Below are 230,114 nucleotides of genomic sequence, written 5' to 3'. Positions count from 1 at the left end.
GGATCTGGCGGTACACGAGGAGCCCGCCGATGGCGGCCAGTGCGACCAGGAGGAGCTTCTTCACCGCGCGACCTCGTCTTTCCTTGACGTAGGAGACCTTCTGGCGCCCGACTATACACACCGACCGATACCGATCGGTGACCTACGTCCCGCCCAATGGACTCCCGCCAACGGACTCCGGGCACAAAGCGATCGGCCCGGGCGGAGAGATTCTCCGTCCGGGCCGACCGTCACTGTGGGGCTAACAGGATTTGAACCTGTGGCCTCATCCTTATCAGGGATGCGCTCTAACCAACTGAGCTATAGCCCCTCCGCGCTGCGCGCTGACCTCTGAAGATTAGCGCACGGAGCGGCGTCTTCCCAAATCCGCTATTCGTCCTCGGCGAGCGTGAGCTCCACGCCGCCCACGAAGCCGGCGGACAGGTTGTAGATGAAGGCACCCAGCGTCGCCAGCGCGGTCGCCAGGACGACGTCGATGACGGCGATCACCGAGGTGAAGACCAGCACGCGCGGCAGCGACAGGAACGACTGGAGATCGAAGCCATTGTGCTCGTTGGAGCCGGTGGCCTCGCTGATCGTGCCGCCGACGGTCGAGAAGACGCCCATCGCGTCCATGACCATCCACAGCACCGCCGCCGCCACCACCGTGCAGATGCCCAGCGCGATGGAGAGCAGGAAGCTGACCTTCATCACCGACCACGGGTCGGCCTTGGCCACCCGCAGTCGTGCCTTGCGCGTACGGGGCGTCGTCTTGGCCCCCGTACGCGGCCGGCGCACCGTGCCCGTGGTGCTGCCGCTGCCGCCGCCCTGCGTGGCGTACGCCTGCGGCGGGTGGTAGGGCTGCGCCGCCTGCTGCCCGGCTGCGGGCCGCTCGGCGGGCAGTGGGCCGTCGTCGTACGTCGTCACCGTAACCCCCTGGGAGTCCGTGGCAGGGCCACGGGCACCGTTCGTTCCGGAAGCGGCCGATCCGGCGCCCGTGGCCTTACTCACGCTCTACTCCTCGTGCTCCCCGGCCGAGGGCTCCATGCCCTCGACTGCCTCGGCCGCGGCGCCGCTCTGTGCGGCAGCCTCGGTGTCCACGACCTCCGCGGTCCCGGCGGTCCCGTCGAAGTCGTCGGGCCCGTCGATCCCATCGGCCCCTTCGACCTCTTCGGCCTCGCGACCGGCCTCGGCGTTACGAGCGATACCGACGACGGCATCGCGCTTGCCCAGATTGATCAGTTGGACGCCCATGGTGTCACGGCCCGTCTCCCTGACTTCGTTGACTCGCGTACGAATCACACCACCGGACAGCGTGATGGCGAGGATCTCGTCCGTTTCCTCGACCACCAGCGCGCCGACGAGCGAGCCGCGGTCCTCCACGATCTTGGCAGCCTTGATGCCGAGGCCGCCACGACCCTGGACGCGGTACTCGTCGACGGCGGTGCGCTTCGCGTACCCGCCGTCCGTCGCGGTGAACACGAACGTACCCGGCCGGACCACATTCATCGAGAGCAGCTCGTCTCCCTCGCGGAAGCTCATGCCCTTGACCCCGGAGGTGGCACGGCCCATCGGGCGCAGCGCTTCGTCCGTCGCGGTGAACCTGATCGACTGCGCCTTCTTGCTGATGAGCAGCAGATCGTCCTCCGCCGACACCAGCTCCGCGCCGATCAGCTCGTCGTCGCTGCCGTCCTCCTTCTCGCGGAGGTTGATGGCGATGACACCGCCCGAGCGAGGCGAGTCGTAGTCCTTGAGGGACGTCTTCTTCACCAGGCCGGCCTTGGTGGCGAGCACCAGGTAGGGCGCCGCCTCGTAGTCGCGGATCGCCAGGATCTCGGCGATCTTCTCGTCCGGCTGGAAGGCCAGCAGGTTGGCGACGTGCTGGCCGCGCGCGTCCCGGCCGGCGTCGGGGAGCTCGTACGCCTTGGCCCGGTAGACCCGGCCCTTGTTGGTGAAGAACAGCAGCCAGTGGTGTGTCGTCGACACGAAGAAGTGGTCGACGATGTCGTCTTCCTTCAGCTTCGTCCCGCGCACGCCCTTGCCGCCGCGCTTCTGCGAGCGGTAGTCGACGGTCTTCGTACGCTTCACATAGCCGCCACGGGTGATCGTGACGACGATGTCCTCCTCGGCGATCAGGTCCTCCATGGACATGTCGCCGTCGAAGGGCACCAGCTTGGAGCGGCGGTCGTCGCCGAACTTGTCGACGAGCGCGGCCAGCTCCTCGCTGACGATCTGGCGCTGACGGGACTCGGAGGCCAGGATCCCGTTGTACTCGTTGATCTTGGCCTGGAGCTCGTCGTGCTCGGCGACGATCTTCTGGCGCTCCAGGGCGGCGAGGCGGCGCAGCTGCATCTCGAGGATGGCGTTGGCCTGGATCTCGTCGATCTGGAGCAGGCCCATCAGGCCCTCCCGCGCGACCTCGACGGTGTCACTGCGCCGGATCAGCGCGATGACCTCGTCGATGGCGTCCAGCGCCTTGAGCAGACCGCGCAGGATGTGCGCCCGCTCCTCCGCCTTGCGCAGGCGGAACTTCGTACGCCGGACGATGACCTCGATCTGGTGCGTCACCCAGTGGCGGATGAACGCGTCCAGCGAGAGCGTGCGCGGCACGCCGTCGACGAGCGCCAGCATGTTGGCGCCGAAGTTCGTCTGGAGGTCGGTGTGCTTGTAGAGGTTGTTGAGGACGACCTTGGCGACCGCGTCCCGCTTGAGGACGATGACCAGCCGCTGCCCGGTGCGCGACGACGTCTCGTCACGGACGTCGGCGATGCCGCCGATCTTGCCGTCCTTGACGAGGTCGGCGATCTTCTGGGCCAGGTTGTCCGGGTTGACCTGGTACGGGAGCTCCGTGACCACCAGGCACTGGCGGTTCTGGATCTCCTCGACCTCGACGACCGCGCGCATCGTGATGGAACCACGGCCCGTGCGGTACGCCTCCTCGATGCCCTTGCGGCCCACCACCAGCGCGCCGGACGGGAAGTCCGGGCCCTTGATCCGCTCGATCAGCGCGTCCAGCAGCTCCTCGTGCGTGGCCTCGGGGTGCTCCAGCGCCCACTGGGCACCGGCCGCGACCTCGCGCAGGTTGTGCGGCGGGATGTTGGTCGCCATACCGACCGCGATACCGGCGCTGCCGTTGACCAGCAGGTTCGGGAAGCGCGCCGGCAGGACCGTCGGCTCCTGGTTGCGGCCGTCGTAGTTGTCCGTGAAGTCGACGGTCTCCTCGTCGATGTCCCGGAGCATCTCCATCGACAGCGGCGCCATCTTGCACTCGGTGTACCGCATGGCGGCGGCCGGGTCGTTGCCCGGGGAACCGAAGTTGCCGTTGGAGTCCACCAGCGGCATGCGCATCGACCACGGCTGGGCCAGGCGGACCAGGGCGTCGTAGATCGAGGTGTCGCCGTGCGGGTGGTACGTACCCATGACGTCACCGACGACGCGGGCGCACTTGTAGAAGCCCTTCTCGGGCCGGTAGCCGCCGTCGTACATCGCGTACAGCACACGGCGGTGGACGGGCTTGAGGCCGTCCCGTACGTCGGGCAGCGCACGCGACACGATGACGGACATCGCGTAGTCCAGGTACGAGCGCTGCATCTCGGTCTCGAGCCCGACGGGCTCGACCCGGAGGCCCACACCGGGGACGGCGGGCTCCTCCTCCGGCGTGACGGCGACGGGGGAGACAGGGGTGTCGGGAGTGTCAGGGGTGTCAGGGGTGTTCTCGTCGGCCATTGCTGGTCTTCAGTCCTTTCGTACGGTCAGCTGAGACCGACTCAGATGTCGAGGAAGCGGACGTCCTTGGCGTTGCGCTGGATGAACGAGCGCCGCGCCTCCACGTCCTCACCCATCAGCACGGAGAACAGGTCGTCGGCCTGGGCCGCGTCGTCCAGCGTGACCTGGCCGAGCACCCGGTGGTCCTGGTCCATGGTGGTGATGCGCAGCTCCTCGGCGTTCATCTCGCCCAGACCCTTGAAGCGCTGGATGGAGTCCTCGCGGATGCGCTTGCCGTTCTGCTTGCCGAGCTCGACGAGCGCGTCGCGCTCGCGGTCCGAGTACGCGTACTCGAAGTCGTCCCGGCCCCACTTGATCTTGTACAGCGGCGGGCGGGACAGGTAGACGTGCCCGGCCTCGACCAGCGGCCGCATGAAGCGGAAGAGGAAGGTCAGCAGCAGGGTGTTGATGTGCTGGCCGTCGACGTCGGCGTCCGCCATCAGGATGATCTTGTGATAGCGGAGCTTCTCGATGTCGAAGTCCTCGTGCACACCGGTGCCGAAGGCGGAGATCAGCGCCTGGACCTCGGTGTTCTGGAGGATCTTGTCGATCCGCGCCTTCTCGACGTTCAGGATCTTGCCCCGGATGGGCAGGATGGCCTGGAACTCGGGGTTCCGGCCGGACTTGGCGGAGCCACCGGCGGAGTCACCCTCGACGATGAAGATCTCGCACTTGGACGGGTCGTTCGACTGGCAGTCGGACAGCTTGCCCGGCAGGGACGCCGACTCCAGCAGCCCCTTGCGGCGGGTCAGGTCCCGCGCCTTACGGGCGGCCACGCGGGCCGTGGCGGCCTGGATGGACTTGCGGACGATGTCCGCGGCCTCGTTGGGGTTGCGGTCGAACCAGTCGTTGAGGTGCTCGTGCACGACCTTCTGCACGAAGGTCTTGGCCTCCGTGTTGCCCAGCTTGGTCTTGGTCTGGCCCTCGAACTGGGGCTCGCCGAGCTTGATGGAGATGATCGCCGTCAGACCCTCGCGGATGTCCTCACCCGTGAGGTTGTCGTCCTTCTCGCGCAGCAGCTTCTTGTCGCGCGCGTACCGGTTGACGAGGCCCGTCAGCGCGGCGCGGAAGCCCTCTTCGTGCGTACCGCCCTCATGGGTGTGGATCGTGTTCGCGAAGGAGTACACGCCCTCCGTGTACTGCGAGTTCCACTGCATCGCGATCTCGACCGAGAGCATCCGCTCCTTGTCCTCGGCCTCGACCGAGATGACCGTGGGGTGGATGAGCTCGCCCTTGCGCGAGTTGAGGTACTTGACGAAGTCGACGATGCCGCCTTCGTAGTGGTACGAGACGGTCCGCGCCGGCGCCTCCTCGGCCGTCTCGGCGGCGTCGGGGTCGTCGGCGTTCATGGTCGCCTTGGCCGACTCGCGCTCGTCGGTCAGCGAGATGCGCAGGCCCTTGTTGAGGAAGGCCATCTCCTGGAAGCGGCGCGAGAGCGTCTCGAAGGAGTACTCGGTCGTTTCAAAGACGTCCGGGTCCGCCCAGAACGTCACCGTCGTACCGGACGTCTCGACGGCCTCGTTCTTGGCGAGCGGGGCGGTGGGCACGCCCTGCTTGTACTCCTGGGTCCAGCGGTACCCGTCGCGATTGATCTCGACCGACAGCTTGGTGGACAGCGCGTTGACGACGGACACACCGACGCCGTGCAGACCGCCGGAGACGGAGTAACCGCCGCCGCCGAACTTGCCGCCGGCGTGCAGGACGGTGAGCACGACCTCGACGGCCGGCTTCTTCTCGACGGGGTGGAGGTCCACGGGGATGCCTCGCCCGTTGTCCACGACCTTGACGCCACCGTCCGCGAGGATGGTCACGTCGATGGTGTCCGCGTGCCCGGCCATGGCCTCGTCGACGGAGTTGTCGACGACCTCTTGCACCAGGTGGTGGAGTCCACGCTCACCGGTCGAGCCGATGTACATGCCGGGCCGCTTGCGGACCGCGTCCAGACCCTCGAGGACGGTGATCGCGCTGGCGTCGTACGACGAGGTGACCTCGCCGTTCTCGCCGGCAGCAGTGGACGGAATGTTCTCGTTGGGGTTGCCGGAATCGGCCACGAAGCGCCCTTTCTGGCACAGCACAAGCCGTCTCTCCGGGCATGCGGGAGCGGCTGCGTCGTTCGACATGTTCCGCAGTGGGCGGGATTACCTACCAGTCTACCGGTAGCACTGACATTAATGGGGGCTTGCCGGTGCCTGAGTCCGCATGTGCCGCCCTGAACCGGCGCCTGCCGACTCCCCATATCCGGGACGGGGCTACAGGAGCCTCACGCCGCCACTCAGCGCTTTGGCCTGTCAACCTCCAGCAACGGTGACGACCACCTCACTCCCGCCCCCGGCTCCGCGTCCGCACAGGGGCCCCGCGGCCATCCGCCCGGGCATGCGGCCCCCGGGAAAGCTCCGCGGTACGAGCAACGCTCCGAGCGCGTCGCGGGCCCGCCGCGGCGACGGGGCCGACCGCGCCGGGCGGGGGCGGGGGGCCGGTTCGGCCACCGTCCGTACGCGCTCCGGCGCAACGGCTCACCCAGCCCGCGGGGCACGGGCGCAGCCCCGGTTCCAGCCCTCCCTCACCACGCGGGGTCCCGCAGGGGTACGGGGGCCGGCCCCGGTTCCAGCGCCTGCCGACGCGCGCGGGCCCCGGGGTCGCCGACTGCGCAGCGGGTGGGACACGAAGCCGGGGGCGAACCCCCGCATCACCGCGCCGGGGGCGGTGGAGGTCCCCGCCAACCGGGCCCGCGCCGACCGGACCGCCAACGACGAGGGCCGGGGCGGCGCAGGACCCGTTCCGCCTGTGCGCCGAGACGTCGGCGCATCACCGCGCGGCAGCGCCGGGGCCCCGGGGCACAGCCCGGTTTCGGGAACGGCCCACGCCGACCGGACCACCGACGCGCCTACGCGCCGCGCGGCCGACGCGCACCGTCCTGCCCACCGGCCCAGGGCCCAGGCGGCAGCGCCGCGCTGCGGACAAAGCCCCGGCGGCCCCGGTGCCGCGGCCGGCAACCGTCACCGTCAGCCGTACGTGTCGCCCGGCCCCGTGCTGCCCGGCGCCCGCAGGGGGCCGCCGTAGCCGCGCCGGGGGCCGCCCGGGCCCAGCACCTTGATGACCCGGACCGTGCCCTGGCCCAGGTCCTCGTTCAGCCGGGCCACCAGCCGCGGCGCCAGCAGCCGCAGCTGCGTGGCCCACGCGGTGGAGTCGCACTGCACCGTGAGCACCCGTTCCTCCGGGTCCTCGTCGTACCGCAGCGGTACGCAGTGCTTCGCCAGGTCCTCGCCCACGATCTGCGGCCACCGCCCCATCACGCCGCCGACCGCCGCCGGGGTCTCCCACCCGCGCTCGGTGATCAGCCGGTTGATCGCGGCGCCCAGCGGCAGCGGATCGCGCCCGTCCGCGCGGGCACCGGACCGCAGCCCGCCGCCCCGCCGGGCCTGCTTCTTCTGCTGCGCCGCCGCGCCCCGCGCCTTGGCCTGCTCCTTGGCGGCGCGCAGCGCGACCCGCGCCAGATCGACACCGGACGGTTCGGGAACCGAGGGAACCGAGGGAACCGAGGGAAGCGACGGCTCCGGCAGGGGATCAGTCGTCACAGCCGCTCCACCGACCCCTCCGACACCTCGTACCGGGCCCCCGCCAGCACCGCCGGCACGTCGTCGTCGACCGCCGCCGTCACCAGCACCTGCTCGCCCGGCGCCACCAGCTCCGCCAGCCGCTCGCGGCGCCGCGCGTCCAGCTCCGCGAAGACGTCGTCGAGCACGAGCACCGGCTCGTTGCCCTCGCCCCGCAGCAGGTCGTACGAGGCCAGCCGCAGCGCCAGCGCGTACGACCAGGACTCGCCATGGCTGGCGTACCCCTTCGCGGGCAGCTCGCCCAGCTTGAGCACCAGGTCGTCCCGGTGCGGGCCCACCAGCGTGACGCCCCGCTCGATCTCCTGCTTGCGCACTTCCGCCAGCGCGCCGAGCAGCCCCTCGTACAGGGCCTCCCGCCCGTGCGCCCCGGACACGGCGCCCTTGTACTCCAGCGCCACCGGCCCGCCGCCCGGCGCCAGCTGCTCGTACGCCTTGTCCGCCAGCGGCTGGAGCGTCGCGACCAGGTCGAGGCGCTGCGCCAGCAGCTCCGCGCCGGCCCGCGCGAGGTGCTGGTCCCACACGTCCAGCGTGGACAGGTCCATGGAACGGCCGCCGTGCCGCCGCGCCATGGCCGCCGACTTCAGCAGCGTGTTGCGCTGACGCAGCACCCGCTCGTAGTCGGACCGCACGCCCGCCATGCGCGGGGAGCGCGCCGTGATCAGCTCGTCGAGGAAGCGCCGCCGCTCCCCCGGGTCGCCCTTCACCAGCGCCATGTCCTCCGGTGCGAACAGCACCGTCCGGACGATGCCGAGCACATCACGCGGCTTGACCTGGGACGACCTGTTGATACGGGCCCGGTTCGCCCGGCCCGGGTTGAGTTCCAGCTCGACCAGCTGAGACCGCTCGCCCTGCCGTACCGCCGCCCGGATGATCGCCCGCTCGGCGCCCATCCGCACCAGGGGCGCGTCGGACGACACCCGGTGGCTGCCGAGCGTCGCCAGGTACCCGACCGCCTCGACCAGGTTGGTCTTGCCCTGCCCGTTGGCGCCCACGAAGACGCTGACGCCCGGATCAAGAGGGACCTCGACCCGGGCGTACGAGCGGAAGTCGGCCAGCGACAGATGCGTGACGTGCATGGTGTGCGCCGACCTTCCCCCGGCATGCCGTGCACCGCCGGGTGCACAGCCTGTGGATCTACTTCTTGGACTCGACCGCGTGGCCGCCGAACTGGTTGCGCAGCGCGGCGATCATCTTCATCTGCGGCGAGTCGTCCTGCCGGGACGCGAACCGCGCGAACAGCGACGCGGTGATCGCCGGGAGCGGGACCGCGTTGTCGATGGCGGCCTCCACGGTCCACCGGCCCTCGCCGGAGTCCTGTGCGTAACCGCGCAGCCCGTCCAGGTGCTCGTCCTCGTCCAGCGCGTTGACCGCCAGGTCGAGCAGCCAGGAACGGATGACCGTGCCCTCCTGCCAGGAGCGGAAGACCTCGCGTACGTCGGTGACGGAGTCGACCTTCTCCAGCAGCTCCCAGCCCTCGGCGTACGCCTGCATCATGGCGTACTCGATGCCGTTGTGGACCATCTTCGCGAAGTGGCCCGCGCCGACCTTGCCCGCGTGGACGGAGCCGAACTCGCCCTCGGGCTTCAGAGCGTCGAAGATCGGCTGGACCTTCGCCACGTTCTCGGCGTCGCCGCCGTACATCAGCGCGTAGCCGTTCTCCAGGCCCCACACGCCGCCCGAGACGCCGCAGTCGACGAAGCCGATGCCCTTCCCGGCCAGCTCGGCGGCGTGCTTCTCGTCGTCGGTCCAGCGCGAGTTCCCGCCGTCGACGACGACGTCACCGGGGGAGAGCAGCTCGGCCAGCTCGTCGATCGTGGACTGGGTCGCGGCACCGGCCGGGACCATGACCCACACCACGCGCGGGCCCTTGAGCTTGCCCACAAGCTCCTCGAGGCTGTGGACATCGGCGAGGTCCGGGTTGCGGTCGTATCCGATGACGGTGTGACCCGCGCGGCGGATGCGCTCGCGCATGTTGCCGCCCATCTTGCCGAGACCGACGAGACCGAGCTCCATCAGAGATTCCTCAATCGTTGTGTGCGGAGAGTTCGTACCCGCGTCCGAGCCTACGCCCGGACGCGGGCGCACACCTGTGGGGTCAGGCGCTCATCGGGCGCGTGGTCAGCCACTCAGGCGCACCGCCCCCGGCGGCGGGGTCAGCCGCTCAGCCGCACCGGCATGATCAGGTACTTGTACGCCTCGTCCGCCTCCGCGTCCACGGCCGGCTTGCCGCTCAGCAGCGCGGGCTTGGTGGAGGTGGTGAAGGACAGCTGGGCGACCGGGGAGTCGATCGCGCTCAGGCCGTCCAGCAGGAAGGTCGGGTTGAAGGCGATCGAGATGTCGTCGCCCTCCAGGTGCGCGTCGACGCGCTCCACAGCCTGTGCGTCGTCGCTGGAACCGGCCTCCAGGATGAGCACACCCTGCTCGAAGCTCAGCCGGACCGGCGTGTTGCGCTCGGCCACCAGGGCCACACGCTTCACGGCCTCGACGAACGGCGCCGTCTCGATCACCGCGACCGAGTTGAACTCGGTGGGGAAGAGCGTGCGGTACTTCGGGAGGTCGCCCTCGAGGAGGCGGGTGGTGGTGCGCCGGCCCGCGCCCTCGAAGCCGATCAGGCCCTCGCCCTTGCCGGAGCCCGACAGCGCCAGCGTGACCGTGTCGCCGCTCGTCAGCGCCTTGGCGGTGTCCAGCAGCGTCTTGGCGGGCACCAGGGCGACGGCGGAGGCGTCCGGGGACTCCGGCTTCCACAGGAACTCACGGACCGCGAAGCGGTAGCGGTCGGTCGACGCCAGCGTGACCGTGTCGCCCTCGATCTCGATGCGTACGCCGGTGAGGACGGGCAGCGTGTCGTCCCGGCCGGCCGCGATGGCGACCTGGGCGGCGGCGGAGGCGAAGACCTCACCGGGGACGGTGCCGGTCGCGGTCGGCATCTCCGGAAGCGCGGGGTACTCCTCCACCGGCATGGTGTGGAGGGTGAAGCGGGACGAGCCGCAGACCACGGTCGCCCGTACACCGTCTGTGGAAATCTCCACCGGGCGGTTGGGGAGGGCGCGGCAGATGTCGGCGAGGAGGCGGCCGGAGACGAGGACGGTGCCGTCCTCCTCCACCTCGGCCTCGACCGAGACCCGCGCGGAAACCTCGTAGTCGAAGCTGGAGAAGCTGAGCGCGCCGTCCTCGGCCTTCAGCAGAAGGCCCGCGAGTACGGGCGCCGGCGGACGGGCCGGGAGGCTGCGGGCCACCCAGGCCACCGCCTCCGCGAGTACATCGCGCTCCACCCGGATCTTCACCGGAACCGCCTCCTGCTGTTGCTGGCTCTTGTCTCGACTGCGGGAACCAGTCTGACGCACGCCGCCGACAGTCGGTGCGGGTCGGGGTCAAGTCGCGACAAGAGGCGCCGGGCGCTCCGGGGCCGAGTTGTGCACAGGCCCCGCTTCGAAGCGGATTCCCCGGTAACTCTGAGTGGGAGTAGTAGTAGGGCCTGTGGAAACGGTGGATAACGCCATCCACCCAGGTCACGGCACGTTTTTTGTCCACCGCGCCTGTGGGCGGGACCGGTGGACAACCAGCCCTTTCTGTGGACGCCGGAAAGTTCTGCACAGCCGATGCACAGCCCGGGCCGACTTCTCCCCAGCGCCGTCCCCAGTTTTACCCAGCTTCCCCACAGGCCAACCGACCACCTTGGTGTGACGGCTTTCACTCGGCGCGGTGAGCCCGGGCGTTTCGTTGCCGAACAGTGGACAGGGGTGTGGAGAAGCTGTGGACCATGAACCGGTGCCTGTGGGCCGCCGGTGGACAACTGCGATCACGGCCTGTGGACGGCGTTCGCGTCCACAGCCTGTGGAGCGCGTTCGGCCACAAATCCACAAGCGGATGACCTGCAAGGATGTCCTCTCCACACCCGGCCCTGTGGACAGGATCTGGACAACTCACCAGTCCCCAGGCTGTGGATTGAAGATCGCCCCCACGTCTGTGGAGAACCCGGTGACCGGCTCAACTATTCGAACATCACAGGGTGTGGACAACGACGAAGGGCGCTCCGGGACCCTGTCCCGGAGCGCCCTGCCCTCGGCGCCTCGGCGTCAGCCGTTCTTGATGCGGTTCGTGAGTTCAGTGACCTGGTTGTAGATCGAGCGCCGCTCCGCCATGAGCGCGCGGATCTTGCGGTCGGCGTGCATCACCGTCGTATGGTCGCGTCCGCCGAACTGGGCGCCGATCTTCGGCAGTGACAGGTCCGTCAGCTCCCGGCACAGGTACATCGCGATCTGCCGGGCCGTCACCAGCACCCGGCTGCGCGACGAGCCGCACAGGTCCTCCACCGTCAGCCCGAAGTAGTCGGCGGTGGCCGCCATGATGGCGCCGGCCGTGATCTCCGGTGCGGCGTCCTCACCACCCGGGATCAGGTCCTTCAGCACGCCCTCGGTCAGCACCAGGTCCACCGGCTGCCGGTTGAGGCTCGCGAACGCCGTCACCCGGATCAGCGCGCCCTCCAGCTCGCGGATGTTGCGCGAGATGCGGGAGGCGATGAACTCCAGGACCTCCGGCGGGGCGTTGAGCTGCTCCTGCACCGCCTTCTTACGGAGGATCGCGATCCGCGTCTCCAGCTCCGGCGGCTGTACGTCGGTGGTCAGGCCCCACTCGAAGCGGTTGCGCAGCCGGTCCTCCAGCGTCATCAGCTGCTTGGGCGGCCGGTCCGAGGACAGCACGATCTGCTTGTTGGCGTTGTGGAGCGTGTTGAAGGTGTGGAAGAACTCCTCCTGCGTCGACTCCTTGCTCGCCAGGAACTGGATGTCGTCGACGAGCAGGATGTCCACATCGCGGTAGCGCTTGCGGAAGGTGTCGCCCTTGCCGTCGCGGATGGAGTTGATGAACTCGTTGGTGAACTCCTCCGAACTCACGTACCGCACGCGCGTGCCGGGATAGAGGCTGCGCGCGTAGTGCCCGATCGCGTGCAGCAGGTGCGTCTTGCCGAGCCCCGACTCCCCGTAGATGAAGAGCGGGTTGTACGCCTTCGCCGGCGCCTCCGCGACCGCGACGGCGGCCGCGTGCGCGAACCGGTTGGACGACCCGATCACAAAGGTGTCGAACAGGTACTTGGGGTTCAGTCGCGCGTGCGGTTCACCGGGGCGGCCGCCCGTGGCTCCGGCCCCGCCCGCCGCGCCGCCGCCGCTGCCGGGGCGCTGCTGGCCCGGGCCGTCCGGCAGGTCACGCCGGTCGCCGCGCTGCTGGTCGTACGGAGAGGGGTCGGACGCCTGCGGGCCGCGGTAGTCGTGGTGCGGCTGCTGGGGGCGGGGCGACGCGTAGGGGTCGCGGTCCTGGAAGCCGCCGAGGCGCGGCTGCTGCCAGGACAGGTCCTCCTGGGTGCGGGGCCAGGCGCCCGGCTCGGGGCGCTGCTGCTGGTACTCGGGGTAGGCGGGGCGCACGGTCGGCAGCCCGTCGTCGGGCATGGGCCGGTGCCCGTAGCCGTCGTACTTGTCGTACGGCTTGTCGTACGACTCGCCCTGTCCCTGCTGGCGCTCGTCGTAGCGGGACTGCTGGGGCTGCTGCCTGCCGGGCGCCTGCTGGGCGGGCGGCGGGTCGCCGGCGGAGTCGTCGACGGTGATCGCGATCCGGATGGGACGGCCGCACTCCCGGCTGAGCGTGTCGCTGATGAGCGGGGCCAGACGGCCCTCCAGGACGCGCTTGCCCCACTCATTGGGGACGGCGAGCAGCGCCGTGTCCGCCACCAGGGCCAGCGGCTGGCAGCGCTCGATCCACTGCTTGTCCTTCGGCTCGATGCCCTGCTGGCCCTCGCCGAGGAGCTGCTCGAGCACTCGTGGCCACACTGCGGCAAGATCAGCAGGTACGTCAGCCACAAGGCACGCTCTCTCACAGGTCCCACGAATGTGTGGTTCTCGGGACGGGATGGAAGGACAGGCAGGAAAGGAATCCGAGTTCAGCCACGGTAGTCGCGGCGGCTCACGTGGTTCAAGTTGTTGTCCACAGGCTGTGCATAGTGGACCACGGCTCAGCGCCGGTTTGACCGGATGGCGTAGCCGCGCGTACCGTAACCAGGTCGAGTTGTCGATGGCTGCTGCCGCCTGCCTCCGATGGGCAAAGATCACGGTCAGTGATCGTGAAGCGGTGCACTCGGGCGTATTGCGAGCTACTCGTGGGCGCACGGTGACAGCCAGGCGATGTCCCGCCACCACCCGAATCATTTCTGGAGCCCCCGAGTGAGCAAGCGCACCTTCCAGCCGAACAACCGTCGTCGTGCGAAGACCCACGGTTTCCGTCTGCGCATGCGTACCCGCGCCGGCCGCGCCATCCTGGCGAACCGCCGCAGCAAGGGTCGCGCCAACCTGTCCGCCTGATCGCTTTTAAACAGGTCATGACGTGCTGCCTACCGAGAATCGGCTGAGGCGGCGCGAGGACTTCGCGACCGCGGTACGCCGAGGACGCCGGGCCGGCCGCCCGCTCCTCGTCGTCCACCTAAGAAGCGGTGCAACGGACCCGCACGTGCCGGGGGAGAGCGCTCCCCCGACCCGTGCGGGTTTCGTCGTCAGCAAGGCCGTGGGGGGCGCGGTCGTGCGTAACCAGGTGAAGCGCAGGCTTCGCCACCTCATGCGCGACCGGCTGCCTTCACTGCCCCCCGGTAGCCTGGTGGTAGTACGGGCGCTGCCCGGAGCGGGCGACGCCGACCATGCACAGCTGGCCCGAGACCTGGACGCCGCCCTTCAGCGGTTGCTGGGAGGGGGCGCGCGATGAAGTACCCGCTGCTGGCTCTGATCAAGCTGTACCAGTGGACGATCAGCCCGCTGCTCGGCCCCGTCTGCCGGTACTACCCGTCGTGTTCCCACTACGGATTCACGGCCATCGACCGGCACGGCGCGGTGAAGGGCACAGCCCTGACCGCCTGGCGCATCCTGCGGTGCAACCCGTGGTCGCCCGGCGGAGTGGACCATGTTCCCCCTCGTAAGCGCCCGCGCTGGCACGAAATGCTGCGCGACGCGCTGCGCGGCGGCAAGGGCGGGAACTCCGCTGAGACGAGCCCGGCCGCAGAGACCTCGCCCAATGCTCAAGGAGCCTGATTAGTGGACACGATTGCCAGTCTGTTCAGCTTCATCACCACACCTGTCTCGTGGATCATCGTCCAGTTCCACAAGCTGTACGGGGCGGTTTTCGGACCCGACACGGGCTGGGCCTGGGGTCTGTCGATCGTGTCCCTGGTGGTGCTCATCCGGATCTGCCTGATCCCGCTCTTCGTGAAGCAGATCAAGTCGACCCGGAACATGCAGGCGCTCCAGCCGAAGATGAAGGCGATCCAGGAGCGCTACAAGAACGACAAGCAGCGTCAGTCCGAAGAGATGATGAAGCTGTACAAGGAGACGGGCACCAACCCGCTCTCCTCGTGCCTTCCCATCCTGGCGCAGTCGCCGTTCTTCTTCGCCCTGTACCACGTGCTGTCGAAGATCGCCTCGGGTGACACGATCGGTGTCCTCAACCAGGAGCTCGTGAACAGCGCCCGTGAGGCCCACATCTTCGGCGCGCCGATCGCCGCGAAGTTCATGGACGACCCGGGCAAGGTCGAGGCGCTCAACGCCTCGCTGGTGGATGTCCGCATCGTCACCGCGGTCATGATCGTCCTGATGTCGCTGTCGCAGTTCTTCACCCAGCGCCAGCTGATGCAGAAGAACGTCGACCTGACGGTGAAGACCCCGTACATGCAGCAGCAGAAGATGCTGATGTACATCTTCCCGGTCATCTTCGCCGTGATGGGCATCAACTTCCCGGTCGGTGTCCTCGTCTACTGGCTGACCACCAACGTGTGGACCATGGGCCAGCAGATGTACGTGATCAACCAGAACCCGACCCCGGGCAGCAAGGCGCAGGACCACTACCTGCAGCGACTGGTGAAGAGCGTCACCTCCCACGGCGAGGTCCGTGGCCGCCGTCGCCGCGCTGTCGTCCAGGCCATCGTGGCCAAGGGTCCGGACCGCAACGACAACGAGCGCAAGTTCGTCACCACCCTCGCCAAGGCCGGCTTCACCCCGCAGGCCGACGGCTCTGTGAAGAAGGTCGACCCCGCCACCGCCGAGGCGGAGAGCGCGGCCGCGACCCGGCGCCAGCAGCCCAAGCGCCAGCCCAAGGCGAAGCGCCAGGCCGCGAGCCAGACCGGGGGTGCTCAGCAGTCCACGGCTGCGAAGACCTCCCTGGAGAAGGCCGACGAGCCCCAGGACGCCAAGCCGAAGCAGCCGGCCAAGCCCGCCGGTGGTTCCGCACGCCAAGCCAAGTCCGGACAGCGCAAGGGCCAGGGCCAGCAGCGGCCCAAGCACCCGTCGTCCAAGAAGTAAGAAGGAGTCCATCCGTGACGGAAGGCACCACCTCCGCCGCCCAGGGTGGCGACACCCTGACCCGCCTGGAGCAGGAGGGCGAGATCGCGGCCGACTACCTCGAGGGCCTGCTCGACATCGCCGATCTCGACGGCGACATCGACATGGACGTCGAGGCCGACCGCGCCGCGGTCTCGATCATCAGCGACTCGGGCAGCCGTGACCTGCAGAAGCTGGTGGGCCGCGACGGCGAGGTGCTGGAGGCGCTTCAGGAGCTGACGCGCCTCGCCGTGCACCGGGAGACCGGTGACCGCAGCCGGCTCATGCTCGACATCGCCGGCTTCCGGGCCAGGAAGCGGACCGAGCTCGCCGAGCTGGGCGCCCAGGCCGCCGACGAGGTGAAGAGCACCGGTGAGCCGGTGAAGCTGAAGCCGATGACCCCGTTCGAGCGCAAGGTCGTGCACGACGCGGTGGCCGCCGCCGGTCTGCGCAGCGAGTCCGAGGGCGAGGAGCCGGAGCGCTTCGTCGTCGTACTCCCTGCCTGACCATCCCTCGTAGGGTCGGCCCCGTCTGTTCGCAGGCGGGGCCGATCTTTGTCAGCCTGATAGTCACTGATCACTGGTAGTCAGCACCCAGTGCGGTAATGCGGTACGGAAGGACGGTTCCCGTGACGGAGGCAGAAGAGCTTCCCCATGCGCCTCAAGAAGCGCGGACGGTTTTCGGCGAGTTCTTCCCGGAGGCAGTCCGGTACGCGGAGCTCCTCGCGGACGCGGGCGTCAAGCGCGGTCTGATCGGTCCTCGTGAGGTGCCGCGGCTGTGGGAGCGGCACCTGCTGAACTGCGCCGTGCTCTCCGAGGTCGTGCCGGAGGGGGTCACCGTCTGCGATGTCGGCTCCGGCGCCGGTCTGCCCGGCATCCCGCTGGCACTGGTGCGTCCCGACCTGAAGATCACTCTTCTCGAGCCGCTGCTGCGCCGTACCAATTTCCTCCAGGAGGTTGTGGAGCTGCTGGGGCTGGACCATGTGACCGTGGTGCGCGGACGCGCCGAGGAAGTCCTCGGCAAGCTGCCGCCCGTCCATGTCGTTACCGCACGGGCCGTCGCCCCGCTGGACCGGCTGGCGGGCTGGGGGGTACCCCTGCTGCGCCCCTATGGAGAGATGCTGGCGCTCAAGGGCGACACGGCCGAGGAGGAGCTCCAGGGCGCCCGCGCCGCACTGAGCAAGCTGGGCGTTGTGGGAACCTCGGTGCTCCATGTCGGCGAAGGCATCGTCGACCCGCTGTCGACCGTCGTGCGGGTGGAGGTCGGTGAGAGTCCCGGGGGTGTGCGGTTCGCGGCCAAGCGAGCCAAGGCTGCCCGGACCTCCCGTCGCCGCCGTTGACACCTGGTTGATCCTCATACGTACGCATTTCGGAGTGTCGTGACGCTCTGGCTCTGCGGCGAGTGCATCAATGTTTCACGTGAAACGTCGCTCACTGCTGCAGGGAATCATCAGCCGCGGTCGCGCGGCCGCCTCGCCGCGCGACCGTAAGCCACCCACGAGGGCTACGGAGTTGTCCACAGAGGTGGAGTTCTCCACAGAACCACCGGCCTCGCTGGTTCACGACCCCGAAAGCATGGCAGGCTCTGTTCATCGCGAGCCTGAAGCCGAGGAGAGTGAATCCTTGCGGTCCAACGCCAACATCGCGGGACCGATGACCGATCCGGTCCCCGGTCCCCGTACCGAATCGGCGGAGGAGGATGTTTCACGTGAAACACCGCCTCCGATGGACGACACCCCCATTGGTCGAGCTGCCCAGCTGGCGGTGGAGGCTCTGGGCCGTGCCGGCGAGGGCCTTCCCCGGCCTGAACAGACCCGCATCATGGTGGTCGCCAACCAGAAGGGCGGGGTGGGAAAGACGACCACGACGGTCAACCTTGCTGCTTCGCTCGCGCTGCACGGTGCCCGCGTTCTGGTGGTCGACCTCGACCCGCAGGGCAACGCCTCCACGGCACTCGGCATTGACCACCACGCCGAGGTTCCTTCGATCTATGACGTTCTGATCGACAGCAAGCCGCTCTCCGATGTGGTCCAGCCCGTCCCGGACGTCGAGGGTCTTTTCTGCGCCCCTGCCACCATCGATCTCGCCGGTGCGGAGATCGAGCTGGTGTCGCTGGTGGCGCGGGAGAGCCGGCTGCAGCGGGCGATCCAGGCGTACGAGCAGCCGCTGGACTACATCCTCATCGACTGCCCGCCGTCGCTCGGTCTCCTCACGGTCAATGCCCTGGTGGCCGGCGCCGAGGTGCTCATTCCCATCCAGTGCGAGTACTACGCGTTGGAGGGGCTTGGCCAGCTGCTGAAGAACGTCGACCTGGTGCGGGGTCACCTGAACCCGGCGCTGCATGTGTCGACGATCCTGCTCACCATGTACGACGGCCGGACCAGGCTCGCATCGCAGGTGGCCGAGGAGGTGCGCAGTCACTTCGGAGACGAGGTGCTGCGCACCAGCATTCCGCGGTCCGTCCGTATCTCGGAGGCACCGAGCTACGGGCAGACGGTTCTCACGTACGACCCCGGTTCCAGCGGCGCGCTGTCGTACTTCGAAGCGGCCCGCGAGATCGCCTTGCGGGGAGTCGGTATTCACTATGACGCCCAGCATGCCCATCAGGGCAACCAGAACAATCAGCACAGCATGTCGGAGGGGATCCAGTGAGTGAGCGACGTAGGGGGCTGGGGCGCGGGCTCGCTGCGCTGATTCCCCCCGCATCCCAAGAGCGGCCGGCGATGTCCATCGGGGCGGGTTCCACTTCCCCCGAAGCGATTCCGTCGCTGACGGGGGAGCGAGGGGTGGCAGCTGCGAAGGTGGCAACGCTGCCGCACAGCTCGGAGCCCGTGGACACCGGTCTTCCGGTCGCGGAGCCGGAGGTGGTCGACAAGGCGGAGACGCCGGCCGTCGCCCACTTCGCGGAGCTGCCGCTGGATGCCATTACGCCCAACCCGCGCCAGCCGCGTGAGGTGTTCGACGAGGACGCCCTGGCCGAGCTGGTGACCTCCATCAAGGAGGTCGGTCTGCTCCAGCCCGTGGTCGTGCGGCAGCTCGGTCCCGAGCGCTACGAGCTCATCATGGGCGAGCGTCGCTGGCGGGCCTGCCGTGAAGCGGGTCTGGAGCGGATTCCGGCGATCGTCCGGGAGACCGACGACGAGAAGCTCCTGCTGGACGCCCTGCTCGAGAACCTCCACCGGGCGCAGTTGAACCCGGTGGAAGAGGCCATGGCCTATGACCAGTTGCTGAGGGACTTCAACTGCACTCACGAGCAGCTGGCCGATCGCATCGGACGCTCGCGTCCGCAGGTCTCCAACACACTGCGCCTGTTGCGCCTGTCACCGACTGTCCAGCGCCGGGTTGCCGCAGGGGTGCTGTCGGCGGGGCACGCCCGGGCCCTGCTTTCGGTCGAGGATCCCGAGGCGCAGGAGAGGCTGGCGTACCGGATCGTGGCCGAGGGGCTCTCGGTCCGGGCGGTGGAGGAGATCGTGACGCTGATGGGCTCCGAGCCCACCAGCACGCCGAAGGCGAAGGGACCGCGAGCCGGCTCCCGTGTCTCACCGGCCCTCTCCGAGCTCGCTTCCCGGCTGTCCGACCGCTTTGAGACGCGGGTGAAGGTCGACCTGGGGCAGCGGAAGGGCAAGATCGTCGTCGAGTTCGCCTCCATGGAGGATCTGGAGCGCATCCTGGGCACCCTTGCCCCGGACGCGGGTCGAGTCCTGGAAAAGGGGCTGGCTCAGGAGCGCTCTCAGGACAGCGACGAGGACTGAGGCAAGGGCTGAGGCAGGGACTGAGGCAGAGCCAAGCACTGAGGCGAGGCGGCAGCGTCCTTCCGTGCTCATCGGTGCAGGGTTCTGCGGGACGGCTTTGGGGCGGATCGGGTCCGGTGTTCACCGGAACACGGTCCGCCCTTTGGCCTCTTCCCGTATGCGTGTCATCACCCGATCGATACGATGCGTTCTGGTATGCGCATCCGCCTGATCCACCGTGGAGGGAGAGCCAGGCATGCGAGAGGTGAGCCGCAGCCAACTGGTGACAGCAGGACTGGGACTCGGTGCGGTCGGCGGGTTCATCGGCAGCCTGCTCCGGGAACGGAGCGCGCTGTCCGCCGCTCGTGGAGCGGCAGGCGAAGGAAGTGAGGAACAGCCTTCATGGGGCGTCGGCTCGTACCGCTCACGTTGGACAACCTTCCGGATCTCCCCAAACGGTGCCGCGCGTGCGTCTTCTGGGAGCTTGATCCGGTCAGCGGAGAAGCCGCGGTAAAGGCGGGCACTCCGGAGCTGGAGAAGGAAGCCTGGATCTCCGCCGTGCTCCTGGACTGGGGCTCCTGCGGCCGTGTGGTCTATGTGGACGAGGTACCGGTCGGGTTCGTTCTCTACGCCCCGCCCGCCTATGTGCCGCGCTCGACCGCCTTCCCTACCAGCCCGGTGTCCCCCGATGCCGTCCAGCTGATGACGGCCTGGATCACGCCCGGCTACCAGGGGCAAGGGCTGGGGCGGGTGATGGTGCAGACCGTGGCGAAGGATCTGCTGCGCCGTGGGTTCAAGGCCATCGAGGCGTTCGGTGACGCCCGCTGGAAGGAGCCGGCCTGTGTGCTGCCGGCCGACCATCTGCTGGCGGTCGGCTTCAAGACCGTGCGCCCGCATCCCTCGTATCCGAGGCTGCGGCTGGAACTGCGGACGACGCTTTCCTGGAAAGAGGACGTCGAGCTGGCGCTCGACCGCCTGCTCGGGGCGGTACAGAAGGAGCCGGTGCTGCGGCCCCTGTGATTGCCAGTCCTGGAAAATGCCGAACGGCCCACCCCGCGTCGGGGTGGGCCGTTTCCTGTTTCACGTGAAACAGCGGCGTCAGGACTTGCTGACCGGGTCACCCAGGAAGGGCTCCAGGTCGCGCTCGATGGCGGCCTTCGGCTTGGCACCCACGATGGTCTTCACGACCTCGCCGCCCTGGTAGACGTTGAGCGTCGGGATGGACATGACGCCGTACTTGGCGGCCGTGCCGGGGTTCTCGTCGATGTTGAGCTTGACGACCGTGATGTGGTCACCATGCTCCTCGGCGATGGCCTTCAGCGACGGCGCGATCTGGCGGCACGGGCCGCACCAGGCGGCCCAGAAGTCCACCAGTACGGGCTTGTCGCTGTTGAGGACGTCCTCCTCGAAGGAGTCGTCGGTCACGTTCTTCAGGTCGCCGGCCACGGCGGCCTCCTTCACTTCGCGGGGTGTGGGTGGGGATGCTGGTCAGACCGCGGCGGTCTTCTCCGGCTCGGCGGCCTTCTCGCCATCGGCAAGAGCCGCCAGGAAGCGCTCGGCGTCGAGCGCGGCGGAGCAGCCCGTACCGGCGGCCGTGATCGCCTGGCGGTAGGTGTGGTCCACGACGTCACCAGCGCCGAAGACACCGGTCAGGTTGGTGCGCGTCGACGGCGCGTCCACCTTGAGGTAGCCCTCGTCGTCGAGCTCCAGCTGGCCCTTGAACAGCTCCGTGCGGGGGTCGTGGCCCACGGCGATGAACAGGCCGGTCACCGGCAGCTCGGAGGTCTCGCCGGTCTTGGTGTTGCGCAGCGTCAGACCGGTGAGCTTCTGCTCGCCGTGGATCGTCGCGACCTCGCTGTCCCAAGCGAACTTGATCTTCGGGTCGGCGAAGGCACGCTCCTGCATGGCCTTGGAGGCACGCAGGGTGTCCCGGCGGTGGATGATGGTGACGGACTTGGCGAACCGGGAGAGGAAGGTCGCCTCCTCCATGGCGGTGTCGCCGCCGCCCACCACGGCGATGTCCTGGTCCTTGAAGAAGAACCCGTCGCAGGTGGCGCACCAGGAGACGCCGCGGCCCGACAGCGCGTCCTCGTTCGGCAGGCCCAGCTTGCGGTGCTGGGAGCCGGTCGTCACGATCACGGCCTTGGCGCGGTGCACGGTGCCGACCGTGTCGGTCACCGTCTTGATGTCGCCCGTCAGGTCGACCGAGACGACATCATCCGGCACGAGCTCGGCGCCGAAGCGCTCCGCCTGGGCCCGCATGTTGTCCATCAGGTCCGGGCCCATGATCCCGTCACGGAAGCCGGGGAAGTTCTCGACCTCGGTCGTGTTCATGAGCGCACCACCGGCGGTGACGGCACCTTCGAAGACCAGCGGCTTCAGCGAGGCTCGCGCCGTATACAGCGCGGCCGTGTAGCCGGCGGGCCCGGAACCGATGATGATCACGTTACGGACGTCGCTCACGGGTTTCTTCCTCGTCTCTGCAGACTGCCTACTGCCTACGGGGGCCGGGTCAAGGACTCTCACCCCACCCAACGGATCCTACGGGGCGTGCATTCCCGGGGGCGCAGAGCGGCACGGAGGCATACGTCAGGACCGAGGGTAGGCGCGTGTCAGCAGGACGTCCGCCTTGCTGCTCTTCTGCGTGGTGATGCAGGACGCATCGAGGACGTACGCCTGGACCCGAGACGAGTCCGTGGCGTGCGGCAGGACCACCAGATAGGCGGGCCTGCCGTCGTACGTGCCCGGCTCCGCTGCCAGGGCCTGGTCGCTGCGGCCGGTCCCCTTCTGAATACAGGACGGGACCGTTACCCCCTCGTCGGCGGACATCGTCGACGGGTTCCCGACGGACGGGGGCTGCTGCTTCTCGCTGCGGGGAGCCTTGGGGGGCTTTTCGGCGGCCAGGAGCGCTTCCACCCGGTCCTCGACGGCTGAGCCGGAGAACGTCGTGTTGTCGGGCGCACTGACGGCGGTGTCGACCGTCTTCGACCCGGACGGGTCGTCCCCGGAAGGCTGGACGGCCTGGAAGAGGAGGACGCTGACCCCCATCGCGGCGGCGCCGAAGACCGCACCGAGCACTGCGGTGCGGCGGCGACGCCGTGCGGGACGCCCACGGCCGGGGCCGGTGGCCGCGCGCGGACGGCCGACGGGGCGACCGGCAGGGCGGTCGGCAGAGACGGGCTCGGGGGTGGCAGTGGCGGGCGATGTTTCACGTGAAACATGGTCCGTCGCCTCTGCGGGGGCGGTGGCATCCAGCAGTGCTTCGGCCGCCAGGGCGGCGTCGATGCGCTCGGCGATGTCGGCCGGCATCCGGGCGGGGCCCGGGAGGGTACCCAGGAGGCCGCGGATCTCCTCCAGGGAGGACCGAACATCGGCGCACAGCTCGCAGCTGACCAGATGCGCCCGTACGTCCGCCGTACGGGAGGGCGGGAGGAGCCCTTCGGTGAGGTCGGAGATCTCCGAGACGTCCGGGTGCTGAGTCGTGTCGGTCGTGGATGTCACGCGCGCCCACCTCCGCCCTTCACAGCAGCAGGATCATTCGGTCCTGCATCCCTTGGTCCCGACGCCGGTGGGACGGATGTCCCTGGCGTCCGGTTCCTTCCCCGGTCGGGGCTGCCGTTATCCACGGTGTCACTGCGCAGATGAGTGAGCAGGGGAAGCAGCCGGGCCCTGCCTCGCGCGCAGCGGCTCTTGACGGTCCCCGTCGGCACGTCCAGGACGCGTGCGGCCTCGGCGACGGGATAGCCCTGCATGTCCACGAGCACCAGAGCGGCACGCTGGTCGGCGGGGAGCTTTTCCAGGGCGGCCAGCAGTTCGCGGTGCAGGTCCTGCCGCTCGGCGGGGGCCTCGGCGGACTCATGCGGCTCCAGGAGCTGTTCCAGCCGTTCCGTGTCGTCGACGGGGGACGTCTTGCGTGAAGCCGCCTTGCGGGCCCGGTCGAGACAGGCGTTCACGGTGATGCGGTGCAGCCAGGTCGTGACGGCTGACTGGCCACGGAAGGTATGGGCGGCCCGGAAGGCGGACACGAGAGCGTCCTGGACGGCGTCGGCGGCCTCCTCACGGTCCCCCAACGTGCGCAGGGCGACGGCCCAGAGCCGGTCACGATGGCGGCGTACGAGCTCACCGAAGGCGTCCGGATCTCCGGCGACATGGCGCGCCAGGAGATCCTGGTCGGTTGCGCCGCCCGGTTCGGCATCGTCCAACGGTGAGCCCCCTCCCCTGGTTCGTCAGGTGGTGATCTTGATGTCGGAGATCTTGCCGCGGAAGTTCCCTTCGGCACTCGCCGGCAGCTTCGTCAGCCAGACCAGTACGTACCGCGACGTCACCGGCTTGGCGGGCTTCAGCGTGACCTTGGAACCGGAACCGGAGGCGACCACGGTGTAACTGTCGACGTCACTCGGCTGGTCGGTCCTCTCAGCGGCGGCTGTCCTCAGCTCGACCGAGGTCTCACCCTTGAAGGTGAGCTCCACCGTACCGACGGGCTGGGCCTTGCCGAGGTCCAGCACCATGCCGACGCCCGGCTTCAGGCCACCCAGATCCGCCCTGTAGTAGCCGTCCGTCTGCCAGAACGATCCCGAGTCACCGTCGTATGCGTTCTCTATGTCCCGCGGCTTCTCCGAACCGTCACCCAGCGGGTCGAAGTCGTGGGCGTCGGTGATCGAGATCGGCTTGCCGGACTCGACGGGCTTCTTGTCCTCAGTGGGACCCTTCTGCGGTGCGACAGGGGTCTCCCGCTCGGCACCGTGGCCCAGCAGCTTGTCGGCGATCTGCCAGCTGCCCAGGCCCAGGGCGGCGATGAGGAGTGCCGAGACGGCCCACTTGAGGGCCTTGCCCGTGCGGCTCTGCAGTGGAGGCGGCGGGAGCGGTGAGGCCACGGTGGCCGCCGAACCGGGGCGTGCCTGGGGGCGGCCGTAGTTCCCCTGCTGGTACGTCGTGCGCTGGTACTCGGGCGGGGTCGGGAAGTCGGGCTCCGGCGGGCGGATGCGGGGCATGGCCGCGACGGCCTTGGCGAGCTCGTCGGGCGTGGTGCAGGGCGGCTCCTGGCGGGACGCGGTCGCGCCGTCGTTGACCAGGGCCCGCATCGCGATCTCGGACAGCCCGCGGTGTACACCCGCCCGCACCTGGTCCGGCGGGATCAGCCCGACGCCCTTGGGCAGCCCCGACAGGCCGTAGGCGTCGTTCTCGTACGGCCACCGCTTGGTCAGCGCCGCGTACAGCAGAGCGCCGATCGCCTCGGTGTCGGTGCGCTGAGGGCGGTCGGCGCTGATGCCGCGGAGCGCCGCGTTCACGGCGAGTCCGCGGATCCGGTACTGGCCGGTGGAACTGCGCAGGACGGCGCTCGGGGTGAGCCGCAGGTGGGCGAGGCCCTCGCGGTGGGCGGCGGCCATGGCCTGGGAGACCTGGCTGACGAGCTGGTAGGCGTCGTGCGCCTCGAGCGGGCCGGCCGCCAGCAGCGCGGTGAGCTCGGTGGCGTCCGGCAGCCACTCGTGGACGACGTAGACGAGGTCGTTCTCCTCGACGGCGTCCAGGACCTGGACGAACCGGGGGTCGCCGAGGAGCGCCGAGGAACGTGCCGCGGCCAGGACCGATCGGGCTCTCGGGTGGTCGGCGGGGAGGATATGGACGCCGACGGCGCGGCGCAGTTTCTCGTCGACGGCACGCCAACTGCTGAAACCGTCCAGACGGGTGACGCACTCCTCGAGCCGGTAGCGTCTGGCGAGCTTGTGGCCACTGTGGAGCTCGGGCGCCGTGATGACGGACTGCTCGCTGTCCCGCCGTTCGCCGTCGCCGTCCCGGGCGGACTGCTCCGCCGTGTCCTGCGCTTCCGCCACCCCGTCGCTCGCGGCCTTGTCCGCCTTGGCGGTCAGCGGGTCGTCTCCGCTGTTGTCGGCCACGTCGACGGCAGCCGTGCTACGTTCCGCCACCGTCGTTCCTGCCTCCCCATCCGTTGCGCCACATCCAACAGCCATGCCAATTGTGCCCACAGTCCGGCGCTATGCACGACACGCGGCCGCTGACGATGGTTGTGCTCGCCCGTGCCGTCAGCGTCCCAGACGGCCGCGGACCATGCCGACCATGGCGTTGAGCTCTTCGATCCGCATCTTCCGCGCCGCGACGTAGAACACGCCCATCAGCACGATCCCACCGCCCGTCAGTGCCACGAGCGATCCCAGCGCGCCGTCGCCGAGGGCTCGGAGGATGCCGAAGCCCGCGGCGCCGCCGATGACCGCCGCCGGGACGGACGCCATGCAGAGCCGGGCGTAGGTGCGGACGACGTGCGCGCCGTCCAGGTCGCCGCCCAGCCGGTTGCGCAGCCGCCGCCAGGCGACACCGACGCCGACGGCGTACGCGAGGCCGTAGGAGGCCGCCATACCGACGACGGCCCACCGAGCGGGCAGGAGGACGTAGCAGGCCGCCGAGGCCGCCGCGTTGACGCCGGCCACGATCACCGTGTTGTAGAAGGGCGTTCGGGTGTCCTCGTAGGCGTAGAAGCCGCGCAGGACGACGTACTGCACCGAGTAGGGGATCAGGCCGAGTCCGAACGCCATCAGGATGAAGCCCATGCTGCGGGCGGCCTCGGTTCCGCTGGACGCGTACAGCAGGGTGCACATCGGGACGCCGAGGGCCAGGAACATGAAGGACACGGGGACGATCGCGACGGCGGAGTTGCGCAGGCCCTGCGAGATGTCGTCGCGGACGGCACCCGGGTCGTTGTCGTGGGCGGCGCGCGAGATGCGCGGCAGCAGCGCGGCCATGACTGAGACGGTGATGATGGCCTGCGGCATGCCCCAGATGAGCTGGGCGTTGGAGTACGCGAGGAAACCCGCGCCGTCCTGGCCGGAGGCCTTGCCGGCCGCCGTGGCGAGCTGGGTGACGACCACGACACCGGCCTGGTTGGCGAGGACGAACAGGACGGTCCACTTGGCGAGTTTGACCGTCTTGCCGAGCCCGTGGCCCTTCCAGTCGAAGCGGGGGCGGAAGCGGAAGCCGGCCTCGCGCAGGTACGGCACCATCGCCAGGGCCTGGACGACCAGGCCCAGCAGCGTGCCGATGCCGAGCAGGCGGATGCCCTCGTCCGGAATGGTCGTGACGCCCATCTGGGACTCGGCGGACGAGCCGTAGACCCAGATGAACATGGAGAAGGTGAAGATCACGACGATGTTGTTGAGGACCGGGGTCCACATCATCGCGCCGAACCGGCCCCGGGCGTTGAGGATCTGACCCATCACCACGTGCACGCCCATGAAGAAGATCGTGGGCAGGCAGAAGCGTGCGAAGGTGACGGCCACGCTGTTCGCGGCCGCGTCGCTGGCGATCGTGTCCGACATCGCGCGGATCAGCAGCGGGGCGCCGAAGACGGCGATGGTGACGATCACGCCCAGCGCGACCATCACGAGCGTCAGCAACCGGTTGGCGTATGCCTCGCCGCCGTCCTCGTCGTCCTTCATGGAGCGGACGAGCTGTGGGACGAAGACCGAGTTGAGGCCGCCGCCGACGGTCAGGATGTAGATCATCGTGGGCAGGGTGGCCGCGACGGTGTACGTGTCACCGAGCAGGGCGGCGCCCAGGGCACCGGTGATCACCAGGCTGCGTACGAAGCCGGTGAGGCGGGAGACCAGCGTGCCGGCCGCCATCACGGCGCTCGACTTCAGCACGCCGGATGCGCGGCCGCCGGACTTCTTCGGCGCGGGCGCGGGCGCCGGCGCCGGTTCGGGCTCCTGCGGGACGGGCGGCTGCCCGTGGGCCTGCTGGTCGCGGTAGAGGTGCGCGAACGCGTCCGGCTCGGGCTGCTCCTCCCCGGCGCGCGTGACGAGGTCGTCCACGCCGGTGAACTGAACGGTCCTGGCGTCGTCGCCGTAGGGAAGGTGACGGGACGGGCCGTCGGGCTCGGGCGGCGGGGTCTGGGCCCAGATCCGCGGGTCCGGGGCGTACTGCGGCGCGGCGGGCTGCTGGTAGAGCGGCGGTGGCTCCTCGTAGGTGCCGGGCGGGGGCGGCGGGTGCGCGGCTCTGTCGTAGAGCGCCTCGCCGACCGGGTCCTGGGCGGAGAGGTCCTGGCTGCCGTACGGATCCTGCTCGTAGGCGTGCTGGACGTAGGGATCCGGGGCCGGCGGCGGGGCCGGGGGCGGGACATGGCCCGCCGCGGGGGGCATGTCGCCGGAAGGCGCGCTGCCGCCGCCCGCGCCTTGACCGCGGTCACCGTCATACGGCGCGTTCATGGTTTACCCCACCTCATCGTCCCCGGCCGACCGGCCACGACATCGCTCAACGGTCCACTTTCTCACCCTGGCCCGACGGGTCGGTGCTTTGCGCTCCGGTGTCCGGTGTCGGGTCACTCGGCTGCTCGGGATCCGCGCCCCGCGCGGCCCCACCGGAGGTCTCGGGCTCCGTCCGCGCCCCGGTCCCGGACTGCGCCTCCGCGTCGGCCTCGCGTGCCGCGGTGCGCTTGCGGTGCGTGTACATCCTGATACCGGCGAGAGCGAGCAGCAGGAACCCGCCGGCGATCACCAGCATCACCGTCGGCGTGATCTCGGAGACCTTGACCGTGAAGTTCATCGGCTTGCCGTACGGCTTGCCGTCCTCCGTGTACAGCTGGGCCGTCATCGGGACCGGGCCGTTGGCGTTTGCAGAGGCCGTGAACTTCACCGACTGGCTGTGGCCACCGGCGATCTTCACCGGAAGTTCGGCCACGGCGTTGCCGCCGTTCAGCTTCAGGCGGGTCGGCTTGGTCGATGTCAGGCGCAGCACCAGGTGCTCGACGTCCTGCAGGAGCTGGTTCTGCACGGTGACGGGAATGGTGGCGCTGCGGCCCGACAGGGTCAGGTCCGACTTCTCGATCAGCTGTACCTCGGTGGTGAGGTCGAGCAGATGCTGCTGGACGCTCGCCCGGTACGCCTTGGCGGGCGCGCCACGGCCGCGCCAGGACGTCGACATGTCCCGGTTGATCGCGTTGCCGAAGGGCGTCACCACCCGGGACGCCATCGTCAGGATGACCTTGAAGTTGTCCAGGGTGTCCTGGGTGGTCTTCATGTCCTGGAAGGCCTGGACGGTCAGCTCCTGCTTGCGCAGCTGGGCCGGGTACTTCCTGGCGGCCGGCACCTTCGTCGTGGCTCGGTCGTCCGGTTTGGCCGCGGCCGCCTCGATCAGGTCGCTGGGCTGCGTCCAGCGCTGCGCGGACAGGGCGCGCACCGCGGTCGCCATCGCGTGGGCCTGCGCGGTGGTCGGCATCCGCTGCGGTGCGATGACGATGCTGCGGAGCTTGCCCGGCTGCTGCTGGGTCACGGCCAGCGTGTGGGCCAGGAACTGCTGGACGGCCAGGGTGGAGTCGCCCGCCCCGGTCATGTCGCCCTGGAAGGCCGTGGACAGTGACGCGTCGGCGACGACGGCGGTGGTTCCGCCGCCGATGGGCCGGGCGGCGGTGGGCGTGTAGGGCAGCTCGTCGCGGACGCTGTCGCTGCGGGCGATCACCTTGTCGGCGCCGGCCGAGGTGGCGACGTCGACGATCGAGGGGTCGACCGCTCCGTCGACCGGCCAGGCGAAGTCCACGGACGGCTTCACATGGAGGATGGTCTCGACGGTGGACTCGGCGACCTCCGTGGCCGACTGCAGATGGCTCAACGAGCCGGACACGTCCTTGCCCCGGTGGGCGAGGGAGGCCAGGTCGGGGTCCGCGTACGGCAGCGCGATCACCTTGCTGCCCTGCACCGCCTTGTCGAGGGCGTTCAGCCACTGCTTGGCGACGGCCTGGTTCTTGCCAGGGACCCGTTCGTTCCCATCCTTCACCTGGTAGTTCCCGGTCATCGCGTCGACGGTGGCGAGCAGGTCCGGGTCGACGACCCAGGTGACGGGCAGCTCGGCACCGAGGGAGACGAGCCGCTCCAGCCGTCCGCCCGGGGCCAGCTCGGCGGCCAGGTCGTCGTCCTCGAACACCGGCGTCTGCTGATCGTCCGAGCCGGTCTCCGCGGAGAGGTGTGTCGAGGAGATCAACGGCCAGAGATAGGTGACAGGGGTCTTCTTCTCCGTGGCCTCCGGCTGCCAGGGCAGGAAGGTCCGCTCGATGCCCAGCACCTGGGCGTACGGGGCGCTCCCGGTCCGGCCCGAGAGGGAGACGCCGAGCTGGTAGACACCGTCCTCGTCGAGCCCCAGCTTCTCGACCGGCACGGCGATGCTGAAGTCCTTGCTGAGGCCGGCCGCCAGCTTCGGGATCTTGATGCTGTACGGGCCGCCCAGCGCCGCGCCGTCATTGGCCGGTGCGAAGCCGGCGCGCTTGGCCACCGCGTCGATCTCGCCCCGGCTGGACATGCGCGACCCCACACGCAGGTCCACCTGCGCCCCGTTGACCGTCTCCTTGCCCTCATTGGTCACCGTGCCGCTGATCGTGAGGGTGTCCCCCTCGACCGGCGTGGAGGGCGTGAACGTGTCCAGGGACACATCGACGGTGCGGGATTCAGCGGCCTTCTCCGCGGCGGAGGCGGGGGGCGCCGAGGGGACGTACAGCAGGCCCGCCAGTAGCGGCACACTGACGATGGCGGAGGCCGTACGCCGTAGCCACCGCCGGGCAGGAGAGCGACTCGTGCTCTGGAAGTCTGCCGCCTCGGCCACGCGCTCGCCCGTCCTCGTCGTCTGTTGCCGTTGGTGGTTCGTCGGTTCCTGCGTCCACGCATGGTAACGAGGTGCGCGGTGGCTAAGTGCCGCGGACTGCTCCACATGATCGGAGAAGCGTGGTGGGGAAGAACCTGAGAGCTGGGTGCCGGGCCGCCGAAAACCGGGACGCTGCCCCGGGCCCGGGCACGTACCCTTTTCTGTTGTGCCGAACGCCAACGAAGACAACCCGACTGCACTGAGCCAGGTGCAACGCCGCGCGGTCAGTGAACTACTGCGCGTGTCCCCCGTAGCCGACGATCTTGCCCGCCGCTTCCAGGAGGCCGGGTTCAGCCTTGCCCTGGTCGGTGGCTCGGTACGGGACGCACTGCTTGGTCGGCTCGGCAATGACCTGGACTTCACTACCGATGCCCGCCCCGAGGACGTTCTGAAGATCGTCCGGCCATGGGCCGACGCGGTGTGGGAGGTCGGGATCGCCTTCGGCACGGTGGGCGCGCACAAGGGCGGCTACCAGATCGAAATCACGACGTACCGCTCCGAGGCGTACGACAGGACCTCACGCAAGCCGGAGGTGTCCTACGGCGACTCCATCGAGGAGGACCTGGTCCGTCGTGACTTCACGGTCAACGCGATGGCCGTCGCGCTGCCGGAGAAGGAGTTCATCGATCCGCACGGCGGCCTGGAGGACCTGGCGCAGCGTGTCCTGCGGACGCCGGGGACGCCCGAGGACTCCTTCTCCGACGATCCGCTGCGCATGATGCGCGCCGCGCGGTTCGCCGCCCAGCTCGACTTCGAGGTCGCTCCCGACGTCGTGGACGCGATGAAGGGGATGGCCGAGCGGATCGAGATCGTCTCCGCTGAGCGCGTACGGGATGAATTCAACAAGCTGGTCCTCTCCGCGCACCCGCGCAAGGGTCTGGGCCTGCTGGTCGACACCGGTCTCGCCCAGCGTGTGCTGCCCGAGCTGCCCGCACTGCGGCTGGAGAGCGACGAGCACCACCGGCACAAGGACGTCTACGAGCACTCGCTCATCGTGCTCGAGCAGGCCATCGACCTCGAAGAGGACGGCCCGGACCTGGTCCTGCGGCTGGCGGCGCTGCTGCATGACATCGGCAAGCCGCGCACCCGGCGCTTCGAGCCGGACGGCCGGGTCTCCTTCCACCATCACGAGGTGGTCGGCGCGAAGATGACCAAGAAGCGCATGACCGCGCTGAAGTACTCCAACGACATGGTCAAGGACGTCTCGCGTCTGGTGGAGCTGCACCTGCGCTTCCATGGGTACGGCACCGGCGAGTGGACCGACTCCGCCGTACGCCGCTATGTGCGCGACGCCGGTCCGCTGCTGAGCCGCCTGCACAAGCTGACCCGCTCGGACTGCACCACCCGCAACAAGCGCAAGGCGGCCGCTCTCTCCCGCGCCTACGACGGGCTGGAGGACCGCATCGCGAAGCTCCAGGAACAGGAGGAGCTGGACGCCATCCGCCCCGACCTGGACGGCAACCAGATCCAGGAGATCCTGGGGATCCGCCCCGGGCCCGCCGTCGGCAAGGCGTACAAGTTCCTGTTGGAGCTGCGCTTGGAGAACGGACCGATGGAGTACGACGATGCCGTCGCCGCGCTCAAGGAGTGGTGGGCGACTCAGAGCTGAGCGGGAACCGGGTCATGTTTCACGTGAAACATGACGGCGGGGGCGCACACGACGAAGGGCGATGTTTCACGTGAAACATCGCCCTTCGTCATGCGTGCTACTTCTTGATCTCGTCTATGCAGAGCACGAACTGCTTGCCCGAGCTGCGTCGGCCGCTGGTCCGCTCCTGATAGCCGATGTCGGACTTGCCCTTGCAGAGCTCGGTGTCCACGGTGTCGGGGATCACCTCGACGACCTTGAACGCGGCGTCGGTCCCACCGCACTCCACCACCTGGAGGTCGGGTGACACCATCGTCCCGTTGTTCTTCATGCAATCGCCGGCTTCCGCCTGGTCGGCGTCGTCCCGGCTCATGAAGTAACCGACCGCGATGACGATGACGCCGATCACGATGACGATGCCCTTGAGGATCTTCATGATGCCTATGCCGCCATGCCGGGACGGAGGCGGAGGCGGCGGCGGAGGTGCGGCCGACCACTGCTGAGGCGGTGGCGGCTGCATCTGCTGCTGCGGTGCGCCATAAGGCGCCTGCTGCTGCGGATGGCCGTGGCCGGGCTGCTGCTGTTGCGGGTATCCGTAGCCGGGCTGAGGCGGCTGCTGGCCGTAGGGCCCTGGCTGGCCGTAGGGCCCGGAGCCCGGTTGTGGCGGATACGTCATAGGTGTCCCCCGTGGCGTGTGATCGTCAGATTGACGCGTGCACGCTATAGCAAAGATCCGGTGCGCCTCCAACGCAGCAGCATGGCGGCGACGCCCGCGTAGAGGGCGGCGACCAGAACGACCAGGGGGACGGACCGGCCGTCGGACGGCAGCATCAGCGCGGAAATGCCGGCCGCGCCGACGAAGCCCACGTTGTAGAGCACGTCGTAGAGCGAGAAGACCCGTCCCCGGTACGCGTCGTCGACGGCGAGCTGCACCACTGTGTCCGTCGCGATCTTGGTGCCCTGGGTGACGAGCCCGAGCACGAAGGCGGCGATCAGTATGGGTACGGGGGCGAAGGGCAGCCCGAGCGCTGGTGCCAGCACGGCGGCTGTCCCGGCGCACACCACCATCCAGCCGCCCTGCCCCAGCCGCTCGACCGCCCACGGTGAGAGCACCGCGGCGGCGAAGAACCCGGCCCCCGAGATGCCGACGGCCAGGCCCAGCAACGCGAGCCCCTCCGACTGGGTCGACGTCCACGCGTACCGGCAGAGCATCAGCACCATCACGGTCAGCGCGCCGTAGCAGAAGCGCATCACCGTCATCGCGGCGAGCGCCCGGGCCGCCACCCGCCGCTGGGCCAGATGGCGCAGCCCGTCGACCAGCCCATGGGCCGTCGAGGCCAGTGCCGCCCCCAGCCGGGGCTGCACCACGTCCGGGTCGGGGCCGAGCAGGCCGCGGCCCATGCGCAGCGAGGCGAGGGCCGAGCACAGGTAGAGGCCGGCGCCCAGCAGCACCACCGCCGCGTCGGAATCGGCGACCACCAGCCGTACGACGAAGGCGAGCCCGCCGCCCGCGGTGGCGGCGAGCGTGCCGGCGGTGGGCGACAGCGAGTTGGCCATCACGAGCCGGTCGGCGTCCACCACCCGGGGCAGTGATGCGGAGAGCCCGGCGAGGACGAACCGATTGACGGCCGTGACGGAGAGCGCCGAGACATAGAAGAGCCAGTCCGGCACGGAGGCGAGGATCAGGAACGCCGTGCCGCCGGCGAGCAGCGCGCGCAGCAGGTTCCCGTACAGGAAGACCTGGCGGCGCTGCCAGCGGTCCAGCAGGACGCCGGCGAACGGGCCGACGAACGAGTACGGCAGCAGCAGGACCGCCATGGCGGAGGCGATCGCGGCGGGCGAGGCCTGCTTCTCGGGGGAGAAGACGACGTACGTGGCGAGGGCGACCTGATAGACCCCGTCGGCGCACTGGGAGAGCAGTCGTACGGCCAGCAGGCGGCGGAAGTTCGTCAGGCGCAGGAGTACGCGCAGATCACGTACGACAGGCATGGCAGCAAGGGTCACATACGGCGAAGGCCCCCGGGCAGATGCCACGGGGACCTTCGTCGAGTGGGGTGGAGCCTTAGCGCTCGACCTCGCCCTTGATGAACTTCTCGACGTTCTCGTAGGCCTCGTCGTCGAAGTACTGGACCGGCGGGGACTTCATGAAGTACGAGGACGCGGAGAGGATCGGGCCGCCGATGCCCCGGTCCTTGGCGATCTTCGCGGCGCGCAGGGCGTCGATGATGACACCGGCCGAGTTGGGCGAGTCCCAGACCTCGAGCTTGTACTCCAGGTTCAGCGGGACGTCACCGAAGGCTCGGCCCTCGAGGCGGACGTAGGCCCACTTGCGGTCGTCCAGCCAGGCGACGTAGTCCGACGGACCGATGTGGACGTTCTTGTCACCCATGTCGCGGTCGGGGATCTGCGAGGTGACGGCCTGCGTCTTCGAGATCTTCTTGGACTCCAGGCGGTCACGCTCGAGCATGTTCTTGAAGTCCATGTTGCCGCCGACGTTCAGCTGCATGGTGCGCTCGAGACGGACACCGCGGTCTTCGAACAGCTTCGCCATCACGCGGTGCGTGATGGTGGCGCCGACCTGCGACTTGATGTCGTCACCGACGATCGGCACGCCGGCCTCGGTGAACTTGTCCGCCCACTCCTTGGTGCCGGCGATGAAGACCGGGAGAGCGTTGACGAAGGCGACCTTGGCGTCGATGGCGCACTGGGCGTAGAACTTCGCCGCGTCCTCGGAGCCGACCGGCAGGTAGCAGACGAGGACGTCGACCTGCTTGTCCTTGAGGACCTGGACGACGTCGACCGGGGCCTCGGAGGACTCCTCGATGGTCTGGCGGTAGTACTTGCCCAGACCGTCCAGGGTGTGGCCGCGCTGGACGGTCACACCCGTCGACGGCACGTCGCAGATCTTGATCGTGTTGTTCTCACTGGCACCGATCGCGTCCGCGAGGTCCAGCCCGACCTTCTTCGCGTCGACGTCGAAGGCCGCGACGAACTCCACGTCCCCGACGTGGTAGTCGCCGAACTGGACGTGCATCAGACCCGGCACCTTGGCCGCCGGGTCGGCGTCCTTGTAGTACTCGACGCCCTGCACCAGCGAGGCGGCGCAGTTGCCCACGCCGACGATGGCTACGCGAACCGAACCCATTCCGGTTGCTCCCTGTGTTGATCTTCGAAGCCCTGCAGGTCGCAGGGCCTCACTTGGCGGTGTCGTCGGACGGATCCGGCCGGGTACTGCCCCCGTGCCGGGGCAGGCCGCCCGTCTCTCCAGATGTGTCGTCCTGCTGAGCGCCGGCGGGGCCCTCGGGGGCCTGGCCGGCCTCCGGGGTCTCGGAGCCGGATCGTCGCTGATCCCGCCCCGCCCGCTCGCTCTCGATGAGCTCGTTCAGCCAGCGCACTTCGCGCTCCACGGACTCCATGCCGTGCCGCTGCAGCTCAAGCGTGTAGTCGTCCAGGCGCTCGCGCGTCCGCGCCAGGGAGGCTCGCATCTTCTCCAGACGCTCCTCCAGGCGGCTGCGCCGGCCTTCCAGCACCCGCATACGTACCTCGCGCTCCGTCTGCCCGAAGAAGGCGAAACGGGCGGCGAAGTGCTCGTCCTCCCAGGAATCCGGACCGGTGTGGGACAGGAGCTCCTCGAAGTGCTCCTTACCTTCGGCCGTCAGCCGGTAGACGATCTTGGCCCGGCGCCCGGCGAGCGAGGCGGCGAGAGCGTCCTCGGGAGCGCTGCCCGGTTCCTCGATCAACCAGCCGTTTGCGACCAGTGTCTTGAGGCAGGGGTAGAGGGTCCCGTAGCTGAAGGCCCGGAAGATCCCCAACGAGGTGTTGAGCCGTTTGCGCAGCTCGTAACCGTGCATCGGGGCTTCGCGGAGCAGGCCGAGGACGGCGAACTCGAGGATGCCTGAGCGCCTGCTCATCCGTCGCCTCCTCCGCCTCGCCGACTCTTATGCCGTGCTGATGTATCGACTCGATACATCCTGACGATAGAACGGCCTGGAAGCCTCGACAAGCGCGGCTAGGGTGAGCGGCGTCACATAGTCAATTAGCAGTAAACGACTTGCCTGATTTGGGATGAACTTCGGTCCTCAGGGGTTTTTGAGCGTGCGTAGTCTGTGCGGCATGCACACCAGTGGGAACCAAGCGACGCCAGTCGACGTCCTCGATCTGAGTGCATGGCGGATGAGCCCGAGCCAGGGCTGGTCCGTATCGATTTCGGGGGGACCGGAACTCAGCTGCCGCTTCCAGGCGTACTCGCCTGCCCGAGGAGTAGTCGTTCGATGAGCGAGCACCGTCGCAAACCGCCGCAGCCGCAGGGTGGCGGACGTGCCGCGGCCAGACGAGCCGCCCAGCAGCCCTCAGGCCGCAGGGCGGCTCAGGCGCGAGGAACCAGTGCAGGATCTCCTTCCGAGCCCTACGGCGCCGGTGGCGAGGAGCGGGTGTACGGAAGCCGTGCCGAGGCGCGCCGGGCGGCGCAGCGAGGCGGCCGCCGCCGCGGTGCCGAGGGCGCCGGCGGGGCCGGCGGACACGGTGGCGGCCGACGGGGTGGCGGCGGCCACAACGGTGGCCCGGGCGGCCGGGGTGGCAACCCGGGCAAGAAGCGGTTGATCGACTACCCGCGCCACAACAAGTACGGGTGGCGGCGCTGGGTGCCGTCCTGGAAGCTCGTCACCGGCCTGTCCCTGGGGTTCGCGGCCTCGGTCCTGGGCGCTTCGGCGGTCGTGTACTCCATGGTGGAGGTGCCGGACCCGGTCAAGATCGCGACGGCGCAGAACAACGTCTACTACTGGTCGGACGGCTCCCAGATGGCCGCCACCGGCGGTGAGATCAACCGTCAGATCCTCGCGTACGACAAGATCCCGCAGGACATGAAGGACGCGGTGATCTCGGCCGAGAACAAGTCGTTCGAGAAGGACCTGGGCGTCGACCCGATGGGCATCGCCCGTGCAATGGTCAACATGGCCATGGGCGAGCAGACCCAGGGTGGTTCCACCATCACCCAGCAGTACGTGAAGAACGCCATGCTCAACGACCAGAGCCAGACCGTGAGCCGCAAGCTCAAGGAACTGTTCATCTCCCTGAAGGCCGGTGTGGAGGAGGACAAGAAAGAGGTCATGGCCGGCTACCTGAACACCTCGTACTACGGGCGCGGTGCGTACGGTATCCAGGCTGCGGCGCGCACGTACTACGAGAAGGACGCCGGCGCCCTGAACGCCAGCGAGTGCGCTTTCCTCGCCACGCTCCTCAAGGGCGCCACCTACTACGACCCGGCGGGCTCCCCCGACATCGACCCCAAGGCCACGGCGGCTGCCAACACGGAGGCCGCCACCCTGCGGTGGAAGTGGATCCTCGACGAGATGGTCAAGGACGGGCGCCTCGGCCAAGCGGAGCGGGCGAAGTACACCGAGTTCCCGATGCCCGTGCAGCCGAAGAAGGAAGCACGCCTCGGCGGCCAGGTCGGCTACCTGGTGGACCTCGCCAAGGCGTACTTCATCAACAACAACGACCTGGGCATCACGTCGAAGGACCTCGCCCTGGGCGGCTACGAGATCCACACGACCTTCGACAAGAACAAGGTCAAGGCGCTTGCGGAGGCGGTCCAGAAGGTCGAGGCCGAACACATCGACCCCAAGAAGCGCCCGGACACGGACACCCACGTCCAGTTCGGCGGTGCCTCGGTCGACCCGAAGAGCGGCGCGATCGTCGCCATCTACGGCGGCTCCGACGCGACCAAGCACTTCACCAACAACGCCGACCAGACCGGTGCCCAGGTCGGCTCGACGTTCAAGCCCTTCGTGCTGGCCGCGGCGATGGAGTACGGCGTACGGGACCCCAGCGGCGAGGCCGTGCAGGGGCCCGATCAGCGCCGGACGGTCGACCCCGACAAGACGTACTACAACGGCAAGAACAAGCTCCAGATCAAGAACTACAACGGCACCGTCTGGCACAACGAGGACGGCGAAGAGTGGCTCCAGGTCAACGACGGTGACAAGAGCTACGGGGACATCAACCTCCGTGAGGCGATGATCCATTCGGCGAACTCGCCCTTCGTGCAGCTGGGCATGGACGTCGGCATCGAAGAGGTCAGGCAGACCGCGATCGCGGCGGGTCTGCGCAAGGAGAGCCTGGTCGGTGCGAACGTGCCGTCCTTCTCGATCGGCATCTCCGACCCCAGTGCCATCCGCATGGCCGGTGCCTACGCCACCTTCGCGGCCAATGGCAAGCAGCGCGACCCGTTCTCGGTGACGAAGGTCGAGAAAGAGGGCGACGTCGTCTACAAGCACGAGGTGAAGACCAAGCAGGCCTTCTCGACCGCCATCGCCAGCAACATCACCGACGTGCTGCGGGACGTCGTCGAGGACCCCGAGGGCACCGGTAACAACGCGGCCATCCCGGGTCGCCAGGTCGCCGGCAAGACCGGTACCACCGACGGCAACAAGTCCGCCTGGTTCGTCGGCTACACGCCGCAGCTGGCCACCGCCATCGACATGTACCGGATGGACGACAACGCGGCGAACAAGAACCGCAAGTTCCTGAAGATGTTCGGCACCGGTGGCCAGGAGAAGATCCACGGTTCGTCGTTCCCGTCGGAGATCTGGCAGAAGTACATGTCGACCGCGCTCAAGGGCGCGGAGGTCCTCCCGTTCCCCGAGCCGGAGGCGCTGGAGGCCGACACCGTGTACGGCGGTGGCGCCAAGAGCCCGGAGCCCACGCCTTCGGACACGCCTACGCCGACGCCGTCCCAGACGCCGTCCCAGAGCCCGTCGCCGAGCCCGTCGCAGTCGCAGAGCACGGAGCCGGCGGAGCCCTCGTGCGGTCCCTTCGACTGGGACTGCAACAACGAGAACGGCGGCCAGGACGGTGGCCAGAATGGTGGCCAGGTCGGCGGGACCGATACCGGCGGGGCGGATACGGGCGGTACGGACGACGGCGGCACCACCACCGGCGGCGTCAGTCCCAGTCCGTCGGCGCCCACCGGCGGCGGTACCAACGGCAACGGGAACGGCGGCGGCACAGGGGGCTGGTTCGGCGGGACGGAGGGCTAGCGCCCGGCGTTCCCACCGCCGCCGAGAGCCGCGGTCCGAGGGCCGCCGCATCCGGTACGTACATCGCGTGCGTACGCCGGATGCGGCGGCCCTCGGCGTTGTCCACAGGGCGTTGTCCACAGGCCGCAGCGGCCCATGGCCCCGTACGGCAGGATGTCCCCATGCCGAGCCCACACAAGACGACGCGCGCCCACCAGGACCCGCCCGTCGTGCCCCCGACCAGGCGGGACGAGGTCGCAGCCGCAGGCAGCGAGCTGATCGGTGGCCCCGCCGGCCGCTGGGCACGGCTGGGTGGCAGCGCGCTCACGCCCGTCCGGGTGATCGCCCTCGTCGCGATCGGGATGTTCGCGCTCGGCATGGTGCAGAAGCTGCCCTGCTACAACTGGGCGTGGTTCCGCGGCACCAGCTCGCAGTACACCCACGCCTGCTACTCCGACATCCCGCACCTGTTCATCGGACGGGGCTTCGCCGACGGGCTGATCCCGTACTTCGACCGCCTCGGCGGCGACATGGAGTACCTCGAATACCCGGTCCTGACCGGGCTCTTCATGCAGGTCGCGTCCTGGCTGACGCTCCCCTTCGACGGCGACCTGCAGTACCGCGAGCAGATGTACTGGATGGTCAACGCGGGCATGCTGATGGTCTGCGTGGCCGTCCTCGCCGTCTGCGTCGCCCGCACGCACCGCAGCCGCCCCTGGGACGCCCTGCCGGCCGCCCTGGCGCCCGCCTTCGCGCTCACGGCCACCATCAACTGGGACCTGCTCGCGGTCGCGCTGACCGCCGCCGCCATGCTGATGTGGTCCCGGGGCCGGGCGCTGGCCTTCGGAGTCCTGCTGGGCCTGGCCACTGCCGCCAAGTTCTACCCGGCCCTGCTGCTCGGGCCGCTGCTGTTGCTGTGCTGGCGGGCCTGGCGGTGGCGGGAGTTCGGGGTCGCCGTGCTGGGCACGGCCGCCTCATGGCTCGCGGTCAACGTGCCGGTGATGCTGCTGGCACCCGAGGGCTGGAAGAAGTTCTACTCCTTCAGTGAGGAACGGGGCATCGACTTCGGGTCCTTCTGGCTGATCATCACCCAGCGCACCGGCGTGACCATCACACCTGACGCCGTCAACACGTACGCGAGCGTGCTGATGGGGCTGGCGTGCCTGGGGATCGCCGCCCTGGCGCTCACCGCGCCGCGCCGTCCGCGCTTCGCGCAGCTGGCCTTCCTGGTGATCGCCGCGTTCATCCTCACCAACAAGGTCTACTCACCGCAGTACGTGCTGTGGCTGATCCCGCTCGCCGCCCTGGCCCGCCCGCGCTGGCGGGACTTCCTGATCTGGCAGGCCTGCGAGGTCATGTACTTCCTCGGGATCTGGATGTACCTGGCGTACACGACGAGCGGCAACAAGCAGGGGCTGCCGACGGAGGGCTACCAGTTCGCGATCGCCCTGCACCTGGCCGGGACGCTCTTCCTGTGCGCCATGGTCGTGCGGGACATCCTGCTGCCCGAGCGGGACGGCGTACGGCGCGACGGGGCGGACGACCCGTCCGGTGGCGTCCTGGACCGCGCCGAGGACGTCTTCGTCCTCGGACAGACCGCACACCCGCCGCAGCACGCCGCACACGCGGTCCAGGGACCGCGTGTGGAGTGGGGCGTCGTACGGGAGTGACCGCCGTTTCTAGCGCTCGACCAGGCGGTCGAACTGGGTCGTGGTGTGCCGGAGGTGGGCGACCAGCTCGTCGCCGACCTTCGGCTCCTGGGCGTCCGACGGGACGAACAGGATCGACACCTGCATGTGCGGCGGCTCGGCGAACCAGCGCTGCTTGCCCGCCCACACGAACGGCGAAAGGTTGCGGTTGACCGTCGCCAGGCCGGCGCGGGCCACGCCCTTGGCGCGCGGCATCACGCCGTGCATCGCCTTCGGGGCCTCCAGGCCCACCCCGTGCGAGGTACCGCCGGCCACGACGACGAGCCAGCCGTCGGACGCCGCCTTCTGCTGGCGGTAGCCGAAACGGTCCCCCTTGGCGACGCGCGTGACGTCCAGGACCGCGCCCCGGTACTCCGTCGCCTCATGGTCGCCCAGCCACAGCCGCGTACCGATGCGGGCCCGGAACCGGGTCTGCGGGAACTGCTGCTGGAGCCGCGCCTGCTCCTGGGCCTTCAGGTGGCTGACGAACATGGTGTGCAGCGGCAGCCGGGCCGCGCGCAGCCGGTCCATCCAGCCGATGACCTCCTCGACGGCGTCGGTGCCGTCCGTGCGGTCCAGCGGCAGGTGCAGCGCGAAGCCCTCCAGGCGGACGTCCTCGATGGCCGCGTGCAGCAGGCCCAGCTCGTGCTCGCCGATGCCGTGCCGCTTCATCGAGCTCATGCACTCGATGACGACCCGGGCGCCGACGAGGGCGTGGACGCCGTCCACGGACGACACCGAGCGGATCACCCGGTCCGGCAGCGGAACCGGCTCCTCGCCCCGCCGGAACGGCGTCAGGACCAGCAGGTCACCGCTGAACCAGTCCTTGATGCGGGCCGCCTCGTACGTCGTACCGACCGCCAGCATGTCGGCCCCGAAGCGGGACGCCTCGTCGGAGAGCCGCTCGTGACCGAAGCCGTATCCGTTGCCCTTGCACACCGGGACCAGGCCCGGGAACTGGTCGATCACGGACTTCTGGTGCGCCCGCCAGCGAGCGGTGTCGACGTAGAGGGAGAGCGCCATGGCCGGCCCGGAACCTTTCTGATGGCTGCGGTGTATCAAAGGTGTGTACGAGACTACGGAAGCGTCAGCGGCGCGACATGTAGATGTCCAGCGCCTTGTGCAGCAGCTTGTTGAGCGGGAAGTCCCACTCGCCGATGTACTCGACGGCCTCGCCGCCCGTGCCGACCTTGAACTGGATCAGGCCGAAGAGGTGGTCCGTCTCGTCCAGCGAGTCGGAGATGCCACGGAGGTCGTAGACGGTCGCGCCCATGGCGTAGGCGTCGCGCAGCATCCGCCACTGCATCGCGTTCGAGGGCCGGACCTCACGGCCGATGTTGTCCGAGGCGCCGTAGGAGTACCAGACGTGGCCGCCGACCACGAGCATGGTGGCCGCCGACAGGTTCACGCCGTTGTGGCGCGCGAAGTACAGCCGCATGCGGTTGGGGTCCTCGTTGTTGAGGACGGTCCACATGCGCTGGAAGTACGACAGGGGGCGGGGCCGGAACCGGTCGCGCACGGCCGTGATCTCGTACAGCCGCTGCCACTCGGCGAGGTCCTCGTAGCCGCCCTGGACGACCTCGACGCCTGCCTTCTCGGCCTTCTTGATGTTGCGCCGCCACAGCTGGTTGAAGCCCTTGAGGACATCGTCGAGCGAACGGTTCGCCAGCGGTACCTGGAAGACATAGCGGGGCTGTACGTCACCGAAGCCGGCGCCGCCGTCCTCGCCCTGCTGCCAGCCCATCTTGCGCAGCCGGTCGGACACCTCGAAGGCGCGCGGCTCGATGTGCGAGGCCTCGACGTCACGCAGGCGCTTGACGTCCGGGTCCTGGATGCCGGACTTGATCGCGGCCGCGTCCCAGCGGCGGATGACGACCGGCGGGCCCATCTTCACGGAGAAGGCACCCTGGTGCTTCAGGTGCGCCAGCATCGGCTCCAGCCAGTCGTCCAGGTTCGGCGCGTACCAGTTGATCACCGGGCCCTCGGGGAGATACGCGAGGTACCGCTTGATCTTCGGGAGCTGGCGGTAGAGCACCAGGCCGGCGCCGACCAACTGGCCGTCCTTGTCGAACCAGCCCAGGTTCTCCGAGCGCCACTCGGTCTTCACATCAGCCCATGCGGGGACCTGGCAGTGACTCGCCGCAGGCAGGCTCTGGATGTACGCCAGATGCTGCTCTCGGCTGATGGTCCTCAGGGTCAGGCTCATGCGGGGCGCTCCTCGGCAGGTGTGTCCCCATGGGTACAGGGGCTCCGGCTCTCGCGCCGAAGCCTACTGGCACCGGGGAGCGCCCCGATGGGCCGTACGCCAGGAGGGCCTAGCCGAGGACACCGCCGAAGAGGCCGCCGTGTGCCATACCGAGGCCGAAACCGATCGCCGAGGCACCCATACCGATGATCAGCAGGGTGCGCTCCCGTGTCGTCTCGGAGATGTACTGGCCGTAGGCGCCGGTGACGATGCCCACCAGGCCCGCCCACGAGCTGATCAGGTGGAGGTGGTGGAACTGGGCCGTGATGAAGGCGAGCGCTCCGAGTACCAGGGTCACCGCCATCAGCGTGTCCTGGAGCGGATGGGGCTTGCCGTCCGTGGCGAAGAGCGACGAGGTGGGGTGACGGTGGAATGCCTGGGCCATGAGGTACCTCCTGGCTGTGCCGGAAGGCGGCGCATCGTAGCGCCGCACGCACCCGATGTGTACAGATTGCGTCCCCTGGCCACGGGATTTCAACCGGAAGCCGGTGTGCGGGTAGTCTGGACGGTCTGCACCGGTGTCTGTCCATGTCCTGATCAGGGTCCCTCACTCGCTGAGGACGATTGTCAGTGGCGGCCGATACCGTTGCGTACGCATCACGACCCTCCTGCCACGGAACGACCGTGGCCGCTGAGTCCAAAGGAGGTGGGTTCCACATGCGTCACTACGAGGTGATGGTCATCCTCGACCCCGATCTCGAGGAGCGCGCTGTCTCCCCGCTGATCGAGAACTTCCTCTCCGTCGTCCGTGAGGGCAACGGAAAGGTCGAGAAGGTCGACACCTGGGGCCGTCGTCGTCTCGCTTACGAGATCAAGAAGAAGCCCGAGGGCATCTACTCGGTCATCGACCTGCAGGCCGAGCCTGCGGTCGTCAAGGAGCTCGACCGCCAGATGAACCTGAACGAGTCGGTCCTCCGGACCAAGGTCCTCCGTCCCGAGACCCACTGAGCAGCTAGCTCAGAGGTCATCGGGTTTCGAGTAGCAGCAGCAAGCAGCCAGAAGCAATCCCGCCGAGAGGTTCCCCATGGCAGGCGAGACCGTCATCACGGTCGTCGGCAATCTTGTCGACGACCCCGAGCTGCGCTTCACCCCGTCCGGTGCGGCGGTCGCGAAGTTCCGCGTCGCGTCCACTCCCCGCACCTTCGACCGTCAGACCAATGAGTGGAAGGACGGCGAGAGCCTGTTCCTCACCTGCTCGGTCTGGCGCCAGGCGGCGGAGAACGTCGCCGAGTCGCTCCAGCGAGGCATGCGCGTCGTCGTGCAGGGCCGGCTGAAGCAGCGGTCGTACGAGGACCGCGAGGGCGTCAAGCGCACGGTCTACGAGCTGGACGTCGAGGAAGTCGGCCCCAGCCTCAAGAACGCCACGGCCAAGGTCACCAAGACCACCGGCCGCGGTGGCCAGGGCGGCTACGGCGGCGGTCAGCAGGGCGGCGGCAACTGGGGCGGTGCCCCGGGTGGTGGCCAGCAGGGTGGCGGCGGTGCTCCCGCCGACGACCCGTGGGCGACCAGCGCGCCGGCCGGCGGCAGCCAGCCGCAGGGCGGCGGAGGCGGCTGGGGCGGAAGCTCCGGTGGTGCCGGCGGCGGCTACTCGGACGAGCCCCCCTTCTAGGCCCCTCAGGGCTTCGAGGGCTCAGGCTCGTACCCCACTTCTTGATCACACAGGAGATACACCATGGCGAAGCCGCCTGTGCGCAAGCCGAAGAAGAAGGTCTGCGCATTCTGCAAGGACAAGACCGCGTACGTGGACTACAAGGACACGAACATGCTGCGGAAGTTCATTTCCGACCGCGGCAAGATCCGTGCCCGCCGCGTCACCGGCAACTGCACGCAGCACCAGCGTGACGTCGCCACGGCCGTCAAGAACAGCCGTGAGATGGCGCTGCTGCCCTACACGTCCACCGCGCGATAAGGGAGGGTGACGAAACATGAAGATCATCCTCAAGCACGAGGTCTCCGGCCTCGGCACCGCCGGTGACGTCGTCGACGTCAAGGACGGTTACGCTCGCAACTACCTGGTCCCGCGTGGTTTCGCGATCCGCTGGACCAAGGGTGGCGAGAAGGACGTGGCGCAGATCCGCCGCGCCCGCAAGATCCACGAGATCGCGACCATCGAGCAGGCCAACGAGATCAAGGCCCAGCTCGAGGGCACGAAGGTGCGCCTGGCCGTTCGCTCCGGCGACGCCGGCCGTCTCTTCGGCTCCGTGACCCCGGCGGACATCGCTTCGGCGATCAAGTCCGCGGGTGGCCCCGAGGTCGACAAGCGCCGTGTCGAGCTCGGTTCGCCGATCAAGACCCTGGGCTCGCACCAGGTCTCCGTGCGTCTGCACGCCGAGGTCGTCGCGAAGCTCGGCGTCGAGATCGTCGCCGCCTGAGCACTGCGCTCAGCGATCGCCTAGCGATCGTCCCGCGTGACAGAAGGGCCGCACCTCCGGGTGCGGTCCTTCTGCTGCGCTTGTGGTGCCCTTTGGTGATGTTTCACGTGAAACATGCCCCTTGGGTCAGCGTGTGGCGCCCGTGACCACCCAGCGGCCGGACCGCATGCGCAGCCAGAGCGTCAGCATCCGGACCGTCATCATCAGCCCCATCGCCCACCACAGGGCCGTGAGTCCGCCGCCGAGTGCGGGCACCAGCAGGGCGACCGGTGCGAAGACGGCGAGCGTCACGACCATCGCGCCCGCCAGATAGGGGCCGTCTCCGGCGCCCATCAGCACACCGTCCAGGACGAAGACCACTCCGGCGATCGGCTGCGAGAGCGCCACGACGAGCAGCGCGGGCAGGAGCGTGTCCTTCACGGTGGGGTCGCTGGTGAACAGCGGGATGAAAAGTGGCCGGGCCAGGACGATCAGCGCGCCGAGCACCAGGCCGGAGGCGATGCCCCACTCGACCATACGTCGGCAGGCTCGCCGTGCCCCATCGGCGTCGCCCGCGCCCAGGTAGCGGCCGATGATGGCCTGCCCTGCTATGGCGATGGCGTCCAGGGCGAAGGCCATCAGGCTCCACAGGGACAGGATGATCTGGTGGGCGGCGACATCGACGTCCCCCAGCCGGGCGGCGACGGCGGTGGCGATCATCAAGATCGCGCGCAGTGAGAGCGTACGGATGAGGAGGGGGACGCCTGCTTGGGCGCTCGCCCGTATGCCGGCGGCGTCCGGCCGCAGCGATGCGCCGTGGCGCCGTGCTCCCCGTACGACCACGAAGAGGTAGGCAGCGGCCATGCCGCACTGGGCTATCACCGTGCCCCAGGCGGATCCGGCGATGCCGAGCCCGGCACCGTAGACGAGCGCCACGTTGAGCACCGCATTGGCGGTGAAGCCGGCGATGGCGACGTACAGGGGGGTCCTGGTGTCCTGCAGGCCGCGGAGGACGCCGGTGGCGGCGAGCACGATCAGCATCGCCGGTATGCCGAGGCTGGAGATGCGCAGGTAGGTGGTGGCGTAGGGGGAGGCTGTGCCTGAGGCGCCGAAGACCTCGACCAGCCAGGGTGCCGTGGGCAGGGTGAAGGCGATGACGGCCAGACCCAGGAGCAGTGCCAGCCAGATGCCGTCCATGCCCTGGCGGATGGCCGAGGGCAGGTCACCGGCGCCTACCCTGCGGGCGACGGCCGCGGTGGTGGCGTAGGCGAGGAAGACGAAGACGCTCACGGCGGTGGAGAGCAGGGCGGCTGCGATGCCGAGCCCGGCGAGCTGCGGGGTGCCGAGGTGGCCGACGATGGCGCTGTCGACCAACACGAAAAGCGGCTCGGCGACGAGCGCTCCGAAGGCCGGGACGGCGAGCGCGATGATCTCGCGGTCGTGTCGGCGTCGTTCGCTCTTCGGTCGCGCGGGGGCCTGGGTCATGGGAGCAATCTAATCTTCCACAGGTAAGAGATGCAAGGGCTAACTGGTCCTTACCGATCGCCCTGGTGGCGGCTGGGGTGTGCGCCGTTTGTTCTGATCTTGGCCCAGCCGGGAAAGTTTTTCTCCCCCACAGCCAGTGGATGGAAAAAGACCAGGTCAGTTGGGGTCTCTCGGTCGGGCTATGAGTTTGTCCACACGGCTGTCCCCCGCTCCGTGCACAGGTTCTGCGGGGTTCTCCACAGCATCTGGGTCTTCACCCACAGGCCCTGTGGATAACCAGATTGGCTGACGGTGCCCGCGGGCCTACCGTGGTCCGGCGCTCGACGCGCCAGAAGCGGGGTTGAGCCTCTCGCTTTGTCAGTGTCGTGCCGTAGAAAGAGTGGCACGGCGAGGGTCCGCGGAGCGGACGGGAGGAGGTGGGCCGGTGAGCATTCCCGAGCCCTTGGACGACCCCTGGGCCGACACCGGTCCCAGTGACCGTCTGCCCGTCACCCGTCCGCGCGGCGGTGACAATCGCGGGCGCGGTATGGGCCGCGACGAGCAGCACGAGCGGGGCAGCGAGAGCGGACCCTGGGACAGTGGCGCGGGCGGGTTCGAGCGGGTGCCGCCGCAGGACCTCGACGCCGAGCAGTCCGTGCTCGGCGGCATGCTGCTCTCCAAGGACGCCATCGCGGACGTCGTGGAGATCATCAAGGGCCACGACTTCTACAAGCCGGCCCACGAGACCATCTACACCGCCATCCTGGACCTCTACGCCAAGGGGGAGCCGGCCGACCCCATCACGGTGGGCGCCGAGCTGACCAAGCGCGGGGAGATCAACCGGGTCGGCGGCGCGTCGTACCTGCACACCCTGGTCCAGTCGGTACCGACCGCGGCGAACGCCTCGTACTACGCGGAGATCGTCCACGAGCGTGCGGTGCTGCGCCGTCTCGTCCAGGCCGGCACCAAGATCACGCAGATGGGATACGCCGCCGACGGCGATGTCGACGAGATCGTCAACTCGGCCCAGGCGGAGATCTACGCGGTCACCGAGCAGCGCACGAGCGAGGACTACCTGCCGCTCGGCGACATCATGGAGGGCGCTCTCGACGAGATCGAGGCGATCGGTTCGCGCAGCGGCGAGATGACCGGCGTACCGACGGGCTTCACGGATTTCGACTCGCTGACGAACGGCCTGCACCCCGGCCAGATGATCGTCATCGCGGCCCGTCCCGCCATGGGAAAGTCGACGCTGGCGCTGGACTTCGCCCGCGCGGCGTCGATCAAGAACAACCTGCCGAGCGTCATTTTCTCCCTTGAAATGGGCCGCAACGAGATCGCGATGCGCCTGCTGTCGGCGGAGGCTCGCGTGGCGCTGCACCATATGCGTTCCGGCACGATGACGGACGAGGACTGGACGAGGCTGGCGCGGCGGATGCCGGATGTGTCGCAGGCCCCGCTCTACATCGACGACTCCCCGAACCTGTCGATGATGGAGATCCGCGCCAAGTGCCGTCGGCTCAAGCAGCGGAACAACCTGAAGCTGGTCGTCATCGACTACCTCCAGCTGATGCAGTCCGGTGGCTCCAAGCGCGCCGAGAGCCGGCAGCAGGAGGTCTCCGACATGTCGCGAAACCTGAAGCTGCTGGCCAAGGAGCTGGAGCTTCCGGTGATCGCGCTCTCACAGCTGAACCGTGGCCCCGAGCAGCGTACGGACAAGAAGCCGATGGTCTCGGACCTCCGTGAGTCCGGCTCCATCGAGCAGGACGCGGACATGGTCATCCTGCTGCACCGCGAGGACGCGTACGAGAAGGAGTCGCCCCGCGCGGGCGAGGCGGACCTGATCGTGGCCAAGCACCGTAACGGCCCGACGGCGACGATCACCGTGGCCTTCCAGGGCCACTACTCGCGGTTCGTGGACATGGCACAGACCTGATCGCCCGGCCTGGCGGTTCTGGCTCCGTGTCATTCACTGCGTTACGGGCAGGCACTCGGCGAGCAGGTCGACGATGTCTCGCCAGGCCCGCTGCGCGTGCTGACGGTGGTGGCCGACGCCGGGGAGCACGGTCTGGTCGACCGGCGGGTGGTGGAAAGCGTGCAGGGCTCCGCCGAAGACCACGAGGCGCCAGTCGACGCCCGCGGCCTGCATCTCGGCGGTGAACGCGTCCCGTTGCTCAGCGGGCATGATCGGGCCCTCCGATCCGACCCCGGCCCACACGGGGCAACGGATGCGTGCCGCCTCGCCCGGTCGGCCCGTGGTCAGTGCGTTGACCGCCCGATCGCCCGCAGATTGACGCCCTCGCGCCCGAGTTCCAGCACGATCGCGCCCCCGGTGCCGTAGCCGATGGCGGCGATCCGGTCGGGGTCGGTCCGCGGTTCGGCACGCAGCACATCCAGTGCCGCATGGCCGATACCCCGCATCCTGTCGGGGTCGGCGAGCAGCGGGGTCACGCGCGCCAGCATCTCCTGTGGGTCGGTGAACCAGTGCCCGCCGTGGAGGTCGAAGGCCAGCGTGACGTACCCCAGTTCGGCGAGGGCGTCGGCCCGGCGGCGCTGGAAGTCGTCCAGGCCCGGGCCCTCGGGCCCGATCAGGAATGTGGGCGGCGGTCGGTACCGGCGGAGAGCGCGAGGTGCCCGCTCATCGTCAGGCCGTCGGCCGGCCAGGTCGGTCTTCGCCGCCAGCAGAGCGGGTGCCTGCAGGTCCGGGGCGTTTGACCTTCACGCTGCTTGAAGGCCGACAATCGCGGCCATGGACGAGGAGATCGACGGGATCGCCGGGACCGGAGCGCGGTTGAGCATCGGGGCCTTCGCCCGGCGGGTGGGGCTGGCGCCGAGTGCCCTGCGGTTCTACGACGACTGCGGTGTGCTGCGCCCCGCACACGTCGACGGCGTGACGGGCTACCGCTACTACGAGCCGGGCCAGGAGGCGCGTGCCGGTGTGGTGCGGCGGTTGCGGGAGGCGGGGCTGCCGCTGGTGGACGCCTTGGTGGTGCTCGACGGCGGTCGGGAGGCGGCCCGCGCGGTGCTGGAGGACCATGCGCGAAGGAGCCGCGACATGGCGGCGGCGGCCCAGGCGGCCGTCGAGGACATCCTGTGCGACCTGCCCGGTGCATCGGGAACGAGGCCGGGGACGGGAACGCGGGCCAGGGTCGGCGGAGCGGAGTTCGCCAGCGCCGTACGGCAGGTGGCGCCGGCGGCGGCCGGGGCGGGCGTAGGGGAGGAGTTGCGCGAGCTGGGCTGTGTGCTGCTGGAACTCGACGGCCAGGAGGTGCGGTTGGTGGCGACCGACCGCTTCCGTCTGGCGGTCCGGGTGCTGCGGGCAGAGGCCGGCGGGGGCGGGCCGCGTCAGGTGCTGGTGGACGCCGCTGAGATGAGGGACATCGCCGCCTGGGCGCTGTGGCTGCCGGAGGTCACCATGGAGATCGACGGGCCGGGCGCCTGGGTCCGCAGTGGGGACCGGGTGCGCGCTGTGCCGGTCGTCGACGGTGCCTTCCCGGACTACCGGATGGTTCTGGACGGCCTGCCACCGGCCCGGCACCGGATCATCGCCGGGCGGGGCGAGCTCCGCGAGGTGCTGACCGGCCGTTGCGGGAGCCCGGCGGTCGCCCTGCACACCGAGGAGCGCAGGCTGGTGGCCACCGCTCCCGGAACGGAACGCACCACGCTGCGCGCCATCTGCACCGGACCGGCGCTGCGTATCGCCTTCGACCCGGATGTGCTCCTGGCAGCGCTCGACGCGGGGGTGGGTCCGGACGTCCTGCTGGAGATCTCTTCGCCGACGCAGCCGGTGGTGGTCCGTTCCGCGGACCAGGGCAGCTTCACCACCCTGGTCATGCCGGTCCGGGAGACAACACGGTCGTACAGCGCCGTATAGCGCGTCGTACGGCCAAGCGGGGGCACAAAGCGGTCGACGGGATCGGGCACGGGCGGATACACCTGGGGCATGACGTCAACTTTCGGCACACTTCTCCCCAGCACCGAGCGCGCCCTCCTGCACCGGGTGGCCACCGCGCAGGCCGAGGGCCGTACGCCTTCTTTCGTCGGCGCGGTCGCCAGGGACGGCCGGCTGCTGTGGGAGGGCGGGCGCAGCTGCGTCGACGGGCACGTGCCGGATGCCGATACGCAGTACCGGATCGGTTCCATCACCAAGCCGTTCACGGCGGTTCTGGTGATGCGGCTGCGGGACGAGGGGCTGCTCGACCTGGGGGATCCCCTGGAGAAGCACCTGCCCGGGACGGGTGTGGGGGATGTGACGATCGCTCAGTTGCTCGGGCACAGCGCCGGGCTTGCGGCCGAGTCGCCGTCACCATGGTGGGAGCGGACGCCAGGGATGTTGCGCCCGGAACTCGCCGATGTGCTCGGGGAGCGGCCGCTGCTGCACCCGGCTGGGCGGCGACACCACTACTCCAACACCGGGTACACGCTGCTGGGTTCGCTGATCGAGGCAGTGCGCGGGGTGACGTGGGAGGAGGCGCTGACAGCCGAGATCCTGGAACCCCTGGGGCTGGGGCGTACCAGCACCCGGCCTGTCGCTCCGTATGCCGGTGGCTGGGCGGTGCATCCGTGGGCCGATGTGATGATGCCCGAACCGGCCGAGGACCTCGGGCTGATGGCGTCGGCGGGCCAGTTGTGGTCGACCGCCTCGGATCTGTGCCGGTTCGCCTCCTTCCTGGCGGAGGGCGACGAGCGGGTGCTGAGCGCCGAGACGCTGCGGGAGATGCGTACCCCTGCCGTACCGCCGGAGGCCGGGGACTGGAACGGTTGCTATGGGCTCGGGCTCCAATTGGTACGCGCGGGCGAGCGCACCCTGGTGGGGCACGGCGGTTCCCTGCCGGGGTTCCTCGCGGGCCTGTGGGTGAGCGTGGAGGACGGTGTCGCGGCGGTCGCCCTGGCCAACGCCACGTCCGGGCCGATGCCCGGAGTGGTCGCCGCCGAGCTCGTACGTATCGTGGCCGACGCCGAGCCGCGCATTCCGGAGCCCTGGCGGCCGCTGCCCGAGGTCGATCCGGCGCTGCTGGAGCTGACCGGGCCGTGGTACTGGGGTACGCACTCCTACGGCTTGCGCGTGGTCGCGGATGGCGGTGTGGAGCTGTGCCCCCTGCGGGGTCAGGGACGTGCCTCGCACTTCCGGGCAGAGGGGGACGGCACCTGGACAGGTCTGGACGGCTACTACGCGGGAGAGACGCTGCGGGCCGTGCGGCGCGAGGACGGTTCCGTCAGTCACTTGGACCTCGGCTCGTTCGTGTTCACACGCGAGCCGTACGAGCCGAGGGATGCGGTGCCGGGCGGTGTGGACCCGGAGGGCTGGCGCGGGCTGTGATGTTTCACGTGAAACGGTGCGCCCCGGGGCGGGAGGACGTCACAACGTCATTTTGAAGCCCACATGCGAGGCTTCGAAGCCGAGCCGCTCGTAGAAGCGGTGTGCGTCGGTGCGGCTGGCGTCGGACGTCAGTTGCACCAACTGGCACTGCTCGCGCCGGGACTCGGCGATGGCCCATTCGATGAGCTGAGTGCCCAGACCGCCGCCGCGCTCATCGGCGTGTATGCGAACGGCTTCGATGATCGACCGGTTGGCGCCACGCCGTGACAGTCCCGGAATGATCGTGAGGTGGAGCGTCCCGACGACCCGCTCATCGCGGACGGCGACGACCAGACGCTGATGTGGGTCGCCCGACAGCCGCTCGAAGGCGGCGGAGTACGGAGTGAGGTCGTCGGGCGACTCACGCTGCGCCCCCAGGGGGTCGTCGGCGAGCATGGCCACGATCGCGGGGATGTCGGCGGGGGCTGCAGGCCTGATCTCAAGATCGCTCATGGGGCGCAGGCTACTTCCGCGTGTTACCCGGCGGCTGGTCAGGCCACTGGTACGTGCAGCTCTTCGACCGCCCTGACCAGTGGGGCCAGCTCCGGGTTCTTCGCGGCCTCGTCGAGCGCTTCCCGCAGAGCGGCGTCATTGGTGGGCCGGGCCTCGGCGAGCAGCGCCAGGCCGGCCTCGGTGACGTCGGTGTAGATACCGCGTCGATCGGTGTCGCAGAGATAGCGCGTGAGCAGTCCGCGGTCCTCGAGGCGGGTGACCAGGCGGGTGGTGGCGCTCTGGCTGAGGACGACGGCGTCGGCGACCTGCTTCATCTGGAGGTGGCCGCCGGGGCCGTTGTGCTGTCGGCTGAGGACATCGAGCAGGGAGAACTCACGCACGCTCAGGCCGTGCTTGGCCTCCAGCTCACGCTCGATACGGGCCTCGATCCTGCCGTGGAGCAGAGAGAGGGCGCACCAGCCCTGCGCGAGGGCGGTGAGCGCCGGACCTGTGGCTGTCATGGGAGATCTCTCCTCTGTCCCGGAGCGGCTTGTCCCCAGGATAGACGACGTCCGCAATAGCCCGCGCTTGCAATTAACCAGCGTCTGCAATTATTGTCGACGCCCGTAAGGCGCAGATGCAACCTCTGGGGAAAGGGTTCACCCATGCCACTCGCGCTCCTCGCCCTCGCCATCGGGGCCTTCGGGATCGGAACCACCGAGTTCGTGATCATGGGGCTGCTTCCCCAGGTCGCGGCCGACTATCAGGTGTCGATCCCGACCGCCGGCTACCTCGTCACGGGCTATGCACTCGGCGTCGTCCTCGGCGCTCCACTGATGACAGTCCTGGGGACCCGGGTCTCCCGCAAGCGCATGCTGATGCTTCTCATGGGGCTGTTCATCGCGGGCAACGTTCTGTCCGCCGTCGCCCCTGCCTTCGGCCTCATGCTGGTCGGACGGGTCGTCGCCTCGCTCGCCCACGGCGCGTTCTTCGGCATCGGCTCCGTGGTCGCCGCCGATCTGGTCGCGCCGCAGAAGAAGGCCGGCGCGATCGCGATGATGTTCACCGGCCTGACCGTCGCCAATGTGGTCGGCGTGCCGGCCGGTACCTTCATCGGCCAGACGGCCGGCTGGCGCGCGACCTTCTTCATCGTCGCCGCCCTCGGTGTCCTCGGCCTGCTCGGAGTCGCGAAGCTGGTGCCGGAGCAGCCCAAGCCCGAAGGCGTACGACTGCGCCACGAGCTCGCCGCCTTCCGCAATGTCCAGGTCCTGCTGGCCATGGCGATGACCGTCCTGGGCTTCGGCGGCGTGTTCGCCGCCATCACCTACATCACCCCGATGATGACCGAGGCCGCCGGATTCGCCGAGTCCTCGGTGACCTGGCTGCTGGTCCTGTTCGGCCTCGGCATGGTCGGCGGCAATCTGATCGGCGGCAGGTTCGCCGACCGCAAGCTGATGCCACTGCTGTACGTATCGCTGGGCGCCCTCGCCGTCGTCCTGGCACTGTTCACTGTCACGGCGCACAACCGGATCACGGCCGCGATCACGGTCACGCTCATTGGCGCGCTGGGCTTCGCGACCGTACCGCCACTGCAGAAGCGGGTCCTGGACCAGGCTTCCGGTGCTCCCACCCTCGCCTCCGCGGTGAACATCGGCGCCTTCAACCTCGGCAACGCGCTGTCCGCCTGGCTCGGCGGTGTCGTCATCGCCGCGGGCCTCGGCATCACCGCCCCCAACTGGGTCGGAGCCGTCCTTGCCGCGTCCGCCCTGGCACTGGCCGTCCTCTCCAGCGCCCTCGAACGCCGCGATGCCCGGCGCGACAGCCGGATCGTCGCCGGGGCCGCCCCCGGGCCGGCCGCCGTCCCCGCGGCTCACCACTGAGACATCCGCGCCGCCCTCGACCGCCCGCTCCTCTTCCTCGCGGGTGGCGTACGGTCCGCCGTGACGGCCGCCTGATCGGCGCGATCGGCGTGGGCGGCGGCCCGAGCAGAACCACGGTTTGGCCATGGCGGCCGTAGGCCTGTTTCACGTGAAACAACGTCCCGCGGAGGACCCGTACTAACCTCGGCGTACATGGCGAGCCCACCCAGACTCCATCTGTTCGACCTCGACGGCACACTGATCCGCGGATCCGCGGCAGCCGTGGAGATCTCCCGCCAGCTCGGGCTGAGCGCCGAGATCGCCGAGCTGGAGCGCGCACTCCTGGCCCGGGCCCTGACTCCTGACGAGTTCGCGGTGCGGGCCAGGGAGCTGTGGTCCGAGCTGACCCTGGAGCACGTCGCCGCAGCGTTCGACGAAGCGCCGTGGCTGGCAGGCATCCGCGAGGTCTGGGCGGATATCCGGGCGGGCGGCGGTTACTGTGCGGTCGTTTCCCTGTCACCCGACTTCTTCGTCGAGCGGCTGCTCGACTGGGGGGCGCACGCCGCCCACGGTTCACGTTGGCCTGCCGTGCCATTCACCCAGCCGGTCAATCGCGACGGCATTCTCAATGCGTCGGCGAAAGTGAAGATCGCGAACCAACTCTGTGCAGAGTTGGGGGTGGAGCTGGACGAGTGTGTTGCATACGGTGATTCCATGTCCGACGCGGAGATCTTCGCGACGGTTCCGGTAGCGGTGGCGATCAACGCGGACCATCATCTGTCCGGGCTTGCCACACACACGTATACGGGAGGCGATCTCCGCGAAGCCTACGAACTGGTACGAGTCCGCCGTTAGTCGAAACACACGGTGGTAACGCAGCCTAACGAAAACTGGGGACGAAATCCGGGCTTTCCACTCTCGCTCTGACGAGCCGGCAACTCCTGCCATGCTGCGACCACAGCAACTGCGGTCAATGTCACAGCCAGTCGCACTCGTCCCGATTCGTGGTGCGGCTGAGGGTTACTGTGGGCGGCGGGCAGCGAATACGAGGCGAAAAGCGGCGAATTGAGGCAGCTTCCGGGCCGGCGGAAGTGCTATAGACCGACCGAAAGATGTTCGAGGCGAGGCACTCTATGGACGCTCCGACCACCACGTCGGCCGACAACGGCACGTCCGGCGACAACGGCGGGGGCAGTGGCTGGTTCACACCGCGCAAGCCGGTCACCGACCGGCCCGCCGGACCCGAGGCCGCCCATGCCGACGGGCACCCGGGGCGTGAGGCGGGTGCAGGCCAGGCTCCGGAGGGACATCAGGAACGAATAGCCGGTGCGCGTCGGCCGCTCACGTCCATACGCATGGTCGGCACCGGTGCGGCGCGTATGGCGGAGCCGGAGGCCGGCGCGGCCCCGGCCTCCCGGGCGCCGGAGGCGGAGACGCGCGTGCCGTCGACCGTGCCGTGGCCCGACGGCTCCCAGCGCCCGGTGCGCGAACGCCAGGCCGAAAGGCCCATGGCTCCGGAGCCCCCGCACGCCCCCGCCGGCCCGGTGCACGCGCCGGATCCCCAGGACGCCCCGTACGACGCGCCCGCCGGCCAGGTGGACGACGCACGGCACCCGGACAGCGCCGGACACCCCCCGCGCGCGGAGCACGCCGACGAGGCCCACCACGCCGACCACGCCGACCACGCCGACCACCTCGACAGCGCCCGGCACCACGACCGCGCGGCTCACCCGGACGGCCCGCACGCCCACCCGGACGGCCCCGACGCCCAGCCGGGCAGCCCCGAGGAGCATCCCACCCCCGAGACGGTGGCCGGCGCCGTGGCCGCGGAGTCCGGGTCGCCCGATGCGATACGTGTCCGGCGGACGCTCGCCGAGGTGGGGCCCGTCTCCGACAAGGTGACCTCGTACTTCTACGCCCTGCTCTTCACCCGCAACCCCGAGCTCCGCGGCCTCTTCCCGGCGGCCATGGAGGCCCAGCGGGACCGGCTCCTCAAGGCTCTGCTGACCGCCGCCGAGCACATGGACGACGCCGCGGTGCTCACCGAGTACCTCCAGCACCTGGGCCGCGGCCACCGCAAGTACGGTACCGATGCCTCGCACTACCCGGCCGTCGGTGAGGCGCTCATCGGGGCGCTGAGCCGGTACGCGACGACGACGTGGGACGAGGAGACCGAGGCCGCCTGGGTCCGGACGTACACCACGATCTCCCAGATCATGATCGACGCGGCCGCCGAGAACGAGCGGCACGCGCCGGCCTGGTGGCACGCCGAGGTGGTCTCGCACGACCTGAGAACGCCCGACATCGCGGTCATCACGGTCCGCCCCGACCAGCCGTACCCCTTCCTGGCGGGCCAGTACACGAGCCTTGAGACCCCTTGGTGGCCGCGGATCTGGCGGCACTACTCCTTCGCCTCCGCGCCCCGCTCGGACGGACTGCTGTCCTTCCACGTCAAGGCCGTCCCGGCCGGCTGGGTGTCCAACGCCCTGGTCCACCACGCCCGCCCCGGCGACGTGCTGCGCCTGGGTCCGCCCGCCGGTTCGATGACCGTCGACCACACCACCGACAACGGCCTGCTCTGCCTGGGCGGCGGCACCGGAATCGCGCCCATCAAGGCGCTGGTCGAGGACGTCGCCGAACACGGCGCCCGGCGCCCCGTCGAGGTCTTCTACGGCGCCCGTACCGATCACGATCTGTACGACATCGACACCATGCTGCGGCTCCAGCAGTCCCACCCGTGGCTGGAGGTGCGCGCGATCATCGACGGCAAGACGCAGCTGCCCGATGTGGTGCGCGAGTACGGACCGTGGAACGAGTACGACGCGTACCTCTCGGGGCCGGCCGGCATGATCCGCAGCGGCGTCGACGCGCTCCGGGGTGTCGGCATGCCCTACGAGCGGATCCGCCACGACTCGCTCGAAGAGCTCGTGGCGGCCGGCGACTGAGCGGTTCCTGACTGAGCGGTGCCGAGCTGAGGGGCACCGACTGAGCGGTGCGGGCAATCGGCGCGGGTCAGCCCAGGTCGGGGGCGTGCATCGCCCGTACGCCCTCGATGTTGCCGTCCAGGTAGTGCCGCAGCGACAGCGGTACGAGATTGACGGCGGCGATACCGACCCGGCTGAAGGGCACCCTGACGATCTCGTACTCGCCGAGCGGCTCGTCCACCTCCGGCCCGTGCCGCTGGGCGGGGTCCATGGACTCCAGCCGGCAGACGAAGAAGTGCTGCACCTTCACGCCCGAGACGCCGCCGTCCACGATGTGCTCGACCGTGTCGACGAAGCACGGCACCACATCGGTGATCTTGGCGCCCAGTTCCTCGTGGACCTCCCGGTGGAGCGCGTCGACGACCGTGGCGTCGCTCGGCTCGACGCCGCCGCCCGGGGTGAGCCAGTAGGGATCCATGCCGGGCTTGGTGCGCTTGATCAGGACGAGATCGTCACCGTCGAGCAGAATGGCGCGTGCGGTGCGCTTGACCACTGGACGTTCGGTCATGGCTTGAAAATGGCCCGTGGCGCCCCTCCTGAAACCCGCCCGGTACGCCACCCACCTGCCGTCACCAGTCCGTCGCAGCGCGCAGCAGCGACTCGTGCGCCCGCGCGATGTGCGGCAGGGACAGCGTGCCGGTGCGCACCACCACGAAGTACGTACGCAGTGGCGGCACCGGCGGGTCCAGCAGCGCCACCAGCCGGCCGGCGGCCAGGGCGTCCTCGCACAGGTAGCGGGGCAGGACGGCGAGACCGGCGCCCGAGGCGGCCGACTCCAGGACGGCGCGCAGGTCGGGTGCGACGACGGTGGCCGCGGCGGCCGGTTTCGACTCGAAGACCGCCGCCCAGTAGCGCGCCACGAACGGCAGCGACTCGTGCACCTCGACCACCGGTAACTGCTCCAGCACCACGGCGCCCTTGCGCAGCAGGACGCCGGGCGCCAGCCGGGCGGCCCAGCGCGGCGAGGCGACCAGGACGTGCTCCTCGTCGCAGAGCGGGGTCGCGGTGAGCAGTCCGCCGCGGGGGCGGGCGGTGGCGATGGCCAGGTCGTGGTGGCCGGCGGCCAGCCCGTCGAGGACCTCCTCGGCGGCGGAGACCAGCGACGTGCGTACCGCGAGTCCCTGGGAGACCAGCGAGGTGAGGGCGGGCAGGACGCGCACCGATGTGAACTCGGGCGGCCCGGCGAAGTGGAGCGTGCGTACGCCGGACTCGTCGTCGAGACCGGCCTCGGCGATCTCGACGAGCGCGTCGAGGTGCGGCGCCGCGCGGTGGGCGAGCTCGTCGCCGATCGTGGTGGGCGTGACGCCACGGGCCTGGCGCAGGAACAGCGGGCGGCCCAGCTGGCGCTCCAGCGAGCGGATCTGGCTGGTGACGGCCGGCTGCGAGAGGCCCAGAAGTGCGGCGGCGCGGGTGAAGGAGCCGGCCCGGTGCACGGTGACGAACGTACGCAGCAACGCCAGATCCATGCGCCTCCCCCTCCCGCCCTCCGGCGACCGCTGCGGCCACGCGCGGCTGACGTCGCCTCAGGGACGACTGTCCAACTATAAATAAGTCGATAGGTCTCTGTCGCTACAGTGATTGGACACTGACACAGAGTCAACTAGCCTTGTGCACGCGGTCAGCCGCAGGAAAACACGGACGGTCCGAGCCATGAGGGGGGAGGCTCGGACCGTCCGTTCGTCGTAGTGGGTCCGCTCAGCCCGCCTCGTCCAGCGCGCGCAGCACATCCGCCACCAGGTCCTCGGTGTCCTCGGCCCCGACCGAGAAGCGGACGAAGCCCTCGGGCACCGCGTCCCCGCCCCACCGCCCGCGCCGCTCCGCCGTGGACCGGACCCCGCCGAAGCTGGTCGCGTCGTCCACCAGCCGCAGCGCGCCCAGGAAGCGTTCCGCCCGCTCCCGGTCGGGCAGGACGAAGGAGACGACCGACCCGAAGCGCCGCATCTGCCCGGCCGCCACCTTGTGCGACGGGTCCCCCGGCAGTCCGGGATACCGCACTCCCGTCACCCCCTCGCGCGCCGACAGCGCCTCGGCGAGCGCCAGCGCGGTCGCGCACTGCCGGTCGACGCGCAGCTGGAGCGTCGCCAGCGACCGGTGCGCGAGCCAGGCCTCCATCGGGCCGGCGATCGCCCCGGCGATCTTGCGCCAGCGCCGTACGGAAGCGGCCAGGGCGGCGTCGCGGCACGCCACGTACCCGAGCAGGATGTCGCCGTGTCCGGTCAGGCCCTTGGTGCCGCTGGCCACGGAGACGTCCGCGCCCAGCTCCAGCGGGCGCTGGCCGAGCGGGGTGGCGAGCGTGTTGTCGATCGCGACGAGCACGCCCCCGGCGTGCGCGGCGGCCACCAGCCGCCGGATGTCGCACACGTCCAGCCCCGGGTTCGACGGCGTCTCGATCCAGAGCAGCCGCGCCCCCTCCAGCACCGACAGCTGCGCGTCGCCGCCGGTCGGCGCGGTGCGCACCTCGATCCCGTACGCCTGGAGCTGCTCGCGCACCAGCGCCAGCGCCTGGTAGCCGTCGGCCGGCAGGACGACCGCGTCCCCGGCCCTCAGCTGCGAGAACAGTACGGAGGAGATGGCGGCCATCCCGGAGGCGAAGACGACCGTCTCGACATCTGGAGCACCCGGCGCCTCCAGCTCACCGATCGCCCGTTCCAGATGCGTCCACGTCGGGTTCTCGTCCCGCCCGTACGTGTAGGGGCCGGTCGGCTCCCCGGGCAGGTGGTAGTGGGCGGCGAACACCGGTCCCGGGAGGGTCGGTTCGTACGCCCTCGGCTCGGGCAGCCCGGCCCGTACCGCCCTGGTTCCGTCGCCCCATGTCATGCGGCACGCTCCTTCAGACGTTCGGGTACGGCGTCGCAGACGAAACAGACGCGGTACGTGGTACTCACGGGACTCACCCTGCCTCAGTCCCTGCCGTCGGGGAGAACCACGTTCATGGCCCACGACACGACAGAGATGATCAGGCCGCCGAGGACGGCGGTCCAGAAGCCCTCGACGTGGAAGTTCAGGTCCAGCTTGTCGGCCAGCCACGAGGTCAGCAGCAGCATCAGCGCGTTGACGACCAGCGTGAACAGGCCCAGCGTGAGGATGAACAGCGGCAGCGTGAGCAGCTTCACGACCGGCTTGACGAGGAAGTTCACGATGCCGAAGACCAGGGCCACCAGGACCAGGGTCAGGGCCTTCTTGCCGGTGCTGTCACCGGTCAGCGTGATGTCGGCGAGCAGCCAGATCGCCACGGCCAGAGCGGCCGCGTTCGCGAGCGTCTTGACTAGGAAATTCATCATGTGTCTGATCGTGGCAGACACGATCGGATCAAGTGCAGGGGCGGACGGGCGATGAAGGCATTCCGACTGGATGAGCTGGAGGCGGAACGGGCCGCCAATGACGGCGCGTATCTGCAGTTCCTTCGGGAGCGGAACATGTCGGTGGGCCTGTACGCGCTCGACGCCGGGGAGCTCGACCCGCAGCGGCCGCACAAGGAGGACGAGGTGTACTTCGTCGTCAGCGGGCGCGCGTCGATCACGGTGGGGATGGAGACGACGCAGGTGGGGCGGGGCAGTGTGGTGTACGTGCCGGCCGGCGTGCCGCACAAGTTCCACCACATCACCGAGGACCTGCGGGTGATGGTGGTCTTCTCTCCTCCGGAGAGCTGATCTCCTCCGGAGAGCTGAGCGCCGGCGCCCGGCGGGACCGGGGTTCCCTAGGGGGAGGATCAGGGGAGAGCGAGGGCTGCGGAGCCCCCGTGACGAGCCGGCGGCACCTAGCATCGAAGGTGCCCAACGGTAGGACATGTCACCAGAGATGAGGTCGGGACAATGGCGGCGGTACGGGAAATACTCGCGGGAATGCCCTGGTGGGTGAAGTGGATCGCCATACCCGTCATTGCCCTGGTGGTCTTCGGGAGCCTGATCGGGACCGTGATCAGTGTGCTGATCGGGCTGCTGTTCAAGGTGCTCGTGTTCGCGCTGCTCGTCGGTGGACTCATTTACGTCGTACGGAAGTTCATGTCCTCCTCGTCATCCCGCGGCGACTGGTGACCTCCATGGAGCAACTGTCCGGGCATTCGCCCGCCTGTTAGCCCGGGCGGGGGAACGGCCCTGGCGAAACCTCACCCCGAACGGAGGCTGCCATTAGAGTGGCAAGCCTCCGCTGCCCTTGGAACCAAGGGGTTTACGAACGCCCTACCAGCGGTTTGTACGACTGAATGGGCGAAACGCCTGGGGGTGACCTTTGGCCACGGCACCGCATTCCCCTACCCGTACCCCTACCGCTACTCCTGCCCCTCCTCCGACTCTGATCGGCTCCGTGCAGCGGGCGCTGAGGCTGCTGGAGGCCGTGGGGTCCCACGCCGACGGGGCCCCCGCCAAGCAGTTGGCGCGTGAGACGGGCCTGCCGCTGCCCACCGCGTACCACCTGCTGCGCACGCTGACGCATGAGGGCTATCTGCGCCGGGAGAACGGTGTGTTCCTCTTCGGCGAGGCGGCAGGGCGGCTGGCGGGTGGCGGAGTTCTGCAGAATCGTCGCAGCAAGATCGAGAACTCGCTGGCGCACTGGCGGGACGCGATCGGCGTTCCCGTGTATTTCGCGGCCTACCGCGACGGAGAGATCGAACTGATCGCCGTCTCGGACACCCCCGCGGCGCCCGCCGTCGACGAATGGGCCGACTTCCGGGCGACGGGCCATGCCCATGCGATCGGGCAATGCCTGCTCAGCCAGCTCGACGAGCGGTCCCGCCGGGACCATCTGGACCGCCATCCCGTGCAGCCGATCACCCCCTACACCGTGCGTGACCGGCGGACGCTGCTGGAGCGGCTCAGGGCCACGGAACGGACGCAACCGGTCGTGGAGCGCCAGGAGTACGCGCTTGGTACGGTCTGCGCGGCCATCCCCATCACGGCGGGTTCCGCTGCCGCCACGATGGCCATTTCCGTACCGTCCCACCAGGAACACCGGTTGCTGCCCGCGGTCGACCGCCTGCGCGGGGAGGTGGGGAAACTCTTCAGCTCGTTGGCGTTCTCTATCAGTATCTGAAAACTCACTCCTTGTGATCCTGTAGCGCTTACAGGACGATTGCGTCAAGAGGGCCAGTACGGACCATTCCTGGCCGTTTTTCCAGCCGCTTTTCTTCACCGATCTTCATCAGCTGTTGTTCGCCACTGCTTCATTCACTGCGGGGTACATGATGCGCGAGTCGGTTCAGGCCGAAGTCCTGATGAGCTTCGTCGTCTCCGAGGAGCTCTCGTTCAGGATTCCGGTCGAGCTGGGGTACGAGACCAGGGACCCGTTCGCGGTCCGGATGACGTTCCACCTGCCCGGCGATGCGCCTGTCACCTGGGCATTCGGCAGAGAACTGCTCCTGGACGGGATCAACGGGCCCAGCGGTGACGGCGATGTGCACATCACGCCCACCGGACCCGAGGACCTGTCGGACGTGAGCATCCGGCTGCAGGTCGGTGCCGACCGTGCGCTGTTCCGGTCCAGCGCGCCGCCCCTGGTGGCCTTCCTCGACCGCACCGACAAGCTGGTGCCACTGGGGCAGGAGCGCACGCTCGGTGACTTCGAGGGCCACCTGGAGGAAGCCCTCGGCCGGATCCTCGCCGAGGAGAACGCCGGCTGAGGCCCTTCCGGCTGAGGCCCTACCGGCTGAAGACCGCGGGGCGGGCCGGGGGGAGAGGCGCGGCTACTTCTTGCGTCGCCGGCCCCGTCCCCCACCGCGTACCGCCACCGGTGCCTCGGCACCCGGCCGGTCGGCCGAGACGACCAGGGCGGCCAGCGCGGTGGTCACCGGCACCGAGGCCACCAGACCGATCGAGCCCACCAGGGTCCGCACGATTTCCTCCGCGACCAGTTCGCTGTTGGCGACCGTCCCCACGCTGCTCTGCGCGATCGAGAACAGCAGCAGCAGGGGAAGGGCCGCACCCGCGTAGGCGAGCACCAGCGTGTTCACCACCGAGGCGATGTGGTCGCGGCCGATCCGGATACCGGCCCGGTACAGGGCGCGTGGCCCCATCTTCGGGTCCGCCTGGTGCAGCTCCCACACCGCCGACGTCTGGGTCACCGTGACGTCGTCGAGCACACCGAGCGAACCGATGATGACACCGGCCAGCAGCAGACCGGACATGTCGATGTTCGGGTACAGGCCATGGATGAGGCCCGTATTGTCGTCGGTGTTGCCGGTCAGCGAGGCCCAGCCGATGAAGAGTGAGCCGAGCAGGCCGATCAGCAACAGGGAGATCAGCGTGCCCAGCACGGCCACCGAGGTGCGCGCGGTCAGGCCGTGGCAGCTGTAGAGCGCGATCAGCATGATGGCGCTCGACCCGACCACCGCCACGACCAGCGGATTCGAGCCCTGCAGAATGGCGGGCAGGATGAACAGGGTCAGCACCGCGAAGCTCACCGCCAGGGCGACCAGGGCCATCACTCCGCGCAGCCGGCCGACGGCCACCACCGCCAGGGCGAAGATCGCGGCGAGCAGCGCCATCGGCACCTTGCGGTTCACATCGGTGACCGAGTACTGAAGGTCACGCGGGGCGTCGGGGGCGTACGCCACCACGACTCCCTGGCCTTCCTCCAGTTGGCGGGGGGCGTCCGGCTGGACGATCTCGACGAACTTGCGGCCCTTGTCCTTGCCGGTCGTGACCTCGACCGTCGCCTTGGCGCACTGCCCCTGCTGGGCATTGACCGCCTCGCGGCCTTCGGGCGTGGTCGTGTCGCCGGTCGGCGGGACCTGCGCGGCGTTCACGTCCCGGCAGTCCACCTTCTCGACCTGGACCACGGTGCCCTGCTCGGTCTGCCGGTCGAAGCCGACACCCGTGCGCTCGTGCTCCGGGGCGCCGCCCGGCCACAGCACGGCGAGGCCGACGAGCACCGCCGTCGCGAAGGGGATCAGTACCGCGGCGATGACCTTGCGCAGGTGCTTGGAGACGGGCGCGGCGGGGCCATGGCTGTGGGCATGGCTGTGCGTATGACCATGTGCCTGTCCGGTCGGTTCGGGGGACTGCTGCGAGGAAGTCACCGACCGATCATCGCAAGAACGACGGGGGCCCTCTGTTCAGCGTGGCCGGGATAGCGCTAGCGTGGTGGCACCTTTGCACACGCGGGAGCTCGGAGCACCGGGCTGAGAGGGCGCTGACATCCGTACGACGGGTACGGAAACCGCTGCGTCGACCGCCGAACCTGTTACCGGGTAATGCCGGCGTAGGGAGTAGGTCACGATGACCGTTCAGGACGCACGCACGCCTGCCTCGAACCAGAACGACGAGGCCGGGAAGTCCATCGGATGGCACAAGGGGTACATCGAGGGCTCGCGCCCCGACCTCCGGGTGCCGGTCCGCAAGGTGCACCTCACCAACGGCAAGGACGTGACGCTGTACGACACGTCAGGGCCGTACACCGATCCGAATGTCGAGACCGATGTACGACGCGGCCTGCCGCCGCTGCGAGAGAACTGGATCATCGGCCGCGGCGACACCGAGGAGTACGCGGGCCGCCCGGTCCGCCCCGAGGACGACGGGATCAAGCACACCTCGCCGCGCGGCGGGCTGCGCAACCTCGACGCCGTCTTCCCCGGCCGCCCGCGCCAGCCCCGCCGGGGCCGCGACGGGCAGGCGGTGACGCAGCTCGCGTACGCGCGCCGGGGCGAGATCACGCCGGAGATGGAGTACGTCGCGATCCGCGAGAACGTCTCCCCCGAGGTCGTGCGCGAGGAGATCGCGGCCGGCCGCGCGGTCCTGCCGGCCAACGTCAACCACCCGGAGATCGAGCCGATGATCATCGGCAAGCGGTTCCTGGTGAAGGTCAACGCCAACATCGGCAACTCGGCGGTCACCTCCTCCATCGAGGAGGAGGTGGAGAAGATGACCTGGGCCACCCGCTGGGGCGCCGACACGGTCATGGACCTCTCCACCGGCCGCAACATCCACACCACCCGCGAATGGGTGCTGCGCAACTCGCCCGTGCCCATCGGCACCGTGCCGCTCTACCAGGCCCTGGAGAAGGTCGACGGCAAGGCCGAGGAGCTGACCTGGGAGATCTACAAGGACACCGTCATCGAGCAGGCCGAGCAGGGCGTCGACTACATGACGGTCCACGCGGGCGTGCTGCTGCGGTACGTGCCGCTGACGGCCCGCCGCAAGACCGGCATCGTCTCGCGCGGCGGCTCGATCATGGCCGCGTGGTGTCTGGCACACCACAAGGAGTCGTTCCTGTACGAGAACTTCGAGGAGCTCTGCGAGATCCTCGCCGCGTACGACGTGACGTACTCGCTCGGCGACGGCCTGCGGCCCGGCTCGATCGCGGACGCCAACGACGAGGCGCAGTTCGCGGAGCTGCGTACGCTCGGCGAGCTGAACCAGATCGCCAAGCGGCACAACGTACAGACGATGATCGAGGGCCCGGGCCATGTCCCGATGCACAAGATCAAGGAGAACATCGACCTCCAGCAGGAGATCTGCGAGGAGGCGCCGTTCTACACGCTCGGCCCGCTGACCACCGATGTGGCCCCGGCCTACGACCACATCACCTCCGGTATCGGCGCGGCGATGATCGCCTGGTGGGGCACCGCGATGCTCTGCTACGTCACGCCCAAGGAGCACCTGGGCCTGCCCAACCGGGACGATGTGAAGACCGGCGTCATCACCTACAAGATCGCCGCGCATGCCGCGGACCTCGCCAAGGGGCACCCGGGAGCCCAGGAGTGGGACGACGCCCTGTCGGACGCCCGGTTCGAGTTCCGGTGGGAGGACCAGTTCAACCTGGCCCTCGACCCGGACACGGCGCGCGAGTTCCACGACGAGACGCTGCCTGCCGAGCCGGCCAAGACCGCGCACTTCTGCTCCATGTGCGGGCCGAAGTTCTGCTCCATGAAGATCTCGCAGGACATCCGGCGTGAGCACGGCGGTGATCTGAAGGAGACGGAGATCGAGGCCGGAATGGCGGAGAAGTCCAAGGAGTTCGCCGCCGCCGGTAATCGGGTCTATCTGCCGCTGGCGGACTGACATCCGTCGTCTAGGAGAGCCTGTTTCACGTGAAACGTCTGTTCGTTTCACGTGAAACAGGGCACCCGGGCGGTCGGTCAGTCCGGTTGGTGCTCCGGCCCGCCGAAGTCGGGACTGGTGAAGTCCGGGCTGGTGAACGTCGGGCGGGAGCCCGCACCGCCATCGCTTGGGCTGGAGAAGTCCGGCCCGCTGTAGCCCACCTTAGGGATCCGGCCGACATGGCGCGGAGGCACCCCCGAGAGGGGGTCCGCGCTGGGGTCGGCCAGGGCATCCCGCAGGAACGGCAGGATCCCCCGCTCCAGCAGGGCGTGGCGCCATGCCTCCCTGGCGCGGGCGACCTCCTCGGGCAGGTCGCCTCCCGGTTCCTGGGCCGACACCTGCGTGGAGCTGTTGCGCAGTGCCGTGATCAGCAGACCGATCGCGGCGGCCAGGAGGCCGGCCGCCGTCGCGGCCCCGAAGAACCAGCCTGCCGCGAGCAGGGAATCGGCGAAGGCGGGAGCCGGGTCGAGCGCCTTCAGGACATAGCCCACCAGCAGGAAGATGACCGCCGCTGTGCCGGCCAGCACCGGTGCCAGCACGGTGACGATGACGCCGACCCCGGCGCCGGGGCCCGCGTCGGTCTCGTCACCGGCCGGGGCCAGGACGGACTGGATGGCGGACACTCCTTTGGGGGTGCGCGACTCCTCACGCACCTTGACGAAGTGGTCGTACTCCGCGGCGGCGGCCGCGGAGATCAGCGCCGTGGCGTTCAGGGCCATGGTGCGCAGCTGCTCGGTGTTGAGCCGCTGCCCGATCCCGGCGAGATCCGGACGGTCGTGCGCGGTGCGCAGCGCGTCGTCGAGGATGCGCTCGTACTCGGCGCGGTCCTCGGTCAGCAGGTGCGGAGCGCTGGTCATGTGCATCCCCCGATGCTCCGTAGGGCCTGTTTGCCCGCGTAGAACGGGCAGTCGGGCAGAAACGGAGGAGAGCCTGCTACGGAAATACCGATGGTAGAGCGGTTACGGCAAGGGGTGACAGAGGATTTCCGGAAATCGCCTGGCCCGACTGCGCTGCGTCATGGCTCAGTTGGGCAGGGGGAGCTGGACGACCAGCAGTTTTCCGGCCATGGTCACCCCGCCGTCCATGGCGATCGCGAGCCCGTCCGCGTACACATGCGGTCCTTCCACCACCGGGCCCGTACCGTCCTCGCCGTCCTCCGAGCCCACTTCGCCCAGGAGATACGGAATGGGGCTGTGGCCGTGGACGATGCGCCGGCCGCCGTAGGCCGCCAGCAGTTCCTGTACGGCGGTGGCGCCGCCCTCGTCCCGGAACGCGAAGCGCTTGGTGAGCTTGCGGAACAGGTCCCAGCACTCGTCGGCGTCGCTGCGGGTCAGGATCTCGTGGACGGTGTCGTTGACGTCCTCGATCGTGGAGCCGTACTCCAGGTAGGCGGTGGTGTCGGAGTGCACCAGCAGGTGCCCGTCCTCCTCCACCACGGCGTCGAGCCGGGACATCCACTGGAGGTGGACGTCCTGGAGGCGGTCCATGTCGCTCTTCTGGCCGCCGTTGAGCAGCCAGGCCGCCTGGAAGGTGGCGGTGCCCGCACCGGAGTTGACGGGCGTGTCCGCGAAGCGCTTGGCGCCGATCAGCAACAGCTCATGATTGCCCATCAGGGCCTTGCAGTAGCCGCCGGCGGCGGCGGCCTCGGCGGAGAGCCGCATGACGAGGTCGATGACGCCGATGCCGTCGGGACCGCGGTCGGTGAAGTCGCCGAGGAACCACAGCCGGGCGTTGCCCGCCGCCCAGTGTCCCTCGGCGTCGATGAGGCCCTGGTGGCGCAGGGCGGCGAGGAGCTCGTCGAGGTAGCCGTGGACGTCGCCCACCACGTACAGCGGACCGGGGCCGTTCTCGGCGGCGGGCGCCGGCACCGTGGCCGGGGCCGTTTCGGGGGCGACGGTCACCTGGACGGTGTCGCCACGGTTGATCACCGGGAGGTCGCGCTCGGTCGGCGTGTACCCCTCCGGTAGCTCACCCTCGGGGAACGCGTTGCCCGGGTGAGCGGCATGACCCTGCACGGGCACCTGGGCGTACGGCGGTACGCGGAAGTCGCGCAACGTCGCCGTCCGCACCACGGGTCCCTGACCGGCCCCCTGAGTCATCGACCCCTCCACCACCGTCGCGACGCCCTACACCTGGCGGACCGGCCTGGTCGGGGCGGTCCGCGGTGTCGTCCGCCCATCATAGGAATGAGCCTTGTGCTCTGTGACGCACCAGGGGTGGTGAATCCGGGTGCACCCCGGGTTCACCGGCCGATTCGCACCAATTGAGGAGGTCTGGACGCGGTCCGGACCGATGGGCGAGCCGGGTCACCCCGGGAGCATCCGCCGGTCATTCCTGCGAGGGGGACCGGGGAGGGCTGACGGTCGTCCGCGGCGAGCGTCGCTGGGACGACGTCCGGACGATCAGCTCGGTCGGTATCACCTGCTCGACGGGACGGTCGGTTTCGATGCCCTCGATGGCGTCGATGAGCAGATGGACGACCGCGGTGCCGATCCGGCGGGGCTTGAGCGAGAGCGTGGTGATGGGCGGTTCGGTGGCGGCGTAGACGGTGGACTCACTGCAGCAGACCAGCAGCAGATCGTCCGGTACGCGCAGCCCGTAGCGGCGCGCCGCTGCCAGCAGGTCCGTGCCGTTGGGGTCGAACAGCCCGTACACGGCGTCGGGCCGGTCGGGCCGGGCCAGCAGCCGGTCGGCGGCGACGGCGCCGGCGCAGGGGTCGTGGGCCGGGTAGGCCTCGTAGACCGGGTCCTGCCCGACGCGTTCGCACCAATTGAGGTACGCGGTGGTGGACAGACGGGTGTACGTGTCGGTGGTGGTGCCGGTGAGCAGGCCGATCCGGCGGGCGCCGGCGGCGGCGAGATGGTCGAGCAGATCGAGGACGGCGGCTTCGTGGTCGTTGTCGACCCAGGCGGTGACCGGGAGGGTGCCGGCCGGGCGGCCGTCGGAGACGACCGGCAGGCCCTGGCGGACGAGCTCGGTGACGACCGGGTCGTGGTCGGAGGGGTCGATGACGACGGTGCCGTCGAGGGCGACGTTCGACCAGACGTCATGGCGTGAGGTGGCGGGCAGAATGACCAGGGCGTAGCCGCGGGCGAGCGCGGCGGAGGTGGCGGCCCTGGCCATCTCGGCGAAGTAGGCGAATTCGGTGAAGGTGAAAGGTTCATCCCCGTAGGTCGTCACGGTCAGGCCGATGAGGCCGGACTTGCCGGTACGGAGCGTGCGGGCCGCGGCGGACGGGCGATAGCCCAGCCGGTCGGCGACCTCGCGGACGTGGCGGCGGGTGGCGTCCGGGAGCCGGCCCTTGCCGTTGAGCGCGTCGGAGACAGTCGTGATGGAGACCCCGGCTGCGGCGGCCACGTCCCGGATGCCCGCTCGCCCTTGCCGGCTTCCCCGGGTCTGTGCCCGGCTCACCTGGTGCTTCCCTGCTGCTGTCATGGCGAGCCGATAGTAGGGCGAGGTCGGGCGGTTGGGCCGTTCGCATATTCACTTGTTGACAGGCACGTTTCTGCACGGTCGCCACCCCCTAATGGCCTTGTAATTCAAGGCAGTTGGAGGGTTTTGGTTGGCGCCGCGAGTTGTCGGCGCACATGAGCCTGCCAAATGGACGATGTTTCGATGAGGTCTCAACTCACCTCTACGGGGGATGCGCGCCACGGCGCGAGCCACCGGCGCGCGGTGCAGGAGGGAGCGCTCCCCCCTGTGATCACGCCGGTGGCGTGGTCGGGCGTGGCGGGGCGCCGCGGTGGCGTGGTGGGTGCCGCGGGGCGTGGGGTGGGTTCCGCGATGGAAATTGGCCATTCGCAGCGCGGCGGAATCCTCATATGGTGAGCAGTATTGGTGGTACGTACGGTCGAGGAGGACCAGAGTGAGCGAGACGAGCCCGAAGCTGCGCGCCGTGCTGGACGGCATCCCCACCTACAAGCCGGGCAAGCCCGCCGCGGCCGAGGGGCCGGTCGCGTACAAGCTGTCCTCCAACGAGAACCCGTACCCGCCGCTGCCCGGCGTCATGGAGAGCGCGCTGGCCGCGGCGGCCGCGTTCAACCGCTACCCGGACATGGCCTGCACCGGCCTGATGAACGAGCTCGCCGAGCGCTTCGGCGTGCCCGTGACGCACCTGGCCACCGGTACGGGCTCGGTGGGCGTGGCCCAGCAGCTGGTCCAGTCCACCGCCGGCCCCGGCGACGAGGTCATCTACGCGTGGCGGTCCTTCGAGGCGTACCCGATCATCACGCAGGTCAGCGGTGCGACGCCGGTGCAGGTGCCGCTCACCCCCGGTGACGTCCACGACCTGGACGCGATGGCCGACGCGATCACCGACCGGACGCGGCTCATCTTCGTCTGCAACCCCAACAACCCGACCGGCACGGTGGTGCGCCGGGCGGAACTGGAGCGGTTCCTGGACCGGGTGCCGTCCGATGTGCTGGTCGTGCTCGACGAGGCGTACCGGGAGTTCATCCGGGACGTCGAGGTACCGGACGGCGTGAAGATCTACCGCGAACGCCCCAATGTGGCCGTGCTGCGCACGTTCTCCAAGGCGTACGGACTGGCCGGGCTGCGGGTCGGCTTCGCGGTCGCCCATGAACCGGTGGCCGCGGCCCTGCGCAAGACCGCGGTGCCGTTCGGTGTCAGCCAGCTCGCGCAGGACGCGGCGGTGGCCTCGCTGCGTGCCGAGGACGAGCTGCTGGGGCGGGTGGGGTCTCTGGTGTGCGAGCGGCAGCGGGTGTACGAGGGGCTCGTCGGTCAGGGGTGGACGGTGCCGGAGACGCAGGCCAACTTCGTCTGGCTTCGGCTGGGGGAGCTCACCGTGGACTTCGCGGCGGCGTGCGAGCAGGCGGGCGTGGTCGTGCGGGGGTTCCCGGGGGAGGGCGTGCGGGTCACGATCGGCGAGACGGAGGCGAACGACATCTTCCTGCGGGCGGCCGAGGCGTTCCGCAAGGAGCGGTACTAGCGGGTTGACGCTGGGGCGCCGGCCGCGGCGCCCGGTGGGCGGTGAGCGGTGGTGGGCGCGGGGTGGGTGCGTGGTGCCGCGCCTGGCCCCGCGCCCGACGGTGATGCCGGGAGCAAGGGCGCGGGGTTGCGCGCGGGGCGCGGGTGCCGGGGGTGCGGCCGGGGCGGTGGGGTGGGGGCGTGGCCCCTCCGGGCTCGTCTCTCCCCCAGAGGGGGCACCCCCACGAGGCCGGCGGCCTTGGGTCACTTGGTCATGGGAGCCCAACGGTCGCCGCCAACCTCTGCGGGGACGACCCTGCACGGCCCCGCCCCGGCCGTCTGCCGTCTGCGGGCCTTGGGTGGGGGTGGTTCGGCCCCCGGGCGGTTGTGGGCACGGCCCCGCCCCGGCCGTCTGGCGTCTGCGGGCCGTGGGTGGGGTTCGGTCAGGCGAGTTCGACGCGGATCGGGTCGCCCGAGCGCACCGTGGCGAGGGCGCGGGGGTCGCCGTCGATGCGGCCGAGGACGTTGCACGGGCTCGCCAGCCGGCATTCGTCGCCGCGCGAGATGGGCGTGGGTCCGTACGGCAGGGCCAAGGCGTCGCCCTCGGTCCAGAAGGCGACCGTGCCCGGCTCGACCACCTGCTGGGCGTTCGGCTCCAGGGCGGGGGAGGCGGGGGTGTCGAAGTAGACCTCTTCGCCCCAGGTGTGGGCGGTGGAGGTGATCGGGAGGGCCCCTACGAGCGCCTTGCTCGTGGGGGTTTCGTCGAGGGTGGCGGTCACGTGGCCGGCGGGCCAGGAGATACGTATCTGCATGCGCGAAATTCAACAAGATGTTGAAGTTTCGCGAAAGGGGACCCCCGGTCTGGGCTACGGATTTCGTTTGAGTCATAATAGCTTGTGATTGTGAACGCATTCACAAGCGCGCCTGGTTCCTCCCAAGATCCACCGGAATCGGCGAGGCGACGCAAGGACGTCCGGACCGTAGGACGTAGGCCGTAAGGAGAAGCTGACGTGGACCTGGCTCTGGCGCCAGAGACGCTGGCGAGGTGGCAGTTCGGTATCACCACCGTCTACCACTTCCTCTTCGTTCCTCTGACGATCTCCCTCGCCGCACTCACCGCCGGTCTCCAGACGGCATGGGTGCGGACCGAGAAGGAGAAGTACCTCAGGGCGACAAAGTTCTGGGGAAAGCTGTTCCTCATCAACATCGCGATGGGTGTGGTCACCGGCATCGTGCAGGAGTTCCAGTTCGGCATGAACTGGTCCGACTACTCGCGCTTCGTCGGTGACGTCTTCGGCGCGCCGCTCGCCTTCGAGGCGCTGATCGCGTTCTTCTTCGAGTCCACCTTCATCGGCCTGTGGATCTTCGGCTGGGACAAGCTGCCGAAGAAGATCCACCTGGCCTGCATATGGATGGTGTCGATCGGCACGATCCTGTCGGCGTACTTCATCCTGGCGGCCAACTCCTGGATGCAGCACCCGGTCGGATACAAGATCAATGAGAAGACGGGCCGCGCCGAGCTCACCGATTTCTGGCTCGTGCTCACCCAGAACACCACGCTGACGCAGGTCTTCCACACCATGTCCGCCGCCTTCCTGACGGGTGGCGCGTTCATGGTCGGTATCGCCGCCTTCCACCTGGCGCGCCGGAAGCACATCCCGGTGATGAAGACCTCGCTGCGGCTGGGCCTGGTCACCGTGGTGATCGGCGGGATGTTCACCGCGATCAGCGGTGACTTCCTCGGCAAGGTCATGTACGAGCAGCAGCCGATGAAGATGGCCGCGGCCGAGGCGCTGTGGGAGGGCGAGAAGCCGGCGCCGTTCTCGATCTTCGCCGTGGGTGACGTGGACAAGGGGCACAACAAGGTAGCGGTGGAGATTCCTGGGCTGCTGTCGTTTCTGGCGCACAGTGACTTCGAGTCGTACGTCCCTGGCATCAACGACACCAACAAGGCCCTGCAGGAGAAGTACGGCCCCGGTGACTACCGGCCCAACATCCCCGTCGCGTACTGGGGATTCCGGTGGATGATCGGCTTCGGCATGGCGTCCTTCTCGCTCGGGCTGGTCGGGCTGTGGCTGACCCGGAAGCGGTTCCTGCTTCCCGCGCGGCTGCGGGTGGGCGAGGACGAGGTTCCCAACCTGGTCCTGTTCAAGGGAGCCCTGAGCCCGAAGCTGACCAGGCTGTACTGGCTCGTCGCGCTGTGGACGCTGGCCTTCCCGCTGATCGCGAACTCCTGGGGCTGGATCTTCACCGAGATGGGCCGCCAGCCCTGGGTGGTGTACGGCGTGCTGCGCACCCGTGACGCGGTCTCGCCCGGCGTCTCCCCGGCCGAGGTGATCACCTCGATGGTCGTCTTCACGGCGCTCTACGCGGTCCTCGCCGTGATCGAGGTCAAGCTGCTCGTGAAGTACGTGAAGGCCGGGCCGCCCGAACTGACGGAGGCCGACCTCAACCCGCCCACCAAGATCGGTGGCCATGACCGGGATCCGGAGGATCCGAAGCGTGAAGTCGACCGGCCGATGGCCTTTTCGTACTGAGGACTGGAGCTGAGGCATGGAACTTCACGACATCTGGTTCGTCGTCATCGCCGTCCTGTGGACCGGCTACTTCTTCCTGGAGGGCTTCGACTTCGGCGTAGGCGTCCTGACCAAGCTGCTCGCCCGCAACCGGGTCGAGAAGCGGGTGCTGATCAACACCATCGGGCCCGTCTGGGACGGCAACGAGGTGTGGCTGCTCACGGCCGGCGGCGCCACGTTCGCGGCCTTCCCCGACTGGTACGCCACGCTCTTCTCCGGCTTCTACCTGCCGCTGCTGGTCATCCTGGTCTGCCTGATCGTGCGTGGTGTCGCATTCGAGTACCGGGCCAAGCGCCCGGAGGAGAAGTGGCAGCACAACTGGGAGCAGGCCATCTTCTGGACGTCGCTGATCCCCGCGTTCCTGTGGGGTGTGGCGTTCGGGAACATCGTGCGGGGCGTGAAGATCGACGCGACCAAGGAGTACGTGGGCACGCTGTTCGACCTGTTCAACCCCTTCGCGCTGCTGGGCGGGCTGGTGACGCTGACGCTGTTCACCTTCCACGGGACGGTGTTCACCGCGCTGAAGACGGTGGGGGACATCCGGGTACGGGCGCGGAAGCTGGCGCTGACGCTGGGGCTGGTCACCATGGTGCTGTCCGTCGGGTTCCTGGGGTGGACCCAGGTATCGCGGGGTGACGGCACGAGCCTGGTCGCGATGGCCGTTGCTGCCGTGGCGCTGGTCGGGGCGGTCGGTGCGATCAAGGCGGGGCGCGAGGGGTGGTCGTTCGCGCTGTCGGGTGTCACGATCGCGGCCGCGGTCGCGATGCTTTTCCTGACGCTCTTCCCGAACGTCATGCCGTCCTCGCTGAACCCGGAGTGGAGCCTGACCGTCACCAACTCGGCGTCCAGCGCGTACACCCTGAAGATCATGACGTGGTGTGCGGCCATCGCGGCGCCGCTGGTGATGCTGTACCAGGGCTGGACGTACTGGGTGTTCCGCAAGCGGATCGGTACGCAGCACATCGCCGACGCCGCGCACTAGTAGGGGATGTTTCACGTGAAACCGATCGACCCGCGTCTGCTCCGATACGCCCGGGCCACCCGTCTGTTCCTGGCGGCGGTGGTGGCACTGGGCGTCGTCGGGGCGGCGCTGGTCGTCGCCCAGGCGATGCTCATCGCCGAGGTCGTGGTGGGCGCCTTCCAGCGGGGGCTGGACGGCGGCGATCTCCGCGAGCCGTTGGTGCTGCTCGTCGTCGTCGCGGTGGGGCGGGGGGTCGTGTCGTGGCTGACCGAGCTGGCCGCCCACCGGGCGAGCGCCGCGGTCAAGTCGGAGCTGCGCGGCCGGTTGCTGGAACGGGCGGCCGCGCTCGGGCCTGGGTGGCTGAGCGGGCAGCGGGTCGGCTCACTGGTGGCGCTGGCCACCCGGGGCGTGGACGCGCTCGACGACTACTTCTCGCGCTATCTGCCGCAGCTCGGACTCGCCGTGGTGGTGCCCGTGGCGGTGCTGGCACGGATCGTCACCGAGGACTGGGTGTCGGCGGCGATCATCGTCGGGACCCTGCCGCTGATCCCCGTCTTCATGGTTCTCATCGGCTGGGCCACGCAGGCCCGGATGGACCGGCAGTGGAAGCTGCTGTCCCGGCTGTCGGGGCACTTCCTGGACGTGGTGGCGGGTCTGCCCACGCTGAAGGTGTTCGGCCGGGCCAAGGCACAGGCGGAGTCCATCCGTGCGATCACGTCGGAGTACCGGCAGGCGACGCTGCGGACGCTGCGGATCGCGTTCCTGTCGTCGTTCGCGCTGGAGCTGCTGTCCACCCTGTCGGTCGCCCTGGTCGCGGTCGGCGTCGGCATGCGGCTGGTGCACGGGGACCTGGATCTGTACACGGGCCTGGTGATCCTGATCCTGGCGCCCGAGGCGTATCTGCCGCTGCGCCAGGTCGGTACGCAGTACCACGCGGCGGCGGAAGGGCTGTCGGCCGCGGAGGAGATCTTCGCCGTCCTGGAGGCGCCGGTCCGCAAGGGCGGTGACAGGGCTGTTCCGGCGGATGTGCGGCTGGAGTTGGAGAACGTGACCGTACGGCACGCGGGGCGTGCCGAGCCGTCGCTGGACCGCGCGTCGCTGGTCGTGGAGCCGGGCGAGACGGTCGCCCTGGTCGGGCCGAGCGGGGTCGGCAAGTCGACGCTGCTGGATGTGGTGCTCGGGTTCGCGGAGCCTTCGGGCGACGGGGGTGCGGTACGCGTCGGGGGTGTGGACCTCGGGGCGCTGGACCTGGAGCGGTGGCGGGAGCGGATCGCGTGGGTGCCCCAGCGGCCGTACCTGTTCGCGGGGACCATCGCGGAGAACGTACGCCTCGCCCGGCCGGACGCGGACGACGCGGCGGTCGCGCGGGCGCTGCGGGACGCGGGCGCGGCCGAGTTCGTGGACGCCTTGCCGGAGGGTGCCGGGACGGTGCTGGGCGAGGACGGCGCCGGACTGTCGGCGGGGCAGCGCCAACGGCTGGCCCTGGCCCGGGCGTTCCTGGCCGACCGGCCGCTGCTCCTGCTGGACGAGCCGACGGCGGCGCTCGACGGCGCGACGGAGGCGGCCGTGGTGGATGCGGTTCGTCGTCTCGCCGAGGGACGCACGGTGCTCCTGGTCGTCCACCGCCCGGCGCTCCTGGCGGTGGCGGACCGGGTGGTCACGTTGCGGGAGGCTCCATCCGGCGGTACGGCCACCGTCGAGGCGGGCGCGCCGGGCGGTCTGGACGCGCTCGACGCGGCGTTCGGGCTGGTGGGCGGGGGCGGGGCGCAGACGCCCGTGACGGGGGAGGGCGTTGCCGAGGGGGCGGACGCCACTGCCGTACTCGCACGGGTGCGGGGCATGGCCGGGGAGTTGCGCGGGCGGCTCGCCCTGGCGCTGCTGCTGGGCAGCCTGGCCCTCGGGTCGGCCGTGGGGCTCATGGCCGTGTCCGGGTGGCTGATCTCGCGGGCCTCCGAGCAGCCGCCCGTGCTGTATCTGATGGTGGCCGTGACCGCGACCCGGGCGTTCGGCATCGGGCGGGCCGTGTTCCGCTACGCCGAGCGGCTGGTGTCGCACGACGCCGTGCTGCGGATGCTCGCCGAGGTACGGGTCGGCGTGTACCGCAGGCTGGAGCGGATCGCCCCGGCCGGGCTGCGTACGGTGCGCCGCGGCGACCTGCTGTCACGGCTCGTGTCCGACGTGGACGCCCTCCAGGACTACTGGCTGCGGTGGCTGCTGCCCGCCGGGACCGCCGCCGTGGTCGGCGCCGGGGCCGTCGGGTTCACCGCGTGGCTGCTGCCGGAGGCGGGAGCGGTTCTCGCGGCCGGGCTCCTGGTCGCGGGCGTCGCCGTGCCGCTGGTCAGCGGCGCCGTCGCCCGCCGCGCCGAGCAGCGGCTCGCCCCGGCGCGCGGCGCGCTGGCCATGCGGGCCGTCGACCTGCTGCGCGGCTGCGCCGAGCTGACGGTGGCGGGCGCCCTCGACCGGCGTATCGACCGGGCCCGCGAGGCGGACGGCGCGCTCACCCGGATCGCCACCCGCCAGGCCACCGCCACCGCCCTGGGCGGCGGGCTCGCCGCGCTCGTCACGGGACTGACCGTGGCGGCGGCCGCGCTGGTGGGCGTGCAGGCGGTACGCGACGGGCGGCTCGACGGCGTGACGCTGGCCGTCGTCGTCCTCACCCCACTGGCCGCGTTCGAGGCGGTCACCGGCCTCCCCCTGGCCGTGCAGTACCGCCAGCGCGTCAAGCGGAGCGCGGAGCGGGTGTACGAGGTGCTCGACGCCCCCGTCCCCGTACACGAGCCGCGCGAGCCGCGGCCCGCGCCGGACAGCCCCTTCCCGTTGGAGCTGCGCGGCCTCAGCGCCCGGTACGCGGGCCAGGACCGGGACGCCCTCGCGGCGTTCGACCTGCGCCTGGAGGCCGGCCGGCGGGTCGCCGTCGTCGGGGCGTCGGGCTCCGGCAAGACGACCCTCGCGCAGGTGCTGCTGCGGTTCCTGGACGCCCATGACGGCACGTACCGGATCGGCGGGGTGGACGCGGCCGGGCTCGACGGCGACGACGTACGTCGCCTGGTCGGGCTGTGCGCCCAGGACGCGCACACCTTCGACAGCTCCATCCGGGAGAACCTGCGGCTGGCCAGGCCCGGCGCGAGCGACGACGAGCTGCGCGCGGCACTGGACCGGGCCCGGCTGCTGGACTGGGTGGACGCCCTGCCCGACGGCCTCGACACGCTCGTCGGCGAGCACGGCGCCCAGCTCTCCGGCGGCCAGCGCCAGCGCCTGGCCCTCGCCCGCGCGCTCCTCGCCGACTTCCCCGTCCTCGTGCTCGACGAGCCCGCCGAGCACCTGGACCTCGCCACGGCGGACGCGCTCACCGACGACCTGCTGCGGGCCACCGAGGGCCGCACGACCGTACTGATCACGCACCGGCTGCACGGCCTGGACGCGGTCGACGACGTCGTCGTCCTGGACGGCGGGCGTACGGTGCAGCGCGGCTCGTACGCCGAACTGGCGGCCGCCGACGGACCGCTGCGCCGCATGCTGGAGCGCGAGCGGGCGGCCGATCTGCTCCTGGCGGCGGCGCCGGCAGGCTCCTGATGTCCTCGGCGAGTTCCTGGCGGCGCCGGCAGGCTCCTGGCGTCCCCCGGCAGGCTCCTGATGTCCCCAACGAGCTCCTGGCGTCCCCCGGCAGCGGAGCCGACTTTTCCCGCGAAACAGGACTAACTAGGCTCAGGGGCATGACCGCCCCGGAGCCCAAGGACCACCAGGACGGCGTGACGCGGGCGACCCGTGGCCTCCAGGGGCTGTCGACCGAGCTGACCGCCCGCGTCCCGCAACTGCTGGAGGCCATGCGGTCCGTCGGTACCGGGCTCGAACTGCACTCCACCCTCGACCGGATCTGCGAGACCGCCGCCGAGCTCGCCGACGCCCGCTACGCCGCCATCGGCGTCGTCGACGAGGAGGGCAAGGGACTGTCGGACTTCGTGACGTACGGGGTCTCCGACGCCGTCGCGCGTGAGATCGGCCGCCGGCCCGACGGCCACCCGGGCCTGCTCGGCGCGCTCATCCACCACCCCGAGGCCATGCGGCTCACCGATCTGACCGCGGACCCGCGCGCCGCGGGGTTCCCGGCCGGCCACCCCCCGATGCGGACCTTCCTCGGCGTACCCATCCGCGTCCAGGGCGAGATCTTCGGCAACCTCTACCTGACGGAGAAGCGGGGCGGGGCCGAGTTCAACGACGACGACCTGCACATGGTGCGGGTGCTGGCGACCGAGGCGGGGATCGCCATCGGCAACGCCCGCCTCTACGAGGCCGCACGCCAGCGCGAACGGTGGATCGACGGCTCGGTGGCCGTCACCACGGCCCTGCTGTCCGGCGGCGACGCCGACGAGGCCCTCTCGGTCGTCGCCGAACAGGCCCGCAGGCTCGCCGGCGCGTGCGCGGGGATCGTGCTGCTGCCGGCCGCCGACGGCTCCGGCGGTCTGGAGATCGTCGCCGTCTCCGCCGACGACCCGGCGACCGCGCTCGGCGTGGTCATCCCGCCGGAGAGCCCGGTCGTCGAGCGGCTCCTGGCCGGCGAGGCGGTGTTCATGGCGGACGCGGCGACCGACCCGCGCATGATCACCCGGCTGGCGCGGCACTACGGGCCCAGCATGATGCTTCCGCTCCAGAGCGGCGGCCGCGTCCTCGGCGCGCTCGCCACGCCCCGCGCCCCCGGAGCCCGCCAGTTCACCGCGATGGAACGCACCCTGGCCACCCAGTTCGCCTCCCAGGCCGCACTGGCGCTGATGATGGCGGAGGCGCAGCGCGACCGCGAGCGCCTCGCGGTGTACGAGGACCGGGACCGTATCGCCCGTGACCTGCACGACCTGGTCATCCAGCGGCTGTTCGCCACCGGGATGATGCTGGAGAGCGCCCAGCGCAGAGCGCTCGCGCCGGCCGTCCAGGAGGGGGTGGAGAAGGCCGTCGACGAACTGGACGTGACCATCCAGGAGATCCGTACCGCCATCTTCGCGCTCCAGCAGGGCCCGGCCGAGGCGCCGTCGGGCTTGCGCACACGCGTCCTGCGCGAGATCAACATGGCGGCCGTACCGCTGGGGTTCACCCCCTCCCACCGCTTCGCCGGCCCCGTCGACACGGCGGTCGGCGAACTCACCGGCAAGAACCTGGTGGCCGCGCTGCGCGAGGCGCTGTCCAACGCGTTCCGGCACGCGCGGGCCCATCGGATCGAGGTCGTCGTGGACGCCACCGCGACACTCCCCGACGGCAGGGCGGGGGTGCGGCTGACGGTCGCGGACGACGGGGTGGGCCTGCCGGAGGGCGGGCGGCGCAGCGGCCTCAGGAACCTCGCGCGGCGGGCGGAGTCGCTCGGCGGATCGAGCCGGTGCGGGCCGGGGATCGGCGAGGACGGCGGCGGTACGACGGTGGTGTGGGAGGCGCCGCTGTAGGCGGGGTCAGGTTTCCACGCCGGTGTACCCGGTCGGAGGAACAGGGATGGGCCGGTCGGCGGTACGACACCGCTGGGGTGCCGGACATCGGGCGCGCCCGGGGCCACCATCCCAGGATGGTGCTCGTGGTGCTGGCCGTACTGGTCGCCCTGCTCCCCCATCCCGCGGCCGCCGCCGCCGACGGGCCGGGCGGCGCGGCCGGGGAGGTGGCGCGGCTGTTCGACGAGGCCGCGCGGGCCACGGAGTCGTACGAGCAGGGCCGGCGCGCGGCCGCCACGCAGCGCGCCCTGGCCGGCCGGCTCCAGCGGGAGCTGGCCGTGAAGCGGCGCGAACTGGCCGTGCTGAACGACCGGATGGGCGAGGTCGCCCGGGCTCAGTACCGGGCCGGTGGGTCCCTGGGCCTGACCGCGCGGCTGCTGCTGGCCGACGACGCCGACGATGCCGACGAGGTGATCCGGGCGGCGCGGCTCGCCCGGCAGGCGGACCGGGTCGTCAACCGCCTGATGGAGCGCACCAGGGCGGCGGAGCGGCGCCTCGCGCGGGCGGAGAGGCAGGCCCGTACGGCGTGGCGCGACCTGGACGTGCGCCGCGAGCGGCTGGCCGCGATCCGGCGGGGCATCGAGGCGCGGCTGGAGCGGGCCCAGTGGCGGTTGCAGGCGGAGGCGGACCGACGGGTGGCGGCGGGGCGGTGCGGGGGTGCGGCGGGGATGGGTGGTGGTGCAGGCGGTGCCGGTGGCGCTAGCGGTACCAACGGTGCTCGCGGTGCTGGTGTGAGCGGTTTGAGTGGTGTGAGCGGTGTGAGCGGTCTGCGTGCCGGGGTCGCAGGTGGTGCCGGAGTCGCAGGTGGTGCAGGTGGTGCAGGTGCCCTTGCCCGTGCGGGTGGTGTCGGTCGCGTCGGCGGGGCGCGCGGGTGGGTCGCGCCGGTGGAGGGGTACGCCCTGTCCGCCGGGTTCCACCGGGCGGGCGCGCACTGGGCGCGCCGCCACACGGGGCAGGACTTCGCCGTGGCCGTCGGCACTCCGGTGCGGTCGATCGGGGCTGGCCGGGTGCGGTCGGTCACCTGCGGCGGGGCGTTCGGAATCGAGGTGGTGGTGCGCCACGCGGGCGGCTGGCACTCGCAGTACGCGCACCTGGCCGCGCCCGCCGTGTCCCCGGGGCAGCCGGTCGTGGCCGGGCAGGTGATCGGGCGGTCGGGCAACACCGGCAACTCGACGGGCCCGCACCTCCACTTCGAGGTGCGGCTCACGCCCCACATGGGCTCGGCCGTGGACCCGGTGCGCTGGCTGGGCGAGCACGGGGTCCGGCTGGGCCCCTCACCTCACTGACTGCCGAGGATGTCCTCGATGACGCGCGCGACACCGTCCTCGTTGTTCGCCACCGTCCGGCCGGAGGCGGCGGCGACCACGTCCGGGTGCGCGTTGCCCATCGCGTAGGAGCGGCCGGCCCAGGACAGCATCTCGATGTCGTTCGGCATGTCCCCGAACGCCACCACCTCGTCGGCCGAGATGCCGCGCTCGGCGCAGCACAGGGCGAGCGTGCTGGCCTTGGAGACGCCCAGGCCGCTGATCTCCAGCAGCGCGCTGGGGCTGGAGCGGGTGATGCTCGCCCGGTCACCGGCGGCCGTACGGGCCAGGGCGAGGAAGCCGTCGGGCGTCAGGTCGGCGTGGTGGGCGAGCAGCTTGAGCACGGGCGCGCCGGTGCCGGGCTCGTCCTCGTGCAGGAGCTTCTCGGCGGGGGCGATGGTGGCGGACGGGTCGAGCCAGAAGGGCGGGTAGTCGGGCTCGTAGTGGAAGCCGGTGGCGAGCTCGACCGCGAAGGCGGTGCCGGGTGCCTCACGGCGGAGCGTCTGTACGACGTGGAGGGCGGTCTCCCGCTCCAGCGGCCGGACCTCCAGCAGCTTGCCGCCGGAGTGGAGGTCGACGACGGCCGCGCCGTTGGCACAGATCGCCAGGCCGTGCCCGTGGACGTGGTCGCTGACGACGCCCATCCAGCGGGCGGGGCGGCCGGTGACGAAGAAGACCTCGATGCCGGCCTCCTCGGCGGCGGCGAGTGCCGAGATCGTCCGGTCGGAGACCGATTTGTCGTCGCGCAGGAGCGTTCCGTCCAGGTCCGTGGCGATCAGCCGGGGACGTCGGTGTGCCGTGGGCCGGGGCCGGGGAGAGGTCGCTGAGGTCACGCCGTCCATTGTCCCGTACGGGCTGCACGGGCGTGCGGATAGCTGCACATCTGAGCCAGGCCGGGGTTGTCAGTGGGGCACCGTAGGCTCGTTCCATGCGTCTGAGCACCGTGATCCTCCCCTCCCGCCGCTGGCACGACGGCGGCCGCGACGCGTGGCTGCGGGCCGAGCGGCTCGGCTTCCACACGGCGTACACCTACGACCACCTGTCGTGGCGGGTGCCGTTCCGGGACGGCCCGTGGTTCGGCGCGATTCCGACGCTGACGGCGGCGGCCGGGGCCACGGAGCGGATCCGGCTGGGCACGCTGGTGACCTCGCCGAACTTCCGGCATCCGGTCACGCTCGCCAAGGAGTTGATCTCGCTGGACGACATCTCCGGTGGCCGGGTCACGCTGGGCATAGGCGCGGGAGGCAGCGGGTTCGACGCGACGGCGCTGGGGCAGGAGGCGTGGACGCCGCGCCAGCGGGCGGACCGGTTCGCGGAGTTCGTGCCGCTGCTGGACCGGCTGCTGACCGAGGAGACGGTGACGCACGAGGGGGCGTTCTACTCGGCGGGTGAGGCGCAGAACATCCCCGGGTGCGTGCAGCGGCCGCGGCTGCCGTTCGCGGTGGCCGCCACGGGGCCGCGCGGGCTGAAGCTGGCGGCGCGGCACGGGCAGGCGTGGGTGACGACCGGCGACCCGAAGCTGTTCGGGACGGGTACGCCGGAGGAGTCGCGGCAGGCCCTGCTGGGGCAGCTGGACAAGCTCGGCAAGGCGTGCGCGGACGCCGGGCGGGACGCGGCGGAGCTGGACAGGATCCTGCTGAGCGGGTTCACCCCGGACCGGCCGCTGGAGTCCTTCGACGCCTTCGTCGACTTCGCGGGCCGTCACTTCGAGCTGGGCTTCACGGAGATCGTCGTCCATGCGCCGATCGCGGACACGATGTTCGCCGCCGACGAGGAGCTGTACGAGCGGATCGCGACGGAGGCCCTCGCCCAGCTGCGCTGACGCAGGCCGGGCAGGCGGTCAGCCGGAAAACCGGAGGTAGGCGGGCGGTACGGCGTCGGTGAGCCAGACCCCGTTGGCGCTGACGCGGAAGACATGGCCGTCCCGGTGCATGGCACCGGCGTCCACGGACAGCACGACGGGCCGGCCGCGGCGCGCGCCGACCCGGGCCGCCGTCTCGCGGTCGGGCGACAGATGGACATGGTGGCGGGCCATGGGGCGCAGCCCCTCGGCGCGGATCGCGGGCAGGTTGCGGGCGACGGTGCCGTGGTACAGGTACGCGGGCGGGACGGCCGGCGGCAGGTCCAGGTCGACGTCGACGGTGTGGCCCTGGTTGGCGCGGATCCGGTCGCCGTCGATCGTGAAGCGCCGCTTGTCGTTGACGGCGACGACGTGTTCCAGCTCGGCGCGGCTGATCCGTACGCCGTGCTCGGCGGCCGCCCGCAACAGGTCCTCGATCGCGACCCAGCCGTTCGGGTCGAGGACCAGTCCGATCCGCTCGGGCTGGTGGCGCAGGTGTTTCGCGAGGTACTTCGACACCTTTACGGTGCGTCTTTCATCCATGCGTCGAGCGTGTCAGGCATCACGCTCCCGTCGCCACGGAAATTCAGGCTCGTAGGTTTGATCCACAAGTAACCCGCGTTATCCACAGGCGAATTGGCGTTTCTGTGGACAACAGCCGTGTCCTTTCATATGTCTTGGTCGACTCCAGCTGTTTCACCACAAGTTGAGGCCAATGCGTCCAATGTCCTTGCCTGTACCTCTCGTTCAGTCGCCGCCGTGATGAACGCCGACGCGTTCTGAGGTCCAACAAGACTGTGTACGGCACGAATCGTCGAGGCGGGCAGGGCCACCTGTGTGGTCTCATCGCCCTTCACCGATGGCCCGTCGGGCGACAGGTGCTGCTGGAGGTGGCGGGTGGCGAACGTACGCATGGCGCGGGCCAGTTCGGCGTCCACCGTCTGCTGGGCGAGCGGCCGCAGCCGCCGCACCATGCTCGCCGCCTCCGCCGCGTCCGCGTCCGTGGGCGGCCGGTGGCCGAGGTAGCGCGCGAAGACGTGCTCCATGGTGAACTCCAGGAAGCGGTTGGCGATGTGCTCCACCTGGCCGCGAAGTTCCCTGAGGTGGCCGGAGATCGCCGACAGCGGCACCCCGGCGGCGTACAACTCGGCCGCCACCGCGAGTTCCTGGGGGCTCGGCACCAGGAACTCGTCGTCGCGCCCCGGAATGCGCTCCAGTACGCCGAGTTCTATGGCCTCCTCCACCGCCTTCTCGTCCGGCGTTCCGCCGAAGGTGGCGACCAGCTCCGCGCGCGTGATCCGGTCCGCCTCCTCGTCCGTCCACGGGCCGTGCACCTCGGCGACCAGCCCCAGGACGCCGCCCAGGCCCCGGCCCGCGTCCCAGGCCTCCAGCAGTTCCTTGATGGACGCCAGGGTGTAGCCGCGGTCGAGCAGGTCGGCGATCTGCCGCAGCCGGGCCAGATGGGCGTCGCCGTACACATTGGACCTGCCGCGCCGCTCGGGCCTGGGCAGCAGCCCCCGGTCCTGGTAGGCGCGGATGGTCCGGACCGTGGCGCCGCTGTGGTGCGCCAGGTCCTCGATACGGTATTCGGCCACCGGTATCCGTGCCGCCTGCTCGTCCACACCCGCTCCCTGCTACCCCGAACCGCCCTGCGAGGGATGGTACGGCCGCCACCGGGACCCGAACCCGGACCCGGACCCGAACCCGAACCCGGACCCGGACCCGGACCCGGACCGGAACCGGGACGCGGCCGTGGTCCGCCCCGTCACAGCCGTGCCTCCAGCCGGGCGATCGCCCGCAGCGCGCCCGGCGCCAGCCGGGACAGCAGCCGGGCGCCATGTGCCTCCGGTGTCACCGGCACCACCGCCTCGTTCCGCACGACGGCCCGCAGGATCGCGTCGGCCACCTTCTCCGGCGGGTAGTTGCGCAGCCCGTACAGCCGGGCTGTCTTCTTCTGCCGCCGCTTCTCCTCGTCGTCAGCCACTCCGGCGAAGCGCGCGGTGGCGGTGATGTTGGTGTTCACGATCCCCGGGCAGATCGCCGTGACCCCGATGCCCCGGCCGGCCAGCTCGGCGCGCAGGCACTCGCTGAGCATCAGCACCGCCGCCTTGGAGGTGCTGTACGCGGGCAGCATCCGGGACGGCTGGAAGGCGGCGGCGGACGCCGTGTTCACGATGTGGCCGCCCTGTCCCCGCTCGGCCATCTGCCGGCCGAAGATCCGGCAGCCGTGGATGACGCCCCACAGATTGACGTCGAGGACCTTCTTCCAGTCGTCGCTCGTCGTGTCGAGGAAGGGGCCCGACAGGCCTATCCCCGCGTTGTTCACCAGCACGTCCACCGTGCCGTACTCGGTGGCGACCTTCTCGGCGAGCTTCTCCATGGCCTGCTCGTCGCTGACGTCCACCACCTCGCCCCAGGCGTCCGGCGCGCCGATCAGCCGGGCCATCTCGGCCGTCCGGGCCGCGCCCTCCGCGTCCCGGTCCACCGCCACCACGCGCGCGCCCGCCTCGGCGAACGCGAACGCCGTGGCCCGCCCGATGCCGCTCGCCGCGCCCGTGACCAGCACCAGCTGCCCACCGAACCGGTCCGCGTACCGCCGCCCCGCCGCCACCGGCGCCGGCATACCGCCGCCCTGGTCCTCGTGCGCCGTCACGAACTCGGTGATCCACGCGGCCAGCTGGTCCGGCCGGGTGCGCGGCACCCAGTGCTTGGCCGGCAGCGTACGGCGCACCAACTGCGGGGCCCACGTCGCCAGCTCGTCGTAGAGCCGCTCCGACAGGAAGATGTCACCGGTCGGGGTGATCAGCTGCACGGGCGCGTAGGCGTACGCGTCGGTGCGCGGGCGCAGCAGCCGCGCCCGGACGTTGTCCCGGTAGAGCCAGGCGCCGTGCGCCGCGTCGGCCGGCAGCGACGGGGTCGGGTAGCCGTCGTCGGGGACCTTCTCGACGCGCCGCATCAGCTGCGGCCACCGCTTGCCGAGCGGCCCGCGCCAGGCCAGCTCGGGCAGTACGGGCGTGTGCAGCAGGTACACGTACCAGGACTTGGCGCCCTGGCCGAGCAACTGGCCGACCCTGCGCGGGGTGGGGCGGGTCATGCGCTGCTTGATCCAGTGCCCGAAGTGGTCCAGGGACGGACCGGACATCGAGGTGAAGGAGGCGATCCGCCCCTCGGTGCGCCGGACCGTGACGAACTCCCATGACTGCACCGACCCCCAGTCGTGCCCGACCAGGTGCACCGGCCTGTCGGGGCTGACCGCGTCGATGACGGCCAGGAAGTCGTCCGTCAGCTTCTCCAGCGTGAACCCGCCGCGCAGTGGCTTGGGTGCCGTCGAACGGCCGTGGCCACGCACGTCGTACAGCACCACATGGAAGTGCTCGGCCAGCCGGGTCGCGACCTCGGACCACACCTCCTTGGAGTCCGGGTATCCGTGCACGAGCACGACGGTCGGACGCGACGCGTCCCCCAGCTCGGCGACGCACAGCTCGATCCCACCCGTACGGACGCGGCGCTCCCGGGCGCCCTCCAGCAGACCCGCCATCACAGTCCCTCCGCCCAGCGCCGCACGTGCGGCAGATCGTCGTCCAGCCAGAACGCGCTCTGCTCGGGATCCCTGGAGTCGGTGACCACCAGGAGCTCCTCGAACTTCGCGCCCGTACCCCGGAAGCCGAGGTGCGGCTCGACCGCCCACAGCCCGGGCCGCGGGGGGTGGTCGGAGAAGGTGTACGGGGACCACAGCGGCGACCAGCCGTCACGATGGCCATGGAGGGCGTCGCTCGCCAGCCCCTTCAGCGACTGCGTACCGAACCCGAAGAGCGTCGGCGACCAGCGGCGCTCCTTGACCCGGTCGACCTTGTGGGCGATGACGCCGAAGGGATACGCGCGGTGCCGGTTGGCGTACCCCTGCCGCACCATCAGCCGGTCCACGTCCTCGTAGATCTCCCGCAGCGGGCGGCGCTCGCGCACCTCGCGCAGGATCAGCTCGCGGTGCTCGCGCAGGTCGGCGAGCAGCCTGTCGTGGACGGGGTTGAGGCCGAGGCAGCCCGAGTACCCGATGTCGGCGGTGAAGCCCTTGTACACCGGGGCCATGTCGAGGATGAACGGCATCCCCGCCTCCAGCCGCTTGTTCGTGGGGAAGAACTGCAGCGGTATCCGGAAGTTCACGAACGCCGTGCGGTCGCCGAACCAGGCGAACGGCAGGTGGAACCAGTCCCGTACGCCACGCCCGCGCAGCCACTCGCGCTGCATCCGCGCCGCCTCGCGCTCCGTCACGCCCGGCTTGAGCTGCGCGGCGACCGCCTCGGCGCATTCGTACGCCAGGCGCTGCACCTCCCTGAACCCGCGCAGCTCTTCCGTGGTGCGTTCAGCTGTCCCAACAGAGCCCATGCCACCAGTCCGTCCCGTGCGGTAGGCGCGCTACGCGTCCGTAACTTGACACTGATGAATGTGACAATGCTCGGCGGCTGCGTCAAGAGCCGTGCACGCCCTGTGGAAAACCCGGCCCGCACCTCCACCGTGGGTGCGTCCCCCTACGGGCCCGTACGCCTGGAGTCGGACGCGGAACCAGCCGCCAGGGCTGACGCCCGCTGTGGTGTGCGCCACTACCGTCGAAGGCGTGACTGTGATCGCGACCGAAAGCCTCAGCAAGCGGTTCCCCAGGGTGACCGCTCTCGACCGGCTCTCCCTGGACATCGGGCCCGGTGTGACCGGACTGGTGGGTGCCAACGGAGCCGGCAAGTCCACCATGATCAAGATCCTGCTGGGTCTGTCCCCCGCCACCGAAGGCCGGGCGGAAGTCCTCGGCCTCGACGTCGCCACCAGCGGCGCCGCCATCCGCGAGCGGGTCGGCTACATGCCCGAGCACGACTGCCTGCCGCCCGACGTCTCGGCCACCGAGTTCGTCGTCCACATGGCGCGCATGTCCGGCCTGCCGGCCGCCGCCGCCCGCGAGCGCACCGCCGACACGCTGCGCCACGTCGGCCTGTACGAGGAGCGCTACCGCCCCATCGGCGGCTACTCGACCGGCATGAAGCAGCGCGTAAAACTCGCCCAGGCCCTGGTCCACGACCCGCAGCTGGTCCTCCTCGACGAGCCGACCAACGGCCTCGACCCGGTCGGCCGCGACGAGATGCTGGGCCTCATCCGCCGCGTGTACACGGACTTCGGCATCTCGGTCCTCGTCACCTCCCACCTCCTCGGCGAACTCGAACGCACCTGTGACCACGTCGTCGTCATCGACGGCGGGACGCTGCTGCGCTCCAGCTCCACCAGCGACTTCACCCAGCTCACCACCACCCTCGCCGTCGAGGTCACCGACACCGACACGCACCCCGACGGCACGGCCGCCCTCCGCAAGGCCCTCACCGCGGCCGGAATCACCCTCCACGCGCGCGTGGAGGACGGCCTGCCGGGCGCCGGCCACATCCTGCTGCTCGAAGCCACCGGCGAGGAGACGTACGACACCGTGCGCGACACCGTCGCCGACCTCGGACTCGGCCTCGTACGGATGGAACAGCGCCGCCACCACATCGCCGAGGTCTTCCGCCCGGAGCCGGAAGCGGCCACCGCCCAGTCGCAGGAAGCCCAGGAGGTGCAGGCCCGATGAGCACCGAGACCCGGATCCACAACATCGGCTACCGCGACTACGACGGACCGCGCCTCGGCCGCGCGTACGCGCGCCGCTCGCTGTTCTCGCAGTCGCTGCGCGGGGCGTACGGACTGGGCCGCAGCGCCAAGTCCAAAGTGCTGCCGATGGTGCTCTTCGCGGTGATGTGCATCCCCGCGCTGGTCATCGTCGCCATCGCGGTGGCCGGCAAGACGCAGGACCTGCCGCTGGACTACACGCGGTACGCGATCTTCACGCAGACCGTGATCGGGCTGTACCTGGCCGCGCAGGCCCCCCAGTCGGTCTCGCGCGACCTGCGCTTCAAGACCGTGCCGCTGTACTTCTCCCGCCCCATCGAGCGCGTCGACTACGTCCTCGCCAAGTACGGCGCGATGGCGTCGGCCCTGTTCATCCTCACCGCCTCGCCGCTGCTCATCCTCTACATCGGGTCGCTGCTGGCGAAGATGGACTTCGCCGACCAGACCCAGGGCTTCGCACAGGGACTGGTCTCCGTGGCTCTGCTCTCGCTCCTGTTCGGCGGAATCGGCCTGGTCATGGCCGCGCTGACGCCGCGCCGCGGCTTCGGTGTCGCGGCCGTCATCGCCGCCCTCACCATCTCGTTCGGCGCCGTCTCCACCCTCCAGGCGATCGCCTGGAGCACCGGCTCGCCGGGCGCGGTGGAGTGGCTGGGCCTGTTCTCACCGATCACCCTCATCGACGGGGTACAGACCGCCTTCCTGGGCGCCACGTCGTCCTTCCCCGCAGGGGCCGGACCGGACGCCGGGGTGGGCGTGGTCTACCTGCTGGTCGTCCTCGCGCTGATCGCGGGCTCCTACGCCGTCCTGATGCGCCGCTACCGAAAGGTCGGGCTGTGACCACCATCAACATCGACCACGTCTCACGGTGGTTCGGCAACGTCGTGGCCGTCAACGACGTCACCATGACCATCGGCCCCGGAGTGACCGGACTCCTCGGCCCCAACGGCGCCGGAAAATCCACCCTGATCAACATGATGGGCGGCTTCCTCGCCCCCTCCGCCGGGTCCGTGACCCTCGACGGGCAGCAGATCTGGCGCAGTGAGTCCGTCTACCGGCAGATCGGTGTCGTGCCCGAGCGCGAGGCCATGTACGACTTCCTCACCGGCCGCGAATTCGTCGTCGCCAACGCCGAGCTGCACGGGCTGGGCGCGGCGGAGGCGCAAAAAGCCCTGGCCACGGTGGAGATGGAGTACGCGCAGGACCGCAAGATCGCCACGTACAGCAAGGGCATGCGGCAGCGCGTGAAGATGGCCTCGGCCCTCGTCCACGAACCGTCCGTGCTGCTGCTGGACGAGCCGTTCAACGGCATGGACCCGCGTCAGCGCATGCAGTTGATGGACCTGCTGCGGCGGATGGGCGCGGAGGGCCGTACGGTCCTGTTCTCGTCGCACATCCTGGAGGAGGTCGAGCAGCTCGCCTCCCACATCGAGGTGATCGTCGCCGGACGGCACGCGGCCAGCGGTGACTTCCGCCGCATCCGGCGCCTGATGACCGACCGGCCGCACCGCTATCTCGTACGGTCCAGCGACGACCGCGCCCTGGCGGCCGCGCTGATCGCCGACCCGTCGACGGCCGGCATCGAGGTGGACATGACCGAGGGCGCCCTGCGCATCCAGGCCGTGGACTTCGGACGCTTCACCGAGCTGCTGCCCCGGGTCGCCCGCGCGCACTCCATCCGGCTGCTGACGGTCTCGCCCTCGGACGAGTCCCTGGAGTCCGTCTTCTCCTACCTCGTCGCGGCCTGAGCGTCGGCCTGAAGGGATCCCTCCACCATGTACAACCCCACAGTCGCCCGGCTCACCTACCGGGCCCTGCTCGGCCGCCGCCGGGCCGCGATCCTCTTCGTCCTGCCCGGCCTGCTGCTGCTCATCGCGGCCGCCGTACGGGGCTTCAACGGCGCCGACGACCAGATCGCCGCCGACGTCCTCGGCGGGTTCGCGCTCGCCACGATGGTGCCGCTGATCGGTGTCATCGCCGGAACGGGCGCGATCGGGCCCGAGATCGACGACGGCTCGATCGTCTATCTGCTCGCCAAGCCGGTGAAACGGCCGACGATCATCTTCACCAAACTCATCGTCGCCATCGCCGTGACCATGGTCTTCTCGGCGGTCCCCACCTTCCTCGCCGGCATGATCCTCAACGGCAACGGCCAGCAGGTGGCGGTCGCCCACACCGTCGCGGCGCTCGTCGCCTCCATCGCGTACAGCGCGCTGTTCCTGCTGCTCGGCACGGTCAGCCGCCACGCGGTCGTCATCGGCCTTGTGTACGCGCTGGTGTGGGAGGCCCTGTTCGGCAGCCTCATCGAGGGTGCCAAGACCCTCAGCGTCCAGCAGTGGGCGCTGGCCGTCGCCGAGAAGGTGACGGGGGACGGGCTGGTCGCCTCGGACGTGGGCCTGCCGGTCGCGGTGGCCCTGCTGGCCGGTGTGACGGTGGCGGCGACCTGGTACGCCGGGCAGAAGCTGCGGACGCTGACGCTCGCGGGCGACGAGTAGACGTACGAGTAGACGTACGAGTAGACGTACGAGTAGACGTACGAGTAGACGTAGTCGTACGTACGTAGGGGCCCTCCACGCGCGCGTGGAGGGCCCTTCGGCCTTCCTCACACCGTTCTGACAATCCGGTGGGCACACTTGGCGTACGGAGGAGGCAACCATGGCCGCTGACCGCGACGCCGACGGCTCCCGGGACGACCCGTGGGACGCCGTCGAACTGGACAACGACTTCATACGCTCCGCCGAGACCACCGAGCCGTCCGCCCGGGCCCGGATGCTCGCCGCCCGCTGGCGCGGCCGGCCCCCCGAGCCGCAGCCGTGGCGCTCCGACGAGCCGCCGGCGGGCTGGTTCTTCAGCCGCGCGCGCCGCGAGCACCGGCGCGGATGGCGCCGTAGGAAGGACCGGGACTAGACCTTGCGGTCGCGCGCCGCCAGCAGGCCCACCGCGAGGGCCGCCGCGCACACGCACAGCACCAGGGCGATCGGTACGGTCCAGCCGCCCGTCGCCTCGTGGACCGCGCCCGCCGCGAGCGGACCGGCGGCCGCCAGCAGGTATCCGACCGTCTGCGCCATCCCCGACAGCCGCGAGGCGGTCACCGCGTCCCCGCTGCGCAGCACGATCAGCGTCAGCGCCAGCCCCACGGCACCGCCCTGGCCGACGCCGAGCACCGCCGCCCACAGCCAGGCGCCGGACACCGGGGCGACCATCAGGCCCGCGTACCCCGCCGCGACCAGCGAGGTGACCAGCGCGACGAGCGGGCGCTGACCGCGCATCCGGCCGGCCAGCAGCGGCACCAGGAACGCGCCGGCCACCTGGACGAGGTTGTTGAAGGCGAAGACGACGCCCGCCGTCGAGCGGCTCATGCCCTGGTCGGTGAAGATCGTCGGCAGCCAGGCGATCAGGACGTACGACCACAGCGACTGCAGGCCCATGAAGAGGGTGACCTGCCAGGCCAGCGCCGACCGCCAGACGCTCCGGCCGGTACGGGCAGCCCCCGGGACCACCCGCACCTCGTGCCCCGTCCGCCGCTGCCGGGCGATCAGCACCTGCGGCAGCCACGCCACCGCCGCCACCGCCGCGAGCAGCGACCAGAACGCCAGCGACGCCTCCCAACTGCCCCCGAACGCCCTCTCCAACGGCACGGACGCGGCCGCCACCACCGTCGCGCCCGCGATCATCGCGCCCGTGTAGACGGACGTCATGGACGCGGCCCGGTCCGGGAAGTCCCGCTTGATCAGCCCGGGCATCAGGACGTTGAGCAGCGCGATCGCCGTCCCGACGAGGACACCGCCCCCGTACAGCGCGTACACGGAGGGCAGGACGCGTACGAGGATGCCGGCGGCCAGCAGCAACAGAGCACCCACCAGCACCTGTTCGGGGCCCAGCCGCCGCGCGAGCCAGGGTGTGACCAGCGCGCCCACGCCGAGGAACAGCACCGGTACGGAGGTGACCAGCGAGCTCGCCGTCGACGACAGACCGAAGCTCGCGCTGATCTCGCCGATCAGCGGCGACACGCTCGCCAGCGCCGCCCGCATGTTCAGCGAGGCCAGCACGATCCCGACGAGCAGCAGCACCGGATGAGCGGGCAACGCCCGTCGCGCGGCAGCGCCTTGGGGCGAGGTCCGGCGATCGGCCTCCGCGTCCAGGAGCAGGAGCCGATCCGAATCCGGGCGTGACAAAACATGCACCTTTCTCAACAACGTACGTACAAAAGGGGGCTTCAGCGGGCGCCGACGATCGACCTGACCGTCTCCATGGGCACGCGCAGCAGCTCGCGCACCGCCGCCCCCGCCGCGTCCGGGTCGCCCCCCTCGATCGCCACGACCAGCGCCTCGTGCGCGTCCAGGTCGATCGCGGGCATCTCGTGGTCCCCGAGCGACTCGACGAGGCTCTCGTGGACCTGCACGGAGAAGAACCGGTACACCTCGGTGAACGCGGCGTTGTGCGTGGCCTCGACCACCGCCCGGTGGAACGCCAGGTCGGCGTCCGCGTCCCGGTCGCCCTCCTCGCGCAGCGTCGCCAGCGCGGCGCGCAGCCGCAGCAGGTCGTGCGTGTCGCGCCGGACGGCCGCGAGCCGCGCCGCCTCCGTCTCCAGGGCGATCCGCAGCTCCAGTACGTCCAGGGCGCCGGCGGCCCGCACGGTGCGCAGCACGGCGGCGGGGTCGGCGGTGGAGCGTACGAACGTGCCGTTGCCCTGCCGGGACTCCAGCAGACCGGCGTGGACCAGGACGCGGACCGCCTCACGGACGGTGTTGCGGCCGACGCCGAGCTGCTCGGCGAGCTCGTGCTCGGTGGGGATGCGGTCGCCGACGGCCCATTCCCCGTCGGTGAGCTGGGCGCGGAGCTGCTCGACGACCGCGTCGACGAGGGAGGTCCGTCCCGCGGCCTTCAACACCATGTGGCACTGCTCCATTTCGCCCATTCGCCCGGTTGCCCAGTCATCCTACAACTTGCCTCCAGGATTACTGTGGGCACATCCGCACTCACTCACACCCTGGGGAGCAAGCCATGTCAGACCGCTTCGACGTCGTCGTACTCGGAGCAGGCCCCGGCGGATACGTCGCCGCCATCCGCGCCGCCCAGCTGGGCAAGCGGGTCGCGGTGGTCGAGGAGAAGTACTGGGGCGGTGTCTGCCTGAACGTCGGCTGCATCCCCACCAAGGCCCTGCTGCGCAACGCCGAGCTGGCGCACCTCTTCACGCACGAGGCGAAGACGTACGGCATCAAGGTCGACGGCCAGGTCTCCTTCGACTACGGCGAGGCGTTCCGGCGCAGCCGGACGGTCGCGGACGGCCGGGTCAAGGGCGTTCACTTCCTGATGAAGAAGAACAAGATCACCGAGTTCACCGGCCGGGGCACCTTCCTGGACGCGAACACCATGCGGGTCGCGCTGAGCGACGGCACGGAGACCACGATCTCGTTCGACAACTGCATCATCGCGACCGGCGCCACGCCGCGGCTGCTGCCCGGCACGCGGCGCAGCGAGCGCGTCGTCACGTACGAGGAGCAGATCCTCGCCGACGACCTCCCGCGCTCGATCGTGATCGCGGGCGCGGGCGCGATCGGCATCGAGTTCGCGTACGTGCTGCACAACTACGGCGTGAAGGTCACCATCGTCGAGTTCCTCGACCGGGTGGCGCCGCTGGAGGACAAGGACGTCTCGGCGGAGCTGGCGAAGCAGTACCGCAAGCTCGGCATCGACGTCCTGACGTCGACGCGGGTCGAGGCGATCGACGAGTCCGGGCCGCAGGTGCGGGTGACCGTGACCGGTAAGGACGGCAAGCAGCAGGTCCTGGAGGCCGACAAGGTGCTCCAGGCGATCGGCTTCGCGCCGAACGTCGAGGGGTACGGCCTGGAGAACACGGGCGTGAAGCTCACCGAGCGCGGCGCGATCGACGTCGACGGGCGCTCGCGCACCTCGGTGCCGCACATCTACGCGATCGGTGACGTGACGGCGAAGCTGATGCTCGCGCACACGGCCGAGGCGATGGGTGTCGTCGCCGCCGAGACCATCGCGGGCGCGGAGACGATGGAGCTGGAGTACGTGATGATCCCGCGCGCCACGTACTGCCAGCCGCAGATCGCCAGCTTCGGCTGGACGGAGGAGCAGGCGCGGGAGCAGGGCTTCGACGTCAAGGTCGCGAAGTTCCCGTTCATGGCGAACGGCAAGGCGCACGGGCTGGGTGACACGACCGGGTTCGTGAAGCTGATCAGCGACGCGAAGTACGGCGAGATCATCGGCGCGCACCTGATCGGGCCGGACGTCACGGAGCTGCTGCCCGAGCTGACGCTGGCGCAGCAGTGGGACCTCACGGTGCACGAGGTGGCGCGGAACGTGCACGCGCACCCGACGCTGGGTGAGGCCGTGAAGGAGGCCGTGCACGGGCTGGCGGGCCACATGATCAACTTCTGACGGCGGTACGGGTTCGGCGGCGCGGTGCCGTAACCGGGCACCGCGGCCGCTGGGCACCGGGCCGTCGGGCACCCGCGCGGTCGGGCGCCGGGTCAAGGGCACCGCACCGGGCCGGTCACCGGGTCACGGGCGCCCGCCCGGGGGGAACCGGGTCACGGGCGCCCGCCCGGGTGTGCCGCTGTGCCCACCCTCCCCCAAACTCTCGGCTTCGCTCGAGCAGGGGGACCCCCCAGCGGCACGGCTGCCCACAGCGGGGCGGGGAGTGGGGGAGCGGCACGACTGCCCACAGTGGGGGCGCGGCGCAGACGGGCTCAGGCGCGCAGGAGCTGTTCCAGCACGACCGCGATGCCGTCCGACTCGTTCGAGGACGTGATCTCGTGGGCGACGGCCTTGAGGTCGTCGTGGGCGTTGGCCATGGCCACGCCGTGCTGCGCCCAGGCGAACATGGGGATGTCGTTGGGCATGTCCCCGAACGCGATCGTGTCCGCCGCCTTCACGCCCAGCCGGCGGGCCGCCAACGACAGGCCCGTGGCCTTGCTGAGGCCCAGGGGGAGGATCTCGACGACCCCCGCGCCCGCCATCACCACGTCCACGAGGCCGCCGACCGTCCGCCGGGCGGCCTGGGCGAGGGCGTCGTCGTCCAGCTCCGGGTGCTGGATGTAGACCTTGTTGAGCGGGGCGGACCACAGGTCGGCCGGGTCCTCGTAGGGGAGGTACGGCAGCGGGCCCTCCTGGACCCGGTAGCCGGGGCCGACGAGGACCTCGCCGTCCAGGCCGTCGCGGCTCGCGGCCAGGGCCAGCGGGCCCACCTCGGCCTCCAGCTTGGACAGGGCGAGCCCCGCGAGCTGGCGGTCCAGGGTGACGGACGTCAGCAGCCGGTGCTCGCCCGCGTGGTAGACCTGGGCGCCCTGGCCGCAGACGGCGAGGCCGTCGTACCCGAGGTCGTCCAGGATGTGGCGGGTCCAGGGAACGGCACGGCCGGTGACGACGATGTGCGCGGCGCCCGCCGCCGTCGCGGCGGCGAGCGCGTCACGCGTGCGCTGCGAGACCGTCTCGTCGGAGCGCAGCAGCGTCCCGTCGAGGTCGGTCGCGATCAGCTGGTAGGGGAACGGGGTCACGGGGAGACGGGCTCCAGGACTTCCCGGCCACCGAGGTAGGGGCGGAGGACCGGCGGGACCCGCACGGAGCCGTCGGCCTGCTGGTGGTTCTCCAGCAGCGCGACGATCGAGCGCGGTACGGCGCACAGCGTGCCGTTCAGGGTCGCCAGCGGCTGCACCTTCTTGCCGTCGCGCATGCGCACCGACAGCCGCCGCGCCTGGAAGCTGTCGCAGTTCGACGCGGACGTCAGCTCGCGGTACTTGCCCTGCGTCGGGATCCAGGCCTCGCAGTCGAACTTGCGCGAGGCGGAGGCGCCCAGGTCACCGGTGGCGACGTCGATCACCTGGAACGGCAGCTCCAGGGACGTCAGCCACTGCTTCTCCCACTCCAGCAGCCGCTTGTGCTCGGCCTCGGCGTCCTCGGGAGCGACGTACGAGAACATCTCGACCTTGTCGAACTGGTGGACCCGGAAGATGCCCCGGGTGTCCTTGCCGTACGTGCCGGCCTCGCGCCGGTAGCACGGCGAGAAGCCGGCGTACCGCAGCGGCAGCTTGTCCGCGTCGAGGATCTCGTCCATGTGGTACGCGGCCAGCGGCACCTCGGACGTACCGACCAGGTAGTAGTCGTCCTTCTCCAGGTGGTACACGTTCTCGGCGGCCTGGCCGAGGAAGCCGGTGCCCTCCATGGCGCGCGGGCGGACCAGCGTGGGCGTCAGCATCGGGATGAACCCGGCCTCCGTCGCCTGCGCGATCGCCGCGTTGACGAGGGCGAGCTCCAGCAGCGCGCCGACACCCGTCAGGTAGTAGAAGCGGGAGCCGGACACCTTCGCGGCGCGCTCGACGTCGATGGCGCCCAGCGCCTCGCCCAGCTCCAGGTGGTCCTTGGGCTCGAAGCCCTCGGCGCCGAAGTCACGGATGGTGCCGTGGGTCTCCAGGACGACGAAGTCCTCCTCGCCGCCGACCGGCACGTCCTCGTGGACGAGGTTGCCGAGCTGGAGCAGCAGCCGCTTGGTCTCCTCGTCCGCCTCGTTCTGGGCGGCGTCGGCGGCCTTGACCTCCGTCTTCAGCTGCTCGGCCTTCTGCAGCAGCTCCGCGCGCTCCTCCGGGGACGCCTTGGGGATCAGCTTGCCGAGCGCCTTCTGCTCGGAGCGGAGTTCGTCGAAGCGGACGCCGGACGACCTGCGCCGCTCATCGGCGGAGAGCAGGGCGTCGACGAGGCCGACGTCCTCTCCACGGGCGCGCTGGGAGGCGCGAACACGGTCGGGGTCCTCACGGAGCAGGCGAAGGTCAATCACCCCACCAGGCTACCGGTGCGGGCTCGTGTCACCCCAGCCGATATGCCGTGCGGGCATTCCGTGTCGCTTTGCCCTAATTGCCGGAATTCATCCCCCGGGGCGGCGAGCTGAATACGGAGGGAATTCCCCGCGGGAGCCTCCCCCGGACGATCAATAAACCCGCACCGGCGCCGCGCCGGCTCACGTCGAGCGAACGATGTTTTCCACAGATGTCGCCGGTTCCCGCAAGTTATCCACAGGCTGTGCGGATCCTCTGTGGACTTCTCTGAGCCTGGGAATTGATCATTCCGAATGATGCGTCGACACCCTGGATTCCCTGATCAAACCCCGCCCACACACTCATTCGGGTGGGAAATTCTCGCTCTAAAGAGTTGATCGACGGAATTGAGGTGACACAGTCGACCTGCCGCACTCTGCTGCCACCTGAGGTGTCCTGGGATACCTAGGGTGATTTGTCGACCTCGCCCGGTTGCGTTGTCGACTTGTCCCCAGGTCGAGAAGCAGCCCTGTGGATAACTTCTGTGGGCAAGAGGTACGAAGATCAGGCCCGGCCGTCCTGGCACCGCGCCAGCCAGTCCGACGCCGCCGTGAAGTCCTCGTCGGACGTCCCCGGCCGCAGCGGGGTCACGTCCTCGGCCGTCGCACCCGCCCTCGGGTACGACCCCAGGAACCGCACGTTCGCGCAGATCCGCTTCAGCCCCATCAGCGCCTCGGCGACCCGCCGGTCCGCGATGTGGCCCTCGGCGTCGATGGCGAAGCAGTAGTTGCCGATCCCCGCGCCCGTCGGCCGGGACTGCAGCAGCATCAGGTTGACCCCGCGCGCCGCGAACTCCTGGAGCAGCTCCAGCAGCGCACCCGGGTGGTCCTCGCGCTGCCAGATGACGACCGACGTCTTGTCCGTCCCCGTCGGCGCGGCCGGCCGGGCCGGCCGGCCCACCAGGACGAACCGGGTCTCCGCGTTCTCGGCGTCGTGGATCTGGGTGACCAGCGCCTGAAGCCCGTACGTCGCCGCCGCGAACTCACCCGCGAACGCCGCGTCGAACCGCCCCTCCTGCACCAGCCGCGCACCGTCCGCGTTCGAGGCGGCCGACTCCCACACCGCCTCGGGCAGGTGCGCCCGCAGCCAGTTGCGCACCTGCGGCTGGGCGACCGGGTGCCCGGTGACCGTCTTGACGTCGGACAGCTTGGTGCCCGGCCGCACCAGCAGCGCGAACGCGATCGGCAGCAGCACCTCGCGGTAGATCATCAGCGGCTCGCCCGACGCCAGCTCGTCGAGGGTCGCGGTCACCCCGCCCTCCACCGAGTTCTCGATCGGTACGAGGGCGGCGGCGGCCTCCCCGTTGCGCACGGCGTCCAGCGCCGCGGGCACGGACACCATCGGCACGAGCTCCCGCGTGGCGGCTTCCGGGAGCGTACGCAGGGCGGCTTCGGTGAAGGTGCCCTCGGGACCGAGATACGTATAGCGAGTGGCCGACATACCGGTCACCCTAATGCTCCGGCCGGGTTTACGACTCCAGCAGCCGCTGCCCCACGTACTCGCCCTCCCCCGGCCCGCCCGGCACGGCGAACAGACCGCTCGCCTCGTGCCGGACGAACGGCGACAGCGCGTCCCCCCGGTCCAGCTTCCGCTGCACCGGTACGAAGCCCTTCAGCGGATCGGCCTGCCAGGCGATGAACAGCAGCCCCGCGTCCGGCGTCCCGTCCGCCCCTATCCCGTCGTGGAAGGAGAACGGCCGCCGCAGCATCGCCGCACCGCCGTTCTGCTCCGGCGCAGAGATGCGCGCGTGCGCGTTGTCCGGGATGACCGGCTTCCCGTCCGGACCGGTCTTCTCCAGGTCGGGCTCCGTCGTCTCGGTCCCGCCCGTCAGCGGCGCCCCGTCCGACTTGCGGCGGCCGATCACCCGCTCCTGCTGCTTCAGCGGGAGCTTCTCCCAGTCGTCGAGCAGCATCCGGATCCGGCGGACGACGGCGTACGAACCGCCCGTCATCCACGGCTGCTCCCCTCCCGCCGCGACGAAGATCCGCTCCTGGAAGTCGGGTTCGGACGGCTTGGGGTTGCCCGTGCCGTCGACCTGGCCCATCAGGTTGCGGGCGGTCATCGGGTGCGCGGTGGCGCCCGGCGAGCGGTTGAAGCCGTTCATCTGCCAGCGCACCTTCGCGGCCGCGCCCGCCTCCTTCTGGAGGGCGCGCAGCGCGTGGAAGGCGACGAGCGCGTCGTCGGCGCCGATCTGGACCCACAGGTCGCCGTTCGACCGCCGAGGGTCCAGCCGGTCGGACGAGAAGGCGGGCAGCGGGTCCAGCTGCGACGGGCGCCGCGCCACCAGCCCCGTACGGTCGAAGAAGGAGGCGCCGAAGCCGAACGTGACCGTCAGCGACGAGGGACCCGCGTCCAGGGCCACGCCCGTGTCCCCGTCACCGCCGACCGGCTTGCCGGCCATCAGCAGCTCGGCCGCCGCCGACCAGCGGCGCATCAGCGCGACGGCCTCCTTGCGCCCCGCGCCCGGCGCCAGGTCGAAGGCGACGAGGTGCCCGCGCGCCTGCAAGGGCTGGAGGATGCCCGCCTGGTGCGTGCCGCGGAACGGCACGGCGGTCGAGCCGACGGTCGCCAGCGCCGCGCCGGGCTCCGAACCGGACGCGGCGGCGTACGTGCCGGCGCCACCGGCCGCGCCCAGCACCAGCCCGGTCGCGCCGGCCGCGCCGACGGTCCCGAGCAGCTTGCGCCTGGAGATGTCCACGTGGTCGTTCACGGTGCTCACGTCAGGTCAGCCGATCTTCACGTTCTTGTCGATGGTGGTCTGGTCGATGTCGGAGGTCCGGACGGTCACCTGGAGCTTCCACTCGCCCGGCATCGGGATCTGCACGCCTGCCGAGGTCCAGTGCCCGGCCGAGACCCGGTCCGGTACGACGGGCAGCGGGCCGATCTGCTGGGACTCCAGGGTGAAGGACACCTTCAGCTCGGGTACGTCCAGGGGCCGCCCGTTCGTCCCGTTCACCCACACATGCATGGCGTTCGCGCCCGAGCGGCCGGGGGCGAGGGTGAGCCGTACCGTCCCCTTGCCGTTGACGGCGCCGCCGGTGTCGAACGGCAGCGTCAGGTCGAGCGGCCGGTCCGGAACGGCGGGCGAGGACGACGACGCCTGCGTACGGCCCGCTTCCTCCTCCGTACGGCCCGGCTCGGTCGTCGTCAGTACGGTCGTCACGGCGAGCAGCACCACCGCGACGGCCGCCTCGGCGAGGACCGAACGCCGCAGCCCGGCGCGCTTGGGGTCGGCGTCGCGGGCGCGCTTCTCGCGGGCGGTGGCGAGGGCGGCCCGCTGTCGGGCGAGCTGGGCGGCGCGCTCCTCGGACAGCTCCTCCGGTACGTCGTCGGGCGCGGCGACCGGCTCGCCGGAGTCCTCTTCCTCCTCCCCTTCGGGCAGGAGGGGGGCCGACTCCGCCAGCCGCCGCGTCCACCGCCGCGAGACCCACGCCACCCCCACCAGGACTGCGACCAGCCCCACCTTCAGCAGCAGCAGCCGCCCGTACGCCGTGCCGGTCAGCGCCGACCAGGAGCCGACCTGCCGCCACGACTGGTAGATCCCGGTCGCGGCCAGCACCACCACGGAGCCGAACGCGACCCGCGAGAACCGCCGTACCGCCGTCCGCTCGATCGACGGTTCCCGGTACAGGGCGACCAGCAGCGCGGCCAGGCCGCCCAGCCAGGTGGCCATCGCCAGCAGGTGCAGGATGTCGACGGGCATCGCGACGCCCGGCTGGAGCCCGGCCGAGGCGTGCTCGGACAGCGCCCACGTACCGGCGATCCCGGCCGCGACCACCGTCCCGCCGATGGTGAGCCCGAAGGTCAGGTCCTTCTTCTCGGCCTCCTCCTCACGCCTGGTGTACGCGCCGAAGAGCACCGCCACGAACAGCGCCGCCGCGCCGAGCAGCAGCAGCCGCGAGACGAGCGCCGCACCCGTCTTGGTGTCCAGGACCGGGCCGAGGGCGGCCAGGTCGAAGACGTCCCCGAGCGCACCCGACGAGGTGTACGGCGCGCGCAGCAGCAACAGCGCCAGCGTGGCCGCCGTCAGCGCCACCCACCCGCGCACCACGAGCCGTTGCAGCGGCCGTACGGTCGCGCCGCGCGGCCAGCACGCCAGGACGAACGCGGCGCCGCCCACCAGCAGGATGAAACCGCCGTACGAGACGTACCGCGCGATCCCGTACAGCACCCCGACGACTCCGCCGCCCACCTCCTCCTCCGGCAGCGCGACGGTCGTCTGCGACGGGGCGCCAATAGAGAAGGTGAACGCGCCGGAGATGGGATGGCTGTCGGCGGAGATGGCGCGCCACGCGACGGTGTACGTGCCGTCCGGCAGCCCGGCGTGCAGGAACACGCCGTACTTGACGACCGCCCCGGCGCACAGGTTCCGCAGCTCGCCCGTGTCGGCGCGCTTGCCGCTCGGTTCCAGGACGCGGATGGAGTCGTCCCCCATGGCGACCTGTTCGGAGAAGGTGAGCGTGACGCCCTTGGGCGCGGTGGCGACCACCGCCCCGTCCTTCGGGTCGCTGCCGGTCAGCGCGGCGTGCGCGCTCGCCGTGCCGGAGAGCACGGTCCCGAGCAGCGCGGCGGTGATGACCAGCAGCTGAAGCACATACGTGGTCCCGAAGCGCGGGGCGGTGGCCGTCATGGTGTGTCAGTCCCCCAAGTGCCTAGTGCTTCGACGGGTTGTGGGTGGCGGCTTCCACCGGCAGGTCGACCGTGATCGGCCCGGACTTCTCGAAGTGCAGCTCTATCCGCACCTTCTCGCCCTGCTTCGGCTGCTTCTTGATGGCCATGAACATGATGTGGCTGCCGCCGCGTTCGAGTCTCAGCTCACCGTTGGCAGGGATGTCGAAGGACTGCACCTGCCGCATCTTCTGGTCCTTGGTCTCGTGGATCTGGACGTCGTCGGAGAGCGGGCTGGTGACCGACGTGAGCTTGTCCGCCGCGTCGCCCGAGTTGGTGACGGTCAGGAAGCCGCCCGCCATGTCGCCCACGGGCTGCGGCATGAACGCCCCGCCGACCTTCAGCTCGGGCCCGCTCGTGGTGGACGAGCACCCGCCCAGCGCCATGGCCCCGGCGAGGGCCACGGCGGTGGACAGGGCGGTCAGGGTGGTGCGGCGGGTCACGGGTTCTCCCCCTTGACGATCTTCGGCAGGTCCTTCGCGTACTCCTCGGCGCTGGTGTCCTCGCCGTACACGACATAGCCCTGGTCCGTCCTGGGCGAGAACGCGATCACCTGGGCGCCGTGCATGGAGACGACCGAGCCGTCCTTCTCCTTCTTCGGCGGGTCGATGCCGATGCCGATCTGGCGCGCGCCCGCCTGGATGGTCGGGAAGTCGCCGGTGAGGCCGATGAAGGACGGGTCACCGGCGCCGGGCAGCCACTTGGCGAGCTCGGCGGAGGTGTCCCGCTCGGGATCGGTGGTGACGAAGACGACCTGGAGCCTGTCCTGGTCCGCCTTGGGCAGCTTCTTGCGGGCCAGGGCGATGTTGCTCATGGTCAGGGGGCAGACGTCGGGGCAGTGCGTGTAGCCGAAGTAGATCAGCGTCGGCTTGCCCTTGGTCCGCTCCCGGAGGTCGTACGGCCGGCCCTTGGTGTCCGTCAGGACGAGGTTGGGCTTCTCGAAGGGCCGGTCCAGTACGGTCCCGGCCTTCTCCGGCGTCGCCTCGACGGACACGCCGGGGGTGGAGGTGGCCTCGCCGCCGCACGCGGACAGGGTGAGTGCCGTCACGGCGACGAGCGCCGCCGCGAGCAGCGGGGTGCGGCGGCGCGGCCGGGCCCCCTCGTGAGTCTTCTGGAGGTGCATGGGATGTCTTTCTCGGAGTTTCAGGGAGGCGGCCGTCAGGCCGAGCGGCGGCGCCCGGCCAGGACGCCGAAGGCGACACCGGCGGCGCCGACCAGGATGCCGACGACACCGAGGACGCGGGCGGTGGTGTCAGAGGAGTCGGCGGCCGCGGCGCGGTCCTTCGTACCGTGGGCCTTGTCGTCCGCCTCGGCAGCGGTGCCGCCGCCGTGGTGGTCGTCCTTGGCAGCGGACAGCGTCAGGACGGGCGCGGGGGTCTGGGGCTCGGGAGCGCCGTCCTTGGGCTCCTCGATCCAGCGCACGACCTCCTTGTTGTCGTACGTCTGGAGGGCCTTGAAGACGAGCTGGTCGGCGTTCTCGGGGAGCTGCCCGAGCGAGACCGGGAACTGCTGGAACTGCCCGGGGCCGATCTTCGAACCGGCCGCCGTCCAGGTGATCTTGGAGGGGGCCTCGGTGATCTTCTCGCCGTGCACCTCGAGCGGCTTGGCGAGCTTGGCCTTCTCGACCGAGACCGTCCACCCCGGGACGGGCTGCGGCATGACGGAGGCCATCGGGGTGTCGGCGGGCAGGGTGACTTCGAGCTTCACGGTCGAGGCGTTGTCGCGCTCGTTGGGGACCTTGAAGTTCACCGTGGCGTACCCGCCCTTGGCGGCCTCGCCCTGCGGCTGCACGCTGACGTGCGCGAAGGCGGTACCGGAGAGCAGGACGACGGAGGAGACGGCGACGCCGCCGGCCAGGGCGATACGGGAAGAAACGTTCATGACGGAACACACTCCACAAAGCGCAGGAAAGTGAACGAACGTATGCGCAGGGGCGCATCACGGCGCCACTCCTGTCGAGCGGGCCGTGTCAGGCTGCGAGCACGCAGAGGGATACGGCCGGCGGGCCCCGCCTGATCACCGTGTGCTGGAGTGCGTCCACCGTGGTGGGCGACGGAGGGTCGTCATCGGTACGCGCCGGCCCGGGCCCGCCCGAGGGCAGCGCGGGCAGCCCGGCCAGCAGGGCGCGTACGAGGAGGAGGGCGGCGCGCAGCGAGCGTACGAGCGCTCCTTCGGCGAGCTCGGTGGCGCCCTGCGCCGACCGCCGGCCCAGCTCGGCCAGCCCGCTCAGCGCGAGATCGCCGCGCCGCAGCAGCCAGCCGGTCGCGAGGGCGGCCAGCAGGTGCCCGAGGACCATGGGGAGGCTGGGCCACAGCCCGGCGGCGGGCTCGGCGAGATGCCCGGCGTGGCCCGCGTGTCCGGCGCTCGCGGCGGCCGGGTCCAGTCCGGCACGGGTGACGATCCGGTGCGCGTCGACCGGGCTCAGCGACGCAGCGCCCGCGCCGCACACCAGTTTGGCAGCCATCCGGATCAGCGCGTCGTCCGCCTGGTCGCCGATGCTCACGGTGAGGTGCTGCCGCTGCCCGAGCCCGAACAGAACGTGCAGCGCGAGCTGGCCGCCGGCCAGCGCCGTGGCGATCACCGGAAGCGACCGTTCGCGCCCGGCGAACGGCACGGTCACCGCGAAGACACCGAGGAACCCGAGGGCCAGCGTCCACCACGGGACGGTCTCGCAGGCCGCGAGGACATGTCCCAGTCCGGACAGCACGAGGCAGACCGCGGTGAACACCGCGGCCCTCAGCAGCCGCGGACCAGCGGAAGGGGCAGACATGGCCGGGCCATCATCGCACTGCGCCGATCCCGTCCACACGGCAGGTCCGGAAGGTCACTGTTTCGCCACCGGAGTCCGCAAGGCCCCGACAGGGTCCGACACACGCCGACATACACCGGCGTCCGGGCTACGCATATCCGCCGAACGGGGGCTGCGGCGTCAACCCGGCGCTTACGACTCACAAGTGGGGGCAATACGTAACGGTATGTCGAGCCGCAGCCAGGAGGCTGGAGCATGAGCATCTGGTGGTCTCTCCATTTGCGGCGCGAGGCTGCGAGCGTTCCGCTCGCCCGTCGCCTCCTCCTCGGCACCATGGAGACCGCGGGCGTCGACCCCGAGATCTCCTACGACCTGTCGCTCGCCCTCACCGAAGCCTGCGCCAACGCGGTGGAGCACGGCGGACGGACAGAGACCGGGGACGTGTCCGCGGAGTACCGGGTGACCGCGTATCTGGACGGCGAGAAGTGCCGCATCGAAGTGGCGGACTCGGGCCCGGGTTTCCCCGCGGGCCCCGTGACGACCGTCCGCAGACCCGCCCCGGAGGCCGAGAACGGACGGGGCCTGCGCCTCATCGAGGAGCTGGCCGACCACGTCCACTTCGGGAACAGATCGGGGCGGGGCGGCGCGGTGGTGAGCTTCGACAAGATCGTCAAGTGGCGTACGGACGCTCCGCTCGTGGCGTCGTGACGCAAGGGGAAGGCCCCCCGCCGGCGTACCGGCGAGGGGCCTTGGCGTCCGTATCGGCAGGCGTCAGCCCTTCAGGCCGGCCATCCACGCCTCGACCTCGTCCGACCGGCGCGGCAGCGCGGCCGACAGGTTCCGGTTGCCGTCCTCCGTGACCAGGATGTCGTCCTCGATCCGGACGCCGATGCCGCGGTACTCCTCCGGCACGGTCAGGTCGTCCGCCTGGAAGTACAGGCCCGGCTCGACGGTCAGGCACATGCCCGGCTCCAGGACGCCGTCCACGTACGTCTCGGTCCGCGCGGCCGCGCAGTCGTGGACGTCCATGCCCAGCATGTGACCGGTGCCGTGCAGGGTCCAGCGGCGCTGGAGGCCCAGCTCCAGGACCTTCTCCACGTCCATGTCCCCGAGCAGGCCCCATGAGACCAGCCGCTCGGTCAGCACCCGCTGCGCGGCGTCGTGGAAGTCGCGGTACCTGGCACCCGGCTTCACCGCCGCGATACCCGCCTCCTGCGCGTCGTACACGGCGTCGTAGATCTTGCGCTGGAGGTCGGTGAAGCGGCCGTTGATGGGCAGGGTCCGCGTCACGTCCGCCGTGTACAGCGTCGTCGTCTCCACGCCCGCGTCCAGCAGCAGCAGCTCGCCCGCGCGCACCGGGCCGTCGTTGCGCACCCAGTGCAGGGTCGTGGCGTGCGGGCCGGCCGCGCAGATGGAGCCGTAGCCGATGTCGTTGCCCTCGACGCGGGCCCGCAGGAAGAAGGTGCCCTCGATGTACCGCTCGCTGGTCGCCTCGGCCCTGTCGAGGACGCGTACGACGTCCTCGAAGCCGCGCGCCGTCGAGTCGCACGCCCGCTGCAGCTCGCCGATCTCGAAGTCGTCCTTCACCAGGCGCGCCTCGGAGAGGTACACCCGCAGTTCCTCGTCGCGCTCGGCGGTGACCTTGTCGGTCAGGGCCGCCTCGATCCCCGCGTCGTGCCCGCGCACGTTGCGCACCGGGCCGGTCGCCTCGCTGAGGTGCTTCGCCAGCTCCCGCACGTCCTTGGCCGGGATGCCGAGCAGCTGCTCCGCCTCGGCGAGGGAGTGCCGGCGGCCCACCCACAGCTCGCCCTGGCCGTCCAGCCAGAACTCGCCGTTCTCCCGGTTGGAGCGCGGCAGCAGGTAGACCGTCGCCTCGTGGCCGCCGTCCTTCTTCGGCTCCAGCACCAGGACGCTGTCGTGGGTGTGGTCACCGGTGAGGTACGCGTACTCGGTCGACGGCCGGAAGGCGTACTCCGTGTCGTTGGACCGGGTCTTCAGGTTGCCCGAGGGGATGACGAGCCGCTCGCCGGGGAAGCGCGCGGACAGCGCGGCGCGGCGGGCGGCGGTGTGGGCGGCCTGGGGGATGGGCTCCAGGCCGTGCAGCTCGGTGTCGGCCCAGCCGGACTTCATGTTCTCCGCGAGCTCGTCGGACACACCCGGGTACAGGCCGTTCTTGCGCTGCTTGATGGGCTCTTCAGACTCTTCCGGGGTCGCCGGCGTGAGCTCTTCGGCCACGGGTCCGCCTCCTGGTTAGTACGACACTCGACCTTGCCCCATCGTACGGTCGAGCGGACGCCGCCCCCAGGGCCTTACGTCACTCGAAGCGCGCGGCCAGCATCACCACGTCCTCGTCCCCCGACCCGTCCGCCGGCAGCACCGTCCGCAGGACGTGATCGGCGATCGCGCCCGGATCCGACCGGTCCGCCTTGGAGACGGTCGCCGCGGCCGCGTGCAGCCGTGCGAAGGCCCGGTCCATGGAGTCCCCGGTACGCCGCAGCAGCCCGTCCGTGTAGAGGAGCACCGTTTCTCCGGGCTCGGGGGCGAGCTCCACGCTCGGCGCCTCCCAGCAGGCGAGCATCCCCAGCGGCGCCGACAGCGACGTCTCGACGTACTCGGTGCGCCGCTCGCCCACGATCAGCGGCGGCGTGTGCCCGGCCCCGGCCAGGACGACCTTCCTCTGGGCGGGCTCGGCGTACGCGAAGAGCGCGGTGGCCGAGCGGGCCGGTTCGGTGAGCCGCAGCAGCAGCTCCAGGTCGGAGAGTACGGCGACGGGGTCCTCGCCCTCCATCACGGCGTACGCCCGCAGGGAGGCCCGCAGCCGCCCCATCGCGGCCAGCGCGCTCGGCCCCGACCCGGACACCGACCCGACCGCCATGCCGAGCGCGCCTTCCGGCAGCGGCAGCGCGTCGTACCAGTCGCCGCCGCCCCGCGGCCCGGTGCGGTGCCGGGCGGCGAGCTGGACGCCCGGGACGCGCGGCAGCCGGCTCGGCAGCAGCTCCTCGGTGAGGGTGGCCAGCCGGGCGCGGCCCCGCTCCAGCTCCAGGAGCCGGGCCAGGTGCTCGGAGGCGTACTGCCCGTAGAGGCCGACGAGGTGGCGCCGCCCCTCGGTCGGTTCGGCGGGCTCGTCGTACAGCCAGACGGCGGCGCCGAGCCGGCCGGCCGCCCGGGTGGCGAGGGGCACGGCGTAACTGGCGGCGTAGCCGAGCCGGGCGGCGACCTCCCGGTGGCGCGGGTCGAGGCCCTCGTCGGCGAACAGGTCGGGCACGGCGACGGGGCCGGGCGGCGGAAGGACGCCGTCCTTGAGGTCCCCCTCGGGGGCGTCCTCCAGGATGCGGCCGTAGGAGGTGGCGCTGCGCGGCACGGTCTCGATGGTGCCGAGGTCGGCGTGCGCGAGGCCCAGCCCGAGGGTGGTGGTGGGGCCGAGGCCGTCGGCCGGTTCGAGGACCACCATGCCGCGGCGGGCGCCGACGAGCGCGGCGCCGGCGCGCAGCAGCTCCTGGAGGGCGTCGTCGAGGGTGCCCGTACGGGTGAGGCGTTCGGTGAGTTCGTGCAGCGTGGTCAGATCAGAAACCCAGCCCGCGAGCTTGTCCTGGATCATCGCGCCGGGCGCGACCGGAGGCGTCGGGAGGCCCGGAAGGGGCGCCGCAGTGTGCGCGGGCGCCGGAACGGTTGGATCGATTCCAGCCACTTTCGGCAGGTGAGGGGCGTTCATGGCAGCCGGCTCTTCGACGGGTGCGTTTCGCTGGATAGCATCGCAAACCCCCATGTCAATCTGCGCCGCTGTCACTGCATCCACATGTACACGCACAAGTAAGGGGATGTCCAGCATTGTCACGGGAGGGCGCGCGGTATTTACGTGAGCCGTAACTTGGCTCAAAAATGCCCCCCATGGACAGGATTTGCGGTCGACTGAGCCCCGTTCGAAAAGGGGCACCCCCCAAAGGCGGCGTCGGCAGGCGCGGTCCGAGGGGGCGTCGTTCCGAGCGGGCAGGGTACGTAAACGGTGTCGGCCGGGGGCAGTTGGGGCGAACCCGGAACCCGGCGGGGAACCCTTGCGTCCTTGACTCCGAAGGCCGCGCCCCATCCCCGAGTGGCGGGGAAAGAGAACAGCGCAACAAGCGGGACAGCCAGAGCGCGCCATGGGCGCGCCACCCCTCGCCACGCGTTTAATGGACGGACAGTCGGCCCGGGCCCCGGCCCGGCCCACGATCGGCGGCCCCCGCGGTGTTGCTTGCCGCAGGCGAAGAGGGGCCGGCCCGTACGCACAGTGAAGTGACGCACACCTGTTGTGATGTGGATGACCTCGGCGTTCAACGGAAAGGAACGAGCGCTCATGCGCGAGATCCTCGGAAGGCGACGCAGGCTCCGGTTCCGGCGCAAGAGGAGGCCTGCCCACCTGGATGCGGCGCTCCTGTGCGCCACCGAGTGGCACTGGCCCGTACTCCCCGGCGTGGGACTCAAGCCGGCCGGGGGCCGCGGTGACCGGGAACGCGGCTGTGCCTGTCCCGACCCCGAGTGCGTCGTACCCGGCGCACACCCCTTCGACCCCGGCCTGCTCGCGGCCTCCACCGACGAGCGCATGGTGCGCTGGTGGTGGACCAACCGCCCGGACGCCCCGGTCGTGCTCGCCACCGGAGGCCGCGCACCGTGCGCGGTCAGCCTGCCCTGCGTCGCGGCGGCGCGGGCGCTGACCGTGCTGGACCGGATGGAGATGCGGCTCGGCCCGGTGGTGGCGACGCCCACCCGGTGGTCCCTGCTGGTGGCCCCGTACACCCTCGAACAGCTCGGCGAGCTGCTGTACGTCAAGGACTGCGTGCCCAGCTCCCTGCGGTTCCACGGGGAGGGCGGCTATCTGGTGCTGCCGCCGTCGGACACCGGAACGGGGCAGGTGCGCTGGGAACGCGCGCCGCTCGCCGGGTCGGCGACGCCGTGGCTGCCGGACGTGGAGGCGGTCGTGGACGCGCTGGTCGAGGCGAGCACGAGCGCGCCGGACGGCGGCAGCCGGCTGCGCTACTGACGCCCTCCATCGGCTTCCGGCCCCGCTGTCACCCGTATGTCACTCGTACGGGTGTGAGCGGGGCTGAGTTGTACGGGAATTGGGCGCGCGGCTCCGAGAGCCTTCGCTTTCCGTCGATATCGTCGCCCCACCGTCAAGAATTCCCAGGCAGTTGGCAGGTGGGGTCCCCATGAATCTCCGCATGATCGGGCTCGGGGCCGTGGTGGTGCTCGCCGCGCTGCTGTCACCGGCCGCCTCCGCCGGACCGGCCGGGAGACCCGGTGCCCCGGCCGGTCCGGCGGAGGCGCCGGAACTTCTGGCTGGAATCGATGCCCCGTCCCTTGCGCGGTCCGTTGCGCGGTCCGGTGGTCCGTCCGATGTTCCGTCCGCTGTGCAGCCCGTGGTTCCGTCCGATGTTCGGGACGGGATCTCCCCCTCCCCGATGCCCTCCGGCGCGAGCAGCCTGGCGCGCTGCGGGCCGGAGGTGGCCTCGCCGGGCGGGGTCGAGGCGCAGACGTGCGTACTGACCGAGGGGCGGGACACCTGGGCGCGGACGTACTACCGCAACGCCACGGGCACGGCGCTCGGAGCCGTACTCACCTTGATGGGCCCCGGCGGGCGCACCGTACAAGCGCATTGCGCCGTGCGGGCGGAGGATGAGCCGGGCGTGTGCGAGACACCCAGAGAGCCGTCGCGCGGGACTTCCGCCGAATACACGGCGGTGGCGGAGTTCGCGGAGAGCGGGGAAAGTGCGCTGCTGCTGCGCTCGGGGAGCAACTCGCCCGATCCGGCGGCCGGTTGAGGGCAGAGCCGGAGGATCTTCTTCCGAGAGAATTGAAGGGCCCGGTCGCTGGCGACGGGGGATGCACCAGCGACCGGGCTTCAAGCACCGTAACAAGAGATCTGCTGTTCGCAAATTCGATCTCAGTTATTCGGACAGGAATTTACCCTCGGGTACGGACCATTGTGGCGGAAGTCACCGACCGGTCGGGATGTGGGCCGGCACCGCCCCCTGATAGTGGGGTCAGCTGAGGGTGACCTGGCGGTTGGTGAGCCCGCCGCGGGCCCGGCGCTCCTCCGCCGTCAGCGGCGCGTCGACGGCCAGCGCGCCCGCGAGCCGCTCGGCGAACTCGGCGGCCGGCTGCTCGCACTCCTTCGCGCCCATCCCGGTCGGCAGGTCCCACACCGGCACCATCAGGCCGTGCGCGCGGAACGAGCCGACCAGCCGGGTGCCCTCGCCGAGCGACGACGTACCGGTGGCGTGCAGCCGGGCCAGCGCGTCGAGCAGCTGCTCCTCGGGGTGCGGCATGACCCAGCGCAGGTGGTTCTTCTCGGGCGTCTCGCACCAGTACGCGGCGTCCACGCCGGACAGCTTGACGGTCGGGATGGCGGCGGCGTTGGCGCGCTCCAGGGAGGCGGCCACGTCGGGCGACGCGCTCTGCTCGGAGTCCGGCACCCAGAACTCGAAGCCCGAGTGGACGACCGGCTCGAAACCGGCGTCCAGGTCCAGCAGGTCCTGAAGGCGCGGCCCGTCCGCCGGCACCCTCTGGGCGCCCACGGGCGTGCCCGGCTTCGCGGTCAGCGCGCGCTGGAGGGTGTCGGCCAGGTCCCGGCTGAGGTCGCCGGAGGACGTGTCGTTCTGGAGCGCGAGCAGGACGGAGCCGTCGTCGCGGCGCAGCGCGGGCCACGCCATGGGCAGGACGGTCGCGAGCGTCACGGACGGTACGCCCTCGGGCAGGCCGCCCTTGAGGTGGAGCGGCGCGGTCGCGGCGGGGACCAGCTCGCGCAGGGCGACCCAGTCGCACTCACCGGGCAGACCCTCGAACGGCCGCTGGACCAGCTCGGTCACCGCGTGCGCGGCCGCCCGGCCGTGGCACGCCTTGTAGCGGCGGCCCGAGCCGCAGGGGCAGGGCTCGCGGGCCCCGACGACCGGGATCTCGCCCTCGTTCAGCTGCGCCTGCGGCTTCCCGGCCTTGGTCTGGGGACGCTTCTTGCCCATGGTCTGACTTCTCCCGTAACGGCTGTGCGGCAGTGCTGTGTCGGCCGCGAGCCTAGCCCCCCGCAGCCCCCGCCCGGGCCACCCACGTCCGGCCGCCGCCGCGCACGGTGGGGCCGAGCCGCGGCGCGCGTCCCCGGGCTCGCCGCGCCGGAGGTCCGGGACGTCGCGGCCGACACCCGGGGCGCCGGCCGACGTCCTGGGCGGCCCGCATCCTCCGCGGGATCCCGCCCGCGACGTCAGCGGGCGGCGGGCTCTCCATGTCCAGCGCGGCGACGCCTCGCCGCCGGGCCGCCCGCCGACCCGGTTCCGGGGTGACCGGGCGGGCTCAGTCGACGTCCTCGTACGCGTCGTACGCCTCGTACGTATTGAGGAAGTCGAAGCCCGGACCCGTGACGCGCGTAGCGAAGTCGTCGCGCCGGTGGCCTGCCGTGAGGATCACCCAGACCGTCACCTCGCCGGACGCGCTGTCGCGTACGCCCCAGTCCTGGGCGAGCGCGCTGATGATGTTCAGCCCCCGGCCGCCACGCGCGGTCACCGAGGGCGTGGCCGGAACCGGGCGGGTCGGACCACCCCCGTCCGTCACCTCGACGGTCAGGGCGCCGTGCTTGTCGACGCGCCAGGCGGCGCGGACGTCACCGTCACCGACCTCCACCCCCCGGCCCAGTGGCCTGCCGTGCCGGCAGGAATTGCTGAGCAGTTCGGAAAGGACCAGTACGGCATCGTCGACGACCGATTCGGCCATACCGCTGCGGCGGAGCTGCTCCCGCATCCGGTGTCTCGCCTGTCCCACGCCCGCAGGGCCATGGGGAACGGCCATGCTCGACGACGTGGGCACCTCCTGTGCCACCACCAACGCCACCCCCGAGACCTCCTTTGCCCCACGCCACGGTGTGGATGCCCCAATGGACTGGACCGGAAACCGGCCAATCCGTGTGTGGTGACGCACTCGACACGGCCGCGTACGGGGCGAACGCGCCGGAGCACTCCCTGTAACGGGTGTTAAAGGCGGCCCAATTGGGACAGGACCTGTTTGGGGCGATTGGTGATGATCGCCTCCACTCCGAGCCGCGCGCACAGCTCGACGTCCTCCGGCTCGTTCACCGTCCAGACGTGGACACGGTGTCCGGCCCGGTGGAGGCGGGCGATGTAGCCCGGGTGGTTGCGGACGATCCGGATGGAGGGCCCGGCGATCCGGGACCCGGCGGGCAGCCGCCCGTCGCGCACGCGCGGGGTGATGAACTGCATCAGGTACACGGTCGGCACGGCGGGCGCCGCGGCGGCGACACGGTGCAGCGAGCGGGCGGAGAAGCTCATGATCCGTACGGGGGTGGTCGTCCCGGTCCGCGGCCGGGTCAGCCCGAACCGCTCCAGCAGCTCCACCAGCCGCGCCTCGACCTGACCGGCCCAGCGGGTGGGGTGCTTGGTCTCGATGGCGAGTTCGATGCGCCGCCCGGCGTCGGCCACGAGCCCGAGCAGCCGTTCGAGGGTGAGTACGGAGGTGTACTCGGGGTCGCCCCAGTCCGGGCTCTCGTTCGCGTCCTTCCAGCCGCCGAAGTCCAACTGGGCGAGGTCGGCCAGCTCCAGGGTGGAGACGGCGCCGCGGCCGTTGGAGGTGCGGTTGACGCGACGGTCGTGGACGCAGACGAGGTGGCCGTCGGCGGTGAGCCGTACGTCGCATTCGAGCGCGTCGGCGCCGTCCTCGATCGCCTTCATGTACGCGGCGAGGGTGTGCTCGGGCGCGTCCTCGGAGGCGCCTCGGTGGGCGACGACCTGGATCGTGTGCTGCCGTGCGTGGGTCACCGCGACATGGTGCCACCGCTGTTCGGCCCTCTTCGACAGGCGTCTGATTTGCCGGAAATAAAGGATGGCCCGAAGACGCACAGCTCCGGCTTACAGTGGCCTGACGGGCTGTGGGAAAAGCTGACCACAGACACCCCCTGCTACGTAGACGACGTGGAACCCCGAGGAGAACGAGCCGTGAGCACTGAGAACGAGGGCAACGCGGTCCCGTCCGCCCCCTCCGCCCCGTCCACACCTCCCGCGCCGCCCTCTTCGTCCGTGCCGGCGGAGGACGCCCACGACGCGGCGCCCCGGGAGCCGAAGCCGCCCCACGTACCTCCGCTTCCCGGCCACACGCCCGCGCCCGCAGCCCCGGACCCGGCGCCTACCGAGCACCCGGCCCCGGCACCGTACCCGGCCCAGGCCCCGCACCCCGCCCCGCACCCCGCCCCGCCCGCCGGTGCCGGCTGGCCGACCCCGCCGCCACCCCCACCCACCTGGGGCGCACCGCTCCCGCCGGCCGGCGATCCGCCGCGCAAACGTTCCGGCGGCGGGCTGGTCTCCGCCGTCCTGGCGGCCGCACTGCTCGCGGGCGGCATCGGCGGCGGTATCGGGTACTGGGCGGCCGAGCGCAACGACGGGTCGACCAGCTCGACGACCGTCGCCGCGGGCGAGGCGCCGGCGGACTTCGAGCGGGAGCCCGGCACGATCGCCGCCGTGGCGAACAAGGCCCTGCCGAGCGTCGTCACCATCGAGGCCAAGTCGGGCGCCTCGGAGCGCGAGGGTGGGGGCGAGGGCGGCACGGGCACCGGCTTCGTGTACGACAAGGAAGGCCACATCCTCACCAACAACCACGTGGTGGCCTCGGCGGCGGAGGGCGGCACCCTGTCCGCGACGTTCTCCAACGGCAAGACGTACGACGCCGAGGTCGTGGGCCGGGCCCAGGGCTACGACGTCGCCGTACTGAAGCTCAAGAACGCCCCGTCGGGCCTCGCCCCACTCCCCCTGGGCAACTCCGACAAGGTGGTGGTCGGCGACTCGACGATCGCGATCGGCGCGCCGTTCGGCCTGTCCAACACCGTCACCACCGGCATCATCAGCGCCAAGAACCGCCCGGTCGCCTCCGGCGACGGCAGCGGCGCCGGCCGCAACTCGTACATGAGCGCCCTGCAGACCGACGCCTCGATCAACCCGGGCAACTCCGGCGGCCCGCTCCTCGACGCCCGCGGCGCGGTGATCGGCATCAACTCCGCCATCCAGTCGGCCGGCAGCGGCGGCCTCGGCCAGTCGCAGGCGGGCTCCATCGGCCTCGGCTTCGCCATCCCGATCAACCAGGCGAAGAGCGTCGCCGACCAGCTGATCAAGACGGGCAAGCCGGTCTACCCGGTGATCGGCGCCACGGTGAACATGACCGAGGAGGGCGAAGGCGCCCGCATCGCCGACCAGGGCGAGGGCGGCACCCCTGCCGTCCTCCCGAACGGCCCCGCCGCGAAGGCCGGCCTCAAGCCGGGCGACGTGATCACCAAGTTCGGCGACCGGACGATCGACAGCGGCCCGACCCTGATCAGCGAGATCTGGACCCACAAGCCGGGCGACAAGGTCACCCTCACCTACGAACGGGGCGGCAAGGCGTCGACGGTGGACGTCACCCTGGGCGAGCGCAAGGGCGACTAGCGGACGGACGAGTCACCCGTACCCGTCTCCCGGCGTGCCCGGAGCCGGGTACGGGCCCACAGTGGGTCCATGACCGCCAACCGCCCGCCCGTGACCGTCTCCCCGCCGAACCCCTCCGGCGGCCGCAGCGTCCACGTCGACGGCAAGCCCCTCGGCCTCGCCCACAGCGTCGCCGACCTGGTCGACCTCCTGAGCGGCGTGGGCCTGGAACTGAGCCCGGACGACGTGGCCACCACCCACCTCATCCACTGGCAGGGCGGCGGCCCCGCGGTCTGGGCCGAGTCACCCCCCTGACCCGCCCGCCGCCCATCCCTCAACCGGTAGGCTGTAGCCGCTCCGCAGCAGCAGTCGACGGGGCGAGGGTGGGTTGCCCGAGCGGCCTAAGGGAACGGTCTTGAAAACCGTCGTGGCGCGAGTCACCGTGGGTTCAAATCCCACACCCACCGCTTGCAGGTCGGAGAAGGCGCTGACCAGAAGGGGTGCCCCGGTCCGGGGCACCCCTTCGTCGTGGGCGGACGGTGTCAGTCCGCGGCCGGGGTACCGAGTTCGGTGACCTCGACCCAGTTCACGCTCTCGTCCTCCCCGCGGAGCTGGTTGCCCCAGTCGTCCACGGCGATCACGGCATACATCACGGTCTCGCCGTCCGCCGCACTGCCGTGGAGGAACGAGGTGGTCTCCTCGCCGAGGTACTCGACGCGGTGCGCGAGCCAGTAGACGCCGCCCTCGCCGTCGTCGTACTTCTCGGCCTTGAAGACCTCGTACCGCTTGAGGTCGGGCTCCGTGTTCGGCGCCCACTCCAGAAACACGCCGTCCTGGCGCGCCGTTGCCTTCAGACCGGTGACGGCCGCCGGGGCGACGAGGTCGCCGTCGGTGGTGGCGGAGGCCGACCCGGATACGGGGGACTGGTTGTCCGCCTTGTCCACGGCGACCACCGTGTAGGTGTACGTGGAGCCGTACCTGACCGTCATGTCTGTGTAGGTGCTGGTGTGGACCAGGTCCCGGTACAGACGACCGTCGCGGTACAGGTGGTACCGGACGACGTCGTCGCTCGTGGAGGGGGTCCAGCTGACGACGATGCCGTTGCGCGGCTCGTACACCGCCGTCACGTTCGTGGCCGGTGCGGGCGCGTGGTCGCCGCGGGTGGCGGACACCGAGGTCCGCGTCGCCGAGGTGTTGCCGGCCGCGTCGGTGGCGGAGACGTCGTACGTGTAGCCCGTGCGCTCGGCGGCAGCCGTGTCGGTCCAGGAGGGCGAGGTCACCGTGGCGACCTGGGTCACTGGGGCTGCCGGGTCTCCGGTTGCGGTCTGCTGCTGCCGGAAGACGGTGTACGTCGTCGCACCGGCGACCGGCTGCCACGCGAGCTGGAGGCCGCCCTTCCCGTCGGTCGCCGTCAGCCCGCCCGGCGCCGCCGGTGCGGTGCGGTCGACGGTCGTCGCCGTCACGTCGGTGCTTCCGGTGGATTCGCGGCCTGCCTTGTCGACGGCGCGGATCTCGTAGAGGTAGGTCTGGCCGGTGGCGGGCGGTGCGTCGACGTAGGACCGGGAGGTCAGCAGTGTGGTGCCGCTGATCTTCGCCCAGGTTGTGGTGGTGTTCAGGCGGCGGTAGACGCGGTAGCCGGCGAGGTCCATTTCCTTGTTGGCGGCCCAGCGCAGGGTGGTCTTCGCGGTCGCCCGGTCGTAGGTGGCGGTCAGGCCGGTGGGGGCGAGGGGTTTGACGGTGTCGACGGTGGCGGAGGTGCGGGGTGCGTAGGTGAAGGCGACGTTGGCGTTGCCGGTCCAGGCGACGTAGTCGACGCGGAGGGTGTGCTTGCCGGCGGGGATGGTGAGGTCGAGGGTTTTGCGCGCCGTGGTGGTGACGTTGCGCCAGAGGTCGATTTTGCGTACGCCGTCGACGTAGACGCGGATGCCGTCCTGTGAGGCGGCGTTGAAGGTGAAGGGGCCGCCGGAGCCGAAGTCGCGGGTGAGGGACCAGCGAATGGAGAAGTTGTCGCTGGGCAGGGTCACGCCGGCCGGGTCGCCGAGGCCGTAGTTCTCGGAGATCGCCGCGTCGCAGGCGGTCAGCTTGGGCGTGCCGCTGAAGGAGGTGTTGGCGTAGTACCGCGCCGTCCACACCGGGGAAGTACAGGTGACAGCGGCGGACGCAGGACTGGCGGCGGTCAGCACACCGCCGATCGTGGCGAGAGCGGCCGTCAAGGCCAGCGATCCCACGCGGGTACGAGTCATCACAGAAGGTGGGGCCCTTTCCGGACCGAGTGAAGCAGGTGCAACAAGAGACTCCTGTGTGACCCCCGAAGCGCCGACAGGGTTGCCCCCGCCCCAGGCACTTTCCCGGGCACCGGGTTCCTGATGCCCCACAGGCCGGGGCAACGGCTACCGCGGCCCCCCCCGGCGAACCCTGGTGCCGCGCGAAGGCCCGGTACCAGGGCGGCTGACCGTGCTCCATGGGTCCGATCGCGCCCACGATGCGGTCCTCGAGGGCGGCGGCGAGGACCCGCGCCCCGCGTGCTCACGGGAACCTCTTCGCTTGCCCGACCGTCCTTCATGGTGAGGCTCGTTGCCCATGGTGCGCGTGCCGTATCCACGAGAGGGAGTTGCCATGCGGGCGAACGACCCGGCGGAGCTTGAGACCACCCTGAGCGATGGGCGACGTGTGACGCTGTCGCTGCCGCCGACGGACGCGCTGTGGGCCGCCGACGGGGTCAAGGCTCTGCGTGTCGTCCCGGCCACGCACACGGGGCGTGGCCAGGAGCCGCCCGCTCTTCCGGCACGGCCGGCCCTCCCCCTTGAGGTGGCCCTGCTCGGCATAGGGATATAGGGCGCGTTCCGGAAGCGTGTGCGGCGACGGACGTGCCGTCGTCCGTCCCGGCAGCGCAGATCAGCGTGATGACCAGCGACAGGACCGCGCCGGTCACCCCCGACATGAGCGTCGAGGTGGACGACGTGGACGCGGCTCCTGCGGTCATGCGGGAGAGCGGTGCGGAGATCGTTCACCCCTTGCAGGACGAGGAGTGGGGCGTGCGGCGGTTCTTCGTCCGCGACCCCGGCGGTCGGGTGGTCAACGTGCTGGGCCATCGCTGACGGCCTTCTCCCGCACCCCTGGTGAGGGCGTGGCCCCGGCGGACGGCCGCCGCGGGCGCCGGGGCCTGTCCGTCCGCCCGCGCTAGGTTCCGACGATGGCGCGGAGGGCGGCGAGGTGGGCGTGGTAGGCGTCGCGGCCGGGGCGGGTCAGGCGGAGCCAGACGCGTTGGCGGGTGTCGCGTACGGCCCTGCGCTGCTCGACGTAGCCGGCGTCCACGAGCACGGTGACGTGTTTGCTCAGTACGGAGGCGGAGACGCCGAGCTGACGCTGGACCGTGGCGAATTCGGCCTCGCCGGCGGTGTCCAGCACGGCGCAGATGCGCAGCCGGTTGGGGGCGTGGATGGTGGTGTCGAAGCCGTCCATGGGGTCGGCGGCGGAGTCGTTCATGAGGCCTTCCGGTGCAGGCGGACGAAGACCAGGTGGAAGGCGATCGATACCGCCATGCCGATGGCGGAGGCGGCGAACAGCCACAACGGCTCGCCGGTGGCGCGGAAGACGAAGGCCGAGCCGAGCAGCAGGGTGGGCAGTCCGGTCGCGAGGGGCACGGTGACGCGCTTGGGCAGGAGGTCGAGGCGGAGTGCCACGCCGGTCTTCTTGCGCCAGTTGGCGGCGGCGACGGCGAACAGCACCAGGTACGCCGCCGTCAGCGCCAGCAGGATGGCACTCCAGGCCATGTGCGGCAGCAGCCACTGGGGACGGGCGAGGGTGCCGCCGTAGACGGGCGGTATGGCGGCTATGAACAGGGTGAGCGCGGCGGTGAACCAGCGTGGCCATGGAGTGGCGGACACGGCGTTGATGGAGGCGCGGACCTGTTCGGTGTCGGCCAGGGCGGCGAGGGCCTGCTGTGCGGTCGGCCGGATGACATCCCCGTTGGTTTCCATGGTGGAAACAGTAGGGGTGGGTTTCCATCCCGGCAAGTGGAAACTTGCCGGGATGGAAAGTGTCGTCGTCGCGCACTAGGCTTGCGGCATGGGGGATTTCGCCAGTCAGGGCCGGACCGTGCTGTGCAGGTCATGTCACCGGCCGCTCCGTCAGAACCGCCGTTGGTTTCCGCAGCAGTACTGCAACCGCTGGCACAAGGTGAGGCACCGGGTGGCGAGCTTCGTCGGCAGCGTCCTGGACAGCGCGTAGGGAAAATGCGTTGCCCGGGTGGTTGGGGCGGCGGAAGTATCCGGGCATGGCTTCCCCTGTCCATGCCGTCCTGCCGCTGACGTCACGTCAGAGGCCGGCCGTGGCGCGCCCATGACCGGCGCGCTGGTCGCGGGGCTGCTCGCCGGGTACGGGATCGCCATGCCGGTGGGGGCCGTGGGGGCGTATCTCGTGGCGCTCACCGCGCGGACGTCGTTGCGGGTCGGGGCGTGTGCCGCGCTCGGGGTGGCGACGGCCGACGGGCTGTACGCGCTGGTCGCCGCCGTCGGGGGCGCCGCGCTGATGCCCTTCCTGCAGCCCGTCATGGTGCCGCTGCGGTGGGGGTCGGTCGTGGTGCTGGTGGGGCTGGCGGTTCGCAGCGGGGCCATGGCGATCAGGCAGTACCGCGAGCGGCAGGCTGCGGCACGGGACGATCGGGCGCCGGTCGGGCCCCTGCGGGCGTACCTGGGGCTGCTGGGGATCACGGTGCTGAACCCCATGACCGTGATCTACTTCGCCGCGCTCGTGATCGGGAGCAGCCATGCCGCCGAGGCTCCGGGCGCGCTCGAGCAGGGCGTGTTCGTTGCCGCCGCCTTCCTCGCGTCCGCCAGCTGGCAGTTGCTGCTGGCCGGGGGCGGCGCGCTGCTCGGCAGGGTGCTGACCGGCAGGCGCGGGCGGCTCGTCACCGCTCTGGCCTCCAGTGGCCTGATCATCGCGCTCGCCGCCCACCTGCTGCTCTCGGCGCCGTGAGGCGGGCGGCGGAGGCGATGGTGGCGCGGGCCTCGCGGGCGGTGAGGCCGGTGCGTACGGCGGCGTCGGTGAGGGTGTCCGCGAGGGCGTCGCCGATGCCGTTCTCGTACGCCCGGCAGGCCGCCCAGAACAGGCGGGCGTTGCGCTGGCCCTGCCGGGCGGCCAGGACGAAGTGGACCAGGGCCCGGCCGCCGCGTGGCGTGCGCGTCGGCCTGGGGGTACGAGGCGGTGCCGGGGGCGTCAGGAGCCGGAGCAGGGCCGGCGGGCACGGGGCCGGTGCCAGGGCCGCGGTGCCGGGGGCCGGGCGGTAGGCGCCCCGGGCGGTGACCGAGCCCGGGCCGACCAGGTAGCCGCCGGCGCCGCGGATGTCGATGCCGGGGGCGAGGCGGCCGGCGGAGTTGGGGACGACGACGTCGGGCGGGCCGGTCAGCCACAGGTGGCGTCCGCCGCTGGGCGTGAGGACGGTGAACGTGTCCGGGATCGTGAACCCCCGTTCTGCGGCGAGCCGTTGGAGGACCGCCGGGGAGGTGTCGAGGTCGACGCCGATCAGACGGTGCGGCGGGCGTCCGCAGGCGACGCCGTAACCGGTCGCCCAGGGCGCGAGGGCGAACAGGGCGCGTACGGCGGCGGGGTCGGCGGTCGCGTCATGGACGCCGTGTCCGGGCAGGCCGCACTCACCGCGGCAGGGGACCGGAGGCCCGGGCGCGTTCCGGTGCGGGGAGGGCAGGGCGGGGAGCTTGGTCGGTGACAGGGGGATGACGGGCAGCCCGCGCTCGGCGGCGGACAGTGCGTGGGCCAGGGCCAGGGTCGCGGTTCGCCGGTCTGTAGCGGCCATGGATCCATGTTCGTACGGAAGTTCGAATAAAGGAAGAGGGGGAGATTGGCTGAAAATGTGCCGGAACGGTTTTTCTCTTGAGTGGGGCGGCCCCCGGCCCCGCTCCGATGGCCGATTACTCCCTGAGCTGCGGTTTTGACGGCGCGAAGGGGGTTTATCGACTTGTCCTCACGCGTGCGGGGGAAATGGGTACTCCGGGCTGGTTCGCCGGGGATTCGGTGGGCAACTCTTGAACCACGACGTCGAGAACTCGCCCGGAGCGGTCGGCCAACTGCCTGGGAACAAGCCGTACTTCCGTACGCACTTCCGTAGTGGTTTCTGGAGGACTCACATGGCAAGCATCCGTACCGCCCGCGTCATCGCCGCCGTCGCCGCACTGCCCCTGGCCGCAGGCCTCTTCGCGGGGGTGGCGCACGCCGACAACGGCGGTTTCGCGGACAACGGATCGATCGCGTCCGTGGCCTCGATCGCCGGCGGCGGTGTCGGCGGCGTCGACGCTGGCAACTCGACCACCGGCCAGCAGGTGGCCAACGGCGGCGGCGCCTCCAACCAGAACAACACCGCGAGCGTGAACGGCACCGGATTCACGGCCATCGGCCAGAGCACCCCCTCGGTGACCTTCTTTCCTCTCTGGTAGGGCCGGCCACCGGCCCGGCCCGCGGGGGGTCATGGGGACGAGGTGAACGGCGGCCTGTGCGGCGGTACTCCGGTACCGGCGTACAGGCCGTCCGTCGTCCCCGGCCTTGACAGCCGCTCCAGAACTGACGGACAGTCAGAAACTGTGACGGACGAGCTGTACGAGCGGCTGAAGACGTACGAAGGCCGGGCGGCCACCACCGGCGGCGTCGGCAAGGACCCGGTCAACGCGCCCATGATCAGGCACTGGTGCGAGGCGATGGGCGACACCCACCCCGCGTACGCCGAAGGACCCGACGCCATCGCCCCGCCCACCATGCTCCAGGTGTGGACCATGGGCGGCCTGTCCGGGCACCGGCACACCGGCCGATCCGGCGCGTACGACGAGCTGCTGACGCTCCTCGACGACGCCGGCTGCACCTCCGTGGTCGCCACCGACTGCGAGCAGGAATACGTACGGGACCTGCGCCCCGGGGACACCGTCACCTTCGACGCGGTGATCGAGTCCGTGTCCGCGCGCAAGACCACCAAGCTGGGGACGGGGTACTTCGTCACCACGCGGACGGACGTCCGGACGGGCGGAGACCTGGTGGGTACGCACCGCTTCCGGATCCTGAAGTACGCGCCGGCCAGGAAGCCCAGCGGCAGACGCCCCCGGCCCGTCGTCAACCGCGACAACGCCGGCTTCTGGGAGGGCGTCGCCGCGCACCGGCTCCTCATCCAGCGCTGCGGCGGCTGCGGCACACTCCGCTTCCCCTGGCTGCCCGGTTGCAACGCGTGCGGCTCGGCCGAGTGGGACACGGTCGCGGCGAGCGGCGAGGGCACCGTCTACTCGTACGTCGTAATGCACCACCCGTCCTTCCCGGCCTTCGACCCCCCGTACGCGGTCGGGCTCATCGAGCTGGCGGAGGGCGTGCGCATGATCAGCAACATCACCGGCGTCCCGTACGACAAGGTCCGCATCGGCATGCCCGTACGGCTGGAGTTCCTCCGCGTCGACGAGGAGCTGGAGCTTCCGGTCTTCCGAGGGGGCGCATCCGCGTGAAGCCCGGGGACGAACTGCCGCCGCTGCGCATCCCGATCACACGCACCCTCATCGTCGCGGGCGCCATCGCCTCCCGCGACTACCAGGACGTCCACCACGACCCGGAGCTCGCCAAGGAGAAGGGCTCCCCCGACATCTTCATGAACATCCTGACCACGAACGGCCTCGTCGGCCGGTACGTCACCGACCACGCCGGCCCCCGCGCCCGCCTCCGCAAGGTTGCCATCCGGCTCGGCGCGCCCAACCACCCCGGCGACACGATGACGCTGACCGGGACGGTGACCGACGTGGACGGGGACACGGCCACCGTACGGATCGTCGGGGCGAACGGGCTCGGCAACCACGTCACGGGCACGGTGACGGTGACCGTCCCCCGGGAGGTCCAGGAATGAGCGTACGCAGGGCCGACACGCTCGGCGGCCGGGCCGCCATCGCCGGGATCGGCGCGACCGAGTTCTCCAAGGACTCCGGCCGCAGCGAGCTGAAGCTCGCCGTCGAGGCGGTGCGCGCCGCCCTCGACGACGCCGGGCTCACCCCCGCCGACGTCGACGGCCTGGTCACCTTCACCATGGACACCAGCCCCGAGATCACCGTCGCCCAGGCGACCGGCATCGGCGAGCTGTCGTTCTTCTCCCGCATCCACTACGGCGGCGGCGCCGCCTGCGCCACCGTCCAGCAGGCCGCCCTCGCCGTCGCCACGGGCGTCGCGGACGTCGTCGTCTGCTACCGCGCCTTCAACGAACGCTCCGGCCGCCGGTTCGGCGCCGGCGTCCAGCACCGCGAGCCGACCGCCGAAGGAGCCGCGCTCGGCTGGCAGCTGCCGTTCGGGCTGCTCACCCCGGCCTCCTGGGTCGCCATGGCCGCCCAGCGCTACCTCCACACCTACGGCCTCACCCCCGACGCCTTCGGCCACGTCGCCGTCACCGCCCGCCGCCACGCCGCCCGCAACCCGGCCGCGTACTTCCACGGCAAGCCCATCACCCTCGCCGACCACGCCGCCTCCCGCTGGATCGCCGAGCCGCTGCGGCTCCTCGACTGCTGCCAGGAGACCGACGGCGGCCAGGCGCTCGTCGTCACCACCCCCGAGCGCGCCTGCGACCTGCGCCACCCGCCCGCCGTGATCCTCGCCGCCGCGCAGGGCGCGGGCCGTCGGCAGGAGGCGATGACCAGCTTCTACCGCGACGACCTCACCGGCCTGCCCGAGACGGGCGTCGTCGCCCGCCAGCTGTGGCGGACGTCCGGCCTCCGTCCCGCCGACATCGACGTCGGCATCCTCTACGACCACTTCACGCCCTTCGTGCTCATGCAGCTGGAGGAGTTCGGCTTCTGCGCCCCCGGGGAGGGCGCGGACTTCGTCGCCGCCGACGCCCTGCCCCTCAACACCCACGGCGGCCAGCTCGGCGAGGCGTACCTGCACGGCATGAACGGCATCGCCGAAGCCGTCCGCCAGCTGCGCGGTACGTCGGTGAACCAGGTGCCCGGCGCGGCCACGGCCCTGGTCACGGCCGGCACCGGCGTACCCACCTCCGGCCTGGTCCTGGGCGTCCAGGACGCCCGGCCCTGAGCGTCCGCCCCCGGCTCTCCACCTCCAGGAGGTGCGGCGGGCCACCCCCCTACAACCTGAGGCGGACCCCGGTTCGGCACCTGTGGCCGATCCGCCGGTGTCATGCCCGCTCATAGCGTGGACCTATGACCGCGACCGCCGGCACCGTCTGCACCGGGGCCTCCACAGCCGCCACCGGGCCCGCCCCCTACCCGTCGTTCTCGTCGTACGTACGGGCCCGGGGGCCCGTGCTGCTGCGCACCGCCCGGTCGCTGACCGCCAACCCGTGCGACGCCGAGGACCTGCTGCAGACCGCCCTCGCCAAGACGTACGTCGCCTGGGGGCGCATCGAGGACCACCGCGCGCTCGACGGGTACGTACGCCGTGCCCTGCTGAACACCCGTACCTCGCAGTGGCGCAAGCGCAAGGTCGACGAGTTCGCGTGCGAGGAGCTGCCCGAGCCGCTCGGGCTGCCCGAGCCCGACCCGGCCGAGCAGCAGGCGCTGCGCGACGCGATGTGGCGCGCGGTGACGAAGCTGCCGGACCGCCAGCGGGCCATGGTGGTGCTCCGGTACTACGAGGACCTCAGCGAGGCGCAGACGGCGGAGGTGCTCGGGGTCTCCGTCGGCACGGTCAAGAGCGCCGTCTCGCGAGCGCTCGGCAAGCTCCGCGAGGACCCGGAGCTGTCCCCCGTACGGTGAGCCGCGCGCTGACCGTGCGGTGATCCGTACGGTGACCGCGCGCTGACCGTGCGGTGATCGGCTCAGCTCGATCTACTCCCGGGTAGTGACATACCGCGCGGTATGTGCGCAGAATCTGCACACCTATCTGTCACGTAGCGCCCAACGGGAGGACGCCGTGCTGAGCACCATGCAGGACGTACCACTGACTGTGACCCGCATCCTCCGCCACGGGATGACGATCCACGGGAAGTCGCAGATCACCACCTGGACCGGCGACGCCGACGGCCCGGAACGCCGCAGCTTCGCGGAGACCGGCGTACGCGCGACCCAGCTGGCCGGAGCCCTGCGCGACGAGCTCGGCGTCACCGGCGACGAACGGATCGCGACCCTCATGTGGAACAACGCCGTCCACGTCGAGGCGTACCTGGCGATCCCCTCCATGGGCGCCGTCCTGCACACCCTCAACCTGCGCCTGCCCGCCGAGCAGCTGATCTGGATCGTCAACCACGCCGCCGACCGGGTCGTCATCGTCAACGGCAGCCTCCTCCCCCTCCTCGCCCCGCTCCTCCCGCAGCTGCCGACCATCGAGCACGTCGTCGTCTCCGGCCCCGGCGACCGCTCGCTCCTCGACGGCGCCGCGCCGCGCGTGCACGAGTACGAGGAGCTCATCGCCGGCCGCCCGACCACCTACGACTGGCCCGAGCTGGACGAACGCTCCGCCGCCGCCATGTGCTACACCTCCGGCACCACCGGCGACCCCAAGGGCGTGGTCTACTCCCACCGCTCCATCTATCTGCACTCCATGCAGGTGAACATGACGGAGTCGATGGGCCTGACGGACAAGGTCACCACCCTCGTCGTGGTGCCGCAGTTCCACGTGAACGCCTGGGGCCTGCCCCACGCGACGTTCATGACCGGCGTCAACATGCTGATGCCGGACCGCTTCCTCCAGCCCGCCCCGCTCGCCGAGATGATCGAGCGCGAGCGGCCCACGCACGCGGCGGCCGTCCCCACCATCTGGCAGGGCCTCCTCGCCGAGGTCACCGCCCACGGCCGCGACATCTCGTCGATGGCCAGCGTCACCATCGGCGGCGCGGCCTGCCCGCCGTCCCTCATGGAGGCGTACGACAAGCTCGGTGTGCGCCTGTGCCACGCCTGGGGCATGACGGAGACGTCACCGCTGGGCACCATGTCCAACCCGCCGGCCGGCCTCTCGGCGGAGGAGGAGTGGCCGTACCGCATCACCCAGGGCCGCTTCCCGGCCGGCGTCGAGGCCCGCCTCGTCGGCCTCGGCGGCGACATCCTGCCCTGGGACGGCGAGTCGGCGGGCGAACTGGAGGTACGGGGCCCCTGGATCACGGGCGCCTACTACGGCGGCGCGGCCGGTGAACCCCTGCGGCCCGAGGACAAGTTCACGGCGGACGGCTGGCTGAAGACCGGCGACGTCGGCGTCATCAGCCCGAACGGCTTCCTGACCCTGACCGACCGGGCGAAGGACGTCATCAAGTCGGGCGGCGAGTGGATCTCCTCGGTGGAGCTGGAGAACGCCCTGATGGCCCACCCGGAGGTCGCGGAGGCGGCGGTCGTCGCGGTCCCGGACGAGAAGTGGGGCGAGCGCCCCCTGGCGACGGTGGTCCTCAAGGATGGCGCCACGGTGGACTACGAGGGCCTGCGCGCCTTCCTCGCCGAGTCGGTCGCGAAGTGGCAGCTCCCGGAGCGCTGGGCGATCGTCCCGGCGGTGCCGAAGACGAGCGTGGGGAAGTTCGACAAGAAGGTCATCCGCAAGCAGTACGCGAACGGGGAGCTGGACGTCACGCAGCTCTGACACGCCTAAGGGGGCGCTGCCCGGCAGGGCGCATGGGTGGCGAGCGCGCTCCTTGGCGGGGGTGCCTTTCGGCGGGGGTGCCTTTCGGCGGGTGCGTATCCCGACGGGGGTGCTCCTCGGCGGGGGTGCCTTTCGGCGGGGGCGCATCCCGGGGGCCATCCTCGGCAGGGGCGCCTCTCGGCGGAGGCCCTCCTCGGCGGGGGCGCATCCCGGGGGGCCATCCTCGGCAGGGGCGCCTCTCGGCTGGGCGCTCCTCGGTGGGGTGCTCCTCCGTGGGGTTGCCTTTCGGCGGGGTTGCCTTTGGGCAGGGGCGCCTCTCGGCGTGGGCGCATCCCTGGCGGGGGCGCTGCTCGGCGGGGGGCGCCTCTCGGCGGCGGCGCTCCTCGGCAAGGGCGCATCCCTGGCGGGCGCGCATCCCCGCGGGGCCATTCTCGGCGGGGCGCCTCTCGGCGGAGGCCCTCCTCGGCAAGGGCGCATCCCTGGCGGGCGCGCATCCCCGCGGGGCCATTCTCGGCGGGGACGCCTCTCGGCGGAGGCCCTCCTCGGCGGGCGCGTATCCCGGCGGGGGCGCTCCTCGGCAGCGGGGCCATCCCCGGCGGGGCCCTCCTCGGCGGGGGCGCCCCGGCGCGTCAGTTCGTACCGATCTTCGCCAGCAGGTCCACGATCCGCGACTGCACCTCGGCGCTCGTCGACCGCTCCGCGAGGAACAGCACCGTCTCGCCCGACGTCAGCTTCGGCAGCTCGGCCTGCTGGAGGCTCGCCGAGGTGTAGACGACGAGCGGCGTACGGTTCAGCTGCCCGTTCGCCCGCAGCCAGTCGATGATCCCGGCGCGCCGGCGGCGTACCTGCATCAGGTCCATCACCACCAGGTTCGGCCGCATCTGGGCGGCCAGCGTGACCGCCTCGCTGTCCGTGGCCGCCCGCGCGACCTGCATCCCGCGCCGCTCCAGCGTCGCCGTCAGCGCGAGCGCGATCTCCTCCTGCTCCTCGATGAGCAGGACCCGCGACGGGTGCTGCTCGCTGTCCCGGGGGGCCAGGGCCTTGAGCAGTACGGCCGGATCGGCGCCGTACGCCGCCTCCCGCGTCGCCTGGCCGAGGCCCGCCGCCAGCAGCACCGGCACCTCGGCCGCCACTGCCGCCTGGCGCAGCGACTGGAGGGCGGTACGCGTGATCGGCCCGGTCAGCGGGTCGACGAACAGCGCCGCCGGGAACGCGGCGATCTGCGCGTCCACCTCCTCGCGGGAGTGGACGATGACGGGCCGGTAGCCGCGCTCGCTGAGCGCCTCCTGGGTGGATACGTCCGGCGCGGGCCACACCAGCAGGCGGCGCGGGTTGTCCAGCGGCTCGGGGGGCAGCTCGTCGTCGACGGGCAGCGGGGCCGGCTCGTTGGCCACCTCGATGGCTCCGCCCGGCCCGTCCAACGGCTCCGGGCCCTCGGCCGCGTCCTCGTCCGGTGCCCCTATCTCGTACGCCCGCCCCTCCGAAGCCGGCGCGGACAGCCGCGGCGGTGGGGGCGTCGGCGTCGCGGGCTGGGGGTGGGGCCGGGCGGCCGGTTCCGGGGCGGCGGCGGCCGGCCGCTCGCCCTCAGCCGGGGGCGTGGCCAGCTTGCGGCGCCGCCCGGAGCCCGAGGACTGCTGCTGGGCGATCTGCTGGGCGAACGGCACGCCCTGGCCCAGGGTGCGCACGCTGAACGCCCGCCCCTGGCCGCCGGTGCCGCCCTGGGTGTCGTCACCGGACGGCACCTCCGGCGGAAGCGGTACGGAGCCGGTTCCCGTCCCCGTCCCCGTCCCCGTCCCGGTGGTCGTCTCCTGGGCCGCGCGCCGCCGCCCCGTGGGCGCGGGAGCCGGAGCGGGAGCCGGCGCCGGCGCGGGCTGCACCGGGTGCGGCTGCGGCGGCGTGTGGTCGGCCGCCGGGTCCGTACGTACCGCCTCGTGGCGGCCGTCGTCCGGGCGCCGGTCCGCCGCGGCGGGCGGGAGCGCGAACGCGGTGCGGGCACCGCCCTCGGGGGCCGGTGCGGTGCGGTCCTGTGCCGCCCCGAGTGCCCGGCGGGCCCGCCGTCCCCCGGCCGGCTCGGGAGCCACCGTCGGCTCAGGAGCCGTATGCGTCGGCGCAGCTGTAAGCGCCGGCATCGCGCCCTCGCCGCCCCGCCGCGCCCGCCGCCCGTCGGCCGGAACCGGCACCGCGTCCGCGGGTACGCCCTGCGGCGGCACCGTCTGCCCGAGGGCGGCACGGCCCTGCGCGCTCTCGGCGGCCGTCACGACCGACCCCTCGGCCGGAGCCGCCGCAGCCTCGACCGCCGCAGCCTCGACCGCCGCAGCCCCGACCGCCGGAGCCCCGACCGCCGGAACCCCAGCCTCCGCCGGGCTCGGCCGCCCACGCCGCCGCCCGGTCGGCCTGGCCGCCACCGGGTCCTCGGCCTGCACGGGGCTGTCCAGGAAGGCCTCCGTCGAAGCGCGCCGCGCCCGCCGCCGCCCGCCCCCGGAGGTCCCGCCCCCGGAGGGGTCACCCGACTGCTGAGCAGGCAGAACCGCAACAGGAGCCTCCGCAGCCACGGACTCGGCGCCCGGCTTCACGGTCCCCGCGCCCTCGCCCAGCGGTACCTCCAGTACGTACGCGCTGCCGGGCATCCCCGGCACCTCGTGCGTCTGGAGCACGCCGGCGTGCGCCCGTACGATCCCGCGCACGATCGGCTCGTGCACCGGGTCGCCACCTGCGTACGGCCCGCGCACCTCGATCCGTACGACATCACCGCGCTGCGCCGCCGCCACGACGATCGTCGAGTCGACGTAACCGCCGCCCGGCACCAGCCGGGCCTTGCCGGTCGAGTCGACCCCGGCGACGTCCGCGATCAGGTGGGCGAGCGCGGTGGAGATCCGTACCCCGTCCACCTCGGCCTCTATCGGCGGGGCGTGCACCGCGAACTGCACCCGCCCGGGGCCGATCAGCTCCACCGCGCCCTCGACACCGGCCGCCACGACCGCGTCGAGCAGCACCTTCGTCTTCCGCAGCTCCTCGTCACCGACGTCCAGCCGCTGGTACCCCAGCACGTTGTCGACGAGCGTCGTCATCCGGGCGTACCCGGCGGCCAGATGGTGCAGCACCTGGTTGGCCTCGGGCCACAGCTGACCGGCCGGGTCGGCGGCCAGCGTGCCCAGCTCGCGGCGCAGCTCCTCCAGCGGGCCGCGCAGCGACTCGCCGAGCACGGCGGTCAGCTGGGCGTGCCGCGCCGCCAGCGCCGCGTACCTCTCCTCGTACCGCTCGATCTCGACGGAGAGCCGCTCGCTGAGGTCGGCCATCTCGGTGGCGTGCCGCTCGGTCAGCTCGGCGACCTCGGCCGTGTGCCGCTCCGTGAGTTCCGCGACCTCGGCCGTGTGCCGGGTCTCCTGCTCCTCGTACGGGCGCCGGTCGGTGAACGTCATCACCGCGCCGACCAGCTGGTCCCCGTCCCGTACCGGCGCGGTCGTCAGGTCGACCGGCACCGGCGAGCCGTCCTTGGCCCACACCACCTGCCCGCGCACCCGGTGCTTGCGCCCGGAGCGCAGCGTGTCGGCCAGCGGCGACTCCTCGAACGGGAAGGCTTCCCCGTCCGGCCGGGAGTGCAGCATCAGCGGGTGCAGTTCCTTGCCGCCCAGGTCGCTGGCCCGCCAGCCCAGTATCTGGGCGGCGGCCGGGTTGACCAGCACGATCCGCCCGTCGGTGTCCGTGCCGACGACGCCCTCGGAGGCGGCGCGCAGGATCATCTCGGTCTGCCGCTGGGAGCGGGCCAGCTCCGCCTCGGTGTCGATCGTCCCGGAGAGGTCGCGGACCACGAGCATCAGCAGCTCGTCGCCGGTATAGGCACTGCCGTACGAGTCGTACGCCTCGCGCCCGTCCTCCAGGCTCGCGCTGGTCACCTCGACCGGGAACTCGCCGCCGTCCGTACGCCGCGCGATCATCCGGGCCGGCTTGGTCCGGCCGCGCGCGTCGGCGACCTCGGGCCGGCGCATCGAGCCGGGGATCAGCCGGGAGTCGAACGCGGGCAGCAGGTCGAGCAGCCCGCGCCCGACCAGTGCCGTACCGGGCGTCTCGAACATCTCGAGGGCGATGGTGTTGGCGTTGACGACCGTGCCGTTGCAATTGACGAGTACGAGCCCGTCCGGCAGCGCGTCGAGTATGGCTGCGAGGCGAGCAGCGCCTCGGGATGGCCTGCTGCTCACGACGACGCTTCCTCCCACTCGGCCTGTCACTGGAGGGAGTCTAAAGGCACGTGATGTGGGCTCGACGGCGGTTGTGTGCGGGTTCCTCTACGACCGGGCCATCGGCAGCACCGGCTTCAGGGCGTCCCACCTGGCGATCTCGCAGCCGTTGGTCCGCTTGAAGTGGGCGTCGATGTCCTGCCCCTGCCAGGTCCCGGTGATGTGCGCGGTGGCGCGGCCGCCGTCCTGCTGGGTGCACATCTGGTCCTTGGCCACGGGGGCGAACGGGTCCCTGCCCTCCTCGGCCAGCTCGTCGAGCCGGTCGCACGCGCCCTGCACCTTCGGGTGGTTCCCCTCGGCGGTCCGGAGGCCGCACTTCAGCTCGAAGGTGCCGTCCGCCATCGGGTTCCCCGAATCGCGCACGGTCACGGTCAACGAGTCGGTCCCCCCCGCCAGCAGCGGCAGCGGCAGCGGCCCGCCCCCGGCCATGGCGGCGGGGGCGGCGGCACCGAGCGCGGCGAGGGACGCGGCGGAGGTGAGGACGAGGCGGCGCAGCATACGAACTCCTGGGGGTACGGAACCGTCGGGATGCCCGGCATCCCTCACCCCACTAACGCTCCACCCCCCGGCACGTTGCGCAAACCGACCCCCTTGGCGCCCCCGGAACGCCTTTGCCCTGCGCCCCGCCCGCCTAGTACCGTGGGGAGCGATTGGTGACACCCCCTTGGACTGTGTCATCATCTCCACGCACCACTCGCGCCTGCGCGGGTGTGGCAACTGGAGGCGTCGCCTAGTCCGGTCTATGGCGCCGCACTGCTAATGCGGTTTGGGTCTTAAAGCCCATCGAGGGTTCAAATCCCTCCGCCTCCGCCAGCACCACCCGAAGCCCCGGCCCCACGGCCGGGGCTTCGCCCGTTCTCGGCCTCCCCTCACCCGCACGGGCTACCCCCGGCGAAGGCCCCTGATCGGCATTTGCCCAGGTCAGAGGGGGTGCGGCTAATGGATTTCGCGTCACGGCGCAGGTCATGTAATGTTGTTCCCGCAACGCCGACCGGGCAGAAAAGCCCGGGAAGCACAAGCACTCGTAGCTTAACGGATAGAGCATCTGACTACGGATCAGAAGGTTGCAGGTTCGAATCCTGCCGAGTGCACAGCAGACCAGAGGCCCTGTGGAGTGATCCACAGGGCCTCTGGCTTTTGTCTTGACGGCAGTGTTTGACGGCAACCGCCTTCGGGAGCCGATCAGACGGCTACGAGGACACCGGCCGGACCATCGTCACCGTCCGGCCCGTTGCCGTCACCCTTCAGCGCGTCCCCGACGCGGTCGAAGGCGGAGCGCTGGGAGTCCAGCCGCAGGAAGGTACAGATGTCCATGGTCACGCGGATCGAGCTGTGGCCCAGGACCTCCATGATCATGCGGGCGTCGGCACCCTGTTCGTGAAGCAGGGACGAGCACGTGTGACGCAGATCGTGGAAGCGGACCTTACGGACGCCGGCGCGGGGCGGACAGGGCCTCGAAGGACCGGTTCAGGTTGCGCGGCTCGATGGGAGTCCCGTTCTTCGTCGTGAAGACGAGGCCCCTCCCCGTCCCCCTACGCGGCCCAGAGCCGGTTGTCGCGGGCCGCCGTCAGGAGCCGACGCCCTTCCGCAGCGGTGAGCGGTTCGATCTCGCGCTTGGTACCCATGCTCAGCTCCACGTTCCGGGCCACGTTGCGAGGCAGCTCGTCCTCCCGTACGGCGTGCTGGAGAGCGGCACGCAGGATCACCAGCAGGAAGCGGATGGTCCGGTCCGAGGGGAGCTTCTTGCAGCACTTGCCGAGCGTGCAGCAGCGCCGCTTGTGCTCCGGCCGCTTCTTGTCCTTCCCCTGCGCGCAGCACTGGCAGGTCGCCGCCGTCTTCATGAGGAAGGCCCGGATGTCACGGGCGGCGAGCCGGACCAGCTTCTTCTTGCCGAACTCCGGGGTTACGTAGTTCCGCGAAGCGTGGCTGGGGCCGGCGGGTGGTTGCTGGAGACACACGTGGCGGGTGCTCGTTCGGCGCACCCGCCGTCGTGGCTGACTTTCTGTGGCTGAGGTCGCCAACGGCACGGGTCAGCTGACCAGAGAAGGCGGTGCGATCGTTCGTGCGCGGTCGTAGAGGTCCCGCGCAGTGGTGTTCTTCAGGTGCGGCCGGAGGAGGCCGAACATGGTTCTGACCCGGTCGTCGGCTCGGCCGGACTGCACCATGGGGTAGTCGTCGAGCGCCTGGTGCCAGGTGTCGCAGGCCGCTTCCAGGTGGCCGATCTCCAGTTGCCGTTCGGCCAGCATGGCGCGGTGTCGGACGCGGGCGCGGCGGTAGACGCTGTAGCGCACCTTGTCGGACTGCTGCATGGCTTCGATGGCGCCGGAGACGTCGCCGAGTTCGTAACGAACCTGGCTGATGTGGTAATTGAGCGACGCCGGGTCGTACGAGCCGAACGCCTTGCCGCGCGACTCGGCACGGTCCATGGCGGTCTCGGCCTCCCGGATGTACCGCAGCGCCCGATTCCGGTCGCCGGTCTGCGCGGCGGCGTGTGCTTGCTGGCCAGCGAGGAATGCCAGCATGCGAGGCCCGGCCTTCGGGGAGGCGGCTGCTGCGGCGTCTGCCAGCTCCACGGCCTTTCCCCCTGGCGAAGGTCGATCGCCTGGACGCTCATGCCGCGCAGAGTGGTGCAGTAGGTCAGGTGGTCCTCGGCGGCGCCCGCCAGTTCCAGCGCCTTGACGTAGTACCGCTGCGCGAGGCCGTGCAGCCCCTCGTCCACGGCCATGTAGCCCGTCAGGTACAGCAGGTCCGAGGCCGCGGACAGCATCGCCTTCCGTACGTCATCCGGGGCATCGGCCCGGAGGTAGGACGCCACGGTGTTCACCATGAACGAGGCGGCCATGGGGCGTGCGTGGCGACCGCCGAACTGGTCGTCCAGTTCCGAGACGCGCTCGGTCATGGCGATGACCATGTCCACTTCGTTCATGCCGATCCGGCGGGCGCGGCCGGACTGGACCGCTTCGGCACGGCCGATGACATCCGGCCACCCGGGAATCGTGAGGGCGACGGAGAACAGGCCGGCCCCCAGGACACTGCGGCGCGATGGGTCCATGTCCCGCCTCCCGAGGTCGATCAGCCCCTCCACGGTATCCGCGGCTGTCATGGAGGGGCGATCGCGGGGAACGGGCAGACCTGCCTCAGCGTGCGTTACGGGCCGCCCCAGACGCCGAGAGTCGCCTTCTCCGTAAGGGCCGGCAGCCGGACGGGCTCAACTCCGCAGCATCAGCCGCGGGGTCCGTTTCAACCGTAAGAGGAGAACGCGATGAACGTGGACGAGCTGTTCACCGGCGACCTGATCACCGGCGTCCCGGCCGTCGAGGCCACGCTGCTCGACAAGATGCCCGGCAGTGGCGACAACAACGGCGGCAGGTAGGTGTCCTTCAACCACCGATACAGCTCATCCGAAGCCAAGAGCAACAGCCGCCGATACGCTTTCGTCGCGGGCCCGGACCCGGCGGTTCAGCTCCTCCTGCTTGTCTTCCCAGCCTGTCTCCTGGATAGGTGAGCCAGTCCATCCACAGGCTCGTCGCCAGCATGAAGCCCTCAATGCCGGCCAGACGCCGCTCCTGAGCCTTCTCCAGCAGACTGGCCCGCAGCCGTAGCCGCTCCACGGACCGTGTGGCGAACGCGGTCAGAAGGCCCCCGACCACCGCTGCAACAGCCGCGATCACGGCCGACATACTTGCGCTCTCCATAGTTGCCCTCCCCCATGAGCATCCAGAGGCGTCGGCCCGCCTCGTCGGAGCCGCCTCAGGTTCCTTATCATTCAGCTACGTTCACGGTCGTTCAGGCGAGACCCAGAACGGATCCGACATAGATGGCCAGCCGCCCATGAACGCAGATGAACGGCCCAAGACCCCACTGACACACCTGGAAAGCGTGTTGGAAGTGCCGGGCTCGGCAGGCGTCTGGTCGTGGGGATGTCAGAGCTTGGTCGGGGTCCGTCGAACGCCGGTACATGCCACCAGCGCGCTGCCGTCCTGATCCAGAAACAGCATGAAGGTCCAGGACCCATCGGCAGCCCTGATCTGGCCCACTCGAACCGGTCGGCCGTGTCGGTCGAGGTGTTGCACTGCTCGCTCCAGGCCGGTCGTCTCGATGCCCTTCTGGAGGGTGTACCTGAGCCGGCGCCCGTAGACTCTGGCGAGCGACCCGGCGGAGACCGTGCCGTCCCAGACAACGAGAGAAGCGCCAGCGCGGAGCGCAGCCCGAGCAGCCAACGACGCCTCGTCGTCACCGCCCAGCAGCCGTTCGAGTAGTTCCCGCTCCACGCTCTCACCCCCAGCCAGAATCGTGCTGTACAGCAACGAAGTACAGCAACCGCCAGCGCCCAACACCGGTCCGCACGATCCTCCCCACAGCCTGTATAGCCTCTAATGACCGGTCTCTCCAGAGCTACGGATCAGAAGGTTGCAGGTTCGGATCCTGCCGAGTGCACAGCAGGCCAGAGGCCTCGGATGAAAAGTCCGGGGCCTCTGGCGTTGGGCCGTATACCGGTACGTGCTCCATGGTCGGCGGGACTGATCCCATTCCCGTGCTGTCCTCGTACGCCCGGAAACCCGGCTCGGCCACGGATGCGAAGTTCTGCCCCGCCAGGTCAGTGGAGCGCCTGGTTCATGAGTACGTGGTGCAGCGCGCGAAGGAATCGCTGCTGAGGGGCTCGCGGCGATCGATCAGGCCCTGCGGCCGCACCGGGGGCGGGTGCTCCTGCGTGATGGTTCCTGCGCGGTGGGCCGCTCTCGTGGTCGAGGGTGGTGGTTGCGGGTGGGATGTCTTGTGGAGATCCGTAGGGCGGATGGAGTGCGGACTGGGACGTGCTTGGTGGCCGCGGCCTTGTGTTCTTGGCGTCGAGGCCAACTGCGTCGCTCGCACCGCTACTTAGCCTGGATCATGTGCAGCCGCGAAGGCGCTATAGGGTGATCGATCACTGCTCCTCCAGAGCAGAACGTATGACCAAAACGAGGGGACCCAATGAAACTGAATCTGCGTCGAACATCGCCCGCACAGCCGTCGTCCGCGAGCCGGAAGGTCATGTCGGCCGCGCTGGTCGGGGCTGCCGTCGTCGGCGCGTCGGTGCTGGGGTCGGCCCCGGCGTCCGCGCTGAACTGGAAGTGCACGAGCAGCTCCAGCACCATCGACGACGCGGGGTACTCCGGTCCCTGGGGCGACAACTGGGACTTCACCGTCAAGAACTGCGTGGCGCGGTCCGGTGGTTACGTGTACGCCAAGGCGACGGTGAGCTGGGACGCTCCCCCGTGGTACTCCGGGACCGACCTGTCGGAGACCTTCGACAGCGCCCACTTCCGGCTGTACCTCAACCACTCCGACGCGGGCCCGGACACCGTCCTGCTCCGCAAGGACTTCAACATCCAGCCCGCGCTGGCGGCCATGAACGGCAGCGGCAGCGGCAACGGTTCGTGGACCTCGTCCACCATCAAGAAGAGCGTGGGCAGCAAGAGCGCGTACGCCGACGGCGCGCTGCGGCTCAACTGGGACGAGGACGGCAAGGGCGTCCGCCAGTACGACTTCAAGGGCACCGGCTCGGTCTGAGCAGGGTTGAGAGGCCCCGGAGGGATCCGGGGCCTCTCGGCTTCCCGGAGGGCGGCGTCACAGGGTGCTGAGGTGTGCCCTCTCCATGAGGTCGATCACGTGGTGGACCAGTCGGGGTACGGTGCCGCCGTGGTGGCGTGGCGATGTGTGGGGCTGAGGTGGGCGGGCGGTGCGCCCGTGCTCGTGTGGGAGGGCGGGCGGAGGAGCGCGTTGGGGTATGGGCGGGTGATCGGGTTCCGGGCGGTGGGGGCGCGGGGGTGTGTCGGGGCGCGGGGGAATGCGTGTCCGGTGGGGGCCGTCGTGGGTGGGCGCAGTACTGGGGGGCGGTGTGCCGAGTGTGCGCGGTGGGACCGGGTGGGGTCCGTGGCGGCGGACGGGGTGGCGGACGATCCCAGGGTGTACCGGGTGTACCTCGCGTGGTTCGGGGCCGGCATGGTCAAGGTCGGGATCACGGCGGAGGAGCGCGGGGACGCGCGGCTGCTGGAGCAGGGGGCCGTGGCGTACAGCTGGCTCGGGCGCGGGGCGCTGATGGCCGCGCGGCGTACCGAGGAGGTGCTCGGTACGGCGCTGGGGGTGCCCGACCGGATCCCGTACGCCGCGAAGCGTGTCGCGCGCGTCGGGCTGCCGGGGGAGCGGGAGCGGGCGGCGGAGGTGGTGGCGCTGTACCGGCGGGCCGTGGAGGTGCCCGGGTGGGCGGAGACGCTGGAGCGGCTGGAACCACGGGTCGTGGACCAGGCGGAGGCCTTCGGGCTGGGGCGGGTCGACCGGATCGACGGGGTGGTCAGCGAGCTGGTGGACGGCGGGTGTGTGGAGGGCGTGCTCATGGCCGCGGCCGGGCCGGATCTTCACCTCCAGGCCCCCGACGGGCGGGCGCTCGTGCTCGATACGCGGCTGATCACCGGGTGGGAACTCGTCGCCGCCGGCGGGAGTGGGGAGGGGACGACCGTGCCCGTCACCGTTCTGCCGCCGGGGGTGCAGGGCGGGCTTTTCTAAGAGGAGGGCATGCCGCATGAGCGATCGACTCGTCAGGGCGTTCTGGGGGCGGCTCGGGCTGCCGGGGCTCGTGGACGTGCACACGCACTTCATGCCGGAGCGGGTGCTGCGGAAGGTGTGGGCGTACTTCGACGCGGTCGGGCCGCTGACCGGGATGCCGTGGCCCATCACGCACCGCGAGGAGGAGGACCGGCGGGTCGAGCTGCTGCGGGAGTTCGGGGTCGTGGGCTTCACGTCGATGGTCTATCCGCACAAGGCCGGGATGGCGGAGTGGCTCAACGGGTGGGCGGCGGAGTTCGCCGGCCGGGTGGAGGGGTGCCTTCGGACGGCGACGCTCTTTCCGGAGGCGGGGGTGGAGGGTTATGTGAGGGAGGCGGTCGAGGGCGGTGCGCGGGTGTTCAAGGCACATCTGCACGTCGGCGCGTACGACCCGAACGACCCGCTGCTGGACGGTGCCTGGGGGCTGCTCGCCGACGCCGGCGTACCGATCGTGATCCACTGCGGCTCGGGGCCCGCGCCCGGCAAGCACACCGGGCCCGAGCCCATCGCCCGGCTGCTCGCCCGGCATCCGCGGCTGCGGCTGATCGTCGCGCACATGGGGATGCCCGAGTACGCCGACTTCCTCGGCCTCGCCGAGCGGTACGAGGAGGTCCGGCTGGACACGACGATGGCGTTCACCGACTTCAGCGAGCGCTTGGCGCCGTTCCCGGTGCGGGAGCGGGGGCGGTTGCTGGACCTGGGGGACCGGATCCTGCTGGGGAGCGACTTCCCGAACATCCCGTACGGGTACCTCCACCAACTGGAGGCGCTGGAACGGCTCGGGCTGGGGGAGGACTGGTTGCGGGCGGTGTGTTACTGGAACGGGGTCCGGCTGTTCCCGGTGCGCTCTTAGGGGATTCACAGGGAGCGGCAAGGCTCCTCTCAGCGGTACGCGGCAGGGTCCGAGCATGACCGTCTTCGGAAGTGCCGTCCGTGTCCTCGTCGTGGACGACGAGGACTCGCTCGCCGAGCTGTTGTCCATGGCCCTGCGGTACGAGGGGTGGGAGGTGCGCAGTGCCGGGGACGGCCCGGGGGCGGTGCGTTCGGCGCGGGAGTTCCGGCCGGACGCCGTCGTGCTGGACCTGATGCTGCCCGACATGGCCGGGGACGGGCCGGCGGTGCTCAGCGGGCTGCGGCGCGAACTGGCCGACGTGCCGGTGCTGTTCCTCACGGCGAGGGACGCGGTCGAGGACCGGGTCGCGGGGCTGACAGCGGGCGGGGACGACTACGTCACCAAGCCGTTCGGCCTGGAGGAGGTCGTGGCGCGGCTGCGCCGGCTGATCCGGCGGTCCCCGGCCGCGGCGGGGCGGGGTGACTCCGTGCTGGTCGTCGGAGACCTGATCCTCGACGAGGACAGCCACGAGGTGTCACGGGGCGGGCAGGGGATCCATCTGACCGCCACCGAGTTCGAGCTGCTGCGGTTCCTCATGCGCAACCCCCGGCGGGTGCTCAGCAAGGCGCAGATCCTGGACCGGGTGTGGAGCTACGACTTCGGCGGGCGGGCCAACGTGGTCGAGCTGTACATCTCGTACCTGCGGAAGAAGATCGACGCCGGGCGGGCGCCGATGATCCACACCCGGCGGGGCGCGGGCTATCTGATCAAGCCGGCGGCGTAGGCCCGAAAAGCGTTATACGGCGTATGGCGCTCACTTGTACGGTGTACAGGATCAGCCCTTTACACCGTACAAGGAGCCCCTCGCATGACGGCGACCACGGCCGCGAGCGACCGGAAACCCACCACCGGCGGCCACCCGCAGCGCTGGCTGATCCTCGGCGTGATCTGCCTCGCCCAGCTCACCGTGCTGCTCGACAACACCGTCCTCAGCGTCGCGATCCCGTCCCTCACCAAGGAGCTCGACGCCTCCACCGCCGACATCCAGTGGATGATCAACGCGTACTCGCTCGTCCAGTCCGGACTGCTCCTCACCGCCGGCAACGCCGCCGACCGCTACGGCCGCAAGAAGATGCTGCTCACCGGCCTCGCGCTGTTCGGCATCGGCTCGCTGGCCGCCGGACTCGCCCAGTCGTCCGCCCAGTTGATCGCCGCCCGCGCGGGCATGGGCGTCGGCGGGGCGCTGCTGATGACCACGACCCTCGCGGTCGTCGTCCAGGTCTTCGACGACACCGAGCGCGTCAGGGCCATCGCCCTGTGGTCCACGGTCAGCTCGCTGGGCTTCGCGGCCGGGCCGCTGCTGGGCGGGTTCGTGCTCGACCACTTCTGGTGGGGCGCGATCTTCCTGATCAACATCCCGGTCGCGGTCCTCGGCCTGTTCGCGGTCGCCGCCCTCGTACCGGAGTCCAGGCACAAGCAGGGCGACCGGCCCGACCTCCTCGGTGCCGTGCTGTCCACCATCGGCATGACGGCGATCGTGTACGCGATCATCTCCGGCCCCGACCACGGCTGGACGTCCGGCCAGGTGCTCCTCTCCGCCGCGATCGGCGTGGTCGTGCTCGCCGGCTTCGCCGTGTGGGAGCTGCGCACCCCGTACCCCATGCTCGACATGCACTTCTTCCGCAACCAGCGGTTCGTCGGCGCCGTCGCGGGCGCCATCCTGGTCGCCTTCGGCATGACCGGCTCGCTGTTCCTGCTCACCCAGCACCTGCAGTTCGTGCTCGGGTACGGTCCGCTCGACGCGGGTCTGCGTACGGCGCCGCTCGCCCTCACCGTCGTCGTGCTGAACCTCACCGGCGTCGGCGCGCGGCTGCTGCCCAAGCTCGGTACGCCCTGGACCATCGCCATCGGCATGGCCCTGGTCGCCGCCGGCCTCGCCGCGATCGCCGTCCTGGGCGGGACGCACGGGTACGGCGGCATGCTGCTCGGGCTCGTCGTCATGGGCGCGGGCGTCGCCCTGTCCATGCCCGCCATGGCCAACGCCATCATGAGCGCGATCCCGCCGGAGAAGGCGGGCGTGGGCGCCGGCATCAACGGCACGCTCGCCGAGTTCGGCAACGGGCTGGGCGTCGCCGTCCTCGGCGCGGTCCTCAACTCCCGTTTCGCCGCGCTCGTCTCCGTATCGGCCGCTTCCCTGCCCGCCGCGCTCGCGGCGGCCGACGGGCCGGCCGAGAAGGCCCGGATCGCCGACGCGTTCGCCACCGGGCTGGAGACCAGCCAGCTGGTCGGCGCCGTGGCGGTGCTGGCCGGCGGCCTGTTGGCGGCGGTGCTCCTGCGGCGCGCGGAGGGGCGGCGGGCGTAGCACCGGCGGGCACAGCAGTGACGGGCTGGCGGCGGTGGGCCCGGGAGCCGCGGGTCTGCCGGCCGCGTGCCTGCCGCCGCGGGTCTGCCGGCCGCGGGCATAGCATCGGGGGCCAGGAACGAGGAGGAACGCCCATGGTGTCGGCAGCCGACCGCGCGAAGCACCCGGCCCGCGCGAGCGTGTGGCTGGAGGGCGGCAAGGCCGCGCGGTCGGCGGGCCGCAAGGCGGAGCAGCCTTCCGGCCTCGACCGGGACCGCATCACCGCGGCGGCGGTCCGGTTGCTGGACGCCGAGGGGCTGGCCAAGTTCTCCATGCGGCGGCTCGCGGCGGAGCTGAACGTCACGGCGATGTCGGTCTACTGGTACGTCGACACCAAGGACGACCTGCTGGAGCTCGCGATCGACGCGGTGTTCGGGGGACTGGACCTGCCCGAGCCGGCCGCCGACGGCGACGACTGGCGCGGCCGGCTCCGCGCGCTGGCCGTCGGCTACCGCTCCCTGCTGGTCCGCCACCCGTGGGTGTCCCCGCTGATCGGCCGGTTTCTCAACATCGGCCCGCACTCGATGGCGTTCGCGCTCTGCGTCCAGCAGGTCATCGGCAACACGGGCCTGCCCGCGCACGCCCAGACGGGCGCGACGCAGGCGGTCTTCCAGTTCGTGTACGGCTTCGGCACCGTCGAGGGCCAGTTCATGCAGCGGTGCGCGAGCGCGGGCATGAGCCAGGACGAGTACTTCCGTGAGGCGATGGCCACGATCTACGAACAGCCGGGGTACGAGCAGGACTTCCGGCGCGCCACGGAACTGATGGAGGCCCGCGGCGGCGACACCGTGGAGGAGATGCGCGAGCGCGACTTCGACTTCGGGCTGAAGCTCCTGATCGCCGGCATCGAGGCGATGACCCGGGCCTGTCCCTAGGTCTGCGGAAGCTCCCCCTGCACCGCCTGGATGTCGAGCTCCACCCGCAGTGTCGTGCCGATCGCCGAGATGCCCGCCTGGACGACCTGGTTGTAGTTCATGGCGAAGTCCTCCCGGCGCAGCTCCGCCGTCGCCCGGAACGCCGCGCGCACCCCGCCCCACGGGTCGGGCCCCGTGCCGAGGTACGTGAGGTCGAGGTCGACGTCCCGCACGACGCCGTGGAGGGACAGGGCGCCGTGCACGGTCCAGCGGTCGGGGCCCGCGGGGCTGAGGCCGTGGCTGCGGTAGGTGATCTCCGGGTACGTGTCGACGTCCAGGAAGTCGGGCGACTTCAGGTGCTTGTCGCGCAGCGCGTTGCCCGTGTCGATGGACGCCGCCGAGATCACCGCGTCCACGCGCGAGGCGCCGAGGTCCGGGGAGATCTCGATCCGGCCGCCGAAGTCGGTGAACCGGCCGTGCACGCTGGAGATGCCCAGGTGCTGCGCGACCGCGCCCACGGACGAGTGCGCCGGGTCCAGCGACCAGGCGCCCGGCGGCGGGAGTTCCACGCCGCCCGCCCGCGCCAGGACGACCGTGCCGACCTCGGCGCGCCCGCCGGCGCCCACGAGTGCCGTACGCGCGGCCGGGGCGTATCCGACCGCCGTCACGATCACCGTGTACGGTCCGGGCGCGAGGGGCGTGTCCGCGACGACGGCTCCCTCGGAGTCGGCGCCGGCCCGCAGCACCTGCGCGCCGGTCATGTCGGTCACGGTCACCACGGCGTGCTGGACGGCCCAGCCGTCGCGGGTGCGTACCTGTGCGTGCAGTGCCATTCCCGTATCTCTCCTCGTACGAAAGCGGGGCGGCAGGCCGTCCCCTGCCTGCCGCCCCTTTCATCGGGTGCCTCCGCTCGAAGCACCCGAGCTGTGGGTCACTCGCCGGGGTGGGCCAGCTCGATGTCGTGGCCGTCGACTCCGTGCCCGGCCACCGTCAGGGAACCGGCCACCGGCGGGTAGCCGGTCGCGATGACCGTGTACTCGCCCGTGTCGAGGTCGGCGAACCCGTACGCGCCGTCCTCGCCGGTCGTCGCCGTCGCGACCACGTTCCCGGCCGCGTCGACGAGTGTCACCCGCGCGTCCGCCAGCGGGCGGTGGTCCGCCCCGGCGCGTACCGTGCCCTGGAGCCGCGCCCCGGACTGCAGCAGCGCCTCCACCCGGGTCACGCCCTGGCCGCCGATCTCGACCGGCAGGGCGAGCGGCCGGTAGCCGTCGGCGTTCACCGCGACGGTCACGGCGCCCGGCACCAGCTCGGCGAAGGCGAACGTGCCGTCCTGCGTGGACTTGCCGGTGGCGAGCACATCGCCGCGCACATCCGTGACGATCACCATCGCGCCCTCGACGGGCTCCCCGCCCTCGGCGGCCTTCACGGCGCCGACGAGCCCGCTCGTACCGGAGAGGAGGATGTCGTACGCCAGTGCCTCCTCCGCCACCACGACCGTGGACGCCTGCGGCTGGAAGCCGTCGGCCGAGGCGATCAGGACGTACGAGCCCGGGCCCGGCGCGTCCAGCGTGTACGCGCCGTCGGCCTGGGCGACCGCGCGGCCCAGCTGCCGCCCGGCGAGGGAGATCAGCGTGACCGCCGACCGGGCGACGGGCGTGCCCTCCGCGGTGCGGACGGTGCCGTGGACGGGGGTGCCGGCGGCAGCCGTCACGACGACGGGTGTCTCCGGTGCCGCTTCCGGCGTCACGTCGGGCTCCGGCTTCACGTTGCTCTTCAGCGCGACCTCCTTGATGAACAGCGTCACGAGGAAGGCGAGCAGGGCGAAGGGGGCGGAGTAGAGGAAGACGTCGGCCACACCGTGTCCGTACGCCGTCTCCATGACCGTACGGAACGGGGCCGGCAGCGCGTCCAGGTCGGGGATGCCCCCGCCGGCCGTACCGCCGTGGCCCATGGCCGCGCCCCCCGGGCCCAGGTCGGCGAGGCCGTCCTGGACGTAGTGGGTGACCCGGTTGGCCATGACCGCGCCCAGCGCCGAGACGCCGATGGCACCGCCGAGGGACCGGAAGAAGGTGACGACGGACGACGCCGCGCCGAGGTCGGAGGGCTCGACCTGGTTCTGGGTGCACAGCACGAGGTTCTGCATCATCATGCCGATGCCCAGGCCCATGACGGCCATGAAGACCGCGATGTGCCAGTACTCCGTGTCGTACCGGATGGTGCCCAGCAGCCCGAGGCCCGCCGTCACCAGCACACCACCGCTGACCAGCCACGCCTTCCAGCGGCCCGTCTTGGTGATGACGAAGCCCGAGACGGTGGAGGACAGGAACAGGCCGCCGATCATCGGGATGGTCATGACGCCCGACATCGTCGGCGACTTGTCGCGCGCCAGCTGGAAGTACTGGCTGAAGAAGACCGTGCCGGCGAACATCGCCACACCGACGAAGAGCGAGGCGACCGAGGCGAGCGTGATGGTCCGGTTGCGGAACAGCCGCAGCGGGATGATCGGTTCGCTCGCCCTGGACTCGACGAGCAGGAACAGCGCACCGAGCACGACCGAGCCGCCGACCATGGTGTACGTCTGCCACGACGCCCAGTCGTACTTGTCACCGGCGAAGGTGACCCACACCAGCAGCAGCGAGACCGCCGCGCTGATGAAGAACGCGCCCGACCAGTCGACCTTGACCTGCCGCTTGACGACCGGCAGCTTGAGGGTCTTCTGGAGCACGATCAGCGCGATGACGGCGAAGGGCACGCCGACGTAGAAGCACCAGCGCCAGCCGAGCCAGTCGGTGTCGGTGATGACGCCGCCGAGCAGCGGGCCGCCGACGGTGGCGACGGCGAACGTGGCGCCGAGGTAGCCGCTGTAGCGGCCGCGCTCGCGCGGGGAGATCATCGCGGCCATCACGATCTGCGCGAGGGCGGACAGACCGCCGACGCCGATGCCCTGGACGACGCGGCAGGCGATGAGCATGCCGGCGCTCTGGGAGAGGCCGGCGACGACCGAGCCCAGCACGTAGATGACCAGGGCTATCTGGACGAGCAGCTTCTTGGAGAACAGGTCCGCGAGCTTGCCCCACAGCGGGGTGGTCGCGGTCATCGCGAGCAGCGCGGCCGTCACGACCCAGGTGTAGGCGCTCTGGCCGCCGTCGAGGTCGGTGATGATCTCGGGCAGGGCGTTGGAGACGATCGTCGAGGACAGGATGGCGACGAACATGCCGAGCAGCAGCCCGGAGAGCGCCTCCATGATCTGCCGGTGCGTCATCGGCGCGCCGCCACCGTCACGGGTCTTGGCGTGGCCGCCCCGCACACCGGCTGGTGTGGTCGTAGCCATGTACTTCCTTTACTTGCGTACGGGCGTGGGCTTACGTACGGGCGTGGGCCCGGCAGTCTCCGAAGGAGTCCCGGAGGCGGGCGAGCAGTGCGGTCAGCTGTCCGACGTCGTCGTCGGACCAGTCCTTGAGGGTGCGGGCGAACATGTCCGCGCTCCGGCGGCCGAGGTCATGGAGCATGGCCTGGCCCGCCGGGGTCAGCCGCAGGAGGCGGGAGCGCTTGTCGTCCGGGTCGGGCAGCCGCTCGATCCAGCCGCGCTCCACGACGTGCGCGACATGACGGCTGGTGACCGACATGTCGACGGCGAGCAGCTCGGCGAGCCGGCTCATCCGCATGTCGCCGTGGTGGGCGAGGAGGGACAGCACGGCCGCCGATCCGCCCGGGCACTCGGCGGGCAGGGCCCGGGAGAGTCCGCGCTTGACGGCGCCGATGGCGCTCAGCTGCCGGGCCAGCTCTTCGTACTGACTCCGCTCGGCCATGGGCACCCCCACACATCTTGTTGCTTAGGGCAACCATAGACAAGGTTGGTTGCTACAGGCAAACTAAAAAGGGGCGAAGGTGCCTAAAGGTCTGGCAAAGCGAGGCGAGGGTTGGGCGGCGGGGCCAGGTTCGCTAGGGTCCTGCCCCATGGCACACAACCCCCAGGGCCCGGACGGCAACTACGACCCGGCGGGCAGCACGCAGATGTTCCGCGCCTTCGTCGACGAGGGCACGCCGCAGCGGCAGCCGCAGGTGGCGGCCCAGTCGGGGCCGCGGGTCGGTCTGATCGCCGGCGTGGTCGCGGTCGTCGTGATCGTCGCCGCGGTGGCCTGGCTCGCGCTCGGCTGACTTCTTCGCTCAGGTCCAGGACGCGGTGACGTCCTGGGTCTCGACACGCATGCCCAGCGGTACCCGCCAGGCGTCCACGCACACCGTGTACGCCTGTCTCCGCGCCGCGCCCGCCGCGATCGGTGCGGGCAGCGGCTGAGCCGACTCGACGGTCGCCCAGTCGACGCCGAGCGCCCCGATGATGTGCGTCGCGAAGGTGACGGTGCCCGAACGCACCGGTGAGCCGCCGGAGTTGCGGAACTCCACCGTCACCTTCTCGCACCAGCGCCGGTCCGTGGGTGCGCGGAGCGGTGCGCCGACGGTCAGGGCGGCGGGGCCGGCCGGCGGGGTGGTCCCAGGGGCCGGCTGCGGCGGTGCCGGTGTGGGCGCCGGTGTGGGCGTCGTGGGCGTGGGCGGGCCGGTCCCGGGCCCGGCCGGCTGGACGGGTGCCGACGAGGACGCCCCCGAGTGCGCCCCCGAGGGCGCCGCCGGTGACCGGGTGGGTCCGGCCGGCGACGGCCGTGACGGAGACGGAGACGGACGCGTCGCGCTCGACGGCGTCGGCGGTACGCCCGACGGCGGTACGGGCGGCCCGGACGGCGCCCTCGTCCCCGTACCGGACGATCCACCGCCGTCCAGCGGTACGAGCACGACCTCGCCCGACGGCGGGACCGGTCCCGAGCCGCCGGGGCGGCCGACCGCCCCGGTCGCCACGCGGCCTTCCCCGGCGCCGTTCCCGCACGCGGTCAGCGCCCCGCCCAAGCAGAGCGCCACCGCCACCAGCCCAAGTCGACGCGTCATCGCGCCAGTGTGGCTGACGAACCGTCAGTTATGAAGCCTCATGCGGCCTGCGGTCTCAGTCGGAGATGAGCCCCTCGCGCAGCTGCGCGAGCGTCCTCGTCAGCAGCCGCGAGACGTGCATCTGGGAGATGCCGACCTCCTCGCCGATCTGCGACTGCGTCATGTTGGCGAAGAACCGCAGCATGATGATCTGCCGCTCGCGGGGCGGGAGTTTGGCGAGGAGCGGCTTGAGCGACTCGCGGTACTCCACGCCCTCCAGGGCGCTGTCCTCGTACCCGAGCCGGTCCGCCAGCGAGCCCTCGCCGCCGTCGTCCTCGGGGGAGGGGGAGTCCAGCGACGACGCCGTGTAGGCGTTGCCGACCGCGAGGCCGTCGACCACGTCGTCCTCCGACACGCCCAGCACGGCGGCGAGTTCGGGAACGGTCGGCGACCGGTCGAGCTTCTGCGCCAGCTCGTCGCTCGCCTTGGTGAGGGCCAGGCGCAGCTCCTGGAGCCGGCGCGGCACGCGCACCGACCAGGAGGTGTCGCGGAAGAACCGCTTGATCTCACCGACGACCGTCGGCATCGCGAACGTCGGGAACTCCACGCCCCGTTCGCAGTCGAACCGGTCGATCGCCTTGATCAGGCCGATGGTGCCGACCTGGACGATGTCCTCCATCGGCTCGTTGCGCGAGCGGAAGCGGGCGGCCGCGTACCGCACGAGGGGCAGGTTCAGCTCGATGAGCGTGTCGCGGACGTAGGTGCGCTCCGGGCCGTCCACGCCTTCGGCGTCCAGGGCGGCGAGCCGCAGGAACAGGGAGCGGGACAGAGTGCGGGTGTCGATGGCCTCCGACGTGGTGTCGGGAGCCGTTGCGGGACCGCTCTGCGCGGGTACGGGCACGGGCGCCGGTACGGACTCCGGCAGGGAATCCGGCAGGGAATCCGGCACGGACACGGGCACGGACGCCGGCACGGGCGTGAGCGTGAGCACCTTCGAGCTGCCCTGTTCTGCGGACATGCCACCCCCTTGAGGTCGCGGACGGTCGCGTGGGCCGCGACCATCGGAGGAACGCAGCCTCCACCTGAATACCGGAGCCGAGACTGCGGCAAACGCGGTTCCAGCAGAATGTCACATGTCGGCAACACGCTGTAGTGACTTGTCGACAAGAATGCCGCAAAAATGCGCAGGAAACAGGGGTGTGGGGCTTTTGGACCGCTCGATCCAGGGCTGAACGGGTCTACCCGATCAGGTTACGCATCGATTCGATTTGCGGATCTCAGACGGGCGAAGCTCCGTGCCAGGAGCCTTGACACATGCATCTGGGAGACGCCCAGTTCCTGGCTGATCTGCGACTGGGTCAGGTTGCTGTAGTAGCGCAGCATCAGGATCCGCTGCTCCCTCTCGGGCAGCTGCACCAGCAGGTGCCGTACGAGATCCCGGTGTTCCACCCCGGCCAGCGCGGGGTCCTCGTAGCCGAGCCGGTCCAGCAGTCCCGGCATCCCGTCGCCCTCCTGGGCGGCCTCCAGGGAGGTGGCGTGGTACGAGCGGCCCGCCTCGATGCAGGAGAGCACCTCGTCCTCGGAGATCTTCAGCCGCTCGGCGATCTCGGCGGTCGTCGGCGACCTGCCGTGAGCCGTCGTCAGGTCCTCCGTGGCGCCGTTGACCTGCACCCACAGCTCGTGCAGCCGGCGCGGTACGTGGACGGTGCGGACGTTGTCGCGGAAGTACCGCTTGATCTCGCCGACGACGGTCGGCATCGCGAAGGTGGGGAACTGCACCCCCCGGTCCGGGTCGAACCGGTCGATCGCGTTGATCAGCCCGATCGTGCCGACCTGGACGACGTCCTCCATGGGCTCGTTGCGGGACCGGAAGCGGGCGGCGGCGTACCGCACCAGCGGCAGGTTCGCCTCGATGAGCGCCCCGCGCACCCGGGTGTGTTCCGGAGTGCCCGGCTCCAGCGTCTTGAGCTGGCCGAACAGGACCTGGGTGAGCGCTCGGGTGTCGGCCGCCCGCCCCTGTGCCTTGGTGCGGGCCTCCGACTCGTTCTGGGGCGGCACCTGTTGAGGCGTCGTACTGGCCGGCACGTTCACGCCACCCCTTCGCGGTCGATCTCGCGGTCAATTACGGTCAACTCATCCGTCAAAAGCGGTCATAGCATCACAAGACATGTCCACTGTGTGCAAGCACCTGATAACGTCGTGTTGTCGACGTAGGCACAGCGAAAAGCCCCGCACCACTGGGGTGCGGGGCTTCGCCGTGGTGTACGGGATCAGAACTCGTAGTCGGCGATCACCCATGTGGCGAACTCGCGCCACTGGCCGGCGGCGGCCTGGTGGGCCGGGTGCTCGATGTACCGCTTCAGCGCGTCCTTGTCCGCGACCGCCGAGTTGATGGCGAAGTCGTACGCGATGTCCCGGTCGGTGATGTTCCAGGCGCACTCCCAGAACTCCAGCTCCGGGATGACGTCGCCGAGCGCCTCGAACGCCTTCACGGCCTCGACGACACGCGGCTCGTCGCGCCGCACTCCGTCGTTGAGCTTGAAGAGGACCAGGTGGCGGATCACAGCGGACTCCTAATTGACGAGCTCGGTCATGAAGTCGCCGACGCCCTGCGCGGCGCTCGAAATGCCCTCGAACCCTACTCCCACGAGGTCGGCGGCACGCTGGGGGGAGTTGATGATCGTGTACAGCACGAAGACGACGAGGACGTACAGCGTGATCTTCTTGGCCTGCACCATCGACCCTGTCTCCCCGTCTCTCCCCTGCGATTCCCTGCGATCCCCTGGGCGGTCGGGTGAGTCTAACCGAGCCTCCAAGGACCAAGGCCCCTCCCATCCGGGCCTTTTGCCGGTCCCGCCCGGGCGGGAGGCGCGGGAGCATGGAGGGTGAGCCCGGCGGACCTGGCAGGAATCCGCGGGGCGAGTGAACCGGCCCCCACTGCGGAGCCCGTGCCGCGCGCTTCCCCCCGAGAGCGGCTCGGGCTTGCGGGACCGGTCCTCACCGGGGGAGCGGCTTGTCCCCCCGATGCCGCTCCCCGTACGCGAAGGGCCCCGACGCGATGCGTCGGGGCCCTTCACACAAGAGCGGTAGCGGAGGGATTTGAACCCTCGGTGACTTGCGCCACACTCGCTTTCGAGGCGAGCTCCTTCGGCCGCTCGGACACGCTACCGAGAGAGAGCTTAGCCCAAAGGTGCCGCTACGAAGAAATCCGTAACCAGCGGCGGTGCGCGGCTACGGCGACGGACCCGTCAGCACATGTCAGCGGTCGCGGAAGAACCGCGTGAGGAGCGCCGCGCACTCCTCCGCCAGCACTCCCTGGACCACCTCGGGCCGGTGGTTGAGCCGTCTGTCCCGTACGAGATCCCACAGCGAGCCCACCGCGCCCGCCTTCTCGTCCAGTGCCCCGAACACCAGCCGGTCCACCCGGGACTGCACGAGCGCGCCCGCGCACATCACGCACGGTTCCAGCGTGACGACCAGCGTGCAGCCCGTCAGCCGCCACTCCCCGACCGCCGCGGCCGCCCGGCGCAGCGCCAGCACTTCGGCGTGCGCCGTCGGATCGCCGGTCACCTCGCGTTCGTTGTGACCGGCGCCGAGCACGCGGCCGTCCGGGGACAGGACGACCGCGCCGACCGGCACGTCGCCGGCCCGCGCGGCTCGCTCGGCCTCCTCCATGGCGCGGCGCATCGCCGCCCGCCATGGCTCCCGGACGGGGTCGGGAGTGGTGGGTGCGGGTGTCGGTGCGGGGTGCACTAGCGGACGGCCTCCAGCACCTCCGCGGCGCCGAGCGCGTCCGCGATCTCGGACAGCGCGTCGGTGTCGAGCGCCAGCAGTTCCTTCTCCGACAGGCCCAGGTCGGCCAGGACCAGCCGGTCGCCGACCGGCTCCGCGGGCACGGCCTCGGCCGTCACCGCCGATTCCTCCTCGTCGTCGTCCTCGACCGGCTCCCCGTCCTCGGTGCCGTCGAGGTCCAGCGCGTCCAGGTCGGGGCCGTCGTCCTCCTGGTCGTCGCCCAGCAGTTCCTTGGTGAGGATCTCCCCGTAGGAGGAGCGGGCGGCGGCCGCTCCGTCGGAGACGTAGATGCGAGGGTCGTCCTCACCCTCCACGCGGACGATGCCGAACCATGCGTCCTCCTGCTCGATGAAGACGATCACTGTGTCGTCGTCCACCGAGGCATCACGGGCCAGCTCGGTCAGATCCGACAAGGTCTCCACATCGTCGAGCTCTGTGTCGCTCGCTTCCCACCCGTCTTCGGTGCGCGCGAGCAGTGCGGCGAAGTACACCGTGACTCTCCCACTGATCAGAGGTGTGACGATCGGGCGGCACGCTCCTGAATGCCCCGCCCACTCGGCATCGTGGCAGATGCGAGGCCCTCAGGAGAGGTGTTCCGCTCTTGCGTCGTGCACCAGTCTGAGTCCGATCCCTGGTCCGTGTCACCAGCGGATCGCCGCGGGATCGCTCCGGAATCGCGCGTGCGCCGCCGCCGGATCGCCTCGCGCCACTCGCGCGGCAGGCCGCCCGGCCCTCCGGGGGTCACCAGCGGAACGTACGCATACGCATCTGCTGGCGCATCCTCGCGGCTCTCGCGCGACGCGGCTGGACGCGGTCGCGCAGCGCTTTGGCCTCGTTCAGTTCGCGCAGGAACTGGGCGCGGCGGCGCCTGCGCTCGGCGTCGCTCTCCTGGCGGTCCGGCGCCCGGCCGTCCTGCTCCCGCTCCGGATCTTCCGCTTCCGGCATCGCGACCACCCCCAGGCTGGGTCCGTCCACCCCACCTTCCCTCCGCGGCGGGGGTTGATGCCAGTGCGGGCTACTGTTGAGGACATGCGGATCCACGTCGTCGACCACCCGCTGGTGGCGCACAAACTCACCACGCTGCGCGACAGGCGCACCGACTCCCCGACCTTCCGGCGGCTCGCCGACGAGCTGGTCACCCTGCTCGCGTACGAGGCCACCCGGGACGTGCGCACCGAGCAGGTCGACCTCGACACCCCGGTCACCCGGACGACCGGCGTCAAGCTGTCGAGCCCGAAGCCGCTGGTGGTGCCGATCCTGCGGGCGGGCCTCGGCATGCTCGACGGCATGGTGCGGCTGCTGCCGACCGCCGAGGTGGGCTTCCTGGGCATGATCCGCAATGAGGAGACGCTGGAGGCGTCGACGTACGCCACCCGGATGCCGGAGGACCTCTCCGGGCGCCAGGTGTACGTCCTGGACCCGATGCTGGCCACGGGCGGCACGCTGGTCGCCGCCATCCAGGAGCTGATCAAGCGCGGCGCGGACGACGTGACGGCGGTCGTGCTGCTGGCGGCGCCCGAGGGCGTCGAGGTCATGGAGCGGGAACTGGCGGGCACGCCGGTCACGGTCGTCACGGCCTCGGTCGACGAGCGCCTCAACGAGCACGGCTACATCGTCCCGGGCCTGGGCGACGCGGGCGACCGGATGTACGGGACCGCTGACTAGCGGCAGGCAGGGCTCAGCACTTTCCGGAGGGCGCGGGCGCGGGCTTGGCCAGGGCGGCCAGGGCCGCGGTCGCGTCCTTCGGCGGTGTGAGGCTCTTGAAGGCCGTACCGATGATCAGGTCCACGTCCGCCGTCGCGCGGGCGTCCATCTTGAGCGTGGCGCCCTTCAGCTGCGTACGGAGGACGGGGAAGGCACTCTCGCCCGCTCCGGTGGCGCCGAGCAATATCCCGGGGCCCGGGACCTTCTTGTCGTACGCGGCCGGGGCGTTGCCCACCTTGCCGATGGCGAAGCCGCGCTTCTTCAGCTCGTCGGCGGTCGACTTGGCGAGGCCCGCGCGCGGGGTCGCGTTGTAGACGTTCACCGTGATCTGGCCGGGCTTGAGGGGCACGTGGACCGGCGTCACGGGGTTCTTGCGGGGCTTGCAGCCCGGGCCGGCCGCGGTCTTCGCCCGGCTGTCGGCCGCGCCGCCGCCCCCGCCGAACACGTCGATGAGCTGCCGTGTTCCCCAGCCGACCAGGCCGAGGGCGACCACTGCGACGAGGGTCGCGACCACGATCCGGCGACGGCGTCGGGGGCGGCGCATGCGCGGGTAGGTGTCACCCGTGATGCGGTACTTTCCGCCCATACCGGGGGGAGTGAGCATGCTCATGGGCGCAGCGTAATGCGGCCCGGTGACTATGCCTACTAAACGATCAGCCGATGGGGGCCGGACGGGTGGGAAAGGGCCCGAAAGGCTGACATCCCCGTCCCCTGCCGCTCAGTGCCCAGTGCCCAGTGATCGGTGCTCGGCCTCAGTCGAGTTCGAGTACGCGGGCGTGCAGCACCTGCCGCTGCTGCAGGGCCGCGCGCACGGCGCGGTGCAGCCCGTCCTCGAGGTAGAGGTCGCCCTGCCACTTCACGACGTGCGCGAAGAGGTCGCCGTAGAACGTCGAGTCCTCGGCGAGGAGCGTCTCCAGGTCCAGCTGACCCTTGGTGGTCACGAGCTGATCGAGGCGGACCGGGCGCGGCGCGACATCCGCCCACTGCCGGGTGCTTTCCCGGCCGTGGTCGGGATACGGCCGCCCGTTACCGATGCGCTTGAAGATCACACGGAAAGCCTACCGGGCGAGCGGCTCCTGGCGCAGCCACGCGGCGCCGGACGAATGCCGGCGAAACCTGTTGAAACCGGGACGGTCCGGAGACAGGGACGGCGCGCCGCGGGGATGATCCCGCGGCGCGCCCCCTGGGTCTGCCCTGAGCCTGCCCTGGGTCTGCCCTGAGCCTGCCCTGGTCCTACTCGGTCACGTCGTGGTCGTGGCCGTCGTGCAGGCCGCCGCCACTGCCCGCGTCGCCGTCCGTGGGGACGGTGACGACCGGCTTGCGCAGCGAGCTGAGGTCGTGGGCGTAGACGCCCACGGCGTTGGCGATGACGTCGATGTTGGCGTCGAACGCCGTCATGTCGATGTTCTTGATGTCGTCGCACTTGGCGTGGTAGCAGGCGTCGTACGCGACCCCCGCCGTGCCGCCGAACTTCTCCGCCTGCTTGGCGGTCTTCAGGCCCTCCGCGCCGGTGAACGTGCCGCCGGACGGGATGCCGACCGCGATGAACGGGCCGTAGTCGGAGCGGCCGGTGAAGTCCGTGCCCTCGTGCGGAAGGCCCCGCTTGTCCATGAACTCGTTGATGTCGCGCTCGATCTGGGCGGAGCCGGCCGGGCCGGCGGGCGCGCCGACGCCGTCGGAGTCGTCACCGTCGTACACGAACAGGCCGTAGTTCGGCGAGGCGATCATGTCGAAGTTCAGGTAGAGCTTGATCTCCTTGCGGTCGAGCTCGCTGAGGTTGTCGACGTAGTGCTCGGAGCCGAGCAGGCCGACCTCCTCCGCCGACCACCAGGCGAAGCGCACCTTGTTCGTGGGCTTCTGCTTGGACTTGGCGAGGTCCAGGGCGACTTCGAGCAGACCGGCGGAGCCGGAGCCGTTGTCGTTGATGCCGGGGCCGGCGGTCACCGAGTCGAGGTGCGAGCCGAGCATCACGGTGTTGGCGGCGTTGCCGCGCGCGGTCTCCGCGATGACGTTGTTGGTGGACCGCTTCTCCTGGAGCTGGCGGATCTCCAGGTTCACCTCGACCGGGCCCTTGGCCAGGTCGGCGACGAGCTGCTGGCCGTCGGCCTGGGATATGCCACCGGTGGGTATCTTGCCGGCCGCCGGGTCGCCGAGGGTGCCGCCGAGCGAGCCGGGGACGTTGTTGTAGACGATCGCGCCGATCGCGCCCGCGGCGGCGGCCTCGGCCTGCTTGGCGGCGAAGGTGCAGCCACCGCGCTTGATCAGGGCGATCTTGCCGGTGAAGGTGCCGGACGCGTAGTCGGCGGCCTCGCAGCCGGGCGTCGCGTCGTCCGCGGGGGCCGGGACGGCGGCGAGGGCGGCCTTCACCCCGCCGACGGGCGTCGACTTGGTGTACGTCATCGCCCCGATGGTGATGTCACGCGGCGTCGGTGAGACGACCGAGAGCTTCTCCGCCTGGGTCTGGGTGTACATGAAGTCGAACTGCTGGTACGAGACCTGGTAACCGGCCTTCTTCAGCTGCTGGTACACGTACGCGGCCGAGGCGTCGTGTCCGAGCGAGCCGGCCGCCCGGTGGCCGTCGGCCGAGTCGGCTATCTGCTGGAATTTCTCCAGGTGCTTGTAGGCGTCCTGGGCGGACGCCTCCCGGACCAGCTTCTTGGAGAGTTTCGCGGCGTCCTTGGCCGCCTGCTCGCCGGGGTCACCGGCGGAAGCGGGGGATGCGGAAGCCAGGAGGAGCGGGGTCGCGAGTGCGGCTGCGGCCAGGGTGGCCACGGCTCTGCGAGGGGATGAGGTCACAGAGGTCCTTCCCGGTGTGAACGAGGTTGAAGGGAAGCTAGCGATCTCCCACGCTCCTGGGAACAGATGTGCCACAACTCACGGCATATTCCGTACGTTTGGCAACGGAACGTGTCACTCCGCCGCCGAAGGTCCTGTCTGCCTGGCCGATTTGGCGGTCTTGGCGGCGCGCTTGGCCTCCTGCTTGTACGCACGCACCTTCGCGAGCGACTCCGGCCCGGTGATGTCGGCGGCCGAACGGTACGAGCCCTCCTCGCCGTACGCGCCCGCCGCCTCCCGCCAGCCCTCGGGCCGTACGCCGTACTGCTTGCCCAGCAGCGCCAGGAAGATCTGCGCCTTCTGCTTGCCGAACCCGGGCAGCGCGAGGAGCCGGTCGAGCAGCTCCTTGCCGGTGGCGGCGTCCGACCAGACGGCGCTCGCGTCACCGCCGTACTCGTCCACCAGGTACTGGCACAGCTGCTGCACCCGCTTGGCCATCGAGCCGGGGTAGCGGTGCACGGCCGGCTTGGCGGACAGCAGGGCGACGAAGGCCTCCGGGTCGTACGCGGCGATCTCGTGCGCGTCGAGATCGTCGGCGCCCATGCGCGTGGTGATCGTGTACGGGCCCGAGAACGCCCACTCCATGGGGACCTGCTGGTCGAGGAGCATTCCGACGAGCGCGGCGAGCGGACTGCGGCCCAGCAGCTCGTCGGCCTCGGGTTGCTGGGCGAGATGGATCGTGGTGGTCATGTTTCGATGATCGCTCCGGAGGTGGCCCGTCGCACGGTGGGGGTGGGTGTCCCCTTACCCGGCGCCCTCCCCGGCGAACCGGTCCAGCGCCGCCACCAGGTGCTTCCGGGTGGCGTCCGTCCCCAGGTGCCCCGCCTCGTCGACCACGATCAGCTCCGCGTCCGGCCAGGCCCTGCTCAGCTCCCACGCCGTGCGCAGCGGCCCGCCCAGGTCGAGCCGCCCGTGGACGAGCACGCCCGGGATGCCCGCCAGCCGGTGGGCGCCACGCAGCAGGGCGCCCTCCTCCAGCCAGGCGCCGTGCGTGAAGTAGTGCGTACAGATCCGTACGAGGGCGAGGCGCGCGGCATCGGGGCGGCCGCCGTACGGGGCGCCGCCGCCCTCCAGGGACACCACCGCGTCCTCCCACGCGCACCAGTCGGCCGTCGCCCGCTCCCGTACGGCGGCGTCGGGGTGAGCGGCGAGCCGCGCGTACGCCCCAACCAGACCGGCCGCGGTCTCCCCCGCGCCCGGCCCCGCCCCGTCCCGGAACCGCGCCCATGCCTCGGGGAAGAACCGGCCCACCCCCTCGTACAGCCAGGCGATCTCGGAGCGGCGGGTGGTCGTGACCGCCGAGATCAGGATCCGGGCCACACGCTCCGGATGGGCTTGCGCGTACGCCAGGATCAGCGTCGAACCCCATGAACCGCCGAAGAGCAGCCAGGTGTCGACGCCGAGGTGCTCCCGCAGCCGCTCCATGTCGGCGATCAGGTGGCCGGTGGTGTTGACGCCCATGTCCGTGGCCGGGTCGCTCGCATGCGGAGTACTGCGGCCGCACCCGCGCTGGTCGAACAGCACGACCCGGTAGCGGGCCGGGTCGAACAGCCGTACAGCCCCCGGATTGCACCCCGAGCCGGGGCCGCCGTGCACGACGAGGGCCGGGGTGCCGGCCGGGTTGCCGTGGGCCTGCCAGTGGACGAGGTTGCCGTCACCGACGTCGAGCATCCCCTGCTCGTACGGCTCGCTCTGCGGATACATCGGGCGACCTCCCGGGACGGACAGCGGCGGGCTGTTCACGGCGACGGCTCCGCGCCCCGGCCCCGCAGGCGGGCCGCCCGCATCCGCAGGTAGCGGGCCTCGGGGTCGCTGAGGGTGCGCGCGGCGGCCGTCCGGTACGCGGCCAGGGCGCCCTCGGTGTCGCCCGAGCGTTCCAGCAGGTGCGCGCGGACGGCGGCCGGACGGTGGTGGCCCGCGAGCCGGTCCGCGAGCCGCGCCTCCAGCGAGGCGAGTTCGGCGAGCCCGGCCTCGGGCCCGTACACCATGGCGAGAGCCACCACGCGGCTCAGCTCGGCCATGGGGTCGGGTTCCGGGGCGCGGCGCAGGAGCAGGTCATACAGCGCCAGGATCTGGGGCCAGTCGGTGTCCTCCGTCCGCGCCGCCTCGTCGTGCAGCGCCGCGATGGCCGCCTGGAGCTGGTACGCCCCGGCCGGGCCCTGCGCCAGGGCCTCCTCCACCAGGGCGGTGCCCTCCCGGATGGCGTCCCGGTCCCACAGGGCGCGGTCCTGCTCGTCGAGCGGGATCAGCTCACCGTGCGGGCCGGTGCGGGCCGCGCTGCGGGCCTCGGTGAGCAGCATGAGCGCCAGCAGCCCGGTCACGGCGCCCTCCCGGGGCAGCAGGCGGCGCACCGCGCGGGTGAGGCGGATGGCCTCGCGGGCGAGGTCGGCGCGGTGCAGTTCGCGACCGGAGGTCGCCGTATAGCCCTCGTTGAAGATCAGGTACAGCACCTGCAGGACGGCCGCGAGCCGCTGGTCGCGGTCCTCGGGGCGGGGCGGGCGGAAGGGCACGCCCCTGAGCTTCTGCTTGGCGCGGCTGATGCGTTGCGCCATCGTCGCCTCGGGGACGAGGTGCGCCCGGGCGATCTCGGCCGTGGTCAGGCCGCCCACCGCGCGCAGCGTCAGCGCGATCTGCGCGGCCGCCGTCAACTCCGGGTGGCAGCACAGGAACAGGAGCGTGAGCGTGTCGTCCTCCGACGGCGCCCGCCCTTCCCCGGGCGGCGGCGCGGTGAACGCGTCCGGGGGCGCCAGCGCCGCCTCCGCCTCCTCGCGCCTGCGCCGCGCCTCGTCGGCCCGCAGCTGGTCCATGAGCCGGCGCGACGCCACCCGGATCAGCCACCCGCGCGGATTGTCCGGGACCCCGGAGCCGGGCCACTGCTGGGCGGCCGCGAGGAGGGCCTCCTGTACGGCGTCCTCGGCGGCGTCGAAGTGCCCGTACCGGCGTACGAGCGCGCCGAGGACCTGCGGCGCGTGGTGCCGCAGCAGGTCCTCGACGTCGGTGTTCATGCCGCTCAGCAGCCGGGGCCGTCCTCCATGACGGGCCGGATGACGACCGGGTACTCGGGCGCGCCCTGGGGCTGCGGGCAGCGGGCGACGCGCGCCGCGATCTCGGTGACGCGGTCGAGGCTCGCACAGTCGAGCACCCAGTACCCGGCCAGCAGCTCCTTGGTCTCCCCGTACGGCCCGTCCGTGATGACCGGCCGGCCGTCCTCGCCCAGGCTGACGAGCCGGGTCCGGCGCGGCTCTGCGAGCCCCTGGCCGTCGACGAGCTCACCGGACTCGGCGAGGTCGTCGTTGATCTCCTGCATGAAGGCGAACATCGCCTGCAGGTCCTTCTCGCTCCAGGCCGGGCTGTGCGCGGAGGCCTTGCCGTTCATCGCGTCGTAGTCGGCCTGCGAGCCCTGCACCATCACCAGGTACTTCATGATGCCGTTCCTCTCGTGAACCTCTCGGGAACCTCCTGGGCTCCGTTCACCTGGGACGTCGGAGCCGACGACGCGTTCTCGACACCGCGGCGGCCGCTCTCGATGACAAGCCTCACAGAAACGCCGGGGGCGAGGGGAGCAACTGCCCCTCTTGTTCGTGTTTGTCGCTCGGGTGGAAGGCGGGCGGACGGCGGGGCGCGCCCAATTGAGGAAAATTCCCCTTCTCCGCCCCCTGCGCCGGTCATACGATCATCGCCGGTCGCGGTGTGCGAGGTTGTCGTCCCCCAGTGGCCGCTTCTCGTTTTTCCAGACCTGTTTCCAGACCTCTCCCTTTCCAGCACCTTTCCGACCAAAGGGTTCCTGTGAAGATCCGCCGTATCCTCGCGACGGCCGTCGTCGCCGCTGTCACCACGCCCGCCGCACTGCTCTGCGTCACGCCCGCCTTCGCCGCGACCGCTCCGGAACCGCCGCTCGGCCGGTCGTTCGCGGGCAGCGCCGCCAAGCCCTCCCTCGCGGAGCTGGAAAAGGCGGCCGCGGAGGCGCAGAAGGCGTACGACGCCGCCGTCGCCGAGGAGGCCGCGGCCCTCCAGGCGCTCATCGACGAACAGTCCGACGAGGCACCCCTCGCCGTGGCGGCCGCCGCGGCGGCCAAGGAGGCGAAGGCCGCGGCCACCGCCAAGGAGGCCGCCGACAAGGCGCTCGCCGACGCCCAGGCCGCCCTGGAGGAGCTGCCCGAGACCGCCACGGAGGCGGAGCGGGCGCAGGCGGAGAAGGACGTCGCCGACGCCCAGGCCGCCGCCGAGGCCGCCGCCGAGGCCAAGGACGCCGCCGACGCCAAGGCGGAGGCGGCCGCCACGGCGCGGGACGACGCGCTGGTCGCCGCGTCCCGGCGCATTCACCTGGCGCGCCAGGAGAAGGCGAAGGCCCTCGCCGCCAAGGAGGCCGCCGACAAGGCGCTCGCCGACGCCCGGGAGGAGGCCGAGGCGGGTGCCTGCGTCGCCGAGGACCGGCTCACGGTGACCGCCACGGGGCTGCCCGCGAAGGTCACCGCCGGTACGACGGTCGACTTCACGGTCCGCGTCACCAACGGCACCGACCGGACCCTGGACGAGGTCTGGCCGTACGTGAAGGTCGAGGCCGCCGACGAGCTGCTGGACGTCCAGTGGTCCACGGCCGCCTCGCCGGCCTGGCAGGACGTGGACGCCGACCACTACGCGGGCACCGTCGAGAAGCTGAAGGCCGGCGCCCATGCGGACGTCAAGCTGCGCCTGAAGGTCGCCGCCTCCACCCCGGCCGGCGACGGTGTCGCCTCCATAGCCGCCGACTACGGCAACGACGACAAGTCGTGCGGCGGGACGCCGGAGTTCTACGAGTACGCCTTCGACGTCGTCGCCGCGACCGCAGCGCCCGGCCCGTCGGCCACCCCGTCCGCCACGCCCGCCCCGCAGGCCCAGGGCACGACGTCCACCCAGCCGGTCGCCACCCCCACCGGCACCGCCGGGAGCCTGGCCGCCACCGGTTCCTCCTCCGCCGCCCCCCAGGTCGCCCTCGCGGCCGGCGCGGCCGTGGCCCTGGGCGCCGGCGCGCTCGTCGCCGTACGCCGCCGGAAGCCGGTCACGGACAACTGACGCCCAAGGGGCCGGATCGCCGGTCCGGCCCCTCCTGGTCACCGCCCCGCCGGAACCAGGCGCTCCGACGATGCGCGCATGAGCGCACCGGGAGACGACCGCCTCGGCGAAACCCGTCGCCACCTGCTGGACCTGACCGCCCGCTTCCGGACGACGCCGACGTGGCGCACCGCACGGCCTGCGTCCACGACCGCCTGGGCCTGGAGGCGGAGGCGGTCCCTTTCCACGAGCGCTGCCTGACCGGAACCGGCCTCTCCGCCCAGGACCGCCGCGGCGCTCTCCTCGGCCTCGGCAGCACCCACCGGGTGCTCGGCCGGTACGCGTACGCCGTCGGGACCCTCCGCCGCGGCGTGGCGGAGTACCCCGACGACGGCGGGCTGCGAACGTTCCGGTCGCCCCAGGCCCGTCCGTTCCGCCAATCATGGGACGCACCGCGCTGATGCGGCGTCACGTCCCTTCGCCCGCAACGCCGTTGTATGAACAGAGTGTTCGTGTTCCACTAACCTCCTTCTGGCACATCGGTCACCGGTCACCCGCTCCCCTGGGCGGGAGAGCACTCCATGGGGGGGTCCGTGTGTGAAGACCTGGGGTTCGAGAAACTGCTCAGCGAGGAGGGCTTCTTCGCGCGCCTCTTCGGGAGGTCGCCGTCGGGTGTCGGCCGGGAGCCGCTGTACGGCCCCGACCTTCCCGTGGTGCTGCTCACCGGCGGCCCGGGCATGGGCAAGGGACGGCTGCTGCGAGCGGTGCGGGACCGTTTCGCCGGCAAGGTGCCGGTGATCCATCTGGACTGCGGCTCGCCGGTGTACGCGGACCGGGCGGAGCCGGAGCCGGGCGCCCGCTCGGACGCGACCGAGGCCCTGGTCGAGGTCGCCCGGCGGCTGTGCACCTGGCAGGGCACGGGTGGCTCGTTCGCCTGCCCCCGGCTCTTCACGGGCCTCGCGATGATCGCGACCGGTGTCACGGAGGGCACGCCCGAGGCCGTCGCGACGGAGGTCGAACGGTACGAGGAGCTGCCCCAGAGGCAGCGCCTCCGGGGCCTGGGGGCAGGCGACTTCTGGCGGGGCGTGCTCCGCGGGACCGTCCGGAACCTGCTCACGGCCCTGTCCGCGCAAGCGCTCGACCCGTACTCGGCGGCGGTGAGCAACGCGCTGCTGGACGCCCTCTTCGAGCGCCTGGCCCCCCGGGGCCGGGCGGAGCTGGAGCGGATCTACGGCGCGTATCCCGGCGCGGCCGGCCAGCCCAAGCACGGGCTGCGCAACCTCGCCGCCGACTTCCAGGCCGGCGGCGAGGCGCGGGAGCTGGCGGAGAGCTTCCTGTTCCGGGCGCTGCGCGAGGACCTCGAGGCGGCGTACGCCTCGGCGTCCGGCTGGCTGCGCCGCGTCGGCCGCCCGGGGCTGCTGCTGGACCACGCCGAGTGGCCGCTCGGGGAGCGGCTGCTGCGCGCCGTACTCGCCGACCGCCGGAGCGGGCAGCGCGACCGCCTGGTGATCGTGGGCACGGCACGCCGGGCGGACGGCGGCGCGTTCCTGCACGGCGGCCTGCCGTCACATGAGGTGGTGCCCCCGGCAGAGTTCCGGCCCGCCGACGGCGCCCCGCCCGCGTGGACCCGGCGCACGGACGGGGCAGCGGACGGGGCACCGCTGTCCGACGGGGTGCTCCTGCTGCGTATGCCCCTTCTCACCGGCGACCAGCTCCGCCGGGAGACCGAGCGCAGGCAGCAGCGCGCCGAGCCGGAGGGCGGCACGAACCGCCGCCGCATCGACGCCGCGGTGGCACGGCTGAGCGGCGGACGACCGCACACGGTGATCCGGCTGGCCACTGCCGCCGCCGCCTTCCGGATGCCCGCGGATGCCAATGACCGGGACATACTGGACGCCCCGCTACGACTCCCCGGCGACGGCGCCCCCGAGCGACCGGTGGCGGACGTGCTGCTGCGGGAACTGGTCCTGGACCAGCTGCCGGTGCGGCTGCCGGCCGAGCACCACGACCAGTGGCTCGATCTGCTCACCCATCTGTCCGTGGCACACGACGAGGAGTGCGCGGACGTCCTGCTCCGCCACCACCAGTCCGGCCGCGTCCACCACCTGACGGCCCATCATGTGGCGCGGTTGCTCACCGACACGGGGTGGCCCAGCTGCGAACGGCACTTCATAGGGGACTTCGGGCTGCGCCAGCTTTTGGTGCACCGGCTGTACGGGCTGCGCCCCGGCGGCGCCGCCTGGTACGCCGACCACCACCTGCTGCGGGACCACTACGCGGGACGCGCCGCGGCGGAGGAGGCGCAGGAGGCGGCCGGCGGGGCGTTCCGTTCCGTCACGGCGCACCGGCTGAACCACCACCTGGTGTCCGGGGGCGCCGACGACGTGGTCGGCCACCTGGCCGCCACGCTGCCCGGCCGCCCCCGGGAGTGGTGCGCGGAGCTGCTGGAGATCGCCCAGGCGCCGTACCCGGGCGGAGCGGACGCTCGGCGGGAACGCGCCCAGGGCCTGGTCGCGCCCGACGGACCGGCGCTGCGCCGCACCGTCGACCAGTTGCTGCACGCGGTGTGGCTGTGCGAGGAGCGGACCAGGCCGACCGGAAAGGAGACGGCCCGCACGCTGGCCAAGCTGCTGGACCTCCTTTCGATCATGGAGTTCGACGGCGCGGGACAGCTCAGCAAGACGGCTACGGAGTGGACCGGCCTGGCCGAGAACGAGCAGCCGTTGCTGCGCTGCACCTGTACCGAACAGCTCGGGCGACGGAGGTAGCGGGGATGCCCAACTGGAAGAAGATCCTCTTGGCGCTGCTCGCTGTCGGGGCGCTCACGACGGTCGCCTGGTTCACCTGGTCCATCTACCAGAAACCGGACACCTGCATCGACGGAATCGAGCGGATCGAAGGGGAGTGCGTCGGCGTCGACGGCGACGGCTACGACTTCGGCACCCCGGAGATCCGCGACGTGGCCGGGGCGATCGCTCAGGAGAACAAGAGGATCGCCGGCCAGCCCCACGTCACGGTGGCGATGATGCTGCCGCTCCAGTCGGACAGGGCGGCACTGCGCCGGCAGATGCGCAGTGACCTCCAGGGCGCGTACCTGGGGCAGCGGCAGGCCAATGACGGTGAGGGGGAACTGCCGAAGATCCGGCTGGTGCTGGCCAACCCCGGGCGGAACTACGGGCACCAGGCGAAGGTCGTGGACACCCTGCTGCGGATGGCCGACTCCCCCGAGGACCGGCTGCGCGCCGTCACCGGCTTCAACCTGAGCCTGAAGCCCACGGAGGACGCCATCAAGCGGCTGACGGACCACAAGGTCCCGGTCCTCGCCTCCCGGATCAGTGGGGACTGGATCGCCAACGAGGACCGGCCCGACGGGACGGCGAAGCTGCGCTTCCCCGGCCTGGCCCGGATCATCCCCACCAACGGGGACGCGGCCCAGGCGCTGGCCAACTTCAACGGCGAACGGCGCCGGGAGAACCTCAAGACGGTGCTGGTCTACGACAAGCGCCGGGACGGCTACAACGAGTCGCTGGCCAAGGCGTTCAGCGGGATCGTGGAGAAGGGCCCGCCCGGTCCCGCCGCGATGTCCTTCGAGTCCCCGGCGATAGACGAGGCGGGCTCGACCGGCAACCAGTTCACCCAGACGGCCAACAACATCTGCGACTCCACGGCCGACACCGTCTACTTCGCGGGGCGCACCATGCACCTGCGGATCTTCGCGCTCAAGCTCGCCCAGGTGGGCTGCCAGGACCGGCACTACACCATCGTCAGCGGTTCCGACGCCGCCTCGCTGCAGCAGGACATGACGGAGAAGGACTGGGAACAGCTCCGCGGCGAGGGCGGCAGGGCGAAGGTCACGGTCCAGTACGCCGCCCCCGCGCACCCGGACGCCTGGAGCACCGAGCTGGCCGCCTGGCACAAGAAGTGGGCCGCCTCCCACCACCGCAAGCCCACCAGGGCGGAGCTCCCCCAGTACCTCACCGAACCCATGGCCGCCCTGAAAACCCTGAACAAGCGGATCGAGACCACGCGCGGCGAGGGGATACGGCTCGGCTCCACCCCGAACCTGGAGGACTCCCGGACGATGCTCGTGTACGACGGCCTCGTCACCATCGGCAAGGCCCTGCACCAGGCGCAGAAGGACGGCGCCGAGGCGGTACCCGGCCGTGAGGACGTCGGCAGGCAGTGGTCGCTCCTCCAGTCCCGGCACCGGGTGCAGGGCACGAGCGGCCTGATATGCCTGACCAGCGGCGGCAACGCGTATGACAAGCCGGTCGCGGTCGTCGAACTGGACCCGGGCCGCGAGGGCCACGGCAGGCTGAAGTTCGTCGGCCTGGGCTGGCCCGCCGGCCGCGAACAGCCGAAGAACTGCGTGATCCCCAGCCGCACGTTCTGAGCGGTCGGGGCCTTCGTCGCGGCTGGTGCATCGGCTTGACCGGTCCGCTCCCCCGCCACACATTCCCGTCCTTGTCCTCACGGTCAACAGAATCGCGGAACCACTCGCTTCGGTGACGGTCGCCCTGATCACCGGCACATCCGGTCCCCGGGTCACGCATGTCCCTGTCGGGCCTGACGCGGGCCTGACGAAATACGACGAGTCGTGGCGCTCGACCTGACCCTGGACCGGCATGCCGCCGTGGGTGCGGGAGGACGTGAAGTCGCGTTCGGAGTCCCGCAGACGACACCAGGCTTCGGTCCACGGCGGCGCTGGCGGACGTCGGTCTCCATCACCTGCTTTCGGCCGGCGCGGATCGGGTCACACCTTCTTGACGACGACCGTGCCCGGGACCAGCTTCTCCAGGTCGTCCACACCCGAGGTGAAAACAGTGACCTGTCCCTTCTGCTGTCGCGCGATGACGGCGAGCACGGCGTCGATCGCGTACTTGTGGCCGTGCAGCTTGGCATCGGCCAGCAGCCGACGGGCCTGCCGGGCCTCGTCCTTTCCGATGTCGGTGACCCTGAGCCGCGAGAGCACCCAGTCCCAGCGCTGCTCGGTGGTTCTACCGTCGTACGCCTCCACAAGCGCCATGGGAGACGTCACCACCTCGGCTTCTCCCCGGGCCGCGAGGTCGAGCCAGGCGATCATGGCGCGATCGCCACGCACGGCCTGGGACAATGCCTCACAGTCGAGTACGAAGACGCGCAGGGGCCGCCGACTGTGCTCGCCGGCACGCTTCCTCACGCGGCTGCTCCGGCGTTGTCTCCTCCGGCTGTGCGGCGCCGCTCGTGCTCCGCGTCGAGATCTTCCAGTTCCGCGAGTGCTGCCGTGCGCTCGTCCTCGGTGACCGGGCCGTGTTCCTCCTGCAGCCAGTCGACCAGCTCCAGCAGCCGGTCCCGGTCGCGCTTGAGTCGCAGTGCTTCGGCCACATACGCCGAAAGGCCCCGCTCGGCCGCCTCGGCGCGGATCTCGTCCAGGAGATCCTCGGGGATCGTCACCGTCACTTTCTTGGTCGCCATATAAGGGACCATACTCCTGGTGCAAACGCCCCTACCAGGGGATGGCTGTGATCAGTCAGCCGTCCGGCAGGCCAATGGTCAAATCCGTGACCCTTCCCCCACGCAACCGCCTCGTCATGCTGCTTCCCTCCGTCCGCTCATGCCGTTCGCTCTTCTCGGCGCATGCACCGGCGGATGCGGAAGCGAAGGAAGCGGCGGCACGCGATGCCGCCGATGTCGCTCTGCGGGATGCCTTGTGGCGGTGCGTGGGGCGAGACGCCCGCAGCGACGTTGTCCGAGGACGAGCCCTACGAACTCGACGGACCACCGAGGGAGGCCGAGTGAGCCTGACCGCAAGACGACTGTCGCCATGGCTGACCGAGCCGATGCCCCTACGCCTGTTCAGGCGGCTGCGGAGGATACGAGATTCGAACTCGTGAGGGGTTGCCCCCCACACGCTTTCCAAATGTTCGTACGGGGGTCCGGGTGGGGCCGGGGGGGTGTCCGGGCGCCGGACCCTACGAAGGAGCAGCTACCTGCGCCCTCTGCTTGCCTACGGCCTTGTCGCGAAGGCTTCTGCGCTGGTGTTGAGGTGTCTGCCCTGCTGGGTGAGCGCCTTTCTGCTGCGCTCGGCTCGTGGGGTCGCCATGAAAATGGCGAGGCACCACGGCCTGAAAGGGCGTCTATGCCTGGCCGTAGAGGGTTGCCAGGTCGATCAATCGGATGTCCGGGGCGGCCGCTGCTGCGGCGTGCGCCTTGTCGTTGAAGCCTGCTCCGCTGAAGCACATGAGCTGCGTGTTGGTGGTGTCGTAGCGGCCTGCCAGGGTGACGAGGTCGCGGAGGTGCCGGAGACGTTCGATGTGGGCAGCGCCCATGGTGTCGTTCCACTTGGCCTCTCCGATGGCCAGCAGTGGTGGCTTGGCGCCATCTGCGATTCCGATGACCGCCACGTCGACCTCGTGGCCGGTACGGGCCTTGGGGTCGTGAACGACACCATGCCCGACGCGGGCCGGTAGACCGCCGAGCAGTTCGGGGTCGGCGTGATGCAGGGCCCAGTCTCGGCAGACCTGCTCGAAGTGGGGCCGGAGGACGTTGCTGACGAAGCGGCGACGGCTGGCTTGCCAGACCCGTGCCGCGCTGCCGGGGCGTTCGAGCTGGTCCCAGACCGGTCGCATGATCGCGTGGTAGAAGCCGATCAGCGGTTCGGCGATGCGGTAGGTGGGCCGGTTGTCACGGAAGGCATCTGCGTCCCGGTGCAACAGGCCCGCGTCTTCGAGGACGTTGATGGGGTGGGCGATGTCGGTGGCCTTGCGTTCCAGGTAGCCGGCCATGCCTCCGCGGGTGGCATTGCCGTCGGCGACTGCGGCCAGGACGGACAGGTACAGCGCGGTGTCACGAAGGTCGGGTTCTTCGGCCAACAGATAGCGGGCCTCACGGAAGAGGGGGGTTTCGGGGTTGAGGACGGTGCGGACGACCCAGTCGTCGAAGTCATCCGGCCCTTTGGCGTGTCGCCGCGTGCGAATTCGCGCCGATAGGCGGGGGTGCCGCCCACGATCGCGTTCACCTTCATGGCTAGGCGGGGGTCGGTGATGCCCCAGAACTCGGCGGCGAGGCGGTGGTCGAGGGGGCGGACGACCAGCTCAAGCCCCGCCCGTCCGCGCAATGGGGCGTTGCCCGACAGCAGGCGGCCCATGAAGGACAGCGCCGAGCCGCACAGCAGCAGCCGGGTACGGGAGCCGGTGCGCTGGTCACGCTGAGGACGCAACACCTCTTGGATGATCGAGGGCAACTCGGGGTTGGCCTTGGCGAGGTACGGAAACTCGTCGATCACCACGGAGACGGGCCGCTCGGCGCTGAGCGCGAGCAGTGCGTCGACGGCCTCTGCCCAGTCGGCGAAGTGGAACGGGCTGGCAGGGCGGACGTGGGCGGTGAGCGCCGAGCTGATGCGCCGTAGCGACTCGGCATCGGCGGCCTCGGTCGCACCGAAATAGAACCCTCCGGCGGCACGGCAGGCGGCATCCAGCAAAAACGTCTTGCCCTGGCGGCGACGCCCGGAGACCACGCCCAGAGCCGCGCCGGGCTGCGGATCGGTGATGAACCGGCTCAGCGCCGACCACTCGTAATCCCGGTCGAACATCTCGGCAGGCTTGTCCACGAGTGCTCCAGATGTAGAAGTACGCCTACATAAAATGGACTCCTAGTTCTGTGGCTCGCAGTGTGCACCCTCCGGCCCCGACGCTCGCCGCTCCCCAAAAGGCGTCCTGGGTGTATAGCGAGAAGTGTCGCGAATGTCGCAAGTAAATGAGACCGAAACTGAGACCAGGGCACGCCGAAGACCCCGGCCGCTGGAGCGGTCCGGGGTCTTCGTTTCGCCTGTTCAGGCGGCTGCGGAGGATACGAGATTCGAACTCGTGAGGGGTTGCCCCCAACACGCTTTCCAAGCGTGCGCCCTAGGCCTCTAGGCGAATCCTCCGCCGCAAACAATACAAGACGTTGAGGAGTGCTCGCGAACCCGTTCCCCTGGGGACCGTCCGGGGGTGCCGGGGGTGCCCAGGCCGCCTCCGCCATCAGGTAGGCTGGGCGCAGCCCCTCACGTGGCGCTATCTGACTGAACTCCCCCAGGGCCGGAAGGCAGCAAGGGTAGGTCGGCTCTGGCGGGTGCGTGAGGGGCGCTTGCGTTGGCGGGGGTGGGGGTCGGTGGGCCGGGTCGATTGTCGGTGGGGCCCGATATCGTCGTAAGGGTGTCGTCCCTTGCGCTGTACCGCCGCTATCGTCCCGAGTCCTTCGCCGAGGTCATCGGGCAGGAGCATGTCACCGACCCGTTGCAGCAGGCCCTGCGGAACAACCGGGTCAATCACGCGTACCTGTTCAGTGGGCCGCGTGGGTGTGGGAAGACGACCAGCGCCCGGATCCTGGCCCGCTGCCTGAACTGTGAGCAGGGTCCGACGCCCACGCCCTGCGGGGAGTGCCAGTCGTGCCGGGACCTGGCCAGGAACGGGCCGGGGTCGATCGACGTCATCGAGATCGACGCCGCATCGCACGGTGGCGTGGACGACGCCCGTGAGCTGCGGGAAAAGGCCTTCTTCGGGCCGGCGAGCAGCCGCTACAAGATCTACATCATCGACGAGGCGCACATGGTCACCTCGGCGGGCTTCAACGCCCTGCTGAAGGTGGTCGAGGAGCCGCCGGAGCACCTGAAGTTCATCTTCGCGACGACCGAGCCCGAGAAGGTCATCGGGACCATCCGGTCGCGTACGCACCACTACCCCTTCCGGCTCGTGCCGCCCGGGACGTTGCGGGAGTACCTGGCAGAGGTGTGCGGCAAGGAGCAGATCCCGGTCGAGGAGGGCGTGCTGCCGCTCGTCGTGCGGGCCGGGGCCGGGTCCGTGCGTGACTCGATGTCCGTCATGGACCAGCTGCTGGCCGGTGCCGCCGAGGACGGTGTGACATATGCCATGGCCACCGCGCTCCTCGGTTATACGGACGGCTCGCTGCTCGACTCGGTGGTGGACGCCTTCGCCGCCGGGGACGGCGCCGCCGCGTTCGAGGTCGTCGACCGGGTCATCGAGGGCGGCAACGACCCGCGGCGGTTCGTGGCCGACCTGCTGGAGCGGCTGCGGGACCTGGTGATCCTGGCCGCCGTGCCGGACGCCGCCGAGAAGGGGCTGATCGACGCCCCCGCCGACGTGGTCGAGCGGATGCAGGCCCAGGCGTCCGTGCTCGGGGCCGCCGAGCTCAGCCGGGCCGCCGACATCGTGAACACCGGGCTCACCGAGATGCGCGGTGCCACCTCGCCGCGCCTCCAGCTGGAGCTGATCTGCGCGCGCGTGCTGCTGCCCGCCGCGTACACCGACGAGCGGTCGCTGCTGGCCCGGCTCGACCGGCTGGAGCGCGGCTCGGTGGTCCAGGGCGCCGCCTTCCAGGCGACGGGGCCGGGGCCCGCCATGGGGTACGTACCGGGGCCCGAGGCCCATGCCCAGGTGCCGCCGGCCGTACCGGGCGGCGGGCCCGCCGCTGCCCGCGCGGCGGTACGGGGACCGGGGGAGGGGCCTGCTCCGGCGCCCGCTCCGGCTGCCGCGCCGCCCGCACCGGCTCCGGCGCCCGAACCGGCCCCGGCGCCCGCCCCCGCGTCGCCGCCCGCTCCTGCCGCTCCTGCCGCGCCTGCCGCGTCCCGGCCCGGGGCGTGGCCCTCCGCCGCCGCGCCCGGGTCCCAGGAGTCCGGCAACCGACCGGGCGCCTGGCCCTCCGCGTCCGCGCCCGCTCCCGCCCGGCACCCGGAGCCCTCGGCGCCCGCACCGGCGCCCGCGTCCGCACCGGCACCCGCGTCCGCCGGTCCCGGTATGGCACAGGGCGCCGCCCAGGTGCGGAACATGTGGCCGGAGATCCTGGAGGCGGTCAAGAACCGTCGCCGCTTCACCTGGATCCTGCTCAGCCAGAACGCCCAGGTGGCCGGCTTCGACGGCACCACCCTCCAGCTCGGCTTCCTCAACGCCGGCGCCCGTGACAACTTCGCGAGCAGCGGCAGCGAGGACGTACTGAAGCAGGCGCTCGCCGAGCAGTTCAACGTCCAGTGGAAGATCGAGGCGATCGTCGACCCGTCGGGCGGCTCCGCGCCCCCGCCGTCGTCCGGAGGCGGCAGTGGTGGCTACGGCGGCGGCGGTGGCTACGGCGGTGGCCGCCCGCCCCAGCAGGCGCCCGCGCCCGCGCCGCCGGCGGCTCCCCGGCCCGTACAGCAGGCGCCGCAGGCGCCCGCGCCCCAGCCGGCTCCCGCATCGGCTCCCAGCGCCCCCGCGCCGGAGCCTCCGCGCGCCCCGGCCGCCCGGCAGCCGGTCAGGCCCGAGGACGACATGCCGGAGGACGACGACCCCGACCTCGTCGACTCGGCGCTCTCCGGCCACGAGCTGATCGTGCGCGAGCTCGGGGCGACGGTGGTGGAGGAATATACGAACGAGTAGCGGGGGTGTCCTCGGTGGCCCGCACAAAGATCGCCCCGCCCCGCGGGCTACCCTGGCTGGCGTGAAGGTCCTCGTCATCGGCGGCGGCGCCCGCGAACACGCCCTGTGCCGCTCTCTCTCCCTCGATCCCGACGTCACCGCTCTGCACTGCGCGCCCGGCAACGCCGGAATCGCGGAGGTCGCCGAGCTGCACCCGGTCGACGCCCTCGACGGCGCGGCCGTGGCCCGCCTGGCCACCGGCCTGGAGGCCGACCTGGTCGTCGTCGGCCCGGAGGCACCGCTCGTCGCCGGTGTCGCCGACGCCGTACGAGCGGCCGGCATCCCCTGCTTCGGCCCCTCCAAGGAGGCCGCCCAGCTGGAGGGCTCCAAGGCGTTCGCGAAGGACGTGATGGCCGCCGCCGGCGTCCCCACGGCCCGCTCGTACGTCTGCACGACCCACGACGAGATCGACGAGGCGCTCGACGCCTTCGGCGCCCCGTACGTCGTCAAGGACGACGGCCTCGCGGCCGGCAAGGGCGTCGTCGTCACCGGCGACCTCGAGCAGGCCCGCGCCCACGCGCGCTCCTGCGACCGCGTGGTCATCGAGGAGTACCTGGACGGCCCCGAGGTCTCCCTCTTCGCGATCACCGACGGCACCACCGTGCTGCCGCTCACCCCCGCCCAGGACTTCAAGCGCGCCCTCGACGGCGACGAGGGCCCCAACACCGGCGGCATGGGCGCCTACTCGCCGCTGCCGTGGGCCGACCCCAAGCTGGTCGACGAGGTCATGGCGAGCGTGCTCCAGCCCACCGTCGACGAGCTCCGCCGCCGCGGCACGCCCTTCCAGGGGCTGCTGTACGCGGGGCTCGCGATCACCTCGCGCGGTGTACGGGTCATCGAGTTCAACGCCCGCTTCGGCGACCCGGAGACCCAGGTGGTCCTCGCCCGCCTCCGCACCCCGCTCGCCCGGGTCCTGCTGCACGCCGCGAACGGCACCCTCGACAGCGAGCCGCCCCTGAACTGGCGCGACGACGCCGCCGTCACCGTGGTCGTCGCCTCGCACAACTACCCCGGCACGCCCCGCACCGGTGACCCGATCGAGGGCCTGGACGAGGTCGCGGCGAAGGACGCGCCCCACGCGTACGTCCTGCACGCCGGGACCAAGCGGGACGGCGACGCGATCGTGAGCGCGGGCGGGCGCGTACTGTCCGTCACCGCGACCGGCAAGGACCTCGCGGAGGCGCGGGAGCGGGCGTACGCGGCGGTCGGACGCATCCGGCTTGACGGGTCCCAGCACCGTACGGACATCGCGCGCAAGGCGGCCGGGCAGTGAACCCGCTCGCGCCCTGAACCGTCTTCACCTTTGCCCAAAGCCATTCCATCGAGTGACGGCTGAGCCATCCGGATGACGCCTGCCGGTGCCCCAACTAGGGTGCCGCGCAAGCGTTCCGGCACTTGGCCCACCGGCATTGCGATGTCAGTGGTGGGTGCCACAGTGGGGGAGTGACCTACACCGCCGCGAGGCAGTCCGCCGCAGGGCAGAAGGGGGTGACGTACGGCCGTGTCCGATTCCGGTACTCGTTTCGGGATGGGTGAGGAGCTGGGTGCGCGGGCCGCGCGCGCCCGGGCCCTGGCCGTGCTGCGGGTCCGCGGCAGGGCGCTGGCCCTGGCGTTGCTGCCCACGGCGTTCGCCGTCGTGCTGCTGGCCGGTGGCGCCACGGGCCGGCTGCCCGGCGCCGGCTGGGACGTCGCGCGCTGGGTGGTGTCGGTGGTCGCGGTGGTCGTCCTGGCGGCCGCGGCGGCGGTCGCGGTGGTGATCGCGCGGGCCCGGCCGGCGCTCACCCCGACGGTCGAGATCCCCCAGGAGTCGGCCCCCGACCTGTACCGCTTGGTGCAGGACCTGGCCGGGCGGCTGGACGTGCCGGCGCCCTCCGGGATAGCGCTCACCCCGGACTGCGACAGCTGGCTGGAGGACCGTACGCACCCGGCGCACGGCATTCCCGGCATACCGGGCGTGCACCGTTCCGACACCCCGCCCGTCCTGGTCATAGGGTCGCCGTTCCTGTGGTGGATGCGGGTCGCCGAGCTGCGGGCGGTGCTGGCGCCGGTCGTCGCCGGTACGGGACCGTCCGCGCACCCCGACATAGCGGCGGCCCGCCGTTTCGTCCGGGGCCTGGACGCGGCGGTCGCGGCGGCGGACCGGCCGGGGCTCGATCCGGTACGGCGCGTGGCCGCGCGTTTCGTGGCGGCGGTCGCCCGGCTGCTGGTGCGGGGCTGCCAGGGGCACGTCGCGGAGATGGAGCGGGGCGTGGCGGCGGCCGCGTCGGAGCGTGCACAGGCTGTGGACTACGGCCTGCGGATCGTCGCCCAGGAGCAGGTCGGGCTGGCGTACGCGGGCTGGGACCGGCTGCTGACCCGGGTGGCCCTCCCCGCCTGGCGCATGGGCCGCTGGCCCTCCCGGCTGGACGCGGGCGTCGTCTCGGCGCTCACCGAACTGTCGCGGCGCGACCGGCTGGCGGAGGGCTTCGCCTCCCGGCTGGGCGAGCGCCCGGCGTGCGACCTGCTCGAAGAGCCGGGCCTCGTCGACGAGGCCACCTCCCTGCTGGCCGCCCGCCTCTTCCACGGCGGGCCGGCGGAGGCGGGCCCCGACTGGGCGCCGGTGGACTGGCAGCAGTACCCGGACGAGGTCGTCGACCGCAAGTGGCGTACGGAGGCCGCCCGCCTCCACCGGGTCCTCGACCGTCTCGGCGTCGACCGCGACGCGGAGGCGACGCTGGCGCGCGTGATGGACCACCTGGCCACTGCCCGAACCGGCGAAACCCTCGCCGCCGCCATCACCGCCGAACTCTCCCGCGAGGCCACCACCGGCCCTGGGACGCCCCCCACGACTGCTGCGGCCCCGGTCTCCGAGGCCGCCGCGGAGACGGGCACCGCGCTGGCCGGGTCGGCACCCGTGACGCACGGCTCGGCGGCCGTTCCGGTCGGAGAGCCGGCCCGGGGGGAGGCCGCCGCCCAGGGGCCGGGGCCCCACGATGCCCGCCCCGCCCCGAACGGCCCGGACGCCCGCCCCGGCGGAGGCGCAAACACGCCACCCGACGCCCCGACAGACCCCGCCCTCGCCCCCGACGCCCCGACAGGCCCCAGCCCCAGCCCCAGCCCCGGGCCCGACGCCCCGACAGGCGCCGGACGGCCCACCCCGACCGGCACCCCACCCGGCACCCAACCTGCCACCCCACCCCCCATGTCCGTCCCCGGCGACCTGGACCATGCCGCGTGGGGCCCCGGGGGCGACGCGCTGCCGTTGTTCCCGTTGCAGCCGCCCCGCAGCGAGCGGGAGTTGCTGGCCGACCATGTGACCGCCATGGTGTGCTGCGCCGCCGTCGACACCGCCGGCGCCGCCCCCGGGCTGGACTGGCTCGACGGGCCGACCCTCCTCGTGGGCGGCAAGCGGCACCCGGACCTCGCCGCCCGCGTCCTGACGCTCATAGAGGACGCCGACCCCGAGCCGCTCCGCTCCTGGCTGGCGACCGTCGGCGTACGTCCCGAGAAGCCCGTCCGTCTCGTCTGACCGACGCGCGCGACACGGGGCCGACGCGCGACCGGCGCGCCAGGAGCGGAATGCCACGTTCCGTTCTCGCCAATTAACGACGAACGGTGACGGAGTGCGTGCGTTATGTGATGTGCTGTGGATCGGCACTGACAGTCGCGGGGGAGTCGAGGGAGGGGCGCACATGGGGGCGGAACAGATTCGGCGGTGGGAATCGGGAGCCCTCGCCCATGCCGTGACGGACCCGTTCGGCCAGGGGCCGCTGCCCTGGCTGCGCGGCAGCGAGCAGTACTTCGGCGACACCGGCCAGGTCGTCCCCTGGTACGCCGACCCCGCCCTCGCGCGCGGCGGCCACGGCGGGCCGCGCTCCGCCGACGACGTACGCCGCCAGATCAAGGGCTTCTCCTCCACCGGCGCGGTCGCCCCCGGCGAGGCGATCGACTTCCACATCACCGTGGACCCACCCCAGCAGTTCTCGGTCGACATCTATCGGATCGGTCACTACGCGGGCGACGGCGCCGCCAAGATCACCACCAGCCCGCGCCTGGCCGGCATCGTCCAGCCGCCCCCGCTCACCGCCGACCGGACCGTCTCCTGCCACCACTGGTGGCTCTCCTGGCGGCTCCAGATCCCCTCCTACTGGTCGATCGGCGCGTACGTGGCCGTCCTCACCACCGCCGACGGCTACCGCTCCCACATCCCCTTCACCGTCCGCGACAGCCACCCCGCCGACCTGCTCCTGCTGCTCCCGGACGTCACCTGGCAGGCCTACAACCTCTACCCGGAGGACGGCCGCACCGGCGCCAGCCTCTACCACGCCTGGGACGAGAACGGCCGCCTGCTCGGTGAGGAGGACGCGGCGACGACCGTCTCCTTCGACCGCCCGTACGCCGGCGCCGGGCTCCCGCTCCACGTCGGCCACGCCTACGACTTCATCCGCTGGGCCGAGCGGTACGGCTACGACCTCGCGTACGCCGACGCCCGCGACCTGCACGCCGGCCGCGTCGACCCGGCCCGCTACCGGGGCCTGGTCTTCCCCGGCCACGACGAGTACTGGTCCGTCCCCATGCGCCGTACCGTCGAGCAGGCCCGCGACCAGGGCACCTCGCTGGTGTTCCTCTCCGCCAACACCATGTACTGGCAGGTCGAGCTGGCGCCCTCCCCCTCCGGCGTCCCCGACCGCCTCCTCACCTGCCGAAAACGCCGGGGCCCGGGCAAACCGGCCCTGTGGCGCGAGATCGACCGCCCCGAGCAGCAGCTGCTCGGCATCCAGTACGCGGGCCGGGTCCCCGAACCGCACCCGATGGTCGTCCGCAACGCCGAGCACTGGCTCTGGGACGCCACCGGCGCCGGCGAGGGCGACGAACTGCCCGGCCTGGTCGCCGGCGAGGCCGACCGGTACTTCCCGCGCACCGCCCTCCCCGAGCACCGGCGCCGCATCCTGCTCGCCCACTCCCCCTACCGGGACGGCGAGAACAACGTGCGCCACCAGGAGACCTCCCTCTACCGCGCCCCCTCCGGCGCCCTGGTGTTCGCCTCCGGCACCTTCGCCTGGTCACCCGCCCTGGACCGGCCGGGTCATGTCGACCTCCGTATCCAGCGCGCCACAGCCAACCTCCTGGACCGCATCTGCAAACGGGACTAGAACGCACCTGAGAGTCTCGCTCCGGCACCGACGCCGGCACCGACGCCGACACCCACGCCGACAGCCACGCGAGCCTCGTCCCGAAGATCCTTCCCGACCATCCCGTGCGATCCGCGAGACCCCTGGCCAAAGCCCGGCCCCGCATGCGGGAGAATCGGAGCTGATTGGACAGAACCACGGGGAGGAACCGTGTCCGGATTCGTCGAAAAGCCCGAGCCGCTCCAGGTCCCGGGCCTGGTGCATCTGCACACCGGCAAGGTGCGCGACCTGTACCAGAACGAGGCGGGCGACCTCGTCATGGTCGCCAGTGACCGTATCTCCGCCTACGACTGGGTGCTGCCCACCGAGATCCCGGACAAGGGCCGTGTCCTCACGCAGCTCTCCCTCTGGTGGTTCGACCGGCTCGCCGATCTCATCCCCAACCACGTCATCTCCACCGACCTGCCCGCCGGCGCCCCCGCCGACTGGGCGGGCCGCACCCTGATCTGCCGGTCGCTGCGCATGGTCCCGGTCGAGTGCGTGGCGCGCGGCTACCTCACCGGCTCCGGCCTCGCCGAGTACAAGGAGTCCCGTACGGTCTGCGGCCTCGCCCTCCCCGAAGGCCTCACCGACGGCTCCGAGCTCCCCGCGCCGATCTTCACCCCCGCCACCAAGGCGGCCGTCGGCGACCACGACGAGAACGTGTCGTACGAGGAGGTCGCCCGCCAGGTCGGCGCGGAGACCGCCGCCCAGCTGCGCCAGTCGACCCTCGCGATCTACTCCCGCGCCCGCGACATCGCCCGGGACCGGGGGATCATCCTCGCGGACACCAAGTTCGAGTTCGGGCACGACGGCGACGGCCTGGTCCTCGCCGACGAGGTGCTGACCCCGGACTCCTCCCGGTTCTGGCCGGCCGACACCTGGGAGCCGGGCCACGCCCAGCCCTCCTACGACAAGCAGTACGTACGCGACTGGCTGACCTCGCCGGCCTCCGGCTGGGACCGCACGAGCGAGCAGCCCCCGCCGCCCCTCCCGGAGCGGGTGGTGGAGGCGACCCGCGCCAAGTACCTGGAGGCGTACGAGCTGCTGACCGGCCACGCCTGGGCCTGAGCAACGAAGAAGCCCCCCGGCCGACCGGCTGGGGGGCTTCCATCTGAGCGGACGACGAGGCTCGAACTCGCGACCTCAACCTTGGCAAGGTTGCGCTCTACCAACTGAGCTACGTCCGCATGCGCCGTAGCGCGAAACCACTATACCCAACCTCGCTCGCGGGCGAGACGCGCCGCCGCATGACGGTTCTCGGCACCCAGCTTCGAGGCGGCCGACGACAAGTAGTTCCGTACGGTCCCGGGCGACAGGGCCGCCCGCCGCGCGATCTCCGCGATCGGCGCCCCGTCCCCCGCCAGCTCCAGCACCTCCGCCTCCCGCGCGGTCAGCGGCGAGTCGCCGGCGGAGATCGCGTCGGCGGCCAACTCCGGGTCGACGTAACGGTTTCCGGCATGGACGGTACGGATGATCTCGGCGAGCCGCTGGGCGCTGACCGTCTTCGGTACGAAGCCCCGCACCCCCGCCGCGAGGGCCCGCTTCAGGTGCCCGGGACGGCCGTGACCGGTCACGATCATGGTGCGGCACCCGGGCAGCTCGGCCCGCAGCGATGTGGCGACCTTCACACCGTCGGCGCCCGGCATCTGCAGGTCCAGCACCGCGACGTCCGGCCGGTGCGCCCGCGCCATGGCGAGCGCCTCATGCCCGGACGCCGCCTCGGCGACCACCACGAGATCGTCCTCCAGCCCGAGCAGGGCGGCCAGCGCACCTCGTATCAGGTGCTCGTCATCGGCCAGCAGTACGCGTACGGGAGTGATCACCGCGCCACCTCCACAACAGCCGCCCCGGCCGCCCCCGTCCCGGACGCGCCGAGCGGCACCCGCGCCGTCACCCGGAACCGCCCGCCGCTCACCCACCCGGCCTCCAGCGTCCCGTCCAGCGCCGCCAGCCGCTCCCGCAGCCCGGCCAGCCCCGACCCGGCCCCAACTCCCGCCCCAACACCCGCCCCCGCCCCAACATCCGCCCCGCCGTCCACCCCGTCGTTCTCGACCACCAGCACCGCACACCCCTCCTCCGCACCCGCCGACCCGGACCCGGACCCGGATCCCAACCCGGACCCCGACCCCGACCTTGACCCGGACCCCGACCCCAACCCGGACCCCAACCCCAACCCCGACCCGGACACGGACACCGTCACCGAGCACCGCCGCGCGTCCCCGTGCCGCAGGACGTTCGTCGTGCCCTCCCGTACCACCCAGGCGAGCGCCGACTGGACCCGCACCGGCAGGTCCACATCCCCCGCCACCACCGTGCACGCGATGCCGGCGGCCGCCAACACCCCCCGCGCGCCCTCCAGTTCCGTGTGCAGGTCGGCCTCCCGGTAGCCGCGCACCACGTCGCGCACCTCCCGCTGGGACTCCCGCGCGATCCGCTGGACCTCGGCCATCTGCTCCACCGCCGCCTCCTCCTTGCCGCGCCGGGCGAGCTGTACCGCCAGCTCGCTCTTCAGCGCGATCACCGAGAGGTTGCGGCCCATCACATCGTGCAGGTCCCGCCCGAACCGCAGCCGCTCCTCCGCGACCGCGAGCCGCGCCTGGAGCTCCCGCGCCGCGTCCAGTTCCCACACCGCCCGCAGCAGCCAGCCCGAGAACCCGCTGGTGAACGCCAGCAGCAACCCGCCGACGAGGAATCCCACCGAGAAGCCGACAGCCTCCTGCCCGGGCAGCCCGAGCGCCAGGCAGACCAGTGCGACGCCCGCCCCCGTAGCCAGGACCAGGTAGAGCATGTGGCGGGCCTTCACCATGCAGAGCACCACGGACCCGATACCGAAGCCGAGTGCCCCGACCACCACCGCCCCGGCGGTCCCGGTGTCGTCCAGCGCACCGACCCTGCGCAGCACCAGCGCCCCGGCGGCCAGCACGACCGACAGCGCGCCGTGCGCGGCGATCAGCCGGTACGGGCGCTCCCGCCGCCCCACGGTCCAGTCCAGGGCCCGCGCCGACAGCAGCCCGCCCAGCACGGCGTGCGCGCACGCCAGCAGCAGGAGCCAGCCACCCAGCGGCTGCGGCACCCCGGACAGCGCCCGCAGCCCGACCCCACCGATCTCGATCAGCGCGAACGTGTGGAACGACCAACGGGTGTAGAGCTCGACCTTCTCCGGGTTGCTCCGCCGGCTCCACCAGCCCGTCAGCTTCATGTCCCGCTCCCCCGAAAGCCTCAGCGCCGTGGTTCCCAGCGGAACCACCGCTGCACAGCAAACACCGAGATCACCGTCCAGGCCAGCGCTGTGAGCGCCGCGCCCAGCAGCTCTCCGGCGTCGCCCCCGCCGCCCAGCCAGCCGGCCCGTACGAGCGTCATCACACCCGTCAGCGGCAGCAGTTCGCACACCGAGGCGACCCTCTCCGGAAGGATCTCCAGCGGCATGAACAGCCCCGAACCGATCGCCGAGATCATGAACAGCGGCATGGTGGTGATCTGCGCGCTCTCCACGGTGCGGGTGACCGCCGCCGTCGCCCCGGCGAGCGCGATCAGCATCACCACCCCGACCAGCACACCGCCCACCAGCAGTTCGGGCCGCTGCGGCGCGCCCACCCCGAGGACCGCCACGCCCGCCACCACGATCAGCGCGCTCTGCGCCACCGCGAGCACGACCGCCGGCAGTGCGGTCCCGGCGAGGATCTCCCGGTCGGAGGCCTCGCCCGTACGCAGCCGCTTGAGCACCAGCTCCTCGCGCCGGGCCACGTACGCGGAGACGAGGTTGAGGTAGACGACGAGGATCAGCATCATCACGACGCCGCCGCTCAGCGCCGCCTCGACGGCGCTCATCCCGGCCCGGTCGAGGTCGACGCGGTCGAGCGAGCCGCGCAGCACGCCCACCATCAGCACGGGCATCAGCAGCGCCGTGAACAGCGCGTACCGGTTCCGTACGAGGAGCGTCAGTTCGGCCCGCCCCAGCGCGCCCATCCGTTCCGCCACGGACGTCATGTCACACACCTTCGTTCCGCGCGATGTCGAGGAAGGCCTCTTCGAGCGAGGCGGACCGGGCGTCGAGCCCTTGGAGCCGTACGCCGCTCTCGTGGGCCCACAGCAGCAGCTCGCCGAGCGCGTCCTGGAGCGTGTGCGTACGGATCTCGACCCTCCGGCCCGTCGCGGCGGCCTTCAGCGACAGCGGCAACCGCCCGGCCGGCACCCCTTCCGGGAGGGTGAAGCGGATGCGGGCGGGCCGCTCGGCCGTCACCTGGCCGGGCGTGCCGGCCGCCACGATCCGGCCCTGACGCATGATCGCCAACCGGTCGGCGAGCGCCTCGGCCTCCTCCAGGTAGTGCGTCGTGAGCAGCACGGTCGTACCGCCGTCCCGCAGCGCCCGCACCAGTTCCCAGGTGTCGCGCCGCCCCTCCGCGTCCAGCCCGGTCGACGGCTCGTCCAGGAACAGCACCTCGGGGCGGCCGAGCAGGGCGAGCGCGAGGTCGAGCCGCCGCTTCTCGCCGCCGGACAGCTGCTTGACGCGTACGCGGGACCGGGCGGCGAGTCCGACCATCTCCAGCGCCTCGCCGGCCGGCCGCGCACCGGTGGTGCAGCCGGCCCACATCCGTACGGTCTCGGTGACCGTGAGGTCGGAGGGGAAGCCGCCCTCCTGGAGCATCACCCCGATCCGGGGCCGGACGGCGGCGCGTTGGGCGTACGGGTCGTGGCCGAGGACCCGTACGGTGCCGCCGCTCGGGCGCGCGAGGCCCTCCAGCAGTTCCACGGTGGAGGTCTTGCCGGCGCCGTTGGTGCCGAGCAGGGCGAAGATCTCGCCGGGCGCCACGGAGAAGGTGATTCCGGTCACGGCCTCGAAGCCCCCGGCGTAGCCGCGCCGGACGTCCTCGGCCTCAATCACGTACGTCATGCCTGTCATGTCTCAAGGCTTCCGCCGCCGGCCGCGCGCGGGCAGGCCGCGCTGTCACCGGTTGCCGATGACAAATGTCATCGGGTCGGAGGCGCGGGAAAACGCCGAAGGCCCCGGTCGTGATGACCGGGGCCTTCGTACTCTGAGCGGACGACGAGATTCGAACTCGCGACCCTCACCTTGGCAAGGTGATGCTCTACCAACTGAGCCACGTCCGCAGTGCTCCCGACCAGCTTTCACTGGGCGGTGCGAACACCACTGTACCTGATGCACCGGAGTGCTCGGTACGTGATGTGGAGCGGGTGACAGGGATCGCACACTGCGCCTTCCCCCTGGAAGGGGGATGTTCTACTACTGAACTACACCCGCACGCTCCGTGAGGTTCGGGCCTTTCGGCCTTGCCCCTCGGCGTGATCCAGACTCTAGCGGATCACCTGGGGTGTCGCGCAACTCGGTGTTCCGGGGCAGTCGGCGACGGTCGCTCAGCTCGCCTCGCGGAACGCCTCGTAGACCCGCTTCGGGATCCGGCCGCGGGCCGGGACGTCCATCTTGTTGGACTGGGCCCAGGCGCGGACCGCCGCCGGGTCGGGTTCGAGCGCGGTGCGCTTGTACGAGGCGCGCGGCGCCCCGGCGCCGCCCCCGCCGCCCGTACCGCCGCCGACGGACTGCTTGCGGCCGGCCGCCACGTACGGCGCGAGGGTCTCGCGCAGTTTCTTTGCATTGGCGGGATTGAGGTCGATCTCGTACGTCTTACCGTCGAGGCCGAACATGACCGTTTCCGCCGCTTCCCCTCCGTCGATGTCGTCGAAGAGTGTGACCACTACGCGCTGCGCCACGGATATCGGTCCTTTCCCGCGGTGCCGCCCAGACGCGCCTGCCCACGTGCTCGACATGCGTGACATGCGGCGATACCGGATTTACGGCTGTTGAGAGGCAATGGTTCTTTCCTCTGTATTCCTTTGTACAGCGGATCGCGTGGCATTGTGAACCCAGCCAATTGCATCAGCGTGTCCGGCGGCAATGCCCGGGGTCATTCTTTTCCGGGATTTTTCCCGCTGGTTCTCGGCCCGTTCTTGCCGGTTTTTGTAGGGACCTCCAGATGTCTACCCGCGTAGAATTTGGAGACAGGTACGCTGAGGGAACCGCCCACGCAACACACCACCGGGAGTGCCAGTGGCACGCGTCGTAGTCGACGTCATGCTCAAGCCGGAGATCCTCGACCCGCAGGGACAGGCGGTGCAGCGCGCACTGCCCCGTCTCGGCTTCGAGGGAATCGCCGACGTCCGTCAGGGGAAGCGTTTCGAGCTCGATGTGGAAGGGCCGGTCGACGACGCCGCCCTCGCCCGCATCCACGAGATGGCCGAAACCTTCCTCGCCAACACCGTCATCGAGGACTTCGTCGTGAAGGTGGAGTCGTGACCGCTCGGATCGGGGTCGTCACCTTCCCCGGGACGCTCGACGACCGGGACGCGCTGCGCGCGGTCCGGGTCGCGGGCGCGGAGCCCGTGTCGCTCTGGCACCGTGACAAGGACCTCAAGCAGGTCGACGCGGTCGTCCTGCCGGGCGGGTTCTCCTACGGCGACTACCTGCGCGCCGGTGCCATCTCCCGGTTCTCGCCGGTGATGGAAACGATCATCGAGCAGGCGAAGGCCGGTATGCCGGTCCTGGGCATCTGCAACGGCTTCCAGGTGCTGACCGAGTCGCACCTGCTGCCCGGCGCGATGCTGCGCAACAACCACCTGCACTTCATCTGCCGCGACCAGAAGCTGCGGGTGGAGAACGCGGAAACCGCCTGGACCAGCGATTACGAGCAGGGCCAGGAGATCCACATCCCGCTCAAGAACATCGACGGCCGGTACGTCGCCGACGAGCGCACGCTCGACGAGCTGGAGGCCGAGGGGCGGGTCGTCTTCCGGTACCGCGACTTCAACCCCAACGGCTCGCTGCGCGACATCGCCGGCATCACCAACGCCGCAGGCAACGTCGTCGGCCTGATGCCGCACCCCGAGCACGCCGTGGAGCCGCTGGTCGGCACGGGCCGTACCGATGGGCTCGGTTTCTTCACCTCGATCCTCAAGAAGCTGGTCAACGTCCGATGAGCCTCGACACCGTCAAGCACGCCACCGAGACGCCCGACGTCGAGCAGCCGTGGGCCGAGCTCGGCCTGAAGAAGGACGAGTACGAGCGCATCCGGGAGATCCTGGGCCGGCGCCCGACCGGTGCCGAGCTGGCCATGTACTCCGTCATGTGGTCCGAGCACTGCTCGTACAAGAGCAGCAAGGTCCACCTGAAGCAGTTCGGCGAGAAGGTGCCGGAGAACGACGCCATGCTCGTCGGCATCGGCGAGAACGCGGGCGTCGTCGACGTCGGCCAGGGGTACGCGGTGACCTTCAAGGTCGAGTCGCACAACCACCCCTCGTACATCGAGCCCTACCAGGGCGCGGCCACCGGCGTGGGCGGCATCGTCCGCGACATCCTCGCCATGGGTGCCCGCCCGGTCGCGGTCGTCGACCCGCTGCGGTTCGGCGCGGCCGACCACCCCGACACCAAGCGCGTCCTGCCGGGCGTCGTGGCGGGCATCGGCGGCTACGGCAACTGCCTGGGGCTGGCGAACATCGGCGGCGAGGTCGTCTTCGACTCCTGCTACCAGGGCAATCCGCTGGTCAACGCGGGCTGCATCGGTGTGATGAAGCACGAGGACATCCACCTCGCGAAGGCGTCCGGCCCCGGCAACAAGGTGATCCTGTACGGCGCCCGGACGGGCGGCGACGGCATCGGCGGCGTGTCCGTACTGGCCTCGGAGACCTTCGACGACACGAAGCCCACCAAGCGGCCCGCCGTCCAGGTCGGCGACCCGTTCCAGGAGAAGCTCCTGATCGAGTGCACCCTTGAGATCTTCAGGGAGAAGCTCGTCGCGGGCATCCAGGACCTCGGTGGCGCGGGCCTGTCCTGCGCGACCAGCGAACTCGCCTCCGCCGGTACCGGCGGTATGCGCGTCGAGCTGGACACCGTGCCGCTGCGCGACGCCTCGCTCTCGCCTGAGGAGATCCTCATGAGCGAGTCGCAGGAGCGCATGTGCGCGATCGTCGAGCCGCAGCACGTCGACCGCTTCATGGAGATCTGCGAGAAGTGGGACGTCATCGCCACCGTCATCGGTGAGGTGACCGACGGCGACCGCCTGGAGATCTTCTGGCACGGCTCGCGAATCGTCGACGTCCCCCCCGGCACCGTCGCCCACGAGGGCCCGACCTACCACCGCCCGTACGAGCGGCCCGCGTGGCAGGACGCGCTCCAGGCCGACGACGCGAACAAGCTGCCCCGGCCGCAGACGGCGGAGGAGCTGCGCGAACAGGTCCTCGCCCTGGTCTCGTCGCCGAACCAGGCCTCCAAGGCGTGGATCACCGACCAGTACGACCGTTACGTGCAGGGCAACACCGTCCTCGCCCAGCCCGAGGACTCCGGCATGATCCGGATCGACGAGGAGACCAACCTCGGCGTGGCGATCGCCACGGACGGCAACGGCCGGTACGCCAAGCTCGACCCGTACGCGGGCGCGCAGCTCGCGCTGGCGGAGTCGTACCGCAATGTCGCCGCCTCCGGCGCCAAGCCGCTCGCCATCTCCAACTGCCTGAACTTCGGCTCGCCGGAGGACCCGGCGGTCATGTGGCAGTTCGCCGAGGCCACGCGCGGTCTGGCGGACGGCTGCCAGAAGCTCGGTACGCCGGTGACGGGCGGCAACGTCTCGCTCTACAACCAGACCGGTGACGTGGCGATCCACCCCACCCCCGTGGTGGCCGTCCTCGGCGTGATCGACGACGTCAACCGCCGTACGCCTATCGCCTTCGCCGAAGAGGGCCAGCTCCTCTACCTGCTGGGCGACACGCGTGAGGAGTTCGGCGGCTCGGCGTGGTCCGAGGTCGTCCACCACCACCTCGGCGGCCTGCCGCCCAAGGTCGACCTGGACCGGGAGAAGCTGCTCGGCGAGATCCTGATCGCCGGCTCCCGCGACGGCATGATCGACGCCGCGCACGACCTGTCGGACGGCGGTCTGGTCCAGGCGGTCGTCGAGTCCTGCCTGCGCGGCGGGAAGGGCGCGCGCCTGATCGTCCCGGACGGTCTGGACGCGTTCACGTTCCTGTTCAGCGAGTCGGCCGGCCGCGCGGTCGTGTCCGTCCCGCGCAGCGAGGAACTCCGCTTCACCGACATGTGCGGCGCCCGTGGCCTGCCCGCGACCCGCATCGGTGTCGTGGACGGCGACGAGATCGACGTGCAGGGCGAGTTCAGCATCGCGCTGAGCGAGCTGCGGACGGCGTACGAGGCGACCATCCCGGGTCTGCTCGCCTGACGATCCGCCTGGGAGAGCCCCTGTCCGGACCCCGCGGTCCGGGCGGGGGCTCTTTCGGTGGAGTCCGGAGCCCGGAGTCCACCAGGAGTCAGTCGGCCGTGCCCCAGAAGGCGTCCGCTTCGTCGATGTCCTCGACACACTCGTCGACGTCCGAGAACTTGCCGCCCACGATCGTGATGAAGAGACCACCCTTCATCTCGATGCCACGGTCCCCGCGCTCGGCGAACCACTTGTGGGTCGCCATGGCATGCCCGCGCCCGTCCACGAAGACGTCCTTGAGCTCGACGCGCAGGGAACCACCGGACAGCTCGGAGAGCTTGCCGAAGTAGCCCAGGACGTTGTCACGGCCCTTGTGGTGCCCGGAGACCTGACTGGACCCCGGCGAGTGGTGGACGCAGTCCGCCGTCATCAGGGAGCCGACGGTTTCCATGTCGCCCTTGCCGAACGCGGCGTAGCTCCGGCGGACCAGGGCGGAGTCCGGGTGTTCGCTCATGGTCGCTTCCTGCCTTTCGTGCCCTTACCAAGCCGTCATTGCCGTCCTTCTCCATCGTCCGCCCGGACTCCGCCCCGTGCCATGCGGCGGCGGGCTAACCTCGCCCCATGCCACCGGCCAGGAAGCGCACCCAGCGCACCCGCAGTTACGACCCCGCCAAGACCCGGGCGGCTCTGCTCGCGCAGTTCGACCACGTACGCCAAGGGATTCTCACCCTCACGCCCGAGCAGCTCCGGCAGCCGACGCGGCTGGGGGAGTGGACGGTCCTCGAACTGGCCGCGCACATCACCATGGCGGTGCGTTCGGTCGTCCGGGGCGTGGCCGCGCCCCCGCCCGCCACGCGCGACCTCACCCTGCTGGAATGGCCGCTCGCCACCCGGAAGTTCGCCGGGGACGTCGACCACGACACCCGGGAGATCGCCGAGGCGGCGGCGGACACCCAGGGCGCGCTCGCCGCGCTGTACGAGGAGACCGGGCAGCAGTTCGCCGACGTGCTGGTCGCGGCCCCGGACGAGCGGCTGATCACCACCCGCTTCGGGGGCGTACGCCTCGACGACCTCCTGGTGACCCGTACCGTCGAGCTGATCGTCCACACCGACGACCTGAACGACGCGACCGGGCTCGCCGTCCCGTACGACCGTCAGGCGCTGGCCGCCTGCACCCGGCTGCTCGCCGACGCGCTCGCGGTGAAGGCCCCCGGCGGATCGGTGGAGGTGCGGGTGCCGCCGTACGCGGTGGTGCAGTGCGTCGAGGGGCCCAGGCACACGCGCGGTACGCCGCCGAACGTCGTCGAGACCGACCCGCTGACGTGGGTGCGGCTGGCCACGGGACGTACGACGTGGGCGGAGGCCGTGTCCGCGGCCCAGGTCCGGGCGAGCGGCGAACGGGCGGACCTGTCGGCCCACCTCCCGGTCCTCGGCTGACTCCCCCGTACGGCCCTGACGCGGAACCAGGCCCCCGCCCGGCCCGTCCCATCACCATGCCGACCATGCCGAAGAAGCCGCAGCAAAGGCCGCCGCACCTCACCGGGGCCGCCGCCGCGCTCGTCCCGCTCCTCGCCCTCGCCCTCACCGCCTGCGGCACCCAATCCGGAACCGGTTCGGGCGCGGGCGACGGGAGCACCTCCGTACGCCCCGATGTGCCCGTCACCGGAGTCCACTGGACCGTCGAGAGCGTCACCGTCGACGGCAGGAAGACCGCTGCCCCGGCCGGCGCCCATGTCCGGATCGACACCAAGGGCCGGGCCAAGGGCAACTTCGGCTGCAACCACTTCAGCGCCAGGGCGACCGTGCAGGGCGACACGGTCACCCTCAGCGACACGGGCATGACCGAGATCGGCTGCCCCGAGCCCCTCCAGGGCTTCGAGGACGCGCTGAAGTCCGCCCTCACCGGCACGCTCAAGGCGAAGCTGACCGACGGGGAGCTGACGCTGACCACCGGCGACGGCGACACGATCCGGCTCAGCGAGCAGCCTCCGGCGCCCCTCGTCGGAACCAAGTGGACGGTGAACTCGCTGGTCTCCGGCCAGGCCGCCACCTCCCTGCCGGCCGGCACCGAGGGCAAGGCGTCCTTCGTGTTCGGCAAGGACGGCTCCGTACGCGGAACGCTGGGCTGCAACCAGTTCAACGCCTCCGTCACCACCGAGGGCTCGACGATGACGTTCGGCCGTGTCACCACGACCCGCAAGCTCTGCCGGGGCCCCGAGATGGAGCTGGAGCGCGCCCTGCTGAAGACGATGAAGGGCAAGGTCGCGTACACGATCGACCACCGCAGCCTGACCGTCACCGCCCCGGACAAGACGGGCTTCGCCGCGGCGGCGGCGGAGGCGGGCGCGACTCCGGGCGCGGAAAACAAGGCGACACGCGCTCCCGCCGGCCAGTAGCATCCGGCCCCGCTGCGAGGTCCGTCACACCCGGCGCGCCTCGCAGCAGGCGGGCGGCCCCGGGCGGGGCCGCCCCCGGGTCTCCGGACGCCACGCGACGGGCCTTGGCGGATCGCACAGAAGCCCAGCTCAGACCCGGCTGAGGCCCTGGTCAGCGCTTGATCGGCGCCCGCCGCGCGTCCGCTTCCCGCCCGACCGGCACCAGGGCCCGCGGACCGATCGCCGGCGAGGCCACCGGAATCGATTCTTCCGCGGCCTGCTCCCCGGCCCGTCCCCAATTCGGACCAGTGGTCGATCTCGCCTACACTCGGTGGCGTGCCACGTGGTGACGGTCGACTCAATCACGATCTGCTTCCCGGCGAAAAAGGCCCCCAGGACGCTTGTGGCGTCTTCGGTGTCTGGGCTCCGGGTGAAGAGGTCGCAAAGCTCACGTACTTCGGGCTCTACGCCCTCCAGCATCGGGGCCAGGAATCCGCGGGAATCGCGGTCAGCAACGGCTCCCAGATCCTCGTCTTCAAGGACATGGGCCTGGTCTCCCAGGTCTTCGACGAGACCTCTCTCGGTTCCCTCCAGGGTCACATCGCGGTCGGTCACGCCCGCTACTCGACCACCGGTGCCTCCGTGTGGGAGAACGCGCAGCCGACCTTCCGGGCCACCGCCCACGGCTCCATCGCGCTCGGCCACAACGGCAACCTGGTGAACACCGCCCAGCTCGCCGAGATGGTCGCCGACCTCCCCAAGCAGGACGGCCGCGCCACGCAGGTGGCCGCCACCAACGACACCGACCTCGTCACCGCGCTGCTCGCGGGCCAGGTCGACGACGACGGCAAGCCGCTGACCATCGAGGGGGCGGCCGCCAAGGTCCTCCCCGAGGTGCTGGGCGCCTTCTCCCTCGTCTTCATGGACGAGCACACCCTCTACGCCGCCCGTGACCCGCAGGGCATCCGCCCGCTGGTCCTCGGCCGCCTGGAGCGCGGCTGGGTCGTCGCCTCCGAGTCCGCCGCCCTCGACATCTGCGGCGCCGCCTACGTCCGCGAGGTCGAGCCCGGCGAGTTGATCGCGATCGACGAGAACGGCATCCGCACTTCGCGATTCGCGGAAGCGAAGCCCAAGGGCTGTGTCTTCGAGTACGTCTACCTGGCGCGTCCCGACACCGACATCGCCGGCCGGAACGTGTACCTCTCCCGGGTGGAGATGGGCCGCAAGCTGGCCAAAGAAGCCCCCGTCGAGGCCGACCTGGTCATAGCCACCCCCGAGTCCGGCACGCCCGCCGCGATCGGGTACGCGGAGGCCAGCGGCATCCCCTTCGGCGCGGGCCTGGTGAAGAACGCGTATGTCGGCCGGACCTTCATCCAGCCGTCCCAGACCATCCGCCAGCTGGGCATCCGCCTGAAGCTGAACCCGCTGAAGGAAGTCATCAAGGGCAAGCGCCTGGTGGTCGTGGACGACTCGATCGTCCGCGGCAACACCCAGCGCGCGCTCGTCCGGATGCTCCGCGAGGCCGGGGCCGCCGAGGTCCACATCCGGATCTCCTCCCCGCCCGTGAAGTGGCCGTGCTTCTTCGGCATCGACTTCGCCACCCGCGCCGAGCTGATCGCCAACGGCATGACGGTCGACGAGATCGGCAAGTCGCTGGGCGCCGACTCCCTCTCGTACATCTCCCTCGACGGGATGATCGAGGCCACCACCATCGACAAGCAGAAGCTGTGCCGCGCCTGCTTCGACGGTGAGTACCCGATGGAGCTGCCGGACCCCGAGCTGCTCGGCAAGCAGCTCCTGGAGACCGAGCTGGCCGCCGGACCGGCCGCCACGGCCGCGGCCGACGCCCTCCGTCGCCCGTAGGACCACCCGCAATCCCTGCAGTACGACACGAAAGTTCTCACAGTCATGTCTGAGACTGAGACCACCGGTGCCAGCTACGCAGCCGCGGGCGTCGACATCGAAGCGGGCGACCGCGCCGTCGAGCTGATGAAGGAGTGGGTGAAGAAGACCCAGCGCCCCGAGGTACTCGGCGGCCTGGGCGGCTTCGCCGGTCTCTTCGACGCCTCCGCCCTCAAGCGCTACGAGCGCCCGCTGCTGGCCTCCGCCACCGACGGTGTCGGTACGAAGGTCGACATCGCCCGCCAGATGGGCGTGTACGACACCATCGGCCACGACCTGGTCGCGATGGTCATGGACGACATCGTCGTCTGCGGCGCCGAGCCGCTGTTCATGACGGACTACATCTGCGTCGGCAAGGTCCACCCCGAGCGGGTCGCCGCCATCGTCAAGGGCATCGCCGAAGGCTGCGTCCTGGCCGGCTGCGCCCTGGTCGGCGGCGAGACCGCCGAGCACCCCGGCCTGCTGGGCCCGGACGACTTCGACGTCGCCGGCGCCGGGACGGGCGTGGTGGAGGCCGACCGGCTGCTGGGCGCCGATCGCATCCGTACGGGTGACGCGGTGATCGCCATGGCGTCCTCCGGCCTTCACTCCAACGGGTACTCGCTCGTACGCCATGTGCTGTTCGACCGGGCCGGGATGCGCCTGGACCAGCAGGTCGAGGAGTTCGGCCGGACGCTCGGCGAGGAGCTGCTGGAGCCCACCAGGATCTACTCGCTGGACTGCCTGGCGCTCACCCGGACGACCGATGTGCACGCCTTCAGCCACATCACCGGTGGCGGTCTGGCCGCGAACCTCGCCCGGGTGATCCCGGACGGGCTGCACGCCACGGTCGACCGGTCGACCTGGACCCCCGGCGCCGTGTTCGACCTGGTCGGCACGGCCGGTCAGGTGGAGCGGCTGGAGCTGGAGAAGACCCTGAACATGGGCGTCGGCATGATGGCCGTCGTCCCCGCCGACTCGGTCGACGCGGCCCTGACCACCCTGGCGGACCGGGGCGTCGAGGCCTGGGTCGCCGGTGAGATCACCGAGCGTGGCGCGCACGCCACGGGAGCGACCCTGACCGGTGAGTACGCCGCCTGAGCAGCACAGAACCCGGTCCGGGGCGGGGCCCCGGACCGGGCTTGAGTGAATTCAGGCGTCAAGCACCGCGACGCTGCGCCGACGGACCGGACTCCTCGTCCTCGTCATCGTCGTCGTTGTACAACTCCGCGTAGCGGGCGTACGGGTCGTCTTCCTCGTCATCGTCCTCGAAAGGCTCGCCGTTCGGCGGCTGCGAGAGCGGTTGCGGAGTAGAAGCGCCCAGCTCGCTGGCCAGACGCGACAGGTCAGTCCCGCCGCTGTTGTACTTCAGCTGGCGGGCGACCTTCGTCTGCTTGGCCTTGGCCCGGCCGCGCCCCATGGCTCGACCCCCTCGGTGACGGGGCTCGACGGCCCCAGAGTCTTGACACGCGTTCATGATTCGGAACGGACTCTCCGTGGAGAGACCGGCCCGTAGGGCTTCAACGGTACCTGCTTCCGCGGCCATACGGTACGCCGCCCGCATGACGCGCCTCGGAGCAGGACCGACGAGGAGCCCTGTCCTCGCTGGTCAGCTGCGATTTTAACCTCTTCTTGGCGGGCGACCCGCCGACCGGCGTGAGCCATGTCTCCCTGCGGGCGATCCCGGGGGACACACTCGACGCGGCCGGCGGGCCGACGCTGTCAACCACGGCTCCCACGGGGTTACCCGCGGCGCGCCTCCGCCATGCGCTGCTCGGCGATCCGGTCGGCCGCGGCGGCCGGCGGAATCCCGTCTTCCTTCGCACGTGCGAATATTGCCAGCGTGGTGTCGAAGATCTTCGCGGCCTTCGCCTTGCACCGGTCGAAGTCGAACCCGTGCAGCTCGTCGGCCACCTGGATCACGCCGCCGGCGTTGACGACGTAGTCGGGCGCGTAGAGGATCCCGCGGTCCGCGATGTCCTTCTCGACGCCCGGGTGCGCGAGCTGGTTGTTGGCCGCGCCGCACACCACCTTCGCCGTCAGAACGGGCACGGTGTCGTCGTTCAGCGCCCCGCCGAGCGCACAGGGGGCGTACACGTCCAGGCCCTCGGTGCGGATCAGCGCGTCGGTGTCGGCGACCACGGTGACCTGCGGGAACTTGTCGGTGATCCGGCGCACCGACTCCTGGCGTACGTCCGTGATGACGACCTCGGCGCCGTCCTCCAGCAGGTGCTCCACCAGGTAGTGGCCGACCTTGCCGACGCCCGCGACGCCGACCTTGCGGCCGCGCAGCGTCGGGTCGCCCCAGGCGTGCTGGGCGGAGGCGCGCATGCCCTGGAAGACGCCGTAGGCGGTGAGGACGGAGGAGTCGCCGGCGCCGCCGCTCTCCGGGGAGCGGCCGGTGGTCCAGCGGTTCTCCCGGGCGATGATGTCCATGTCAGCCACATAGGTGCCGACGTCGCAGGCCGTGACGTACCGGCCGCCGAGGGAGGCGACGAACCGGCCGTAGGCCAGCAGCAGCTCCTCGGTCTTGATCAGCTCCGGGTCACCGATGATCACGGCCTTGCCGCCGCCGTGCTCCAGACCGGCCATGGCGTTCTTGTACGACATGCCCCGGGACAGGTTCAGCGCGTCGGCGACGGCGTCTTCCTCGGAGGCGTACGGGTAGAAGCGGGTACCGCCGAGGGCGGGGCCCAGGGCGGTCGAGTGGATGGCGATGACGGCCTTCAGGCCTGAGGCACGGTCCTGGCAGAGCACGACTTGTTCGTGGCCCCCCTGCTCCGATCGGAACAGGGTGTGCAGGACGCCGTCGGTCACATCGGTCACGGTGGTGACTCCCAAGTACGAAGCGGCGGATGAGGCCCTCCTGCGGGTGGGGGAGGACCTTGACGGCAAGAGAGTAAGTCCTACCTGCGCGTAGATGAGAGCCAGTGCCGCGGATCACCCCCTCGCGGAGTACGGGCGTGGAAGGATTCGTGCCATGCCAGCCGTCTCCTCGGTCCTCGTGCCGTACGCGTCCTACCTGCGGGTGTACGAGCCGCTGGCGGCCTTCCCGGAGCCGGAGCGGGGCCACTGGGCCCGGTACGCGCGCCGGGGCACCGCCCCGACCGCCCAGGACGAGCTGCGCCGCTCGCTCGTGGGCCTGCTGGCCACGCCGCCGGTCGCGGTGCCCGTGCAGGAGAGCGCCGACGCCTTCGTGGTGGAGGTGGACGGCGTGGTCTGCGTGTGCCCGTGGCGCACCCGGCTGCGCGGGTGGCTGGCCCTGGAGGAGCTGCCGGGCACGCTGCCGCCGGCGGTCCTGGACGCGGCGGTGCCGCCGGTGGTGCGCGGCCAGGCGGAGGCGGACTACGAGCGGTGGCGGGAGCGGAACCCGGACGCGCGGCCGTGGATCAGGACGTCGGTGTGGCAGGTGCCGGTGCGGTGGTTCGCGCTGTTCTCGGACGAGGAACGGGAGTACGTCGCGGCCGGTTCCGGACCGGGGCCCGGCAAGGCGCCGGTGCTGCGCTACCGGACGCCGATGGTGCAGGCCCGGCGGCGGGTGGCGCGGGCGCTGAAGACGCTGCGCGAGTCGCTGGACGAGGGGCCGCTGACCGAGGGCCTGGTGGACGTGGGGCGGTGGCTGGAGGAGTTCCACCCACGCTCGCTGGTCGAGCTGGACTACGGGGGCCTGGTGCACGCCCTGCCGGAGGAGTTCCTGGCCGAGGACCGGTCGGCGGCGGACGTGGCGGCGGGCATCGCCGCGCTGCGGGCCGGTGACGGCGCGGCGGCGGGTGAGGCGTACGAGCGGCTGACGGAACGGTGGCGCGCGGTACGCGACCGGCAGCGCGCCAACTGAGACCCGCCCCCCGCTCCGGGTGTGGACCTCGGCGGGCGGCTTGACGGATGATCTCCCTCCCGGGGCTCCCCGGGCGTTCCCATGGGCCCTTGGTCCCGATCCGGGCGTTTGTGTCAAGGGTGACGGATAGCACTAACTGGGCTCTTGCGCCCATCGCCCAACCTCATGCCAAAATAGGACAAGGAGTCCGGGGAGGGCTTCTTCCGTCCACGTATGGGCGGAAGGCTCAGCATTGCACGCTATGGGGGGTCTGTTGACTCCTGATCGCTCTGTGACTGATCGTCACTGTGACGTGACTGTCCGCTATGGCATGGTCCATCGGCTTCCGCCGCTGATGAACACCTGAGAGGGCAATTCCATCGGTTTGGCCGAACGTGGCTGGACAGATGGTGTAGTTGTAGTGCCGAGGACAAGCCGTTCGTCCTATAACCGACTCGGCTCGCGTCTGCCATTTCGGGCAACGCGGGTCAAGGTGCAGAATTTAGAGGAAAGAACCGAGAAGGTTCGGTTCTCCCGAGGAGGCCGCTCATGACCGCTCGCACCCCTGATGCCGAGCCGCTGCTGACCCCCGCTGAGGTTGCCACGATGTTCCGCGTGGACCCGAAGACGGTGACCCGCTGGGCAAAGGCGGGCAAGCTCACGTCCATCCGCACCCTGGGTGGACACCGCCGGTACCGCGAGGCAGAGGTCCGCGCACTGCTCGCGGGTATTCCGCAGCAGCGCAGCGAGGCCTGAACACCCCGATGAACCGGGTATTTCCGGGTCCCCCAACCCGGTCCGCCCACCCCTAGCTCCACCGACGGGAGCCCGCCCCAACGGGTCTTCGTCATCGATCGCGCTGGACTCCGCCGGGTCCAGCGCGATCTTTTTGTGTGCCGGCGACCGGTCGTTCCGATGTCTGCCGGAGGCCCGCCGGAGGCCCTCCCGGGTGGTGCAATTGCACATATTAAATTGGTTGGTTGTAGGGAGGGTGTAAGTTGAGCGGTTTTCAAAAGAGGTTTCGTGACTCGCGTCACACCGATCAGGCGCCGTCTTCCGGCTCCGCCCGCTCCTCCTCGGCCGCGCGCTCGGCGCTCTCCAACTCCTCCTGGGCGGTGTCCTGGGACTCCATGGCAGCCAGCCGCAGAAGGCGGTGACAGACGGGACAGTGGCGCGTGATGTGGCGATAGCCGGACGCGGCCGCCAGATGGGCGCGGAGCAGTGCGCGAGTCTCGTGCCTGGCTGTGGATGCCGCCGCCATGCGCGTCACCTCCGGTGAAGGGCCCCCGATTCCCTGTTGCCTGGGTACCGGGGGCAGATGCCCGCGTCAAGGCGCAGAGCAAGAAGGGCCCGTATCCCTGGGGGATACGGGCCCTTCTTGCTGATTCGCTGCGATCCTGACGGGACTTGAACCCGCGACCTCCACCTTGACAGGGTGGCGAGCTAACCAACTGCTCCACAGGACCTTGATTCGCGGCCGACCGCGCGGCTGCGAATCACACTGTACAGCAGGTCAGAGGCTCCGGTCGACCTCACTCCTGGCGACGGCCCCGACACGGCTCTCAGGGCTCCTGCGCCTCTTACGGCTTTCAGGGCGCCGCCGCGTCGATCGCCTTCACGATGCGCTTGTCGGAGACCGGGTACGCCGTGCCCAGGGCGTGGGCGAAGTAGCTGACCCGCAGCTCCTCGATCATCCACCGGATGTCCAGGACCTCCTGCGGTACGGGGCGGCCCTTGGGCAGCTGCTCCAGCAGCCACGCGTACTCGTCCTGCATCTCGTGGACCTTCTCCATGCGCGTGGTGTCGCGCTGGACGGACGTCGGCATCTGCTGGAGCCTGCGGTCCACCGCCACCAGATAGCGCATCAGGTCCGGCAGGCGCCGCAGCCCCGTCCGCGTCACGAAGCCGGCCGGCATGAGGGCCGCCAGCTGCTCGCGCACGTCCTGGACGTTGTTCACCAGGGTCAGGCTGTTCGTGGCCTTCAGACGGCGCTCACAGGCCTGCCAGGCGGCCAGGATCTGCTGCACCTGGTCCACCGTGCGGATCGTGAGCTCGACGAGGTCGGCGCGGACCTTGTCGTACAGCTTGCGGAACGACTCCTCGTCCCACGCCGGGCCGCCGTGCTCGGCGATCAGCCGGTCGGCGGCGGCCGTCGCGCAGTCGTCGAACAGCGCCTGGACCGAGCCGTGCGGATTGCGGGAGAGGGCGAGCTTCTGCTGGTTCGTCAGCCTCTCCGAGGCGAACTTGGCCGGATTCACCGGGATGTTCAGCATGATCAGCTTGCGGGTGCCGCGCCACATCGCCTGCGCCTGCTCGGCCTCCGTGTCGAAGAGCCGTACGGAGACGGTGTCGCCGGCGTCCACGAGGGCCGGGTACGCCTTCACGGGCTGGCCGGCCCGGCGGGTCTCGAAGACCTTGGTGAGCGTGCCGATCGTCCAGTCCGTCAGCCCCGTGCGCTCCAGGGACTGCCCGGAGCCCGAGGGGCCCGCCGTGGCGGCCTTGGCCGCCTTGGAGAGCGCCTGGCGCGCCTTCGGGCGCAGCTGGAGCTTGAGCGCCTCCAGGTCCTTGTCCTCGGCGAGCTTGCGGCGCCGCTCGTCGACGATCCGGAAGGTGATCTTCAGGTGGTCGGGGACGCGGGACAGGTCGAAGTCGTCGGCGTCGACGGGTACGCCGACCATCCGCTGGAGTTCACGGGCGAGCGTGACCGTCAGCGGCTCCTGCAGCGGTACCGCGCGCTCCAGGAACTTCTTCGCGTAGTTCGGCGCCGGGACGTAGTGGCGGCGGACCGGCTTCGGAAGGGACCGGATCAGCTCGGTGACGACCTCTTCGCGCAGGCCGGGAATCTGCCAGTCGAAGCCCTCGTCCGTGACCTGGTTCAGCACGTGGAGCGGGATGTGGACGGTGACGCCGTCCGCGTCCGCGCCCGGCTCGAACTGGTACGTCACACGGAACTTCAGTGCGCCCTGCCGCCACGAGTCCGGGTAGTCGGCCTTGGTGACCGCGCCCGCCTTCTCGTTGATGAGCATCTCGCGCTCGAAGTCCAGCAGTTCGGGCGCCTCGTGCCGCTTGTGCTTCCACCACGAGTCGAAGTGCGCGCCCGACACGACGTGTTCGGGCACCCGCTGGTCGTAGAAGTCGAACAGCGTCTCGTCGTCCACGAGGATGCCGCGGCGCCGGGCCCGGTGCTCCAGCTCCTCGACCTCGGTCAGCAGCTTGCGGTTGTCCGCGAAGAACTTGTGGTGCGTGCGCCAGTCGCCCTCCACCAGCGCGTGCCGGATGAACAGCTCGCGGCTGGCCTCCGGATCGATGCGCCCGTAGTTCACCTTGCGCTGGGCGACGATCGGTACGCCGTACAGCGTGACCTTCTCGTACGCCATCACCGCCGCCTGGTCCTTCTCCCAGTGCGGCTCGGAGTACGTGCGCTTGAGCAGGTGCCCGGCCAGCGGCTCGATCCACTCCGGCTCGATCTTCGCGTTGACCCGCGCCCACAGGCGGGAGGTCTCCACCAGCTCGGCGGACATCACGAAACGCGGCGGCTTCTTGAAGAGCGCCGAACCGGGGAAGATCGCGAACTTGGCGCTGCGGGCGCCCAAATACTCGTTCTTCGCGCCGTCCTTGATGTCCTTCATCCCGATGTGGGAGAGCAGGCCGGCGAGCAGCGAGATGTGCACCTGCTGCTCCGGGGCGTCCTCCTCGTTGAGGTGGATGCCCATCTGCTTGGCGACCGTACGCAACTGCGTATAGATGTCCTGCCATTCGCGAATGCGCAGGTAGTTGAGGTACTCGGACTTGCACATCCGGCGGAAGGCCGAGGAGGACAGCGCCTTCTGCTGCTCGCGGATGTAGCGCCACAGGTTGAGGAAGGCGAGGAAGTCGGACGTCTCGTCCTTGAAGCGGGCGTGCTGCTGGTCCGCCTGCGCCTGCTTCTCGGCCGGCCGCTCGCGCGGGTCCTGGATGGACAGGGCCGCCGCGATGACCATGACCTCGCGTACGCAGCCGTTCTTGTCCGCCTCCAGGACCATCCGGGCCAGGCGCGGGTCCACCGGCAGCTGGGCCAGCTTGCGGCCAGCTTGCGTCAGCCGCTTCTTCGGGTCCTTCTGCGTGGGGTCGATCGCGCCCAGCTCCTGGAGGAGCTGCACGCCGTCGCGGATGTTGCGGTGGTCCGGCGGGTCGATGAAGGGGAACTTCTCGATGTCGCCCAGCCCGGCCGCCGTCATCTGGAGGATGACCGACGCCAGGTTCGTACGGAGGATCTCGGCGTCCGTGAACTCGGGGCGGGCGAGGAAGTCGTCCTCGTCGTACAGCCGGATGCAGATGCCGTCCGACGTACGGCCGCAACGGCCCTTGCGCTGGTTGGCGCTGGCCTGGCTGACCGGCTCGATCGGCAGGCGCTGCACCTTGGTGCGGTGGCTGTAGCGGGAGATGCGAGCGGTGCCGGGATCGATGACGTACTTGATGCCGGGGACGGTGAGGGACGTCTCGGCGACGTTCGTCGCCAGGACGATGCGGCGGCCGGAGTGCTGCTGGAAGACGCGGTGCTGCTCGGCGTGCGAGAGGCGGGCGTAGAGCGGCAGCACCTCGGTGTTGCGCAGCTTCTTCTTGATCAGCGCGTCCGCCGTGTCGCGGATCTCGCGCTCGCCGGAGAGGAAGACCAGGATGTCGCCGGGGCCCTCGGCCTGGAGCTCGTCGACGGCGTCGCAGATGGCGGTGATCTGGTCGCGGTCGGAGTCCTCGGAGTCCTCCTCCAGGAGGGGCCGGTAGCGCACCTCGACCGGATACGTACGGCCGGAGACCTCGACGATCGGCGCGTCGCCGAAGTGGCGGGAGAAACGCTCGGGGTCGATGGTCGCGGAGGTGATCACGACCTTGAGGTCGGGGCGCTTGGGGAGGAGCTGGGCGAGGTAGCCGAGCAGGAAGTCGATGTTGAGGCTGCGCTCGTGGGCCTCGTCGATGATGATCGTGTCGTAGGCGCGCAGCTCGCGGTCCGTCTGGATCTCGGCGAGCAGGATGCCGTCGGTCATCAGCTTGACGAAGGTCGCGTCCGGGTTCACCTGGTCGGTGAACCGCACCTTCCAGCCGACCGCCTCGCCCAGCGGCGTCTTCAGCTCGTCGGCGACGCGCTCGGCGACCGTGCGGGCGGCGATCCTCCTCGGCTGCGTATGGCCGATCATGCCCCGGACACCGCGACCCAGCTCCAGGCAGATCTTGGGGATCTGGGTCGTCTTGCCGGACCCCGTCTCACCGGCGACGATCACGACCTGGTGGTCGCGTATCGCCTCCAGGATGTCGTCCTTCTTCTGGCTGACCGGCAGCTGCTCGGGATACGTGATCTCCGGCACCCGGGCAGCGCGCTCGGCCGTGCGGGCAGCGGCCTTCCCGGCCTCGGCGGCGATCTCGTCCAGCACGGCCTGCCGGGCTTCGGGCTTACGGATGCGGCGGGCGCCTTCGAGACGGCGGCCGAGCCGGTGCGCGTCGCGCAGCGAGACCTCGGCCAGCAGGGTCTGGAGGTCGGCGAAGGAAGTAGACATACCTGACCCAGGATCTCACTCGCGGCGACGGAGTGGCGAACCGATTTCCCCGTACCATTTCCGGCGAGTCGACGAGCCCCGGATGACCTTGGAAGGCGGTGCCCCATGCCCTGTCCCGGCAGCCGGTGGCGCCGCGCGACGGCCGCCCTGCTCGCGCTGCTGGCCGCTCTGCTGGTGTGCGGTTCGCCCACGGTCGCCGCCGCGGCGGCGGGGGCCGCTGCCGGGGCCACCCCGGTGAGCCCGGGGGCTCCGGTCGCCGGCCGGGTGGGCGCCGGTGACGGAGCCGGTCATGCGCCGGTCGTCGTCCGGGCGGACGCGGGGCACGGTGCCGAGGAGGCGCCCGGGTGCGGTGCCCCGGACGACGGGGGCCGGTCGGCGCCCGCCGTGCCGCCGCGCTCGGGCTCCCTGGGCGAGCTGCTGCCCGCCGTGCACGCGGGGCGGGTGGCGACCGGTGCGTGGGGCGTGGACGAGACGGTCCTGGACGTCCGGCCCGAGCGGGGGCCGCCGCCGCTCGTACCGCCCTCTCCCATGGACCTGTCGATCCTGCGCGTATAGCCGGCGCGCCGCACTTCCCGCCGGTCACTTCCCCATGCGTACAGGAGTCCCACCATGCCCACGTCCAAGAAGCCGTTCGTCATCGGCGCCGGTGTCGTCGCCGCTGCCGCGCTGCTCGGCGTCGTCTCGTACACCGCCACCAAGCCGGCTTCCCCCTCCCCCACGGTCGTCGCCGAAAGCTCCGCCGAGCCGCGCACCGGCGTCTACCCCGAGCTGGAGGAGTACGCCCGGCGCGACGCCAAGGACCCGCTCGCCGTCGGGCGCGCCGACGCCCCCGTCGTACTGATCGAATACGCCGACTTCAAGTGCGGCTACTGCGGCAAGTTCGCCCGCGAGACCGAGCCCGAGCTGATCGAGAAGTACGTCGACGAGGGCACCCTGCGCATCGAATGGCGCAACTTCCCGATCTTCGGCGAGGAGTCCGAGCGCGCGGCACGCGCCGCGTGGGCGGCGGGGCAGCAGGGCCGGTTCTGGCAGTTCCACAAGGCGGCGTACGCGGAGGGCGCCAAGGAGCAGGGCTTCGGCAAGGACCGGGTGACCGCGCTCGCGCGGGAGGCGGGCGTCGCCGACCTCGACCGCTTCGGCCGCGACCTCGACAGCGAGGCGGCCCGGCAGGCGGTGGCGAAGGACCAGGAGCAGGCGTACGCGCTGGGCGCCACGTCCACGCCGTCGTTCCTGGTGAACGGCCGGCCGATCGCGGGCGCACAGCCCATGGAGACGTTCACGGACGCAATCGAGGCGGCGAAGCGGGAGGCCGCGAAGTGACGGACATCGGCTACCTGGCCGCGTTCCTGGGCGGGCTGCTCGCCCTGCTCAGTCCGTGCAGCGCCCTGCTGCTCCCCGCCTTCTTCGCGTACTCCATCGACACCCGGGCCCGCCTCCTCGCCCGTACCGGGATCTTCTACGCCGGACTCGCCACCACGCTCGTCCCGCTGGGCGCGGCCGGGTCCTTCGCCGGACGCCTCTTCTACGGCCACCGTGACCTGCTGGTCGCCGTCGGCGGCTGGACGATCGTCGCGCTGGGCGTGGCGCAGATCCTGGGCCTGGGCTTCGCCTCGCGCCGGATCGCCGAGGTGAGCGGCCGCATCCGCCCGGTCTCGGCGCTCTCCGTGTACGCCCTGGGCCTGGTCTACGGCCTGGCCGGGTTCTGCGCGGGGCCGATCCTGGGCAGCGTCCTGACGGTGGCGGCGCTCAGCGGCAGCCCGGCGTACGGGGGCCTGCTGCTGGCCGTGTACGCGCTCGGCATGGCCGTTCCGCTGTTCGTGCTGGCCCTGCTGTGGGAGCGCTACGACCTGGGGCGGCGCGGCTGGCTGCGGGGGCGGGCGCTGCGGGCGGGCCGCTTGGAGCTGCACAGCACGTCGCTGCTGTCGGGCCTGTTCTTCATCGCCCTGGGCGCGCTGTTCCTGGCCTTCGACGGCACGACCGCCCTGCCGGGCCTGCTCTCGGTGGACGACTCGTACGCGGTGGAGAAGTGGGCCTCGGGCCTCGGCCGCGCGGTTCCGGACTGGGCGCTGCTCCTGGTGGTCGTCGCGGTCGTCTCGGTCGTCCTCGGCGTCCGCGGCTGGCGCGGCCGCGAGCGGGCCTGACGGGACCAGCTGGGCCTCACGGGGCCGGGTGGGCCTCACGGGGCCGGGTGGGGGCTTCGGCCCCCGCCCCGCTCGGGCGGCAGGCACGGCGAAGGCCCCGTCCGGGGGACGGGGCCTTCGTGGTTGTGGCTGGGGCCGGGGTCGAACCGGCGACCTTCCGCTTTTCAGGCGGACGCTCGTACCAACTGAGCTACCCAGCCACGCGGCTCTTTCGAGCCGCAGCGGTCCTGACGGGATTTGAACCCGCGGCCTCCACCTTGACAGGGTGGCGAGCACTCCAAACTGCTCCACAGGACCAAGCAATGTGCGAAAACCAGTCTCGCACACGGTGATGCGTGCCCCCAACGGGATTCGAACCCGTGCTACCGCCTTGAAAGGGCGGCGTCCTGGGCCACTAGACGATGAGGGCTAATTGGCCCGCCTGGGCGCTTCGTCAGCGCGTCGGGGACGTGAGAAGCATATGGGATGCGGGGACCGTTCGCCAAAACGGTTAGGGGGACCGGGTGGGGGAGCGGGGTGAGGAGGGGGTTCCCGGGGGTGAGGTGGACGGGGCGGCCGGGGGGTTCTCCTCCGGGACGTGGCGGCTGACCTCGGCCGTCGTCAGGCCCAGGCCGCCCAGGGTGATCTCGTCCCAGGCCTGGAGGCGGCGGGTGTCCCGGTCCAGGTAGAGGACCGAGGCGTGGACCTTCTCCGGCTCGTCCTGCTCCAGGGCGCGCAGGCCGCCGCCGCCCGTGGAGCCCTCGATCTTGAGGCGCGTGCCGTTCGGCAGGAGCTTGTTCACCCGGCGGTGGACGTGGCCCGCCAGGACCATGGGGACCTTGCCGTCGGTCTCCTGGGCGGCGACCGGGTTGTGGGCCACCGCGATGTCCACCGGCCTGCCCGCCCGCCGCTGGGCGTCCAGCGCCGCCGCCAGCCGGGCGCCCGCCGCCCGCTCGGCGTCGTCGCCGGCCGGCACCACCGAGCGGTCCGGCGTGAACTGCGGGTCGCCGGTGCCGGCCACCCGGAGGCCGGCGACGGTGACGGCGCGGCCCTCGTCGAGGACGTGGACGTTCCGGAGGCCGGCCAGGTAGCGCTGGGTGACCTGGGAGTCGTGGTTGCCGCGCACCCACACGTACGGCGCGCCGAGGTCGGGGATCGGGTCGAGGAAACCGTTCTCGGCGGCGGTGCCGTGGTCCATGGTGTCGCCCGAGTCGATGATCACGTCGATCCGGTACTGCTCGACGAGCGAACGGATGATCTCCCACGCGGCCGGGTTCAGGTGGATGTCGGAGACGTGCAGCACGCGCATCGTGCCCGGGTCGGGCTGGTACGTCGGGAGCGTCGAGGCGGCCTCGTACAGCTTCGTCACATTGGTGACGAGACGGGCGAGTTCCTTCTGGTAGACATCGAACTCGGTCACGATCGAGCGGGCGTTGCCGACCACGGACGGGGCCGACGACAGCAGGCCGGAGAACTTCGGCTCCAGCACCGACTTGGGGTTCCACGTGGCGTACGCGGAGACACCGGCGGCGCCCAGCAGCGCGAGCGCCAGGCCGCCGGCCGCGAGGGCGCGGCGCGGGCGGCGGTAGACGGCGAGGCCGAGGGCGGTGGCGCCGGACACGACGGCGACGCAGGAGCGCAGGGCCAGCTCACGGGTGCCGTCGGCGACGTCCTGGGTGATCTCGTCCTGAAGGCCGGTGATCCGCTCCGGGTGCTGCACCAGGGCCTGTGCGCGGACCGGGTCGAGCTGGTCGACGTCCACGTCGAGCCGGATGGGCGCGGTGTGCGAGTCGAGTTCCAGCGCGCCCAGCGGCGAGACGTTGATCTTCGTTCCGCCGCTCAGGGAGGGGCGCAGGGTCATGCTCGTGTCCATCGGCCCCACGGGCGTACGGACGCTGCCGACGATCAGCAGGCCGAGCCACGCGCCGAGCAGGACCACGGCCACCATGCCGAAGGCGCGGGCGTACGGGTGGGGGGTGTGGACCAGGGTGGACGTGGGGCCGGTGCGGCGGGATCGGTAGTGGTTCAGCAGGCGGGCGTAGGCGGTGCGGAGGGCAGCTGGGGCGGCCATGGGCGCCGTATGCCCATGAGGACGGGCCACTATGCCCGGCCATCCGTGACAATGGCCGCGTGCTGGAGATGACACGCGAGGAGTTCGAGGAACTGGTCGCCGAGGCGCTGGACAGGATCCCGCCGGAGCTGACGCGGCTGATGGACAACGTCGCGGTGTTCGTGGAGGACGAGCCGTCGGCGGACGATCCGGATCTGCTGGGTCTGTACGAGGGGACTCCGCTGACCGACCGGGGCGAGTGGTACGCGGGCGTGCTGCCGGACCGGATCACCATCTACCGGGGGCCGACGCTGCGGATGTGCGACTCCCGGGAGGACGTGGTCGCCGAGACGGAGGTGACGGTGGTGCACGAGATCGCCCACCACTTCGGGATCGACGACGAGCGGCTGCACGAGCTCGGGTACGGCTGACGGTACGGCCGACGGTCGCATGACACCGGTGCCGGGCCGGGCGTGTCCTTGTGGGGCCTGGGGAGTTGGGCAGGGAAACCCCCGTCCCGCACCTCTGGAGGTGCCCTCGTGCGCCATTTGTCCGCCCCCGTCCGATGGGCCGTCACCGCGCTGGCGGTAGCGGCGTCCGCAGGCTCCGTCAGCGGCTGCATGAGCGTCACCGACGCGGGCGCGAAGCCCGGGCCCACCCGGTCCGCCGGCCCGTCGGAGGCAGCGGCGGCCGAGCCGGACGGCGGCGTGGACGCGCCGGGCGGGCGGCACGACGTACGTACCGGGCACGGCGCGGAGGGCCAGGCGGGCGCGCCGGGCGAGGAGGACGGGTCGTCGCCCGAGCCGAGCGACGGGGCGTCCGGGCCGGCGGAGCCGTCCGCGGTGCCGTCCGGCAAGCCGCCCGCGGGCGGCAAGCCGGGCGCCCGGCCCGCGCGGCCCCCCGCCCCCTCACCCACCGGTGACGGTGGCGCGCCGGGCGGCGGTGGCGGGGCCTCGCCGAGCGGCGGGCCGACGCCGCCGGAGCCCACCCCGCCCCCGGAGCCGACGCCCACGCCGACGCAGCCCACCGAGCCGAGCCCGGACCCGTCGGACCCGCCGTCCGCCTCGCCGGCCGCCGACACCCGTACGCAGTCGATGGGGGCGCCGGCGGAACCGGTGGCATCGCCGCAGGTCGCACCGGCGTGAGAGTGACGTCACAGACAGGCGAGGTGGGCCGGTTTGCGCTGAGTGGGGGAGAGTGCGTATGGTGGTAGATCGTTTGATCCCATGTTCCCCTTTGCCCGGCGCCACTACCGAGAGCGCCGCGTGTGGCGCGTACTCTCCCTTGCCGTGGCTGACCGCATCGAGGCGGTCGAATTGCGAAACACGGAGTTGACGGGCGCGTGCCGAGACTCCGGAAGGTTTCGCATTTCGCATGTCCATTTTCAGTCCTGACCACGCCGTCATGCCCGAGAACGCCGAGCTCGACGAGAACGTCGCTCCTGAGGCCACGGACGCTCCTGAGGCCCCCGAGGCCACGGACGCCCCCGCCACGGACGTTCCCGAGGCCACGGACGCTCCCGAGCACGAGGCGGCGGACGAGTCCCAGGTCACCTTCGGCGACCTGGGCCTGCCCGAGGGCGTCGTCCGCAAGCTCGCCCAGAACGGCGTGACCACCCCCTTCCCGATCCAGGCCGCGACCATCCCGGACGCCCTGGCCGGCAAGGACATCCTCGGCCGGGGCCGCACCGGCTCCGGCAAGACCCTCTCCTTCGGTCTGCCGCTGCTCGCCACCCTGGCCGGCGGCCACACCGACAAGAAGAAGCCCCGCGGCGTCATCCTCACCCCGACCCGTGAGCTCGCGATGCAGGTCGCGGACGCCCTCCAGCCGTACGGCGACGTCCTCGGCCTCAAGATGAAGGTCGTCTGCGGCGGTACGTCGATGGGCAACCAGATCTACGCCCTGGAGCGCGGCGTCGACATCCTCGTCGCCACCCCGGGCCGGCTGCGCGACATCATCAACCGCGGCGCCTGCTCGCTGGAGTCCGTCCAGGTCGCGGTCCTCGACGAGGCCGACCAGATGGCCGACCTGGGCTTCCTGCCCGAGGTCACCGAGCTGCTCGACCAGGTCCCGGCCGGCGGCCAGCGCCTGCTGTTCTCCGCGACGATGGAGAACGAGATCGCGACGCTGGTCAAGCGCTACCTGACCGACCCGGTCGTCCACGAGGTCGACAGCGCCCAGGGCAACGTCACCACGATGACCCACCACGTCCTGGTCGTGAAGCCCAAGGACAAGGCGCCGGTCACCGCCGCGATCGCCGCCCGCAAGGGCCGCACCATCATCTTCGTCCGCACCCAGCTGGGCGCGGACCGTATCGCCGAGCAGCTGCAGGACACCGGCGTCAAGGCCGACGCGCTGCACGGCGGCATGACGCAGGGCGCCCGTACGCGCGTCCTCGAAGACTTCAAGAAGGGCTACGTCAACGCCCTCGTCGCCACCGACGTCGCCGCGCGCGGCATCCACGTCGACGGCATCGACCTGGTCCTGAACGTGGACCCGGCCGGTGACCACAAGGACTACCTGCACCGTTCGGGCCGTACGGCCCGTGCGGGCAAGTCCGGCGTGGTCGTCTCGTTGGCCCTGCCGCACCAGCGCCGCCAGATCTTCCGCCTCATGGAGGACGCGGGCGTCGACGCCACGCGCCACATCGTGGGCGGCGCCGGGGCGTTCGACCCGGAGGTCGCCGAGATCACCGGCGCCCGGTCGCTGACCGAGGTGCAGGCCGACTCCGCGAACAACGCCGCCAAGCAGGCCGAGCGCGAGGTCGCCGACCTCACCAAGCAGCTGGAGCGGCTGCAGCGCCGGGCCGTGGAGCTGCGCGAGGAGGCCGACCGCCTGGTCGCCCGTGCCGCCCGCGAACGGGGCGAGGACCCGGAGGCCGCCGTCGCCGAGGTGGCGGAGGCCGCGGAGGCCGAGGTCCAGGCAGCGATCGCGTCCGTACCGGAGCAGCCGGCGCGCGAGTCGCGTGACTCCCGCGACGAGCGTGGCAACTACGAGCGCCGTGACCGCCGCGACGACCGGGGCGGCTTCGAGCGCCGTGACCGTGACGACCGTGGTGGCCGCTCCTTCGAGCGTCGTGACAACGACCGTGGCGGTTTCCGCCGGGACGAGCGCCGCGACAACGACCGTCCGTCCGGTGGCTTCCGCCGCGACGACCGGGGTGACAGCTTCGAGCGCCGTGACCGTGACGACCGTGGTGGCCGCTCCTTCGAGCGCCGTGACAATGACCGTGGCGGTTTCCGTCGGGACAATGACCGTCCGGCTTCCGGTGGTTTCCGTCGGGACAATGACCGTCCGGCCTCGGGTGGTTTCCGTCGGGACAATGACCGTCCGGCCTCGGGTGGTTTCCGTCGGGACAATGACCGTCCGGCCTCGGGTGGTTTCCGTCGGGACAATGACCGTCCGGCCTCGGGTGGTTTCCGTCGGGACAACGACCGTCCGGCCTCGGGTGGTTTCCGTCGGGACAACGACCGCCCGTCCACCGGCGGTGGCTTCCGCCGCGACGAGCGCCGCGACGACCGCCCCACCGGCGGCCACCGTGGCAGTGACCGTCCGTTCAACCGTGACCGCCGCGACGACCGTCCCTCGGGCGGTGGCTTCCGCACCGGTGGCCACGAGCGCCCCTACGGCCGCCGTGACGACCACCGCGGTGGCTCGAACTCCGGCTCCTCCTTCGGGCGCCGCGACGACAAGCCGCGCTGGAAGCGCAACGGCTGACGCGTAGTCCATTGAGCAGGGCCCGTACCTCCGCAAGGGGGGACGGGCCCTGCCGCGTTGTCACCGGCCGCTGTTACGATCCGTCCACCTCGCAGTGGGGGGCACTGGAGGCGGGGCCGGGGGGCTCTCGTTCATCTCGACGCGCACGCGGCATGCCGGCAGCCGCGCCTCGGTGGGCGCCACCCCGCAGGTCCGATCGATACGATCGAGAAGCGGAGTTCCGTGTACGGCAAGAGACCCTTGCGTGTCATCGCCGCCGCCGTGGTACTGGCGGCGGCGACAGCCACCGGTCCGGCGGTGTCCACAGCCCAGGCGGCACCCACGACGGAAGTGGTGATCCCCGCCACCACGAGCGCCCTGCCCGTGCGCAGCGAGCTGCTCAACACCGGGCCTCACGGCTACCTGCGCCATGAAGCCCGGCGCGGCACCTTCTGGCGGGCCTACGGGGCGGCCGCCACCGACGTCCAGCTCGACAGCGTCCAGGACTACGACGGCGGCAACTTCCAGCGTGGAACGGGCTCGGACGTCGTCGCCCGGTACCTGGAGTCGCCGCAGCGCGTCGAACTGCGGGACATGGTCGCGGGAGAGACCCTCACCGTGCCGGTGCCGGCCGGCCACTCCTATGTGGGGGCGTTCGGCCGGAACGTGCTCACCTACGACCTGATCGACGGGGGCATGCGCTTCCACGTGCTCGACATGGAGACGGGGCAGTCGCGTGACCGGCTCGTCGAGGGCGTGCCCACGGGGGTGCATTCCTACGCCGTCCTGCCGGGGGTGGGGGACGCCGACGGACTGGTGATGGCCCTGCCCGGCGCCGGGAACGTGTGGATGGACGTGACGCAGGGGCGCGTCGTACCGATCCGGAGCGACGAGCAGCTGGCGACGAAGCGTTTCGCCCTGACCCGGGACCGGCTGCTGATCTGGTCGGACGGCCAGGTGTCGGTCTTCTCGCGCGGCAACCTCGCCACGCCGGAGAGCGTGCGGCCGCTCCCCGAGAGCGATGCGCGGCTGCTGGGCATGGTGGGCGGGGAGCTCGTCGTGGCGCGGCACGATCCGGCGCTCGGAGCCGTCGACGAGGACCTGCCGGTGTGGCGGGTCGAGGCCCATCCGCTGGACGGGAGTGCCGTCCGCACCCTGCTGGCCAGGTCGAGCGGCCGGGCGTCGCACACCCCCGACGGCGGCCTGCTGGTGCACGGCGGGCCGAGCACGACCGAGTGGGGCGTCCAGTCCCTTCGGGCCGACGCGGCGGGGCGGGCCACGGTCTCCCTCGAGACGCCGGTCCAGGTGAAGGCCGTACCGAACACGATCCACCAGATGTCGTTCCGGCACGGGCGGCTGACGAGCGTGGAGGCCGACGCGGCGGCGGGACTGGCCGGTGTCCACACGCGTACCACCGAGCAGTCCGGCGGTGTGCCCGCCTACGGCGCGCGGAAGGACCGCGGCTGGATGTCCATCCAGCCCGAGGCCTGCTTCCAGAGCTACTGCCCGAGGGTCGTGGAGACCGGGGACGGGCGCGTCGCGTACGGCGGCACCACGCGCATCTGGGGCGAACCCGTCGTACCGCCGCACCGGCTGGCCGAAGGGGCCCGGCTTCCGGGAACCAAGGTCGACCCGGGGGCCGGCTACGCGGGCTTCCTCGGCAGCTGGGGCCGATGGGCCGCGGTGTGGGCGAGCGCGACGGACGGCTCGGGCGGCACGCGGATCATCGACCTCGACACCGGCAAGGTGGTGAGGACGCTACCGGTGCACGGGGTGTCCCTGTCGGGCACCACCCTGTGGACCGACGACGGCGACTGGGCGGTCGGGTACGACATCAGGACCGGCGCCCGGACGCAGTCGGCGTACATCCCCCGGTGCGGGCTCCAGGGGGCCGAGGCGATCGGCCACTGGCTGCTCTGGAGCTGCGCGGGATCGCGCGACGACCAGGGGCTGTTCGACTTCCGGACGAACGAGATCACCCCGCTGGGTATCGGGTACCGGGCGGGCGCGCAGCTGGGTGACGGGTTCGTCGTCTACCCGGTCGGCACCTCCCTGAAGCTGAAGGACCTGAGCGACGGTGGCACGGTGCACACCCTCACCGACGATCGCGTGTCCTACCAGCCGTGGGCGGTCGACCCGGCCACCGGCACCGTCGCCTGGGCGGACACCAAGAACGCCGTCCACCTCGTCGGCAGCGGGGTGGCGCCGTCGGCGCTCACGGCCGTCGACTCCGACGTGCCCCCGACGCAGGCGGTGAAGGGCGGCGCCGTGCCCTGGCGGCCGCGCTGGTGGCTGTCCACCGGGAGCACGTCGTGGAAGCTGACCCTCAAGAGCACGGCGACCGGCACCGTGGTGCGCACGCTGAGTGACGGGCAGACGCGGGGCCTGGTCGCCCCCGTCTGGGACGCCAGGGACGCGTCCGGCCGGCTGGTGACCAGTGGCTCGTACGCGTGGACGCTGACCGCCGAGCCGGTGAGCGGCCAGGGCGGCAGCCTGGCGGTGTCCGGCACGGTGACCCTGACCGGCGCCGCCACCGTACGCCGCGACCACGCGGGCCCCTCCGGCCCCGACACGGTCGGCGACCTGGTGTCGCTGAGCGGCTCCGGCTCCCTCGCCTTCCGGCACGGCAGCGGGACGGGCACTCTGGCGGGTGCGACGACCGGCAGCGGCTGGTCGACGTCCGCGGTCGCGGTGCCCTTCGGGGACCTGAGCGGCGACGGCTGCAACGACGTGCTGGTCCGGCTGGGGGGCGCGTTGCGCGCGTACCGGCCGGCTTGCGGCAAGGCGCTGACGCCGACGACTCCGTACACCTCGCTGGGCACGACGTGGGCGCAGTTCAATGTCCTCACCTCGCCCGGGGACATGACGGGCGACGGCCGTGCGGACCTGGTGGCCCGTCAGGCGACCACGGGTGACCTCTACCTGTACGCGGACGACGGCGCCGGCAAGCTGAAGTCGCGGGGCCGGATCGCCACGAACTGGAAGGCGTACCGGGCCGTCCTCGGCGCCGGTGACCTCAATGGTGACGGCCTCGGCGACCTGCTCGCCGTCGACGGTGCCAACTCGCTGTGGCGGTTCGACGGTACGGCGGCCGGCACGCCGAAGGCGCGGGCGCTGGTGTTCGGCAACAACTGGGCCACCGGCCGCAACGCGTTCGTCGGTGCCGGCGACCTGAACAGGGACGGCAAGGCGGACCTGATCTCCCGCAACGCCGCCGGTGACCTGCTGCGCAACAGCGGTAACGGGGCCGGGTCGTTCGGCTCCACGGTCAAGATCGGGACGGGCTGGCAGGGCTACAAGGGCCTCTTCTGAGTCCTGTCCGCCGCTCGTCCATGGGCCCGTCCATGGGGCCTGTCCATGGGGCCTGTCCATGGGGCCCGTCCATAGGGCCCGTACGGCGCACGTTCCCGCGTGTGCCGTACGGGCCCGTTGCGACCCTGCGCGTCGCCGGCCGTGCGACAGGCCTGGCAGCCGATACCCGATCGGCAGTCGGCGCTCTTCGGGCTATGCTCGGGGGTGCCTCCACCGAGGGCCGTTAGCTCAATTGGCAGAGCAGCGGACTTTTAATCCGTTGGTTGTGGGTTCGAGTCCCACACGGCCTACCATTCAGCCCCAGGTCAGAGGCGTTCCCCGACCTGGGGCTGACGTGATTCCCGGGGCTGACGAAGCCCCGGCCGACCGGGGCGGTACGCGATTCCCCGGGCGGGAACGCTCAAGCACACGCGCCGCACCGGCTGGTGGATGGCGGGCGGTCGTGACACGACTCCCAGGAGACCCGCACCGGGGACGTCGACTCCCTCGGCAAGAAGTAGCGCCGCCCGGGGGTTTTGGGACCCCTCAGGGCAGCTGCCAGGGATATTGGTTAGGGAACGTGCGCCGGATGGCGTAAGGTGGTGTTCACAACGACGCGGGGTGGAGCAGCTCGGTAGCTCGCTGGGCTCATAACCCAGAGGTCGCAGGTTCAAATCCTGTCCCCGCTACTGAAGACGAAGGCCCGGTGCATTGCGCACCGGGCCTTCGTCATGCCCGGGCCACGGGCTGTGTCGCTCGGTCGGCGGATGGCGAGTCGCCTCGCGGCGCGGCTCCGGTCAGCCTGGGTGGGGCGCGGTACCGTCCGCAGCCGTGGGCGGAGCGGGCAGGAGACCAGTGGTGGGGCAGCGAGCGCGGGACGGCGGCGACGGGCCGGAAGGGGTCCGGCGGTTCGTCCGCGCGTTGCCCGCGCTGCTGATCGCGGGGGGTGTGGTGTACGACGTGTCGACCCCGCCGCACTTCACCGCCGTGCCGCTGTTCGCCGCCGCCCCGCTCGTCGCGGCGCCGCTGTTCGCCGCCCGTACGACGCTGCTGTCCGGTCTGTCCGCCGTGCTGGCCATGCTGTTGCTGCACCTGGGCAGCGGCACCCTGGACGAGGTGCACGCCCTCACCGAGATCCTCACCGTGGCGGTGGTCGCGGGGCTCGCGCTGCTGATCAACCGGGTGGTGCGGCGCAGTGGTGAGCGGCTCGCCTCGGCGCGGGTGATCGCCGAGACCGCGCAGCGGGCGGTGCTGCCGACGCCCGCCGAGCGGATCGGGGGGCTGCAGGTGGCGGCGCGGTACGAGGCGGCGCAGGCGGACGCGTTCATCGGGGGTGACCTCTTCGCGGTGCAGGACACGCCGTACGGGGTGCGGCTGGTGGTCGGGGACGTGCGGGGGAAGGGCATGGGGGCGGTCGAGGCGGTGGCGGTGGTCATCGGGGCGTTCCGGGAGGCGGCCGAGCAGGAGAGCTCGCTGGAGGGTGTGGCGCAGCGGCTGGAGCGGGCGCTGGCGCGGGAGGGGACGCGGCGGGACGGGCTGGACGCCTTCGAGGGGTTCACCACCGCCGTACTGGCGGAGATCCCGCGCGGGGAGGCCGTGGTGCGGGTGGTGGACCGGGGGCACCCGGAGCCGCTGATGCTGTACGCGGACGGGCGCGTCGAGCTGCTGGAGCAGGCCGAGCCCGCGCTGCCGCTGGGCATGGCGGACCTGGGGACGTGGCCGGACCGGGCGTACGAGGTGCCGTATCCGGCGGGTGCGACGCTGCTCTTCTACACGGACGGGCTCTCCGAGGCGCGGGACGCGGACGGTGTCTTCTACGATCCGGTCGCGCGGCTGGCGGGGCGGCTCTTCCCGGGGCCCGACGCGGTGCTGGATGCGCTGGTGACCGACGTATGGCGGCACACGGGCGGCGGGGCGACGGACGACCTGGCGCTGCTGGCGGTGAGTCGGCCGGCGGAGGGGCAGCCGGAGCGGCGGCGGACGATGCCGGTGGTGCCGTAGCACTCCGTAGCGGCATGTGTCGCTGCACATAACAAGTGACGCACCGTCAGAATTACTGTGCTCGGTGAATGTTTCTGATACGTGGTCAACTCGCCCCGTTGTGCCCGGATGTGGCCTGGTAAATCCCGGGCCCTTGTAGTTAATGATCAGTAGGAACGGCTTGGAATCCGGAGCCCGCGTCTATTAACGTTCGATAACGCAGCGCGGTCGTCCCAGCCGTCGCAAGAGACGGCACCGCGCGCGTGCGCCGAATTCCGCAAGGGAACCGGGGAACCACCACCTTGGGGTGAATCGGGCCGAAGTGGGCCCGTAGGAGACCTTCCTGCTCCGAACCCGTCAGCTAACCCGGTAGGCGAGAAGGAAGGAAAGGAGTGCGCCTCCGTGGCGTCCAACCGCCCTGCCCCAGCCCCCGAAGCTCCGTACGGCTCCATCGGCTCGTTCAACTCTTCGGGTGTCCCGGACGCCGCACCCGTAAACGGGCAGTGGGAGGAATGGAACCCCACCGAGGAGACCGTCCGCCCCGTCCGCGGCCGGCACCGCGTCGCCAAGCAGCGCGGCGGCCTCGCCCGTAGCTCCACCGTCCTCGGCGTCGGCGTCATCGCGGCGGTCGGCGCGGGCGGCATGGCCACCGCGCAGGACAAGCCCGCGGTCTCCATATCCCTGCCCGACGTGGTCACGGACAACCTGCCCGACGCCGAGTCCCTGCCCGGCATCGGCGCCCTGATGTCCGACGACTCGGACGACTCGGACGGACCTGGCCAGGACGGCTCCGCCCAGCACACCAACGCCACCCTCACCGGCCTCACCGGCGCCTCCGGTGCCGACGCCGGGCAGCAGAGCAGCGGCGCGGACGCCGGCGAGGCACTGCGCGCCCGGATCCTCCAGCAGGCCGAGCAGCAGCAGGCCTCCGCCGACGCCGAGGCCAAGGCGGCCGCCGAGCAGGCCGCCGCCGAGCAGGCCGCGGCCGAGGCGAAGGCGCAGGCGACCGCCGCCGAGAAGCAGGCCGCCGAGGAGAAGGCCAAGGCCGAGGCGGAGGCCGAGGCCAAGGCGGCGGCGGCCGAGAAGGCCGCGGAGGCCGCGGAGGCGGAGCGGCTGGCCGCGCTCGCCTCCAGCTGGTCCCTGCCGACCTCCTCGTACACCATCACCTCCACCTACGGCCAGGCCGGCAACATGTGGTCCTCCGGCTACCACACCGGCCTCGACCTCGCCGCGCCCACCGGCACGCCCGCCAAGGCCGTGCACGGCGGCACCATCAAGTCGGCAGGCTGGTCGGGCTCGTACGGCTACCGCATCGTCCTGGAGCTGGAGGACGGCACCGAGGTCTGGTACTGCCACCTGTCGTCCATGACGGTCGGCGCCGGGCAGACCGTCGGCACCGGCGAGACCATCGGCCGGGTCGGCGCCACCGGCAATGTGACCGGGCCGCACCTGCACCTGGAGGTGCACACCGCGGGCGGCGACGGGATCGACCCGCTGGCCTGGCTGCGCGGTAAGGGCCTCACCGTCTGAGAATCCCGTCCGGCGCTTTCGCACTCCGGCAGCTCTGGCGGCACACCCCCCGACGCCAGGGCTGCCGGTTTGTGGTCAGTACCGGTACGGGTTGTAGCCGCCGTGGTTGAGATGGGGCGGCGGTGTCCACACCCGGCCGGTGGCCTGCGCCGCGTACGTCAGCGCCGGCCCGGCTATCTCCTTGCGCTGCCACAGGTGGTGCAGCAGCTCCTGCTCACGCGCCATGAAGTCCGGGCCCACCACGCCCCGGCGGGCCCGGAAGCGCAGGAACGCCAGGGACGTCGCGAACGCCTCGTACTCGCCGACCGCGCGGGCCGCCGCCGGGCCGAAGCAGCGCGCCGCGTACCCACGGGCCAGACCGCGCGCCCGCATCGAGGACAGCGCGAGCGGCTCCGCGGGGGTGAGCCAGCCCGCCGCGGCGTACGCCGGGAGCTCGCCGGATATGGTGCGCAGCTCGCGCTGCCGCGACCAGACCGCCAGCCAGGTCAGCAGCCCGAACGCGGGCACCATGAACGCCCCGTACACGGCGTAGAACGCCCACGGCCCGAAGGCCGCCGACCCGTTCCACAGCGCGTGCATGCCCATCGCCAGGACCAGCCCGAGCAGCGGCAGCGCGACGCGGCGGATCCTCTTGCGGCGCGCGGTGATCGCGGCGATGCCGAAACCGATACCGGTGAGCACGGTGAACAGCGGGTGCGCGAACGGCGACATCACGATCCGTACGAAGAAGGTCGCGGCCGTGACGGACGCGAACCCCGACGTGCCGATCTGCTGGTCCTCGCCGAAGGCGTTGCCGAGATACAGGATGTTCTCGGTGAAGGCGAAGCCGGTCGCGGTGAACCCGGCGATGACGACACCGTCGACGATCCCGGTGAAGTCCCGTCTGCGGAAGACGAAGACCAGCAGCACGGCGGCCGCCTTCGCGCTCTCCTCCACGATCGGCGCTATGACGGTCGCGCCGAGCGTGTCCGCGGACGCCGGATCGGCGGTGGCGGTGGCTATCCAGCGGGTCGCGAAGGTGTTGGCGACGATCGCGACCAGCGCGGCGGCGCACGCGCCCCACGCGAACGAGAACAGCAGGTTCCCCCACGGACCCGGCTCGACCCGGTCCAGCCAGCGGAACGCGGCCATGAGGAGCGGCACGGGCAGCAGGGCGAGGCCCAGCCCGACCAGGAAGCCCTCCGTACCGGTCTGCTCCCGCACCAGCGCGAGGATCACCAGCCCGCACAGGGCGAGCACGATGACGACCGCGGAGGCCCGCACCACCTTGCTGCGCCAGAAGGCGCGGCGGGGCTTGTAGCGCCAGCGGGCACGCTCCGGCACGGCGTCGAACAACGGCTGCGGTTCGTACGCCGGGACGGCCGGATACGGCGACGGGTGCTGGTGCGCGGACTGCCGCGCGGACGACTGGGACACAGGAACGACCCTAACGACCGCCACTGACAGTCCGCGACGGGATTGCTACGCGGGCTGGCCGGGCTACGCGGGCTGCCCGGGATACGCGGACTGCGCGGACTGCGCGGGCTGTGCGGACTGCGCGGGCTACGCGGACTGCACGCGCAACACGACCTACACGCGCCGGAACAGCAGGTCGCGCACGACATGCCCCTTGTCCAGGCCCTGGCCCTCGAACCGGGTCAGCGGCCGGAAGGCGGGACGGGGTGCGAAACCGCCGTCGGGCCGCGTGTTCTCGAAGTCGGGGTGCGCGGTCAGCACCTCCAGCATCTGCTCGGCGTACGGCTCCCAGTCCGTGGCGCAGTGCAGGACCGCCCCCGGCTTCATCCGGGTGGCCACCAGGCTCAGGAACTCGGGCTGGATCAGCCGGCGCTTGTGGTGCCGCTTCTTGGGCCAGGGGTCCGGGAAGTACACGCGTACGCCGTCGAGGGCGCCGGGCGTGAGCATCTCGCGCAGCAGGATGATCGCGTCGCCGTTGGCCACGCGTACGTTGGTCAGCCCGGCCTTCTCGGCGAGGGCGAGGAGGTTGCCCTGGCCGGGGGTGTGGACGTCGACCGCGAGGATGCCCGTCGACGGGTCGTCGGCGGCCATCTGCGCGGTGGCCTCGCCCATCCCGAACCCGATCTCCAGCACGACCGGAAGCCCGCCGAACATCTCGCCCAGGTCGAGCGTGCGCTGCCCGTCGATGTCCAGCCCCCACACGCCCCACAACCGCCGCAGCGCGTCACCCTGCCCGGGCGTGACGCGGCTGCGCCGGGGCTGGAAGCTGCGGATCCGCCGCTCGAAGTGCGACCCGGCGGGGTCGGGCGCGGGCCCCTCGGGGAATCGGGGCTCACCCTTGGGCCGACGGTGCACGGCGGTTTCATGGGACTCAGACACAATGACCGAATTCTACGGCGCTGCTCCGGGCGGCGGGTCACCCCAGGTGCGCGAGGGCCCGCCGGGCGACTTCCCGGCCGATCGGCAGGGACGCCGTCGCCGCCGGGGACGGGGCGTTCAGGACGTGGACCGTCCGCGGGGCCTCACGGATCAGGAAGTCGTCGACCAGGGTGCCGTCCCGCAGCACCGCCTGGGCGCGGACACCCGCCGGGGCGCGCCGCAGGTCGTCGGGGGCCACCGCCGGGAGCAGCCGCCGTACCGCCTCCGTGAACGCCCGCTTCGACACCGACCGGTGCAGTTCACCGGCCCCGTACCGCCAGTGGCGGCGGGCGATCCGCCAGGAGCCCGGCCACGCCAGCGTCCCGGCCAGCTCACCCGGCCGGACGACGGACCAGCCGTACCCCTCGCGGCTCAGCGCGGGCACCGCGTTCGGCCCCACGTGGACGCCCCCGTCGATGCCCCGCGTCAGGTGTACGCCCAGGAACGGGAACGCCGGGTCCGGCACCGGATACACCAGGCCCCGCACCAGCTCCGGCCGGGCCAGCTCGTAGTACTCGCCCCGGAACGGCACGATCCGCATACCCGGCTCGTCGCCCGCCAGCCGCGCCACCCGGTCGCAGTGCAGCCCCGCGCAGTTCACCAGCACCCGGCCGCGGAGCACCTGCCCGGACGCCGTACGGACCGCGACGCCCCAGGGGCGCCGGTCCACGGCGGCGACCTCCGCCCCGTACCGGATCTCCGCGCCGGACGACTCCGCCAGCTGCGCCGCCACCGCCCCGTAGTCGCACACCCCGGTCGTCCCGACATGGATCGCCGCCAGGCCCCGCACCCGGGGCTCGTACTCGCTGATCTGCGCCGGGCCCAGCTCCCGCACCGGAATGCCGTTCTCCCGGCCCCGCTGGACCAGCGCGTGCAGCCGGGGCAGCTCATCCCGCTCGGTCGCGACGATCAGCTTGCCCGTCACCTCGTACGGAAGCCCGTACTCCGCGCAGAACTTCACCATCTCCGCCGCGCCCCGCACCGCGTACCGCGCCTTCAGCGAACCCGGCCGGTAGTAGATCCCGCTGTGGATCACCCCGCTGTTGCGTCCGGTCTGGTGCCGCGCCGGCCCCTGCTCCTTCTCCAGCACCACCACCCGCGTCCCCGGAGCGGCGCGCGTGATCGCGTACGCCGTCGACAGACCGACGATCCCGCCGCCGATCACGAGCACGTCGCAGTCATACCTGCCATCGCCGTACGCGGACACCTGTGCCACCTCCCACCCCAGATAGTGCACTGGCCCACTGACAATGGCGCTAAACCAGGTGGGACGCGGTGGGACACGGCTCACGCCGGAGTCATCAGCAGCGGACGCGCCCGTTCCCGCAGCTCCGCCACCCGGGGCTCGTCCCCGTACGGCTCCAGCCGGTGCAGCAGATCCCGTACGTACTCGGTCGTACGCGCCGACGAGATCCGCCCCGCCACCTCCACCGCGCGCGTGCCGGCCGCGCAGGCCGCGTCCAGGTTGCCCGACTCCAGCTCGGCCACGGCGCTCACGACCAGCCGCAACCCGTGCGAGCGGACGTACTCCTCCGTCGGCCGCGACAGGGCCTGCTCCGTGAAGCGGCGCACCTGACGCGGCGCCTTCAGGTCCCGGTAGCACTCCGCCGCGTCCGCGCAGAACCGGTCGTAGGAGTAGAAGCCCAGCCAGGACGGATCCGCGTCGCCCTCCCGCGACCGCTCCAGCCACCCCTCCGCGGCCCGCAGCGCCGCGCCCGCCGCCGCCCCGTCACCGGCCTTGGCGTGCGCCCGCGCCTCCACCAGCCGGAAGAAGGACAGGGTCCGCGCGGTGGCCAGCCCCCGGTTGCGCTCCAGCGCGGCCTGCGCCAGGTCGACCCCCTCGTCGGCGAAGCCCCGGTAGGTGGCCTGGAGCGACATCGACGCCAGCACGTACCCGCCCAGCGGCACATCGGCGGCCGCCCGCGCGAGCCGCAGCGCCTGGATGTAGTAGCGCTGGGCCGCCTCCTGCTGACCGGTGTCGAAGGCCATCCAGCCCGCCAGCCGGGTCAGCTCGGCGGTCGCCCCGAACAGCGCCCGGCCCACCTCGTCCGAGTACGAGCCGAGCAGCAGCGGCGCCGCGTCCACCCGCAGGCACTCCGGCACCATCGACGACCGCCAGTCCCCGCCCCCGTACTTGGAGTCCCAGCGCCGCGCGTCCTCCGCCGCCTCCCGCAGCTTCGCCACGTCGCTGTGCCCCACCCGTACCGCGCCGCCCTCGTCCGCGGCGCCGTCCGGTACCGCCGTCACCGACCGTTCCACCGACGAGTCGGCGGGGGTTATCAGCCACCTGGAGGCGGGCGTCGCGTACGCGCTGACGGCGAACGAACCGGCCAGCGACTGCCAGATCCCGCCACCGCCGGCCCGCCGACCGGCCAGATCCAGCCGGTACAGCTCGGTCGCCGACCTCACCGCCTCGCCCACGTCGCGCGGAAAGGCCAGCCCCACCTCGGGCGCCGGGTCCGCGTCGGCGAGGCCGATCTCGTGCAGGGGGACCGGACGGCCCAGCTTCTGCCCGATCGCGGCCGCGATCAGGTGCGGTGCGGCGCCCTGCGGCACCATGCCCTTCGACACCCACCTGGCCACCGACGTCTTGTCGTACCGAAGGGTCAGACCGCGCTGCGCCCCGAGGTCGTTGACTCGCCGGGCCAGGCCGGCGTTGCTGATTCCCGCGAGGGCGAGAACGGTGCCGAGCTTCTCGTTCGGCCCGCGTTGCTCCCTGGACATGCGCCACCCCTCGACCACAGACGGCCGCCGCGACGCCAGGCATAGGCGCGCGGCATTCGTAAACCCAGCGTAGTTCGCCGCATCCCCACCGTTAAGGGGCGGTGTTCCGTATGGCGAGATTGTTGTGCGTACGGGTGGACCCCCGGACGACTGCCGCACGGCCGGTGCGCGGCCGGTGCGCGGCCGGTGCGGCGCCGGGCCGTGCGACCGTCCGGCGGCCCGCGTACGGACGGCGCACGCCCCCGTACAGGTCCGTCGCGTCCCGGCCGTGCTCCGGGTGTGTGGCCGTGCGCCTGTCCGTGCGCTCTGGCCCCTCCGGTGGGGGGAGCGCTTCCATGGGTGCTGCGTGGGTCGGCCCGCCGTACTGGAAGCGGTGGGCTGGGGGACACCGCCGCCTCAATCCCCGCGGGTGGCGGACCGGTCCGGGAGGCGGTCAGCGCCTCCCGGGCTGAGCTTATGGGTGGTTCTGTAGACAAACGTACGGTTGGGGCGTGCGCGGAGATTGGCTGAATGATGCCCATCGTTCGGCCGGTCGAACCACTCCTCGCACCAGCCCGTGAATCACCGTCACATGGCCAATGCCAGGGGCGCGTTCCCATTTCACGGGGCGCGGCCCGTACTCCCTCCTGTGCGCCGTTGTCGTGGCAGCATGTCTCCATCAGGAGAGCTGAGTTGTCCACAGGCTGTGGAGGCGGCGATGCGGTGGCTGGTGGGGTGGAGCAGTATCGCCGCGAGCTTCGGTACGGCCGGGGCCGTCGGGAACGATGACGAGAACCGCACCCTGCACCCGGTCGGCGCCCAACTCCTGTGGGGCGACCCGGACCCGCTGTGGGCGGTCGGCGACTGGCGCCCCGACGAGATCCGCGTCGTCACCGTCGACCCTTTCACCCGCCTCGCCGTCCTCGGCTGTTGCGCCGCGAGCGACGACCAGCTGAGGGTCGGCCTGTTCGCTGCGCGCGGCGGCGCCATGCGCCACCTCACCGCCTGGCCGGGCAGCTACACCGCCGTCGTCCAGGTCGGCCGCCGCATCATCGTCGCCAGCGACCTGGCCGGCGCCCGGCCCGTGTTCCACACCCCGTGGGCGAACGGAACGGCGTACGCCACCGCCGCCCTCCCCCTCGCCGACCTCATCGAGGCCCAGCTCGACATCAACCACCTGGCCGCCCTGCTCGCCTGCCCCGAAACCCCCGAAGCGCTGCGCGACTCCACTCCGTACGCCGGCGTCAAGCGCGTCCCGCCCGGCCACGCGCTCGTGCTGCGCGAGGGCTCACGCGAGATCACCGGGTACGAACCCGTCGCCTCGCTCGCCGTCGCCGCACCCCAGATCGACCCGGACCGGGCGGTGGACGGCGTACGGGACGCGCTCGTCGAAGCCGTACGGGCACGCCTCACCGCCCCCCGGCACGCCCCCGAGACCCTGCCGCCCGACCCCGGGCCCGTCCCCGGCATGGGCCCCGCCGAACGGCGCGCCGCCCGCGGGGCGCCCGCCCCCGGCATCGGCGCCGACCTGTCCGGCGGCAGCGCCTCCGGAACGCTCGCCCTGCTCGCCGCCGGCCTGCCCGGCGTACCCGGCACCATCCTCGGACACGGCACCGGCGCGGGCGAACGGCTGCTCGCCGTCACCTTCAACGACCTCGCCACCGGCGGGCGGGACGCCGAACCGGAACGGGCCCGCGCCCGCGCCATCGCCGAGAACCCGCGCCTGCACCACGTCGTCGTGGCCGCCGCCGAGGAGGCCCTGCCGTACGCCGAGCTGGAAGGCCCCCTCACCGACGAACCGGGGCCCTCCCTGGTGACCGCCGAACGGCACCGGCGGCGCCTCGCGGCGGGCAGCGCCGACCACTTCACCGGGCACGGCGCACGCCAGGTGCTCGACGCCCACCCCGCGCGCCTGGCCGACCTGCTGATGGACCGCCGGCGCCGCCACCTGCTGCGGCCCGTCACCGCCCTGGCCAAGGCCACCGGCCCCTCCGCCGGCTCCCTGCTCGTCCCGCTCACCGTCTACCGGGCCGCCCGCAGACTCGCCCGTACGCCCTACCGCGCCGGTCTGGAATCGGCCGCCGACGGGCTGCTGAAGGCCAACCGGTCGGCTCCTGCCGTGAACGGCCCGCTGTCCGCCTCCCTCGCCGCCCTCGCCTGGGCCCGCCCCGGGCCCGCCGCGCGCTGGCTGACCGGCGAGGCCCTCGCTGAAGTATCGGTTCGCCTCACCCAGGCGGCCACCAGGCCCACGTCCGTCCAGCGCCCCGGCGAGGCACGCGCGCGTGCGGCCCTCGCCCGGTACGCCGCGGACCACCGCGTCCTGGAGCAGGCCGCCGAGATCCGCAGCCAGCGGCTCCACTCGCCCTTTCTCGACAACCAGGTCGTACGCGCCTGCCGCGACCTGCCCGAATCGCTGCGCGTCCAGCCCGGCGCCCGCGCCGCGATCCTGCGCACCGTCCTCGCGGGCGCCGGCATCCACGACCTGCCGCCCGGCTGGGGAGCCACCTCCCACGCCTCGACGGCCGCCGCCAACCGCGCGGGCCTGCGCACCGCTCTGCCCCAGCTGATGACCCTCTTCGACGCGCCGCTCCTCGCCGACGCGGGCCTCATCGAAGCCCGCGTCGTACGCAAGGCCCTGCGCGCCGCCACCGAGGGCGAACCCGTCCCCCTGGACGGGCTCGCCGACCTCATCTCCACGGAGCTGTGGCTGCGCCGCCTCCTGGCCCGCCGGGGCACCTGCTGGACGGGCACGGCGGCACCCAGGCAGCGCGCCGTGGCGGGCGGTGTGCCGCGGCGCCCCACGCTCACCTCGTGACGACCCGGGGGCTCACCCGCAGCTGATCCGCGACTCCGCCCAGTCGGCGGGCGCCGCGGAACTCAGCGGCGTGGCCGTGTCCGGTTCGACGACCAGACGGACGGTGCTCCGGCCGGAGATCCCCACGCGCAGCGGTACCGCCGCGTCACCGCCCCGCAGCACCGGGGAGCGCCACAGCCGCGTCCCGTCCCCGTACACGGAGAACCGGACCGCGCCCAGCCCCAGCGCCATGTCGTCCACGCCGGCGAACGCCTCGTAGACCGAGCAGCGGCGGTTGAGGTCGATGGTGAGCGACGACCGGGCGTGGACGGTCACGCCGTGCGCGTACCGCTTCCCGCCGATCGACATCCCCCAGCGCTGCCACATCCAGCCGGACGCCCCGAGCCTGACCTCCGGCCCGGTGTGGTCGCCGTAGAGGTCGTAGTCGAGCTGGTTGACCTGGTAGACGGTGGGCGGAGGCGGCGGGGGAGGGGGTGTCGGCTCCGGCGCGGGCTCCGTGGGGGCGGGCGGCGGCGGAGGGGTGGGCGTGGGCGCAGGTTCCGGCCGTGCGGGCGTCGGCGCGCGCGGCGCGGCGGCCGTCGGCGTGACGGAGGGTGCCGGTTCCGCCGGGCTCGGGCTCGCGCTCGGGGAGACCGGCTGCGATACCGGCTCCGGCGCGGGCGTGGGCGGCGTGGTCCGGCTCGGGACGGCCACGGGCTGCTGCGGTACGACGGGTTCGGCGGCGGGCGGCCGGGCCTCCGGCTCGGCCGCGGGCTTCGGGCTCCCGGACAGGGCCCACACCACGCCGGCGACGGCCGTGACGGCCACCGTCACCGCGATACCGGCCTTCGCCGGAGCCCCGAGCCCTTCCGCAGCGGCCCCACCGGAGGCCCCGGAAGCCCCACCGGCCGCCGCGCCCCCGGAACCGCCCGCCGCGGCCGCCGCCCCTGCCCCGGCGCCCGCCGCGCCCGCGGCACCACCGGCCACGAGCCCGGCGCCCTTGAGCGAGAACCCGGCCGCGAACCATCCGATGACGGCGACCGGCAGCAGCGCGGGGATCCCCGCGTTGACCTGCTCCAGCTCACCCACCGCCAGCCGGCACCGGGCGCACTCCTCCAGGTGCTTGCGCAGGCCCCGCTCGGCCCGCGTCCGCAGCCCTCCCCGGGCGTACGCGCCCAGCCGGTCCGCGTAGCGCGCGCAGTCGCCCCCGGCGGTGAGCGACCGGCTCACATGCGCCTGGAGGTACGCCTGCTTCAGCCCCTCCCGCGCCCGGCTGGCCAGCACCGCCGTGGCGTTGGCGGTCAGCCCGAACAGCGGCGCCACCTCGCTCGGCGACTCCTCCTCGACCGTGGTGTGCCACAGCACCGCCTGCCACCGCTCGGGCAGCGAGCGGAAGGCCCGCATGGCGAGCGACTGCTCGGCCTGCTGCATCGCCCGCACGTCGGCGCCCAGTTCCAGGGTGTCGGCGTCCGACACCTCCGAGGCGCGTACCGCCTGTGCGGCGAACACCGCGAAGTCCTCGACCAGCTGCTCACGCCTGGACGTCTTCGTCCAGGCTGCCGCCACGCGCCGCACGGTCGTCAGCAGATACGCGCGCACCGCCTGCTCCGGGCCGGCGCCCCCGCGCACTGCCTGCAGCGTCCGCGCGAACACCTCCGCCGTCAGGTCGTCCGCGGTGTGCGCGTCACGGCAGCACGTGCGGGCGTAGCGCCGCACCGCCGCCGCGTGCCGGCGGAAAAGCTCCTCGTACGCACTGTCGTCGCCGTCCCGCAGACGCTGGACCAGCTCGGCGTCCGACGGCGGCAGCTCGATGGGCGGCGGCAGTACGGAGTCGCCGGCGCCACCCTCACGCTGCGCGGGCACGGCGGCGTCGGCGCCACCACCACCGGACGGTGCCGGCGCACCCCCGGGACCGCCCTGGCTCGGCACCTTCGGCGAGGACGGCTCGTCGGCCGTGGCCCCGCCCCCGAGCGGCTCTTCGCGACCGTCACCGCTCATCGCGGAAGCCCCCGTACCCCTGCTCAGACCCGGACATCGGGAAAGAGTGCCACAGGGCACGCCTCCCGCCCGGGGCAAGAGCCGGTCAACCACTCATCCGGGGAGGTGCCCCGAACGCGGGAACCAGCCATGCCCCGTTCGGGCGACCCTTCAGGAACCGTGCGACGGGCGGGACCGGAGCCCCTCCAGCAGGATGTCCAGGAGCCGTGCCGACGCGGCGCTCTGCTGGGCCGCGTCCGGCAGCGAGGGCGCCGCCGTGGCGATGACCAGCAGCACGTCCGCCACCGTCACGTCCCCGCGCAGCTCACCCGCCTCCCGGGCCCGGTCGACCAGCTGCCCGACGACCTCCAGCAGCTCCGACGCGCCCGAGTCGTCCAGCTCGGCCGCCGGCACCGCGCGCGGCACCACCCGCAGCTCGGGCTGGACCGCAAGGGCCGAGGCCGCCGAAGCCCCGCGCTGCTGCGGCACCCGCGCCTCGTCGGCCTGCCCGGCCACCGCACCGTCCGCGCCCGGCTCGTCCACGCCCACGCGCAGCACGTGCGGCGGCAGCAGCCGCCCCGCGCCCGAGGCCACCGACGTCCGCAGGAACCGGGAGAGCGCCGACCACGGCTCGTCCTCCTGCCCCAGAGCCGTACGCGCCTGCTCGGTGAGCCGGGAGGTCTCCTCCTCGGCTATGCGGCGCACCAGCACGTCCTTGCTCGGGAACCGCCGGTACACCGTGCCGACCCCGACCCGCGCCCGGCGCGCCACGTCCTCCATCGGCGCCCCGTACCCGAGCTCGCCGAACACCTCCCGAGCCGCCCGCAGCACATGCTCGAGGTTCCGCTGCGCGTCCACCCGCAGCGGCGCCGTACGACCGGACGCCCCGCCGGCTCCGAGACGGCCGTTCACCCCACCGCCGAGCCCCTCCGCGGCCGAGGCGGCCGACGACGAAGAGGACGAAGCGGCCGACGAGGCGACAGCAGTCGACCAGCGCGAATCCTGAATATGCATAAATGTTCCCCCGGTAATGATGTGTCTCCCCCCGGAGACTCCCCCACCCTGACAACCGGGGCCCGGGCCACGCGCTCAGGTCATGCGCAGCGTCCCGACACCCCGACGACATACGAACATAGTTGAGTCGAGGTCAATTCAGAAGGGGCAGTTCCGACCGGTGCGCCCCCCGATCGGAGCAAGGACCGGAACACTCCCGATTCTGCCCCCTCCTGCCACCCCCCTCTCGCCCCCTGACCTGCGCACCTTCCCCCACACGCACCTCCCGCGCCACCCCGGACACCACCCGGCCTCCAGTCACACAATTTGCCGGGCCTGTGGACAAACCCCGGAGCCCGTTGCGTCATGGGAAGGTGACCGAACCTGTGCGCGTTCTCGTTGTCGGCGGTGGCTACGTCGGGATGTACACCGCCCTGCACCTCCAACGGCACCTCAAGGCCGAGCTGAGAAACGGCACGGCCGAGATCACCGTGGTCACACCCGACCCGTACATGACGTACCAGCCCTTCCTCCCCGAGGCCGCCGCCGGCAACATCTCGCCCCGCCACGTCGTCGTGCCGCTGCGCCGGGTCCTCGACAAGTGCAGGATCCTCATCGGCGAGGCCACATCCGTCGACCACGCCAAGCGCACGGCGACCGTCACCACCCTCGCCACCGAGGAGGAAGGCACCGGTCCCGTCCAGCTCTCCTACGACGAACTGGTCATCGCGCCCGGCTCCATCTCCCGCACCCTCCCCGTCCCCGGGCTGGCCGACTACGGCATCGGCTTCAAGACCGTCGAAGAGGCCATCGGGCTGCGCAACCACGTCATCGAGCAGATGGACATCGCCTCCTCCACCCGCGACCCCGCCATCCGCGACGCCGCCCTCACCTTCGTCTTCGTCGGCGGCGGCTTCGCCGGCGTCGAGGCCCTCGGCGAGCTGGAGGACATGGCCCGCTACACCGCGCGGTACTACCACAACATCAAGCCACAGGACCTGAAATGGGTCCTCGTCGAGGCGAGCGACCGCATCCTGCCCGAAGTCGGCGAGGACATGGGCAAGTACGCCGTGCGCGAGCTGCGCGCCCGCAACATCGACGTACGCCTCGAAACGCGCCTGGAGTCCTGCGAGGACCGGGTCGCCGTCCTCAGCGACGGCAGTCGCTTCCCCACCCGTACGGTGGTGTGGACCGCCGGCGTGAAACCCGCCCCCGTCCTCGCCTCCACCGACCTCCCCCTCAACGAACGCGGCCGCCTCAAGTGCACCGCGCGCCTCTCCGTCGAAGGCGTCGACCACGCCTGGTCCGCCGGAGACGCCGCCGCCGTCCCGGACATCACCGCCGACACCCCCGGCAAGGAATGCGCCCCCAACGCCCAGCACGCCGTGCGCCAGACCAAGGTCCTCGCCGAGAACCTCGTCGCCTCCCTCCAGGGCCGGCCGCTCAAGGACTACGCCCACAAGTACGCCGGCTCCGTCGCCTCACTCGGCCTGCACAAGGGCGTCGCCCACGTCTACGGCCGCAAACTCAAGGGCTACCCGGCCTGGTTCATGCACCGCGCGTACCACCTCAGCCGCGTCCCCACCTTCAACCGCAAGGCGCGCGTCCTCGCCGAATGGACCCTCGCGGGCCTGTTCAAACGGGAGATCGTCTCCCTCGGATCCCTGGAGCATCCCCGCGCCGAATTCGAACTCGCCGCGGGGCCCCCACCGCCCGAACCCACGGACGAGGCGTCGAAAGGCGGAACCGCGGACGGCGGAGCGAAGTCCGACTGACGACGGGTCCCACTGACGGGGCGCAGTTCCGTCAGACACCCCTTGTCAGTGCGGTCGGTCACACTGGACGTGTGACCATAGGTGGGCTCACACCTGCACAGAGTGACTCAGCACGGCAACGCACGGCACCGACACCATGAGGCATACAGATCCGTGAACTTCACGCGTTGGAGCGCCCGGCTCCCCGGTACGCAGCGCCGCGCCGCCGCGCGCGGCACCGACCGCGGGGCATCGCCGGCGCAGCGGGGGGACTCCGTACCCGCGGCGCGAGGCGACTCCGACCAGCAGCTGGAGCCCCTGCCCGACGACGTCCCTGGGCTGGAGGACTTCTCCGTACGGGAGATCCTCGGCCGCCTCCCCGGCCTCGTCGCCCTCACCTACGGCCCCGACCACCGCGTCGCGTACGTCAACGACGCCTACGCGGGCGCCTTCGGCCCCCGCCCGCCCGGCGCGACCGTCGCCACCGCCTGCCCCGAGCTCGCCGAGCTGGGCCTGCTGCCGCTCATGGACCAGGTGCTGCGCAGCGGAAAGCCCCGCACGGTCAAATCCCGCCGCACGCACGCGGGAGGCTCGTACACCGTCACCTGCCTGCCCGTCGACACGCGCGGAACCGCCGAATCCGGGGTCCTCGTCCACGCCGCCGACGTCACCGACCACGCGGAGGCCGCCGAGCGGCTGCGGGCCAGCGAGCGCCGCCACCGCGAAACCGCCGTCACCCTCCAAAGATCCCTCCTCCCCCAGGAGTTGGAACAGCCCGACGACCTCCGCGTCGCCGCCACGTACCAGCCGGGCGGTACGGACGCCGCGGTCGGCGGGGACTGGTACGACGTGATCACGCTCGGTGCCGGCCGCACCGCCCTCGTCATCGGCGACGTCATGGGCCGCGGCGTCCGCGCGGCGGCCGTCATGGGCCAACTCCGCACCGCCGTACGCGCCTACGCCCGCCTCGACCTGCCGCCCCACGAGGTGCTCCAGCTCCTCGACGGCCTCGCCGCCGAGATCGACGCCAGCCAGATCGCCACCTGCGTCTACGCCGTCCACGACCCCAACGAGGGCCGCCTCGTCTACGCCTCCGCCGGACACCTCCCGATCCTCGTCAGGGACGAGGACGGCACCGTCCGCCGCGCCGCCGAGCCGACCGGCCCACCCCTCGGCACCGGCGGCTGGCTGCACACCTCCGGAACCATCGCCCTCCCGCCCGGCTCCACCGCCGTCCTCTATACGGACGGCCTGGTCGAACGGCGCCGCGAGGACATCGACGAAGGCGTCGCCGCCCTGGAGCGCGCCCTGGCCGGCGCCACCGGCACCCCGCAGGTCGTCTGCGACCGGCTGCTGCGCTCCCTGGGCGTCACCGCCGAACACGACGACGACGTCGCCGTCCTCGTCCTCCAGCACCCCTCCCGCACCGGACCGGACGCCGAGCTGTTCCACAACGCCGCACTCGACCTGCTCGGCGGCGTCGAAGCCGCTCCACGCGCGCGTGCCTTCGCCTCCGGCGTCCTCTCCAGCTGGCGCTTCCCGGTGGAGCTGCGCGACCTGGGCGTGCTCGCCACCAGCGAACTGGTGGCCAACTCCCTCCAGCACGGCACCCCACCCATGCGCCTCAGACTCCGCCGCACCGACCGGCGCCTGATCATCGAGGTGACGGACGGCGACGACCACCTGCCGCGCCGCCGCCGCGCCGAAACGGAGGACGAGGCGGGCCGCGGCATCTCGATCATCGCCACGATCGCCTCGTCCTGGGGCAGCCGCCGCACACCCGGCGGCGGCAAAGCGGTCTGGTGCGAGTTCGCCCTGCCGGGCTAGGCGGCCACCCGCCGGCCCGGCCTGTGCTGAGCGACGACCCGGGTCTTCGCCACCAGGTACGGGTGGTCCTGCGCCGGCGTGAGCTTCCCGCCCAGCCGTAGGGCCAGCAGGGTGATGCCCAGCGAGAAGAGGACGAAGGTCACGATGTACGGCCCGTGCAGCGCGGCCCCCATGGGCCCGCCCACGGCCGGCCCGACCGCCAGCGCGAGCTGCTTGACCAGCGCGAACGCCGAGTTGTACTGCCCGACCATCGACTCCGGCGCCAGGTCGGCCACCAGCGGCGCCACGGTCGGCGACAGCATCGCCTCACCCAGCCCGAACAGGCCGTACGTCACGATGAACGCCGCCGTCGCCATCGCCTGGCTGCCGTGCCCGAGCCCCGCGTACCCCGCGACGAGCCACGCCACCGCCCAGATCAGCCCGACCGCCGCGACCACCCGCGTCCGCCTGCGCCGCTCCACGAACCGCAGCACCAGGAACTGCGCGGCCACGATGACCGCCGTGTTCGCGGCCAGGGCCATCCCGAGCGCCGACGGCTCGATCCCGGCGGCCTCGGTGCCGTACGCCGCGAGACCCGACTCGAACTGCCCGTAGCAGGCGAAGAACAACACGAAGCCCAGCACACACAGCTGCACCATCGCCCGGTGCCCGAGCAGCGCCCGCACACCGCCCCTGCCGGCCGGCCGGGGATCGGCGATGGACGGCGTCCGCGGCATCCTCACGCTCGCGGCGATCCCCGCCAGCACCAGGAACATCGCCGCCTCGATCGAGAACAGGAGAAGGAAGCTGTCCGGCCGGCTCTCATCGACGAGCTGCCCACCGATCAGACCGCCGACGCCCAGCCCGAGGTTCTGCAGGAAGAACTGCAGGGCGAACGCGCGGGTCCGCGTCGACGTGGACGAGCACCAGACGATCATCGTGGCGAGCGCCGGCTGCATCACCGCCGTACCGGCACCGAGCAGCGCCGCCGCCAGGACAACGGCCGGGACATTTTCCGCGAGCCCCATGCCCAGGGCGCCGACAGCGGCCAGCAGCGCGGCCCCCACCAGCACCGGCAGAGGCCCCCGACGGTCGATGGCCCGCCCCGTGAAGGGGAGGACCACCAGGGCGGCCATGGCGAAGACCGCCAGCACGGCCCCCGCCGTACCGGCTCCCAGGTCCCGCACCTGAGCCACATACACATAGAGATACGGAACGGTGAACCCGAGCCCGAACGCGCTCAGCACGTTCCCTGCCTGGATCCGGCGCATCGCAGCGCCCATCGCCTTGGTCACACTCACCTACTTCGACTCTGTAGGACTCAGTCCTGAAGACTTCAATACTAAAGTTCGATCCTTAACTGTACACATCGAAGGACTTCAACGCCAACGAGTGCCGTGGGATACTCCCCGCATGTCCGACACGCAGGAACCGAGCCTCGACGAGCAGATCGCCGCCTATCAGCGCGAATTCCGCGACCTCGACCCCCAGGTCGAGAAGGTGGTCTCCGCCCTGGGCCGGCTGAACCGCCGCATGAACGTCGCGTACGGCCGCCAGGTCGCCGAGCTCGGCATCAGCAACGCCGAATGGGAGGTCCTCAAGCACCTCGTCCTCTCCGGCGCGCCCTACCGCCTGGGCCCCGGCGAACTCGCCAAGCGCCTCGGCCTCACCCCCGCGGCCATGACCCACCGCATCGACCGCATGGCCGCCGACGGCCTGGTCACCCGTGACCGGGACGAGAACAACCGGGTACGCGTCATCGTCGAACTGACCGACGAAGGCCGCACCAAGTGGCTGGAGGCGATGCGGATGGCGACCGCCTTCGAGGAGGACCTCCTCCAGGACCTGTCCCCGGAGGAGCGAGGCGCCCTGGGCGAGATGCTGATCCGCCTCCTCCGCCGCGTGGAACACGCCCAGCCGGACGCGGGCGGCCGGCTCACGGGCCTGGAGTAGACGCTACGGCGGCCGGGTTGACACGCCTCCCTCCGATCCGTAAAGTTCTTCGGGTTGCCACGGAGCCGTAACGGTTCTGCGGCAGCCGATCCCGCCGCGAACGCGGCAACCAAACTCAGCACGGACTCCCGACCGGGACGTATTTCGGCATGCCGAAATACATTTCGAAGGCTCGATTATGAGCCGCCCGGGAAATCCGCTAGAGTTTGGAACGTCGGAACGGCCCAACAGCCGGAAAGACAACCCCCCTCTGACTGGGAATCAGGCCCGAAAGGATCTGATAGAGTCGGAACCGCCGGAAAGGGAAACGCGAAAGCGAAGAACAGCCCGGCAGCCCGCTCCAGCGGGTGGCAGAAACGGAAAACGGATCTGCTAAGCTGGAAACACGAAATACCGAAGGGAAGCGCCCGGAGGAAAGCCCGAGAGGGTGAGTACGAAGGAAGCGTCCGTTCCTTGAGAACTCAACAGCGTGCCAAAAATCAACGCCAGATTAGT

Annotated in this window: 195 protein-coding genes, 15 tRNA genes, 1 other RNA gene, 6 pseudogenes and 1 riboswitch (1 of these 218 running past the window's edge); of the genes and pseudogenes, 101 read left to right on the top strand and 116 right to left on the bottom strand. The window is 71.1% G+C overall.

The annotated features are described in order from the left end of the window. The 10 genes from AMK26_RS37960 to dnaA all read right to left on the bottom strand — a co-directional run. Window positions 1-64, bottom strand: the beginning of a protein-coding gene (locus tag AMK26_RS37960; RefSeq protein ID WP_003958712.1) for a DLW-39 family protein. The gene continues 71 nt to the left of window position 1, outside the view; the window shows 64 of its 135 coding nt (coding positions 1-64); the start codon lies at window positions 62-64; its stop codon lies beyond the left edge, outside the window. A gap of 172 nt (window positions 65-236) precedes the next feature. Further along, window positions 237-310: transfer RNA gene (locus AMK26_RS22340), tRNA-Ile, on the bottom strand. A gap of 59 nt (window positions 311-369) precedes the next feature. Beyond that, complete coding sequence (locus tag AMK26_RS22335) at window positions 370-990, bottom strand: DUF3566 domain-containing protein (protein WP_073756502.1); 621 nt, start codon at window positions 988-990, stop codon at window positions 370-372. 3 nt (window positions 991-993) lie between these two features. Then, the gene (gyrA, locus tag AMK26_RS22330) at window positions 994-3,705 is read right to left on the bottom strand and encodes a DNA gyrase subunit A (protein WP_073756501.1); all 2,712 of its coding nucleotides are present in this window, start codon (window positions 3,703-3,705) and stop codon (window positions 994-996) included. A gap of 41 nt (window positions 3,706-3,746) precedes the next feature. Continuing rightward, window positions 3,747-5,819: a DNA topoisomerase (ATP-hydrolyzing) subunit B gene (gene gyrB / locus AMK26_RS22325; protein WP_073756500.1), complete on the bottom strand. Its 2,073-nt coding sequence runs from the start codon at window positions 5,817-5,819 to the stop codon at window positions 3,747-3,749. A gap of 927 nt (window positions 5,820-6,746) precedes the next feature. Beyond that, a complete protein-coding gene (locus AMK26_RS22320) occupies window positions 6,747-7,319 on the bottom strand; it encodes a DciA family protein (RefSeq protein WP_073756499.1) in 573 nt (190 codons plus the stop codon). Then, complete coding sequence (gene recF / locus AMK26_RS22315; RefSeq protein ID WP_073756498.1) at window positions 7,316-8,434, bottom strand: DNA replication/repair protein RecF; 1,119 nt, start codon at window positions 8,432-8,434, stop codon at window positions 7,316-7,318. The genes AMK26_RS22320 and recF overlap by 4 nt, the downstream gene beginning before the upstream one ends. A gap of 58 nt (window positions 8,435-8,492) precedes the next feature. After that, window positions 8,493-9,371: a phosphogluconate dehydrogenase (NAD(+)-dependent, decarboxylating) gene (gene gnd / locus AMK26_RS22310; protein ID WP_073756497.1), complete on the bottom strand. Its 879-nt coding sequence runs from the start codon at window positions 9,369-9,371 to the stop codon at window positions 8,493-8,495. A gap of 140 nt (window positions 9,372-9,511) precedes the next feature. Then, on the bottom strand, window positions 9,512-10,642 hold the full coding sequence (gene dnaN, locus AMK26_RS22305) for a DNA polymerase III subunit beta (protein WP_073756496.1): 1,131 nt from the start codon (window positions 10,640-10,642) through the stop codon (window positions 9,512-9,514). A gap of 792 nt (window positions 10,643-11,434) precedes the next feature. Beyond that, complete coding sequence (gene dnaA / locus AMK26_RS22295) at window positions 11,435-13,207, bottom strand: chromosomal replication initiator protein DnaA (RefSeq protein ID WP_073756495.1); 1,773 nt, start codon at window positions 13,205-13,207, stop codon at window positions 11,435-11,437. A gap of 360 nt (window positions 13,208-13,567) precedes the next feature. Here dnaA and rpmH point away from each other — a divergent pair, with 360 nt between their 5' ends. The 9 genes from rpmH (at window position 13,568) to AMK26_RS22245 (ending at window position 20,453) form a co-directional block, all read left to right on the top strand. After that, window positions 13,568-13,705, top strand: coding sequence for a 50S ribosomal protein L34 (gene rpmH, locus AMK26_RS22285; RefSeq protein WP_018846094.1), 138 nt, complete (start codon window positions 13,568-13,570; stop codon window positions 13,703-13,705). 22 nt (window positions 13,706-13,727) lie between these two features. Beyond that, the gene (gene rnpA / locus AMK26_RS22280; protein ID WP_073756494.1) at window positions 13,728-14,099 is read left to right on the top strand and encodes a ribonuclease P protein component; all 372 of its coding nucleotides are present in this window, start codon (window positions 13,728-13,730) and stop codon (window positions 14,097-14,099) included. Beyond that, a complete protein-coding gene (yidD, locus tag AMK26_RS22275; RefSeq protein WP_073756493.1) occupies window positions 14,096-14,422 on the top strand; it encodes a membrane protein insertion efficiency factor YidD in 327 nt (108 codons plus the stop codon). Before rnpA ends, yidD begins: the two co-directional genes overlap by 4 nt. 3 nt (window positions 14,423-14,425) lie before the next feature. Beyond that, a complete protein-coding gene (yidC, locus tag AMK26_RS22270) occupies window positions 14,426-15,685 on the top strand; it encodes a membrane protein insertase YidC (RefSeq protein ID WP_073756492.1) in 1,260 nt (419 codons plus the stop codon). Between the two features lie 14 nt (window positions 15,686-15,699). Then, entirely contained in the window at window positions 15,700-16,209 is a 510-nt protein-coding gene (locus tag AMK26_RS22265) for a Jag family protein (protein WP_073756491.1), read from the top strand. Between the two features lie 122 nt (window positions 16,210-16,331). Further along, the gene (gene rsmG / locus AMK26_RS22260) at window positions 16,332-17,042 is read left to right on the top strand and encodes a 16S rRNA (guanine(527)-N(7))-methyltransferase RsmG (RefSeq protein WP_073756490.1); all 711 of its coding nucleotides are present in this window, start codon (window positions 16,332-16,334) and stop codon (window positions 17,040-17,042) included. A 235-nt stretch (window positions 17,043-17,277) separates the two neighbouring features. Then, on the top strand, window positions 17,278-18,354 hold the full coding sequence (locus AMK26_RS22255) for a ParA family protein (RefSeq protein ID WP_073757047.1): 1,077 nt from the start codon (window positions 17,278-17,280) through the stop codon (window positions 18,352-18,354). After that, window positions 18,351-19,454 (top strand): ParB/RepB/Spo0J family partition protein, encoded by a 1,104-nt coding sequence (locus AMK26_RS22250; RefSeq protein WP_073756489.1) that lies wholly within the window; start codon window positions 18,351-18,353, stop codon window positions 19,452-19,454. The genes AMK26_RS22255 and AMK26_RS22250 overlap by 4 nt, the downstream gene beginning before the upstream one ends. A 381-nt stretch (window positions 19,455-19,835) precedes the next feature. Continuing rightward, entirely contained in the window at window positions 19,836-20,453 is a 618-nt protein-coding gene (locus tag AMK26_RS22245; RefSeq protein ID WP_073756488.1) for a GNAT family N-acetyltransferase, read from the top strand. Window positions 20,454-20,531: 78 nt separating this feature from the next. Here the strand turns inward: AMK26_RS22245 and trxA are convergent, their stop codons facing one another. The 7 genes from trxA to AMK26_RS22210 form a co-directional block, all read right to left on the bottom strand. Beyond that, window positions 20,532-20,879 carry a thioredoxin gene (trxA, locus tag AMK26_RS22240; protein ID WP_073756487.1) on the bottom strand — a complete coding sequence of 116 codons (348 nt, stop codon included), beginning with the start codon at window positions 20,877-20,879 and terminating at the stop codon, window positions 20,532-20,534. 42 nt (window positions 20,880-20,921) lie between these two features. Next, window positions 20,922-21,896 carry a thioredoxin-disulfide reductase gene (gene trxB, locus AMK26_RS22235; protein WP_073756486.1) on the bottom strand — a complete coding sequence of 325 codons (975 nt, stop codon included), beginning with the start codon at window positions 21,894-21,896 and terminating at the stop codon, window positions 20,922-20,924. Between the two features lie 126 nt (window positions 21,897-22,022). Further along, the gene (locus tag AMK26_RS22230; protein WP_073756485.1) at window positions 22,023-22,934 is read right to left on the bottom strand and encodes a hypothetical protein; all 912 of its coding nucleotides are present in this window, start codon (window positions 22,932-22,934) and stop codon (window positions 22,023-22,025) included. Beyond that, window positions 22,931-23,635: an RNA polymerase sigma factor SigM gene (gene sigM, locus AMK26_RS22225; RefSeq protein ID WP_073756484.1), complete on the bottom strand. Its 705-nt coding sequence runs from the start codon at window positions 23,633-23,635 to the stop codon at window positions 22,931-22,933. The genes AMK26_RS22230 and sigM overlap by 4 nt, the downstream gene beginning before the upstream one ends. A 24-nt stretch (window positions 23,636-23,659) precedes the next feature. After that, window positions 23,660-25,357 carry a protein kinase family protein gene (locus AMK26_RS22220; RefSeq protein WP_073756483.1) on the bottom strand — a complete coding sequence of 566 codons (1,698 nt, stop codon included), beginning with the start codon at window positions 25,355-25,357 and terminating at the stop codon, window positions 23,660-23,662. A 117-nt stretch (window positions 25,358-25,474) separates the two neighbouring features. Beyond that, window positions 25,475-27,649, bottom strand: a complete 2,175-nt coding sequence (gene murJ / locus AMK26_RS22215) for a murein biosynthesis integral membrane protein MurJ (RefSeq protein ID WP_073756482.1) — start codon at window positions 27,647-27,649, stop codon at window positions 25,475-25,477. 46 nt (window positions 27,650-27,695) lie between these two features. Then, a complete protein-coding gene (locus AMK26_RS22210; RefSeq protein WP_073756481.1) occupies window positions 27,696-30,032 on the bottom strand; it encodes a DUF6049 family protein in 2,337 nt (778 codons plus the stop codon). A gap of 205 nt (window positions 30,033-30,237) precedes the next feature. Here AMK26_RS22210 and AMK26_RS22205 point away from each other — a divergent pair, with 205 nt between their 5' ends. After that, the gene (locus tag AMK26_RS22205; protein WP_073756480.1) at window positions 30,238-31,680 is read left to right on the top strand and encodes a CCA tRNA nucleotidyltransferase; all 1,443 of its coding nucleotides are present in this window, start codon (window positions 30,238-30,240) and stop codon (window positions 31,678-31,680) included. Window positions 31,681-31,777: 97 nt separating this feature from the next. Here the strand turns inward: AMK26_RS22205 and AMK26_RS35775 are convergent, their stop codons facing one another. The 4 genes from AMK26_RS35775 to AMK26_RS22185 all read right to left on the bottom strand — a co-directional run bounded on the left by AMK26_RS35775 (window position 31,778) and on the right by AMK26_RS22185 (window position 35,570). Next, complete coding sequence (locus AMK26_RS35775) at window positions 31,778-32,095, bottom strand: LppU/SCO3897 family protein (RefSeq protein WP_079277747.1); 318 nt, start codon at window positions 32,093-32,095, stop codon at window positions 31,778-31,780. A gap of 284 nt (window positions 32,096-32,379) precedes the next feature. Next, window positions 32,380-33,648, bottom strand: coding sequence for an MFS transporter (locus tag AMK26_RS22195; protein WP_073756478.1), 1,269 nt, complete (start codon window positions 33,646-33,648; stop codon window positions 32,380-32,382). Between the two features lie 73 nt (window positions 33,649-33,721). After that, window positions 33,722-34,804: an inositol-3-phosphate synthase gene (locus tag AMK26_RS22190; protein WP_073756477.1), complete on the bottom strand. Its 1,083-nt coding sequence runs from the start codon at window positions 34,802-34,804 to the stop codon at window positions 33,722-33,724. Window positions 34,805-34,853: 49 nt separating this feature from the next. Further along, entirely contained in the window at window positions 34,854-35,570 is a 717-nt protein-coding gene (locus tag AMK26_RS22185; RefSeq protein WP_073756476.1) for a PadR family transcriptional regulator, read from the bottom strand. 360 nt (window positions 35,571-35,930) lie between these two features. Between AMK26_RS22185 and AMK26_RS22180 the strand changes: the two genes are divergently transcribed. Both AMK26_RS22180 and AMK26_RS22175 read left to right on the top strand, forming a co-directional pair. After that, entirely contained in the window at window positions 35,931-38,696 is a 2,766-nt protein-coding gene (locus tag AMK26_RS22180) for a transglycosylase domain-containing protein (protein WP_073756475.1), read from the top strand. 161 nt (window positions 38,697-38,857) lie between these two features. Further along, entirely contained in the window at window positions 38,858-40,345 is a 1,488-nt protein-coding gene (locus AMK26_RS22175; RefSeq protein ID WP_073756474.1) for a glycosyltransferase family 87 protein, read from the top strand. Window positions 40,346-40,354: 9 nt separating this feature from the next. Here AMK26_RS22175 and AMK26_RS22170 read toward each other — a convergent pair whose 3' ends face one another. The 3 genes from AMK26_RS22170 to AMK26_RS22160 form a co-directional block, all read right to left on the bottom strand. Next, on the bottom strand, window positions 40,355-41,386 hold the full coding sequence (locus AMK26_RS22170; protein ID WP_073756473.1) for an alanine racemase: 1,032 nt from the start codon (window positions 41,384-41,386) through the stop codon (window positions 40,355-40,357). 64 nt (window positions 41,387-41,450) lie between these two features. Next, entirely contained in the window at window positions 41,451-42,569 is a 1,119-nt protein-coding gene (locus AMK26_RS22165) for a lipid II:glycine glycyltransferase FemX (RefSeq protein WP_073756472.1), read from the bottom strand. Between the two features lie 109 nt (window positions 42,570-42,678). Continuing rightward, window positions 42,679-42,993 carry a hypothetical protein gene (locus AMK26_RS22160; RefSeq protein ID WP_073756471.1) on the bottom strand — a complete coding sequence of 105 codons (315 nt, stop codon included), beginning with the start codon at window positions 42,991-42,993 and terminating at the stop codon, window positions 42,679-42,681. Between the two features lie 272 nt (window positions 42,994-43,265). Here AMK26_RS22160 and rpsF point away from each other — a divergent pair, with 272 nt between their 5' ends. The 4 genes from rpsF to rplI all read left to right on the top strand — a co-directional run bounded on the left by rpsF (window position 43,266) and on the right by rplI (window position 44,980). After that, complete coding sequence (rpsF, locus tag AMK26_RS22155; RefSeq protein ID WP_004950685.1) at window positions 43,266-43,556, top strand: 30S ribosomal protein S6; 291 nt, start codon at window positions 43,266-43,268, stop codon at window positions 43,554-43,556. Window positions 43,557-43,632: 76 nt separating this feature from the next. After that, window positions 43,633-44,217 (top strand): single-stranded DNA-binding protein, encoded by a 585-nt coding sequence (locus AMK26_RS22150; protein WP_073756470.1) that lies wholly within the window; start codon window positions 43,633-43,635, stop codon window positions 44,215-44,217. A gap of 63 nt (window positions 44,218-44,280) precedes the next feature. Next, entirely contained in the window at window positions 44,281-44,517 is a 237-nt protein-coding gene (rpsR, locus tag AMK26_RS22145) for a 30S ribosomal protein S18 (RefSeq protein WP_005315025.1), read from the top strand. Between the two features lie 16 nt (window positions 44,518-44,533). Continuing rightward, window positions 44,534-44,980, top strand: a complete 447-nt coding sequence (gene rplI / locus AMK26_RS22140; protein WP_073756469.1) for a 50S ribosomal protein L9 — start codon at window positions 44,534-44,536, stop codon at window positions 44,978-44,980. 126 nt (window positions 44,981-45,106) lie between these two features. On the opposite strand, the gene AMK26_RS22135 is transcribed toward rplI, so the two are convergent. Beyond that, window positions 45,107-46,444, bottom strand: a complete 1,338-nt coding sequence (locus tag AMK26_RS22135) for an MATE family efflux transporter (RefSeq protein ID WP_073756468.1) — start codon at window positions 46,442-46,444, stop codon at window positions 45,107-45,109. A 424-nt stretch (window positions 46,445-46,868) separates the two neighbouring features. On the opposite strand from AMK26_RS22135, the gene dnaB reads away from it, so the two are divergent. After that, a complete protein-coding gene (dnaB, locus tag AMK26_RS22125) occupies window positions 46,869-48,359 on the top strand; it encodes a replicative DNA helicase (RefSeq protein ID WP_073756467.1) in 1,491 nt (496 codons plus the stop codon). A gap of 33 nt (window positions 48,360-48,392) precedes the next feature. Here dnaB and AMK26_RS22120 read toward each other — a convergent pair. Then, window positions 48,393-49,065: pseudogene (locus AMK26_RS22120) on the bottom strand (dienelactone hydrolase family protein). Window positions 49,066-49,172: 107 nt separating this feature from the next. On the opposite strand from AMK26_RS22120, the gene AMK26_RS22115 reads away from it, so the two are divergent. Continuing rightward, the gene (locus AMK26_RS22115) at window positions 49,173-50,297 is read left to right on the top strand and encodes a DNA polymerase III subunit beta family protein (RefSeq protein ID WP_073756466.1); all 1,125 of its coding nucleotides are present in this window, start codon (window positions 49,173-49,175) and stop codon (window positions 50,295-50,297) included. A 69-nt stretch (window positions 50,298-50,366) separates the two neighbouring features. Beyond that, complete coding sequence (locus tag AMK26_RS22110; protein WP_073756465.1) at window positions 50,367-51,743, top strand: serine hydrolase domain-containing protein; 1,377 nt, start codon at window positions 50,367-50,369, stop codon at window positions 51,741-51,743. Window positions 51,744-51,782: 39 nt separating this feature from the next. Here AMK26_RS22110 and AMK26_RS22105 read toward each other — a convergent pair whose 3' ends face one another. Further along, on the bottom strand, window positions 51,783-52,235 hold the full coding sequence (locus AMK26_RS22105) for a GNAT family N-acetyltransferase (protein WP_073756464.1): 453 nt from the start codon (window positions 52,233-52,235) through the stop codon (window positions 51,783-51,785). Between the two features lie 38 nt (window positions 52,236-52,273). Beyond that, the gene (locus AMK26_RS22100) at window positions 52,274-52,735 is read right to left on the bottom strand and encodes a MarR family winged helix-turn-helix transcriptional regulator (protein ID WP_073756463.1); all 462 of its coding nucleotides are present in this window, start codon (window positions 52,733-52,735) and stop codon (window positions 52,274-52,276) included. A gap of 144 nt (window positions 52,736-52,879) precedes the next feature. On the opposite strand from AMK26_RS22100, the gene AMK26_RS22095 reads away from it, so the two are divergent. From AMK26_RS22095 to AMK26_RS22085, 3 genes are all read left to right on the top strand, one after another. Continuing rightward, window positions 52,880-54,094: an MFS transporter gene (locus tag AMK26_RS22095; protein WP_073756462.1), complete on the top strand. Its 1,215-nt coding sequence runs from the start codon at window positions 52,880-52,882 to the stop codon at window positions 54,092-54,094. A gap of 192 nt (window positions 54,095-54,286) precedes the next feature. Continuing rightward, window positions 54,287-54,928, top strand: coding sequence for an HAD family hydrolase (locus AMK26_RS22090; protein ID WP_073756461.1), 642 nt, complete (start codon window positions 54,287-54,289; stop codon window positions 54,926-54,928). Between the two features lie 278 nt (window positions 54,929-55,206). Further along, window positions 55,207-57,018 (top strand): globin domain-containing protein, encoded by a 1,812-nt coding sequence (locus tag AMK26_RS22085; protein WP_079277746.1) that lies wholly within the window; start codon window positions 55,207-55,209, stop codon window positions 57,016-57,018. A gap of 67 nt (window positions 57,019-57,085) precedes the next feature. Here the strand turns inward: AMK26_RS22085 and AMK26_RS22080 are convergent, their stop codons facing one another. The 4 genes from AMK26_RS22080 to AMK26_RS22065 all read right to left on the bottom strand — a co-directional run bounded on the left by AMK26_RS22080 (window position 57,086) and on the right by AMK26_RS22065 (window position 60,338). After that, a complete protein-coding gene (locus tag AMK26_RS22080; protein WP_073756459.1) occupies window positions 57,086-57,565 on the bottom strand; it encodes an NUDIX domain-containing protein in 480 nt (159 codons plus the stop codon). Between the two features lie 61 nt (window positions 57,566-57,626). Further along, the gene (locus tag AMK26_RS22075) at window positions 57,627-58,523 is read right to left on the bottom strand and encodes a LysR family transcriptional regulator (RefSeq protein ID WP_073756458.1); all 897 of its coding nucleotides are present in this window, start codon (window positions 58,521-58,523) and stop codon (window positions 57,627-57,629) included. 229 nt (window positions 58,524-58,752) lie between these two features. Further along, window positions 58,753-59,874, bottom strand: coding sequence for a cystathionine gamma-lyase (locus tag AMK26_RS22070; protein WP_073756457.1), 1,122 nt, complete (start codon window positions 59,872-59,874; stop codon window positions 58,753-58,755). Between the two features lie 83 nt (window positions 59,875-59,957). After that, window positions 59,958-60,338, bottom strand: a complete 381-nt coding sequence (locus AMK26_RS22065) for a phage holin family protein (protein ID WP_073756456.1) — start codon at window positions 60,336-60,338, stop codon at window positions 59,958-59,960. A 51-nt stretch (window positions 60,339-60,389) separates the two neighbouring features. Between AMK26_RS22065 and AMK26_RS22060 the strand changes: the two genes are divergently transcribed. The 4 genes from AMK26_RS22060 (at window position 60,390) to AMK26_RS22045 (ending at window position 62,671) form a co-directional block, all read left to right on the top strand. Continuing rightward, on the top strand, window positions 60,390-60,707 hold the full coding sequence (locus AMK26_RS22060; RefSeq protein WP_073756455.1) for a cupin domain-containing protein: 318 nt from the start codon (window positions 60,390-60,392) through the stop codon (window positions 60,705-60,707). 162 nt (window positions 60,708-60,869) lie between these two features. Further along, on the top strand, window positions 60,870-61,091 hold the full coding sequence (locus tag AMK26_RS22055; protein ID WP_073756454.1) for a DUF5326 family protein: 222 nt from the start codon (window positions 60,870-60,872) through the stop codon (window positions 61,089-61,091). Window positions 61,092-61,359: 268 nt separating this feature from the next. Next, window positions 61,360-62,085: an IclR family transcriptional regulator gene (locus AMK26_RS22050; RefSeq protein WP_241838015.1), complete on the top strand. Its 726-nt coding sequence runs from the start codon at window positions 61,360-61,362 to the stop codon at window positions 62,083-62,085. Window positions 62,086-62,236: 151 nt separating this feature from the next. Next, entirely contained in the window at window positions 62,237-62,671 is a 435-nt protein-coding gene (locus AMK26_RS22045) for an SsgA family sporulation/cell division regulator (protein WP_073756453.1), read from the top strand. Between the two features lie 63 nt (window positions 62,672-62,734). Here the strand turns inward: AMK26_RS22045 and AMK26_RS22040 are convergent, their stop codons facing one another. Next, window positions 62,735-64,069, bottom strand: a complete 1,335-nt coding sequence (locus AMK26_RS22040; RefSeq protein WP_073756452.1) for a YibE/F family protein — start codon at window positions 64,067-64,069, stop codon at window positions 62,735-62,737. Window positions 64,070-64,268: 199 nt separating this feature from the next. Between AMK26_RS22040 and thiC the strand changes: the two genes are divergently transcribed. Beyond that, on the top strand, window positions 64,269-66,050 hold the full coding sequence (gene thiC / locus AMK26_RS22035; protein WP_073756451.1) for a phosphomethylpyrimidine synthase ThiC: 1,782 nt from the start codon (window positions 64,269-64,271) through the stop codon (window positions 66,048-66,050). A 77-nt stretch (window positions 66,051-66,127) separates the two neighbouring features. Here thiC and AMK26_RS22030 read toward each other — a convergent pair whose 3' ends face one another. The 3 genes from AMK26_RS22030 to AMK26_RS22020 form a co-directional block, all read right to left on the bottom strand. Beyond that, window positions 66,128-66,952: a hypothetical protein gene (locus AMK26_RS22030; RefSeq protein WP_073756450.1), complete on the bottom strand. Its 825-nt coding sequence runs from the start codon at window positions 66,950-66,952 to the stop codon at window positions 66,128-66,130. Between the two features lie 159 nt (window positions 66,953-67,111). Then, window positions 67,112-68,188: a metallophosphoesterase gene (locus AMK26_RS22025; protein WP_073756449.1), complete on the bottom strand. Its 1,077-nt coding sequence runs from the start codon at window positions 68,186-68,188 to the stop codon at window positions 67,112-67,114. Between the two features lie 229 nt (window positions 68,189-68,417). Next, window positions 68,418-69,524, bottom strand: a complete 1,107-nt coding sequence (locus AMK26_RS22020; protein ID WP_073756448.1) for a LacI family DNA-binding transcriptional regulator — start codon at window positions 69,522-69,524, stop codon at window positions 68,418-68,420. Between the two features lie 430 nt (window positions 69,525-69,954). Here AMK26_RS22020 and hisC point away from each other — a divergent pair, with 430 nt between their 5' ends. Beyond that, window positions 69,955-71,037 (top strand): histidinol-phosphate transaminase, encoded by a 1,083-nt coding sequence (gene hisC, locus AMK26_RS22015; RefSeq protein WP_073756447.1) that lies wholly within the window; start codon window positions 69,955-69,957, stop codon window positions 71,035-71,037. 421 nt (window positions 71,038-71,458) lie between these two features. On the opposite strand, the gene AMK26_RS22010 is transcribed toward hisC, so the two are convergent. Beyond that, window positions 71,459-71,827 (bottom strand): cyclophilin-like fold protein, encoded by a 369-nt coding sequence (locus AMK26_RS22010; protein WP_073756446.1) that lies wholly within the window; start codon window positions 71,825-71,827, stop codon window positions 71,459-71,461. Between the two features lie 198 nt (window positions 71,828-72,025). On the opposite strand from AMK26_RS22010, the gene AMK26_RS22005 reads away from it, so the two are divergent. The 5 genes from AMK26_RS22005 to AMK26_RS35770 all read left to right on the top strand — a co-directional run bounded on the left by AMK26_RS22005 (window position 72,026) and on the right by AMK26_RS35770 (window position 81,303). Beyond that, on the top strand, window positions 72,026-73,552 hold the full coding sequence (locus tag AMK26_RS22005; protein ID WP_073756445.1) for a cytochrome ubiquinol oxidase subunit I: 1,527 nt from the start codon (window positions 72,026-72,028) through the stop codon (window positions 73,550-73,552). 16 nt (window positions 73,553-73,568) lie between these two features. After that, window positions 73,569-74,573 (top strand): cytochrome d ubiquinol oxidase subunit II, encoded by a 1,005-nt coding sequence (cydB, locus tag AMK26_RS22000; protein ID WP_073756444.1) that lies wholly within the window; start codon window positions 73,569-73,571, stop codon window positions 74,571-74,573. Between the two features lie 15 nt (window positions 74,574-74,588). Further along, on the top strand, window positions 74,589-78,125 hold the full coding sequence (cydD, locus tag AMK26_RS21995; protein ID WP_073756443.1) for a thiol reductant ABC exporter subunit CydD: 3,537 nt from the start codon (window positions 74,589-74,591) through the stop codon (window positions 78,123-78,125). A 140-nt stretch (window positions 78,126-78,265) separates the two neighbouring features. Continuing rightward, window positions 78,266-79,978 (top strand): sensor histidine kinase, encoded by a 1,713-nt coding sequence (locus AMK26_RS21990; protein ID WP_073756442.1) that lies wholly within the window; start codon window positions 78,266-78,268, stop codon window positions 79,976-79,978. Window positions 79,979-80,094: 116 nt separating this feature from the next. Next, a complete protein-coding gene (locus tag AMK26_RS35770) occupies window positions 80,095-81,303 on the top strand; it encodes a M23 family metallopeptidase (RefSeq protein WP_274536123.1) in 1,209 nt (402 codons plus the stop codon). On the opposite strand, the gene AMK26_RS21980 is transcribed toward AMK26_RS35770, so the two are convergent. Next, a complete protein-coding gene (locus tag AMK26_RS21980) occupies window positions 81,297-82,163 on the bottom strand; it encodes a Cof-type HAD-IIB family hydrolase (protein WP_107421022.1) in 867 nt (288 codons plus the stop codon). The two genes, AMK26_RS35770 and AMK26_RS21980, sit on opposite strands and share 7 nt — an antisense overlap. 86 nt (window positions 82,164-82,249) lie before the next feature. On the opposite strand from AMK26_RS21980, the gene AMK26_RS21975 reads away from it, so the two are divergent. After that, the gene (locus AMK26_RS21975; RefSeq protein ID WP_073756441.1) at window positions 82,250-83,143 is read left to right on the top strand and encodes an LLM class flavin-dependent oxidoreductase; all 894 of its coding nucleotides are present in this window, start codon (window positions 82,250-82,252) and stop codon (window positions 83,141-83,143) included. Window positions 83,144-83,161: 18 nt separating this feature from the next. Here the strand turns inward: AMK26_RS21975 and AMK26_RS21970 are convergent, their stop codons facing one another. The 4 genes from AMK26_RS21970 to AMK26_RS21950 all read right to left on the bottom strand — a co-directional run bounded on the left by AMK26_RS21970 (window position 83,162) and on the right by AMK26_RS21950 (window position 87,544). Then, the gene (locus AMK26_RS21970; RefSeq protein ID WP_073756440.1) at window positions 83,162-83,704 is read right to left on the bottom strand and encodes an RNA 2'-phosphotransferase; all 543 of its coding nucleotides are present in this window, start codon (window positions 83,702-83,704) and stop codon (window positions 83,162-83,164) included. Window positions 83,705-83,829: 125 nt separating this feature from the next. Further along, window positions 83,830-84,783 (bottom strand): MerR family transcriptional regulator, encoded by a 954-nt coding sequence (locus AMK26_RS21965; RefSeq protein WP_079277745.1) that lies wholly within the window; start codon window positions 84,781-84,783, stop codon window positions 83,830-83,832. A 143-nt stretch (window positions 84,784-84,926) separates the two neighbouring features. Then, window positions 84,927-86,699, bottom strand: a complete 1,773-nt coding sequence (locus AMK26_RS21955; protein WP_073756439.1) for an SDR family oxidoreductase — start codon at window positions 86,697-86,699, stop codon at window positions 84,927-84,929. Continuing rightward, complete coding sequence (locus AMK26_RS21950) at window positions 86,699-87,544, bottom strand: M24 family metallopeptidase (protein ID WP_073756438.1); 846 nt, start codon at window positions 87,542-87,544, stop codon at window positions 86,699-86,701. The genes AMK26_RS21955 and AMK26_RS21950 overlap by 1 nt, the downstream gene beginning before the upstream one ends. A gap of 235 nt (window positions 87,545-87,779) precedes the next feature. Here AMK26_RS21950 and AMK26_RS21945 point away from each other — a divergent pair, with 235 nt between their 5' ends. The 5 genes from AMK26_RS21945 (at window position 87,780) to AMK26_RS21925 (ending at window position 91,705) form a co-directional block, all read left to right on the top strand. After that, a complete protein-coding gene (locus tag AMK26_RS21945) occupies window positions 87,780-88,763 on the top strand; it encodes an ABC transporter ATP-binding protein (protein ID WP_073756437.1) in 984 nt (327 codons plus the stop codon). Beyond that, window positions 88,760-89,638 carry a hypothetical protein gene (locus AMK26_RS21940; RefSeq protein ID WP_073756436.1) on the top strand — a complete coding sequence of 293 codons (879 nt, stop codon included), beginning with the start codon at window positions 88,760-88,762 and terminating at the stop codon, window positions 89,636-89,638. The genes AMK26_RS21945 and AMK26_RS21940 overlap by 4 nt, the downstream gene beginning before the upstream one ends. Then, window positions 89,635-90,546 (top strand): ABC transporter ATP-binding protein, encoded by a 912-nt coding sequence (locus AMK26_RS21935; RefSeq protein ID WP_073756435.1) that lies wholly within the window; start codon window positions 89,635-89,637, stop codon window positions 90,544-90,546. The genes AMK26_RS21940 and AMK26_RS21935 overlap by 4 nt, the downstream gene beginning before the upstream one ends. Window positions 90,547-90,573: 27 nt before the next feature. After that, window positions 90,574-91,293, top strand: a complete 720-nt coding sequence (locus AMK26_RS21930; RefSeq protein ID WP_073756434.1) for an ABC transporter permease — start codon at window positions 90,574-90,576, stop codon at window positions 91,291-91,293. Between the two features lie 160 nt (window positions 91,294-91,453). Further along, window positions 91,454-91,705 (top strand): SGM_3592 family protein, encoded by a 252-nt coding sequence (locus AMK26_RS21925; protein WP_073756433.1) that lies wholly within the window; start codon window positions 91,454-91,456, stop codon window positions 91,703-91,705. Here AMK26_RS21925 and AMK26_RS21920 read toward each other — a convergent pair. Both AMK26_RS21920 and AMK26_RS21915 read right to left on the bottom strand, forming a co-directional pair. Then, window positions 91,702-92,946, bottom strand: coding sequence for a CynX/NimT family MFS transporter (locus AMK26_RS21920; protein WP_241838058.1), 1,245 nt, complete (start codon window positions 92,944-92,946; stop codon window positions 91,702-91,704). The two genes, AMK26_RS21925 and AMK26_RS21920, sit on opposite strands and share 4 nt — an antisense overlap. A gap of 68 nt (window positions 92,947-93,014) precedes the next feature. Beyond that, window positions 93,015-93,692, bottom strand: coding sequence for a FadR/GntR family transcriptional regulator (locus tag AMK26_RS21915; RefSeq protein ID WP_073756431.1), 678 nt, complete (start codon window positions 93,690-93,692; stop codon window positions 93,015-93,017). A 110-nt stretch (window positions 93,693-93,802) separates the two neighbouring features. Here AMK26_RS21915 and lpdA point away from each other — a divergent pair, with 110 nt between their 5' ends. Next, the gene (lpdA, locus tag AMK26_RS21910; protein WP_073756430.1) at window positions 93,803-95,206 is read left to right on the top strand and encodes a dihydrolipoyl dehydrogenase; all 1,404 of its coding nucleotides are present in this window, start codon (window positions 93,803-93,805) and stop codon (window positions 95,204-95,206) included. A 311-nt stretch (window positions 95,207-95,517) separates the two neighbouring features. Here lpdA and AMK26_RS21905 read toward each other — a convergent pair whose 3' ends face one another. The 9 genes from AMK26_RS21905 to AMK26_RS21865 form a co-directional block, all read right to left on the bottom strand. Beyond that, complete coding sequence (locus AMK26_RS21905) at window positions 95,518-96,324, bottom strand: HAD family hydrolase (protein ID WP_073756429.1); 807 nt, start codon at window positions 96,322-96,324, stop codon at window positions 95,518-95,520. Continuing rightward, window positions 96,321-97,598, bottom strand: a complete 1,278-nt coding sequence (gene serS, locus AMK26_RS21900; protein WP_073756428.1) for a serine--tRNA ligase — start codon at window positions 97,596-97,598, stop codon at window positions 96,321-96,323. Before serS ends, AMK26_RS21905 begins: the two co-directional genes overlap by 4 nt. Before the next feature lie 541 nt (window positions 97,599-98,139). Beyond that, a complete protein-coding gene (gene pheA, locus AMK26_RS21895; protein WP_073756427.1) occupies window positions 98,140-99,075 on the bottom strand; it encodes a prephenate dehydratase in 936 nt (311 codons plus the stop codon). 28 nt (window positions 99,076-99,103) lie between these two features. Then, complete coding sequence (gene efeB / locus AMK26_RS21890; protein ID WP_073757043.1) at window positions 99,104-100,345, bottom strand: iron uptake transporter deferrochelatase/peroxidase subunit; 1,242 nt, start codon at window positions 100,343-100,345, stop codon at window positions 99,104-99,106. Between the two features lie 15 nt (window positions 100,346-100,360). Further along, on the bottom strand, window positions 100,361-102,265 hold the full coding sequence (locus AMK26_RS21885; protein WP_073756426.1) for a copper resistance CopC/CopD family protein: 1,905 nt from the start codon (window positions 102,263-102,265) through the stop codon (window positions 100,361-100,363). A 22-nt stretch (window positions 102,266-102,287) separates the two neighbouring features. Further along, window positions 102,288-102,746 carry a copper chaperone PCu(A)C gene (locus tag AMK26_RS21880; protein ID WP_073756425.1) on the bottom strand — a complete coding sequence of 153 codons (459 nt, stop codon included), beginning with the start codon at window positions 102,744-102,746 and terminating at the stop codon, window positions 102,288-102,290. Next, window positions 102,743-103,426, bottom strand: a complete 684-nt coding sequence (locus AMK26_RS21875; RefSeq protein ID WP_073756424.1) for an SCO family protein — start codon at window positions 103,424-103,426, stop codon at window positions 102,743-102,745. Before AMK26_RS21875 ends, AMK26_RS21880 begins: the two co-directional genes overlap by 4 nt. Before the next feature lie 35 nt (window positions 103,427-103,461). Beyond that, window positions 103,462-104,184 (bottom strand): YcnI family copper-binding membrane protein, encoded by a 723-nt coding sequence (locus AMK26_RS21870; RefSeq protein ID WP_073756423.1) that lies wholly within the window; start codon window positions 104,182-104,184, stop codon window positions 103,462-103,464. A gap of 88 nt (window positions 104,185-104,272) precedes the next feature. Next, window positions 104,273-105,073, bottom strand: a complete 801-nt coding sequence (locus tag AMK26_RS21865; RefSeq protein WP_073756422.1) for a hypothetical protein — start codon at window positions 105,071-105,073, stop codon at window positions 104,273-104,275. A 234-nt stretch (window positions 105,074-105,307) separates the two neighbouring features. Between AMK26_RS21865 and AMK26_RS21860 the strand changes: the two genes are divergently transcribed. Continuing rightward, the gene (locus tag AMK26_RS21860) at window positions 105,308-105,760 is read left to right on the top strand and encodes an ATP-binding protein (protein WP_073756421.1); all 453 of its coding nucleotides are present in this window, start codon (window positions 105,308-105,310) and stop codon (window positions 105,758-105,760) included. 63 nt (window positions 105,761-105,823) lie between these two features. On the opposite strand, the gene AMK26_RS21855 is transcribed toward AMK26_RS21860, so the two are convergent. Beyond that, window positions 105,824-107,287: an aminopeptidase P family protein gene (locus AMK26_RS21855; protein ID WP_073756420.1), complete on the bottom strand. Its 1,464-nt coding sequence runs from the start codon at window positions 107,285-107,287 to the stop codon at window positions 105,824-105,826. Window positions 107,288-107,366: 79 nt separating this feature from the next. Continuing rightward, complete coding sequence (locus tag AMK26_RS21850) at window positions 107,367-108,881, bottom strand: PP2C family protein-serine/threonine phosphatase (protein ID WP_073756419.1); 1,515 nt, start codon at window positions 108,879-108,881, stop codon at window positions 107,367-107,369. 504 nt (window positions 108,882-109,385) lie between these two features. Here AMK26_RS21850 and AMK26_RS21845 point away from each other — a divergent pair. After that, entirely contained in the window at window positions 109,386-110,069 is a 684-nt protein-coding gene (locus tag AMK26_RS21845) for a bifunctional DNA primase/polymerase (RefSeq protein ID WP_073757042.1), read from the top strand. 421 nt (window positions 110,070-110,490) lie between these two features. Continuing rightward, window positions 110,491-110,850, top strand: coding sequence for a hypothetical protein (locus tag AMK26_RS38585; RefSeq protein WP_338015591.1), 360 nt, complete (start codon window positions 110,491-110,493; stop codon window positions 110,848-110,850). A 222-nt stretch (window positions 110,851-111,072) separates the two neighbouring features. Here the strand turns inward: AMK26_RS38585 and AMK26_RS21835 are convergent, their stop codons facing one another. The 3 genes from AMK26_RS21835 to AMK26_RS21825 all read right to left on the bottom strand — a co-directional run bounded on the left by AMK26_RS21835 (window position 111,073) and on the right by AMK26_RS21825 (window position 113,847). After that, window positions 111,073-112,047, bottom strand: coding sequence for a DUF5926 family protein (locus tag AMK26_RS21835; RefSeq protein WP_073756417.1), 975 nt, complete (start codon window positions 112,045-112,047; stop codon window positions 111,073-111,075). Window positions 112,048-112,372: 325 nt separating this feature from the next. Then, window positions 112,373-112,993, bottom strand: a complete 621-nt coding sequence (locus tag AMK26_RS21830; RefSeq protein ID WP_073756416.1) for an ATP-binding protein — start codon at window positions 112,991-112,993, stop codon at window positions 112,373-112,375. 53 nt (window positions 112,994-113,046) lie between these two features. Next, window positions 113,047-113,847 carry a glycerophosphodiester phosphodiesterase gene (locus AMK26_RS21825; protein ID WP_073756415.1) on the bottom strand — a complete coding sequence of 267 codons (801 nt, stop codon included), beginning with the start codon at window positions 113,845-113,847 and terminating at the stop codon, window positions 113,047-113,049. Between the two features lie 177 nt (window positions 113,848-114,024). Between AMK26_RS21825 and AMK26_RS21820 the strand changes: the two genes are divergently transcribed. The 3 genes from AMK26_RS21820 to AMK26_RS21810 all read left to right on the top strand — a co-directional run bounded on the left by AMK26_RS21820 (window position 114,025) and on the right by AMK26_RS21810 (window position 115,946). After that, a complete protein-coding gene (locus AMK26_RS21820; protein WP_073756414.1) occupies window positions 114,025-115,500 on the top strand; it encodes a S1C family serine protease in 1,476 nt (491 codons plus the stop codon). Window positions 115,501-115,569: 69 nt separating this feature from the next. Further along, window positions 115,570-115,794 carry a hypothetical protein gene (locus AMK26_RS21815; protein WP_073756413.1) on the top strand — a complete coding sequence of 75 codons (225 nt, stop codon included), beginning with the start codon at window positions 115,570-115,572 and terminating at the stop codon, window positions 115,792-115,794. 67 nt (window positions 115,795-115,861) lie between these two features. Then, window positions 115,862-115,946, top strand: a tRNA-Ser gene (locus tag AMK26_RS21810). A gap of 75 nt (window positions 115,947-116,021) precedes the next feature. Here the strand turns inward: AMK26_RS21810 and AMK26_RS21805 are convergent. Then, complete coding sequence (locus AMK26_RS21805) at window positions 116,022-117,722, bottom strand: PA14 domain-containing protein (protein WP_107421021.1); 1,701 nt, start codon at window positions 117,720-117,722, stop codon at window positions 116,022-116,024. A gap of 373 nt (window positions 117,723-118,095) precedes the next feature. Here AMK26_RS21805 and AMK26_RS21800 point away from each other — a divergent pair, with 373 nt between their 5' ends. Continuing rightward, window positions 118,096-118,314, top strand: coding sequence for a hypothetical protein (locus AMK26_RS21800; RefSeq protein WP_073756411.1), 219 nt, complete (start codon window positions 118,096-118,098; stop codon window positions 118,312-118,314). A 41-nt stretch (window positions 118,315-118,355) separates the two neighbouring features. After that, window positions 118,356-118,577, top strand: a pseudogene (locus tag AMK26_RS21795) (VOC family protein); the annotation flags it as partial. 82 nt (window positions 118,578-118,659) lie between these two features. Here the strand turns inward: AMK26_RS21795 and AMK26_RS21790 are convergent. Beyond that, window positions 118,660-118,965: a transcriptional regulator gene (locus AMK26_RS21790; protein WP_073756410.1), complete on the bottom strand. Its 306-nt coding sequence runs from the start codon at window positions 118,963-118,965 to the stop codon at window positions 118,660-118,662. Beyond that, on the bottom strand, window positions 118,962-119,459 hold the full coding sequence (locus AMK26_RS21785) for a hypothetical protein (protein ID WP_073756409.1): 498 nt from the start codon (window positions 119,457-119,459) through the stop codon (window positions 118,962-118,964). The genes AMK26_RS21790 and AMK26_RS21785 overlap by 4 nt, the downstream gene beginning before the upstream one ends. A 361-nt stretch (window positions 119,460-119,820) precedes the next feature. On the opposite strand from AMK26_RS21785, the gene AMK26_RS21780 reads away from it, so the two are divergent. Further along, entirely contained in the window at window positions 119,821-120,456 is a 636-nt protein-coding gene (locus AMK26_RS21780; RefSeq protein ID WP_073756408.1) for a LysE family transporter, read from the top strand. Here the strand turns inward: AMK26_RS21780 and AMK26_RS21775 are convergent. Further along, on the bottom strand, window positions 120,416-121,291 hold the full coding sequence (locus AMK26_RS21775; RefSeq protein WP_073756407.1) for a bifunctional DNA primase/polymerase: 876 nt from the start codon (window positions 121,289-121,291) through the stop codon (window positions 120,416-120,418). The two genes, AMK26_RS21780 and AMK26_RS21775, sit on opposite strands and share 41 nt — an antisense overlap. A 331-nt stretch (window positions 121,292-121,622) precedes the next feature. Between AMK26_RS21775 and AMK26_RS21770 the strand changes: the two genes are divergently transcribed. From AMK26_RS21770 to AMK26_RS21745, 6 genes are all read left to right on the top strand, one after another. Then, window positions 121,623-121,928: a hypothetical protein gene (locus AMK26_RS21770; protein ID WP_073756406.1), complete on the top strand. Its 306-nt coding sequence runs from the start codon at window positions 121,623-121,625 to the stop codon at window positions 121,926-121,928. A 144-nt stretch (window positions 121,929-122,072) separates the two neighbouring features. Beyond that, window positions 122,073-122,972 (top strand): bifunctional MaoC family dehydratase N-terminal/OB-fold nucleic acid binding domain-containing protein, encoded by a 900-nt coding sequence (locus AMK26_RS21765; protein WP_073756405.1) that lies wholly within the window; start codon window positions 122,073-122,075, stop codon window positions 122,970-122,972. After that, on the top strand, window positions 122,969-123,364 hold the full coding sequence (locus AMK26_RS21760; RefSeq protein WP_107421020.1) for a MaoC family dehydratase: 396 nt from the start codon (window positions 122,969-122,971) through the stop codon (window positions 123,362-123,364). The genes AMK26_RS21765 and AMK26_RS21760 overlap by 4 nt, the downstream gene beginning before the upstream one ends. Then, window positions 123,361-124,536 carry a lipid-transfer protein gene (locus tag AMK26_RS21755; RefSeq protein ID WP_073756404.1) on the top strand — a complete coding sequence of 392 codons (1,176 nt, stop codon included), beginning with the start codon at window positions 123,361-123,363 and terminating at the stop codon, window positions 124,534-124,536. Before AMK26_RS21760 ends, AMK26_RS21755 begins: the two co-directional genes overlap by 4 nt. Window positions 124,537-124,661: 125 nt before the next feature. Then, window positions 124,662-125,216, top strand: coding sequence for a SigE family RNA polymerase sigma factor (locus tag AMK26_RS21750; RefSeq protein ID WP_073756403.1), 555 nt, complete (start codon window positions 124,662-124,664; stop codon window positions 125,214-125,216). Window positions 125,217-125,373: 157 nt separating this feature from the next. Then, window positions 125,374-127,023 (top strand): long-chain fatty acid--CoA ligase, encoded by a 1,650-nt coding sequence (locus AMK26_RS21745; RefSeq protein WP_073756402.1) that lies wholly within the window; start codon window positions 125,374-125,376, stop codon window positions 127,021-127,023. Between the two features lie 629 nt (window positions 127,024-127,652). Here AMK26_RS21745 and AMK26_RS21740 read toward each other — a convergent pair. Both AMK26_RS21740 and AMK26_RS21735 read right to left on the bottom strand, forming a co-directional pair. After that, window positions 127,653-131,219 carry a PAS domain-containing protein gene (locus tag AMK26_RS21740; RefSeq protein WP_073756401.1) on the bottom strand — a complete coding sequence of 1,189 codons (3,567 nt, stop codon included), beginning with the start codon at window positions 131,217-131,219 and terminating at the stop codon, window positions 127,653-127,655. 87 nt (window positions 131,220-131,306) lie between these two features. Next, window positions 131,307-131,756 (bottom strand): SSI family serine proteinase inhibitor, encoded by a 450-nt coding sequence (locus AMK26_RS21735; RefSeq protein WP_073756400.1) that lies wholly within the window; start codon window positions 131,754-131,756, stop codon window positions 131,307-131,309. Window positions 131,757-131,977: 221 nt separating this feature from the next. Here AMK26_RS21735 and AMK26_RS21730 point away from each other — a divergent pair. Both AMK26_RS21730 and AMK26_RS21725 read left to right on the top strand, forming a co-directional pair. Then, window positions 131,978-132,071: transfer RNA gene (locus AMK26_RS21730), tRNA-Ser, on the top strand. Window positions 132,072-132,276: 205 nt separating this feature from the next. After that, window positions 132,277-132,349: transfer RNA gene (locus AMK26_RS21725), tRNA-Arg, on the top strand. Window positions 132,350-132,440: 91 nt separating this feature from the next. On the opposite strand, the gene AMK26_RS37955 is transcribed toward AMK26_RS21725, so the two are convergent. From AMK26_RS37955 to AMK26_RS21705, 4 genes and pseudogenes are all read right to left on the bottom strand, one after another. Beyond that, window positions 132,441-132,614 (bottom strand): hypothetical protein, encoded by a 174-nt coding sequence (locus tag AMK26_RS37955; protein WP_241838014.1) that lies wholly within the window; start codon window positions 132,612-132,614, stop codon window positions 132,441-132,443. Window positions 132,615-132,790: 176 nt separating this feature from the next. Then, window positions 132,791-133,216 carry a hypothetical protein gene (locus AMK26_RS37945; protein WP_073756399.1) on the bottom strand — a complete coding sequence of 142 codons (426 nt, stop codon included), beginning with the start codon at window positions 133,214-133,216 and terminating at the stop codon, window positions 132,791-132,793. A gap of 72 nt (window positions 133,217-133,288) precedes the next feature. Beyond that, window positions 133,289-134,343, bottom strand: a pseudogene (locus AMK26_RS21710) (transcriptional regulator). Between the two features lie 838 nt (window positions 134,344-135,181). Next, window positions 135,182-135,565: a hypothetical protein gene (locus AMK26_RS21705; RefSeq protein WP_241838013.1), complete on the bottom strand. Its 384-nt coding sequence runs from the start codon at window positions 135,563-135,565 to the stop codon at window positions 135,182-135,184. Between the two features lie 724 nt (window positions 135,566-136,289). Here AMK26_RS21705 and AMK26_RS21700 point away from each other — a divergent pair. The 6 genes from AMK26_RS21700 to AMK26_RS21675 all read left to right on the top strand — a co-directional run bounded on the left by AMK26_RS21700 (window position 136,290) and on the right by AMK26_RS21675 (window position 141,948). Continuing rightward, window positions 136,290-136,808 (top strand): hypothetical protein, encoded by a 519-nt coding sequence (locus AMK26_RS21700; RefSeq protein ID WP_073756398.1) that lies wholly within the window; start codon window positions 136,290-136,292, stop codon window positions 136,806-136,808. A 132-nt stretch (window positions 136,809-136,940) separates the two neighbouring features. Further along, complete coding sequence (locus AMK26_RS21695) at window positions 136,941-137,801, top strand: DUF2797 domain-containing protein (protein ID WP_073757039.1); 861 nt, start codon at window positions 136,941-136,943, stop codon at window positions 137,799-137,801. 16 nt (window positions 137,802-137,817) lie between these two features. Beyond that, on the top strand, window positions 137,818-138,693 hold the full coding sequence (locus AMK26_RS21690; protein WP_073756397.1) for an amidohydrolase family protein: 876 nt from the start codon (window positions 137,818-137,820) through the stop codon (window positions 138,691-138,693). Window positions 138,694-138,748: 55 nt separating this feature from the next. Continuing rightward, window positions 138,749-139,456: a response regulator transcription factor gene (locus AMK26_RS21685; RefSeq protein WP_073756396.1), complete on the top strand. Its 708-nt coding sequence runs from the start codon at window positions 138,749-138,751 to the stop codon at window positions 139,454-139,456. 84 nt (window positions 139,457-139,540) lie between these two features. Continuing rightward, window positions 139,541-141,034, top strand: coding sequence for an MFS transporter (locus AMK26_RS21680; protein ID WP_073756395.1), 1,494 nt, complete (start codon window positions 139,541-139,543; stop codon window positions 141,032-141,034). A 134-nt stretch (window positions 141,035-141,168) separates the two neighbouring features. Then, the gene (locus tag AMK26_RS21675) at window positions 141,169-141,948 is read left to right on the top strand and encodes a TetR/AcrR family transcriptional regulator (RefSeq protein ID WP_073756394.1); all 780 of its coding nucleotides are present in this window, start codon (window positions 141,169-141,171) and stop codon (window positions 141,946-141,948) included. Here AMK26_RS21675 and AMK26_RS21670 read toward each other — a convergent pair. From AMK26_RS21670 to AMK26_RS21660, 3 genes are all read right to left on the bottom strand, one after another. Then, window positions 141,945-142,760 carry a YceI family protein gene (locus AMK26_RS21670; protein ID WP_073756393.1) on the bottom strand — a complete coding sequence of 272 codons (816 nt, stop codon included), beginning with the start codon at window positions 142,758-142,760 and terminating at the stop codon, window positions 141,945-141,947. The two genes, AMK26_RS21675 and AMK26_RS21670, sit on opposite strands and share 4 nt — an antisense overlap. Window positions 142,761-142,858: 98 nt before the next feature. After that, window positions 142,859-145,258 carry an MFS transporter gene (locus AMK26_RS21665; RefSeq protein ID WP_073756392.1) on the bottom strand — a complete coding sequence of 800 codons (2,400 nt, stop codon included), beginning with the start codon at window positions 145,256-145,258 and terminating at the stop codon, window positions 142,859-142,861. Between the two features lie 31 nt (window positions 145,259-145,289). Beyond that, the gene (locus AMK26_RS21660) at window positions 145,290-145,736 is read right to left on the bottom strand and encodes a MarR family winged helix-turn-helix transcriptional regulator (RefSeq protein ID WP_073756391.1); all 447 of its coding nucleotides are present in this window, start codon (window positions 145,734-145,736) and stop codon (window positions 145,290-145,292) included. A 148-nt stretch (window positions 145,737-145,884) separates the two neighbouring features. Here AMK26_RS21660 and AMK26_RS21655 point away from each other — a divergent pair, with 148 nt between their 5' ends. Next, window positions 145,885-146,085: a hypothetical protein gene (locus AMK26_RS21655; protein ID WP_073756390.1), complete on the top strand. Its 201-nt coding sequence runs from the start codon at window positions 145,885-145,887 to the stop codon at window positions 146,083-146,085. Window positions 146,086-146,094: 9 nt separating this feature from the next. On the opposite strand, the gene AMK26_RS37940 is transcribed toward AMK26_RS21655, so the two are convergent. Further along, window positions 146,095-146,337 (bottom strand): hypothetical protein, encoded by a 243-nt coding sequence (locus tag AMK26_RS37940; protein ID WP_241838012.1) that lies wholly within the window; start codon window positions 146,335-146,337, stop codon window positions 146,095-146,097. A 109-nt stretch (window positions 146,338-146,446) separates the two neighbouring features. Here AMK26_RS37940 and AMK26_RS37935 point away from each other — a divergent pair, with 109 nt between their 5' ends. Next, window positions 146,447-146,899, top strand: a complete 453-nt coding sequence (locus AMK26_RS37935; RefSeq protein ID WP_241838011.1) for a hypothetical protein — start codon at window positions 146,447-146,449, stop codon at window positions 146,897-146,899. A gap of 21 nt (window positions 146,900-146,920) precedes the next feature. Here AMK26_RS37935 and AMK26_RS21645 read toward each other — a convergent pair whose 3' ends face one another. From AMK26_RS21645 to AMK26_RS21615, 8 genes are all read right to left on the bottom strand, one after another. Further along, window positions 146,921-147,862, bottom strand: a complete 942-nt coding sequence (locus AMK26_RS21645; RefSeq protein WP_073756388.1) for an RNA polymerase sigma factor SigF — start codon at window positions 147,860-147,862, stop codon at window positions 146,921-146,923. Between the two features lie 233 nt (window positions 147,863-148,095). Further along, on the bottom strand, window positions 148,096-148,902 hold the full coding sequence (locus AMK26_RS21640) for an RNA polymerase sigma factor SigF (RefSeq protein ID WP_073756387.1): 807 nt from the start codon (window positions 148,900-148,902) through the stop codon (window positions 148,096-148,098). Window positions 148,903-149,114: 212 nt separating this feature from the next. After that, window positions 149,115-149,408: a Dabb family protein gene (locus AMK26_RS21635; protein WP_073756386.1), complete on the bottom strand. Its 294-nt coding sequence runs from the start codon at window positions 149,406-149,408 to the stop codon at window positions 149,115-149,117. Between the two features lie 9 nt (window positions 149,409-149,417). Continuing rightward, window positions 149,418-149,582, bottom strand: coding sequence for a hypothetical protein (locus AMK26_RS37370; RefSeq protein ID WP_198944136.1), 165 nt, complete (start codon window positions 149,580-149,582; stop codon window positions 149,418-149,420). A 346-nt stretch (window positions 149,583-149,928) separates the two neighbouring features. Then, a tRNA-Ser gene (locus tag AMK26_RS21630) sits at window positions 149,929-150,013 on the bottom strand. A gap of 89 nt (window positions 150,014-150,102) precedes the next feature. After that, window positions 150,103-150,531, bottom strand: coding sequence for a tRNA adenosine(34) deaminase TadA (gene tadA, locus AMK26_RS21625; protein WP_079277744.1), 429 nt, complete (start codon window positions 150,529-150,531; stop codon window positions 150,103-150,105). A 65-nt stretch (window positions 150,532-150,596) separates the two neighbouring features. After that, window positions 150,597-151,127 carry a tRNA adenosine deaminase-associated protein gene (locus AMK26_RS21620; protein ID WP_073756384.1) on the bottom strand — a complete coding sequence of 177 codons (531 nt, stop codon included), beginning with the start codon at window positions 151,125-151,127 and terminating at the stop codon, window positions 150,597-150,599. A gap of 250 nt (window positions 151,128-151,377) precedes the next feature. Continuing rightward, on the bottom strand, window positions 151,378-151,581 hold the full coding sequence (locus AMK26_RS21615; protein ID WP_073757038.1) for a hypothetical protein: 204 nt from the start codon (window positions 151,579-151,581) through the stop codon (window positions 151,378-151,380). An 84-nt stretch (window positions 151,582-151,665) separates the two neighbouring features. On the opposite strand from AMK26_RS21615, the gene upp reads away from it, so the two are divergent. Next, complete coding sequence (upp, locus tag AMK26_RS21610) at window positions 151,666-152,301, top strand: uracil phosphoribosyltransferase (protein WP_073756383.1); 636 nt, start codon at window positions 151,666-151,668, stop codon at window positions 152,299-152,301. Window positions 152,302-152,314: 13 nt separating this feature from the next. Here upp and AMK26_RS21605 read toward each other — a convergent pair whose 3' ends face one another. The 7 genes from AMK26_RS21605 to AMK26_RS21575 all read right to left on the bottom strand — a co-directional run bounded on the left by AMK26_RS21605 (window position 152,315) and on the right by AMK26_RS21575 (window position 158,599). Beyond that, entirely contained in the window at window positions 152,315-152,950 is a 636-nt protein-coding gene (locus AMK26_RS21605) for a LytR C-terminal domain-containing protein (protein ID WP_073756382.1), read from the bottom strand. Between the two features lie 142 nt (window positions 152,951-153,092). After that, window positions 153,093-153,389 (bottom strand): type II toxin-antitoxin system VapB family antitoxin, encoded by a 297-nt coding sequence (locus tag AMK26_RS21600; protein WP_003999914.1) that lies wholly within the window; start codon window positions 153,387-153,389, stop codon window positions 153,093-153,095. A gap of 184 nt (window positions 153,390-153,573) precedes the next feature. Further along, window positions 153,574-155,112 (bottom strand): M28 family metallopeptidase, encoded by a 1,539-nt coding sequence (locus tag AMK26_RS21595; protein WP_073756381.1) that lies wholly within the window; start codon window positions 155,110-155,112, stop codon window positions 153,574-153,576. Window positions 155,113-155,250: 138 nt separating this feature from the next. Then, a complete protein-coding gene (locus AMK26_RS21590; RefSeq protein ID WP_073756380.1) occupies window positions 155,251-155,865 on the bottom strand; it encodes an HhH-GPD-type base excision DNA repair protein in 615 nt (204 codons plus the stop codon). 54 nt (window positions 155,866-155,919) lie between these two features. Then, window positions 155,920-156,879 (bottom strand): prolyl aminopeptidase, encoded by a 960-nt coding sequence (pip, locus tag AMK26_RS21585; RefSeq protein WP_073756379.1) that lies wholly within the window; start codon window positions 156,877-156,879, stop codon window positions 155,920-155,922. 35 nt (window positions 156,880-156,914) lie between these two features. Further along, window positions 156,915-158,180, bottom strand: a complete 1,266-nt coding sequence (locus tag AMK26_RS21580; protein WP_073756378.1) for an RNA polymerase sigma factor — start codon at window positions 158,178-158,180, stop codon at window positions 156,915-156,917. Between the two features lie 5 nt (window positions 158,181-158,185). Beyond that, window positions 158,186-158,599, bottom strand: coding sequence for a YciI family protein (locus tag AMK26_RS21575; RefSeq protein WP_073756377.1), 414 nt, complete (start codon window positions 158,597-158,599; stop codon window positions 158,186-158,188). A 362-nt stretch (window positions 158,600-158,961) separates the two neighbouring features. Here AMK26_RS21575 and AMK26_RS21570 point away from each other — a divergent pair, with 362 nt between their 5' ends. The 4 genes and pseudogenes from AMK26_RS21570 (at window position 158,962) to AMK26_RS21555 (ending at window position 164,599) form a co-directional block, all read left to right on the top strand. After that, entirely contained in the window at window positions 158,962-160,227 is a 1,266-nt protein-coding gene (locus tag AMK26_RS21570) for a hypothetical protein (RefSeq protein WP_073756376.1), read from the top strand. 78 nt (window positions 160,228-160,305) lie between these two features. Continuing rightward, window positions 160,306-160,616 (top strand): annotated as a pseudogene (locus tag AMK26_RS21565) (tetratricopeptide repeat protein); the annotation flags it as partial. Between the two features lie 183 nt (window positions 160,617-160,799). Continuing rightward, window positions 160,800-162,974, top strand: coding sequence for a hypothetical protein (locus AMK26_RS21560; RefSeq protein WP_073757036.1), 2,175 nt, complete (start codon window positions 160,800-160,802; stop codon window positions 162,972-162,974). Window positions 162,975-162,979: 5 nt separating this feature from the next. Then, the gene (locus tag AMK26_RS21555; protein ID WP_241838010.1) at window positions 162,980-164,599 is read left to right on the top strand and encodes an amino acid ABC transporter substrate-binding protein; all 1,620 of its coding nucleotides are present in this window, start codon (window positions 162,980-162,982) and stop codon (window positions 164,597-164,599) included. 360 nt (window positions 164,600-164,959) lie between these two features. Here the strand turns inward: AMK26_RS21555 and AMK26_RS21545 are convergent, their stop codons facing one another. The 4 genes and pseudogenes from AMK26_RS21545 to AMK26_RS21530 all read right to left on the bottom strand — a co-directional run bounded on the left by AMK26_RS21545 (window position 164,960) and on the right by AMK26_RS21530 (window position 168,112). Further along, complete coding sequence (locus tag AMK26_RS21545; RefSeq protein WP_073756374.1) at window positions 164,960-165,385, bottom strand: PIN domain-containing protein; 426 nt, start codon at window positions 165,383-165,385, stop codon at window positions 164,960-164,962. Then, window positions 165,382-165,660 carry a CopG family transcriptional regulator gene (locus AMK26_RS21540; RefSeq protein ID WP_073756373.1) on the bottom strand — a complete coding sequence of 93 codons (279 nt, stop codon included), beginning with the start codon at window positions 165,658-165,660 and terminating at the stop codon, window positions 165,382-165,384. Before AMK26_RS21540 ends, AMK26_RS21545 begins: the two co-directional genes overlap by 4 nt. A gap of 662 nt (window positions 165,661-166,322) precedes the next feature. Then, a pseudogene (locus AMK26_RS21535) lies at window positions 166,323-167,794 on the bottom strand (AAA family ATPase). Between the two features lie 233 nt (window positions 167,795-168,027). After that, window positions 168,028-168,112, bottom strand: a tRNA-Ser gene (locus tag AMK26_RS21530). Window positions 168,113-168,220: 108 nt separating this feature from the next. Here AMK26_RS21530 and ffs point away from each other — a divergent pair. From ffs to AMK26_RS21500, 6 genes are all read left to right on the top strand, one after another. Continuing rightward, an RNA gene (gene ffs / locus AMK26_RS21525) (signal recognition particle sRNA small type) lies at window positions 168,221-168,319 on the top strand. A 61-nt stretch (window positions 168,320-168,380) separates the two neighbouring features. Further along, window positions 168,381-170,594 carry a DNA polymerase III subunit gamma and tau gene (locus AMK26_RS21520; protein ID WP_073756372.1) on the top strand — a complete coding sequence of 738 codons (2,214 nt, stop codon included), beginning with the start codon at window positions 168,381-168,383 and terminating at the stop codon, window positions 170,592-170,594. A gap of 61 nt (window positions 170,595-170,655) precedes the next feature. After that, window positions 170,656-171,906: a phosphoribosylamine--glycine ligase gene (gene purD / locus AMK26_RS21515; RefSeq protein WP_073756371.1), complete on the top strand. Its 1,251-nt coding sequence runs from the start codon at window positions 170,656-170,658 to the stop codon at window positions 171,904-171,906. A 255-nt stretch (window positions 171,907-172,161) separates the two neighbouring features. Further along, the gene (locus tag AMK26_RS21510) at window positions 172,162-174,141 is read left to right on the top strand and encodes a hypothetical protein (protein ID WP_073756370.1); all 1,980 of its coding nucleotides are present in this window, start codon (window positions 172,162-172,164) and stop codon (window positions 174,139-174,141) included. Window positions 174,142-174,304: 163 nt separating this feature from the next. Next, a complete protein-coding gene (locus AMK26_RS21505; RefSeq protein ID WP_073756369.1) occupies window positions 174,305-175,765 on the top strand; it encodes a N,N-dimethylformamidase beta subunit family domain-containing protein in 1,461 nt (486 codons plus the stop codon). A gap of 189 nt (window positions 175,766-175,954) precedes the next feature. Further along, complete coding sequence (locus AMK26_RS21500; protein ID WP_073756368.1) at window positions 175,955-176,854, top strand: phosphoribosylaminoimidazolesuccinocarboxamide synthase; 900 nt, start codon at window positions 175,955-175,957, stop codon at window positions 176,852-176,854. 46 nt (window positions 176,855-176,900) lie between these two features. On the opposite strand, the gene AMK26_RS21495 is transcribed toward AMK26_RS21500, so the two are convergent. The 8 genes from AMK26_RS21495 to AMK26_RS21460 form a co-directional block, all read right to left on the bottom strand. Further along, window positions 176,901-176,973 (bottom strand) — tRNA-Gly (locus AMK26_RS21495). Between the two features lie 21 nt (window positions 176,974-176,994). After that, a complete protein-coding gene (locus AMK26_RS21490) occupies window positions 176,995-177,606 on the bottom strand; it encodes a response regulator transcription factor (protein ID WP_073757035.1) in 612 nt (203 codons plus the stop codon). Continuing rightward, a complete protein-coding gene (locus AMK26_RS21485) occupies window positions 177,606-178,985 on the bottom strand; it encodes a sensor histidine kinase (protein ID WP_073757034.1) in 1,380 nt (459 codons plus the stop codon). The genes AMK26_RS21490 and AMK26_RS21485 overlap by 1 nt, the downstream gene beginning before the upstream one ends. Before the next feature lie 20 nt (window positions 178,986-179,005). After that, window positions 179,006-179,773, bottom strand: a complete 768-nt coding sequence (locus AMK26_RS21480; RefSeq protein ID WP_073756367.1) for an ABC transporter permease — start codon at window positions 179,771-179,773, stop codon at window positions 179,006-179,008. A 1-nt stretch (window position 179,774) separates the two neighbouring features. After that, window positions 179,775-180,686 (bottom strand): ABC transporter ATP-binding protein, encoded by a 912-nt coding sequence (locus AMK26_RS21475; RefSeq protein WP_073756366.1) that lies wholly within the window; start codon window positions 180,684-180,686, stop codon window positions 179,775-179,777. Window positions 180,687-180,822: 136 nt separating this feature from the next. Continuing rightward, window positions 180,823-180,895 (bottom strand) — tRNA-Gly (locus AMK26_RS21470). A 76-nt stretch (window positions 180,896-180,971) separates the two neighbouring features. After that, window positions 180,972-181,046 (bottom strand) — tRNA-Gly (locus tag AMK26_RS21465). Window positions 181,047-181,159: 113 nt separating this feature from the next. Next, entirely contained in the window at window positions 181,160-181,513 is a 354-nt protein-coding gene (locus AMK26_RS21460; protein ID WP_198944135.1) for an Lsr2 dimerization domain-containing protein, read from the bottom strand. 337 nt (window positions 181,514-181,850) lie between these two features. On the opposite strand from AMK26_RS21460, the gene purS reads away from it, so the two are divergent. Genes purS through purL form a run of 3 tightly spaced genes read left to right on the top strand, consistent with a single transcriptional unit; the run spans window position 181,851 to window position 185,022 of the window. Then, window positions 181,851-182,096, top strand: coding sequence for a phosphoribosylformylglycinamidine synthase subunit PurS (gene purS / locus AMK26_RS21455; protein ID WP_073756364.1), 246 nt, complete (start codon window positions 181,851-181,853; stop codon window positions 182,094-182,096). Next, complete coding sequence (gene purQ, locus AMK26_RS21450) at window positions 182,093-182,776, top strand: phosphoribosylformylglycinamidine synthase subunit PurQ (protein ID WP_073756363.1); 684 nt, start codon at window positions 182,093-182,095, stop codon at window positions 182,774-182,776. The genes purS and purQ overlap by 4 nt, the downstream gene beginning before the upstream one ends. Further along, complete coding sequence (purL, locus tag AMK26_RS21445; protein ID WP_073756362.1) at window positions 182,773-185,022, top strand: phosphoribosylformylglycinamidine synthase subunit PurL; 2,250 nt, start codon at window positions 182,773-182,775, stop codon at window positions 185,020-185,022. Before purQ ends, purL begins: the two co-directional genes overlap by 4 nt. Before the next feature lie 88 nt (window positions 185,023-185,110). Here the strand turns inward: purL and AMK26_RS21440 are convergent, their stop codons facing one another. Beyond that, window positions 185,111-185,515 (bottom strand): nuclear transport factor 2 family protein, encoded by a 405-nt coding sequence (locus tag AMK26_RS21440; protein ID WP_073756361.1) that lies wholly within the window; start codon window positions 185,513-185,515, stop codon window positions 185,111-185,113. A 107-nt stretch (window positions 185,516-185,622) separates the two neighbouring features. Here AMK26_RS21440 and AMK26_RS21435 point away from each other — a divergent pair, with 107 nt between their 5' ends. The 4 genes from AMK26_RS21435 to purM all read left to right on the top strand — a co-directional run bounded on the left by AMK26_RS21435 (window position 185,623) and on the right by purM (window position 190,358). Continuing rightward, window positions 185,623-186,438, top strand: coding sequence for a maleylpyruvate isomerase family mycothiol-dependent enzyme (locus AMK26_RS21435; protein ID WP_073756360.1), 816 nt, complete (start codon window positions 185,623-185,625; stop codon window positions 186,436-186,438). A 65-nt stretch (window positions 186,439-186,503) separates the two neighbouring features. Next, a complete protein-coding gene (locus AMK26_RS21430) occupies window positions 186,504-187,397 on the top strand; it encodes an META domain-containing protein (RefSeq protein ID WP_073757033.1) in 894 nt (297 codons plus the stop codon). A 315-nt stretch (window positions 187,398-187,712) separates the two neighbouring features. Next, entirely contained in the window at window positions 187,713-189,239 is a 1,527-nt protein-coding gene (gene purF, locus AMK26_RS21425; protein WP_073756359.1) for an amidophosphoribosyltransferase, read from the top strand. A 45-nt stretch (window positions 189,240-189,284) separates the two neighbouring features. Then, window positions 189,285-190,358: a phosphoribosylformylglycinamidine cyclo-ligase gene (gene purM, locus AMK26_RS21420; protein WP_073756358.1), complete on the top strand. Its 1,074-nt coding sequence runs from the start codon at window positions 189,285-189,287 to the stop codon at window positions 190,356-190,358. 58 nt (window positions 190,359-190,416) lie between these two features. Here purM and AMK26_RS21415 read toward each other — a convergent pair whose 3' ends face one another. Further along, window positions 190,417-190,677, bottom strand: a complete 261-nt coding sequence (locus AMK26_RS21415) for a DUF3073 domain-containing protein (RefSeq protein WP_073756357.1) — start codon at window positions 190,675-190,677, stop codon at window positions 190,417-190,419. A 323-nt stretch (window positions 190,678-191,000) separates the two neighbouring features. Continuing rightward, on the bottom strand, window positions 191,001-192,083 hold the full coding sequence (locus AMK26_RS21410; protein ID WP_073757032.1) for a Leu/Phe/Val dehydrogenase: 1,083 nt from the start codon (window positions 192,081-192,083) through the stop codon (window positions 191,001-191,003). A gap of 154 nt (window positions 192,084-192,237) precedes the next feature. Between AMK26_RS21410 and AMK26_RS21405 the strand changes: the two genes are divergently transcribed. Both AMK26_RS21405 and bldC read left to right on the top strand, forming a co-directional pair. Then, window positions 192,238-193,092: a hypothetical protein gene (locus tag AMK26_RS21405; RefSeq protein ID WP_073756356.1), complete on the top strand. Its 855-nt coding sequence runs from the start codon at window positions 192,238-192,240 to the stop codon at window positions 193,090-193,092. A 528-nt stretch (window positions 193,093-193,620) separates the two neighbouring features. After that, window positions 193,621-193,827, top strand: a complete 207-nt coding sequence (gene bldC, locus AMK26_RS21400) for a developmental transcriptional regulator BldC (RefSeq protein WP_003949541.1) — start codon at window positions 193,621-193,623, stop codon at window positions 193,825-193,827. Window positions 193,828-194,113: 286 nt separating this feature from the next. On the opposite strand, the gene AMK26_RS21395 is transcribed toward bldC, so the two are convergent. The 3 genes from AMK26_RS21395 to hrpA all read right to left on the bottom strand — a co-directional run bounded on the left by AMK26_RS21395 (window position 194,114) and on the right by hrpA (window position 198,599). After that, complete coding sequence (locus AMK26_RS21395; RefSeq protein ID WP_073756355.1) at window positions 194,114-194,332, bottom strand: DUF6274 family protein; 219 nt, start codon at window positions 194,330-194,332, stop codon at window positions 194,114-194,116. Between the two features lie 131 nt (window positions 194,333-194,463). Then, window positions 194,464-194,537, bottom strand: a tRNA-Asp gene (locus tag AMK26_RS21390). Between the two features lie 123 nt (window positions 194,538-194,660). Next, window positions 194,661-198,599 carry an ATP-dependent RNA helicase HrpA gene (gene hrpA, locus AMK26_RS21385; RefSeq protein ID WP_073756354.1) on the bottom strand — a complete coding sequence of 1,313 codons (3,939 nt, stop codon included), beginning with the start codon at window positions 198,597-198,599 and terminating at the stop codon, window positions 194,661-194,663. 105 nt (window positions 198,600-198,704) lie between these two features. Between hrpA and AMK26_RS21380 the strand changes: the two genes are divergently transcribed. The 3 genes from AMK26_RS21380 to AMK26_RS21370 are packed head-to-tail and all read left to right on the top strand — an operon-like array spanning window position 198,705 to window position 200,740. Beyond that, complete coding sequence (locus tag AMK26_RS21380; RefSeq protein WP_073756353.1) at window positions 198,705-199,154, top strand: hypothetical protein; 450 nt, start codon at window positions 198,705-198,707, stop codon at window positions 199,152-199,154. A gap of 54 nt (window positions 199,155-199,208) precedes the next feature. Further along, window positions 199,209-199,919, top strand: a complete 711-nt coding sequence (locus AMK26_RS21375) for a DsbA family protein (RefSeq protein WP_073756352.1) — start codon at window positions 199,209-199,211, stop codon at window positions 199,917-199,919. Beyond that, window positions 199,916-200,740 carry a cytochrome c biogenesis CcdA family protein gene (locus tag AMK26_RS21370; RefSeq protein ID WP_073756351.1) on the top strand — a complete coding sequence of 275 codons (825 nt, stop codon included), beginning with the start codon at window positions 199,916-199,918 and terminating at the stop codon, window positions 200,738-200,740. Before AMK26_RS21375 ends, AMK26_RS21370 begins: the two co-directional genes overlap by 4 nt. A 126-nt stretch (window positions 200,741-200,866) precedes the next feature. Here the strand turns inward: AMK26_RS21370 and AMK26_RS21365 are convergent. The 4 genes from AMK26_RS21365 to AMK26_RS21350 all read right to left on the bottom strand — a co-directional run bounded on the left by AMK26_RS21365 (window position 200,867) and on the right by AMK26_RS21350 (window position 202,790). Further along, a tRNA-Phe gene (locus tag AMK26_RS21365) sits at window positions 200,867-200,940 on the bottom strand. A 22-nt stretch (window positions 200,941-200,962) separates the two neighbouring features. After that, window positions 200,963-201,037, bottom strand: a tRNA-Asp gene (locus tag AMK26_RS21360). A gap of 39 nt (window positions 201,038-201,076) precedes the next feature. Beyond that, window positions 201,077-201,149, bottom strand: a tRNA-Glu gene (locus AMK26_RS21355). Between the two features lie 81 nt (window positions 201,150-201,230). Beyond that, complete coding sequence (locus AMK26_RS21350) at window positions 201,231-202,790, bottom strand: metallophosphoesterase family protein (protein WP_107421019.1); 1,560 nt, start codon at window positions 202,788-202,790, stop codon at window positions 201,231-201,233. A 59-nt stretch (window positions 202,791-202,849) separates the two neighbouring features. Here AMK26_RS21350 and AMK26_RS21345 point away from each other — a divergent pair, with 59 nt between their 5' ends. The 9 genes and pseudogenes from AMK26_RS21345 to AMK26_RS21310 all read left to right on the top strand — a co-directional run bounded on the left by AMK26_RS21345 (window position 202,850) and on the right by AMK26_RS21310 (window position 213,266). Then, window positions 202,850-203,200, top strand: coding sequence for a metallopeptidase family protein (locus AMK26_RS21345; protein ID WP_185923670.1), 351 nt, complete (start codon window positions 202,850-202,852; stop codon window positions 203,198-203,200). Between the two features lie 108 nt (window positions 203,201-203,308). Next, a complete protein-coding gene (locus AMK26_RS37055) occupies window positions 203,309-203,914 on the top strand; it encodes a hypothetical protein (protein ID WP_073756350.1) in 606 nt (201 codons plus the stop codon). 229 nt (window positions 203,915-204,143) lie between these two features. Next, on the top strand, window positions 204,144-206,486 hold the full coding sequence (locus AMK26_RS21335) for a DEAD/DEAH box helicase (RefSeq protein ID WP_107421018.1): 2,343 nt from the start codon (window positions 204,144-204,146) through the stop codon (window positions 206,484-206,486). A gap of 222 nt (window positions 206,487-206,708) precedes the next feature. Continuing rightward, on the top strand, window positions 206,709-209,777 hold the full coding sequence (locus AMK26_RS21330; RefSeq protein WP_073756348.1) for an FG-GAP-like repeat-containing protein: 3,069 nt from the start codon (window positions 206,709-206,711) through the stop codon (window positions 209,775-209,777). Between the two features lie 217 nt (window positions 209,778-209,994). Further along, window positions 209,995-210,070, top strand: a tRNA-Lys gene (locus tag AMK26_RS21325). Window positions 210,071-210,158: 88 nt separating this feature from the next. Further along, window positions 210,159-210,274 (top strand): annotated as a pseudogene (locus tag AMK26_RS37930) (HD domain-containing protein); the annotation flags it as partial. A gap of 97 nt (window positions 210,275-210,371) precedes the next feature. Continuing rightward, window positions 210,372-210,445, top strand: a tRNA-Met gene (locus AMK26_RS21320). Window positions 210,446-210,614: 169 nt separating this feature from the next. After that, window positions 210,615-211,757: a PP2C family protein-serine/threonine phosphatase gene (locus tag AMK26_RS21315; protein WP_073756347.1), complete on the top strand. Its 1,143-nt coding sequence runs from the start codon at window positions 210,615-210,617 to the stop codon at window positions 211,755-211,757. Window positions 211,758-211,992: 235 nt separating this feature from the next. Next, window positions 211,993-212,127: riboswitch (cyclic di-AMP (ydaO/yuaA leader) on the top strand. Window positions 212,128-212,138: 11 nt separating this feature from the next. Continuing rightward, entirely contained in the window at window positions 212,139-213,266 is a 1,128-nt protein-coding gene (locus tag AMK26_RS21310) for a M23 family metallopeptidase (protein ID WP_073756346.1), read from the top strand. 75 nt (window positions 213,267-213,341) lie between these two features. Here AMK26_RS21310 and AMK26_RS21305 read toward each other — a convergent pair whose 3' ends face one another. The 4 genes from AMK26_RS21305 to AMK26_RS21290 all read right to left on the bottom strand — a co-directional run bounded on the left by AMK26_RS21305 (window position 213,342) and on the right by AMK26_RS21290 (window position 218,363). After that, window positions 213,342-214,682, bottom strand: coding sequence for a PrsW family intramembrane metalloprotease (locus tag AMK26_RS21305; RefSeq protein WP_073756345.1), 1,341 nt, complete (start codon window positions 214,680-214,682; stop codon window positions 213,342-213,344). Window positions 214,683-214,835: 153 nt separating this feature from the next. Beyond that, window positions 214,836-215,603, bottom strand: a complete 768-nt coding sequence (trmB, locus tag AMK26_RS21300) for a tRNA (guanosine(46)-N7)-methyltransferase TrmB (protein ID WP_107421016.1) — start codon at window positions 215,601-215,603, stop codon at window positions 214,836-214,838. A 34-nt stretch (window positions 215,604-215,637) separates the two neighbouring features. After that, a complete protein-coding gene (lhgO, locus tag AMK26_RS21295) occupies window positions 215,638-216,855 on the bottom strand; it encodes an L-2-hydroxyglutarate oxidase (protein ID WP_073757030.1) in 1,218 nt (405 codons plus the stop codon). Between the two features lie 71 nt (window positions 216,856-216,926). Then, window positions 216,927-218,363, bottom strand: coding sequence for an MFS transporter (locus AMK26_RS21290; RefSeq protein ID WP_073756343.1), 1,437 nt, complete (start codon window positions 218,361-218,363; stop codon window positions 216,927-216,929). 697 nt (window positions 218,364-219,060) lie between these two features. On the opposite strand from AMK26_RS21290, the gene AMK26_RS21285 reads away from it, so the two are divergent. Beyond that, window positions 219,061-221,157, top strand: a complete 2,097-nt coding sequence (locus AMK26_RS21285; RefSeq protein WP_107421040.1) for an asparagine synthase-related protein — start codon at window positions 219,061-219,063, stop codon at window positions 221,155-221,157. 12 nt (window positions 221,158-221,169) lie between these two features. Here the strand turns inward: AMK26_RS21285 and AMK26_RS21280 are convergent, their stop codons facing one another. After that, window positions 221,170-223,134 (bottom strand): sigma-70 family RNA polymerase sigma factor, encoded by a 1,965-nt coding sequence (locus AMK26_RS21280; protein WP_073756342.1) that lies wholly within the window; start codon window positions 223,132-223,134, stop codon window positions 221,170-221,172. Window positions 223,135-223,284: 150 nt separating this feature from the next. Then, window positions 223,285-224,127, bottom strand: a complete 843-nt coding sequence (locus AMK26_RS21275; protein ID WP_073756341.1) for a TetR/AcrR family transcriptional regulator — start codon at window positions 224,125-224,127, stop codon at window positions 223,285-223,287. Between the two features lie 353 nt (window positions 224,128-224,480). Here AMK26_RS21275 and AMK26_RS21270 point away from each other — a divergent pair, with 353 nt between their 5' ends. Continuing rightward, window positions 224,481-225,881 carry an NAD(P)/FAD-dependent oxidoreductase gene (locus AMK26_RS21270; protein ID WP_079277741.1) on the top strand — a complete coding sequence of 467 codons (1,401 nt, stop codon included), beginning with the start codon at window positions 224,481-224,483 and terminating at the stop codon, window positions 225,879-225,881. Between the two features lie 153 nt (window positions 225,882-226,034). After that, on the top strand, window positions 226,035-227,687 hold the full coding sequence (locus tag AMK26_RS21265) for an ATP-binding SpoIIE family protein phosphatase (protein WP_073756339.1): 1,653 nt from the start codon (window positions 226,035-226,037) through the stop codon (window positions 227,685-227,687). Here the strand turns inward: AMK26_RS21265 and AMK26_RS21260 are convergent. After that, complete coding sequence (locus tag AMK26_RS21260; protein ID WP_073757028.1) at window positions 227,684-228,937, bottom strand: MFS transporter; 1,254 nt, start codon at window positions 228,935-228,937, stop codon at window positions 227,684-227,686. The genes AMK26_RS21265 and AMK26_RS21260 overlap by 4 nt on opposite strands. Before the next feature lie 142 nt (window positions 228,938-229,079). Here AMK26_RS21260 and AMK26_RS21255 point away from each other — a divergent pair, with 142 nt between their 5' ends. Further along, window positions 229,080-229,619, top strand: coding sequence for a MarR family winged helix-turn-helix transcriptional regulator (locus tag AMK26_RS21255; protein WP_073756338.1), 540 nt, complete (start codon window positions 229,080-229,082; stop codon window positions 229,617-229,619). Window positions 229,620-230,114: the final 495 nt, after the last annotated feature.

Source organism: Streptomyces sp. CB03234 (assembly GCF_001905885.1).
Taxonomy (GTDB): domain Bacteria; phylum Actinomycetota; class Actinomycetes; order Streptomycetales; family Streptomycetaceae; genus Streptomyces.
This window is presented reverse-complemented; position numbering and strand designations above follow the sequence as displayed.

Excerpts from the sequence above, each read along its gene's own strand:
- rpsF (WP_004950685.1), top strand. The coding sequence starts at position 43,266 with ATGCGTCACTACGAGGTGATGGTCATCCTCGACCCCGATCTCGAGGAG.
- AMK26_RS21415 (WP_073756357.1), bottom strand. The coding sequence starts at position 190,677 with ATGGGGCGCGGCCGGGCCAAGGCCAAGCAGACGAAGGTCGCCCGCCAG.
- gnd (WP_073756497.1), bottom strand. The coding sequence starts at position 9,371 with ATGGAGCTCGGTCTCGTCGGTCTCGGCAAGATGGGCGGCAACATGCGC.
- AMK26_RS22100 (WP_073756463.1), bottom strand. The coding sequence starts at position 52,735 with ATGACAGCCACAGGTCCGGCGCTCACCGCCCTCGCGCAGGGCTGGTGC.
- AMK26_RS22150 (WP_073756470.1), top strand. The coding sequence starts at position 43,633 with ATGGCAGGCGAGACCGTCATCACGGTCGTCGGCAATCTTGTCGACGAC.
- AMK26_RS21615 (WP_073757038.1), bottom strand. The coding sequence starts at position 151,581 with ATGCCGGAAGCGGAAGATCCGGAGCGGGAGCAGGACGGCCGGGCGCCG.
- AMK26_RS22185 (WP_073756476.1), bottom strand. The coding sequence starts at position 35,570 with ATGAGCAGGCGCTCAGGCATCCTCGAGTTCGCCGTCCTCGGCCTGCTC.
- AMK26_RS21275 (WP_073756341.1), bottom strand. The coding sequence starts at position 224,127 with ATGCATATTCAGGATTCGCGCTGGTCGACTGCTGTCGCCTCGTCGGCC.
- recF (WP_073756498.1), bottom strand. The coding sequence starts at position 8,434 with ATGCACGTCACGCATCTGTCGCTGGCCGACTTCCGCTCGTACGCCCGG.
- AMK26_RS21505 (WP_073756369.1), top strand. The coding sequence starts at position 174,305 with ATGGGGGCGGAACAGATTCGGCGGTGGGAATCGGGAGCCCTCGCCCAT.
- AMK26_RS22060 (WP_073756455.1), top strand. The coding sequence starts at position 60,390 with ATGAAGGCATTCCGACTGGATGAGCTGGAGGCGGAACGGGCCGCCAAT.
- AMK26_RS22055 (WP_073756454.1), top strand. The coding sequence starts at position 60,870 with ATGGCGGCGGTACGGGAAATACTCGCGGGAATGCCCTGGTGGGTGAAG.
- AMK26_RS21435 (WP_073756360.1), top strand. The coding sequence starts at position 185,623 with ATGCCACCGGCCAGGAAGCGCACCCAGCGCACCCGCAGTTACGACCCC.
- AMK26_RS21685 (WP_073756396.1), top strand. The coding sequence starts at position 138,749 with ATGACCGTCTTCGGAAGTGCCGTCCGTGTCCTCGTCGTGGACGACGAG.
- AMK26_RS22020 (WP_073756448.1), bottom strand. The coding sequence starts at position 69,524 with ATGACAGCAGCAGGGAAGCACCAGGTGAGCCGGGCACAGACCCGGGGA.
- AMK26_RS21690 (WP_073756397.1), top strand. The coding sequence starts at position 137,818 with ATGAGCGATCGACTCGTCAGGGCGTTCTGGGGGCGGCTCGGGCTGCCG.
- AMK26_RS22135 (WP_073756468.1), bottom strand. The coding sequence starts at position 46,444 with ATGACCCAGGCCCCCGCGCGACCGAAGAGCGAACGACGCCGACACGAC.
- AMK26_RS22070 (WP_073756457.1), bottom strand. The coding sequence starts at position 59,874 with ATGACATGGGGCGACGGAACCAGGGCGGTACGGGCCGGGCTGCCCGAG.
- AMK26_RS21590 (WP_073756380.1), bottom strand. The coding sequence starts at position 155,865 with ATGACCACCACGATCCATCTCGCCCAGCAACCCGAGGCCGACGAGCTG.
- AMK26_RS21915 (WP_073756431.1), bottom strand. The coding sequence starts at position 93,692 with ATGGTGTTGAAGGCCGCGGGACGGACCTCCCTCGTCGACGCGGTCGTC.
- AMK26_RS22025 (WP_073756449.1), bottom strand. The coding sequence starts at position 68,188 with ATGACTCAGGGGGCCGGTCAGGGACCCGTGGTGCGGACGGCGACGTTG.
- AMK26_RS21800 (WP_073756411.1), top strand. The coding sequence starts at position 118,096 with ATGCGGGCGAACGACCCGGCGGAGCTTGAGACCACCCTGAGCGATGGG.
- bldC (WP_003949541.1), top strand. The coding sequence starts at position 193,621 with ATGACCGCTCGCACCCCTGATGCCGAGCCGCTGCTGACCCCCGCTGAG.
- AMK26_RS21930 (WP_073756434.1), top strand. The coding sequence starts at position 90,574 with ATGTACAACCCCACAGTCGCCCGGCTCACCTACCGGGCCCTGCTCGGC.
- AMK26_RS21925 (WP_073756433.1), top strand. The coding sequence starts at position 91,454 with ATGGCCGCTGACCGCGACGCCGACGGCTCCCGGGACGACCCGTGGGAC.
- AMK26_RS21555 (WP_241838010.1), top strand. The coding sequence starts at position 162,980 with ATGCCCAACTGGAAGAAGATCCTCTTGGCGCTGCTCGCTGTCGGGGCG.
- AMK26_RS21950 (WP_073756438.1), bottom strand. The coding sequence starts at position 87,544 with ATGGGCTCTGTTGGGACAGCTGAACGCACCACGGAAGAGCTGCGCGGG.
- AMK26_RS21770 (WP_073756406.1), top strand. The coding sequence starts at position 121,623 with ATGGCAAGCATCCGTACCGCCCGCGTCATCGCCGCCGTCGCCGCACTG.
- AMK26_RS21280 (WP_073756342.1), bottom strand. The coding sequence starts at position 223,134 with ATGAGCGGTGACGGTCGCGAAGAGCCGCTCGGGGGCGGGGCCACGGCC.
- AMK26_RS21290 (WP_073756343.1), bottom strand. The coding sequence starts at position 218,363 with ATGTCCAGGGAGCAACGCGGGCCGAACGAGAAGCTCGGCACCGTTCTC.
- AMK26_RS21580 (WP_073756378.1), bottom strand. The coding sequence starts at position 158,180 with ATGAACACCGACGTCGAGGACCTGCTGCGGCACCACGCGCCGCAGGTC.
- AMK26_RS22045 (WP_073756453.1), top strand. The coding sequence starts at position 62,237 with ATGCGCGAGTCGGTTCAGGCCGAAGTCCTGATGAGCTTCGTCGTCTCC.
- AMK26_RS21475 (WP_073756366.1), bottom strand. The coding sequence starts at position 180,686 with ATGACAGGCATGACGTACGTGATTGAGGCCGAGGACGTCCGGCGCGGC.
- AMK26_RS21955 (WP_073756439.1), bottom strand. The coding sequence starts at position 86,699 with ATGGCGGGTCTGCTGGAGGGCGCCCGGGAGCGCCGCGTCCGTACGGGT.
- AMK26_RS21755 (WP_073756404.1), top strand. The coding sequence starts at position 123,361 with ATGAGCGTACGCAGGGCCGACACGCTCGGCGGCCGGGCCGCCATCGCC.
- AMK26_RS22110 (WP_073756465.1), top strand. The coding sequence starts at position 50,367 with ATGACGTCAACTTTCGGCACACTTCTCCCCAGCACCGAGCGCGCCCTC.
- purL (WP_073756362.1), top strand. The coding sequence starts at position 182,773 with ATGAGCCTCGACACCGTCAAGCACGCCACCGAGACGCCCGACGTCGAG.
- AMK26_RS35770 (WP_274536123.1), top strand. The coding sequence starts at position 80,095 with ATGGTGCTCGTGGTGCTGGCCGTACTGGTCGCCCTGCTCCCCCATCCC.
- pip (WP_073756379.1), bottom strand. The coding sequence starts at position 156,879 with ATGTATCCGCAGAGCGAGCCGTACGAGCAGGGGATGCTCGACGTCGGT.
- rpsR (WP_005315025.1), top strand. The coding sequence starts at position 44,281 with ATGGCGAAGCCGCCTGTGCGCAAGCCGAAGAAGAAGGTCTGCGCATTC.
- AMK26_RS21970 (WP_073756440.1), bottom strand. The coding sequence starts at position 83,704 with ATGGATGAAAGACGCACCGTAAAGGTGTCGAAGTACCTCGCGAAACAC.
- AMK26_RS21575 (WP_073756377.1), bottom strand. The coding sequence starts at position 158,599 with ATGAAGTACCTGGTGATGGTGCAGGGCTCGCAGGCCGACTACGACGCG.
- pheA (WP_073756427.1), bottom strand. The coding sequence starts at position 99,075 with ATGTCGGCCACTCGCTATACGTATCTCGGTCCCGAGGGCACCTTCACC.
- lpdA (WP_073756430.1), top strand. The coding sequence starts at position 93,803 with ATGTCAGACCGCTTCGACGTCGTCGTACTCGGAGCAGGCCCCGGCGGA.
- AMK26_RS21670 (WP_073756393.1), bottom strand. The coding sequence starts at position 142,760 with ATGGCACTGCACGCACAGGTACGCACCCGCGACGGCTGGGCCGTCCAG.
- hrpA (WP_073756354.1), bottom strand. The coding sequence starts at position 198,599 with ATGTCTACTTCCTTCGCCGACCTCCAGACCCTGCTGGCCGAGGTCTCG.
- tadA (WP_079277744.1), bottom strand. The coding sequence starts at position 150,531 with ATGCGCCGCGCCATGGAGGAGGCCGAGCGAGCCGCGCGGGCCGGCGAC.
- AMK26_RS21285 (WP_107421040.1), top strand. The coding sequence starts at position 219,061 with ATGCGGTGGCTGGTGGGGTGGAGCAGTATCGCCGCGAGCTTCGGTACG.
- AMK26_RS22010 (WP_073756446.1), bottom strand. The coding sequence starts at position 71,827 with ATGCAGATACGTATCTCCTGGCCCGCCGGCCACGTGACCGCCACCCTC.
- AMK26_RS21735 (WP_073756400.1), bottom strand. The coding sequence starts at position 131,756 with ATGCTGCGCCGCCTCGTCCTCACCTCCGCCGCGTCCCTCGCCGCGCTC.
- AMK26_RS21485 (WP_073757034.1), bottom strand. The coding sequence starts at position 178,985 with ATGAAGCTGACGGGCTGGTGGAGCCGGCGGAGCAACCCGGAGAAGGTC.
- AMK26_RS21835 (WP_073756417.1), bottom strand. The coding sequence starts at position 112,047 with ATGGGCAAGAAGCGTCCCCAGACCAAGGCCGGGAAGCCGCAGGCGCAG.
- AMK26_RS21680 (WP_073756395.1), top strand. The coding sequence starts at position 139,541 with ATGACGGCGACCACGGCCGCGAGCGACCGGAAACCCACCACCGGCGGC.
- AMK26_RS21815 (WP_073756413.1), top strand. The coding sequence starts at position 115,570 with ATGACCGCCAACCGCCCGCCCGTGACCGTCTCCCCGCCGAACCCCTCC.
- AMK26_RS22175 (WP_073756474.1), top strand. The coding sequence starts at position 38,858 with ATGCCGAGCCCACACAAGACGACGCGCGCCCACCAGGACCCGCCCGTC.
- AMK26_RS22065 (WP_073756456.1), bottom strand. The coding sequence starts at position 60,338 with ATGATGAATTTCCTAGTCAAGACGCTCGCGAACGCGGCCGCTCTGGCC.
- AMK26_RS21260 (WP_073757028.1), bottom strand. The coding sequence starts at position 228,937 with ATGCGCCGGATCCAGGCAGGGAACGTGCTGAGCGCGTTCGGGCTCGGG.
- AMK26_RS21980 (WP_107421022.1), bottom strand. The coding sequence starts at position 82,163 with ATGGACGGCGTGACCTCAGCGACCTCTCCCCGGCCCCGGCCCACGGCA.
- purM (WP_073756358.1), top strand. The coding sequence starts at position 189,285 with ATGTCTGAGACTGAGACCACCGGTGCCAGCTACGCAGCCGCGGGCGTC.
- gyrA (WP_073756501.1), bottom strand. The coding sequence starts at position 3,705 with ATGGCCGACGAGAACACCCCTGACACCCCTGACACTCCCGACACCCCT.
- AMK26_RS37370 (WP_198944136.1), bottom strand. The coding sequence starts at position 149,582 with ATGGTGCAGGCCAAGAAGATCACGCTGTACGTCCTCGTCGTCTTCGTG.
- AMK26_RS22105 (WP_073756464.1), bottom strand. The coding sequence starts at position 52,235 with ATGAGCGATCTTGAGATCAGGCCTGCAGCCCCCGCCGACATCCCCGCG.
- AMK26_RS21875 (WP_073756424.1), bottom strand. The coding sequence starts at position 103,426 with ATGCACCTCCAGAAGACTCACGAGGGGGCCCGGCCGCGCCGCCGCACC.
- AMK26_RS21255 (WP_073756338.1), top strand. The coding sequence starts at position 229,080 with ATGTCCGACACGCAGGAACCGAGCCTCGACGAGCAGATCGCCGCCTAT.
- AMK26_RS21785 (WP_073756409.1), bottom strand. The coding sequence starts at position 119,459 with ATGGAAACCAACGGGGATGTCATCCGGCCGACCGCACAGCAGGCCCTC.
- AMK26_RS21655 (WP_073756390.1), top strand. The coding sequence starts at position 145,885 with ATGGCACACAACCCCCAGGGCCCGGACGGCAACTACGACCCGGCGGGC.
- cydB (WP_073756444.1), top strand. The coding sequence starts at position 73,569 with ATGGAACTTCACGACATCTGGTTCGTCGTCATCGCCGTCCTGTGGACC.
- AMK26_RS21660 (WP_073756391.1), bottom strand. The coding sequence starts at position 145,736 with ATGGCCGAGCGGAGTCAGTACGAAGAGCTGGCCCGGCAGCTGAGCGCC.
- AMK26_RS21700 (WP_073756398.1), top strand. The coding sequence starts at position 136,290 with ATGTCGGCCGCGCTGGTCGGGGCTGCCGTCGTCGGCGCGTCGGTGCTG.
- AMK26_RS22160 (WP_073756471.1), bottom strand. The coding sequence starts at position 42,993 with ATGGCCCAGGCATTCCACCGTCACCCCACCTCGTCGCTCTTCGCCACG.
- AMK26_RS21845 (WP_073757042.1), top strand. The coding sequence starts at position 109,386 with ATGCGCGAGATCCTCGGAAGGCGACGCAGGCTCCGGTTCCGGCGCAAG.
- AMK26_RS22085 (WP_079277746.1), top strand. The coding sequence starts at position 55,207 with ATGGACGCTCCGACCACCACGTCGGCCGACAACGGCACGTCCGGCGAC.
- AMK26_RS21405 (WP_073756356.1), top strand. The coding sequence starts at position 192,238 with ATGCCAGCCGTCTCCTCGGTCCTCGTGCCGTACGCGTCCTACCTGCGG.
- AMK26_RS21480 (WP_073756367.1), bottom strand. The coding sequence starts at position 179,773 with ATGACGTCCGTGGCGGAACGGATGGGCGCGCTGGGGCGGGCCGAACTG.
- upp (WP_073756383.1), top strand. The coding sequence starts at position 151,666 with ATGCGGATCCACGTCGTCGACCACCCGCTGGTGGCGCACAAACTCACC.
- yidD (WP_073756493.1), top strand. The coding sequence starts at position 14,096 with ATGAAGTACCCGCTGCTGGCTCTGATCAAGCTGTACCAGTGGACGATC.
- AMK26_RS22190 (WP_073756477.1), bottom strand. The coding sequence starts at position 34,804 with ATGGGTTCGGTTCGCGTAGCCATCGTCGGCGTGGGCAACTGCGCCGCC.
- AMK26_RS22075 (WP_073756458.1), bottom strand. The coding sequence starts at position 58,523 with ATGGATCTGGCGTTGCTGCGTACGTTCGTCACCGTGCACCGGGCCGGC.
- AMK26_RS22170 (WP_073756473.1), bottom strand. The coding sequence starts at position 41,386 with ATGGCGCTCTCCCTCTACGTCGACACCGCTCGCTGGCGGGCGCACCAG.
- AMK26_RS21780 (WP_073756408.1), top strand. The coding sequence starts at position 119,821 with ATGACCGGCGCGCTGGTCGCGGGGCTGCTCGCCGGGTACGGGATCGCC.
- AMK26_RS21605 (WP_073756382.1), bottom strand. The coding sequence starts at position 152,950 with ATGAGCATGCTCACTCCCCCCGGTATGGGCGGAAAGTACCGCATCACG.
- AMK26_RS22080 (WP_073756459.1), bottom strand. The coding sequence starts at position 57,565 with ATGACCGAACGTCCAGTGGTCAAGCGCACCGCACGCGCCATTCTGCTC.
- AMK26_RS22090 (WP_073756461.1), top strand. The coding sequence starts at position 54,287 with ATGGCGAGCCCACCCAGACTCCATCTGTTCGACCTCGACGGCACACTG.
- AMK26_RS22030 (WP_073756450.1), bottom strand. The coding sequence starts at position 66,952 with ATGCACATGACCAGCGCTCCGCACCTGCTGACCGAGGACCGCGCCGAG.
- AMK26_RS21805 (WP_107421021.1), bottom strand. The coding sequence starts at position 117,722 with ATGACTCGTACCCGCGTGGGATCGCTGGCCTTGACGGCCGCTCTCGCC.
- AMK26_RS21775 (WP_073756407.1), bottom strand. The coding sequence starts at position 121,291 with ATGGCCGCTACAGACCGGCGAACCGCGACCCTGGCCCTGGCCCACGCA.
- AMK26_RS22195 (WP_073756478.1), bottom strand. The coding sequence starts at position 33,648 with ATGCCTGTCGTACGTGATCTGCGCGTACTCCTGCGCCTGACGAACTTC.
- AMK26_RS21940 (WP_073756436.1), top strand. The coding sequence starts at position 88,760 with ATGAGCACCGAGACCCGGATCCACAACATCGGCTACCGCGACTACGAC.
- AMK26_RS35775 (WP_079277747.1), bottom strand. The coding sequence starts at position 32,095 with ATGAAGATCCTCAAGGGCATCGTCATCGTGATCGGCGTCATCGTCATC.
- AMK26_RS21350 (WP_107421019.1), bottom strand. The coding sequence starts at position 202,790 with ATGGCCGCCCCAGCTGCCCTCCGCACCGCCTACGCCCGCCTGCTGAAC.
- AMK26_RS21430 (WP_073757033.1), top strand. The coding sequence starts at position 186,504 with ATGCCGAAGAAGCCGCAGCAAAGGCCGCCGCACCTCACCGGGGCCGCC.
- AMK26_RS21870 (WP_073756423.1), bottom strand. The coding sequence starts at position 104,184 with ATGAACGTTTCTTCCCGTATCGCCCTGGCCGGCGGCGTCGCCGTCTCC.
- AMK26_RS21540 (WP_073756373.1), bottom strand. The coding sequence starts at position 165,660 with ATGGCGACCAAGAAAGTGACGGTGACGATCCCCGAGGATCTCCTGGAC.
- AMK26_RS21440 (WP_073756361.1), bottom strand. The coding sequence starts at position 185,515 with ATGAGCGAACACCCGGACTCCGCCCTGGTCCGCCGGAGCTACGCCGCG.
- AMK26_RS21750 (WP_073756403.1), top strand. The coding sequence starts at position 124,662 with ATGACCGCGACCGCCGGCACCGTCTGCACCGGGGCCTCCACAGCCGCC.
- AMK26_RS22245 (WP_073756488.1), top strand. The coding sequence starts at position 19,836 with ATGGGGCGTCGGCTCGTACCGCTCACGTTGGACAACCTTCCGGATCTC.
- AMK26_RS21990 (WP_073756442.1), top strand. The coding sequence starts at position 78,266 with ATGACCGCCCCGGAGCCCAAGGACCACCAGGACGGCGTGACGCGGGCG.
- AMK26_RS37955 (WP_241838014.1), bottom strand. The coding sequence starts at position 132,614 with ATGATCATGGAGGTCCTGGGCCACAGCTCGATCCGCGTGACCATGGAC.
- AMK26_RS21395 (WP_073756355.1), bottom strand. The coding sequence starts at position 194,332 with ATGGCGGCGGCATCCACAGCCAGGCACGAGACTCGCGCACTGCTCCGC.
- AMK26_RS21975 (WP_073756441.1), top strand. The coding sequence starts at position 82,250 with ATGCGTCTGAGCACCGTGATCCTCCCCTCCCGCCGCTGGCACGACGGC.
- AMK26_RS38585 (WP_338015591.1), top strand. The coding sequence starts at position 110,491 with ATGCCCTCCGGCGCGAGCAGCCTGGCGCGCTGCGGGCCGGAGGTGGCC.
- AMK26_RS21665 (WP_073756392.1), bottom strand. The coding sequence starts at position 145,258 with ATGGCTACGACCACACCAGCCGGTGTGCGGGGCGGCCACGCCAAGACC.
- AMK26_RS21675 (WP_073756394.1), top strand. The coding sequence starts at position 141,169 with ATGGTGTCGGCAGCCGACCGCGCGAAGCACCCGGCCCGCGCGAGCGTG.
- AMK26_RS21885 (WP_073756426.1), bottom strand. The coding sequence starts at position 102,265 with ATGACGGCCACCGCCCCGCGCTTCGGGACCACGTATGTGCTTCAGCTG.
- rplI (WP_073756469.1), top strand. The coding sequence starts at position 44,534 with ATGAAGATCATCCTCAAGCACGAGGTCTCCGGCCTCGGCACCGCCGGT.
- AMK26_RS21335 (WP_107421018.1), top strand. The coding sequence starts at position 204,144 with ATGTCCATTTTCAGTCCTGACCACGCCGTCATGCCCGAGAACGCCGAG.
- AMK26_RS21510 (WP_073756370.1), top strand. The coding sequence starts at position 172,162 with ATGGGTGAGGAGCTGGGTGCGCGGGCCGCGCGCGCCCGGGCCCTGGCC.
- thiC (WP_073756451.1), top strand. The coding sequence starts at position 64,269 with ATGACCGTTCAGGACGCACGCACGCCTGCCTCGAACCAGAACGACGAG.
- AMK26_RS22180 (WP_073756475.1), top strand. The coding sequence starts at position 35,931 with ATGAGCGAGCACCGTCGCAAACCGCCGCAGCCGCAGGGTGGCGGACGT.
- AMK26_RS22165 (WP_073756472.1), bottom strand. The coding sequence starts at position 42,569 with ATGAGCCTGACCCTGAGGACCATCAGCCGAGAGCAGCATCTGGCGTAC.
- AMK26_RS22115 (WP_073756466.1), top strand. The coding sequence starts at position 49,173 with ATGGACGAGGAGATCGACGGGATCGCCGGGACCGGAGCGCGGTTGAGC.
- AMK26_RS21860 (WP_073756421.1), top strand. The coding sequence starts at position 105,308 with ATGAGCATCTGGTGGTCTCTCCATTTGCGGCGCGAGGCTGCGAGCGTT.
- murJ (WP_073756482.1), bottom strand. The coding sequence starts at position 27,649 with ATGAACGCGCCGTATGACGGTGACCGCGGTCAAGGCGCGGGCGGCGGC.
- AMK26_RS22095 (WP_073756462.1), top strand. The coding sequence starts at position 52,880 with ATGCCACTCGCGCTCCTCGCCCTCGCCATCGGGGCCTTCGGGATCGGA.
- AMK26_RS21865 (WP_073756422.1), bottom strand. The coding sequence starts at position 105,073 with ATGTCTGCCCCTTCCGCTGGTCCGCGGCTGCTGAGGGCCGCGGTGTTC.
- AMK26_RS22255 (WP_073757047.1), top strand. The coding sequence starts at position 17,278 with ATGGCAGGCTCTGTTCATCGCGAGCCTGAAGCCGAGGAGAGTGAATCC.
- AMK26_RS21645 (WP_073756388.1), bottom strand. The coding sequence starts at position 147,862 with ATGTCCGCAGAACAGGGCAGCTCGAAGGTGCTCACGCTCACGCCCGTG.
- AMK26_RS21790 (WP_073756410.1), bottom strand. The coding sequence starts at position 118,965 with ATGAACGACTCCGCCGCCGACCCCATGGACGGCTTCGACACCACCATC.
- AMK26_RS21850 (WP_073756419.1), bottom strand. The coding sequence starts at position 108,881 with ATGCTGGACATCCCCTTACTTGTGCGTGTACATGTGGATGCAGTGACA.
- AMK26_RS21375 (WP_073756352.1), top strand. The coding sequence starts at position 199,209 with ATGCCCACGTCCAAGAAGCCGTTCGTCATCGGCGCCGGTGTCGTCGCC.
- AMK26_RS21380 (WP_073756353.1), top strand. The coding sequence starts at position 198,705 with ATGCCCTGTCCCGGCAGCCGGTGGCGCCGCGCGACGGCCGCCCTGCTC.